229 protein-coding genes, 2 tRNA genes and 4 pseudogenes (1 of these 235 only partly in view) are annotated in these 222,957 nt (G+C 64.4%); 109 read left to right on the plus strand and 126 right to left on the minus strand.

Annotated elements, in window-relative coordinates; all coding sequences use genetic code 11:
* Window positions 1-255 precede the first annotated feature (255 nt).
* Window positions 256-1,539, minus strand: a complete 1,284-nt coding sequence (locus tag P9272_RS05770; protein WP_278159684.1) for an MFS transporter — start codon at window positions 1,537-1,539, stop codon at window positions 256-258.
* Between the two features lie 78 nt (window positions 1,540-1,617).
* Here P9272_RS05770 and P9272_RS05775 point away from each other — a divergent pair, with 78 nt between their 5' ends.
* The 7 genes from P9272_RS05775 (at window position 1,618) to P9272_RS05805 (ending at window position 10,133) form a co-directional block, all read left to right on the plus strand.
* Window positions 1,618-2,226 (plus strand): TetR/AcrR family transcriptional regulator, encoded by a 609-nt coding sequence (locus P9272_RS05775; RefSeq protein ID WP_278159686.1) that lies wholly within the window; start codon window positions 1,618-1,620, stop codon window positions 2,224-2,226.
* A 45-nt stretch (window positions 2,227-2,271) separates the two neighbouring features.
* Entirely contained in the window at window positions 2,272-2,862 is a 591-nt protein-coding gene (locus P9272_RS05780; RefSeq protein WP_278159688.1) for a hypothetical protein, read from the plus strand.
* 99 nt (window positions 2,863-2,961) lie between these two features.
* Complete coding sequence (locus tag P9272_RS05785; protein ID WP_278159690.1) at window positions 2,962-5,037, plus strand: 3-hydroxyacyl-CoA dehydrogenase NAD-binding domain-containing protein; 2,076 nt, start codon at window positions 2,962-2,964, stop codon at window positions 5,035-5,037.
* 319 nt (window positions 5,038-5,356) lie between these two features.
* Entirely contained in the window at window positions 5,357-6,382 is a 1,026-nt protein-coding gene (locus P9272_RS05790; protein ID WP_278159692.1) for a BMP family protein, read from the plus strand.
* A gap of 243 nt (window positions 6,383-6,625) precedes the next feature.
* Entirely contained in the window at window positions 6,626-8,137 is a 1,512-nt protein-coding gene (locus P9272_RS05795) for an ABC transporter ATP-binding protein (RefSeq protein ID WP_278159694.1), read from the plus strand.
* A complete protein-coding gene (locus P9272_RS05800; protein ID WP_278159696.1) occupies window positions 8,137-9,192 on the plus strand; it encodes an ABC transporter permease in 1,056 nt (351 codons plus the stop codon). The genes P9272_RS05795 and P9272_RS05800 overlap by 1 nt, the downstream gene beginning before the upstream one ends.
* A complete protein-coding gene (locus P9272_RS05805; RefSeq protein WP_278159698.1) occupies window positions 9,189-10,133 on the plus strand; it encodes an ABC transporter permease in 945 nt (314 codons plus the stop codon). Before P9272_RS05800 ends, P9272_RS05805 begins: the two co-directional genes overlap by 4 nt.
* A gap of 197 nt (window positions 10,134-10,330) precedes the next feature.
* Here P9272_RS05805 and P9272_RS05810 read toward each other — a convergent pair whose 3' ends face one another.
* Window positions 10,331-11,098 (minus strand): SDR family oxidoreductase, encoded by a 768-nt coding sequence (locus P9272_RS05810; protein ID WP_278159700.1) that lies wholly within the window; start codon window positions 11,096-11,098, stop codon window positions 10,331-10,333.
* Window positions 11,099-11,377: 279 nt separating this feature from the next.
* Here P9272_RS05810 and P9272_RS05815 point away from each other — a divergent pair, with 279 nt between their 5' ends.
* Together P9272_RS05815 and P9272_RS05820 are read left to right on the plus strand one after the other, a co-directional pair.
* Window positions 11,378-11,533 carry a hypothetical protein gene (locus P9272_RS05815; protein ID WP_128257949.1) on the plus strand — a complete coding sequence of 52 codons (156 nt, stop codon included), beginning with the start codon at window positions 11,378-11,380 and terminating at the stop codon, window positions 11,531-11,533.
* 155 nt (window positions 11,534-11,688) lie between these two features.
* Window positions 11,689-12,627: an LLM class flavin-dependent oxidoreductase gene (locus P9272_RS05820; protein ID WP_278159702.1), complete on the plus strand. Its 939-nt coding sequence runs from the start codon at window positions 11,689-11,691 to the stop codon at window positions 12,625-12,627.
* A 2-nt stretch (window positions 12,628-12,629) separates the two neighbouring features.
* Here the strand turns inward: P9272_RS05820 and P9272_RS05825 are convergent, their stop codons facing one another.
* From P9272_RS05825 to P9272_RS05835, 3 genes are all read right to left on the minus strand, one after another.
* Entirely contained in the window at window positions 12,630-13,538 is a 909-nt protein-coding gene (locus P9272_RS05825; protein ID WP_278159704.1) for a sigma-70 family RNA polymerase sigma factor, read from the minus strand.
* A gap of 8 nt (window positions 13,539-13,546) precedes the next feature.
* Complete coding sequence (locus P9272_RS05830; protein ID WP_278159705.1) at window positions 13,547-13,861, minus strand: antibiotic biosynthesis monooxygenase; 315 nt, start codon at window positions 13,859-13,861, stop codon at window positions 13,547-13,549.
* Between the two features lie 129 nt (window positions 13,862-13,990).
* On the minus strand, window positions 13,991-14,665 hold the full coding sequence (locus P9272_RS05835; protein ID WP_278159707.1) for an isochorismatase family cysteine hydrolase: 675 nt from the start codon (window positions 14,663-14,665) through the stop codon (window positions 13,991-13,993).
* Between the two features lie 292 nt (window positions 14,666-14,957).
* On the opposite strand from P9272_RS05835, the gene exbB reads away from it, so the two are divergent.
* The 8 genes and pseudogenes from exbB (at window position 14,958) to P9272_RS05875 (ending at window position 23,662) form a co-directional block, all read left to right on the plus strand.
* Complete coding sequence (gene exbB, locus P9272_RS05840; RefSeq protein WP_278159708.1) at window positions 14,958-15,935, plus strand: tonB-system energizer ExbB; 978 nt, start codon at window positions 14,958-14,960, stop codon at window positions 15,933-15,935.
* A gap of 5 nt (window positions 15,936-15,940) precedes the next feature.
* Window positions 15,941-16,444 carry a TonB system transport protein ExbD gene (exbD, locus tag P9272_RS05845; RefSeq protein ID WP_278159710.1) on the plus strand — a complete coding sequence of 168 codons (504 nt, stop codon included), beginning with the start codon at window positions 15,941-15,943 and terminating at the stop codon, window positions 16,442-16,444.
* A complete protein-coding gene (locus P9272_RS05850) occupies window positions 16,441-17,427 on the plus strand; it encodes an energy transducer TonB (RefSeq protein WP_278159712.1) in 987 nt (328 codons plus the stop codon). The genes exbD and P9272_RS05850 overlap by 4 nt, the downstream gene beginning before the upstream one ends.
* A 118-nt stretch (window positions 17,428-17,545) precedes the next feature.
* On the plus strand, window positions 17,546-18,940 hold the full coding sequence (locus tag P9272_RS05855) for a multicopper oxidase family protein (RefSeq protein ID WP_278159714.1): 1,395 nt from the start codon (window positions 17,546-17,548) through the stop codon (window positions 18,938-18,940).
* Between the two features lie 172 nt (window positions 18,941-19,112).
* On the plus strand, window positions 19,113-19,607 hold the full coding sequence (locus tag P9272_RS05860; protein WP_278159716.1) for a hypothetical protein: 495 nt from the start codon (window positions 19,113-19,115) through the stop codon (window positions 19,605-19,607).
* Window positions 19,608-19,722: 115 nt separating this feature from the next.
* Window positions 19,723-20,187: pseudogene (locus P9272_RS05865) on the plus strand (AsmA family protein); the annotation flags it as partial.
* A 1,838-nt stretch (window positions 20,188-22,025) separates the two neighbouring features.
* Window positions 22,026-22,883, plus strand: a complete 858-nt coding sequence (locus tag P9272_RS05870) for an AsmA-like C-terminal region-containing protein (RefSeq protein WP_278159999.1) — start codon at window positions 22,026-22,028, stop codon at window positions 22,881-22,883.
* 368 nt (window positions 22,884-23,251) lie between these two features.
* Entirely contained in the window at window positions 23,252-23,662 is a 411-nt protein-coding gene (locus P9272_RS05875; RefSeq protein WP_128257959.1) for a hypothetical protein, read from the plus strand.
* A gap of 138 nt (window positions 23,663-23,800) precedes the next feature.
* Here P9272_RS05875 and P9272_RS05880 read toward each other — a convergent pair whose 3' ends face one another.
* The 5 genes from P9272_RS05880 to P9272_RS05900 all read right to left on the minus strand — a co-directional run bounded on the left by P9272_RS05880 (window position 23,801) and on the right by P9272_RS05900 (window position 26,462).
* Window positions 23,801-24,217 carry a curlin gene (locus P9272_RS05880; RefSeq protein ID WP_278159718.1) on the minus strand — a complete coding sequence of 139 codons (417 nt, stop codon included), beginning with the start codon at window positions 24,215-24,217 and terminating at the stop codon, window positions 23,801-23,803.
* A 260-nt stretch (window positions 24,218-24,477) separates the two neighbouring features.
* Window positions 24,478-24,879, minus strand: a complete 402-nt coding sequence (csgH, locus tag P9272_RS05885) for a curli-like amyloid fiber formation chaperone CsgH (protein WP_278159720.1) — start codon at window positions 24,877-24,879, stop codon at window positions 24,478-24,480.
* A gap of 59 nt (window positions 24,880-24,938) precedes the next feature.
* Complete coding sequence (locus P9272_RS05890) at window positions 24,939-25,376, minus strand: curlin (protein ID WP_278159722.1); 438 nt, start codon at window positions 25,374-25,376, stop codon at window positions 24,939-24,941.
* A 390-nt stretch (window positions 25,377-25,766) separates the two neighbouring features.
* Complete coding sequence (locus tag P9272_RS05895) at window positions 25,767-26,210, minus strand: hypothetical protein (protein WP_128257963.1); 444 nt, start codon at window positions 26,208-26,210, stop codon at window positions 25,767-25,769.
* A gap of 176 nt (window positions 26,211-26,386) precedes the next feature.
* Window positions 26,387-26,462, minus strand: a tRNA-Ala gene (locus P9272_RS05900).
* A 164-nt stretch (window positions 26,463-26,626) separates the two neighbouring features.
* Here P9272_RS05900 and P9272_RS05905 point away from each other — a divergent pair.
* Both P9272_RS05905 and P9272_RS05910 read left to right on the plus strand, forming a co-directional pair.
* Window positions 26,627-26,926 (plus strand): YggT family protein, encoded by a 300-nt coding sequence (locus P9272_RS05905; RefSeq protein ID WP_112129074.1) that lies wholly within the window; start codon window positions 26,627-26,629, stop codon window positions 26,924-26,926.
* Complete coding sequence (locus P9272_RS05910) at window positions 26,926-27,240, plus strand: DUF167 family protein (protein ID WP_128257964.1); 315 nt, start codon at window positions 26,926-26,928, stop codon at window positions 27,238-27,240. Before P9272_RS05905 ends, P9272_RS05910 begins: the two co-directional genes overlap by 1 nt.
* Window positions 27,241-27,507: 267 nt before the next feature.
* Here P9272_RS05910 and P9272_RS05915 read toward each other — a convergent pair whose 3' ends face one another.
* Genes P9272_RS05915 through P9272_RS05925 form a run of 3 tightly spaced genes read right to left on the minus strand, consistent with a single transcriptional unit; the run spans window position 27,508 to window position 30,237 of the window.
* Entirely contained in the window at window positions 27,508-28,389 is an 882-nt protein-coding gene (locus P9272_RS05915; protein ID WP_278159727.1) for a MurR/RpiR family transcriptional regulator, read from the minus strand.
* Between the two features lie 7 nt (window positions 28,390-28,396).
* On the minus strand, window positions 28,397-29,464 hold the full coding sequence (locus tag P9272_RS05920) for an ABC transporter ATP-binding protein (RefSeq protein ID WP_278159729.1): 1,068 nt from the start codon (window positions 29,462-29,464) through the stop codon (window positions 28,397-28,399).
* A gap of 2 nt (window positions 29,465-29,466) precedes the next feature.
* Window positions 29,467-30,237: an SDR family oxidoreductase gene (locus P9272_RS05925; protein WP_278159731.1), complete on the minus strand. Its 771-nt coding sequence runs from the start codon at window positions 30,235-30,237 to the stop codon at window positions 29,467-29,469.
* A gap of 171 nt (window positions 30,238-30,408) precedes the next feature.
* Here P9272_RS05925 and P9272_RS05930 point away from each other — a divergent pair, with 171 nt between their 5' ends.
* The 4 genes from P9272_RS05930 to P9272_RS05945 all read left to right on the plus strand — a co-directional run bounded on the left by P9272_RS05930 (window position 30,409) and on the right by P9272_RS05945 (window position 35,336).
* Window positions 30,409-31,635, plus strand: coding sequence for a sugar ABC transporter substrate-binding protein (locus P9272_RS05930; RefSeq protein WP_278159733.1), 1,227 nt, complete (start codon window positions 30,409-30,411; stop codon window positions 31,633-31,635).
* A gap of 411 nt (window positions 31,636-32,046) precedes the next feature.
* On the plus strand, window positions 32,047-32,916 hold the full coding sequence (locus P9272_RS05935) for a sugar ABC transporter permease (protein WP_278159735.1): 870 nt from the start codon (window positions 32,047-32,049) through the stop codon (window positions 32,914-32,916).
* Window positions 32,913-33,737 (plus strand): carbohydrate ABC transporter permease, encoded by an 825-nt coding sequence (locus P9272_RS05940; protein ID WP_040991530.1) that lies wholly within the window; start codon window positions 32,913-32,915, stop codon window positions 33,735-33,737. The genes P9272_RS05935 and P9272_RS05940 overlap by 4 nt, the downstream gene beginning before the upstream one ends.
* A gap of 78 nt (window positions 33,738-33,815) precedes the next feature.
* Complete coding sequence (locus P9272_RS05945; protein ID WP_278159737.1) at window positions 33,816-35,336, plus strand: M81 family metallopeptidase; 1,521 nt, start codon at window positions 33,816-33,818, stop codon at window positions 35,334-35,336.
* A gap of 115 nt (window positions 35,337-35,451) precedes the next feature.
* On the opposite strand, the gene P9272_RS05950 is transcribed toward P9272_RS05945, so the two are convergent.
* From P9272_RS05950 to P9272_RS05975, 6 genes are all read right to left on the minus strand, one after another.
* Window positions 35,452-37,506 (minus strand): M3 family metallopeptidase, encoded by a 2,055-nt coding sequence (locus P9272_RS05950; RefSeq protein ID WP_278159739.1) that lies wholly within the window; start codon window positions 37,504-37,506, stop codon window positions 35,452-35,454.
* Between the two features lie 78 nt (window positions 37,507-37,584).
* Window positions 37,585-38,001 (minus strand): nuclear transport factor 2 family protein, encoded by a 417-nt coding sequence (locus P9272_RS05955; RefSeq protein WP_278159741.1) that lies wholly within the window; start codon window positions 37,999-38,001, stop codon window positions 37,585-37,587.
* Between the two features lie 10 nt (window positions 38,002-38,011).
* Entirely contained in the window at window positions 38,012-38,653 is a 642-nt protein-coding gene (locus P9272_RS05960; RefSeq protein ID WP_128257973.1) for a carbonic anhydrase, read from the minus strand.
* Between the two features lie 145 nt (window positions 38,654-38,798).
* Window positions 38,799-39,560 carry a DUF429 domain-containing protein gene (locus P9272_RS05965; RefSeq protein WP_278159743.1) on the minus strand — a complete coding sequence of 254 codons (762 nt, stop codon included), beginning with the start codon at window positions 39,558-39,560 and terminating at the stop codon, window positions 38,799-38,801.
* Window positions 39,557-40,441 carry a pyridoxal kinase PdxY gene (gene pdxY, locus P9272_RS05970; protein WP_128257975.1) on the minus strand — a complete coding sequence of 295 codons (885 nt, stop codon included), beginning with the start codon at window positions 40,439-40,441 and terminating at the stop codon, window positions 39,557-39,559. The genes P9272_RS05965 and pdxY overlap by 4 nt, the downstream gene beginning before the upstream one ends.
* Before the next feature lie 12 nt (window positions 40,442-40,453).
* Window positions 40,454-40,705: a hypothetical protein gene (locus P9272_RS05975; RefSeq protein WP_278159745.1), complete on the minus strand. Its 252-nt coding sequence runs from the start codon at window positions 40,703-40,705 to the stop codon at window positions 40,454-40,456.
* 218 nt (window positions 40,706-40,923) lie between these two features.
* Here P9272_RS05975 and P9272_RS05980 point away from each other — a divergent pair, with 218 nt between their 5' ends.
* From P9272_RS05980 to ppa, 5 genes are all read left to right on the plus strand, one after another.
* The gene (locus P9272_RS05980) at window positions 40,924-41,571 is read left to right on the plus strand and encodes a LemA family protein (protein ID WP_278159746.1); all 648 of its coding nucleotides are present in this window, start codon (window positions 40,924-40,926) and stop codon (window positions 41,569-41,571) included.
* A 218-nt stretch (window positions 41,572-41,789) separates the two neighbouring features.
* Window positions 41,790-42,584: a YgcG family protein gene (locus tag P9272_RS05985; RefSeq protein WP_278159748.1), complete on the plus strand. Its 795-nt coding sequence runs from the start codon at window positions 41,790-41,792 to the stop codon at window positions 42,582-42,584.
* Window positions 42,585-42,590: 6 nt separating this feature from the next.
* On the plus strand, window positions 42,591-43,229 hold the full coding sequence (locus P9272_RS05990) for a TPM domain-containing protein (protein WP_278159750.1): 639 nt from the start codon (window positions 42,591-42,593) through the stop codon (window positions 43,227-43,229).
* A gap of 217 nt (window positions 43,230-43,446) precedes the next feature.
* A complete protein-coding gene (locus P9272_RS05995) occupies window positions 43,447-43,956 on the plus strand; it encodes a GNAT family N-acetyltransferase (RefSeq protein WP_095816522.1) in 510 nt (169 codons plus the stop codon).
* 122 nt (window positions 43,957-44,078) lie between these two features.
* Window positions 44,079-44,612, plus strand: coding sequence for an inorganic diphosphatase (gene ppa / locus P9272_RS06000; protein ID WP_040991510.1), 534 nt, complete (start codon window positions 44,079-44,081; stop codon window positions 44,610-44,612).
* Window positions 44,613-44,654: 42 nt separating this feature from the next.
* Here ppa and P9272_RS06005 read toward each other — a convergent pair whose 3' ends face one another.
* From P9272_RS06005 to P9272_RS06020, 4 genes are read right to left on the minus strand one after another with little or no spacing between them, the layout of a single operon-like run.
* Entirely contained in the window at window positions 44,655-45,602 is a 948-nt protein-coding gene (locus tag P9272_RS06005) for an ABC transporter permease (RefSeq protein WP_128257980.1), read from the minus strand.
* Window positions 45,603-45,605: 3 nt separating this feature from the next.
* Window positions 45,606-46,583, minus strand: a complete 978-nt coding sequence (locus P9272_RS06010; RefSeq protein WP_278159754.1) for an ABC transporter permease — start codon at window positions 46,581-46,583, stop codon at window positions 45,606-45,608.
* A gap of 1 nt (window position 46,584) precedes the next feature.
* A complete protein-coding gene (locus P9272_RS06015; RefSeq protein ID WP_128257982.1) occupies window positions 46,585-48,048 on the minus strand; it encodes a sugar ABC transporter ATP-binding protein in 1,464 nt (487 codons plus the stop codon).
* Window positions 48,049-48,096: 48 nt separating this feature from the next.
* Window positions 48,097-49,110 (minus strand): ABC transporter substrate-binding protein, encoded by a 1,014-nt coding sequence (locus tag P9272_RS06020; RefSeq protein ID WP_128257983.1) that lies wholly within the window; start codon window positions 49,108-49,110, stop codon window positions 48,097-48,099.
* 199 nt (window positions 49,111-49,309) lie between these two features.
* Here P9272_RS06020 and P9272_RS06025 point away from each other — a divergent pair, with 199 nt between their 5' ends.
* From P9272_RS06025 to P9272_RS06055, 7 genes are all read left to right on the plus strand, one after another.
* A complete protein-coding gene (locus P9272_RS06025) occupies window positions 49,310-51,727 on the plus strand; it encodes a glucan 1,4-alpha-glucosidase (protein WP_278159757.1) in 2,418 nt (805 codons plus the stop codon).
* 33 nt (window positions 51,728-51,760) lie between these two features.
* Window positions 51,761-52,774, plus strand: a complete 1,014-nt coding sequence (gnd, locus tag P9272_RS06030) for a phosphogluconate dehydrogenase (NAD(+)-dependent, decarboxylating) (protein WP_128257985.1) — start codon at window positions 51,761-51,763, stop codon at window positions 52,772-52,774.
* 13 nt (window positions 52,775-52,787) lie between these two features.
* Window positions 52,788-54,164 (plus strand): glucose-6-phosphate dehydrogenase, encoded by a 1,377-nt coding sequence (gene zwf / locus P9272_RS06035; protein ID WP_128257986.1) that lies wholly within the window; start codon window positions 52,788-52,790, stop codon window positions 54,162-54,164.
* Between the two features lie 18 nt (window positions 54,165-54,182).
* On the plus strand, window positions 54,183-54,887 hold the full coding sequence (locus tag P9272_RS06040) for an ROK family protein (protein ID WP_278159760.1): 705 nt from the start codon (window positions 54,183-54,185) through the stop codon (window positions 54,885-54,887).
* 205 nt (window positions 54,888-55,092) lie between these two features.
* On the plus strand, window positions 55,093-55,560 hold the full coding sequence (locus P9272_RS06045) for a MucR family transcriptional regulator (protein ID WP_128257988.1): 468 nt from the start codon (window positions 55,093-55,095) through the stop codon (window positions 55,558-55,560).
* 107 nt (window positions 55,561-55,667) lie between these two features.
* Window positions 55,668-56,768 (plus strand): aminotransferase class I/II-fold pyridoxal phosphate-dependent enzyme, encoded by a 1,101-nt coding sequence (locus P9272_RS06050; RefSeq protein WP_278159764.1) that lies wholly within the window; start codon window positions 55,668-55,670, stop codon window positions 56,766-56,768.
* 149 nt (window positions 56,769-56,917) lie between these two features.
* The gene (locus P9272_RS06055; protein WP_278159766.1) at window positions 56,918-58,156 is read left to right on the plus strand and encodes an MFS transporter; all 1,239 of its coding nucleotides are present in this window, start codon (window positions 56,918-56,920) and stop codon (window positions 58,154-58,156) included.
* Between the two features lie 81 nt (window positions 58,157-58,237).
* Here P9272_RS06055 and P9272_RS06060 read toward each other — a convergent pair whose 3' ends face one another.
* From P9272_RS06060 to hemC, 7 genes are all read right to left on the minus strand, one after another.
* Window positions 58,238-58,468 (minus strand): hypothetical protein, encoded by a 231-nt coding sequence (locus tag P9272_RS06060; protein WP_278159768.1) that lies wholly within the window; start codon window positions 58,466-58,468, stop codon window positions 58,238-58,240.
* Between the two features lie 142 nt (window positions 58,469-58,610).
* Entirely contained in the window at window positions 58,611-59,327 is a 717-nt protein-coding gene (locus P9272_RS06065) for a glutamine amidotransferase (protein WP_278159770.1), read from the minus strand.
* A gap of 18 nt (window positions 59,328-59,345) precedes the next feature.
* Window positions 59,346-59,825 (minus strand): TerB family tellurite resistance protein, encoded by a 480-nt coding sequence (locus tag P9272_RS06070; RefSeq protein ID WP_128257994.1) that lies wholly within the window; start codon window positions 59,823-59,825, stop codon window positions 59,346-59,348.
* Between the two features lie 33 nt (window positions 59,826-59,858).
* Entirely contained in the window at window positions 59,859-61,427 is a 1,569-nt protein-coding gene (locus tag P9272_RS06075; protein ID WP_278159773.1) for a heme biosynthesis protein HemY, read from the minus strand.
* A 10-nt stretch (window positions 61,428-61,437) separates the two neighbouring features.
* On the minus strand, window positions 61,438-62,895 hold the full coding sequence (locus tag P9272_RS06080) for a phage tail protein (protein ID WP_278159775.1): 1,458 nt from the start codon (window positions 62,893-62,895) through the stop codon (window positions 61,438-61,440).
* A gap of 105 nt (window positions 62,896-63,000) precedes the next feature.
* Window positions 63,001-63,711 carry a uroporphyrinogen-III synthase gene (locus P9272_RS06085; RefSeq protein WP_278159776.1) on the minus strand — a complete coding sequence of 237 codons (711 nt, stop codon included), beginning with the start codon at window positions 63,709-63,711 and terminating at the stop codon, window positions 63,001-63,003.
* 1 nt (window position 63,712) lies between these two features.
* Entirely contained in the window at window positions 63,713-64,636 is a 924-nt protein-coding gene (gene hemC, locus P9272_RS06090; protein ID WP_128257998.1) for a hydroxymethylbilane synthase, read from the minus strand.
* 229 nt (window positions 64,637-64,865) lie between these two features.
* Here hemC and tsaD point away from each other — a divergent pair, with 229 nt between their 5' ends.
* The 6 genes and pseudogenes from tsaD (at window position 64,866) to P9272_RS06120 (ending at window position 68,921) form a co-directional block, all read left to right on the plus strand.
* Window positions 64,866-65,951 (plus strand): tRNA (adenosine(37)-N6)-threonylcarbamoyltransferase complex transferase subunit TsaD, encoded by a 1,086-nt coding sequence (gene tsaD, locus P9272_RS06095; RefSeq protein ID WP_278160000.1) that lies wholly within the window; start codon window positions 64,866-64,868, stop codon window positions 65,949-65,951.
* Window positions 65,948-66,967, plus strand: coding sequence for an NAD(P)H-dependent glycerol-3-phosphate dehydrogenase (locus tag P9272_RS06100; RefSeq protein WP_278159779.1), 1,020 nt, complete (start codon window positions 65,948-65,950; stop codon window positions 66,965-66,967). The genes tsaD and P9272_RS06100 overlap by 4 nt, the downstream gene beginning before the upstream one ends.
* Before the next feature lie 17 nt (window positions 66,968-66,984).
* Entirely contained in the window at window positions 66,985-67,281 is a 297-nt protein-coding gene (locus P9272_RS06105; RefSeq protein WP_278159781.1) for a YciI-like protein, read from the plus strand.
* 88 nt (window positions 67,282-67,369) lie between these two features.
* Entirely contained in the window at window positions 67,370-67,795 is a 426-nt protein-coding gene (locus tag P9272_RS06110) for an EVE domain-containing protein (RefSeq protein ID WP_278159784.1), read from the plus strand.
* The gene (locus P9272_RS06115) at window positions 67,750-68,448 is read left to right on the plus strand and encodes a methyltransferase (protein WP_278159785.1); all 699 of its coding nucleotides are present in this window, start codon (window positions 67,750-67,752) and stop codon (window positions 68,446-68,448) included. The genes P9272_RS06110 and P9272_RS06115 overlap by 46 nt, the downstream gene beginning before the upstream one ends.
* 47 nt (window positions 68,449-68,495) lie before the next feature.
* A pseudogene (locus P9272_RS06120) lies at window positions 68,496-68,921 on the plus strand (DUF1761 domain-containing protein).
* Window positions 68,922-68,930: 9 nt separating this feature from the next.
* On the opposite strand, the gene gcvA reads toward P9272_RS06120, so the two are convergent.
* Entirely contained in the window at window positions 68,931-69,851 is a 921-nt protein-coding gene (gcvA, locus tag P9272_RS06125; protein WP_278159788.1) for a transcriptional regulator GcvA, read from the minus strand.
* A 131-nt stretch (window positions 69,852-69,982) separates the two neighbouring features.
* Between gcvA and P9272_RS06130 the strand changes: the two genes are divergently transcribed.
* Window positions 69,983-70,249 carry a hypothetical protein gene (locus P9272_RS06130; RefSeq protein ID WP_278159789.1) on the plus strand — a complete coding sequence of 89 codons (267 nt, stop codon included), beginning with the start codon at window positions 69,983-69,985 and terminating at the stop codon, window positions 70,247-70,249.
* 33 nt (window positions 70,250-70,282) lie between these two features.
* On the opposite strand, the gene P9272_RS06135 is transcribed toward P9272_RS06130, so the two are convergent.
* Window positions 70,283-70,879 carry a L,D-transpeptidase gene (locus P9272_RS06135; protein ID WP_278160001.1) on the minus strand — a complete coding sequence of 199 codons (597 nt, stop codon included), beginning with the start codon at window positions 70,877-70,879 and terminating at the stop codon, window positions 70,283-70,285.
* A gap of 86 nt (window positions 70,880-70,965) precedes the next feature.
* On the opposite strand from P9272_RS06135, the gene P9272_RS06140 reads away from it, so the two are divergent.
* The gene (locus P9272_RS06140) at window positions 70,966-71,649 is read left to right on the plus strand and encodes a response regulator transcription factor (protein ID WP_040991447.1); all 684 of its coding nucleotides are present in this window, start codon (window positions 70,966-70,968) and stop codon (window positions 71,647-71,649) included.
* Window positions 71,650-71,913: 264 nt separating this feature from the next.
* Window positions 71,914-72,369, plus strand: coding sequence for a cyclic nucleotide-binding domain-containing protein (locus P9272_RS06145; RefSeq protein WP_128258007.1), 456 nt, complete (start codon window positions 71,914-71,916; stop codon window positions 72,367-72,369).
* 85 nt (window positions 72,370-72,454) lie between these two features.
* Here P9272_RS06145 and xth read toward each other — a convergent pair whose 3' ends face one another.
* From xth to tesB, 7 genes are all read right to left on the minus strand, one after another.
* Window positions 72,455-73,261, minus strand: coding sequence for an exodeoxyribonuclease III (xth, locus tag P9272_RS06150; RefSeq protein WP_278159791.1), 807 nt, complete (start codon window positions 73,259-73,261; stop codon window positions 72,455-72,457).
* Window positions 73,262-73,520: 259 nt separating this feature from the next.
* Window positions 73,521-74,189: an outer membrane lipoprotein carrier protein LolA gene (locus P9272_RS06155; protein ID WP_128258009.1), complete on the minus strand. Its 669-nt coding sequence runs from the start codon at window positions 74,187-74,189 to the stop codon at window positions 73,521-73,523.
* Between the two features lie 193 nt (window positions 74,190-74,382).
* Window positions 74,383-77,061 (minus strand): DNA translocase FtsK, encoded by a 2,679-nt coding sequence (locus tag P9272_RS06160; protein WP_278159794.1) that lies wholly within the window; start codon window positions 77,059-77,061, stop codon window positions 74,383-74,385.
* A gap of 208 nt (window positions 77,062-77,269) precedes the next feature.
* On the minus strand, window positions 77,270-77,548 hold the full coding sequence (locus P9272_RS06165) for a hypothetical protein (protein ID WP_128258011.1): 279 nt from the start codon (window positions 77,546-77,548) through the stop codon (window positions 77,270-77,272).
* A 317-nt stretch (window positions 77,549-77,865) separates the two neighbouring features.
* Window positions 77,866-79,218 (minus strand): ammonium transporter, encoded by a 1,353-nt coding sequence (locus P9272_RS06170; RefSeq protein WP_128258012.1) that lies wholly within the window; start codon window positions 79,216-79,218, stop codon window positions 77,866-77,868.
* Between the two features lie 31 nt (window positions 79,219-79,249).
* Window positions 79,250-79,588, minus strand: a complete 339-nt coding sequence (locus P9272_RS06175; protein WP_027169082.1) for a P-II family nitrogen regulator — start codon at window positions 79,586-79,588, stop codon at window positions 79,250-79,252.
* A 249-nt stretch (window positions 79,589-79,837) separates the two neighbouring features.
* Window positions 79,838-80,701: an acyl-CoA thioesterase II gene (gene tesB / locus P9272_RS06180; protein ID WP_128258013.1), complete on the minus strand. Its 864-nt coding sequence runs from the start codon at window positions 80,699-80,701 to the stop codon at window positions 79,838-79,840.
* Window positions 80,702-80,804: 103 nt separating this feature from the next.
* Between tesB and P9272_RS06185 the strand changes: the two genes are divergently transcribed.
* Window positions 80,805-82,082, plus strand: coding sequence for a ubiquinone biosynthesis hydroxylase (locus tag P9272_RS06185; protein WP_278160002.1), 1,278 nt, complete (start codon window positions 80,805-80,807; stop codon window positions 82,080-82,082).
* 194 nt (window positions 82,083-82,276) lie between these two features.
* On the opposite strand, the gene P9272_RS06190 is transcribed toward P9272_RS06185, so the two are convergent.
* Together P9272_RS06190 and P9272_RS06195 are read right to left on the minus strand one after the other, a co-directional pair.
* Window positions 82,277-82,633 carry a YciI family protein gene (locus P9272_RS06190; RefSeq protein ID WP_278159800.1) on the minus strand — a complete coding sequence of 119 codons (357 nt, stop codon included), beginning with the start codon at window positions 82,631-82,633 and terminating at the stop codon, window positions 82,277-82,279.
* Window positions 82,630-82,854, minus strand: coding sequence for a hypothetical protein (locus P9272_RS06195; protein WP_128258015.1), 225 nt, complete (start codon window positions 82,852-82,854; stop codon window positions 82,630-82,632). The genes P9272_RS06190 and P9272_RS06195 overlap by 4 nt, the downstream gene beginning before the upstream one ends.
* A 254-nt stretch (window positions 82,855-83,108) precedes the next feature.
* Between P9272_RS06195 and P9272_RS06200 the strand changes: the two genes are divergently transcribed.
* Window positions 83,109-83,534 carry an OsmC family protein gene (locus P9272_RS06200; RefSeq protein WP_128258016.1) on the plus strand — a complete coding sequence of 142 codons (426 nt, stop codon included), beginning with the start codon at window positions 83,109-83,111 and terminating at the stop codon, window positions 83,532-83,534.
* A gap of 247 nt (window positions 83,535-83,781) precedes the next feature.
* Here P9272_RS06200 and P9272_RS06205 read toward each other — a convergent pair whose 3' ends face one another.
* The 7 genes from P9272_RS06205 to P9272_RS06235 form a co-directional block, all read right to left on the minus strand.
* Complete coding sequence (locus tag P9272_RS06205) at window positions 83,782-84,408, minus strand: DUF480 domain-containing protein (RefSeq protein WP_278159803.1); 627 nt, start codon at window positions 84,406-84,408, stop codon at window positions 83,782-83,784.
* A gap of 235 nt (window positions 84,409-84,643) precedes the next feature.
* Window positions 84,644-85,423, minus strand: a complete 780-nt coding sequence (locus P9272_RS06210) for a succinate dehydrogenase iron-sulfur subunit (protein WP_128258018.1) — start codon at window positions 85,421-85,423, stop codon at window positions 84,644-84,646.
* Window positions 85,423-85,857 (minus strand): DUF3052 family protein, encoded by a 435-nt coding sequence (locus tag P9272_RS06215; protein ID WP_278159805.1) that lies wholly within the window; start codon window positions 85,855-85,857, stop codon window positions 85,423-85,425. The genes P9272_RS06210 and P9272_RS06215 overlap by 1 nt, the downstream gene beginning before the upstream one ends.
* A gap of 2 nt (window positions 85,858-85,859) precedes the next feature.
* Window positions 85,860-87,686 carry a succinate dehydrogenase flavoprotein subunit gene (gene sdhA / locus P9272_RS06220; protein WP_278159807.1) on the minus strand — a complete coding sequence of 609 codons (1,827 nt, stop codon included), beginning with the start codon at window positions 87,684-87,686 and terminating at the stop codon, window positions 85,860-85,862.
* A 4-nt stretch (window positions 87,687-87,690) separates the two neighbouring features.
* Window positions 87,691-88,086 (minus strand): succinate dehydrogenase, hydrophobic membrane anchor protein, encoded by a 396-nt coding sequence (gene sdhD, locus P9272_RS06225; protein WP_278159810.1) that lies wholly within the window; start codon window positions 88,084-88,086, stop codon window positions 87,691-87,693.
* Window positions 88,086-88,508 carry a succinate dehydrogenase, cytochrome b556 subunit gene (gene sdhC / locus P9272_RS06230; protein WP_278159812.1) on the minus strand — a complete coding sequence of 141 codons (423 nt, stop codon included), beginning with the start codon at window positions 88,506-88,508 and terminating at the stop codon, window positions 88,086-88,088. Before sdhC ends, sdhD begins: the two co-directional genes overlap by 1 nt.
* Before the next feature lie 296 nt (window positions 88,509-88,804).
* The gene (locus tag P9272_RS06235) at window positions 88,805-89,296 is read right to left on the minus strand and encodes a hypothetical protein (RefSeq protein ID WP_278159814.1); all 492 of its coding nucleotides are present in this window, start codon (window positions 89,294-89,296) and stop codon (window positions 88,805-88,807) included.
* Between the two features lie 361 nt (window positions 89,297-89,657).
* Here P9272_RS06235 and P9272_RS06240 point away from each other — a divergent pair, with 361 nt between their 5' ends.
* On the plus strand, window positions 89,658-90,014 hold the full coding sequence (locus P9272_RS06240) for a hypothetical protein (protein WP_278159815.1): 357 nt from the start codon (window positions 89,658-89,660) through the stop codon (window positions 90,012-90,014).
* Here P9272_RS06240 and P9272_RS06245 read toward each other — a convergent pair.
* Both P9272_RS06245 and P9272_RS06250 read right to left on the minus strand, forming a co-directional pair.
* Entirely contained in the window at window positions 89,998-91,200 is a 1,203-nt protein-coding gene (locus tag P9272_RS06245; protein WP_278159817.1) for a GGDEF domain-containing protein, read from the minus strand. The genes P9272_RS06240 and P9272_RS06245 overlap by 17 nt on opposite strands.
* Window positions 91,201-91,465: 265 nt before the next feature.
* Window positions 91,466-92,662 carry a GGDEF domain-containing protein gene (locus P9272_RS06250; RefSeq protein WP_278159819.1) on the minus strand — a complete coding sequence of 399 codons (1,197 nt, stop codon included), beginning with the start codon at window positions 92,660-92,662 and terminating at the stop codon, window positions 91,466-91,468.
* 164 nt (window positions 92,663-92,826) lie between these two features.
* Between P9272_RS06250 and P9272_RS06255 the strand changes: the two genes are divergently transcribed.
* Entirely contained in the window at window positions 92,827-93,132 is a 306-nt protein-coding gene (locus P9272_RS06255) for a hypothetical protein (RefSeq protein WP_128258027.1), read from the plus strand.
* A gap of 62 nt (window positions 93,133-93,194) precedes the next feature.
* Here the strand turns inward: P9272_RS06255 and leuC are convergent, their stop codons facing one another.
* The 8 genes from leuC to rplS form a co-directional block, all read right to left on the minus strand.
* Entirely contained in the window at window positions 93,195-94,604 is a 1,410-nt protein-coding gene (leuC, locus tag P9272_RS06260) for a 3-isopropylmalate dehydratase large subunit (RefSeq protein ID WP_127884370.1), read from the minus strand.
* A gap of 72 nt (window positions 94,605-94,676) precedes the next feature.
* Window positions 94,677-94,934, minus strand: a complete 258-nt coding sequence (locus tag P9272_RS06265; protein ID WP_278160009.1) for a hypothetical protein — start codon at window positions 94,932-94,934, stop codon at window positions 94,677-94,679.
* A gap of 65 nt (window positions 94,935-94,999) precedes the next feature.
* Window positions 95,000-95,650 (minus strand): methyltransferase domain-containing protein, encoded by a 651-nt coding sequence (locus P9272_RS06270; RefSeq protein WP_278159823.1) that lies wholly within the window; start codon window positions 95,648-95,650, stop codon window positions 95,000-95,002.
* Between the two features lie 57 nt (window positions 95,651-95,707).
* A complete protein-coding gene (locus P9272_RS06275) occupies window positions 95,708-96,517 on the minus strand; it encodes an amino acid ABC transporter permease (RefSeq protein WP_278159825.1) in 810 nt (269 codons plus the stop codon).
* A gap of 155 nt (window positions 96,518-96,672) precedes the next feature.
* Window positions 96,673-97,470, minus strand: coding sequence for a transporter substrate-binding domain-containing protein (locus P9272_RS06280; RefSeq protein WP_278159827.1), 798 nt, complete (start codon window positions 97,468-97,470; stop codon window positions 96,673-96,675).
* A gap of 170 nt (window positions 97,471-97,640) precedes the next feature.
* The gene (locus P9272_RS06285) at window positions 97,641-98,141 is read right to left on the minus strand and encodes a MarR family winged helix-turn-helix transcriptional regulator (protein ID WP_278159829.1); all 501 of its coding nucleotides are present in this window, start codon (window positions 98,139-98,141) and stop codon (window positions 97,641-97,643) included.
* Complete coding sequence (locus P9272_RS06290; protein ID WP_128258032.1) at window positions 98,138-98,572, minus strand: organic hydroperoxide resistance protein; 435 nt, start codon at window positions 98,570-98,572, stop codon at window positions 98,138-98,140. Before P9272_RS06290 ends, P9272_RS06285 begins: the two co-directional genes overlap by 4 nt.
* Window positions 98,573-98,730: 158 nt before the next feature.
* Window positions 98,731-99,252 (minus strand): 50S ribosomal protein L19, encoded by a 522-nt coding sequence (rplS, locus tag P9272_RS06295; protein ID WP_042645484.1) that lies wholly within the window; start codon window positions 99,250-99,252, stop codon window positions 98,731-98,733.
* A 367-nt stretch (window positions 99,253-99,619) separates the two neighbouring features.
* Between rplS and P9272_RS06300 the strand changes: the two genes are divergently transcribed.
* Window positions 99,620-100,372, plus strand: coding sequence for a sulfite exporter TauE/SafE family protein (locus P9272_RS06300; RefSeq protein ID WP_278159835.1), 753 nt, complete (start codon window positions 99,620-99,622; stop codon window positions 100,370-100,372).
* Here the strand turns inward: P9272_RS06300 and trmD are convergent.
* On the minus strand, window positions 100,354-101,058 hold the full coding sequence (trmD, locus tag P9272_RS06305) for a tRNA (guanosine(37)-N1)-methyltransferase TrmD (protein WP_128258034.1): 705 nt from the start codon (window positions 101,056-101,058) through the stop codon (window positions 100,354-100,356). The genes P9272_RS06300 and trmD overlap by 19 nt on opposite strands.
* The gene (rimM, locus tag P9272_RS06310) at window positions 101,055-101,651 is read right to left on the minus strand and encodes a ribosome maturation factor RimM (RefSeq protein ID WP_278159838.1); all 597 of its coding nucleotides are present in this window, start codon (window positions 101,649-101,651) and stop codon (window positions 101,055-101,057) included. Before rimM ends, trmD begins: the two co-directional genes overlap by 4 nt.
* A gap of 97 nt (window positions 101,652-101,748) precedes the next feature.
* Here rimM and P9272_RS06315 point away from each other — a divergent pair, with 97 nt between their 5' ends.
* Together P9272_RS06315 and P9272_RS06320 are read left to right on the plus strand one after the other, a co-directional pair.
* Complete coding sequence (locus tag P9272_RS06315) at window positions 101,749-102,687, plus strand: tyrosine recombinase XerC (protein ID WP_278159839.1); 939 nt, start codon at window positions 101,749-101,751, stop codon at window positions 102,685-102,687.
* A 331-nt stretch (window positions 102,688-103,018) separates the two neighbouring features.
* Window positions 103,019-104,083: a TraB/GumN family protein gene (locus P9272_RS06320; RefSeq protein WP_278159841.1), complete on the plus strand. Its 1,065-nt coding sequence runs from the start codon at window positions 103,019-103,021 to the stop codon at window positions 104,081-104,083.
* 534 nt (window positions 104,084-104,617) lie between these two features.
* On the opposite strand, the gene lpdA is transcribed toward P9272_RS06320, so the two are convergent.
* The 16 genes from lpdA to P9272_RS06400 form a co-directional block, all read right to left on the minus strand.
* On the minus strand, window positions 104,618-106,024 hold the full coding sequence (lpdA, locus tag P9272_RS06325) for a dihydrolipoyl dehydrogenase (RefSeq protein WP_278159843.1): 1,407 nt from the start codon (window positions 106,022-106,024) through the stop codon (window positions 104,618-104,620).
* 23 nt (window positions 106,025-106,047) lie between these two features.
* Window positions 106,048-106,803 (minus strand): glucose 1-dehydrogenase, encoded by a 756-nt coding sequence (locus tag P9272_RS06330; RefSeq protein WP_278159845.1) that lies wholly within the window; start codon window positions 106,801-106,803, stop codon window positions 106,048-106,050.
* Entirely contained in the window at window positions 106,800-107,276 is a 477-nt protein-coding gene (locus P9272_RS06335) for a hypothetical protein (protein ID WP_278159847.1), read from the minus strand. Before P9272_RS06335 ends, P9272_RS06330 begins: the two co-directional genes overlap by 4 nt.
* A gap of 29 nt (window positions 107,277-107,305) precedes the next feature.
* Window positions 107,306-108,031, minus strand: a complete 726-nt coding sequence (locus P9272_RS06340; RefSeq protein WP_278159849.1) for a DUF4241 domain-containing protein — start codon at window positions 108,029-108,031, stop codon at window positions 107,306-107,308.
* Between the two features lie 16 nt (window positions 108,032-108,047).
* Window positions 108,048-109,328, minus strand: a complete 1,281-nt coding sequence (gene odhB / locus P9272_RS06345; protein WP_278159851.1) for a 2-oxoglutarate dehydrogenase complex dihydrolipoyllysine-residue succinyltransferase — start codon at window positions 109,326-109,328, stop codon at window positions 108,048-108,050.
* Window positions 109,329-109,373: 45 nt separating this feature from the next.
* Window positions 109,374-112,361, minus strand: a complete 2,988-nt coding sequence (locus P9272_RS06350; protein ID WP_278159853.1) for a 2-oxoglutarate dehydrogenase E1 component — start codon at window positions 112,359-112,361, stop codon at window positions 109,374-109,376.
* Between the two features lie 146 nt (window positions 112,362-112,507).
* Window positions 112,508-113,410 carry a succinate--CoA ligase subunit alpha gene (sucD, locus tag P9272_RS06355; RefSeq protein WP_126080453.1) on the minus strand — a complete coding sequence of 301 codons (903 nt, stop codon included), beginning with the start codon at window positions 113,408-113,410 and terminating at the stop codon, window positions 112,508-112,510.
* A gap of 27 nt (window positions 113,411-113,437) precedes the next feature.
* On the minus strand, window positions 113,438-113,854 hold the full coding sequence (locus P9272_RS06360) for a PIN domain-containing protein (RefSeq protein WP_128259614.1): 417 nt from the start codon (window positions 113,852-113,854) through the stop codon (window positions 113,438-113,440).
* Window positions 113,781-114,077: a hypothetical protein gene (locus tag P9272_RS06365; RefSeq protein ID WP_128259613.1), complete on the minus strand. Its 297-nt coding sequence runs from the start codon at window positions 114,075-114,077 to the stop codon at window positions 113,781-113,783. The genes P9272_RS06360 and P9272_RS06365 overlap by 74 nt, the downstream gene beginning before the upstream one ends.
* An 83-nt stretch (window positions 114,078-114,160) precedes the next feature.
* Complete coding sequence (locus tag P9272_RS06370; protein WP_278159859.1) at window positions 114,161-114,658, minus strand: DUF1579 family protein; 498 nt, start codon at window positions 114,656-114,658, stop codon at window positions 114,161-114,163.
* Between the two features lie 3 nt (window positions 114,659-114,661).
* Window positions 114,662-115,033: a cupin domain-containing protein gene (locus P9272_RS06375; protein WP_128259611.1), complete on the minus strand. Its 372-nt coding sequence runs from the start codon at window positions 115,031-115,033 to the stop codon at window positions 114,662-114,664.
* A 4-nt stretch (window positions 115,034-115,037) separates the two neighbouring features.
* A complete protein-coding gene (sucC, locus tag P9272_RS06380) occupies window positions 115,038-116,231 on the minus strand; it encodes an ADP-forming succinate--CoA ligase subunit beta (protein WP_128259610.1) in 1,194 nt (397 codons plus the stop codon).
* 41 nt (window positions 116,232-116,272) lie between these two features.
* Window positions 116,273-117,241: a malate dehydrogenase gene (gene mdh, locus P9272_RS06385; RefSeq protein ID WP_278159860.1), complete on the minus strand. Its 969-nt coding sequence runs from the start codon at window positions 117,239-117,241 to the stop codon at window positions 116,273-116,275.
* 346 nt (window positions 117,242-117,587) lie between these two features.
* Window positions 117,588-118,790 (minus strand): cell division protein ZapE, encoded by a 1,203-nt coding sequence (gene zapE / locus P9272_RS06390; RefSeq protein WP_278160003.1) that lies wholly within the window; start codon window positions 118,788-118,790, stop codon window positions 117,588-117,590.
* A 188-nt stretch (window positions 118,791-118,978) separates the two neighbouring features.
* Window positions 118,979-119,536 carry an AprI/Inh family metalloprotease inhibitor gene (locus P9272_RS06395; protein WP_278159861.1) on the minus strand — a complete coding sequence of 186 codons (558 nt, stop codon included), beginning with the start codon at window positions 119,534-119,536 and terminating at the stop codon, window positions 118,979-118,981.
* A gap of 194 nt (window positions 119,537-119,730) precedes the next feature.
* Window positions 119,731-120,168, minus strand: a complete 438-nt coding sequence (locus P9272_RS06400) for a VOC family protein (protein ID WP_278159862.1) — start codon at window positions 120,166-120,168, stop codon at window positions 119,731-119,733.
* Between the two features lie 125 nt (window positions 120,169-120,293).
* Between P9272_RS06400 and P9272_RS06405 the strand changes: the two genes are divergently transcribed.
* The 8 genes from P9272_RS06405 to P9272_RS06440 all read left to right on the plus strand — a co-directional run bounded on the left by P9272_RS06405 (window position 120,294) and on the right by P9272_RS06440 (window position 127,629).
* Window positions 120,294-121,301, plus strand: coding sequence for an MBL fold metallo-hydrolase (locus tag P9272_RS06405; RefSeq protein ID WP_278159863.1), 1,008 nt, complete (start codon window positions 120,294-120,296; stop codon window positions 121,299-121,301).
* A gap of 60 nt (window positions 121,302-121,361) precedes the next feature.
* A complete protein-coding gene (locus P9272_RS06410) occupies window positions 121,362-121,523 on the plus strand; it encodes a DUF1328 family protein (protein WP_040987840.1) in 162 nt (53 codons plus the stop codon).
* A gap of 140 nt (window positions 121,524-121,663) precedes the next feature.
* On the plus strand, window positions 121,664-122,548 hold the full coding sequence (dapF, locus tag P9272_RS06415) for a diaminopimelate epimerase (protein ID WP_278159864.1): 885 nt from the start codon (window positions 121,664-121,666) through the stop codon (window positions 122,546-122,548).
* Entirely contained in the window at window positions 122,548-123,861 is a 1,314-nt protein-coding gene (gene mtaB / locus P9272_RS06420) for a tRNA (N(6)-L-threonylcarbamoyladenosine(37)-C(2))-methylthiotransferase MtaB (protein ID WP_278159865.1), read from the plus strand. The genes dapF and mtaB overlap by 1 nt, the downstream gene beginning before the upstream one ends.
* Before the next feature lie 15 nt (window positions 123,862-123,876).
* Complete coding sequence (ftsY, locus tag P9272_RS06425) at window positions 123,877-125,628, plus strand: signal recognition particle-docking protein FtsY (protein ID WP_278159866.1); 1,752 nt, start codon at window positions 123,877-123,879, stop codon at window positions 125,626-125,628.
* A 63-nt stretch (window positions 125,629-125,691) separates the two neighbouring features.
* Window positions 125,692-126,348: a septation protein A gene (locus tag P9272_RS06430; protein ID WP_128259603.1), complete on the plus strand. Its 657-nt coding sequence runs from the start codon at window positions 125,692-125,694 to the stop codon at window positions 126,346-126,348.
* A gap of 89 nt (window positions 126,349-126,437) precedes the next feature.
* Window positions 126,438-127,058, plus strand: a complete 621-nt coding sequence (locus P9272_RS06435; RefSeq protein ID WP_278159867.1) for a pyridoxamine 5'-phosphate oxidase family protein — start codon at window positions 126,438-126,440, stop codon at window positions 127,056-127,058.
* Between the two features lie 37 nt (window positions 127,059-127,095).
* Entirely contained in the window at window positions 127,096-127,629 is a 534-nt protein-coding gene (locus tag P9272_RS06440) for an NADPH-dependent FMN reductase (RefSeq protein ID WP_278159868.1), read from the plus strand.
* Between the two features lie 39 nt (window positions 127,630-127,668).
* Here the strand turns inward: P9272_RS06440 and P9272_RS06445 are convergent, their stop codons facing one another.
* On the minus strand, window positions 127,669-127,875 hold the full coding sequence (locus tag P9272_RS06445) for a 4-oxalocrotonate tautomerase family protein (RefSeq protein WP_128259601.1): 207 nt from the start codon (window positions 127,873-127,875) through the stop codon (window positions 127,669-127,671).
* Window positions 127,876-128,032: 157 nt separating this feature from the next.
* Complete coding sequence (locus P9272_RS06450) at window positions 128,033-128,953, minus strand: SMP-30/gluconolactonase/LRE family protein (protein ID WP_278159869.1); 921 nt, start codon at window positions 128,951-128,953, stop codon at window positions 128,033-128,035.
* 293 nt (window positions 128,954-129,246) lie between these two features.
* Here P9272_RS06450 and P9272_RS06455 point away from each other — a divergent pair, with 293 nt between their 5' ends.
* Window positions 129,247-129,411 carry a hypothetical protein gene (locus P9272_RS06455; protein WP_278159870.1) on the plus strand — a complete coding sequence of 55 codons (165 nt, stop codon included), beginning with the start codon at window positions 129,247-129,249 and terminating at the stop codon, window positions 129,409-129,411.
* Between the two features lie 22 nt (window positions 129,412-129,433).
* On the opposite strand, the gene P9272_RS06460 is transcribed toward P9272_RS06455, so the two are convergent.
* From P9272_RS06460 to ccmA, 4 genes are all read right to left on the minus strand, one after another.
* Window positions 129,434-130,012 carry a DsbE family thiol:disulfide interchange protein gene (locus P9272_RS06460; RefSeq protein ID WP_278159871.1) on the minus strand — a complete coding sequence of 193 codons (579 nt, stop codon included), beginning with the start codon at window positions 130,010-130,012 and terminating at the stop codon, window positions 129,434-129,436.
* Window positions 130,009-130,182: a heme exporter protein CcmD gene (gene ccmD, locus P9272_RS06465; RefSeq protein WP_128259597.1), complete on the minus strand. Its 174-nt coding sequence runs from the start codon at window positions 130,180-130,182 to the stop codon at window positions 130,009-130,011. Before ccmD ends, P9272_RS06460 begins: the two co-directional genes overlap by 4 nt.
* Before the next feature lie 217 nt (window positions 130,183-130,399).
* The gene (gene ccmB, locus P9272_RS06470) at window positions 130,400-131,065 is read right to left on the minus strand and encodes a heme exporter protein CcmB (RefSeq protein WP_278159872.1); all 666 of its coding nucleotides are present in this window, start codon (window positions 131,063-131,065) and stop codon (window positions 130,400-130,402) included.
* A 211-nt stretch (window positions 131,066-131,276) separates the two neighbouring features.
* Window positions 131,277-131,885, minus strand: a complete 609-nt coding sequence (ccmA, locus tag P9272_RS06475) for a heme ABC exporter ATP-binding protein CcmA (RefSeq protein WP_278159873.1) — start codon at window positions 131,883-131,885, stop codon at window positions 131,277-131,279.
* Window positions 131,886-132,169: 284 nt separating this feature from the next.
* Between ccmA and acnA the strand changes: the two genes are divergently transcribed.
* Window positions 132,170-134,860 (plus strand): aconitate hydratase AcnA, encoded by a 2,691-nt coding sequence (gene acnA / locus P9272_RS06480; RefSeq protein WP_278159874.1) that lies wholly within the window; start codon window positions 132,170-132,172, stop codon window positions 134,858-134,860.
* Window positions 134,861-134,980: 120 nt separating this feature from the next.
* On the opposite strand, the pseudogene P9272_RS06485 reads toward acnA, so the two are convergent.
* Window positions 134,981-135,511: pseudogene (locus tag P9272_RS06485) on the minus strand (ceramidase domain-containing protein).
* A 184-nt stretch (window positions 135,512-135,695) separates the two neighbouring features.
* Between P9272_RS06485 and P9272_RS06490 the strand changes: the two are divergent.
* Together P9272_RS06490 and P9272_RS06495 are read left to right on the plus strand one after the other, a co-directional pair.
* Window positions 135,696-136,484, plus strand: a complete 789-nt coding sequence (locus P9272_RS06490; protein ID WP_278159875.1) for a thioredoxin family protein — start codon at window positions 135,696-135,698, stop codon at window positions 136,482-136,484.
* A 529-nt stretch (window positions 136,485-137,013) separates the two neighbouring features.
* Window positions 137,014-137,400, plus strand: coding sequence for a DUF2794 domain-containing protein (locus P9272_RS06495; protein ID WP_095820344.1), 387 nt, complete (start codon window positions 137,014-137,016; stop codon window positions 137,398-137,400).
* Between the two features lie 86 nt (window positions 137,401-137,486).
* Here the strand turns inward: P9272_RS06495 and P9272_RS06500 are convergent, their stop codons facing one another.
* The 4 genes from P9272_RS06500 to P9272_RS06515 form a co-directional block, all read right to left on the minus strand.
* The gene (locus P9272_RS06500; RefSeq protein WP_278159876.1) at window positions 137,487-138,071 is read right to left on the minus strand and encodes a GNAT family N-acetyltransferase; all 585 of its coding nucleotides are present in this window, start codon (window positions 138,069-138,071) and stop codon (window positions 137,487-137,489) included.
* A gap of 115 nt (window positions 138,072-138,186) precedes the next feature.
* Complete coding sequence (locus tag P9272_RS06505) at window positions 138,187-138,927, minus strand: Bax inhibitor-1/YccA family protein (protein WP_128259590.1); 741 nt, start codon at window positions 138,925-138,927, stop codon at window positions 138,187-138,189.
* 230 nt (window positions 138,928-139,157) lie between these two features.
* Window positions 139,158-141,698 carry an ABC transporter permease gene (locus P9272_RS06510; RefSeq protein ID WP_278159877.1) on the minus strand — a complete coding sequence of 847 codons (2,541 nt, stop codon included), beginning with the start codon at window positions 141,696-141,698 and terminating at the stop codon, window positions 139,158-139,160.
* Window positions 141,698-142,396: an ABC transporter ATP-binding protein gene (locus P9272_RS06515; RefSeq protein WP_278159878.1), complete on the minus strand. Its 699-nt coding sequence runs from the start codon at window positions 142,394-142,396 to the stop codon at window positions 141,698-141,700. Before P9272_RS06515 ends, P9272_RS06510 begins: the two co-directional genes overlap by 1 nt.
* A gap of 83 nt (window positions 142,397-142,479) precedes the next feature.
* On the opposite strand from P9272_RS06515, the gene P9272_RS06520 reads away from it, so the two are divergent.
* Window positions 142,480-143,142, plus strand: coding sequence for an arylesterase (locus P9272_RS06520; RefSeq protein ID WP_278159879.1), 663 nt, complete (start codon window positions 142,480-142,482; stop codon window positions 143,140-143,142).
* A gap of 117 nt (window positions 143,143-143,259) precedes the next feature.
* Window positions 143,260-143,853 (plus strand): RNA 2',3'-cyclic phosphodiesterase, encoded by a 594-nt coding sequence (thpR, locus tag P9272_RS06525; RefSeq protein WP_126080428.1) that lies wholly within the window; start codon window positions 143,260-143,262, stop codon window positions 143,851-143,853.
* Here the strand turns inward: thpR and P9272_RS06530 are convergent.
* Window positions 143,760-144,275, minus strand: a complete 516-nt coding sequence (locus P9272_RS06530; protein ID WP_278159880.1) for a low molecular weight protein-tyrosine-phosphatase — start codon at window positions 144,273-144,275, stop codon at window positions 143,760-143,762. The genes thpR and P9272_RS06530 overlap by 94 nt on opposite strands.
* Window positions 144,276-144,379: 104 nt before the next feature.
* Between P9272_RS06530 and P9272_RS06535 the strand changes: the two genes are divergently transcribed.
* From P9272_RS06535 to P9272_RS06550, 4 genes are all read left to right on the plus strand, one after another.
* Entirely contained in the window at window positions 144,380-144,673 is a 294-nt protein-coding gene (locus P9272_RS06535; protein WP_278159881.1) for a 4a-hydroxytetrahydrobiopterin dehydratase, read from the plus strand.
* Between the two features lie 84 nt (window positions 144,674-144,757).
* Window positions 144,758-145,120, plus strand: coding sequence for a YkvA family protein (locus P9272_RS06540; RefSeq protein ID WP_128259584.1), 363 nt, complete (start codon window positions 144,758-144,760; stop codon window positions 145,118-145,120).
* Between the two features lie 253 nt (window positions 145,121-145,373).
* Window positions 145,374-145,880 (plus strand): invasion associated locus B family protein, encoded by a 507-nt coding sequence (locus tag P9272_RS06545; RefSeq protein ID WP_128259583.1) that lies wholly within the window; start codon window positions 145,374-145,376, stop codon window positions 145,878-145,880.
* 55 nt (window positions 145,881-145,935) lie between these two features.
* A complete protein-coding gene (locus P9272_RS06550; protein ID WP_278159882.1) occupies window positions 145,936-146,157 on the plus strand; it encodes a hypothetical protein in 222 nt (73 codons plus the stop codon).
* Window positions 146,158-146,160: 3 nt separating this feature from the next.
* On the opposite strand, the gene P9272_RS06555 is transcribed toward P9272_RS06550, so the two are convergent.
* Window positions 146,161-147,510, minus strand: a complete 1,350-nt coding sequence (locus P9272_RS06555; RefSeq protein ID WP_278159883.1) for a chloride channel protein — start codon at window positions 147,508-147,510, stop codon at window positions 146,161-146,163.
* Between the two features lie 139 nt (window positions 147,511-147,649).
* Between P9272_RS06555 and P9272_RS06560 the strand changes: the two genes are divergently transcribed.
* On the plus strand, window positions 147,650-148,207 hold the full coding sequence (locus tag P9272_RS06560) for a DUF305 domain-containing protein (protein ID WP_278159884.1): 558 nt from the start codon (window positions 147,650-147,652) through the stop codon (window positions 148,205-148,207).
* A 70-nt stretch (window positions 148,208-148,277) separates the two neighbouring features.
* On the opposite strand, the gene P9272_RS06565 is transcribed toward P9272_RS06560, so the two are convergent.
* Window positions 148,278-148,577, minus strand: a complete 300-nt coding sequence (locus P9272_RS06565; protein ID WP_278159885.1) for a hypothetical protein — start codon at window positions 148,575-148,577, stop codon at window positions 148,278-148,280.
* Between the two features lie 321 nt (window positions 148,578-148,898).
* On the opposite strand from P9272_RS06565, the gene P9272_RS06570 reads away from it, so the two are divergent.
* The 3 genes from P9272_RS06570 to P9272_RS06580 all read left to right on the plus strand — a co-directional run bounded on the left by P9272_RS06570 (window position 148,899) and on the right by P9272_RS06580 (window position 152,156).
* Window positions 148,899-150,329 carry a DHA2 family efflux MFS transporter permease subunit gene (locus tag P9272_RS06570; RefSeq protein WP_278159886.1) on the plus strand — a complete coding sequence of 477 codons (1,431 nt, stop codon included), beginning with the start codon at window positions 148,899-148,901 and terminating at the stop codon, window positions 150,327-150,329.
* 130 nt (window positions 150,330-150,459) lie between these two features.
* Window positions 150,460-151,692 (plus strand): 23S rRNA (adenine(2503)-C(2))-methyltransferase RlmN, encoded by a 1,233-nt coding sequence (rlmN, locus tag P9272_RS06575; protein ID WP_278159887.1) that lies wholly within the window; start codon window positions 150,460-150,462, stop codon window positions 151,690-151,692.
* Window positions 151,689-152,156, plus strand: coding sequence for a hypothetical protein (locus P9272_RS06580; RefSeq protein ID WP_278159888.1), 468 nt, complete (start codon window positions 151,689-151,691; stop codon window positions 152,154-152,156). Before rlmN ends, P9272_RS06580 begins: the two co-directional genes overlap by 4 nt.
* Before the next feature lie 23 nt (window positions 152,157-152,179).
* Here the strand turns inward: P9272_RS06580 and P9272_RS06585 are convergent, their stop codons facing one another.
* Window positions 152,180-152,821, minus strand: coding sequence for a LysE family translocator (locus P9272_RS06585; RefSeq protein ID WP_128259574.1), 642 nt, complete (start codon window positions 152,819-152,821; stop codon window positions 152,180-152,182).
* Window positions 152,822-153,009: 188 nt separating this feature from the next.
* Here P9272_RS06585 and P9272_RS06590 point away from each other — a divergent pair, with 188 nt between their 5' ends.
* A complete protein-coding gene (locus tag P9272_RS06590) occupies window positions 153,010-154,233 on the plus strand; it encodes an argininosuccinate synthase (RefSeq protein ID WP_278159889.1) in 1,224 nt (407 codons plus the stop codon).
* 145 nt (window positions 154,234-154,378) lie between these two features.
* Window positions 154,379-154,819: a hypothetical protein gene (locus P9272_RS06595; RefSeq protein ID WP_278159890.1), complete on the plus strand. Its 441-nt coding sequence runs from the start codon at window positions 154,379-154,381 to the stop codon at window positions 154,817-154,819.
* A 112-nt stretch (window positions 154,820-154,931) separates the two neighbouring features.
* On the opposite strand, the gene P9272_RS06600 is transcribed toward P9272_RS06595, so the two are convergent.
* Window positions 154,932-155,729, minus strand: a complete 798-nt coding sequence (locus P9272_RS06600) for a lytic transglycosylase domain-containing protein (RefSeq protein ID WP_128259571.1) — start codon at window positions 155,727-155,729, stop codon at window positions 154,932-154,934.
* Window positions 155,730-156,203: 474 nt separating this feature from the next.
* Between P9272_RS06600 and P9272_RS06605 the strand changes: the two genes are divergently transcribed.
* Together P9272_RS06605 and P9272_RS06610 are read left to right on the plus strand one after the other, a co-directional pair.
* On the plus strand, window positions 156,204-157,301 hold the full coding sequence (locus P9272_RS06605) for a putative zinc-binding metallopeptidase (RefSeq protein ID WP_278159891.1): 1,098 nt from the start codon (window positions 156,204-156,206) through the stop codon (window positions 157,299-157,301).
* A 66-nt stretch (window positions 157,302-157,367) separates the two neighbouring features.
* The gene (locus P9272_RS06610) at window positions 157,368-157,973 is read left to right on the plus strand and encodes a DUF1236 domain-containing protein (RefSeq protein ID WP_278159892.1); all 606 of its coding nucleotides are present in this window, start codon (window positions 157,368-157,370) and stop codon (window positions 157,971-157,973) included.
* On the opposite strand, the gene P9272_RS06615 is transcribed toward P9272_RS06610, so the two are convergent.
* A complete protein-coding gene (locus P9272_RS06615; RefSeq protein ID WP_278159893.1) occupies window positions 157,974-158,267 on the minus strand; it encodes a hypothetical protein in 294 nt (97 codons plus the stop codon).
* 165 nt (window positions 158,268-158,432) lie between these two features.
* On the opposite strand from P9272_RS06615, the gene P9272_RS06620 reads away from it, so the two are divergent.
* The 4 genes from P9272_RS06620 (at window position 158,433) to rpsP (ending at window position 162,197) form a co-directional block, all read left to right on the plus strand.
* The gene (locus P9272_RS06620) at window positions 158,433-159,383 is read left to right on the plus strand and encodes a CPBP family intramembrane glutamic endopeptidase (protein WP_278159894.1); all 951 of its coding nucleotides are present in this window, start codon (window positions 158,433-158,435) and stop codon (window positions 159,381-159,383) included.
* A 382-nt stretch (window positions 159,384-159,765) separates the two neighbouring features.
* The gene (gene ffh, locus P9272_RS06625) at window positions 159,766-161,355 is read left to right on the plus strand and encodes a signal recognition particle protein (protein ID WP_278159895.1); all 1,590 of its coding nucleotides are present in this window, start codon (window positions 159,766-159,768) and stop codon (window positions 161,353-161,355) included.
* A 7-nt stretch (window positions 161,356-161,362) separates the two neighbouring features.
* Entirely contained in the window at window positions 161,363-161,689 is a 327-nt protein-coding gene (locus P9272_RS06630; protein ID WP_278159896.1) for a chorismate mutase, read from the plus strand.
* Window positions 161,690-161,801: 112 nt separating this feature from the next.
* Window positions 161,802-162,197 (plus strand): 30S ribosomal protein S16, encoded by a 396-nt coding sequence (rpsP, locus tag P9272_RS06635; RefSeq protein ID WP_278159897.1) that lies wholly within the window; start codon window positions 161,802-161,804, stop codon window positions 162,195-162,197.
* An 86-nt stretch (window positions 162,198-162,283) separates the two neighbouring features.
* On the opposite strand, the gene P9272_RS06640 is transcribed toward rpsP, so the two are convergent.
* The 5 genes from P9272_RS06640 to P9272_RS06660 form a co-directional block, all read right to left on the minus strand.
* Window positions 162,284-162,547, minus strand: a complete 264-nt coding sequence (locus P9272_RS06640) for a YMGG-like glycine zipper-containing protein (RefSeq protein ID WP_128259565.1) — start codon at window positions 162,545-162,547, stop codon at window positions 162,284-162,286.
* A 241-nt stretch (window positions 162,548-162,788) separates the two neighbouring features.
* Complete coding sequence (locus P9272_RS06645) at window positions 162,789-163,199, minus strand: DoxX family protein (RefSeq protein WP_278159898.1); 411 nt, start codon at window positions 163,197-163,199, stop codon at window positions 162,789-162,791.
* Between the two features lie 69 nt (window positions 163,200-163,268).
* Window positions 163,269-164,411, minus strand: coding sequence for a LuxR C-terminal-related transcriptional regulator (locus P9272_RS06650; RefSeq protein WP_278159899.1), 1,143 nt, complete (start codon window positions 164,409-164,411; stop codon window positions 163,269-163,271).
* Between the two features lie 151 nt (window positions 164,412-164,562).
* Window positions 164,563-164,994 (minus strand): hypothetical protein, encoded by a 432-nt coding sequence (locus tag P9272_RS06655; protein WP_278159900.1) that lies wholly within the window; start codon window positions 164,992-164,994, stop codon window positions 164,563-164,565.
* 135 nt (window positions 164,995-165,129) lie between these two features.
* Window positions 165,130-166,035: a bestrophin family ion channel gene (locus P9272_RS06660; protein ID WP_128259561.1), complete on the minus strand. Its 906-nt coding sequence runs from the start codon at window positions 166,033-166,035 to the stop codon at window positions 165,130-165,132.
* A 156-nt stretch (window positions 166,036-166,191) separates the two neighbouring features.
* Between P9272_RS06660 and P9272_RS06665 the strand changes: the two genes are divergently transcribed.
* The gene (locus tag P9272_RS06665) at window positions 166,192-166,599 is read left to right on the plus strand and encodes an ACT domain-containing protein (protein ID WP_278159901.1); all 408 of its coding nucleotides are present in this window, start codon (window positions 166,192-166,194) and stop codon (window positions 166,597-166,599) included.
* 38 nt (window positions 166,600-166,637) lie between these two features.
* A pseudogene (locus P9272_RS06670) lies at window positions 166,638-166,936 on the plus strand (hypothetical protein).
* A gap of 145 nt (window positions 166,937-167,081) precedes the next feature.
* Here P9272_RS06670 and P9272_RS06675 read toward each other — a convergent pair.
* Window positions 167,082-168,116 (minus strand): aspartate-semialdehyde dehydrogenase, encoded by a 1,035-nt coding sequence (locus tag P9272_RS06675; protein WP_128259559.1) that lies wholly within the window; start codon window positions 168,114-168,116, stop codon window positions 167,082-167,084.
* Between the two features lie 598 nt (window positions 168,117-168,714).
* Here P9272_RS06675 and P9272_RS06680 point away from each other — a divergent pair.
* Window positions 168,715-170,571 carry a DEAD/DEAH box helicase gene (locus P9272_RS06680; RefSeq protein WP_278159902.1) on the plus strand — a complete coding sequence of 619 codons (1,857 nt, stop codon included), beginning with the start codon at window positions 168,715-168,717 and terminating at the stop codon, window positions 170,569-170,571.
* A gap of 36 nt (window positions 170,572-170,607) precedes the next feature.
* Here P9272_RS06680 and P9272_RS06685 read toward each other — a convergent pair whose 3' ends face one another.
* From P9272_RS06685 to leuD, 6 genes are all read right to left on the minus strand, one after another.
* Window positions 170,608-172,008, minus strand: a complete 1,401-nt coding sequence (locus P9272_RS06685) for a glycosyltransferase (protein WP_278159903.1) — start codon at window positions 172,006-172,008, stop codon at window positions 170,608-170,610.
* 88 nt (window positions 172,009-172,096) lie between these two features.
* On the minus strand, window positions 172,097-173,200 hold the full coding sequence (gene leuB, locus P9272_RS06690; RefSeq protein ID WP_128259555.1) for a 3-isopropylmalate dehydrogenase: 1,104 nt from the start codon (window positions 173,198-173,200) through the stop codon (window positions 172,097-172,099).
* A gap of 133 nt (window positions 173,201-173,333) precedes the next feature.
* On the minus strand, window positions 173,334-173,684 hold the full coding sequence (locus P9272_RS06695; RefSeq protein WP_278160004.1) for a VOC family protein: 351 nt from the start codon (window positions 173,682-173,684) through the stop codon (window positions 173,334-173,336).
* A 57-nt stretch (window positions 173,685-173,741) separates the two neighbouring features.
* Window positions 173,742-174,125 carry a RidA family protein gene (locus P9272_RS06700; RefSeq protein WP_278159904.1) on the minus strand — a complete coding sequence of 128 codons (384 nt, stop codon included), beginning with the start codon at window positions 174,123-174,125 and terminating at the stop codon, window positions 173,742-173,744.
* A gap of 334 nt (window positions 174,126-174,459) precedes the next feature.
* The gene (locus P9272_RS06705; RefSeq protein WP_278159905.1) at window positions 174,460-175,380 is read right to left on the minus strand and encodes a hypothetical protein; all 921 of its coding nucleotides are present in this window, start codon (window positions 175,378-175,380) and stop codon (window positions 174,460-174,462) included.
* Between the two features lie 66 nt (window positions 175,381-175,446).
* Complete coding sequence (gene leuD / locus P9272_RS06710; RefSeq protein ID WP_278159906.1) at window positions 175,447-176,052, minus strand: 3-isopropylmalate dehydratase small subunit; 606 nt, start codon at window positions 176,050-176,052, stop codon at window positions 175,447-175,449.
* A gap of 284 nt (window positions 176,053-176,336) precedes the next feature.
* Here leuD and P9272_RS06715 point away from each other — a divergent pair, with 284 nt between their 5' ends.
* The 4 genes from P9272_RS06715 (at window position 176,337) to P9272_RS06730 (ending at window position 178,150) form a co-directional block, all read left to right on the plus strand.
* Window positions 176,337-176,777, plus strand: a complete 441-nt coding sequence (locus P9272_RS06715; RefSeq protein ID WP_347404035.1) for a GNAT family N-acetyltransferase — start codon at window positions 176,337-176,339, stop codon at window positions 176,775-176,777.
* Between the two features lie 81 nt (window positions 176,778-176,858).
* Window positions 176,859-177,179, plus strand: coding sequence for a metalloregulator ArsR/SmtB family transcription factor (locus P9272_RS06720; RefSeq protein WP_041009890.1), 321 nt, complete (start codon window positions 176,859-176,861; stop codon window positions 177,177-177,179).
* Complete coding sequence (locus tag P9272_RS06725; protein WP_278159907.1) at window positions 177,176-177,625, plus strand: SRPBCC family protein; 450 nt, start codon at window positions 177,176-177,178, stop codon at window positions 177,623-177,625. Before P9272_RS06720 ends, P9272_RS06725 begins: the two co-directional genes overlap by 4 nt.
* 42 nt (window positions 177,626-177,667) lie before the next feature.
* Window positions 177,668-178,150 (plus strand): SRPBCC domain-containing protein, encoded by a 483-nt coding sequence (locus tag P9272_RS06730; RefSeq protein WP_128259548.1) that lies wholly within the window; start codon window positions 177,668-177,670, stop codon window positions 178,148-178,150.
* A gap of 116 nt (window positions 178,151-178,266) precedes the next feature.
* On the opposite strand, the gene P9272_RS06735 is transcribed toward P9272_RS06730, so the two are convergent.
* Complete coding sequence (locus P9272_RS06735; protein WP_278159908.1) at window positions 178,267-179,175, minus strand: hypothetical protein; 909 nt, start codon at window positions 179,173-179,175, stop codon at window positions 178,267-178,269.
* A 118-nt stretch (window positions 179,176-179,293) separates the two neighbouring features.
* Here P9272_RS06735 and P9272_RS06740 point away from each other — a divergent pair, with 118 nt between their 5' ends.
* The gene (locus P9272_RS06740) at window positions 179,294-180,073 is read left to right on the plus strand and encodes a DUF72 domain-containing protein (protein ID WP_278159909.1); all 780 of its coding nucleotides are present in this window, start codon (window positions 179,294-179,296) and stop codon (window positions 180,071-180,073) included.
* On the opposite strand, the gene P9272_RS06745 is transcribed toward P9272_RS06740, so the two are convergent.
* From P9272_RS06745 to P9272_RS06755, 3 genes are read right to left on the minus strand one after another with little or no spacing between them, the layout of a single operon-like run.
* Entirely contained in the window at window positions 180,022-181,188 is a 1,167-nt protein-coding gene (locus tag P9272_RS06745; RefSeq protein ID WP_278159910.1) for an FAD-binding oxidoreductase, read from the minus strand. The two genes, P9272_RS06740 and P9272_RS06745, sit on opposite strands and share 52 nt — an antisense overlap.
* 23 nt (window positions 181,189-181,211) lie before the next feature.
* Window positions 181,212-182,783, minus strand: coding sequence for a HAMP domain-containing sensor histidine kinase (locus P9272_RS06750; protein WP_278159911.1), 1,572 nt, complete (start codon window positions 182,781-182,783; stop codon window positions 181,212-181,214).
* Entirely contained in the window at window positions 182,771-183,469 is a 699-nt protein-coding gene (locus P9272_RS06755; protein ID WP_278159912.1) for a response regulator transcription factor, read from the minus strand. Before P9272_RS06755 ends, P9272_RS06750 begins: the two co-directional genes overlap by 13 nt.
* Before the next feature lie 536 nt (window positions 183,470-184,005).
* Here P9272_RS06755 and P9272_RS06760 point away from each other — a divergent pair.
* A complete protein-coding gene (locus P9272_RS06760) occupies window positions 184,006-184,878 on the plus strand; it encodes a CoA ester lyase (protein ID WP_278159913.1) in 873 nt (290 codons plus the stop codon).
* Between the two features lie 86 nt (window positions 184,879-184,964).
* On the plus strand, window positions 184,965-185,171 hold the full coding sequence (locus P9272_RS06765; protein WP_278159914.1) for a DUF1737 domain-containing protein: 207 nt from the start codon (window positions 184,965-184,967) through the stop codon (window positions 185,169-185,171).
* A 285-nt stretch (window positions 185,172-185,456) separates the two neighbouring features.
* On the opposite strand, the gene P9272_RS06770 is transcribed toward P9272_RS06765, so the two are convergent.
* Window positions 185,457-185,894, minus strand: a complete 438-nt coding sequence (locus tag P9272_RS06770; protein WP_128259541.1) for a metallopeptidase family protein — start codon at window positions 185,892-185,894, stop codon at window positions 185,457-185,459.
* A 183-nt stretch (window positions 185,895-186,077) separates the two neighbouring features.
* On the opposite strand from P9272_RS06770, the gene P9272_RS06775 reads away from it, so the two are divergent.
* From P9272_RS06775 to P9272_RS06785, 3 genes are read left to right on the plus strand one after another with little or no spacing between them, the layout of a single operon-like run.
* Window positions 186,078-187,124, plus strand: coding sequence for a hypothetical protein (locus P9272_RS06775; RefSeq protein WP_278159915.1), 1,047 nt, complete (start codon window positions 186,078-186,080; stop codon window positions 187,122-187,124).
* The gene (locus P9272_RS06780) at window positions 187,066-188,556 is read left to right on the plus strand and encodes a DUF6504 family protein (RefSeq protein ID WP_278159916.1); all 1,491 of its coding nucleotides are present in this window, start codon (window positions 187,066-187,068) and stop codon (window positions 188,554-188,556) included. Before P9272_RS06775 ends, P9272_RS06780 begins: the two co-directional genes overlap by 59 nt.
* Window positions 188,553-191,891, plus strand: coding sequence for an error-prone DNA polymerase (locus P9272_RS06785; RefSeq protein ID WP_278159917.1), 3,339 nt, complete (start codon window positions 188,553-188,555; stop codon window positions 191,889-191,891). Before P9272_RS06780 ends, P9272_RS06785 begins: the two co-directional genes overlap by 4 nt.
* A gap of 266 nt (window positions 191,892-192,157) precedes the next feature.
* Here P9272_RS06785 and P9272_RS06790 read toward each other — a convergent pair whose 3' ends face one another.
* The 4 genes from P9272_RS06790 to P9272_RS06805 form a co-directional block, all read right to left on the minus strand.
* Window positions 192,158-192,403 carry a Trm112 family protein gene (locus P9272_RS06790; protein ID WP_128257914.1) on the minus strand — a complete coding sequence of 82 codons (246 nt, stop codon included), beginning with the start codon at window positions 192,401-192,403 and terminating at the stop codon, window positions 192,158-192,160.
* A 177-nt stretch (window positions 192,404-192,580) separates the two neighbouring features.
* On the minus strand, window positions 192,581-193,252 hold the full coding sequence (locus tag P9272_RS06795; RefSeq protein WP_128257913.1) for an LON peptidase substrate-binding domain-containing protein: 672 nt from the start codon (window positions 193,250-193,252) through the stop codon (window positions 192,581-192,583).
* Window positions 193,253-193,469: 217 nt separating this feature from the next.
* Window positions 193,470-194,462: a thioredoxin gene (gene trxA / locus P9272_RS06800; protein WP_128258042.1), complete on the minus strand. Its 993-nt coding sequence runs from the start codon at window positions 194,460-194,462 to the stop codon at window positions 193,470-193,472.
* Window positions 194,463-194,565: 103 nt separating this feature from the next.
* A complete protein-coding gene (locus P9272_RS06805; RefSeq protein WP_128257912.1) occupies window positions 194,566-195,060 on the minus strand; it encodes a prolyl-tRNA synthetase associated domain-containing protein in 495 nt (164 codons plus the stop codon).
* A gap of 310 nt (window positions 195,061-195,370) precedes the next feature.
* Here P9272_RS06805 and P9272_RS06810 point away from each other — a divergent pair.
* Together P9272_RS06810 and P9272_RS06815 are read left to right on the plus strand one after the other, a co-directional pair.
* Window positions 195,371-195,445 (plus strand) — tRNA-Gly (locus P9272_RS06810).
* 738 nt (window positions 195,446-196,183) lie between these two features.
* Window positions 196,184-196,372 carry a hypothetical protein gene (locus P9272_RS06815; protein ID WP_128257911.1) on the plus strand — a complete coding sequence of 63 codons (189 nt, stop codon included), beginning with the start codon at window positions 196,184-196,186 and terminating at the stop codon, window positions 196,370-196,372.
* Between the two features lie 236 nt (window positions 196,373-196,608).
* Here the strand turns inward: P9272_RS06815 and P9272_RS06820 are convergent, their stop codons facing one another.
* On the minus strand, window positions 196,609-196,905 hold the full coding sequence (locus tag P9272_RS06820; RefSeq protein ID WP_278159918.1) for an adenylate cyclase: 297 nt from the start codon (window positions 196,903-196,905) through the stop codon (window positions 196,609-196,611).
* A 248-nt stretch (window positions 196,906-197,153) separates the two neighbouring features.
* On the minus strand, window positions 197,154-197,594 hold the full coding sequence (locus P9272_RS06825) for an Lrp/AsnC family transcriptional regulator (protein WP_128257910.1): 441 nt from the start codon (window positions 197,592-197,594) through the stop codon (window positions 197,154-197,156).
* 133 nt (window positions 197,595-197,727) lie between these two features.
* Between P9272_RS06825 and rocF the strand changes: the two genes are divergently transcribed.
* Both rocF and P9272_RS06835 read left to right on the plus strand, forming a co-directional pair.
* Window positions 197,728-198,660, plus strand: a complete 933-nt coding sequence (rocF, locus tag P9272_RS06830) for an arginase (protein ID WP_278159919.1) — start codon at window positions 197,728-197,730, stop codon at window positions 198,658-198,660.
* Between the two features lie 2 nt (window positions 198,661-198,662).
* A complete protein-coding gene (locus P9272_RS06835; protein WP_278159920.1) occupies window positions 198,663-199,721 on the plus strand; it encodes an ornithine cyclodeaminase in 1,059 nt (352 codons plus the stop codon).
* Between the two features lie 63 nt (window positions 199,722-199,784).
* Here P9272_RS06835 and P9272_RS06840 read toward each other — a convergent pair whose 3' ends face one another.
* From P9272_RS06840 to P9272_RS06860, 5 genes are all read right to left on the minus strand, one after another.
* Window positions 199,785-200,786 carry a substrate-binding domain-containing protein gene (locus P9272_RS06840; RefSeq protein ID WP_278159921.1) on the minus strand — a complete coding sequence of 334 codons (1,002 nt, stop codon included), beginning with the start codon at window positions 200,784-200,786 and terminating at the stop codon, window positions 199,785-199,787.
* A gap of 22 nt (window positions 200,787-200,808) precedes the next feature.
* Complete coding sequence (locus P9272_RS06845; RefSeq protein ID WP_128257906.1) at window positions 200,809-201,825, minus strand: ABC transporter permease; 1,017 nt, start codon at window positions 201,823-201,825, stop codon at window positions 200,809-200,811.
* The gene (locus P9272_RS06850; protein ID WP_278159922.1) at window positions 201,822-203,324 is read right to left on the minus strand and encodes a sugar ABC transporter ATP-binding protein; all 1,503 of its coding nucleotides are present in this window, start codon (window positions 203,322-203,324) and stop codon (window positions 201,822-201,824) included. Before P9272_RS06850 ends, P9272_RS06845 begins: the two co-directional genes overlap by 4 nt.
* Before the next feature lie 136 nt (window positions 203,325-203,460).
* Window positions 203,461-204,426, minus strand: coding sequence for a sugar ABC transporter substrate-binding protein (locus P9272_RS06855; protein ID WP_278159923.1), 966 nt, complete (start codon window positions 204,424-204,426; stop codon window positions 203,461-203,463).
* Window positions 204,427-204,805: 379 nt separating this feature from the next.
* On the minus strand, window positions 204,806-205,825 hold the full coding sequence (locus tag P9272_RS06860) for an LLM class flavin-dependent oxidoreductase (RefSeq protein WP_128257903.1): 1,020 nt from the start codon (window positions 205,823-205,825) through the stop codon (window positions 204,806-204,808).
* Window positions 205,826-206,109: 284 nt separating this feature from the next.
* On the opposite strand from P9272_RS06860, the gene P9272_RS06865 reads away from it, so the two are divergent.
* Together P9272_RS06865 and P9272_RS06870 are read left to right on the plus strand one after the other, a co-directional pair.
* Window positions 206,110-206,865, plus strand: coding sequence for a COG4280 domain-containing protein (locus tag P9272_RS06865; protein WP_278160005.1), 756 nt, complete (start codon window positions 206,110-206,112; stop codon window positions 206,863-206,865).
* On the plus strand, window positions 206,862-207,071 hold the full coding sequence (locus P9272_RS06870) for a hypothetical protein (RefSeq protein ID WP_278159924.1): 210 nt from the start codon (window positions 206,862-206,864) through the stop codon (window positions 207,069-207,071). Before P9272_RS06865 ends, P9272_RS06870 begins: the two co-directional genes overlap by 4 nt.
* Window positions 207,072-207,337: 266 nt before the next feature.
* Here the strand turns inward: P9272_RS06870 and P9272_RS06875 are convergent, their stop codons facing one another.
* Window positions 207,338-207,970 carry an isoprenylcysteine carboxylmethyltransferase family protein gene (locus P9272_RS06875; RefSeq protein ID WP_128257901.1) on the minus strand — a complete coding sequence of 211 codons (633 nt, stop codon included), beginning with the start codon at window positions 207,968-207,970 and terminating at the stop codon, window positions 207,338-207,340.
* A gap of 216 nt (window positions 207,971-208,186) precedes the next feature.
* On the opposite strand from P9272_RS06875, the gene P9272_RS06880 reads away from it, so the two are divergent.
* The 3 genes from P9272_RS06880 (at window position 208,187) to P9272_RS06890 (ending at window position 211,313) form a co-directional block, all read left to right on the plus strand.
* Window positions 208,187-208,972: a hypothetical protein gene (locus tag P9272_RS06880; protein ID WP_278159925.1), complete on the plus strand. Its 786-nt coding sequence runs from the start codon at window positions 208,187-208,189 to the stop codon at window positions 208,970-208,972.
* Window positions 208,973-209,210: 238 nt separating this feature from the next.
* Window positions 209,211-209,888, plus strand: coding sequence for a winged helix-turn-helix domain-containing protein (locus P9272_RS06885; RefSeq protein ID WP_128257899.1), 678 nt, complete (start codon window positions 209,211-209,213; stop codon window positions 209,886-209,888).
* 45 nt (window positions 209,889-209,933) lie between these two features.
* A complete protein-coding gene (locus P9272_RS06890) occupies window positions 209,934-211,313 on the plus strand; it encodes a HAMP domain-containing sensor histidine kinase (RefSeq protein ID WP_278159926.1) in 1,380 nt (459 codons plus the stop codon).
* Window positions 211,314-211,370: 57 nt separating this feature from the next.
* Here P9272_RS06890 and P9272_RS06895 read toward each other — a convergent pair whose 3' ends face one another.
* The 3 genes from P9272_RS06895 to P9272_RS06905 form a co-directional block, all read right to left on the minus strand.
* Window positions 211,371-212,522 (minus strand): glycosyltransferase family 2 protein, encoded by a 1,152-nt coding sequence (locus tag P9272_RS06895; protein WP_278159927.1) that lies wholly within the window; start codon window positions 212,520-212,522, stop codon window positions 211,371-211,373.
* Window positions 212,519-214,147 (minus strand): glycosyltransferase family 39 protein, encoded by a 1,629-nt coding sequence (locus tag P9272_RS06900; protein ID WP_278159928.1) that lies wholly within the window; start codon window positions 214,145-214,147, stop codon window positions 212,519-212,521. Before P9272_RS06900 ends, P9272_RS06895 begins: the two co-directional genes overlap by 4 nt.
* A gap of 294 nt (window positions 214,148-214,441) precedes the next feature.
* On the minus strand, window positions 214,442-215,308 hold the full coding sequence (locus tag P9272_RS06905; RefSeq protein ID WP_128257895.1) for a helix-turn-helix domain-containing protein: 867 nt from the start codon (window positions 215,306-215,308) through the stop codon (window positions 214,442-214,444).
* Window positions 215,309-215,414: 106 nt separating this feature from the next.
* Here P9272_RS06905 and P9272_RS06910 point away from each other — a divergent pair, with 106 nt between their 5' ends.
* From P9272_RS06910 to P9272_RS06930, 5 genes are read left to right on the plus strand one after another with little or no spacing between them, the layout of a single operon-like run.
* Window positions 215,415-216,683, plus strand: a complete 1,269-nt coding sequence (locus P9272_RS06910; RefSeq protein WP_278159929.1) for an ABC transporter substrate-binding protein — start codon at window positions 215,415-215,417, stop codon at window positions 216,681-216,683.
* A gap of 60 nt (window positions 216,684-216,743) precedes the next feature.
* Window positions 216,744-217,604, plus strand: coding sequence for a sugar ABC transporter permease (locus P9272_RS06915; RefSeq protein ID WP_278159930.1), 861 nt, complete (start codon window positions 216,744-216,746; stop codon window positions 217,602-217,604).
* 13 nt (window positions 217,605-217,617) lie between these two features.
* The gene (locus tag P9272_RS06920; RefSeq protein ID WP_128257892.1) at window positions 217,618-218,454 is read left to right on the plus strand and encodes a carbohydrate ABC transporter permease; all 837 of its coding nucleotides are present in this window, start codon (window positions 217,618-217,620) and stop codon (window positions 218,452-218,454) included.
* A gap of 11 nt (window positions 218,455-218,465) precedes the next feature.
* Window positions 218,466-219,551, plus strand: coding sequence for a sn-glycerol-3-phosphate ABC transporter ATP-binding protein UgpC (gene ugpC, locus P9272_RS06925; protein WP_278159931.1), 1,086 nt, complete (start codon window positions 218,466-218,468; stop codon window positions 219,549-219,551).
* A gap of 54 nt (window positions 219,552-219,605) precedes the next feature.
* On the plus strand, window positions 219,606-221,633 hold the full coding sequence (locus P9272_RS06930) for an aldo/keto reductase (RefSeq protein ID WP_278159932.1): 2,028 nt from the start codon (window positions 219,606-219,608) through the stop codon (window positions 221,631-221,633).
* 210 nt (window positions 221,634-221,843) lie between these two features.
* Here P9272_RS06930 and P9272_RS06935 read toward each other — a convergent pair whose 3' ends face one another.
* Window positions 221,844-222,272: an Lrp/AsnC family transcriptional regulator gene (locus P9272_RS06935; protein ID WP_278159933.1), complete on the minus strand. Its 429-nt coding sequence runs from the start codon at window positions 222,270-222,272 to the stop codon at window positions 221,844-221,846.
* Window positions 222,273-222,410: 138 nt separating this feature from the next.
* Here P9272_RS06935 and P9272_RS06940 point away from each other — a divergent pair, with 138 nt between their 5' ends.
* On the plus strand, window positions 222,411-222,957 hold the beginning of the coding sequence (locus P9272_RS06940) for a saccharopine dehydrogenase family protein (RefSeq protein ID WP_278159934.1). It continues 557 nt past the right edge of the window; 547 of the gene's 1,104 nt are visible here — the first part of the coding sequence; its start codon is at window positions 222,411-222,413; its stop codon lies beyond the right edge, outside the window.

A 222,957-nucleotide genomic window follows, 5' to 3' on the forward strand; every position in this document is an offset into this window, starting at 1 on the left:
GGCGGACAGCAACTCAGGGGGAAAACTGTAACCCATGTATCCGGTTCAAAGTGTTACCCATCTATCGGCTGGACAACCTGCGCCGGGAGGCGTGTCGAGATTCGGGTCAGGACGAGCCGGAGTCGAAGACGGGCGCGAAGCGACCAAACAAGGCCGTCTCCGAGAACCGGAGCGGAGCGCACTTAAAGTACGTGAGCGCCGGAAGCGCAGGAGATTGCCGTTTGCAGGCCGGCCTCACCCGAATATCGACATGCCTCAAGCTGCCTGCGGCTCCGGCTCGAAAGCCGGCTTGGCGGTATTGATCAGCAGCGAGATACAAGCCGCCGCGATGCCCGTCATGCCGGCGATCAGGAAGGCCAGCTCGTAATTGCCCTGCAACTCGCGCATCGTGCCGCCGAAAGCCGCGGCCGCCGCGGCGCCCACCTGGTGGCCGGCGACGATCCAGCCGAACACGATCGGGCCGCTGCGGTCGCCGAAGGCTTCGTTGGCGAGCCTGAGCGTCGGCGGCACGGTGGCGATCCAGTCGAGCCCGTAGAGCACGGCGAAGATGATCAGGCTGGTCGCCGAGAAGCCGGAATAGGGCAAATAGATCAGCGACAGGCCGCGCACCGCGTAATAGACGCCGAGCAGCTTGCGTGGATCGAAACGATCGGTGAGCCAGCCGGACAAAGTCGTGCCGATCAGGTCGAAAATGCCCATCATCGACAAGAGCCCGGCGGCCTGCACCTCGCCGATGCCCATATCGCCGCAGAAGGCGATGAGATGCGTGCCGACAAGGCCATTGGTGGTGAAGCCGCAGACGAAAAAGGTAGCGAAGAGATACCAGAACACCCGTGTGCCGGCGGCGCGGCGCAGCGTGTTCAGCGTATGCGCCAGGAAGTTGCCTTGCGATGCGGGCGACACCGGCGGCACGTCGTCGGCATCGGCGCCGTAGCGCACCTGGCCGATCGAAGCGGGACGCTCCGGCACCAGCAGGAAGACGAACGGGATCAGCGCGGCAGTGGCAAGCGCAACCGCAATCGCCACTGGCTTCCAGCCGCCGCTCTGCGCCAGCGAGGCGATGACCGGCAGGAACACCAGCATGCCGGTGGCGCTGGAGGCCGACATCAGCCCCATAGTCAGGCCGCGATTGGTCTTGAACCAGCGGTTGACGATGGTGGCGCCGAGCACGCTCGCCACCGCGCCGGAGCCGATGCCGGAAAGCACACCCCAGGTAAGGAAAAGATGCCAGGGCTGCGTCATGAACAGGCTGAGCGCCGTCGATCCCGACATCACCGCCAGCGATCCGAGCAGCGTGCGGCGCATCCCAATGCGCTCCATCAGTGCCGCCGCGAACGGGCCGGTCAGCCCATAGAGCAGGATGCCGATGCTGGCCGCCCAGGAGGTCACATCGCGGCGCCAGCCGAAGCTTTCCTCCAGCGGCACCATCATCACCGAGGGCGCCGAGCGAAGCCCGGCGGCGATCAACAGGCACAAGAATATGACGGCGACGACGACGAAGGCGTAGCGCTGGCCAAACGGGCGGGACTGGGCTATCATGTTACTGACCGGTACGTTGCAATGGGACGTCGCCCTACATACGTACCGGTCAGTAACATTGTCAAGCGAGTTGTTTGCATGTCATCGGACAATAAAATTGATGGGTCGTTGAGCGCGGCTCCTGCCCCCAAGGCGGCGGACAAGATTCTGGACGTGGCGCGTGACCTTTTTTATCGCGAGGGCATCAGGGCGATCGGCGTTGACGAGATCGTCAAGCGCGCCGGCGTCACCAAGCCCAGCCTCTATCGCAGCTTCCCTTCCAAGGACGAGCTTGCCGCCTCCTATCTGCGCAAATACGACCTCGAATTCTGGGAACGCTTCGACGAGGCAGTCAACGCGCATCCGGGCGATCCGCGCGCGCAGATCATCGCTTTCCTGACCCGGGTCGGAAAACGCACGCAAAAGCCCGATTATCGCGGTTGCGGCATGACCAACGCCGCTGTGGAATATCCCGAGCGCGGCCACCCGGCGCGCATCGTCAGCGAGAACAACAAGCAGGAATTGCGCCGGCGCCTGCGCGCCATGGCGGCGGCGATGGGCGCGGTGGATTCCGACACGCTGGGCGACGGCCTGCTGCTTCTCATCGAAGGCGCCTATATCAGCGGCCAGCTTTTCGGCCGTGGCGGACCAGCGGCGTCGGTTGCCCGCAACGCCGACCTCTTGATCGAAGCCAGCTTGAAGAAATAGCAGACGGCGGTACGCTTCCGGCAACTCGAAACGGAGTTGCCATCGATGCGTGCCCTTCTGATCCCGCTTGCCCTCGCCGCTTTCTGCCAGGCGGCCCAGGCCGGCGACATCTCCAGCGCCTACACCGATCTCGACTCCAAAAAGGATTGCGTGACCTATGCGCAGGCCGCGGAAGGCGACGGCGATTGGGCGAGCCTCGTCTGCTCAGGCTATCGCGGCTACCCGGTGCTGATCGGCTACGACGACGCACGCGAATCCGTCTATTACGGCTTTCCGTCCGACGACATGACCGCGGTCTGGGAGAGTTTCACCGCCTTCAACGGGTCGGGCCCCAAGGTGGAATGGCGGATCGAGACCAATGGCGATGTCGCCATCCCCTTCGCCGCCATCCATCGCCGCTCGGTCAGCAACCCTGAGGGCGAGAAGAAATCGACCGACGTGCTGGTCGTCGCCAAGGTCGCGCAACCCGAAGAGCATCAGGGCTGCACCGTTGGCTTGGTTTTGGCGACCGGCAACCCGCAGGCCAACGACCAGGCGCGCAAGCTGGCGGATGAGAAAGCCAAGACCTTCGTCTGCGGCAAGGACAAGCGCGAAGTGATCGGCGACGTGCCGCCCTTCGGCCGGGTGGATAACTGACCGCCGGCCAATCATTGGGCCAGGGCCGGATCGGGTTCCCATTGGCAGGCGGGCCTAGTAAACCCTTGCGCGGTTGTAGCCGGTCTCGGGAGGTTCCGCTTGTCCAGTTCTGTCAGCATCGCGAACGAGAACGGCGTGGCGGTGGTGACCATCGACAACCCGCCGGTCAATGCGCTGAGTTTTCATGTCCGCAAGCCGCTTTATGAGGCGCTCGCGGCTTTGCGCGACGATCCTGCCGCCAAGGCGATCGTGATCGCCTGCGCCGGGCGGACTTTTGTAGCCGGCGCCGACATCACCGAATTCGGCAAGCCGGTGCAGCAGCCGGAACTGCGCGCCATCATCGCTTTGCTGGAAACGGTTCCCAAGCCGACGGTGGCCGCCATTCATGGCACGGCGCTGGGCGGCGGGCTGGAACTGGCATTGGGCTGCCATTTTCGCGTAGCGGAAAAGAGCGCCAAGCTCGGCCTGCCGGAAGTAAAGCTAGGCCTGTTGCCGGGCGGCGGCGGCACGGTGCGTTTGCCACGCTTGATCGGCGCCGCGAAGTCGCTCGCCATGATCGTGTCCGGAACGCCGATTTCGGCCGGCGAGGCGAAAGCCGCCGGTCTCGTCGACGCTGTTGTCGACAGTGATCTCCTGGCAGGGGCGGTTCGCTTCGCTGGCGAAATGGCTGATAGAGGCGGTCCGTTCGTGCCGGTGCGCGACCGCAATGACCGCCTTGCCGGGACCGATCTTGCCGCTTTCGACGCTCAGGCCGCTGAGCTGGCCAAAAAAGCCCGCGGGCTGGAAGCCCCGCTTGCCTGCGCCCAAGCCATGCGCAACGCCATCACCTTGCCGTTCGACGAGGCGCTGGCCGCCGAGCGGCAGCTTTTCCTGAAACTCGTTTCCGGCGATCAGTCGAGTGCGCAGCGGCATCTGTTCTTCGCCGAGCGCGAGGCCGCAAAGGTGCCCGGCAAGGACTTGCAGAAGCGCCGGATCGAACGCGTCGGCATCATCGGCGGGGGCACGATGGGCGGCGGCATCGCCATGGCCTTCGCCAATGGCGGTCTCCCGGTGACATTGCTCGAGACCAGCGAGGAGGCGCTGCGGCGCGGGCTGGCGACGATCGAGAAGAACTATGCCGTCTCCGTCAGCCGCGGCTCGTTGACGGAAGAGGCCAAGCAGAAGCGGCTCGGCCTGTTCACGGGCAGCACCGACTATGCCGATCTTGCAGATTGCGATTTGATCATCGAGGCCGTGTTCGAGGATATGGCGGTAAAGAAGGAGGTGTTCGGCAAGCTCGATACCATCGCCAGGCCCGGTGCCATCCTCGCCACCAACACCTCCTATCTCGACGTGAACGAAATCGCGGCCTCGATGTCGCGGGCGCAAGACGTGCTCGGCATGCATTTCTTTTCGCCGGCTAACGTCATGAAGCTGCTGGAGGTCGTGCGCGCCGAAAAGACCGCGCCCGAGGTGCTGGCGACGGTGACCGATCTCGCCCGGGCTATCGGCAAGGTGGCGGTCGTCGTCGGCGTCTGCCACGGTTTTGTAGGCAACCGCATGTTGGCCGCGCGGGGTGCGGAGAACGAAGCGCTGTTGCTCGAAGGGGCCTCCCCCGCCCAGGTCGACAAGGCGTTCACTGATTTCGGCTGGTCGATGGGACCGTTCCAGATGGGCGATCTCGCCGGCCTCGACATCGGCTGGCGCAACCGCAAGGCGCGTGGTCAGGCGACCGTAATCGCCGATACGCTGTGCGAGCAGGGTCATTTCGGCCAGAAGACCGGAAGTGGATGGTACCGCTACGAGGGCGGCGCGCGCGAACCGGTCGCGGATCCGCAAGTCGAGACGCTCATCCGTGCCAAGGCGGAGGAACTCGGGATCTCCCGACGCCAGATCGGCGCCGAGGAAATCATCGAGCGCACGCTCTATCCGCTGGTCAACGAAGGCGCAAAGATCCTTCAGGAAGGCATCACCGCACGCGCTTCCGACATCGATGTCGTCTGGGTCAATGGCTATGGCTTCCCGGTCGGCAAGGGCGGGCCGATGTTCTGGGCCGGGCTCGAAGGAGCCGGCAGGATCGTCGAGCGCCTGGAGTATTGGCATGGGCGAACCGGCAGGGCGATCTTCGAGCCGGCGCCGGCGTTGAGGCGGTTTGCCGAGACAGGGGCTTGGGAGGCTTCGGGAGGCGTCCCGTAACTTCGTCATTCCAGGGCGAAGCGAAGCGTAGACCCTGGAATCCATGCCGTTACATCAACGGCGAACGCGGCGGCGCAGAATAAGGGTCAGCGCAGAATCGCTCGTTCTGCGCTGTTGGGGCGCTCCGACGTTCCGGCATGGATCCTCGGGTCTGCGCTGCGCCGCTACGCTCCTTGCTCCGCCCGCGGATGACGAACGTGGAGGCGACACGCCAAATTTGACCATGTGGACAAATCTCAGGCGCCGTTCCATAGTCCTGAGCGTCTGACATTTTTGGAACGGCCGGCTCGACACGGCTGTCGAACAGAGGGGCACTTCAATGGAAAACGACCATAGCAAAACGCAACGCGCCGGCCTGTCGCGGCGCAACGTGCTGGAACTTGGCGCGCTCGGCCTCGCGGCGACCGTGCTGCCCGGCGCGGCTTTCGCCAAGGACAAGAAGCTGAAGGTGGCGGCGATCTTCGCCACCCCGATCGAGGAACCGTGGGACAACCAGATCCATGTCGCCCTGCAGAAGGCCGAGAAGGAACTGGGCATCGAATACAGATGGTCGGAAAAGGTGCAGACCGCCGACTTCAGCCGCGTGATGCGCGAATATGCTCAAGGCGGCTACCAGCTGGTGCTGGGCGACGCCTTCGCCGCCGAGCGTGAATCGCGAAAGACCGCCAAGCAGTTCCCGAAGACGGCCTGGCTGTTCGGCTCCGGCGCCGGCCCGGCCGAGCCCAATTTCGGCGTCTTCGACAACTGGATCCATGAGCCCGCCTATCTGTCCGGCATGATCGCCGGCAAGATGTCGAAGTCCGGCACGGTCGGCGCTGTCGCGGCGATGGGCATTCCGGAAGTGAACCGGCTGGTCAACGCCTTCTTCGCCGGCGCCAAGGAGGTGAACCCGAACGTCAAGAAGAAGGTCGCCTTCATAGGTTCCTTCTTTGATCCGCCCAAGGCCAAGGAAGCGGCCGTCGCGCAGATCGATGCGGGCGTCGACGTTATCTATGCCGAGCGCTTCGGCGTCATCGAGGCGGCGGTCGAGAAGAATATCCTCGCCATCTCCAACATGTCCGACCAGTCTAGCCTCGGCCCCGATACGGTCATCACCGGCCCGGTCTGGGACATGTATCCGACGGTCGAGCAGGCGATAAAGCTGGTCAAGGCCGGCGTCTTCACCGCGCAGGACTATGGCGATTTCTCGCGTATGGCCAAGGGCGGTTCGTATCTGGCCCCCTATCACAAATTCGACAAGACGCTGCCGGCAGAGGTGAAGGATCTGGTCGAGAAGAAGAAGGCCGAGATCCTCGAAGGCAATTTCCGCGTGGACGTCGACGAGAACACGCCGGTTTCGGATTGACGCCCGGCTGAGGGGCTGGCGCGAGGCCGTCTCTGTCCTGCCGGACATCTCCCTCTCGAGGGGGAGATTGGCAGTTTCGTTGACGGCGCTTGATCTTTTCAACGTTGAAAGTTGGCGAAAGCCGGCGTGACATCTGATCTCCCCCTTGAAGGCCCCTGAGGGGGAGATGGCCGCCAGGCAAAAAAGGGGGGCATCGGCGCTGCCCTTCGCGGTTAGCCGGATCGCAAATCCCGGGAGCACCCTTTGTCCGCCCCACTCATCGAAATGCGCGGCATCACCAAGATCTTCGGCGCCGTCAAGGCGAACGAGGCCGTCGATCTCAGCGTCGCGCCCGGCGAAATCCTGGGCCTGCTCGGCGAGAACGGCGCCGGCAAGACGACGCTGATGAACGTGCTGTTCGGCGCCTATGCGCCGGACGCCGGCGAGATACTGGTCGAAGGACGGCCGGTCGCCATTCACAATTCGGCCGATGCGCTCGCCGCAGGCATCGGGATGGTGCATCAGCATTTTCACCTCGCGCCGCGCCTCACGGTGCTGGAAAACCTGCTTATCGGTATTCCCGGCAGATCCGGCCGCATTGACCGCGCCGGCGGGCTTGCGCGGCTGAATGAAATCAGCCGGCAGTACGGCTTGAGCCTCGATCCGAACCTGCCGGTGTCGGCGCTGTCTGTCGGCGAGCAGCAGCGGCTGGAAATCGTCAAGGCGCTGTTTCGCGGCGCGAAGCTTCTGATCCTCGACGAGCCGACCGCCGTGCTGGCGCCGTCGGAGGTCGACGGCCTGTTCGCGGCCCTGCGCTCCATGGCGGCTCAGGGGCTGGGCATCATCTTCATTTCGCACAAGCTCAACGAAGTCAGGGCGCTCACGCATCGCTGCGTCGTGCTGCGCCATGGCAAGGTCGCCGGCCGCGTCGATCATCCGGCGCAGACGACCTCGGCCGCGATGGCCGAACTGATGTGCGGCCACGAGATCGTGCCGCCAGCCAAGGAGGCTTCGACGCCCGGCTCCGCCGTGCTGACGCTCGACGGCATCTCCACCTCGGGCCATGCCGGCACGCCGCTCCGTCATGTGTCGCTTTTCGTCCGGGCGGGCGAGATTCTGGGCATCGCCGGAGTGTCGGGCAACGGCCAGCGGACGCTGGCCGATGTGATCTTCGGCATGCTGCCGCCGAAGGTCGGAACGATGACGATAGCCGGCAAAACGATTGCGCAATTCTCTCCCAGAGAACTGCAGGCGCTGGGCCTCGGCCGCATCCCGGAAGACCGGATGACAACCGGCCTGGTCACCAACCTGCCCTTGGCCGACTCCATGGTGCTGCCGCGCATCGGCACCGAAGCGTTCAGCCGCAAGGGCCTGCTCAACCCGGCCGCGATCCGCGCCTTCGCCGAAGAGCAGATCAAGGCCTATGACATACGCTGCCCCGGACCGATGGTGCGTGCCGGCGCGCTGTCCGGCGGCAATCTGCAGAAAGCGCTTTTGGCGCGCGAGCTCGCCTTCGATCCCAAGGTGCTGATCGTCTCGCAGCCGACGCGCGGTCTGGACATCGGCGCCGCGCGCTTCATCCACGAAAAATTCCTCGCCATGCGCGCCAAGGGCTGCGGCATCGTCGTCATCGGCGAGGACCTCGAGGAATTGCTGATGCTCTCGGATCGCATCGCGGTGATGTATGAGGGCCGCATCGCCGGCACGCTTTCGGGCGCGGATGCCACCGTCGCAAGGCTCGGTCTGATGATGACCGGCGCGGAGGGCCACGCCTGATGTTTCGGCTCGAAGCCCGCACGTCGACACCGGCCTGGTTCAACCTGGTGCTCCCCTTGATCGCCATCGCCGCGACGCTGGTGCTCTGCAGCGGCCTGATTGCCATCGCCGGCGCAGGCGTGATCGAAGCCTATGGCGTGATGTTGTCAGCCTCGCTCGGTGACAGCTACGCAATCACCGAGACCCTGGTGCGCGCGGCACCTATGATCTTCACCGGCCTTGCGGTGGCGATCGCCTTCCGCGCCAAATTCTGGAACATCGGCGCAGAGGGCCAGCTGCTCGCCGGCGCGGTGGCAAGCTGCTTCGTCGGCGAGATCCCAATGCCGGGCACCCTCGCCATGCTGTTGATGGCGATTGTGGGCGCGGCCGCCGGTGCTGTTGTCGCGCTGGTGCCGGCGACATTGCGCGTCAAATTCAAGGTCGACGACGTGGTCAGCTCGCTGCTGCTCAACTCGGTCATCTATTACGCGCTGATGGCGCTGATCGAAGGGCCGTGGAAGGACACCTTTTCCGGCTACCCGATCTCGCCGCCGATCGAGGATTCCGCCAATTTCCCGGTGCTGATCGAAGGCACGCGGCTGCATCTCGGCGTCGTCGTGGCGCTGATCGCGGCACCGCTATGCTGGTTCCTGATCGCCCGCACCACGCTCGGCTTCCGCATCCGCGTCACCGGCGAGAATCCGGAAGCCGCGCGCTTTGGCGGCATCAACGTGCAGCGCGTGCTGCTGTCGACCGCGCTGCTCTCCGGCGCGCTGGCGGGCTTGGCCGGCGTCGGCGAAGTCGGCGGCGTGCACTTCCAGGTGATGAGCGACATCTCACCCGGCTATGGCTATTCCGGCATCGTCGTCGCGATGCTCGCCAGGCTAAACCCGCTCGGCGTGGTGCCGGCGGCGATCTTCCTGGCCGCCGTCATGACCGGCGCCGAGGCGATGTCGCGCGCGACCGGCGTGCCGGCTTTCCTCAGCGACGTCATCCAGGGCACGGCGCTGCTTGCCATGCTGGTGGCGCTGCTCTTCACCGCCTATCGCATCCGCCGCGTGGGAGCGCAGACATGAGCGCGGTGTTCGAGCAGATTTTCCAGGTCGGCTTCCTTGCCGCCATCGTCCGCATCGCCACGCCGCTCGCTTTCGCCACGCTCGGCGAAATGTTTTCCGAACGCGCCGGCGTGCTCAATCTTGGCATCGAAGGGATCATGCTGTTGTCGGCGATGGCCGGCTTCACCGCCACGAGCCTCAGCGGCAGCCTTTGGCTGGGCGTGCTTGTGGCCGTGCTGGTTGGCGCGGCGATGGGCGCGTTGCATGCGCTGTTCACGGTGGCGCTGGGGCTGAGCCAGCATGTCTGCGGCATCGGCGTGACCTTGTTCTCGTCGGGCCTTGCCTATTTCCTCTACCGGCTGATCTTCGGCCAGCAATCGGTGCCGCCGAGCATCGACGGCTTCAAGCCGGTGCCGATCCCACTGCTCTCGGACATGCCGGTTTTAGGCCCCGCGGTGTTCAACCAGTTCACGCTGGTCTATGTCGCCATCATGGCCGTCCCGCTCGCCGCCTTCGTGCTCTACCGCACGCCCTGGGGACTGTCGGTGCGCATGGTCGGCGAGAACCCGCGCGCGGCGGACTCCGCCGGCGTCAGCGTCATCGCCACGCGCTTCCAGGCGGTGATCCTCGGCGGCGCGCTGATGGGGCTTGCCGGCGCCTTCCTCACCATGGCGCAATTCAATGCCTTCACCTTCGGCGTCGTCTCCGGCCGTGGCTGGGTGGCGATCGCGCTGGTCGTGTTCGGCCGCTGGGACCCCTGGCGCTCGGCCGGTGCCGCGCTGCTCTTCGCCTTCGTCGACGCACTGCAGCTCAGGATGCAGGCGAGCGGCCTCGGCCACATCCCCTACGAAGCCTTCCTGATGCTGCCCTTCATCTTCACCATCGTCGCCATGGCCTTCATGTCGCGCAACGCAGTGGCGCCGTCAGCGCTGCTCAAGCCGTTCCGAAGGGAGGAGCGGTAGGCGTGGATTTCCTCGCCCCCGCAAAGCGGGAGGAAAGGTGGCCGCGAAGCGGCCGGCGCCGACGGTCGAATGGTTGCGCTTTCGACGCCGCGTTTGCGGCAAATTCTCAGCCGGTTCTGGCTTCACGCAGGGAGTCCCCTCTCCGTCTCGGCCTCGCCGAGCCACCGCTCCCCACTTTAGTGGGGCGAGGAAAGGCCTCAGATCGCCGTGAAGGCATTGTCAACGAACAGATGCGCGCCGTTGACGAAGCTCGATTCGTCGCTGGCCAGAAACAGCGCCGCCTTCGCCACCTCCTCCGGCTCGCCGATGCGGCCCTGCTGCGCGGCCATCGCGGCGTCCGAGACGTCGACGCCGAGCTTGCCGAGGTCGGCCACCTCGCGCAGGCCGTGCGGCGTGCGGATGAAGCCGGGGCAGACGGCGTTGCAGCGGATGTTACGGTCGCGGAACTCCACCGCGATGGCCCGCGCGAACATGTGGCAGGCGCCCTTGGTGGTGTCGTAGAGCACCTCGTTCGGCGTCGCCGCCACCGCCGAGATCGACGAGGTGCAGACGATCGAGCCGCCGCCTGCAGCGATCATGCCGGGCAGCACCGCGCGCGTCATCAAAAACATCGAGCGGACGTTGACGGCATGGAGCCAGTCCCATTCCTGCAGCGTTGTCTCCAGGAACGGCTTTATCACGATCGTGCCGGCATGATTGAACAGCACCGTGACCGGACCGAGCTTTGCCATCGCCGCTTTCACCGCAGCCTCGACCTGCGCCTCGTCCGACACGTCCGCCACGAAATGCTCCGCCACATGGCCCCGCGCCCGGATCGCCGCGGCGGTCTTGCCGGCCGCCTCGCCATTGCGGTCGATGATCGCCACCTTGGCGCCTTCGGCGGCAAACAGCTCCGAAGCCGCCCCACCCATGCCCGTCGCGCCGCCTGAAACGATGGCGACCTTGCCAGTCAGCCTTCCCCCCATTTCTGTCTCCCTGGAGTCCGTGAGGTGTTTTTCTGATGCTAGCGCGTCGGGCCGGGCATAGCCAAGCGTTGAGCAAGGCGGATTGACGTTAAAAAGCCGGAGCTTCCAGGCATTTGCTGGGCCTGCCTCCCTGGATCCGCGCCCCGACATTCCGTTTCGAGAGAGCAATAATTACTAACACCAACCTCTTCCTGAGAATGTTTTCCCAAAAGTCGGTAAAAAATAGCAATCGACAAAGTCTACTAACTTTATAGATTAAGCGCTGAGACGGAGGCCGATATGTCCTATATCCAGAACGCTCAGACCGCCCGCAAGGGCCAGAAGCTGACTGCCGACCAGAGCTGGAGGCCCGCCTATGGCGGTACCTTCGCCTATCTCGTCTTCGCGCTTGCATTCGTGTTCACCGGCGCGGTGGTGCTGGGGTTGATCCCCTGATTTCAAGGCGGACCGAGATCCGCCGTCAAACAATCTGAGTTGCGTAACCGGAGTGGAAAGCTGGCCGAGCGCCGGGACGCTGTCGCGCGCCTGCGTCCTCGGATTTGGTTCGAAGGCTTTGGAGCGGGCAAGCCGACGTGATGGAGGAGATGGCAATGCCGATCGAGTTCACGCATGTTCCAGGCAAGGCTGACAATGGCAGCTTCTTCTATGATTTCGCCGAGACGGCGACCAAACTGTCGCTGATCGAGGACGCCGGTTTCCGCAGGCTGGTGGTGGATGATCCGGCCGGCCTGCTCACCAATATGGACATCGCCGCGCAGACGCTTGACCGTACCGGCTCGTTGGAGGTGGTGCTCGCGCATTGGGCCGGTGTGATCGAGCCGACGGTGGCGGCGAGGCAGCTCGCCGCGCTCGACTGTCGAGGCGGCGGCCGTCTGTCGCTTCGCATGTTGAGCGAGCCGCTGGAGGACAGTGATGCCGAGGCGCGGCCGGTCGGCCACAGCGTCGTTTGGCAGCGCATCGATGAATATCTGGTGCTGTTGAAGCGCCTGTGGTCGAACGACAGGCCGTTCGACCACGAAGGCGCCTTCTACAGTGTTCGCGGTGGTTTCGTGCCACGCAAAGGCCCGCATGGCGCCGATCTCGTCATCCGGCTCGGCGGCCAGTCGGGCACCGCGCTGAAAGTAGCCGGCAAGCATGCCGATGTCTTCGAGCTGGCCGCCGGTTCGCCGGACGAGGTGAGGCAACTGATCGAGCGTGCGCGCGGCGCCGCCGCCGAGCACGGCCGTGGTAGCAGGCTGCGCTTCGCGCTGCCGGTGCGCATCCACGCGGACGGCTGGAGCGGAACCCCGGATCACAAGGGGGTCGAGATCGCTGGGCCGCCTGCGCGCATTGCCCTGGCGCTTTTGCCCTATGCGGCGCTCGGCATCGAGGAATTCATGATCAGCGGCATCGATCGTCCGGGCGATATCGCCCGCATGGGGCGCGAGACGATAACGCTGCTCGCGAATTCGCTGGCGCGCCGCGAGGCGGAGGTTCCACAACCGGGTGCGTTTGCCTCATCCCCCTTTGCGGAACACCGTATAGGTTGAAATCACGGCGTGCCGGAATACACGAGGCCGTCCATCACGTAATCCGCGAACAGAAAATCGCGGATGCCGGCGATGCGGCCGTTCTCCCAATCGATGAGGATGAAATAACGTGGCGGTCCATCCGGGCGCTCCGGGCTGGTGACCAGGATGGCGGGCCGGCCTTCGACAAGTCCGGTCGTGAAATGCCAATGCGTTTCGTCGGCATAGCGGCCGAAATAGTTGCCGACATATTCCTTGCCGTCGGCGCGCAGGCGATTGACCAGCTCCAGCTTGACATCCTCGGCCAAAAGACCGCGCAGCGTGTCGAAATCCCTTGCGTTGAAGGCGGCCACATAGTCGCCCAAGCGGCGCATGTCCTGCCGGTCGAGCGCCGGACGGGGCGAAGCCATGCGCGGAGAGGCCGCCAGCTTGCGCAAGCTTTCGCGCCCGCGCTGCAGCGCGCCCTTGATCGCCATGTCGGATGTTTCGAGGATTTCGCCGATCTCCTCCAGGCTGTGGCCGAGCACGTCCTTCAGCACGACCGCGCACCGTTGCGCCGGCGGCAATTGCATCAGCTCGGCCAGGCTCGCCTCGGCGGCAATGTGCGCATCCAGCGCCGAATTCTCGTCGGCGATCGTGTCGAGCTCGACCTCGCTTTCGCGGCCCCGCAAGCGGGCGCGCTTGCGCAGGAAATCGACCGCCGCGTTGTGCGCGATGCGAAACAGCCAGGGCTCGGTTTTGTCCGGCATGTCGCCATTCCTGATCGCCACGAAGCCTTTGGCCAAGGCTTCCTGCACGATATCCTCGCCATCGATGACCGATCCGACCATGCGCGCCGCGTAGCGGTGCAGCTTGGCTCTCAGCAATGCGGCTTCGCGCTCGAAGGCGCGAAGCTTGGTCGCGGCAACAGACTGATCCTGCGAACCGGTCACGCGTCCTCCTAGTTTTCAGCACCACCCGTATGGGAATAGGTCGTGTGGCCCATCATGCTCTCTCCGGCGGCCAGCTCGATGATGCTCTTCATGTAATCGGCGAAACAGGGATCGGCACGGAAAGCCGAGATGTCCTCGGCCGAACGCCATTGCGAGATGTTGGCGACCTTGCTGTCGTCACCGCCGACGACCACGAATGACGACAACGAGCCCGGCTGCCGGCTGAAGAAGTTTCGCGTGCCCTCGGCAAGCGTCCTGGCGAGTTCCTGCTGCTTTCCCGGCTTGGCGGTGAAGACGTTGATCAAGGTCACTGTGGTCGACATGGCTCGGCTCCGTTTGTCCTGTGGGCGGAGGCCGTCGCGGCTCCCGCACCTGTTACGACCGTCAAGACGAAGCCGAAACTGGAAACGGAACGGTGGGGCGAAGAATCTCGATAAGACCCCGAATTTCCTTCAGCGCACGGCGCCGGCGAGCTCCCGCAACACGGCGATAACGGCCCCCGAGTTCGCCAACGCGCCAAAGACGCCGTCCTCAACCGTCACCATGTGAAGCGCGGCTTCATGCGCATACTGGTCGCCGCTGGCGCAGGCGTCCGAAATCGTCAGGCACTGGAAATTGCGGTCGCAGGCTTCGCGCAATGTGGTGTGCACGCACACATCCGTCGTGCAGCCGGTGAAAAGCAGATGCGTTATGTCCCGCGCGCGTAGCACCATCTCCAGATCCGTATAGGTGAAGGCGCTGTTGCAGGTCTTGTCGATGATGACATCCTGCGGCGCCACGTCGACATCGGCGGAGATCTGGAAGCCCGGGCCGGAGCGCAGCAGGACATCGGTGCCATCGAGGCCAGCCCGCTTGCGGCGCCATTTTTCGTAAGGCGTCATGTCGGCCATGTCGGCGCGGTAGCCCTGCCTTGTGTGGATGATGACGACGCCTGCGGCGCGCGCCAGGGCAATCAGCCGGTTCACCGCCGGCAGGATGGCTCTCAGTGGCGACGGATCATAGCCTTCCCTGGCGAAATAGCCGGTCGGCGACAGGAAATCCTCCTGCAGATCGATAACGAGCAGCGCCGTTTGTTGCGGCACCAGCCTGCCGTCATAGGGGAAGTCGAATGGTATCGCCTTGATCATGGGTCGCCTACTTTGGAGCAATTCCAGGAAAAGTGCATAGCGGTTTCCGTCCGGAATTGCGCACAAAACTAGCACTTGGTTGCTCCATGCGCATCGTGCCCGGCAACCGCCTGCGGTCCAGGCCCGCACTGTACCCAGGCGGGCATCGGCGCATCGTGAATTGTTGAGTCACGCGGTCATCTTTATAGTTGACTCTTAATGTCATGTTTCATAGTCAACCGGCATGGCCGCTTAGCGTCTGTACAGGATGCACGGCGGCCACTGCATTGCGATGATGAAGCGAGGAGGAGCCTTGTCCTGGAACGGTCTTTTCGCGGCGCTGGCTGCGTCCCTCATTCTTTCCACCGGCATCGCCAAGGCGCAGGAACAGCCGCCGATCCAAGCGCCGGTGCAGCAGCCGGTGGCACCCGCCGTGCAGGCCCCGGCCGAACAGGCTTCGCCTGCAACAATCGCCCCAGCTCCGCAAGCACCGGCGGCGCGGGCGCCCGCCACCGCGCCGGCTGATCCGGCCATCCAGCCGGCTACGAGCAGCGTCGCCGACCAAGAGCCTTCCCTCTCGCTGACACTGCCGCATGATCTCTCGCCCTGGGGCATGTTCATGAACGCCGACATCGTCGTGAAGGCGGTCATGGTCGGGCTGGCCTTTGCATCCCTGGTCACCTGGACGATCTGGCTCGCCAAGTCGCTGGAGGTGTTCGGCGGCAAGCTGAGGGCCCGCCGCGCCGCCGATGCGATCGGCAATGCCGCGACGCTGATGCAAGCCGGCCGGGAGCTTGGCCACAGCGGCGGTCCAGGCGCGCTTCTGGTGCGGGCGGCGGAGGAAGAACGGGCGCTTTCGGCTGGCGCGCTCGACCATGCCTCCGGCGACGGCCTGAAGGAGCGCGTCGCCTCCCGGCTTTCGCGCATCGAGGCGGCGGCATCCCGGCGCATGTCGCGCGGCACCGGCCTGCTCGCAACCATCGGCTCGACGGCGCCCTTCGTCGGTCTGTTCGGCACCGTATGGGGCATCATGAACGCCTTCATCGGCATCTCGCAAGCGCAGACCACCAACCTCGCCGTGGTCGCGCCGGGCATCGCAGAAGCGCTGCTAGCGACCGCGATGGGCCTTGTCGCGGCCATTCCGGCGGTCGTCATCTACAACGTCTTCGCGCGCTCGATAGCCGGCTATAGGCAGATCCTGGCCGACGCTTCCGCCGGCGTCGAGCGGCTGGTCAGCCGCGACCTCGATTTCCGCACGGTGCCGCCGGCGGCGGCGATGGCGGCGGAGTAACGGCCATGGCGGCTCGCATCCGCGAGACCTCCGGCGACGATCTCGAGGAAAGCCACGACATCAACGTCACGCCGTTCATCGACGTTATCCTGGTGCTCCTGATCATCTTCATGGTCGCAGCACCCCTCGCCACCGTCGACGTCAATGTCGACTTGCCCGGTTCGACGGCAACGCCCGCGCCGCGCCCCGAAACGCCGCTCTTCCTCACGCTGAGAAGCGATCTCACGCTGGCAATCGGCAATGACAGCGTGCCGCGTCTGGCCTTTGCCGCGGTGCTCGACCGCCGCACCAAGGGCGACAAGCTGACCCGCATCTTCCTGCGCGCCGACAAGACGGTCGGCTATGGCGACCTGATGGAGGTGATGAACCTGCTGCGCGGCGCCGGCTATCTTAAGGTCGCGCTGGTCGGCCTCGAAACCGCTGGCGGCGTCGGCGGGCAAGCCACGCCCGGAACGCCCGCGACCGGTGCGAACCCTGTTTCGGCATCGGGTGGGAGCCCGGCGCCATGACGGTCGCGGCTCTTTCCCGGATCTCCCAGCCGCGTTTCCGCGCGCGTGAAGCCGGCCTGTGGACGAGCGCCGCCGCGATCATCCTGGCAGCGCATGTGGCGGTCGCATATGCGGTGCAGAATTTGAGTTTCGCCGACATGCAGGATGGCGGTCCGCCGCCGGCGCTGGCGGTCGAGATGGCGCCGCTGATGACCGCGCCCGCCGTGCCGGAGGAGGCTTCGATGTTGGACACCGTGACACCGGAGCCGCCCGATGCGGCGGAGGAGACGGAAAAAGCCATCGGCACAAAGCCGGTGACCGATCCGACGCCGGTGGCGAAGCAGGCAGAGCCGGTGATCGAACAGCCACTCGACGACACGCAGGAGGCTGAACAGGCTGCGCCGGCGCAGCAGACCGTCGCGGCACTGAGCGAGCAGCAACAACTGGATGAGGTCGTGCCCGACCCTGTCGAGGCGATCGCGCCCGATGTCGTCATTCCGCTGCCGGTGCCGAAACCCGTCGAGCCCGAGGCGAAGGCGCAAAAGCCGGTCCAACCCAGGAAGAAGACTGAGAAGGGGCCGGTCCAAAAGCCGAAGGAACGGGTGAAAAAGGAAACGGCGCAGCCGCCCAAGGCGACGGCCACCGCCAACATCGACGCCAAGGCGGCGGCGAAGGCAGCGGCGCCACAATCCTCGAACGCGGCGCCGCGCTCGAGCGTCAGTCCCGCGCGCTGGAATTCCAGCCTGGCGGCGTGGATCAGGCGACACACGCGCTATCCGAGCGCGGCGCGCTCCAGGCGGGCCGAGGGCATGCCGAGCGTGACCTTCACAGTCGACACGTCCGGAAGGGTGGTCTCGGCCCGGCTGGTGCGATCCTCGGGTGACGGCGATCTCGACCGCGCCGCGCTTGGCGCATTGCAGGGCGCTTCGGTGCCGGTGCCGCCGGCCGAGCTCGGCGCTCGCGTTACCCGCACCGCGCCCTTCGTCTTCAGCCTGCGCGATTAGGGCGATATCAGGAAAAGTGCGCGATGGCTTTCCATCCGGGGCGGCGATCTGTCCGTTTCGGGATGCGCCCGAATGATGATAAAGCTTGAGGCAGCCACTCATCTATTTCAGGATTCCCATGTCGGTCCTCACACGCCGCAAACTCCTGCAGGGCGTCGCGGCCGTCGGCGCGGCCGGTATCGGCCTCTCGGCCGCCGGCAAGTTCGCCGGCTGGGCGGCGGCGAAGCCTGAACCGCTGATCCTGAAGACCGCCAGCATCGAGGCGCGGCTGACGGACGGCGCGCCGACGAAGAATGTCCTGACCTATGGCGAGGCAGGCCCGCCGTCGGTCGTCTGGATGCGGAAGGGTGAGGCGTTTGCCGCGCGCTTGATCAACGGCATCGACGATCCGACGACGATCCACTGGCACGGCATCCGCGTTCCCAACAAGATGGACGGCGTGCCGTTCCTGATCCAGCCCTATGTCTATCAGGGCGACCATTTCGACTACACCTTCACGCCGCCCGATGCCGGCACCTTCTGGTACCACCCCCATTGCAACACGCTGATCCAGATGGGTCGCGGGCTCACCGGCGTAATCGTGGTCGAGAACCCGGCCGATCCTGTCTTCGACGCCGAGATGGTTATCAACCTGCGCGACTGGCGGCTCGGCGACGACGGTCAGTTCATCGAGCCGTTCCGGCCGCGCGACGCAGCCAAGGCCGGCACCTTCGGCACGGTGCGCACCGCCAATTGGCAGGACCAGCCGCAATTCGATGCGCCAGCCGGCGGGCTGGTGCGACTGCGCGCCGCCATCACCGACGTCACCCGCATCTATGCCTTCCGCGTCGATGGGGCCGAGTCGACGGTAATCGCGCTCGACGGCAACCCTGTGCCGCAACGCTTCACGCCGGATGCCTTGCAGTTGGGACCCGGCCAGCGGCTGGAGCTTGCCATCCGCATGCCCGACGAAGAAGGCGCGATCGTCAGCCTGCGCGATGTCAGGGGCACGAAGCCCAAAATCCTGGCGACGCTGCGTTCGGTCGGCAAATCGCTGAGGCACGATCCGCGCGATCTCGGCCCGCTCGAGACCAATCCGGTGGCGGAGGTCGACCTTTCCAGCGCCGGGCGCATTCCGCTGGCGCTAAGCGCCACGGCGGAAAACGTTTCGGCCGACAGCATTTGCGGCTCGCTCGGTTACAGCTTCTGGGCGATCAACAAGGTGCCTTGGCCAGGCGACACGCCTGACCCGACCGCGCCTCTTGCCGAGCTGAAGCTCGGCAAGAGCTACATCATCGACATGGAGAACCTCACCCCGCACGCGCACCCGATCCATTTGCACGGCATGAGCTTCAAGGTGCTGTCGTCCTCGACAAGGGCAGTGCAGCCGCTCGTCTCCGACACCTACCTCATCCAGCCCGACGAGAAAGTTCAGTTGGGCTTCGTCGCCGACAATCCCGGCGACTGGCTGCTGCACTGCCACATCATCGAGCACCAGAAGACAGGCATGACGAGCTATTTCCGGGTGGTGTGAGCGCATTGGCACAGAGCAATTCCAGGAAAAGTGTGAGCGGTTTTCCGTCCGGAATTGCGTAAAAGCAAAGATATAGCGCGGCATGTCCGCGTCTATCTCGGCTTGACGCGTTTGGTCGATTGCCTAGGTAGGGAGGAGGGCGCTGGGGCGGCACGCAACTCCGACCGACGGCATGACATCCTTGCGTATTCGAAAACTTGCCTTTGTCGCGGCAGGCATCTCCATCCTGTCGTCCTGCGTCATCCCAGACGACACATCGAGCATCGCCAAGGTCGACCCCACCACGGCCGCTGCCCGCAAGGAGACGGTCGGTCTCAGCGAGGCCGATGTCCGCATGTGCGCCGGCTTTCCGACCGCGACCGCCGATATGGGATCATCCGGCCAGATTTGGACCTATCAACGCACTGTTCAACGCGGCAATCTCAGCATCGCAGTGCCGACGATGGCCGTGGGCGCGATCCCCGCGGTCGGCGGGTCGGTCAACGTCGCGCCCGGTGGCTACTGCAACACGCAGATCCGCATGATCGGCGGTCGTGTGGCCGAAGTCGCCTATGCCGGCGACAACAACCTGCCGAACAGCGTCGATGCGCTCTGCGTCAGCACGGTGGACGCCTGCGTGGCCTATGCGCGCCAACGCAATCACATAGCGACGGCAGTTTCCCGATGAGTGGGATCAGGCCGGTCCGAAGCCGCCGTTTGCGTCGGCGTCCTCCGGGGTGAGTGGCGCCAGGCTTTTTTCGGAGACGCCGAGCGCAACATGCCGGACCATTGTTTCGATCGCGATGGGCCTGGCAAAAAAGCCCGAGACCACCGCGAGCCAGGTCCGAAAATTCCGGCCGGATTCAGTCGGGCGCCGGAAGCATGTATGTTTAACGATACTGATTCTTCCAATCATTTGGCTGGTCGATGTGAGAAAGATCGTCGCTGCACTCGCCGTAGCCGTCGTCCTTGTCGTCGGGCTACTCTTCCTTCTGCCCGCTCTTGTTTCAACCGACTGGGTTCGCGCCGAACTGGGTCGGCAACTTTCGTCCGCGACCGGCATGACCATCAGGCTGGACGGACCCATCCGACTGTCGCTCCTGCCCAGGCTGGCAGTCGTCGCGGACGATATCTCGCTCTCGACCGGCTCGGGCAACATCGCGATTTCCGCTCCGCGATTCTCGACATCGGTGACGCTGTCGTCGCTGTGGTCGAAAAAACTTGAGATTCAGTCGGTCGCATTGGCGGATCCGACAATCGCGCTCAAGGCTTCGGCGAACGCGGAGCCAGCGCCGGAACAGAAGGAGGTTCAGGCCGATCCGTTCGCGGCGGTTGTCGACACGCTCGAGCGGCTGGCGATCAACCAGCTGACGATAACGAACGGCACCCTCACCTCGGACGCGTCGACCGTAAAGGCCGCCAAGGTGACTGCAATCGACGCTGATCTGAGGGTTCCGGACCTCGATCGGGAGGTCTCGTTTTCATTGGCCGGCACCAGCAACGGCCGCCGCGTTGAAATGAGCGGCAGCCTTTCCGCCTTGAGGCCTATCCTGAAAAGGCTGCCCGCCCAAATCGCCGTCGAGGCGCAGCTCGACCCGGCGCCCGTTGCCAAATTCTCTGCCTTGCAGGCGAGCGGCGAGATCCAGCTCAACGGCAATGGGAGCTATCAGATCAAGGGCGGAAAGTTCGAGATCGGCGACCAGAGCTTCCAGATGGATGCGCTGTTTCAGCCGGGGGTGCGGCATCACTTCTTAGCCGACCTGGCGGCCCGGCGCTTCGACATCGACGCCTTGAGCGATCTCGGAAGGGCTGGTTCCAGCGCGAGCAAAACAGCTGCTGGTTCCGGAGAGCCCGACCTTGCCATGCTGGCCGCTTTCGACGCCGACATCAGCGTGACAATCGATGAACTGGTCGGCGGCAAGATACGGGCTTCCGATGTCCAGATCGCCGCGACGTTGCGCGGCGGGCATCTCGCGACAAAGCTCGAGCACTTCGGCCTGGACGCGGGAAGCCTCACGGCGAACGCCTCGACGAATGTCGGTGAAACACCTCCGACCATACGGGGCAATATCGCGAGTTCCGGGCTGGACATCGTGTCATTGGCGAAGCTTGCCGGACAATCCGTGCCATTGTCGGGCAAGCTCACGGCCGATATGGGATTCGCTTTTCGCGGGCTTACCGCCGAGTGGATCCGCACCAGCGCCAATCTGCAGGGAACGGTCGGGATTCGAGAAGGCAAGCTTCCGCTTGCGGCGCTTGCCGAAACCCGAACGGCCGACGAAATCACCGGGCTCACCCTTGATGCGAAGGTTCGCGATATCGGCAAGCCGGTCGATGTCACAGGCAAGCTTGCCTGGCGGGGGCAGGCCGTTGCCTTCAAGTCTCAGATCGCGCCGGCATCCTTTGTAGCCGGCGGCTCCGTTGCCGACTCGTCCGGCCCGATCAGCCTTTCGGTTTCCTCCAAATTTCTCGAAGGCAGCATAAGCGGCACTGTCGGCGGTGGCGGCACGTTCAAGGGCCAGGTCTCTGCCACATCGCCCTCGGTCGACAGACTGATGCAATGGCTGGGACAAGGCGCTTCCCGCAGCCTGCGGGACTTTGCCTTCAAGGGCGATGTCGACGCTAGCCCAACGCAATTCTCCTTCCAGAAGGCCACCGCCACATTGAACGGCGTCAAGGCGTCGGGGCAAGGCTCGGTGAAACTGGGGGAGCCTCTCACCATCCGGACGTCGCTCAATTTCGCGAAACTCGACCTTGCAGCGTTCGCTGGCGGCGCTGGGGCCGCGGCCGGCGGCAAACAAAAACCAAGCGCGGCAGCCGACGCGCCGATCGATCTCTCCTTCCTCAAGGGACTTGATGCCAAGGCGGATATCCAGGCCGACAAGCTCGGTTATGGAAAGCTCTTCGCCGGGCCGGTGGCAACCAGCCTGACGGTGGCGAATGGCAAGGCTCACTTGAATGTGCCGCAAAGCCGCTTCTACGGCGGCACGATTGCTGCGGAGATGACCGCCGACGGCTCCGGCGATGCCGCTTCTCTGGACCTCAACACAGCGATCACCGGCGCGGCTGCGGCGCCCTTGCTTGATGACGCGGCGGATTTCATCGCATCGAAGGAACGCTCGATGCGACGGTCGCGGTTTCAGGCTCTGGCAAGACCACGAAATCGCTTACCCGCTCCCTCCGCGGCAAGGCAGCGACGAAATTCAGCGACGGCGCCTTCCGCGGCATCGACATAGCGGAGGTCTATAACAATTTGGTCGGGCTGCTCGCCGGCGGCTTCAAGCAAGATCAGGCCAAGAAGACGACATTCACCGAACTCGGCGCCTCATTCGCGATCGACAACGGCGTCGCGCAGACGACGGACATCAGCCTGCTGGGCCCGCTGGTGCGGATGGACGGTGCGGGCAGGATCGACCTCGCCGACCAGACCATCGACATGCGTCTCAACCCCCGCGTCGTCGCTTCGCTTGCCGGGCAGGGAGGCGACGTCGCCGTGAAGGGCATCGGGGTGCCGATCGTGGTCCAGGGCCCGCTCTCCGCGCCCCGTGCTTATCCGGATGTGAGCGCGTTGGCCAAGGACCCGCAGGGCGCGCTGGATATGTTGAGCCGCCTCGGTCTGCCAACCGGAAAACTCAATCTCGACAAGCTGATCCCGGGCCAGACAGGCTCGAACGCAGACGGCTCCGGCAAGGGAGCCGCCGATCTGCTGGGCAACATTCTGCGCAACGCCCCGCCCCGGCCCAAAGCTCCGCCTGCCCCTCCGGGGGCAGCCGCGGCGCCCGACAACGGCGATACGGAAAACAGGGCGCCGCCGCCAAGTTCGAAAACCGGCAGCGGGACCGAGGCAGAGATCGCCGCGCCGGCGGCCGAACCCACACCGGTCGACCCGCAAGCTGCGCCTGATTCTCCCGAAGCGCCCAAGAAGGGGGAAATAGACACGCTTCTCGATCAGTTGGGCAACTAGCGTTAGGGGCGCGCCGGGAACGCCAGTGGCACTGCACAGGGGTTTTGACAGGTCAGCTCGGTTCGCATTGGCAAGGCATGCGTTGGAGATTGGCCGAAACGCCCATCGCGATCATCATTCTAGGGCGAAGCAGGAGCGAAGCTCCGTCGCGAAGACCCTCGGATGTCGAGGTTGGGGCGGCTTCAACCAACCCTGGCGTTTGCGATGATTTCACGGAGTGAATGGCAAATCTTACGCCAAGACGAACGGCACCTTTCAAAAATCCTGTGTCGGGGAGCTAGGGATTGCGCGAAAGCGGTCGCTCTGACCTCAGCCTGACGCCGGCCCGGTACATGATCTAACGCTCATATGTGCAGCGGAAAATCAAAGTGATCTCGGCCGCCGCAAATCGCCCCAAATCGGGACGTTCCTCCGGCCTTATTCTGGAGACGTTGGAGAGGCCGATGAAACTATCTGTTCTTGCCCTTGCCGGGACCATGCTGGCGATGATGCCGGCGGTCGAGGCGGCGCCGACGATTGGCGTGCCGGCTGGAAATAGCCTGGTGCAGGAGGCGCATGTCACATGCGCTTATCTGACCGATGACGGCTACTGCGTTCGGCCGCACAAGAGGCATCAATACTGGAAGCGGAAACATTATTACCAACCCGCTTATCGCACCTATGAGCCGCAGCCGCCGGACGGGTATGACTGGCGCTATCAGCGTCCGCGGCCGATTATCCGGGTCGTTCCAAACTACCCGCCACAGGACGAAGACAATTGGGATGACTGGGACAATTGAGCCTACCCAGGGGGCCGGAGCTGCCTGCGCTTTTTGCAGAGGCCCGCTTGCAGGCATGGCAGGATGTGACGAAGACAATCGACGGCGGATACGCGGCCGGACCGCCGTCCACGTATCCGCAATCCGGCGATTTCTCGCCTACCAGCCGAACAGCACGGCAGCACCGCTCTGGCCGTCGCCGGCCTGCGCGACGTTGGCATCGGTGTTTCTGCCGAACTGGAAAATTCCGTAGGAATTGTCGTTGCCGTCCTGCCGCAAGATGGCGATGTGTCCACTGCCCTCCTGCCGAATTACGCCGAGGTTGCCGGCACCGTCCTGACCTATGCCGGCACGATTGTTCCTACCGAGCTGCCTGATATGGGCACCGCTGCGCAGCCCGTTATAGGCCGAATAGGCGCGTAGACCGAGATCCAGCGCCCGCGCATCGCGGGCCGTCCGAGGCGAGTAGTAGAACCCGATCGAACCGCCCGCTTCTGCGGGAGCGGAAGCAAGGGGCAGGCCGATGGCGGCGGCGAGCACGGTGGCGTGGATGAGCTTTGTGATCTGGCGGTTCATGTTACGTCTCCTGGCAGGTTCGACCGTCGATGGGGGACAGTCGCATAACCAGGCTGAACCATGACGGAAGGGATCGTTCAGCAGCCGTTCAAGATCCGGCATTGGTTCAGGCTTCGACAGATCACCAGCGGCTCTGGATGTTTTCTTAGTGTGATCTGGACGGCAAGCTTCCGCCCCGAAGCTACTCCGGGGCGGGAAATGGCAGAGGGCTCCGGTGCCCGGAGCCCTCCTTTCGATCGACCGACCGGCAGAACCGACGCTCAGGTTGCGTCAGGCACTTGCTTGACGCAGCTGACGCTCGTGTCGCCTGCGATCACTTTCAGCTTGACGTCGTAGGCAGCGCCATCCGCTCCCAAGCTCATCCGGCCGAGGGATGCGGGATTGCCCGGACCGGCTTCGAAGACGCCGCCCTGCCGGATATTGGCGGAGCCGGACGCACCATCTCCCGAGAGGCTGATCGTGTAGGTGCCGCTGGTGCTCTTGTCAGCATAGACTAGGGGCTCCAGCAGGATGGCGTCTGCTTCAATCGTATCCCGTATCTCGCATCGCACCGGCCCGGAAGTCGAGCGATCCTTGCCGGCCGTCGCGCCTGTCGCGCCAGCGGTTATCGCAGCCAGGAGCGCGGCCCATGCCGCCGTCGCATGCTTGTCCAGTCTGGTCATGGATGATCTCCTCGCACTACCAGGATGGTGGACGGCAAACCATTGCCGGCCACCGTGGTTCAGGGGCAATCCTGGACGAAGGCGGCTACATTGCCGCTGCCACCCTGGCTGACGTCGGCATTGCACCCATGGCCGACCTGAACGCCGGCTGCGATGTTGCCGTTGCCGTCCTGCGTCAGGATCGCGGTGTGGTTCGAGCCGATCTGGGCAATGCCCGCAGCGTTTCGGTTGCCGTACTGATAAGTCGCGCCGTAGTTGTTTACGCCCTGCTGCCCGATCACCGAGAGGTTGCGACGACCATATTGCTGACCGATCGCGGTGTTGAAGCGGCCATCCTGGTGGAAATGGACGCGGTTACGGTAGCCATGCTGGGCGCCGCCTGCGGAATTGCGCCAGCCATATTGTTCGATGTTGACGTCGTTGGCCATGGCGGGCGCGATGGCGGTGAAACCAACGACTGCGGCTAAGGCCGTTGCGATGATCGATGTGCGGGTCATGGACTTCTCCTTCGATGCGGCGGGGGACCGCTTGTTGAACGGCCCTTTGTAGGGAAGTCACTCGGAACGGAGGCTGAAGGCTCCATTCAGTGAACGTTCATGACCGTTGCGTTCGGACGTTCCAGGATTGGAGCGCTCCGCTATTCAGTCAGGCAAGGCCAAGATGCGGGACAATCTGCCGATGAGGGTTTGACCGAGAATCAGCGCAGAAGGGGCTGCGCCGATGGCGCACTGACCCGTGCGACGAAAAACAAAATTGATTTCAAGCTACCTGAATGCGCCAAGGATATTCGGTTAGCGAACGTGTTTTAGCGTAAACCTGGGGCGCTCATTCCGCGATCGAATGGCACTCCCGGGTAGCTCTCCCGGGAGTGCCAGAAAGTGACGGCCCTATCGCTTCAGCGCGATGCTGATGCCGCTGAGATCGGCATTGACCTGCAGGCCGACCTGCCTGCCGGTGAGCTCGAGCTGGGCGCCCTTGTCATTGGTCATGACGATCACCTGGGCGCCTCTGCCGAGCGCGCCGCCGCCGCCGGCAGCTCCATAGACGCCCGTCACATCGCTGGCGCGACGGATATGGCGCACCCTGCCCTGGAAATAGGTTTTGGACGCGCCGAAGGCGAGGCCGCCCGAGACGCCGCCGATCGAGATCGGATAGCGTTTACCATGGAAAGTCAGCGTGCCTTCGCCGCCGGAGCCGCCAATGAAAAAGGCCGCCTTGTAAACGGAGAAGCGGATCGTGCCGCTGTCGGCATGCGCGGCGCTGGCAATGCTCACGCCTGCGGCGGCGATTGCCGCAACCGCGACTGAACGGAACCTGGACGAAATCTGCATGATGGAACTCCTCGAGAATCGCCGCTTACCCAGCGGGCTGGGCATTATCAGCTTCAAAACTATAGCTGAACCGAATTGCCCCGCCATTGGTTCCAGGCACGCGGCCCGAAATCCGGCGGTCACGAAATGGCGAGCGAGGAGGCAGAAGCCGTCGACAAGCGAACGCTTGTGCTGGCTGGTGGAGCTGAGGGGGATCGAACCCCTGACCTCATCATTGCGAACGATGCGCTCTCCCAGCTGAGCTACAGCCCCGTTCCAGCGGATCGGCTTGTATCGGTCGCGCCCGTTTGATGTCAAGGCGAAACGATGGGCCAGCCACAGACCCGTGCGGGCGGGACTTGCCCGCTCGCCAAGCCCGCGGGCCTTGCCCGCACGCCAAGCAATGGCTACATGTCGGCGACAATTCGGAGACCGGCATGATCGCCCTTATTCAGACCATCGTCATGGCGCTTGATATCTATTGGTGGATCATCATCGCCTCGGCGATCTTTTCCTGGCTCTACGCCTTCAATGTCGTTAACTCGCGCAACCAGTTCGTCGGCAGCGTCGGCAACATGCTCTATCGGTTGACCGAGCCGGCCCTGCGCCCGATCCGCCGCTTCATGCCCGATCTCGGCGGCATCGACATTTCGCCGATCATCCTGCTTCTGATCCTTTTCTTCATCCGGCAGTTCCTGGTCACCACGGTCTGGTCCTGGGTGGTCACCGGCGGCTGATGAGCACGCCGTTTCGGCCGCGCGAGAACGGCATCGACCTCTTCGTGCGGCTGACGCCGAAAGCGGCGCTCGACCGGATCGACGGCGTCGAGACCGCCGCCGACGGGCGCAGCCATCTCAAGGCCCGCGTGCGCGCCGTGCCGGAGAACGGCGCCGCCAATCAAGCGCTGGAACGGATGATGGCCAAGGCGCTGGGTGTGCCAGTATCGGCCGTTTCGGTGGTCGCCGGCGGCACGTCGCGGTTGAAGACGCTGCGGGTCGTGGGGGAACCAAGGACATTGACCAAAAGCGTTGAAGCTCTCATCGGCAATTGAGACCGCATTGACCAGATTTCCCTGGTAGGCGCTGCCCCTCATTGCCCTGCCGGGCATTTCTCCCCGTTTGGTGACGGGGAGAAAGCCGCTATCGCCGACGATTTCGCCAATCATCGACGTTGCAGAAAATGGCGCCGAGGTTGCGGCCAGCCTTCTCCCCGTTTACGGGGAGCAGGTGCCGGCAGGCGGATGAGGGCGGCGCGGCGGTTGGAGATTGAGCAGCTTGCGGGCGGGCAATTTTGCCTGCCGCAGGCGAAATTTATCGCTTCAATCCCCCAGCGGCAGCTTCGGATCGTCCACCTTGAGCGTGTTCACGCTCTGCTTGATGCGGCGCAGATTCTCCAGCACTTTCGGCCCGCGTGATTCCGCCACCGTGGTGGCGATCATGTCGAGGATGGCCAGAAGCGCGTAGCGCGACGAGGTCGGCTTGTAGATGTTGCCGTCCTCGACCGACTGCAGCAGGATGACCGTATCTGCAACCTTGGCCAAGGCCGAGTCCGGCGCGGTGATGGCGACGGTGGCGGCGCCGTATTGCTGCGCCACCTCCACAGCCTCGATCACCGAGCGCGCATAGCCCGAAACGGAGAAGGCAAGCAGCGTCGTCTCCGGCGTCGCGACGGCGGCATACATGCGCTGTAGCTGGCCGTCGGTCTGGGCGAGCGCCGAGAGACCGAGCCGGAACAGCCGGTTCTGCATCTCGGTCGCCATCATCGAGGAGATGCCGCCGGAGCCGATGCAGAGCACATTGCCGGAGCTTGCAATCCGGGCGGCGACATCCATCAGCGTCGTCATGTCGAGATTCTCGCTGGCGCGCTGGATGGCGGCGATCGCCGCCTCGGTGATGGCCGACGCGATGCGCTGCTCGCGCGCGTCGCGGCTGAGCGGCTCCGGCGACAGATACTGGCCGCCGATGGCGATCGCCTGGGCGAGATAGAACTTGAAATCGCGCAAGCCCTCGCAGCCGAGATTGCGGCAGAAGCGGGTGACGGTCGGCTCGCTGACGCCGACGCGCGCGGCGATCTCCGAGATGGCGGCCTTGGAGGCGAAATCAAGGTCGGAAAGCACCAGCCCGGCCAGCCGTCGGTCCGACTTGGTGCCGTCTTGCGACATCAATTGCAGGCGGGTGATGATGTCGGCCGGGCTCTTCATCGTCTTCTCACAGTGGCAGGCCCGTCGCCTTGTCGAAAAGGTGGATGTTGCGCGGGTCGACGCTCACCGGCAGCCGGTCGCCCGGCTTGATCTGCAGCCGGTCGCGGAACACCGCGCGCACCGTGTCGTCGCCGACCGAACCGTAGACATGGGTTTCCGAGCCGGTCGGCTCGACGACATCGACCTTGATGGCGATGGCCTCGTCGCCGGCGCCGACCACGAAGTGCTCGGGCCGGATGCCGGCCTCGACCGTGTCGCTGCCGGAAGCCGCGCTGGCGGCAAGCGCCAGCCGGCCGCCGCCTTTGGTCTCGAACCAGGACTTGGCGCCGGCCGTCTTCAACGCGCCGGAGACAAAACTCATCGACGGCGAGCCGATGAAGCTGGCGACGAATTTGTTGGCAGGTCGATCGTAAAGCTCCAGCGGCTGCCCCACCTGCTGGATGCGACCGCGGTCCATCACCACGATGCGGTCGGCCATGGTCATGGCCTCGATCTGATCGTGGGTGACGTAGACGATGGTCGATTTCAGCCGCTGGTGCAGCGCCTTGATCTCAGTGCGCATCTGCACGCGAAGCTGCGCGTCGAGATTGGAAAGCGGCTCGTCGAACAGGAAAACCGAAGGCTCGCGCACGATGGCGCGGCCCATCGCGACGCGCTGGCGCTGGCCGCCCGACAACTGCCGTGGATAGCGATCGAGATAGGAGAAGAGGTTCAGCACGCCCGAGGCCTTCTTGACCTTGTCGTCGATCGCGGCGCGGTTCTCGCCGCGGATCTTCGGGCCGAAGCCGATATTCTCCGACGCCTTCAGATGCGGGAACAGCGCGTAGGACTGGAACACCATGGCGATGTTGCGCTTCTGCGGCGGCAGGTCGTTGGCGCGCGTGCCGCCGATGACGAGATCGCCGGAGGTGATCGTCTCCAGCCCGGCCAGCATGCGCAACAAGGTGGACTTGCCGCAGCCGGACGGGCCGACCAGCACGACGAACTCGCCGCTTTTGATGTCGAGATTGATGTCCTCCAGGATTTTGTGCTGGCCGAAGGATTTCGACAGGTTGCGGAACTGGACGTCGGTCATGGTCACGCTCCCAATATGTCGTCGATGAAAGGCAGGTAACCGGCTGTCAGCCCGGCATCCACGGGCACCACGGCACCTGTTATGCCGGAAGCGCGGTTGGAGGCAAGGAAGGCCACCGCCTCCGCCACTTCGGAAGCATTGACGATGCGGCCGAGCGGATAGAGCCGCTTCAGCCGGCCGAGGATCTCGGGGTCCTTGGCCAGGCGATGGTCCCACGCGGCGGTACGGATCGATCCCGGGCACACCACATTGGCGCGCAACCCGCTGCGGCCGAGCTCGACGGCGACCGATTTGGCATAGGCGTTGATGCCGGCCTTGGCGGCGGCATAGGCCGGATTGCCGAAATGCGAGATGGCGTTGACCGAGGAGATGAACACAACGTTGCCTGAGCCGCGCGCCGCCATCGCCTTGATGAGCGGGTCGGCGAAACTCATCACGCCGGTCAAGTTGAGGTCGAGCTCCTGCTCGATTTTCTCCGCCGTCAGCGCCTTCAGGGTCTCGGCACGCGTCCAGCCGGCATTGTTGATCAGTATGTCGGGCACGCCGTCCTTGTCGAGCAACGCCGGGATCGCCGCTTCGATCGAGGCCCGGTCGAGCAGGTTGAAGACATGGCGTGAGGCGATATGCGGACTGGCCAGCGCCTCCATCGACTGGTCGCAGCCGACGATGCGCGCGCCGCGCTCGGCCATGAGCTCGACGATCGCCGAGCCGAGGCCGCCGCCGGCGCCGGTGACAACGACGGTCTTGCCTTCGAACTCGGCTGTCGAGCTCACGCTGCGTCTCCTCCACCCCTTATTCTAAACCGGCACGCTAGCCAACCAAATGTAATTAAGCAACATGATAATCCGCTTGCGCGTCGTTAAATCATGGATAATGTAGGAAAGTAACATAAATCCTGTGCTCCTAAGGGCCAGGCGCCAACGTGCATCAATGGGAGAAATCAGATGAGCCTTGCAAAATGGACTGTCGGCCTGTTGGCCGGAATGAGCATGCTGGCGCTGGCAGCGCCGGCGGATGCCGGCGAGGTGCGCGTCACCGTCGCCGAATACAGCGCCAAGACCGGCCCCTATTTCGAAGCGGTGAAGAAGGAATTCGAGGCGGCCAATCCCGGCATCACCATCAAATATGAAGTGGTGCCGTGGGACGTGCTGCTGCAGAAGCTCACCACCGATATCACCGCCGGCACCAATGCGGATCTCTCGATCATCGGCACGCGCTGGCTGATCGATTTCGTGCAGCAGGACGTCGCCGAGCCGCTCGACAGCTACATCAAGCCCGAGTTCAAGGACCGGTTCATCGACACATTCCTGCAGCCCTCGATCATGAATGGCCACACCTATGGCCTGCCGATCGCGGCTTCGGCGCGCGCCATGTATTACAACAAGGAGCTGTTCGAGAAGGCCGGCATCGCCAAGCCGCCGGCGACCTGGACCGAGCTGCAGGAAGACGCCCGCAAGATCAAGGCGGTCGGCGCCTTCGGCTACGGCCTGCAGGGCAAGGAGATCGAGACCGACGTCTACTACTATTATGCGATGTGGTCCTTCGGCACCGAGATCCTCAACAAGGACGGCACCTCCGGTCTGGGCACGCCCGGCGCGCTCGAAGCCGCCAAGCTCTACAAGTCGATGATCGATGAGGGCCTGACCGAACCGGGCGTCACCTCGAACAACCGCGAGGACGTGCAGAACCTGTTCAAGCAGGGCAAGGTCGGCATGATGATCACCGCGCCCTTCTTGTCCAACCAGATCAAGGAAGAAGCGCCGAACTTGAAATACGGCGTCGCCGCCATCCCTGCCGGCCCGACCGGCGCGCGCGGCACCTATGGCGTCACCGACTCCATCATCATGTTCAAGAACTCCAAGAACAAGGACGAGGCCTGGAAGCTGCTCGACTTCCTGTTCACCAAGGAGCAGCGCGCCAAGTTCACGCAGGGCGAAGGCTTCCTGCCAGTGAACAAGGAAGAAGCGAAGATGGACTATTACGTCCACAACGCCGACCTCGCCGCCTTCACCGCGCTTCTGCCCGACGCCCGCTTCGCGCCGGTCATCCCGGGCTGGGAGGAGATCGCCCAGATCACCTCGGACGCCATGCAGAAGATCTATCTCGGCGGCGATCCCGAGGCTGGCTTGAAGGACGCGGCGGCCAAGGCCAACGCGGTGCTCAAGAAATAAGGGCGTATCTCCCTGCGCCCGTGGCGCGCCCTACCCCCCGCGGGGCGCGCCACATTTTTTCTTCCTCTCCCCCTGAGGGGGGAGAGGTGGCTCGGCGAAGCCGAGACGGAGTGGGGGAACCACATGGCAACCCCGACGGACGGACATTGGAAGGGCATTAGGCGCAAGCATCGCCTCGCCTGGCGCCCAGAAGGCGACCCCCACTCCGTCGAGCTTCGCTCGACACCTCTCCCCCGATCGACCGGGGAGAGGAAGGGCTCTCTTCCGCAACCGCCGCGGAGGACGGGCAGGCAGGTGGCCAGCACAGCAAGAAGCCCTGAAGCGACGTCCTGAGAAGAATGAGGCGGATTAAGTCAAATTGTTAAGCCAGCGCGATCCAATTTCCACCCGCAACGCGGTACAGACCAGCCGATGCAAAATCGTTTCCTGCCTTATCTGCTGACGCTGCCCAGCCTGCTCTTGGCGGCGGTGGTGATCTTCTGGCCGGTCTGGGACCTGATCCAGATCTCGACGCATGACGTCAACCGCTTCGGCCAGTTGCGCGAGTTCAGTGGTCTTGTCAACTTCACCGAACTGTTCGCCGATCCGGATTTCGTCGCAGCACTTTGGCGTACCGGGCTCTGGACCGTTCTGGTCGTGGGCGGCGCGCTGCTCTTGTCCATCCCGGTGGCGATGATCCTCAACATGGATTTCTACGGACGCGACCTTGCCCGCGTCATCGTCATGCTGCCCTGGGCGGTGTCGCTCACCATGACCGCAGTGGTCTGGCGCTGGGCCCTCAACGGCGAAAGCGGCATGCTGAATTCGGCGCTGATGAAGCTCGGCTTGATCAGCCAGAACATCCAGTGGCTGGCGAGCGCCGGGACCGCTTTCCCGATGCAGGTTCTGATCGGCATATTAGTGACGGTGCCCTTCACCACCACGATCTTTCTCGGCGGCCTCTCCTCGATCCCGGACGATCTCTATGAGGCTGCGGCGCTCGAGGGCGCGACGCTGTTCCAGCAGTTCCGCGAAATTACTTTTCCGCTGCTGAAGCCGTTCATCAACATCGCGATCGTGCTCAACACCATCTATGTCTTCAACTCCTTCCCGATCATCTGGGTGATGACGCAGGGCGGGCCGGCGAATTCGACCGACATATTGGTGACGCATCTCTACAAGCTCGCCTTCCGAATCGGTAAACTGGGCGAGGCTTCCGCCGTGTCGCTGGTCATGTTCGCGATCCTGCTCGTCTTCACCATGATCTACGTGCGCCTCGCCATGAGGGAGCAGCGCGTATGACGCCGAAGCTGAAACGCACCGTCATCGCCTGGCTGCTGCTCGCTCCGTTGATCGTGGTGACGATCTTCCCCTTCGCCGTGATGTTCCTCACCGCCGTCAAGCCACGCACCGAGGTGCTGACGCCCACCTGGTGGCCGAGTGAATTCCGCTGGTCGAATTTCGCCGACATGTGGGTGGCGACCGGTTTTGGCCAGGCGCTGCTCAACTCACTCTACGTTTCGGCGCTGGCGACGATCGGCGCGATCCTGATATCGGTACCGGCGGCCTATGCGATGTCGCGCTTCCGCTTTGCCGGCTATGGAGCCTTCCGCCAGTTCCTTTTGATCTCGCAGATGATTTCGCCGATCGTGCTGGTGCTAGGACTGTTCCGGCTGATGGCCGCCTGGGGCCTGGTCGAATCGACCACCGCGCTCGGCTTCATCTACATGGCCTTCAACGTCGCCTTCACGGTCTGGATGCTGCAGAGCTATTTCGACACCATTCCGCGCGACCTCGAGGAGGCGGCCTGGATGGAAGGCGCCGGCCGCTGGCTGACCTTGCGCAAAGTGTTCCTGCCGCTCTGCCTGCCGGCGATCGCGGTTACGGCGATCTTCACCTTCATCAACGCCTGGAACGAGTTCGTCGTCGCCCTCACCATGCTGCGCAGCCAGGAAAGCTACACGCTGCCGATCCAGGTTTTCTCGCTCGTCGCCGGCCGCTATACGATCGAATGGCACCATGTCATGGCGGCCACGCTGCTGGCCACACTGCCGGTGGCGATCCTTTTCATCTGGCTGCAGCGTTACCTCGTCCGGGGCCTTGCGCTCGGGGCCGTCAAATAGCAATCCCGGCAATTCCAGGAGAACTACGCAGCGGTTTTCGTCCGGAATTGCGAAAAACAAGCAGTCTAGGGAGCGTTCATGCGCATCTTCACCGCCTCGCTGGCGACCGAAACCAACACCTTCTCGCCGGTCCCGACCGACCGGGCCTCTTTCGAGATGGCCTTCTATGCCGGTCCGGGCAAGCATCCGGAGACGCCGACGCTCTGCTCCTCGCCGATCGTCGCGCTGCGCAAGCGCGCCGCGAAGGAAGGGCTCACCGTCATCGAAGGCACCGCGACCTGGGCGGAGCCCGGCGGGTTGGTGCAACGCCAGACCTATGAGGGGCTGCGTGACGAGATTCTTGGCCAGCTAAGGGAGGCGCTGCCGGTCGACGCCGTCATCCTCGGTCTGCACGGCGCCATGGTCGCGCAGGGCTATGATGATTGCGAAGGGGATTTCCTGGAGCGTGTCCGCGCGATCGTCGGGCCGAAAGTGGTGATCGCCTCGGAGTTCGATCCGCACAGCCATTTGACGCCGAAGCGGGTCGCGGCCTGCAATGTCATGGCCTATTTCCTTGAATTCCCGCATACCGATTTCTACGAACGCGGGGAGCATGTCGTCGAGCTCGGCCTCGCCGCGGCGCGCGGCGAGATCAAGCCGGTGATCTCGACCTTCGACTGCCGCATGATCCAGGTGCTGCCAACCAGCCGCGAGCCGATGCGCTCCTTCGTCGACAGGATCAAGGCGCTGCACGGCAAGGATGGGGTGCTGTCGGTCTCGGTCATCCACGGCTTCATGGCCGCCGACGTGCCGGAAATGGGCACACGCATCCTGGTCGTTACCGACAACGACAAGGCCAAGGGCGATACTTTGGCGGAAACCCTTGGGCGCGAGCTCTATGCCCTGCGCGAAAAGACGGCGATGACGATGCTGTCCGCCTCGGCGGGCATCGAGCAGGCACTTACCGTGCACGCGACGCGCCAGAACAAGCCCGCGGTGATCGCCGACATCTGGGACAACCCGGGCGGCGGCGTGCCGGGCGACGGCACCATCGTGCTGCGCGAGCTGCTCAGGCGCGCGGTGAACAAGGTTGGCGTGGCGACGATCTGGGATCCTGTCGCGGTGACCTTCTGTCACGCGGCCGGCGAAGGCGCGGTCATCGACCTTCGCTTCGGCGGCAAGGCCGGCCCTCAGGCCGGCGAGCCGATCGACGCCCGCGTCACTGTGCTGAAGACGACCAACGAAGGCTGGCAAAGCTTCGGGCCTAGCCGGGTGACACTGGGGCCGTCTGCGGTGGTGCGCATCGAAGGCACCGAGGTCGACGTCATCTTGAACACCAACCGCACCCAGACCTTCGAGCCGGATGTCTTCTCCAACATCGGCATCGATCCGATGGGCAAGGACATTTTGCTGATCAAATCGACCAACCATTTCTACGCCGGCTTCGCGCCGATCGCCGCCGAGATCATCTATGTCGCGGCGCCGAGTTCCTATCCGAGCAACCCGGCGAAGACGGATTATAGGAAGCTGAACCGGCCGATCTGGCCGAGAGTGGCGGATCCATGGGGGGATAAAACGACCCCTTCTCCCCTTCTGGGGGAAGGTGGATCGGCGCGATAGCGCCGAGACGGATGAGGGGGTGCTCCAGCGGAGTGAGACGTCGGCGTTCCCTGGAGCACCCCTCATCCATCGCCTTCGGCGACACCTTCTCCCGCAAGGGGAAGGAAAGCCGGCGCTACACCAGCCCTCTTTTCACCATCATCGCCTCGGGCGACGGCATCTTTCCCCGGAAAGCCGTGTAAAGCTCCTCCGGATCCTTCGAACCACCCGCGGCATAGATGTTTTTCCGCAGCCGCTCGGCCAGCTCCGGATTGAAGGCATCGCCCGTCTCCTCGAAAGCCGAAAAAGCGTCCGCGTCGAGCACTTCCGACCACATGTAGGAATAATAGCCGGCTGAATATCCGTCGCCGGCGAAGACATGGCCGAAATGCGGAGTGCGATGGCGCATCGCGATCGTCTCGGGCATGTGCAGCTTTTCCAGCGTCTCGGCCTCGTAGCGAAGCGGCTCGGCCGGTGCGTCTGGCCTTGCATGATAGGCCATGTCGATCAGCGCCGACGCGGTGAACTCGACGGTGGCGAAGCCGGCGCCGAAGGTGCGGGCGGCGAGCATCTTGTCGAGCAGGTCCTTTGGCATCGGCTTGCCGGTCTTGACGTGCAGCGCGTGCTTCTCCAGCACCGCCGGCACCGTCAGCCAATGCTCGTAAAGCTGAGAGGGCAGCTCGACGAAGTCGCGGCTGACCGAGGTCCCGGAGACCGACGGCCACGTGACGTCGGTCAGCATGCCATGCAGCGCGTGGCCGAACTCGTGGAACAGCGTCTTTGCCTCATCGACCGACAGAAGCGCGGCCTCGCCGGCCGGAGGCTTGGCGAAGTTCATGATGTTGTAGATCACCGGCTTCGCGCCATGGCCGAGCTTGTAGCCCGATCGCAGCGCGCTCATCCAGGCGCCGGAACGTTTTGACGGCCGCGCGAAATAGTCGGCCAGGAACAGGCCGCGCTCGCTGCCGTCGGCATTCTTCACCACGAAGACACGCGCGTCGGGATGCCAGGCGGCGATGCCCTTCTTCTCCTCGAAGGTGATGCCGAACAGCCGTGTCGCCACATCGAAGCAGGCCTCGATGACCTGTTCGAGCTGCAAGTACGGCTTCAGCTCCGCTTCGTCGAAGGCGAATTTCTCGGCGCGCAGCTTCTCCTGGTAGAAGCGCCAGTCCCAGGCGGCGAACTTCTCGTTGCTGCCGGCCTCGGTCGCGAGCCGCTCTAGCTCCTTCTGGTCGCTTGCTGCCTTCTCCAGCGCCTTTTCCCACACCGGATCGAGCAGCTCGTGCACGGCCTTCGGCGTCTTCGCCATCGTGTCGTCGAGCTTCAGCGCCGCGAAGGATTCGTAGCCCAGAAGCTTCGCCTTCTCGGCTCGCAGCTTCAGCATGTCGCGCACGATATCGGTGTTGTCCGACGCGCCGCCATTCTGGCCGCGCATGGTGAAAGCTTTGAACGCGGTCTCGCGCAGGTCTCGGCGTTCGGAAAAGGTCGAGAAGGGCTCATAGATCGAACGCGACAGCGTCACCGCATAACGACCCTTCTGGCCCCGCATCTCTGCCGCTTCCGCCATGGCGCTCTTCAGGAAGTCCGGCAGGCCGGCGAGATCGGCCTCGTCGAGGAACAGCGCCCAGTCGCGCTCGTCGGCAAGCACGTTCTGGCCGAACTTGGTGCCGAGCGAGGAGAGCTCCTCATTGATGGCCGCAAGCCGCTTCTTGCCCTCGACGTCGAGCTTGGCGCCCGACCGGACGAAACCCTTCCAGGTCTTCTCCAGAACGCGCAGCGTCTCGGCATCGAGCTTCAGGCTGTCGCGGCGCTGGTAGAGATCGTCGGTGCGGGCAAACAGCTTCTCGTTCATTGAGATTGCCGAGAAATGTCTGGACATCTTCGGCGAAACCTCGCGCTCCATCGCTTGGATCGCGTCGTTGGTGTGGGCGCCGGCCCGGCACCAGAAGATAGACGAGACATGGTCGAGCGGCTCGCCGGCAAGCTCCAGCGCCGCTAGCGTGTTCTCGACGGTCGGCGTCTCACTGTTGCCGGCGATCATGTCGATCTCGGCCTGATGCGCCGCCAGCGCCGCGTCGAAGACCGGACCGAAATCATCGTCGCCGATGCGCGAGAAATCCGGCAGGCCGAGCGGCCCCTGCCAAAGGGTCAGCGGATGGGCGGCGAGGTCGACGGCGTTTGAAGATGACATGAACAATTCCGGTGAGTGGATGGAGGCGGGTTGCCTCCGATGTAGGGCGATGTCCCACACCGCGCAACACGGCAGACTTCAATAGGCACTGCAGTCCTGCGCCACAGCTTTCTGCGTGCTGGCGGTGATGCGCCCGCCGGCGACGGTGAAGGTCTCGCGCATCAGCGTGTCGTTGCTGGGGAAATCGTAGCAGGCGAGCACCGTCGTCTCGCCGTTCTCGCTCTTTTCGATGCGATGACGGATCGCGGCGCCCGCGACCGCGCCCTGCCATTCGTCGATCGAGGCGATAAAATCCTTTTTTGTCTGGACGACGCCGATGTCATCGAGCTTCATGCGCACGTCGTCGGAAAGCAGGTCGGCAAGTTCGGTGCGGTCGGCGACCAGCAGCGCCGAATACCAGCGGTTGATGACGGCACCATCATCGGCGCTGGCGCGGACGAGCGAGGACATGAGCAGCGTCGCCGCCAGGATGATCCCCCAGCTGATCCGGTGCATCGCTTCTCCCTTACAGTTCGGGCCGCTCGAAATCGCCGGTTTCCTTGTTCATCACCCACAGCTCCCCGGCCGAGATGTCGAACCATGCGCCATAGAGCGAGAGCTTGCCCTTGCCTTCGAGGATCGAGACGCAGGGAAAGGTCCTGAGATTGGCGATGGAATAACGAACGGAAATACGCTCCAGCGCGGTCTGGCGCTCTGTCGCCGTCATCATCGTGCTGGCGGCCACGGTCTCGGCGGCAGGAGCGATCAGGCTCATCCACTTGCCGATGAAGTCGCCGGGCGACAGCGGCGCCGAATTGGTGTCGAGCGCCGCGCGGATGCCGCCGCAGCGGCCGTGGCCCATCACCACGATGTTCTTCACCTTCAGGCTCTGCACGGCGAATTCGAGCGCGGCCGAGGTCGAGTGATACTCGCCGTCCGGCTCGTAGGGTGGCACCAGATTGGCGACATTTCGCAGCACAAAGAGCTCGCCGGGGCCGGCATCGAAGATCGCTTCTGGCGCCGAGCGCGAATCGCAGCAGGCGACGATCATCGTCTCGGGCGCCTGGCCCTCGCGCGCCAGCGAGCGATAACGCCCGCTCTCGGCCGGATAGCGGCCGTTCATGAAGTTGCGGTAGCCGGTGATCAGATGCTCGGGCAGATGCGGCATGGGCGGCTGAAGCCTTTCCGGGTTTGAGACGGCAAGGTCGTGGCGATTGGAATGCCTGTAGCGGCAAAAGCCCGGAGTGAGCAATGCAGAATTGTCGGCGCCGGCTACAAAGCCATGCATCAGGCACCGAAATCATTCAATTTCTTCAGGCCCAGATGGCGACGGGAATGCCGAAACGGTCCAGCAACGGCGGATCGGGCGAAGGCCGTGCCTTGCCGCTGGCGATACGCCCGGCAATCAGCATCATCACCGCCGCGTCGAGGAAGTCGTCGCTCGCAGCACCCCGCGGCAACGCCTGATCGAGGAACGCTTTTTCGTAGCCATGCCGGCAAAGCAGCGCCTTGCGCTCCTCCATGCCGGCCGGGTTGACTGCGCCCTTGATCTTCTTCGGCAGCGCCATCGCCGTACCGCCATTCAGCCGGCAGAACGCCACTTCCGGGTGCGATTCGAAGACTTGGCCACGCAATTCGGGCCGCGCGATCAACAGTTGATCGATCTCACGGATCTTCGAAAAGATGCCGAAGGCCTGGATGGAAACGCCGCGCGGCGGGTCGGAGGTCCCCATCGCCACCGCGCTTGCCCGCCGGTGTGCTGCATACCACGCCTCCACGGTGGTGAAATCGCCGGTGTCGGCATAGAGCGCCGCCCGCGAGGGGATGGCGAACACGCTCGACTGCCTTGCCCCGAGCAGCGGCCGCACCAGCGCCTCCGGCCCGCGGCCGCCTTTGCTCGAAAAATCCGGCAGGCCGATTGGCATGTCGACGGCGATCAGTGTATCGGGCAGCGCGTCGAGCAATGCCTGGAAGCTCGGGAAGACGGAGACCGAGGGCGCGGCGTCCGTTGCGCAGTGGACGGCGATCCAGCCGGCCTTGCAGCCGTCGACGCCGGCCAGCCCGCCTGGCGTCACGCCTGCTTGTCCCGCCCGGGATGCAGAAGATGGCGCAGCTGCACCATGGCCATCGGATGCGACAGGCTCTGCGCGTCGGTTTCGAGCTGCAGCTCGTCGCCGCCGCGCTTCGCAGTGCGGGCGAGGATCTCGTAGACGGCCGCCGTGGTCGATTGCAGTGCCTTGACCGGCGCCTGGCCGGAGAGAACCCGCGCCAGATAGACCGCGGCCGTCAGGTCGCCGAGCCCGTTCGGCGGCTTCTCTATCACGCGGTGCTCGGCGAGCAGCGCCTGGGTGCCGTCGAGCAGGAAATTGCCGATGCCTCCCGCCATCATCGCCGGCGCCGAGGTCACCAGCATGGTCGAGGGTCCGGCATGAAGGGCAGCCGCCGTCACCGCCTTGATGTCGGGCAGCGGCGCGCCCGCTATCCACTCCAGCTCATAACGGTTCGGCGTCGCGATATCGGCGATCGGCATCAGCTTGTCGCGCATGGCGGCTGCCGTCGATTCCGGCACGTAGAGCCCGCCGGAATCGCCCATCACCGGGTCGCAGACGTAAAGCGCGTTCGGCGTCCTTTCCTTGACGGCGGCGACCAGCGAGGCGACCGCCTCGGCCTGGCCCGCTTCGCCGAGATAACCCGACAGCACGGCCCTTACCTCGCCCAGCCAGGGCGCCCGCTCGAGGTCGGCCATCAGCGCCTTGAACTGGTCGAGCGGCGGCACGATGCGGGTTGCGCGGCTGTGCCCCGGATGCCACGGCAGGATGACGGTCGGCACAGCCCAGACCGGGAAACCCAGTGTCTCCAGCGCGAACACCGCCGCGCGGTTGCCGACCGAGCCGCGGGCGACATGGCTGGAGATGACGATGACCGCGCGCGGCGCGTCGATCTTTTCTGCATTCATGGAATCTGAATCCTAGCCGCCACGTGTGGCGGCATACACCAGCCAGGCCAATAGCCCAATGGCAATGACGAAGCCGAGCGTTCGGCCAATGCGGGTTCCCCAATATTCGATGGGATCGGCGCGATCCGTGTCGGCGGCGGTGACGTGGTCGCGCGCATCCTTCACTGCGCGCGCGATGAACGACGCGCTGCCCGGGGACGTCTCCTGTTGCACGCGTTCGAGGATGCGGCGCGATTCGGCCTCGTCGTCCCTGCGCTCTGCCATGGCAATTGCCCTTCCGGCCCGCAGCTTAGAGCAAATCCAGAAAAAGTGCGAAGTGGTTTTCCGACCGGAATTGCGTCGACAAAAGCGATGAAATTCTCTGCGATCGACTATTCACCGGGGCACGCGCCCGAGCCGCGCAACAGGCGTCATGAGCCGGACATTTTCTTGCGCGTGGATTGTGGTAATGCTTTGCATGCAATTCTGTCGAGGGACCATTCATGATTACCGAGCGCCTCTCACTACCCTCCCCCTTTCGCAATCTGCCCGCGTTCCTGATGATGGCCTTGGTGCTGCCGCTGCTCGCCGGCTGCGGCTACAACACCATTCCGACAGCGGAAGAGAACGCCAGGGCGGCCTGGAGCGAGGTGCTCAACCAGTATCAGCGCCGCTCGGACCTGATCCCCAACCTGGTCGAGACGGTGAAGGGCTATGCCTCGCATGAAAAGGACACGCTCGACGCGGTGGTTCAGGCGCGCGCCAAGGCAACGCAGATCACGGTGACGCCGGAGACGCTGAAGGATCCGGACGCGCTGAAGAAGTTCCAGGATGCCCAGGCCGGACTGACCAGCGCGCTGTCGCGGCTGATCGCGGTGTCGGAAGCCTATCCCGACCTCAAGGCGAACCAGAATTTCCTGGCGCTGCAGGCGCAGCTCGAAGGCACTGAGAACCGCATCGCGGTTGCGCGGCGCGACTACATCCAGGCCGTCAGGGACTACAATCTGACGCTGAAGACCTTCCCGTCCGTGCTGTGGGCGACCTTCTGGTTCCGCGGCAATCAGCCCTTTGCCAATTTCACCGTCGACGAGGACAAGATGCAGGTGCCGAAGGTCGATTTCGGCACGAGCACCACCAAGCAGGGTGGGTGAGAGCGACTTAGCTTATCGAGCCAGCCTTGAGTTCCTTCGCCCCCCTCTCTGTCCTGCCGGACATCTCCCCCTCAAGGGGGAAGATTAGCAGTTTCTACAACCTCGCCCTCTCTTCGACGCTGAAGATTGGCGAAGGCCGGTGTGACGTCCAATCTCCCCCCTTGAGGGGGAGATGTCCGGCAGGACAGAGAGGGGGGCGACAGAGCGCCTACCTCTCGTTGCTTGGCCTGCTTACCGCCTTCTTCCTCCTCCCCTTCGCCGCCCTCGGCGCCGATCTCCCCGCCCTGACCGGCCGCGTTGTCGACAATGCCGGCATCATCGATGCCGGTACGCGCGCGGCGCTGACCCAGAAACTCGCCGACTTCCAGACCAAAGGCTCGGACCAGATCGTCGTCGCCACCATCCCCAGCCTCGGCGGCGAGGAGATCGAGCCTTACGCCAACAGGCTGTTCCGCTTCTGGAAGCTCGGCCAGGCCAAGGAAAACAACGGCGTGCTGCTCTTGGTGGCGCCCAACGACCGCAAGATGCGCATCGAGGTCGGCTACGGGCTTGAGGGCACGCTGACCGACCTGCACACCAAGCTGATCATCGAGAACGACATGGTGCCGGCCTTCCGCGCCGGGGATTTCTCCGGCGGCATCACCAAGGCCGTCGACGACATGATCATGGTGCTGGAGGGCAATCCCGAGGAGTTGGAGGCCCGCGGCAAGCGCAACCAACAGGCGCCGTTCAATTCCGACAACCTGTTCTTCGCCATCTTCATCACCATCTGGGCGCTGATCTTCTTCGGCGGCATCGCGATGACGGTGCTGCCGCCCATCTTCGGCCAGAAGATCGGCCCTGGCCGCTACCGCTGGCTCGGCATGACGTTCGATCAGAACCGGAGATCCTCGGGCGGGTGGTCGTCGGGGGGCGGCTGGTCGTCAGGCGGCGGTGGCTGGTCCTCGGGCGGCGGCGGATTTTCCGGCGGCGGCGGCTCGTCCGGCGGCGGCGGCTCTTCGGGAAGCTGGTGAGGCATCATGGCAACGCGACCGATCAGCGCCGAAGATCATGACCGCATCGCCGAAGTGATCCGGGCCGCCGAATTGAAGACCGACGGCGAGATCTATTGCGTCGTCGCAAGAGCCAGCGACGGCTACTTCTTTCCGGCCGCTTTCACGACGACGCTTGGCCTGTTCATCGCCAGCCTCGCCGTCGCCTACGGGCTGGAGGCCTGGTGGCTGACCATACGGTTGCCGCATTTCGTGCTGGCGCAGCTGCTGGCGTTGGCTTCGGTGTTCGCCCTGCTCTGGTTCCTGCCCGCATTGCGCATCCATTTCGTGCCGCGAAGGCTGCGCTATCAGGCCGCGCATGCCAATGCCGTGAAGCAGTTCCTCGCCCGCAACGTCCACCGCACGCAGGCGCGCACCGGCGTGCTCATCTTCGTCTCCATCGCCGAGCACTACGCCGAAGTCGTCGCCGACTCCGGCATCGACGCCAAGGTCGGCCAGCATGTCTGGGACGGCGTGGTGCGCGATCTGACCAAGCATGCCGGCGACGACCGCCTGGCCGATGGCTTCGTGAAAGCCATCGAATCGGTCGGCGCGGTGCTCGCCGAGCATTTCCCGGTCACCCAAGGCGACAGCAACGAACTCGACGATCACCTCGTCGAAATCTGACCAGAGCATGATGCCGAAAAGTGTGAAGCGGCTTTCGGATGACATCATGCTCCATCTCTTGGATTTAGAGATGGATTCAGATTTCAAGTCGAGCAGACCTGAAACGTTCCGGCTCTAGGAGCCTGTCGGCGGACGCACCTTTCGCCTGTGCGAAAGCGTCGAGGCGTGATGGGCGACTCTTTGCAATCGCCCGATGCGGGTTTATGGTTAACCAATCATGAACACGCTGACGATCGACATCCGGAAGGCAGAGCCGCGCGACGCTAGCGCCATCGCCGAGGTGCACCAGCAGGCCTGGCGCGGCGCTTATTCAGGCATCATCCCGCACCGCACGCTGACCTCGATGATCAACCGCCGCGGCGTCGACTGGTGGGCCAACGCGATTCGCCGCGCCGCCACCGTGCTGGTGGTCGAGATCGGCGGAACGGTCGCCGGCTATGCCACGATCGGCAAGAACCGCGCCCGCGAGCTCCGCCAGCAGGGCGAGATCTACGAACTCTATCTGCGGCCCGAATATCAGGGCATCGGGCTCGGCAGCCGGCTGTTCAAGGCGGCCAAGGCCCGGCTCGCCGACCACGGCTTGCGTGGCCTTGTGGTCTGGGCGTTGGAAGACAATCACAATGCCTTGGCCTTCTATGCCGGCAATGGCGGCCGTGATATCGCAGAAGGCGTCGAGGTCTTCGAGCAGAGGGCGTTAAAGAAGGTCGCCTTCGTCTGGAACGACTAGCATCGGCTGGGTTACAGCCCATCACAAACTGTGCTCTTCCATTACCGTCAGGCACTATTCGACGCATTGCACCATGACGCTTCGCCCGCTATCGGTCTTGCAACCGAAAGAGGGATTTAGCCATGCGTATCGAAGCGATTGCCACCGGGAAGAACCCGCCTGAGGACGTCAACGTCATCATCGAGGTGCCAATCGGCGGAGAGCCGATCAAATACGAGATGGACAAGGAGGCCGGCACGTTGTTCGTCGACCGCTTCCTGCACACCTCCATGCGTTACCCCGGCAATTACGGCTTCGTGCCGCACACGCTGTCGGGCGATGGCGACCCGATAGACGTCCTGGTCTGCAACACGCGCGCGCTGGTGCCGGGTTGCGTCATCAATGTGCGGCCGATCGGCGTCCTGATCATGGAAGACAATGCCGGCCAGGACGAGAAGGTGATCGCCGTCCCCTCGCCCAAGCTGACGCTACGCTACGAGAACGTCACCGAGTACACGCATCTGCCGGAAATCACGCGCCAGCAGGTGCAGCACTTCTTCGAGCACTACAAGGACCTCGAGCCCGGCAAATGGGTCAAGATCGAGGGCTGGCACGATTCCAAATACGCCAAGAAGATGATCGTCGACGCGATCGCCCGGGCCAAGGCCGCGAAATAGCACGAACCTCTTGCCTCGTCGGGAGATGGCCGGCGGACGCTGTTACCGGACCGCCTTCTCGCCGCCGGCGGCGGTGATCACGCCGACGATAATCAGACCGGTCAGCACCAGCCGCACGCCGGCGCTGACGCCGAATGTGTTGAGCATGGTGAGCAGGAGCACCAGGAACAGGCCGGCGCCCCAGACGCCGGGCACATTCGCCTTGCCGCCGGCGACCGAGGTGCCGCCGATGACGACGACCGCGATCGACGCGAGCAGATATTCGTTGCCGATGTCGACATTGGCGCCGCGGAAATAACCGGCGAGCAGCGCCCCGTCTATGCCGCCGAGCGCCCCGCACAACGTGTAGGTGAGGAAGCGGATGCGGCCGACATGGACGCCCGCGAGCCAGGCGGCGCGGATGTTCTGGCCGATCGCCAGCACCGAGCGGCCAAAGATCATGCGCTGCAACGCCAAGGCTGCGCCGATCGTGAAGACCACCGTCAGCATCGCCAGCACCGGAATGCCCAGCACCTGCCAGTTCGTGAAGCTGGCGAAGCCCGGCGGCGGCTTGATCTGCAGGCCGCGGCCGTAGCTGATGTCGACCGACTGGATGATGAAGCTGGCCGAGAGCGTCGCGATGATTGGGGGGATGCGTAGCGCCCAGATCAAGAGATAATTGATGGCGCCGGTGGCCGCGCCGCAGGCGAGCGCAGCAAGCAGCCCGACGACGATCATCGAATCGCTGCCGCCCATCACCTTCATGGCGACCGCGCTGGCCAGCCCGATATTGGCCGGCAGCGACAGGTCGACATTGCCGGGGCCGAGCGTGATGACGAACATCTGGCCTACGCCGACGATCACGGTGAAGACGGCGAGCGAAAGGGCTGCCGTGACCATGCCGCCGCCGCCGTAGCCGCCCGTGAAAGCGACGGTTGCCAGCCAGACGACGACCGCGCCGACGAAGGACCAGATCCAGGGTTTTTCAAGCGCCGTCCGTACCGAGGTCATCGCTCACCGCTCCCTGCGGCTGATCAGCACCCGCGCCGCCAGCACGATGATCAGGATCGCGCCGTTGGCGGCCACCTGCCAGTCGGGCGGGATGTGCATGAAGGTCAAGAGCGGCGAGGCTGCGAGCGCCAGCGTCAGCGCGCCAATCACGGCGCCGATCGGCGACACGCGCCCGCCGACGAACTCGCCGCCGCCGAGGATGACGCCGGCGATCGACAGCAGCGTGTAGCCATTGCCGATATTGGCGTCGGCCGAGGTGGTGATGCCGATCAGCGCCATGCCGGAAAGCACGCCGAACAGGCCGGTCAGCGCGAACAGCACGATCTTTGTCTTGAGCAGCGACCAACCAGCGCGCCTGAGCGCCGCGGCGTTGCCGCCGGACCCGCGCAGGATGACGCCATAGGACGTGCGCATCAGGCCGAAATGCACGACCGCGGCGATGATCAGCGCGGCCATGATCGGGAAGGGGACGTAGGGCGGCTTGAAAGACATGATCGCCAGCAGCCAGTCTGGCGCCTTGCCGCCGGGCTTGGGCAGGATAAGGATGGCAAGCCCCTGCCAGACGAAGCTCATGCCGAGCGTCACCACGATGGAGGGCAAATTGCGCAAATGGATCAGCGCGCCGAGCAGCGCATAGGCGCCGATCGAGCCCAGCAGCACGGCGATGCCCAGCAGCGGCGCATCGCGCAGCCAGGTAGCGGTGACGCAGCCGACGAAACCGACGAAGGTGCCGATCGAGAGATCCAGCTCGTTGCCGGCGATGACGAACATCTGCGCGATCGTCGCCAGGGCGATCGGGATCGCCAGGTTGAGCATCAGATTGAAGCCGAAGTAGCTGATGGCGCGCGGGTTGAGCCAGGCGATGGCGATAAGCACCAGCGCCAGCGATAAGGCAGGCAGCAGGCCGCGCAGCAGGCGCGCCCTGGCGGCACTGCCACGGGGCGAGGATTTCGGGAGCGTGCCGGGAGCGATCGCGGTCATGTCAGGCCGCATCGCCGAACGAGGACTGGATGATCTTTTCCTCTGTCAGCTCGTCGCGGCCGAGATTGGCGACGATGCGGCCGTTCTTGAAGACATAGACATGGTCGCAATTGTCGAGCTCCTCGGTCTCAGTCGTATACCAGAGGAAGGTGCGGCCCTTGGCTGCTTCCTCGCGCACGAGGTCATAGACTTCGAGCTTCGTGCCGATGTCGACGCCGCGCATCGGGTCGTCCATCAGCACGATCTCGGCGTCGGAGCCAAGCGCGCGCGCAAACAGCGCCTTTTGCTGGTTGCCGCCCGACAGCGAATAGATGTTGTTGTTCATGTCGGGCGTGCGGATGCCGATCTTGTTCTTCCAGAATTCGGCGAGCTCGGCCTCGCGCTGCGGCGAGATCAGCAGGCCCTTGCGCAGCCTGGCGAGCGAGCGGATGCCGATGTTCTGCGCGATCGACCATTGCGCGAAGATGCCGTCCGACTGGCGGTCGCCCGCGACCAGCGCCACGGGTGCCGTCACCTCGAGACCGGCTTTGGCGCGCGCGGCCGCCGAGAAGATCGCCAGCAGAAGGTCGGTCTGACCGTGGCCGGCAAGACCTGCGAGGCCAATGATCTCGCCGGCCCGCGCCACAAGTTCCTTTTCGTCTTGCTGCCGCGCTGGGCGTGCGCGCACCCTCAATGCCCCGGCCGCGACCTTGCGGGTCTCGGCGGCGGTCTTCTGATGCCCTTCGGCTCCGCCCATGGCGGCGACAAGCTTGTCGCGGTCGAAGGCACTGGCTGCGTCGGCCGCAACCACCTTGCCGTCGCGCATCACAACGATGCGGTCGGCGTTTTGCAGCACCTCGCCCAGCACATGCGAGATCAGGATGCAGCTGCCGCCTGCCTCGACGAAGCGGCGGACAAAGGAAAGCAGCTGGCCTGCGGTGTGCGCGTCGAGCGACGAGGTCGGCTCGTCGAGGATGACCAGATGCAGCGGCTCGCGGGTCAGGGTGAATGCGCGCGCCACCTCGACCATCTGCCGCCTTCCGATCGACAGGTCGCCGGCGATGTCGTCCGCCGAAATGCCGTGGTCGGGGAATATCTCGTCGAGCTTGGCCCGGATGAGGTCGGCGGCCTTGCGCCGCCAGCCGAAGCCTGTAAGCGAGGGATGGTTGATGCGCGTGTTCTCGGCGACGCTGAGATTGGGGCAGAGCGACAATTCCTGGAACACGCACCGTATGCCGAGTTCCAGCGCACGGGCCACGGAATAGACCGCTTCTTCGTTGCCGCGCACCGCGATCTGTCCGCCATCCGGCCGCAGCGTGCCGGCCACCATATGCATGAGCGTCGACTTGCCGGCGCCGTTATGCCCGACAAGCCCGACGCATTCGCCGGCGCCGACATGGAAGTCGACGCCATTGAGGGCACGAACGGCGCCGAAATGTTTTTCGGCGCCGTTCAGTCTGACGATATCCGCAATAGCCTGGAGCATTCTCAACTTTATCCGGTCGGCGATGCGGCTGGCAAATTCGCGCCGCGACTACTTGATGTTGGCTTTGATCGCCGCGATAGCCTCTTCCTGCGTGTATTCGTGCGTGGCGACCCCGCCTTCCTTGATCTTCGGCAGTGCGGCCTCGAAATCGTCCTGGGTGAAAGCGAGATAGGGCACCAGGAGGTCATGCGGAATGTCCTTGCGGCCGTCGAGCACCTGCTGCGCTACCCAGAAGGCGAGCGTCGACACGCCGGGCGCGATCGAGGCCGACCAGGTCTTGTAGCCGTCCTTTTCCTTCTGCTCCTTCCACCACTTCAGCTCGTCCTGCCGGTTGCCCATGATGATGGTCGGGCGCGGCTTATTGGCGGCTGCGAAGGCTTGTGCCGCGCCATATCCGTCGCCGCCCTGGTCGACGATGCCGACGACGTCCGGCAGCGAGGGCAGGATGGTCGCCACCGCCTTTTGCGCCGTCGTCTGGTCCCAGTCGCCGGTCACTGAGCCGACGATCTTGAACTCGGGATGGGCAGCGACGCCCTCGAGGATGCCGGCATGGATGGCGTCGTCGATCGAGGTGCCGGCGAGACCGCGGATTTCCAGCAGATTGCCACCCTTGGGCTGGAACTTGGCCATCTGCTCGACTTCCTGCTTGCCCATGTCCTTGAAGTCGACGACAACCCGGTAGGCGCAGGGCTCGGTGACGATACCGTCGAAGGAGACGACGACGATGCCGGCATCGCAGGCCTGCTTGATGGCGCCGTTCAGAGCATCGGGCGAGGCGGCGTTGATGACGATGGCGTCATAGCCCTGCAGGATCAGATTCTGCACTTGGGCGGCCTGGGTCGGCACCTCCTTGTCGGCAGTGGTGAAGACATCCGCCGCGGCGACGATCTTGTCTTCGACCGCCTTCTTGGTGACGATGCCGTAGCTGTCGAGCATCGCCTGGCGCCACGAATTGCCGGCATAATTGTTGGAAAAGGCGATCTTCTTGCCGCTGGTGTCGGCAAGCGCGGTGCCCGAGGCGAGCATCGCCGCGAATGCACTCAATACGAGCAGTTTTTTCATGTCGGTTCCTCCCGAGGTTGCTGATCTTGACGAATGGTCGTGACGTGTAGCGTTTGTTTTTTATCTATTGTCAGACAAATTTGAAGGAACTGCAAGCTGTCAACTGCGAGGCTTGATGGGGCCACTCGATCAACTTGCGGTGCGGCGATTGAAAACCCTCTCGTTGATGGTCTAGGAACGCGGCAGAAGAGAGGTTTGGATGGCAGTAACGCCGACCGTAGCCGAAGGCGCGCCCGGGATTCCCGCGCGTTGGACATCAAGCGCCAAGAGCGGCGTCGGAACCGCCCTTTCGGCAAGAAGCCCGCTCTGGTTCACCGCCAGCCACGGTATCCTGAACGAGATCTATTATCCGCGCCTCGACAGCGCTTGCACGCGGGACCTGGGCCTGATCGTCACCGGTCCGGGCGGCTATTTCTCCGAAGAGAAGCGCGATGCCGCCCATACGATTCAACCTTTCGAGGACGGGGTACCCGGCTACAGACTGACCAACATTGCCGCTGACGGCGCCTACCGAATTGAAAAGCAGATCGTTACGGATTCGAAACGACCTGTTCTGCTCCAGGAAACCAGTTTCATTGCGCTCAAGGGCTCTGCGGCAGACTATCGCGTCTACGCGCTGCTTGCGCCGCATCTCGTCAACGCCGGCATGGGCAACACGGCCTGGATCGGCGAGCATAAGGGACAGCGTCTTCTCTTTGCCACCGGACGCGGCGTCTCGCTGGCGCTCGCCTCGTCCTTGCCCTGGGGCGCCTGCTCGGCCGGCTATGTCGGCTTCTCCGACGGCTGGCGGCAATTGCACGACAATGGAGCGCTCGACGCTTCCTGCCATACAGCCGAAAACGGCAATGTAGCGCTCACCGGCGAGATCGGCTTTTCGGCCGGCAAGACAATTGCCCTGCTGGCGCTCGGCTTCGGCGCCTCGCCGGAGGAAGCCGCCGACCTCGCTTTAGCCAGCCTGAAACAAGGTTTCGAGCCCGCCGCGAAAACCTATGTCGGAAACTGGCGGACATTCCAGGCAAGGCTGGAAAAACTCGACCGCCAGGGTGCCTCCGGCCTGAACACTTACCGCGCCAGCACCGCGGTGCTGGCGGCACACCTGTCGGTCGCCAGGCCCGGCGCCGCCGTGGCCAGCCTGTCCATCCCCTGGGGCTTCAACAAGGGCGACGACGACCTCGGCGGCTATCACCTCGTCTGGCCGCGCGACCTGGTCGAGACGGCGGGCGGCTTCCTGGCCGCCGGCGATGGCAGGCAGGCGCTGCAGATCCTCACCTATCTGCGTTCGATCCAGCAGCCGGACGGCCACTGGCCGCAGAATGTATGGTCCGACGGCACCGCCTATTGGCCCGGCATCCAGATGGATGAATGCGCGTTTCCGCTCCTGCTCGCCGACGCCTTGCGCCGCGCCGGCCACCTGCCGCGCGCACAGTTGGCCGACTTCCTCGCCATGATCGAGAACGCGGCCGCCTATGTCGTGCGCAACGGTCCGGTCACCGGCGAGGACCGCTGGGAAGAGGATGCCGGCTACAGCCCGTTCACGCTGGCTGTGGAAATAGCGGGGCTGCTTGCCGCCGCCGACATGCTCGATGCCTGCGGCAAAAATGAGCCGGCAAACTATCTGCGCGAGACCGCCGATTGCTGGAACGACCAGATCGAGCGCTGGACCTATGTGACCGGTACGGAGACAAGCGCCAAAGCGGGTATCGAAGGTTATTATGTCCGCATCGCCCCGCCGGAGGAAGGCGCCGCCGCTTCCCTGAAGGACGGCTTCGTGCCGATCAAGAACAGGCCGCCAGCCGATACCGACAAGCCGGCGGAAGCGATTATCAGTCCGGACGCGCTGGCGCTGGTGCGTTTCGGTCTCAGAGCCGCGGATGACCCCCGCATCCTGAACACCGTCAAGGCCATCGACGCCGAGCTGCGCTGCGAGCTGCCGCAAGGGCCGCTCTGGTACCGCTATAGCAGCGACGGCTATGGCGAGCACGAGGACGGCTCGCCCTTCGACGGCACCGGCCAGGGACGGCCGTGGCCGCTGCTTGCCGGCGAGCGCGCCCATTACGAACTGGCCGCCGGCCGCAACGACAAGGCGGCGCAGCTGCTTGAGACTTTCGAACGCTCGGCCGGCGTGGGCGGCCTTCTGCCCGAGCAGGTCTGGGATCGCGCCGACATGCCGGACCGCGAGCTGTGGCTGGGCAAACCATCCGGTAGCGCCATGCCGCTGGTCTGGGCCCATGCCGAGCACATCAAGCTGCTGCGCTCGCTGCGCGACGGCGCTGTCTTCGACCTGCCGCCGCAGGGCCTCGAACGTTACATCAAGGGCAAAACGGTCTCGCCGCTGCGGATCTGGCGCTTCAACAACAAGATCCGCTCCATCCCCGCGGGCAAGCTGTTGCGCGTCGAGCTGTCGGCGCCCGGCGTCGTTCATTGGAGCAGCGACAAATGGCTGACGGTGCAGGACAGAAGGACTGCCGAAAATCCGTTTGGCATCCATCTGGTGGATTTGCCCGTTAACCGCCTGCAACCGGGAGCCACGATCGTCTTCACTTTTTTCTGGCCGGAAGCGATGCATTGGGAGAATGTCGACTTCACCGTCGCGATCGACCAACCAAACGGCCAGTGAATTCTTCTTTCCTCAAGCAATCGGGATGAAACCATGCAGATCGGAATGATGGGGCTGGGCAGGATGGGCGCCAATATGGTGCGGCGTCTGATGCGCGACGGCCATGAATGCGTCGTCTACGATATCAATTCGGCAAGCGTCGCCGGCATGGTCAAGGATGGCGCCGTGGGCGCCGCCTCGCTGGAGGAATTCGTCGGCAAGCTCGCCAAGCCGCGCTGCGCTTGGCTGATGCTGCCGGCCGCGATCACCGGCAGGATCGTCGACCAGGTCGCCGCGCTTATGGAGCCCGGCGACATCATCATCGACGGCGGCAATTCCTACTATCACGATGCCGTCGACCAGGCGGCGAAGCTGGCAGTGAAGGGCATCAACTTCGTCGATGTCGGCACCAGCGGCGGCGTCTGGGGTCTCGAGCGCGGCTATTGCCTGATGATCGGCGGCCCGGACGAAGCAGTGAAGCACCTGGATTCGGTCTTCGCGACGTTGGCGCCGGGCGCCGATGCGGGCGCCAATCCGCCCAAGGATGCCGGCACGGCGCCTTTCGGCTATCTGCATTGCGGCCCGAGCGGCGCCGGCCACTTCGTCAAGATGGTGCATAACGGCATCGAATATGGCGTCATGGCCGCCTATGCCGAGGGCATGAACATCCTGAAATCGGCCAATGCCGGCAAAAGGCAGCGCACCGCCGACGCCGAGACCAGCCCGCTCGAAAACCCGCAATACTACCAATTCGATATCGACCTGCCACAGGTCGCCGAAGTCTGGCGCCACGGCAGCGTCATCGGATCCTGGCTGCTCGATCTTACCGCAGGAGCGCTGAAGAGCGATCCGGCGCTCGCCCAGTTCGGCGGCCGTGTCTCCGACTCCGGCGAGGGACGCTGGACGCTGAAGGCGGCGATCGACACCGGCGTGCCTGCGCCGGTGCTGTCCTCGGCGCTGTTCGACCGCTTCTCCTCGCAGGGCGAATCCCAGTTCGCCGACAAGCTCCTGTCCGCCATGCGCTACGCCTTCGGCGGCCATGTCGAAAAGCCCAAGACCGGCGCGTGAAGGGAGAGACGGCATGAGTCAGCAAAGGTCCGACACGCTGGTGCTTTTCGGGGCGACCGGCGACCTTGCGCACAAGAAGATATTCCCGGCGCTCTACCACATGGTCGCCAAGGGAACACTGGCCGAGCCCGTGATCGGCGTCGCCTTCGACCCTTGGGACCTGCCTAAACTGGTGGACCGCGCCCACGACGGCATCGTCACGGCACTTGGCGGCATCGACGACACGGTCTTTGCCAAGCTCGCCTCGCTGCTGCGCTATGTCAGCGGCGACTACCGCGACAGCGCCACCTTCGAGAAGCTGAGGACGGCACTGGGCCCGGCGCAACACCCGCTGCACTATATGGCCGTCCCGCCAACGATGTTCGAGACCGTCGTGCAAGGTTTGGAGCAGTCCGGCACCGCGCGCGGCGCGCGGCTGATGATCGAAAAGCCCTTCGGCCACGACCTGCAGTCGGCGCGCTGGCTGAACCGGGTGCTGCATCTGGTGTTCGACGAGCAGTCGATCTTCCGCATCGACCACTATCTGGGGAAGGAAGCTATCCAGAACCTGCTCTATTTCCGCTTCGCCAACTCTTTCCTCGAGCCGATCTGGAACCGCAACTTCGTCGAGAGCGTCCAGATCACCATGGCCGAGGATTTTGGCATCGAAGGTCGCGGCAAATTCTACGACGATGTCGGCTGCATCCGCGACGTGATCGAGAACCACCTGCTCAATATCCTGCTGCTGCTCGCCATGGAGCCGCCCGTCGGCCGCTCGGCGGACGACCTTATCGACGAGAAGGTGCAGGTGCTGCGCGCGATCCGCACGCTGACTAGGGACGACGTCGTGCGCGGCCAGTTCGATGGTTATCTGGCCGAGCCAGGTGTCAGGCCGAACTCGCCCGTCGAGACCTTCGCCGCGGTGCGCTTCTTCGTCGACACATGGCGTTGGCGCGACGTGCCCTTCTTCATCCGTGCCGGCAAGAACTTGCCGGTGCACGCCACCGAGGTGATCGTGCGGCTGAAGCGGCCGCCTCTTGACGTCTTCGATCCGATCAAGCCGGACGACGCCAATTATGTGCGCTTCCGCATCGACCCGCAGGTGGCGATCTCGATCGGCGCACAGCGCAAGAGAGCCGGCGACGACATGATCGGCGAACAGGTGGAACTCACCGCGCTCGATGACTCCAAGGGCGACATGCCGCCTTACGAAAGGCTGATCGGCGACGCCATGAACGGCAATGGTCAGCTGTTCACGCGCCAGGACGCGGCCGAGCTTGCCTGGCGCATCGTCGGGCCGGTGCTCGGCGATACCACCCCGCCGGCAATCTATGCGCCCAAGACCTGGGGGCCGGCCGACGCCATGGAGGGCTTCGGCCCGCCAGATGGCTGGATCAATCCGACCAGATAACTTCCGGGGAGGAGGGAAATGGCGAAGGCAGCAAAGACCGCCGCGACGGGCAGCGATCCGATCGTACTCAGCATCGATGTCGGCGGCTCGCATGTGAAGATCCTCACCAGCGCCGGCGGCGAGATGCGCCGCGTTCCGTCCGGCCCGAGCCTGACCCCCGACCAGGTCGTCGCTTCGGTCGGAAAACTGGCCGAGGGGCTGACCTACGACTTGATCTCAATGGGTTTTCCCGGCCCCGTGCGCGACAACAAGCCCTCGCTCGATCCCTTCAATCTCGGCAAGGGCTGGAACGGCTATGATTTCACCGCTGCCTTCGGCAAGCCGGTGAAAGTCGTCAACGACGCCTTGATGCAGGCGATCGGCAGCTATGACGGTGGCCGAATGCTGTTCCTCGGCCTCGGCACGGGCCTGGGCGCCGCCATGATCATCAGGAATGTCGGCCAGCCCATGGAGCTTGCCCATCTGCCTTACAAGAAGGGGGCGACTTTCGAGGATTATGTCGGCGAGCGCGGCCTGGTGAAGCACGGGAAGAAGAAGTGGCGCAAATACGTTTTTGACGTCGTCGACAGGCTTCGCGCCGCTTTGCAGCCGGACTATGTCGTGATCGGCGGCGGCAATGTCGACAAGCTCGATGAATTGCCTGAAAAATCCCGGCGCGGCGACAACACTCGCGCTTTCGAGGGTGGATTTCGTCTATGGCACGACAGGGCGCTAATCGTCTGATATTGTTACATTTCAGTATAATTGTTCAAAACAGCGTGTATTGACGCGACAAAACGTTGCGCCGCGCAGATTTGCCGACTAGGAATTCGCCAGCCTGCGGCCCCTGCGGCTTCCCGAATTCGCCAACAACGCTCGCAGCGCTTTGATATTACACCGCGAAAGCCGAATCGCTTTCGCGGCCTTGCGGCAGAAATGGAGGGACTACGTGGACGAGGACACCAGCACAGCCAAGGAAGTCGACCTGCTCGAGCTCACGGCTCACATTGTATCGGCCTATGTCGCGAAAAACCGCCTGCCCGCTTCGGACCTGGGCGGGCTGATCGCCAGCGTCGCCTCATCGATCGGCGGGATCAGCCAGCCGGCGGAACCCGCCGCGCCTCCGCCGACCCCCGCTGTCAACCCGCGGCGCTCGGTGACGCCGGACTACATCATCTGCCTCGAGGACGGGAAGAAGTTCAAATCGCTGAAGCGCCATATCGGCGTGCATTTCGGCCTGACGCCCGAAGCCTACCGCGCCAAATGGGGCTTGCCGGTCGACTATCCGATGGTCGCTCCCAACTATGCGGCCTCGCGTTCGCAGCTCGCCAAGTCGATAGGCCTCGGCCGCAAGGCGGAACCGCAACCGGAACCGGCAAAGCCCGCCAGGGGTAGGAAGGCCAAGGCGACGGCCTGAAATAGCGCGCCTGCACCAATGGTTTAGGGAAGCCTGCCGGGGAATCGACCTTGGCAGGCTTCCTGCTTTTGTGGCTTGGTTACTACCTGAGATTGGGGGAGCGGGCCATGAACTACGCCAGGATGCTGATCGAGAAGGAAGCGCCGGAGGAATACGGTTACGACCGCATCCGCTACAACCTTTCCGAAAGCTCCATCGCCGACCAGAAACTCTCCGACATCGGTCTGACGCTGCCCGATCTCACCTTGTTCTATGGCGAGCATCGCGGCGACAAGGAGTTGCGGGCGCTGATCGCCGGGCAGGACAGGGGCCTTTCCCCCGACGATGTGCTGGTGACCGCGGGCGCGGCCGGCGCGCTGTTCATCATCGCCACCGCGCTTCTGTCGCCCGCTGACCATCTCGTCGTCGTGCGGCCGAACTACGCCACCAACATCGAGACGCCGAAGGCGATCGGCTGCGCCATATCCTACGTCGATCTCGATTTCGACCAGGGCTTTGCCGTCGACATTGAGCGCCTCGCGGCGGAGTTGCGGCCGAACACGAAGCTGATCAGCGTCACCTGCCCGCACAACCCGACCGGCACGATGATGACACGCGCCGACCTCGACGCGCTGGTCGCGCTTGCCGAAAAGCAGATATGCCGGCTGCTGGTCGACGAGACCTATCGCGACCTCTCCTATGGCGAGCGCCTGCCGGCGGCGGCCTCGCTCAGCCCAAGCGCCATCAGCGTCTGCTCCCTGTCCAAGGCTTTCGGCATTCCGGGCATCCGTATTGGCTGGCTCGCGACCCGGGATCCGGAGCTGCAGGAAACCTTCCTCGCCGCCAAGGAGCAGATCGGCATCTGCGGCAGCGTCATCGACGAGGCGATCGCCCGCGCCACGCTCGAAAGGCGTGACGCCTTCCTCGCCTCGCTGCTCCCCGAGATGGCCAGGCGCCGCGACATCGTGCAGGACTGGATCGACGGCGAGACGCTGGTCGACTGGGTGCGGCCGCAAGGCGGCGTCGTCGGCTTCCCGCGGCTCGATGTCGACGCCGGCTTCGACCTCGACCGCTTCTACACCCGGCTGCTGGAGGAGCACGGCACCTATGTCGGCCCCGGCCACTGGTTCGAGATGCCGAAGCGGTTCTTCCGCCTCGGCTTCGGCTGGCCGACGGAAGCAGAGCTGCGCGGCGGGCTCGACGCCATCTCGGCTGCGTTGCGGAGCTGAGTCACCGTCCGGGCAACAATTCGATTTTCTTTGATCCAGTGCGGATTTTTGAGCGCGCTGGAGAGCGAACTGGGCTAAAGCGTTCTGGCCGGACCAGCGCCCACCGTGGAAGTGCCCCGCCGGCCATTGTAGCAAGGGGCTCTCGAATCATGACAGCCGAAGCAACTTCACCCGACCAGCGCTACGCCGCGTTCCGGCACCGCCCGTTCCTCAGCTATTGGACGGCGCGTTTCCTCACCACCTTCGCCACCATGATCGTGTCCGTCGCTGTCGGCTGGCAGGTCTATGACCTGACCCGCGACCCGTTCGACCTCGGCATTGTCGGCATCGTCCAGTTCCTGCCTTCGCTGCTTCTGGTCCTGGTCACCGGCGTGGTCGCCGACCGCTTCGGCCGCCGGCTGATCATGACCCTGGCGACGCTGGTCGAGGCCGGCTGCGCGCTGGCTCTGCTGCTTCTGACGCTGCGCGGCCTTCACGGCCCGCTGCCGATCTTCATCGTGCTGGTGATGTTCGGCATTGCGCGGGCCTTCTACGGTCCGGCTTCCTCCTCGCTCTTCGCCAATCTCGTGCCGCAGGAGGACTTTGCCAACGCGATCGCCTGGAACTCGTCGGCCTGGCAGACGGCGACCATCGTCGGCCCGGTCGCCGGCGGCCTGCTCTACGGCGTTTCGGCGGAAGTCGCTTACGCCACCGCCGCCATATTGATGCTCGCTGCTGCCGTGCTGATCTTCACAATCCCGAAGCCCGCCCAGCAGACGGCCACCGACAAGCCGACCATGCAGACGCTGTTTGCCGGCTTCCGCTACATCTGGGGTGAGAAGATCGTGCTCGGCGCGATCTCGCTCGATCTGTTCGCCGTGCTCCTGTCGGGCGCCTCGGCGCTGCTGCCGGTCTATGCGCGCGACATATTGGAGCTTGGCCCGTGGGGCCTCGGCCTGCTGCGCTCGGCGCCCGGCATCGGCGCGATCTGCGTCGCCGTCTGGCTTGCCGGTCACCCGATCCGCGACCATGCCGGCAAGATCATGCTGGGCTTCGTCGCCCTGTTCGGCGCCTTCACCGTGCTGTTCGGCGTCTCGACCATGACCTGGCTGTCGATCGCGGCGCTCGCTCTGCTCGGCGCTACCGACATGTTCAGCGTCTATATCCGCGAGACGCTGATCCAGCTCTGGACGCCCGACGAGGTGCGCGGCCGCGTCAACGCCGTCAACCAGGTCTTCGTCGGCGCCTCCAACGAAGTCGGCGAATTCCGCGCCGGCACCATGGCGGCGCTGATCGGCACGGTCCCCGCCGTGGTGATCGGCGGCATCGGCGCTGTCGCGGTGGCGGGATTGTGGGCGTACCTCTTCCCAGCACTCCGGCAGGTGCGGCATCTCAGCAGCCGGAATTGATCTGGCCTGCATAAGCTGCCGGATCCGGCGCTGGGGCCAATTATGCGCGCCGTCGGCCAGCGAGGCAGTGTCGCGAGCAGGTTACTCCGAAAAGCTCACGCTGACGCCGCGCTGCCGGAAATAGGCCTGCATCAACTTGCGGCCCGCGCGGTTGTTCTGCACCAGCCTGGTCGGATCGAACACCGCCTGTTTCTTCCCCTCGCGTGCCAGCGCCGCCTTGAGTGCCGCGATATGCGAATCGAGGTCGGCATTGTCGGCTCGGAGTGAGGCATAGATATTTTCGGTCGCCTCGGCCAAGGTCAGTTCGCTCACAGTGTCGTCCTTTTGATTGGTCGGGCGGCGCCTTAGCACAGATTCGCCACTCGTCGATACCGGCGGAATTGCCGGTGCTCAACGCCGGCGACCAAATTGCCTTTGGCTTTAAGGTCCGCCACTTGGGCAGTCGGCCTTCGCCCTACCCCACCGCCGGCCGGCCAAATATCAGCCCCAAAAACTCGCTCAGCCAGCGCTTCAGGTGCATGTCCCAGATCAGCCGGCCGCCGAGATGGTCGCGGCCGGACTGGGCGCCGGGGAGATCGAAGCGGTGCGCGCCGCGCACCACCCAGCGATGCATCATCGCGCGGGTCAGTTCGCCATGGAACTGGATGCCCCAGGCATTCTCGCCATAGCGGAACGCCTGGTTTGGATAGGTCTCCGCGGTCGCCAGCAGCGTCGCTTCCTTCGGCAGCGAAAAGCCCTCGCGGTGGAACTGGTAGACCATCTCAGGCCAGTGCAGCAGCTTCTTGCCGGCCTCGGTCGCCTTCAGCGGATACCAGCCGATCTCGACCAGCCCGTCTCCGTGGCCCTCGACCTTGCCGCCGAGATGGTTGGCGAGCATCTGCGCGCCGAGGCAGATGCCGAGGAACGGACGGTTCTCCTTGAGCGGGATTTCCAGCCAGTCGGTCTCGCGGCGGACGAACTCGTCCTCGTCATTGGCGCTCATCGGCCCACCGAAGACAACCGCGCCGGCATGATCGTCCAGCGTGCAGGGCAGCGCGTCACCGAGCGGCGGCCGGCGGATGTCGAGGTCAAAACCTTGTTCCAGCAGCATATGGCCGACGCGGCCGGGGCTCGAAGTCTCCTGATGCAGAACGATCAGGATTTTTGGTCTCGGCCTCTGTCTGGATGGCATGGAAGGCGAAAGGTCCCGTTATTCGTCGCTCGACTTGCCCCGCGCGCCGGGCACGTGCGCCGCCGCCTTGCGGCGCGCCTCGATGCGGTCACGACGCTCGACCCCGATCAATTCGGCGACCCGCCAGACGGTGTTGTCCTCCAACTCGTCAAGCTCGCCGTCGGCATAGACGATTTCCCACATCAGGCCGATGAAGGCCTTGCGCGCCTCGGCGTCGAGATCGCGCTTCAAGACGCTGGTGAAGGCGTAGAGGTCGATGGCCTCATTGTCGGCGCGCTCGCCGGCCGCGGCCAGCGCATCGAGTTCATCGCCGCTCACCGAATAGGTCTCGGCCAGGATCTGCTTGAACCGCTCCCATTCGACGTCCTGGCGCACGCCGTCGGCGTTCATCACATGATAGAGCAGCGCGGAAGCCGCGACGCGCGGATCGTCGGCGCTCGGCCTGGCTTCCCCGGCTCCCGGCAGATCCCTCAGGAAGGCCAATACGCGCTCGAGCATCGATACCCTTTCCCTGCCCGCCAAAACCCCGCCTCAGAACAAACGAAACCCGCGCGGCGATTTTTCCGCTTCTTCTTCCGGCGCGACACCCGGATCGTCCGGCAGAGGCGGCAATTCCGAACCCCGCCCGCTGGTTTCAGCCTCGCTGATGGCCTCCGCAACGGTCGCATCCTTCTCGCCGCCATTCGCCGACACCGGCTTCTCCACGGGCGCCTCGGCAACAATGTCGATCGCCTTTTCAGCGGGTGCGGCGGGCGGCGCAGCCGTGATCGCCGGCACCGCGACATCCGTCTCGCTGTCGATCAGTTGGCCAAGCCGCTCCATCGGCGCGCGCCAGGTGAAGGCGTCGAGCTTGCCGGTGACCGGCGACACCGGCGCCCAGCGCTCTGAGACGACGCCGTCCGCCACCCAAGCCGGATCGCGCGGCGCGCGAACGGCCTTGGACAGCAACTGCCTGACCTTGCCCTGGTCGCCGGTCTCGGCCTCCTCGATATCGGCGAGCAGAAGATAAGCGCCCTCGCGCCGATCCATGCGGATCGCGGCCTCCGCCTCGCGCCGCGCCGTGGCGAAGTCCTGCGCGTCGAGCGCCGCGCGCGCCACTGCCATCGACGACTCGGCGTGGTTCTTCTTCAATTCCTGCAGCTTTCTCGCGCGGTTGAGGCGATCGAGCACGGCGTCGCCCGCCCTTGCGTGAGTGTAGAGCTCAGCAATGTCGGGATGCGGCTCGGCCTTCCAGGCGGCCTCCAGGATCTTGGCGCCCTTGCGCACGTCGTTTTGTCGGATAACCAGATCGGCGGCTGTCACCGCGGCCGGCGCGAAATCGGGCGCAAGCTTGTTGGCTTCGAGCGCCGCGGTGCGGGCGGCATTCGGATCGCTGTCGACCAGAGCCTGCGCCTTAGCCGTCAGCAGCACGGCGCGGCGGCGGTTGGCTACGTCGCGCTCGATCTGCCTAGTCGATTTCTGCGCCTCGACCAGCTTCAGCGCGCCATCCCAGTCGCCGCGTTCGGTCAGTTCCTCGAGCGTCGATTCCGCCGCCCAGGCGAGCTGCGGCGCTACCGCCGCGGCGCGGCCGGCATAGTGGCGCGCGGCATTGCGATCGCCGAGGCGCTCGGCCTCCAGATAGAGACCGCGCAGGCCGAGCAGCCGCATCTCGGGATCGTCGAGCATGCGCTCGAACTTCTCGCGCGCGCCTTCGTGGTCGCCTTCGAGAAGCGAGGCCTGCGCGTCGAGCAGGTTGATCAGCGGCTCCTGGTCGGCGTTGATCAGCTTCGCCGCTTCCTTGGTCTTCTTGCGCGCCAGCGCGCCGTCGCCGGCGCCGGCCGCGATCATGCCGGTCGACAGCGCCTGGTAGCCGCGATCGCGGCGGCGCACCCGGAAATAGCGCGAGATGGTGTACGGGCTGTTCCACAGCGACTTGATCAGCCACCAGACGATCATCACCGCGGCGACCACGGCGACGATCGCCACCGCCGCCACCATCAGCGTGACCTGGTACTGGTAGCCGTTGAAGGTTACGAGCATTTCGCCCGGACGATCGGCGAGCCAGGCAAAGCCCAGTCCCAGCGCGAAGACGACGGCGAGGAAGGCGAGAAGGCGGATCATACTGTCGTCCTCACGCCTTCGTCGCGCCGGCAATCAGCGCTTCGAGCTGCTTTTCCACCTCGAGCCGCGCCTTCAGTTTGCCGGCAAAATCAGCGCCGGCCGCCTTCGCCGCGTCGGGCAGCGTGTCATATTCGCTGAGCGCCTTGGCGTAATCGCCCTGGTTGACCGCCACTTCCATGCGGGCGACGGTTTCCGGCGCGCCCTTGCCTTCCACGGTGCCGACCGGCCGCACCTTGACCAGCGATTCCGCGCTCGACACCAGGCTCTGGAAGAAGCCGGCATTCTGGTCGACCGGCTTTGCCGCCTCGACCATGGCATTGGCGGCGGCTTCGGCCTCTGAAGCGATGGTGGCGCGGGTCGGCACGCCCTTTTCGGCATAGGAGCGCAGCGCGGCGAGCTCGGGCGCGTCCGGCGCGATCGCCGCGAAGGTGTCGAGCTCGGTCGCAAAGGGCGCGCCGCGGTCGAGCGCCGACTTCAGCGCCGAAGCCGCGATCGCCAGCGCGATCTTGGGCTGCGAGGCCTGCGCGTCGACCTTGCCGGAAAGCTGCGACACGGACTGTTCCAGCGCCGCGAGCCGGCCGTCCTCGGCCTTGGCCGCGTCGCCGGCCGATTTCACCTGAGCCTCGAGCCCGGCGATCTTCTCGTTGAGTGGGGCGAGATCGACGGGCGCCGCATTGCCGTTCTTCTGCAGCCCGGCAACGGTCGTCTCGATCTGGCCGACCTTGTCACCGAGCGCCTTGAGCGCCGCGCGGTCGCCGCCTTGCCCCGCCGAGGATTTCAACGCCGCCACATCGGACTTGACCTGCTCGAGCGCCGAGGACAGGGCGTCCACCTTGGCGGAGGTTCCCTTGTCGCCGCTTTCCTTCAGCGACGCGATCTCGTTTTTCAGCGACGCGATCTCGCCATTGACGCCGTCCAGCGATCCGCCCCCCGACCCCGGCGCGCCGAGCAGGCCGACAGCCTGCAGCAAACCGGCACCGGCAAGTGCGATCACGCCGCCGACGACGCCCGCAGCGATGGCGTTGACCCCGGTTCTGCGCGGTGGCTGCGGCACGCGATCCTCGTCCCGTGCCTCGCCTGCCTTCGATGCCGAGGCGCCGGTGGCCGCAGCGGATGCGTCCTCGAAATTGTATTCGAAGCCCTTGGGCTGGCTCTTCGGCGCATCCGAGCCGCCTGGATACGGCGCCTCCGGCTCGCCTTTGCCGGCCTCAGTCTTATCGGCCGCTGCCTGGGCGGGGTCGCTATGCTCCCACGGCTCGATATCGGTCTGCTCGGCATGCATCGGCTCTTCCGGCGCCTCCGCCTGCGACGCGGCCGCGGCCTCTTCCGCCTTCGCCTCGTCGGTCTGCGCGGCATTGGCCTTCGCGGCATCCTCGTCGGTGATTCGCGAGACGGCGCCGGGCTCGAGTTCGATGGTCACCGGCTCGCGCCGGCTCTTCGAATGTCGCATCTTCGGCGTCTTGACCATGCTTGGGCTCCGCAAAATGGCTTGGGGATGGATCAATGGGTCCAGAGCGTCAGGATGCTCTAGCACATCACCAAGCGGTGAAAAGGGGCGGTGTGATGACGCGGCCTAGCGCGGTTGCGACAAAAGCGCGAGCAAGGCGTCTTCCTCAGGCTGGGATGCGATGCTGATCGTTTGACCGGCAATCCCATCCAGCGGTTCGGCGACTCGTGCAGAGAGCGCAAGAAATTCCGTTTTCTTAAAGAGCTGCCGCAAGTTGGGCCGCGAAATCAGGCTGACCAACGCCGCGCTGGCCTTGGCCGAATAAAGCAGCGCGGCCTCCACCGGCTGGCCCGACAGGCGGCTGACCACCACGTCATCGCCATAGTCGATGCTGGTCGTGTCGTAAGTCTCGACCGCCTTGACATGCACGCCAGCCGCCGTCAGCCGCTGCTCGAATGCCTGGAACCGAACGCGGCCGCACAGATAGACGATTGCCTTTCCGGCAAGGCCGCCGGCGATGGCCTCGGCCAGCGCCTCGGCGTCGCCCGGGCCTTCCGCGACGGAAAGAAATCCCGCCGCGCTGCAGGCTTCGGCCGTTCGTTTACCGACCGCGTGGCAAGGCAGGCCGGCAAGCGACGCGATCAGCGCCTTTGGCGCATGGCGAACCGCATTGGCGCTGGTGACCGCAACCGCGACGGCATCGCCGATCGTCGCATCGACCGGCAATGCGCTGGTTTCTGTCAGCGGCAGCAGGACAGGCTGAAATCCGAGGGCTTCAAGGCGTCGTGCCGTGCGCGATGCGCCTGGCTCCGGCCTCGTCACCAGGACACGGACCATGTCAGGCCCAGCCGTCGAAGAATTCAGCGCCGGCCCTCACGCGAACCGTTCGCGCTGCGTCCAGCCCGATCTCAGACGCGTCCGCGGCCTCGCCTTCCAGCCGGACCTCATGCGATTGCCTTCCATCGGGCGAGATGATCAGCCCGGCAAAGGATAGTTTTTCGCCCGCCACCGTCGCATGGCCGGCAATCGGCGTGCGGCACGAGCCGTCGAGCGCGGCGAGGAAGGCGCGCTCGCAGGCGAGCGCCTGGCCGGTCGGCACATGATGGATCGCTGCCAGCATTTTTTCGACCTCGCGATCGCCGATACGCGTTTCGATGCCGATCGCGCCTTGCCCCGGCGCCGGCGGAAAATCCTCGAGCGCCATCAGATCGGTGACGACGTTTTCGAGCCCGAGCCGCTTCAGCCCGGCATAGGCGAGGATCGTGCCCTCGGCGACGCCTTCGTCCAGCTTGCGCAGTCTTGTCTGCACATTGCCGCGGAAGATCACCACCTCGAAATCCGGCCGCATGCGGCGAAGCAGCGCCTGGCGCCTGAGCGACGACGAACCGACAACCGCGCCATGCGGCAGGTCGGCGATCCGTTTGACCCGCTTGCCGATGAAGGCGTCGCGCGCGTCCTCGCGCGGCAGGAAGGTGACAAGCTCCAGTCCATCGGGCAGCGCCGTCGGCATGTCCTTCGACGAATGCACGGCAATGTCGATGCGGCCGTCGAGCAGGGCTTCCTCGATTTCCTTGGTGAACAGGCCTTTGCCTCCGGCTTCGGAGAGCGGCCGGTCCTGGATGCGATCGCCGCTGGTCGAGATGGCCACCACCTCGAACGCCTGCTCGGGCAGGTCATGCGCTTGCATCAGCCGCGCCTGCGTCTCGTGCGCCTGAGCCAGCGCCAGCGGGCTTCCGCGTGTTCCGATTTTCAAAGTTTGCATGGCGCGCGGTCCGTGATAACCCCCGGGCGAGAGACCGAGGTCTGCCGAGATTCAGGTCAGGCCGCGCCGAAAATGGTGGATTTCGAGAACCGGAGCGGAGCGTACTAAACGCACGTGAGCACCGGAAGCGCAGAAGTCCGCCATTTGCAGGCCGGCATCACCTGAATATCGGCAGACCTCCTAATTGGGAATGGTCGGTGAAACAATCTTTGAGGCTAGCGACCAATTGATCCGCGTTCTGGGCATTGAGACGAGCTGCGACGAGACGGCGGCCAGCGTGGTGGCGCTGGACGGCGGCTCCGCGCCCGAAATCCTGTCCAACGTGGTGCTGAGCCAGATCGAGGAGCATGCGGCCTTCGGCGGCGTCGTGCCGGAGATCGCGGCGCGTGCTCATGTCGAGGCGCTGGACGGCATCATCGCGGCGGCGCTTGAAGATTCCAAGGTGTCGCTCGACGAGGTCGACGCCATCGCCGCGACGGCAGGGCCCGGCCTGGTCGGAGGATTGATCGTCGGCCTGATGACGGCCAAGGCGATCGCCGCCGCCGCGAACAAGCCGCTTATCGCCATCAATCACCTTGAAGGCCACGCGCTGACGGCGCGGCTGACCGATGGGCTAAACTTCCCCTATCTTCTGTTGCTCGTCTCCGGCGGCCACACTCAGATCGTCGCGGTGCGCGGCGTCGGCGACTACCAGCGCTGGGCGACCACGATCGACGATGCGCTCGGCGAAGCCTTCGACAAGACGGCCAAGATGCTCGGCCTGCCCTATCCAGGTGGACCGAATGTGGAGAAGGCGGCGGCGACAGGCGACGCCGGCCGCTTCGCCTTCCCGCGCCCGATGAAAGGCTCGGCGCAGCCGGATTTCTCCTTCTCCGGCCTGAAGACGGCGGTGCGCCAGGCAGCGACCGCGATTGCGCCGCTGAGCGACCAGGACGTTGCCGATATCTGCGCCTCGTTCCAGGCGGCGGTGGCCGACGCGCTGGGCGACCGCGTTGGCCGCGCCCTTGCCCGCTTCCGCCGGGAATCCCCCGACCAGGCAAAGCCGGCGCTGGTCGTCGCCGGCGGCGTTGCCGCCAACCGCACGATCAAGGCAACGCTCGAAGCGCTTTGCGCGCAAGCCGGCTTCGCCTTTGTCGCTCCGCCGCAGAAACTGTGCACCGACAATGCGGCGATGATCGCCTGGGCCGGCATCGAACGCCTGCGCGCCGGCATCGCCGACGAGAACACCGCTGACTTCGTGCCGCGTTCGCGCTGGCCGCTCGACAGCGTTTCCACGCCCATGGTCGGCTCGGGTCGGCGTGGTGCCAAGGCATGAGCGCGAAGGCAACGAGCGGCAGGAAGTCGGGCAGCGGCTGGCGCGTCGCGGTGCTGGGCGGCGGCGCCTGGGGCACGGCGCTGGCGCTAGCCATGATGCGCGCAGGCCATGATGTGCGCCTCTATGCGCGCGACCCTGAGACCGTCGCCGCCATCGCTCGCGGCGAGAACCCGCACTATTTGCCCGGCATCAGGATCGCACCCGGCATCGCGGCCACCAGCGATATGGCGGCCGCGCTCGACGGCGCCGACTGCGTGCTCGCCGTGACGCCGGCGCAGTCTCTGCGCGCCGTTCTGGCCCAAGCCAAAAACCACGTTCCTGCAGGCGTACCACTGGTGCTCTGCGCCAAGGGCATCGAGCGCGACACCGGCGCGCTGCTCTCGACGATCGTGGAGGAATGCCTGCCCAAAAATCCGGTCGCGGCGCTTTCCGGCCCGAGCTTCGCCAGCGATGTCGCGCGTGGCTTGCCGACCGCCGTCGTGGTCGCTGCCCGCGACGCGGAACTGGCGGCCGAGCTTGCCGCCCGCTTCTCGGCGGAGAACCTGCGCTGCTATTCCAGCGATGACCTGATCGGCGTCGAGATCGGTGGCGCACTGAAGAACGTGTTTGCCATCGCCGCGGGCGCCGTCACCGGCGCGGGCCTCGGCGCCAGCGCCCAGGCCGCCATGGTGACGCGCGGCTTCGTCGAACTGCGCCGCATCGGCGCCGCCTTCGGGGCCAGACCGGAGACGCTGATGGGGCTTTCCGGCCTTGGCGACCTCTTGCTCACCTGCTCCTCGGCACAATCGCGCAATTTTGCCTATGGCCTGGCGCTCGGCCAGGGCAAGCCACTTGCCGGCCTGCCGCTGGCCGAAGGCGTGCCGACGGCAGGCATTGCCGCCCGCATCGCCGCCGAGCGCGGTATCGATGCGCCGATCATCTCGGCCGTCGCCGCCATCCTCGACGGCAAGATCACCATCGGCCAGGCGGTAACCGCGCTGATGACGCGCCCGCTCAAGACCGAAACCGACATCTGAACCATCGGAGTGGAAAAATGCTGTTCGCGTTGATTTGCAAGGACAAGCCCGGCAGCCTGCAGCTGCGGGTCGACACCAGGCCGGCGCATGCGGCGTTCCTGGAAGGGCTGATCGCCGAAGGCAAGCTTGCCTTCGCTGGTCCCTTCCTCGACGCCGACGGCAAGCCGGATGGCAGCTTGGTGATGATCGAGGCGGCGGACATGGCAGGCGCGCAAGCGCTCGCCGCCGCCGACCCTTACGCCAAGGCCGGCCTGTTCGAAAGCGTCCAGATCCGTCCGTGGAACTGGGTCTTCCAGAAGCCAGCTGGCGCCTGATCGTTCGCGGTTCTCGCCGCAATGCCGGCGAGAGAGTAAGCATAGACGGCAACGCCATGCGTGGCGGCAAAGCGATGGGACAAACGATATGAACTACTGGCTGTTCAAGTCCGAACCCTCGGTCTTTTCCTTCGAGGCGCTTAAGGCCAAGGGCAAGGCCGGCACGCAATGGGACGGCGTGCGCAACTACGCCGCCCGCAACAATATGAAGGCGATGCAGATCGGCGATCTCGGCTTCTACTATCATTCCAATGAGGGGCTCAACATCGTCGGCATCGCCGAGGTCTGCGCGCTGGCGCATCCCGACACCACGAGCGACGATCCGCGCTGGGAATGTGTCGACATTCGCGCCTACATGGACGTGCCGGAGCCGGTGACGCTGGAACAGGTCAAGGCCAATCCCAAGCTCGCCGGGATGGCGCTGGTCCGGCTCGGCCGGCTTTCCGTGCAGCCGGTGACGCCGGCCGAATGGAAAGAGGTCTGCCGCATGGCCGAGCTCAACCCGGCGCCGTGACCAAGCTCACGCCAAAAAGCGCCAAAAAGTTCATCCTCGAAAACACAGCGCTGATGGCGCCGCCGCATGTGCCGGAAGTACTTTTGCACCTCGCCGACGAGGCGCATGACCTTTGGCTACGCACCGAGGAGGAACTGGCCGAGATTGGTCTGCCGCCGCCCTTCTGGGCCTTCGCCTGGGCCGGCGGGCAGGGCCTCGCCCGCTATGTGCTCGATCATACTGGAACCGTGCGGGGAAAACGCGTGCTCGACTTCGCATCCGGGTCGGGCCTCGTCGCCATCGCGGCGATGAAAGCAGGCGCGAAGCAGGTGATCGCCGCCGACATCGATCCGTTTTGCGAGACGGCGATCGCGCTTAACCTCGAATCCAACAGCGTTGAAGCGCAATTCCTCGGCACGGATTGCGTCGGCACCGACAATGGCTGGGACGTCGTGCTTGCCGGCGACGTCTTCTACGACAAGGCCTTCGCCGGCAGGCTGCTGCCCTGGTTCACGAACCTGCGGGCGCGCGGCGCCGAGGTCCTCGTCGGCGATCCCGGCCGCGCCTACCTCCCCAGGGCCGGGCTGCAATCGCTTGCCGTCTACCAGGTGTCGGTGACGCGCGAGTTGGAGGATGCCGAGGTCAAGCGCACGACCGTCTGGCGCCTCACTTGACGCGATCGCCGAACAAGCGTTCCATCGCGTGTCGATCTGGGGGAAGCATGGATTTTTCAGTCGTGAACTGGCTGGCGGTTGTTGTCGCCGCCGTCGTCGCATGGTTGTTCGGCGCCGCCTAGTATATGAGCCTGAGCAAACCCTGGCTGAAGGCGGCCAGGCTCGACCCCGCCACCATGAAGCGCTCGGCCGTTCCGTTCATCGTCAGCTTCATCGCCGAGCTGGTCATGGCGCTTGTCTTGACATTGGTAGTGGGCGCCATAACCGGGGGCGAGCCGAACCCGGTCGCGGGCTTGCTGTTCGGCTTCGTGCTTTGGCTGGGTTTCATCGCCAGCACGCTTGCCGTCCACCATCGCTATCAAGGCTTCGGCTGGGCGCTGACGCTGATCGATGCCGGCCATTGGCTGGGCGTGATGCTGATCATCGGCGCGGTGATCGGCTGGTTCGGCGCATCGGCGGCGCCGACGGGCTGACGACAAATCTCAGGCCGGGGTTTTCGCCACCTCGTCGAGAAGCCATTCGCGGAAGGCGATGATCCGCGCGTCGTCTTTCGAGGCCTCGGGATAGACCAGGAAATAGGCGAAGTCCGGTGCGACCTTGATGCCGAGCTCGAATGGCCGCACCAGTCGCCCCTGCGAAAGATCATTGGCCACCATGGCGAAGTCGGCGAGCGCCACCGCATTGCCGTCGAGCGCGGCCTGCGTGGCGTCTGTCGAGGTCCTGAACACCAGCGTTCGGCTGTCGTCGAAATCCTCAACGCCGGCCGCGTGCATCCACATGCTCCAGTTCGGCCAGGTCACGCCCTGCCGCGACCATTCGATATGCGCGAGCGTGTGATTGAACAGATCGCGCGGCTCCTTCAGCGGCGGACCTGACGCCAGCAGCGCCGGGCTGCACACCGGGATGATGATGTTCTCGAACAGCCGGTGCGCGACGAGCCCCGGATATTTGCCGGTGCCGAAGCGGATGCCGATATCGACATCGTCGCGCTCGAAATCCCTGACGTCGTAGGTGATGTCGAAGCGCAGCTCGATACCGGGCTTCTGCCGGCGGAAATCGTCGACCCGCCGCATCAGCCATTTTGTCGCGAACTGCGCGTCGAGCGTCACCTTCAGCAGCGACGTCCCGCGCGTCATCTTGCGGGCGCGGCTGACCGCCCGGTTGAGCAGGTCGAGCGCGTCGATGGACGCATCGTGCAGCAGGCTGCCCGCCTCGGTCAGCCGGATGCTGCGGCTGGTGCGCGTGAACAGAACCAGGTCGAGCTGATCCTCGATTTCCTTGATCTGGTGGCTGACCGCCGCCGGCGTCAGGCCGAGCTCATCGGCGGCGCGGGTGAAATTGAGGTGCCTGGCGGCCGCCTCGAACGTCCTCAGCGCGCGCGTCCCAGGCAGCAGCTTGGACATGCGATCTCCAAATAAAACTTGATGATCAGAAAAGAACTACTCGTTTCCCGTTTGTTTTTCAATCCGGCATCATGGCTTCATCGAAAACACCATAAAACCGGATTTGAAATCCGGAGAACTGGAACACCGTCATGTCCGAGATCGCCCTGAAGCCCTGCACCACGCTGGAATCCCCTTCCGGTTTCACACTTTGGCTTCGTTCGGCACGCGACTGGCTGCGCCAGGCCCGGGTCGCCGCCACCTTGCCTGCGGAATCCGTCGAAGACCTTTCCGACCGCGACCTGCGCGACGTCGGAGGCCGGCGCCGCGACGTCTCAAAGGCATTGGACCGCGAGTTCCGAGAGATCGGACTGCTCGGGACAGGTTGGCAGAAGCCGGAAAGAGGCGGTAGGAATTAGGCAGCAGACAATAGGGAAAGAGAGACCTGCTACCTACCGCACCACCTTCACTACCGTCCTGTCCGACAGCAACGGAAGCAGCCTCGCCATGGTCCGCGCCGTCACGGCAACACAGCCTTGGGTCGGCGTGAAGCCAGGCCGAGCCAGATGGAAGAAGATCGCGCTGCCGCGCCCGCGCAAGCGCGGCGCGATGTTCCAGTCGAGCACCAGGCAGACATCGTAGAGCCGGTCATCCCGCTTCATCCGCTCATGGCTCGCGCCATAGGGGATCTTCACCGGACGGTTGTAGTTGCGGTCGTCCGGCACCTCGCACCAGCCGAGATTCGGGCCGATCGGCGCCATCGGCAGCCTCGTCCTGCGCCCGCTCGCGAAATGATCGCTCCGGAAATAGCCTGACAGGATGCGCATCGACGCCAGCGGCGTCGCGCCATCCCCTTCATGCTTGTTCGCGGTGATACCGCTGCGCCCCAGCGCGCAGGGAAACACCGTTTTGCCGGCTTGCAGCAAGCCTTGCGCGGGGTCGCTGGGGCGCGCGCGCACCACCAAAACGCGCAAGCCTTTCGGCAAAAATGCGCCCGCCTCATTGCGCGCGCGTTTTTTCTTGTATGATCGTGTCACGGAACAAATCACTGTGATCGGCTGTTGCGCCGGTGAGCTTCCGCATAAATGGGGGGAGGTCAACTGAATATTCTTTTTAAAACAACGGATTGATATCCATGACATCACGCACCATCCTGATCGTCGACGACGACGACGACCTGCGCGCCACCCTGGTCGAGCAGTTGGCGCTTTACGAGGAATTCGACGTCCAACAGGAATCGACCGCCGCAAAAGGCGTTGCCGCCGCGCGCGGCGGCGTCGTCGACCTGCTCATCATGGATGTCGGGCTGCCCGATATGGACGGCCGCGAGGCGGTGAAGATCCTGCGCAAGGGCGGCTACAAGGCGCCGATCATCATGCTGACCGGCCATGACACCGATTCAGACACGATTCTGGGTCTCGAGGCCGGCGCCAACGACTATGTGACCAAGCCCTTCCGCTTCGCCGTGTTGTTGGCCCGTATCCGCGCCCAGCTTCGCCAGCACGAGCAGAGCGAGGACGCGACCTTCTCGGTCGGCCCCTACACGTTCAAGCCCAGCCAGAAGCTTTTGATCGATCCGCGCGGCGCCAAGGTACGGCTGACCGAGAAGGAAGCCTCGATCATTAAATATCTCTATCGTGCCGACCAGAAGGTGGTGACGCGCGACGTGCTTCTGGAAGAGGTCTGGGGCTACAATTCCGGCGTCACCACGCACACGCTGGAGACCCATGTCTACCGGTTGCGCCAGAAGATCGAGCGCGATCCTTCCAATGCCGAAATTCTTGTGACAGAAAGCGGCGGCTACAAGCTGGTTCCTTAAACATTTCATGATCTAGACCAATTCCAGGAAAAGTACGAAACGGTTGGGCTTTGCGGCTTCGCCGTAGCCTTCCGTCCGGAATTGAGCCAAAAGAGATGAGAGCGGTCGGGCGGGACCGTTTCGGGTACGATCCTGGTGCTGGAGGGTGATGGATCGGCTCGTTGCAAGCATCGCACGATGCATGGTGGAGCGCTTCCCGCGCGCCCAGGAGGGCGCGCCGCTCCAAAGGAGGGACTGGACTGACCGCTCGGGGACACAGCTAGGATGGCGCTGGATGATGACATCCGCATCCTGTCCAATGTGAAGCTTTTCCAGGGTTTCACGCAGGAACAGTTGCGCCTGCTCGCCTTCGGCGCCGAGACCACCGTGCTGCAGGCCGATCATAAGCTCTACCGCGAGGATGACGTCGCCGACTCTGCCTACATCGTGGTCAGCGGCCTCATCACGCTTTATCGGGAGCTAGGCGGCGAACGCGTCCCGATCGGCACTGCGGGTCCGGGCACCATGCTCAGCGAACTGGCGCTGATCGCCGACACCAACCGGCTGACAAGCGCCTCCGCCGCGGTCGATTCGGAAGTGATCCGGCTGAGCCGCAAGATGTTCCACCGAATCCTGGAAGAATATCCGGAGATCGCAGTTTTGTTGCATGAGCGCATCCTGGAGGAATTCCAGCAGATGATCGCCCGCATCGAGGAACTGGCGCCGCGCTTTACGGGGTAGCGGTTAGGCGTCGGCCAGAGAGCGCCTTCGTCATTCCAGGGCGAAGTAAGGAGCGAACGCCAGCGCCGCCCTCTCCCGCTGCGCGTCAATCCAGGTCGAACCGCGCTATAACCGGCACATGGTCGGACGGCTTCTCCCAGCCACGCGCCGCCTGCAGGATCTCGTAGCCTTTGAAAGCCGGCACCAGGTTGGCGGAGGACCAGACGTGGTCGAGGCGGCGGCCGCGGTTCGACGCCTCCCAGTCCTTCGCGCGATAGCTCCACCAAGTGTAGAGCTTCTTCTCGGCCGGCACATTGAGCCGCATCAGGTCGACCCAGCCGCCAGCCTTGCGCATCGCCTCGAAATTTGTCGTCTCGACCGGCGTATGGCTGACGACGTTGAGCAGTTGCTTGTGCGACCAGACGTCGTGCTCCTGCGGCGCAATGTTCAGGTCGCCGACCAGGATCGACGCGGATAGCTCGTCGCCGCCCGCCGGGACGGAGTTCATCTCATAGACGAAATCGAGCTTGTGGCGGAATTTGCGGTTGATCTCCGGATCCGGCTCGTCGCCGCCGGCCGGCACGTAGAAATTATGCACCAGCACCGATTTGCCGCCCGCCTGGACCGTGGCCGACAGATGCCGGCTGTCTTCTATCTCGCAGAAGCGCCGTTTCTCGACCAGCTCGATCGGCCGGCGCGCCACCGTGGCCACGCCGTGATAGCCCTTCTGGCCGTGGAACAGGATGTGCTCATAGCCAGCCTTGCGGAATGCCTTCTCCGGGAAGAGCTCGTCGGGAACCTTGGTCTCCTGCAGGCACAACACGTCCGGCGCGTGCTCCTTGAGCAGCCGCTCTACGATCGGCATGCGCAGGCGCACGGAGTTGATGTTCCAGGTGGCGATGGTGAAGGGCATTCAATGGGTCCGGCAAAGGTCGCCGATCTACTGCCAGTGGCGGGTCACAAAGACAAGGTGGCTACACCTCACGAAGGTCGGCGCAGCCCTCTTATTGCCCTACCAAGCGTTTCTGACCGTCAACGGGGAGAAAGAAGCGGTGGAGGCGCCCTGGCAATTAGCGAAAAGCGGTGGCGCCAAGCCCCGTTCACGGGGAGAAGCTGGCGGCAGCCAGATGAGGGGCAGCGTAACGGGATAAGGCTCCGACAGCGGCGAAAGGCTAGCGGGTCTTCGTATTCAGCTCACGGTTCGCCGTGTAGTCGATCGCAAAGGTATCGGCCGGGAAGCTGACGCCTTCCTTGGTGTTGAAGATCATCACCGTAGTGTCCTTGCCTTGCGCATCGGTGATCGTCCACTGGCGCAAATCATAGGTCTTCGGGTCGAACATCATTGTGATCATCGCATTGCCGAAGACCGACTTGTCGGAAAGCTTGATGGTCGTGAGGTCGTCCTCTTCCTTGACGGCCTTGACGCGCCCGCCGGAGAGGTCGATCCGGTCGTCGAGCAGCAATTTCAGCGGCGTCTTCGACAGCGGGTAGAGATCGGAGGTGTTGAGCTTCTTGTTGAGGATCACCACCGACTTGCCGTCGGAGATGACGCGGAAGTTCGAGGAGCCGTCATAGTTGAAGCGGATCTTGCCTGGACGTTCCAGGAAGAACTTGCCGCCGGTCTGCTCGCCCTTCGGGCCGAACTGCACGAACTCGCCGCTCATCGACTTCACCGAGGAGAAATGGTCGGCGATCTTCTGCGCCGCCGGCGGCACCGCCGCCTGCGCGGCCGCCACAAGCTGGTAGCCGGGCACAAGGTTGAGAGCGGCAGCTCCGCCAAGCATCAAGCCGAGGCCGAGGAGTTGGCGGCGGGTGATGGCGAATTCGGTCTGGGTCTTCATGCCGGTCACTTCCTGTGATTCGTGTCGTGGCAGTATCTGGACTCCCACTAGGGCTTAAGTTTGGCGGGTGCGCGACAACTTCGCACAAACGCGCCAGACGAGTTCCGGTTGCTTGCTGGCCCGTTGGCATCTCGCCAGGCGAGGAGTTTGCCGAGATTCAAGTCAGGCCGGCCTCACCTGAATATTGACAACCCTAGAATTTGTCGTCCTCGGTCGGCACCAAAATCTCGCGTTTGCCGGCATGGTTGGCCGGGCCGACAATGCCTTCTTTCTCCATCTTCTCGATGATCGACGCGGCGCGGTTGTAACCGATGCCGAGCCGGCGCTGGATGTAACTGGTCGATGCCTTGCCGTCGCGCAGCACCACGGCCACCGCCTGGTCGTAAGGATCGTCGGAATCCTCGAAATTGCCGCCGCCACCGCCGCCGGAACCACCCTTGCCGGGCGGACCGTCCTCGTCCTCTTCCTCGTCGTCCTCCGTGATGGCGTCGAGATATTCCGGCACGCCCTGCAGTTTGAGATGCGCGACGATCCGCTCGACCTCGTCGTCCGAGACGAACGGACCGTGGACGCGCTGGATGCGCCCGCCGCCGGCCATGTAGAGCATATCGCCCATTCCGAGCAACTGCTCGGCGCCCTGCTCGCCCAGAATGGTGCGGCTGTCGATCTTCGACGTCACCTGGAAGGAGATGCGGGTCGGGAAATTGGCCTTGATGGTGCCGGTGATGACGTCGACCGAGGGGCGTTGCGTCGCCATGATGACATGGATGCCGGCGGCGCGCGCCATCTGCGCCAGGCGCTGCACAGCGCCTTCGATGTCCTTGCCGGCCACCATCATCAGGTCGGCCATCTCGTCGATGATGACCACGATATAAGGCATCGGCTCGAGATCGAGGTTCTCGGTCTCGTAGATCGCCTCGCCGGTCTGGCGGTCGAAGCCGGTCTGCACCGTGCGCGAGATCTTCTCGCCCTTCTTCTCGGCCAGTTGCACGCGCGCGTTGAAGCCGTCGATATTGCGCACGCCGACCTTGGACATCTTGCGGTAGCGGTCCTCCATCTCGCGCACGGTCCATTTCAGCGCCACCACCGCCTTTTTCGGATCGGTGACGACCGGCGTCAAAAGATGCGGGATGCCGTCATAGACCGAGAGCTCGAGCATCTTCGGGTCGATCATGATCAGCCGGCATTCCTGCGGCGTCATGCGGTAGAGCAGCGACAGGATCATCGTGTTGATGGCGACCGACTTGCCCGAGCCGGTGGTGCCGGCGACCAGCACGTGCGGCATCTTGGCGATGTCGACGATAACCGCCTCGCCATTGATCGTTTTGCCGAGCGCCAGCGCCAGCTTCGCCTTCGTCGTCTCGAAGTCGCGGCTGGCCATGATCTCGCGCAGATAGACCGTCTCGCGCTTGGCATTCGGCAGCTCTATGCCGATGGCGTTGCGGCCGGGCACCACCGCGACGCGGCACGCGATCGCGCTCATCGAGCGCGCGATGTCGTCGGACAGGCCGATGACGCGTGAGGACTTGATGCCTGGCGCGGGCTCCAACTCGTAGAGCGTGACGACCGGACCGGGGCGAACGTGGATGATCTCGCCCTTGACGCCGAAATCCTCCAGCACGCCCTCGAGCAGCCGCGCGTTCTGCTCCAGCGCGTCCTTCGATAGGCTTGGATCCTTGGCGATGTTCTTCGGCTCGGACAGGAAATGCAGCGACGGCATCTCGAACGTGTCGGAGCCGATCAGCGAGGTCTGCGCCTCGCGCTGGACGCGGGCGCCCGGCACCGGCCGAGCCGCCGGCGCCTCGACGCGGGTCGCGGCGTCGGAGCGGAAGTTCCGCACCTTGGCCGCCGGCGCGCCGCGCCGCTGGGCAGGCGCCTCGTCGTCGAAGTCGTCGAGGTCGACGTCTTCGTCCTGCTCGTCGTCGAAAATATCCTGGTCCGCGGGATCGACCGAAGCGCTGCGATCGTTGACCATGGCGGCGAAGAATTCCGGCTCGACACGTGCGCGGCCGCCCGGGCTCACCCGGCTTTCGGCGAATTCGGCCGATTCGACGCGCTCGGCCGCGCGCCGCCAGGCGCTGGCCTTGGGCTCCATCGCCGGTTCGAACTCGTCGCGCTCCTGCCTGCGGCGTGCGGCGCGGCGGTGCAGGAAAGCCCGGAACGACAGCCACCAATGGGTGACGGCGCCGAGCGCCAGGATGCCTTCGTCGCCCTCATCCTCGTCCTCGTCGAAGAGCATCTCGTCCTGCTCGCGCGGATCGGGCGCTGCGGTGCGCTCCATGACGGCAAAGCCGTTCTTGCGCGCGATCAGCGCCGAGCCATAGGCAAACAGCCACAACATCGGCGCGGCGAGGACGATCGCGATGATGCTGGCGAAAAGCCCTTTCGGATAGCCGCCGACCGCAATGCCGGGGATCTTCAGCACCATGTCGCCGAAGACGCCGCCGAGGCCGGTCGGCAGCGGCCAGGTGTTGGGCGGCGTCACGCAGCCGGCGATAGCCGCGGCCAGAAGCGCGAAGCCGAACCAAGCGAAGCCGCGCTTCGGCAATTTATCGACGCCGCGCGCGGTGAAGAGCAGAAAGCCCCAGATCACCGCCGGCACCAGACCGGCGACGGCGGCAAGGCCGAAGAACTGCATGGCAAGGTCGGAGAACACAGCACCCGCATAACCCATGGCGTTGGTGACGACGTTGCTGGTGGCATGCGAGAAGCTCGGGTCGGCAACGTTCCACGTGGCCAAAGCCGCGATGCCGAAGGCGGTGAACAGGAACAGCCCGGCGCCGACCAGCCGCCCGACCTGACGCCGCGCGAATGCCTGGATGCCGTGCCCCGTGTCGGTCAGCGCGAGCGGTGCTGAAGCGCCTGAACGCATGCTCTTCCCCGTGATCGTTGCCTGGCCGGGCGCATGGCGCATTCCGGCAGATTCGAACGCCAGACTATCGGGGGGAAGGTTAAGGCCGCATTAACCATGGGCCTTTACCGGCGATGATGCGGAAACGACGGTGGCGAGCCGCGAAGCCCGCCACCTTTCTGCTCGAAATGCCGAAACGATCAGGCCCTTTCGAACCCGACCTCGGGTATCACTTGTTGGCGCCGCCATACGCCATCAGGTTGGCGCAGAATTCGGCGTGGGGCTTGCTCATCGCCGCGTCCTGGCACTCCTTCATCATCTTGTCCTGCTTGTCCTTCGGCGTCGCCGCCCAGGCCGCCTTGAAGTCGGCTTCCGGCTTCATGGTCTTCATGCTCGAATCAGTGAAGAACGGAGCCATGTTGTCCGGCTCGTCGAGCGCACCGGCAAGTGCAACGCCGCTGATCATCGAAAGAGCCATGGCTCCGAGGAAGATGTTCTTGATGTTCATCAGGTGGTTCCTTCCCTCTTGTTTGGCGGACGTCTTGATGACGCTCGCAATCCCAGTACGGAACCTGGCAGGCGGATGTTTCATGCCGGCTCGATCAAGTGAATGTGATCGAAACCGCTTGATTGCCGCCTGTCAAAAAAAGGAGGCCCGGAAGGATGTTCCGGGCCTCAAGGCGTGAGCCCCTTTCGAGAGCGTCACGACGGGATCTTGGGAGGAATTCCGGGCCGGCGGGAGGAGGATCCGCCGGCCCCAGGGGGCAATTCCGAGAAAAGTGTGAAACCCTCCGGAATTGCGCCCAGGTAAGGACAAGGGCAGCCTTACGGCACCACTTCGCCATGCTGGGTGACGTCGAGACCTTCTACCTCTTCCTGGGTGGACGGACGCAGGCCGACCAGCGCCTTGACGATGTAGAGGATCACGAAGGTGGCGATCGCCGTCCACAGGATGGTGAAGACAATGCCGTAGAGCTGCTTGCCGACAGAGGCGTCCTTGCCGAGCGCGTTGATGGCCGGATCGGCGAGCGCGCCGGTGAGCAGAGCGCCGACTACACCGCCGACACCATGCACGCCGAAGGCATCGAGCGAGTCGTCATAGCCGAGCGCATGCTTGAGCTTGACCGCCGACAGGTAGCAGATGACGCCGGCGAGGATACCGACGATGAAGGCGCCGGTCGGGTTGACGAAGCCGGAAGCCGGCGTCACCGCGACGAGGCCGGCAACGGCGCCCGAGATGATGCCGAGAACCGAAGGCTTCTTGGCGACGATCCATTCGGCGAACATCCAGGCGAGCGCCGCCGCGGCGGTGGCGACCTGCGTGTTCATCATCGCGGCGCCGGCGAGGCCGTCTGCGGCAAGTTCCGAACCGGCGTTGAAGCCGAACCAGCCGACCCACAGCAGCGAGGCACCGATCACCGAATAGACGAGATTGTGCGGCGCCATGTTGGTTGTGCCGTAGCCTTCGCGCTTGCCCAGCACCAGCGCGCAGACCAGGCCGGCGACACCGGCGTTGATGTGGACGACCGTGCCGCCGGCGAAGTCGAGCACACCGGCGGTGCCGAGGAAGCCGCCGCCCCATACCCAGTGGGCGATCGGCGCGTAGACGAAGACCAGCCACAGGCCCATGAAGATCAGCAGCGCCGAGAATTTCATGCGCTCGGCGAAGGCGCCGGCGATCAGCGCCGGCGTGATGATTGCGAAGGTCATCTGGAACATCGAGAAGACGAACTCGGGAATGTTCGAGACGCCCGGCAGCCAAAGCGTCGAGACGGTGATGCCGTGGTGGAAGAAGCGCGAGAAGCCGCCGATATAGGCATTCAGCGATGCCGATTCATTGGTGGTGAAGGCGAGCGAGTAGCCAAACATGAACCACAGCACCGTCACCAGACAGGTAATGGCGAAGCTCTGCATGATCGTGGCGAGCACGTTCTTCTTGCGCACCATGCCGCCGTAGAACAGCGCCAGGCCTGGAATGGTCATCATCAGCACCAGTGCCGTCGAGGTCAGCATCCAGGCGGTATTGCCGGTGTCGAGCACAGGTGTCGGCGCTGGCGCGGGGGTGGTCGTCGCGGCCGGCGCGGCTGTCTGCGCGAAGGCGGCGGCGGTGCTCAGCGCTACGAAAGCGAGCGAAGCGGCCGCGCGTCCCGCCGTCTTCAAGTTGGAAGGAATATTCATTGAACTCTCCGTTGGAATGGATGGTCGCCGCTCAGAGCGCGTCGGTGTCTGTTTCGCCGGTACGGATGCGCACCGCCTGGTCGATGCCGAAGACGAATATCTTCCCGTCGCCGATCTGGCCGGTTTTGGCGGCCGAGGTGATGGCTTCGACAGCCTTGTCGACCATGTCGGCGCCGACCGCGACCTCGATCTTGATCTTAGGCAGGAAGCTGACCGCGTATTCCGCGCCGCGATAGATTTCCGTGTGCCCCTTCTGACGCCCGTAGCCTTTGACTTCGGTGACGGTCAGGCCCTGGATGCCGACGGCGGTGAGCGCTTCGCGCACCTCGTCGAGCTTGAACGGCTTGATGATTGCCATCACGATTTTCATAAGGTTTCACCCTTTGCTGTTGCGGTCCCCCGCGTTTGCACACCTACACCGATCCCGAGGAGAGCCGGAGAGTGCCCGACAGGATTCAAGCTCCGTGCCAATTGCCGAAGCAGGGCGTTAACCTGTTGTAAACAAAGGGACAGAGCGGCCCGCGCACATCATTTGTGCGCGGTCGCATCGAGTCGCACGATCAAAAAATAGGCAAAATTTCAAAAATGCCTACTTGGCAGGCATCAACCAGAAGCCGGCTCAGCGCTTGAGTCGGATCAGGCCCTCCTGGGCGACCGAAGCGATCAGCGTTCCGTCCCGCGCGAACAGCAAACCGCGGGTGAAGCCGCGCGACCCTTGCGTCGACGGGCTGTCCTGATTGTAGAGGATCCAGTCGTCCAGCGAGTGGCTGCGGTGGAACCACATGGCATGGTCGAGGCTGGCAGCCTGGATGTCGCGATCGAAGATGGCGCGGCCATGCGCGAACGTCGAGGTGTCGAGCAGCGTCATGTCGGAGAGGTAGGCGAGGACAGCCGCCTGTATCGCACGGTTTTCGGGCACCGGGCCGGTGGTGCGGATCCAGATGTTCTGCTGCGGCTCCAGCTTCTCGCGGCTCGTATAGTGCTTCAGCATCACCGGCTTCATTTCGATCGGCCGGTCGCGATCCCAGTAGCGACTGATGCCTTCCGGCACCGCTTCGCCGAATTTGCCGAGCAGCTCGCGCTGAGACAGCAGCGTGTCGGGCGCCGGCACGTCGCGCGGCATCGGCATCTGGTGCTCAAGGCCAATCTCGTCCTGCTGGAACGAGGCCTCTAGCGAGAAGATCGCCTGGCCATGCTGGATCGCCACGACGCGGCGCGTGGTGAAGGAGCCGCCGTCCCGGATGCGGTCGACCTCGTAGACGATCGGCAGCTTGGTGTCGCCGGGTCGCATGAAATAGCCGTGCAGCGAATGCACATGGCGCTCCGGTTCCACGGTGCGCTGCGCGGCGACCAGCGCCTGGGCGATGGTCTGGCCGCCGAAGACGCGCTGCCAGTCGACCTTTGGACTGCGACCACGATACAGATTGTGTTCGAGCTGCTCGAGGTCGAGAATGTCGAGAAGCTCGTCCATGGCCGCCGTCATGTCTGAAATCCTTCAAGGATGCGCCATGGCCGGTTTCGGACAGGATGTGCGGCCAGTCAAGGCCGCAAGCGGCGGCCCGACGAAGCCGCGAAAGGATGATGCCATGGTCGACCGCAAGCCGGATGGAGCAAAAACCGATGCGAACCGCGAAGCGCCGCTTGACGTGCTCATCGCCGGCGCGGCCTATGTCGGCCTCACCGCGGCCGTGTCGCTGAAGCAGGCGCGGCCGGGCCTCGCCATCGCCGTCGTCGAGGCCGCTCCTGCAGGCGTCTGGCAGCGGGATGGCCGCGCCTCGGCCATCGCCGCGGCCGCCGGCCGCATGCTGGAACAGCTCGGTGTCTGGGATGAGATCGCGCCGGAAGCGCAGGCGATCACCGAAATGATCATCACCGACTCGCGCGCCGCCGACCCGGTGCGCCCGGTGTTCCTGACCTTCGACGGCGAGGTGGCGCCGGGCGAGCCTTTCGCCCACATGGTAGCCAACCGTGACTTGAACGGCGCGCTGCGCCGCCGCGCCGAAAAGCTCGGCATCGATATCATCGAAGGCGTCGCGGTCAGCGCCTTCGACGTCAACGGCGCCGGCATCACCGTGCACCTGGCCGACGGCGCGACGCTGAAGGCGCGGCTGCTGATTGCCGCCGACGGCGTCAACTCCAGGCTGCGCGACATGGCCGGCATCAAGACCGTCAAATGGGAATACGGCCAGTCCGGCATCGTCTGCACGGTGGCGCATGAGCGCCCGCACAACGGACGCGCCGAGGAACATTTCCTCCCCGCCGGCCCGTTCGCGACACTGCCGCTGAAGCCGGGCAAGGATGGAACCAACCGCTCGTCGATCGTCTGGGTGGAGCGCACGCAAGATGCCAAGGCGCTGGTCGAGGGCGACGAGTTTGTCTTCGAGCACGATCTGGAGCAGCGCTTCGGCCTGAAGCTCGGCGAAATAAGGGTCGTCGACAAGCCGCGCGCCTGGCCGCTTGGCTTGACGCTCGCCCGCGCCTTCGTCGCGCCGCGCATCGCGCTCGCCGGGGACGCCGCCCATGGCATCCACCCGATCGCCGGCCAGGGCCTCAATCTCGGCTTCAAGGATGTCGCCGCGCTCGCCGAAGTTATCGTCGAGGCTGACCGTCTCGGCCAGGACATCGGCGCGCTCGACGTGCTCGAGCGCTACCAGCAATGGCGCCGCTTCGACACGCTGCAGATGGGCGTCACCACCGACGTCTTGAACCGGCTGTTCTCCAACGACATCGGTCCGCTGCGCGCCGTGCGCGATCTCGGCCTGGGGCTGGTCGAGCGCATGCCGAAGCTCAAGGATTTCTTCATCCGCCAGGCCTCAGGCCTCTCCGGCGACACGCCGAGGCTACTCAGGGGTGAAGCGATCTGATCTGTGTTGCAGTGACGCCGAAAATTCAGGTCAGGCCGAGTCGGAGTCGAAGAAGGGCGCGAAGCGACCAAACTGGGCGGGTACCGAGAACCGGCGCGGAGCGTACTTGCAGTACGTGTTGGGGTGGACGGCCCCCGACGGCATCACAATGTGCCAGAATGAGGTCGTTGCAGATCTCATCAAGGGACCTGCGCCTATGACCCCGGTATGTCGTAGATCGCCCTGACCTCGACGGTGCCGAGCTCGGCCAGCGGAATGCGTTCCGCGATCTTCAGCGCCTCGGCAAGGTCGGCCGCCTCGACCATGACGAAGCCGAGCAGCTGCTCCTTGGTCTCGGCGAACGGCCCGTCGGTCACCAGCGCCTTGCCCTTGCGCCGTCTCAGCGATTTCGATGTCGTCACCGATTGTAGGGCCTGCGCGATGACCAGCTTGCCTTGCCTGCCGAGTTCCCTGTCATAGGCAAGCGAGTCGGCATCGAGCCTGGCCGCCCGTTCCGGGGTAAGCGCGTAAAGGTCCTTCTCCTCGCCATAGACCAGCAGGACATATTTCATTTCGAGCTCCCTTGGGTGGCCGCGTTATAAGAGGCAAAGGCAGCGGTGTCAGTTTTGCTTGCCGTGGCCATGTGATCGAGCAGGCATGCCGACACTCCGACAATAGCGATGGCCGCAACCAGTCGACCGAAACCGGGCGCCGGCGGATCCAGCCAGAACTCCTCCGCTCGCCGGGCATTTCGCTCCGGCTTTCCCCAGATCGCAACAAACAGATTGTCCATCTCATATCTCCATCGGCCGCGAGTGGCCGCCCGCAGGACGGCCGGGCCGATGGGAAGTCGACATTTTTGCGCGCAAATTTTTTGAGATTTTTTCGGCCGGCCCAACACCCCGACGGGAAAGCGCGTCGAGATTGAGGTCAGGCGGTCTCACCCGAATCTCAACATGCCGTGGATGGCCTTCCGCCGCGTCCGCGCTATAGTTCAGGAGAACGCCGGCGGCCGCCGACGCAACCCCGACAGACCAGGAGGACTCCATGGACCGCACCGCAAACGCCGTCTGGAAAGGCAATCTGAAAGAGGGCAAGGGCACGCTGGATACCCAGAGCGGGACACTGAAGGGAACGCCTTATTCGTTCAAGGCGCGCTTCGAGGATGAGAGCGGCAAATCCGGTACCAATCCGGAAGAGCTGATCGCGGCGGCGCATGCCGGCTGCTACGCCATGCAGCTGTCGCATTTCCTTGCCGAAAACGGCACGCCCGCCGCCGAGCTCGACGCCAAGGCGGTGGTGACGCTGGTGCCCGGCACCGGCATCACCGGCAGCGCCATCACCCTGGTCGGCAAGGTGCCCGGCATCGACGCGGCGAAGTTCAAGGAACTGGCCGAGAAAGCCAAGGCCGAATGCCCAGTGTCGAAAGCCCTTGGGGCCATCAAGGTGTCGCTGGACGCAAAGCTCGCGTAGCGGCGCCTTCTAGCCGCCGGCAGGCATTCCTTCGCCCCTCTCTGCCCTGCCGGGCATCTCCCCCTCAAGGAGGAGATTGGCAGCTCGATTGCCGGCTCTCCTCTTTCAACGTCGGCGATTGGCCAACAACGTCGTGGCGAACAACGTCGGCGATTGGCGAAACCCGCCGTGGCATCTGATCTCCCCCGCGAGGGGAGATGTCCGGCAGGACAGAGAGGGGGCCTCGTGCCAACGCTTCTAGTGAGAGCTACAAGCCCAACGCTTCGATCTTCGCCCGCAATGCCGCGACCTCTTCCTCCAGCGCCCTGATGCGCGACTCGAGGTCGGAGTCTGCTGTCGCCGCCGGCTGCCACGGCGCCGCGACGGCCGCGGCTTCCACCGGCCCGCTCAGCAAATGAACGTACCGCTCCTCGCGCTGGCCCGGCGCCCGTTCGAGCAGTTGGATCAGCGGCGGGCGGCGGCCGATCATCAGGTCGAGATTGTCGCGAAGTTCCTCGATCGAGGCGAAACGCGCCATCCGCTCGGAGCGCGCCAGCAGTTCATGCGCCGTCTGCGCGCCGCGCAGCAGCAAAAGCCCGATCACCGCGATCTGCGGCGTGGTCAGCGAAAAGCGCTGCGCCATCAGATGCTCGTAGCGCTCGACGCGCGAAGCGAAGGCCTGGCGCACCAGCCCTTTCTGCTCCAGCGTGCTCAGCGCCCGCCGGATCTCGGTCAGCTCCAGCACCATGACAGGCTCGCGCGCCGTCTTCTGGTTGGCGGCTGCGTGCGCGCCGTTCAGCGTCAGCGGATAGACGTCCGGCGTCAGCTCCTTCTTCTCGATCAGCGAGCCGAGGACACGGGCTTCCACCGGTGAGAGGATGGGGAGATCGGTCATTGAGTTGCCTATCCTTTGAGGCTGGAGGGACAGCACCCCCTTTGGCCTGCCGGCCATCCCCCGCAAGGGGGAGATCAGCAGTTGCAGCGCCCCTCGCCCGTTATTGCAACGCTGAAGATTAGCGAAAGCCGGAATGACAAGCCAATCTCCCTCCTTGCGGGGGAGATGGCCCGCAGGACAGAGGGGGGTGTGACGGATCGCTACTTTTGCAATTCGGAAGCGATCACCGCTAGTACTAAACCCTTCGCTCCACCATCATCTTCTTGATCTCAGCGATCGCCTTCGCCGGATTGAGCCCCTTCGGGCAGGTCTGCGCGCAGTTCATGATGGTGTGGCAGCGGTACAGCCGGAACGGGTCTTCCAGATTGTCGAGCCGTTCGCCCTTGGCCTCGTCGCGGCTGTCGATCAGCCAGCGATAGGCCTGCAGCAGCGTCGCCGGGCCGAGATAGCGGTCGCCGTTCCACCAGTAACTCGGGCAGGACGTCGAGCAGCAGGCGCACAGGATGCACTCGTAGAGCCCATCGAGCTTCTCGCGATCCTCGTGGCTCTGCAGCCATTCCTTGGCCGGCGTCGGCGAGACCGTCTTCAGCCACGGCTCGATCGAAGCGTGCTGGGCGTAGAAATTGGTGAGGTCGGGCACAAGGTCCTTGATCACCGGCATATGCGGCAGCGGGTAGACCTTCACCGCGCCGGAAATGTCCTCGGCGCCCTTGGTGCAGGCGAGCGTGTTCGAACCGTCGATGTTCATGGCGCAGGAGCCGCAAATGCCTTCGCGGCAGGAGCGGCGCAGCGTCAGCGTCGGGTCGATCTTGTTCTTGATCCACAAAAGCGCGTCCAGCACCATTGGCCCGCAATCGTCCATGTCGACGAAATAGGTGTCCATGCGCGGGTTTCCGCCGTCGTCCGGCGACCAGCGGTAGATGCGGTATTCGCGCAGGTTGGTGGCGCCCTCCGGCTTCGGCCAGGTCTTGCCCTGCTGGACTTTGGAATTCTTGGGAAGCGTGAGTTCGACCATTACCTGCGGTCCTTTCGGATGACGAGCTTCAGCCCGGACCAGATTTCGTTGACGGCGGCGACCTTGACGTCGACCAGATCGCCCTTCAGCGCCTCCGACCGGATCACATCCTCGGTGACGTCGGTCGTCACTTTCGAGGCCTTTTTCGGCCAGGAGACCCAGACCATGCCGTCGCGCTTGATCGCCGTCTCGATGCCGGAAAGGCCATCCTCGATCTCCGCCCGCTGCCGGGCGAACGCATGCACGGCGTCGTATTTGCGGCTGCCCGAGATCGCCGACCATTTCGGCAGCCGATCGACCGTGGCAAAGGACACCGCTTCGGCCAAATCGTCGAGTTCCGGCGGCAGCGCGATGAAGGCGACAACCATGCCGTCCTCCAGGCCGAGCTTGGCAGGAAGGGGCGTGCCGGAATATCCCGCTGCCGCCAATGCCATGGTCAATACACCCTGGCCTTCGGCGCGATCTTGGCCGGGTTGATGCCGCCGTCCTTTTCCGCCAGCAGCGTCTCGGTATGCACCGGCCGGTAGGTGAGTGTCACCTTGCCGTCCTCGCTGACATGGGCCAGCGTGTGCTTGCGCCAGTTGGCGTCGTCGCGGGCCGAGAAATCCTCCCGCGCATGCGCGCCGCGGCTCTCCTTGCGCGCCGCGGCGCCATAGACCGTGGTGATCGCGTTGGCCATCAGGTTTTCCAGCTCCAGCGTCTCGACGAGGTCGGAATTCCAGATCATCGAGCGGTCGGTGACCTTGATGTCCTTGAGTTCGCCCCAGATCTCGGAAACGCGTTTGCAGCCTTTGTCGAGCGAATCCTGCGTGCGGAACACGGCGGCGTCTTCCTGCATCGCCCGCTGCATCTTCTCCCTCAGCACCGCCGTCGGCGTCGAGCCGTTGGCGTGGCGCAGCCTGTCGAAGCGGTCCATGATCTTTTCGACCGAGGCCGCGTTGGGCGAAGGGATAGGCGAATTGCGGTCGATCACCTCGCCGGCGCGGATGGCCGCGGCACGGCCGAAGACGACAAGATCAATCAGCGAGTTGGAGCCCAGCCGGTTGGCGCCGTGCACGGACGCGCAGGCGGCCTCGCCCACCGCCATCAGACCGGGCAACACGCGATCCGGGTTCTCAGGCGTCGGGCTGAGCACTTCGCCCCAATAATTGGTCGGCACGCCGCCCATATTATAGTGGACGGTCGGCAGCACCGGGATCGGCTCCTTGGTGAGGTCGACGCCGGCGAAGATCTTTGCCGATTCGGAAATACCGGGCAGCCGCTCGTGCAGCACCGCCGGATCGAGATGGTCGAGATGCAGGAAGATGTGATCCTTTTTCGGCCCTACGCCGCGGCCTTCTCGGATCTCCATCGTCATGCAGCGCGAGACCACGTCGCGCGAGGCGAGGTCCTTGGCGGACGGCGCATAGCGTTCCATGAAGCGCTCACCCTCGGAATTGACGAGATAGCCGCCTTCGCCCCGCGCACCTTCGGTGATCAGGCAGCCGGCGCCGTAGATCCCGGTCGGGTGGAACTGCACGAACTCCATGTCCTGCAACGCGAGCCCCGCTCTTGCCGCCATGCCGCCGCCATCTCCGGTGCAGGTATGCGCCGAAGTGGCGGAGAAATAGGCGCGGCCATAGCCGCCGGTCGCCAGCACCACCATCTTGGCCGAGAAGCGGTGGATGGTGCCGTCATCGAGGTTCCAGGCCACCACGCCGGTGCAGGTGCCGTCCGGTTCCGTGATCAGGTCGAGCGCGAAATATTCGATGAAGAACTGCGCATTGTTCTTCAGCGACTGGCCGTAGAGCGTGTGCAGCATGGCATGGCCGGTGCGGTCGGCAGCCGCGCAGGTACGCTGCACCGGCGGGCCTTCGCCGAAATTCATCATCATGCCGCCGAAGGGCCGCTGGTAGATCTTGCCCTCTTCGGTGCGCGAGAACGGCACGCCGTAATGCTCGAGCTCGTAGACCGCCGCGGGCGCCTCGCGCACCATATATTCCTGCGCGTCGATGTCGCCCAGCCAGTCCGAGCCCTTGACGGTGTCGAAGAGGTGCCACTGCCAGTTGTCAGGGCCCATATTGGCGAGCGAGGCGGCGATGCCGCCTTGCGCGGCAACCGTGTGCGAGCGGGTCGGGAACACCTTTGTGATGCAGGCGGTGCGCAGCCCCTGCTCGGCCATGCCGAGCGTGGCGCGCAGGCCGGCGCCGCCGGCGCCGACGATCACCACATCGAATCTGTGGTCGACAAAATTATAGGCCGAAGCCGTGTTTGCGTTGGCCAAGACGTCAGCCTCCGAATGCCAGTTTGAGCAAGGCAAACAGCGAAGCGACGCCGACTGCCACGCAGAAGAAGGTGTTGAGCGCGATCAGCGCCAGCTTCATGCCTTCGCCATGCACATAATCCTCGATGATCACCTGCATGCCGATGCGCATGTGATAAAGCGGCGAGATCAGCACCAAACCGAGCATGACCGCCACAAACGGGTTCGCAAGCGCGGCCCGCACCTCCGCGTAGCCGTGGCCGTTGATCGCGATCAGGAAGCCGCCGAAGAACAGGATCAAAGGAATGTTGGCGACGGCGGTCAGCCGCTGCCGCCAGAAATGCCCGGTCCCTTCGCGGGCCGAACCGAGGCCGCGGACCCTCGCCAGCGGCGTGCGCATGTCCGAATTGTGCGCGTTCATCAGAAAGCTCCCCTTGCCGTATAGCCCGCTATCCAGATCAGGAGCGTCAGCACGATCGAGCCGGCGAGCGTCGCCCAGGCGATCCTGGACGCGGTATGTTTTTCCAGTCCCGCGCCGGTGTCCCAGATGAGGTGGCGCAGCCCGCCCAGCATGTGGTGCATCAGCGCCCAGGTGTAGCCGAAGAGAACCAGCCTGCCGAGCCACGAACCGAAGGCCCAGTCGACCCAGTCGAAGGCGGCCTGCGAGCTCGAAGCGGCGATCAGCCACGCCGCCACCAGCAGCGTTCCGAAATAAAGTGCGCCGCCGGTGATCCGATGGATGATCGACATCGTCATCGTGATCGGCGGCCGGTAGATCGTCAGATGCGGCGAGAGCGGCCGTTCACGTCTGGCAACTGCGCGGGTGGCTGGTGATTTGCTCATGGCTGCCCCAGTTCGGCGTCCCGGATGTCGCCATCGAGGAGCAGCGTTTTCCGCCCTCTTATATGGCTCCGGACAGGCGGTTTCTAATGCTCTTTTTGCACCGCGTCAAAGCCGGAAAATCGTTTTGGAAACATCATTTAGTCTGACAAATTGACGGCCGCGCGCTTCAATCGATTAGCGGCTGTTTCGAAGTTGGCGCAATGTTCGCTGCATCGCAGCAAGATCGCGCGCCGGATGGATTGAGATTGAGGTCAGGGCGTTTGCAGGCCGGCCTCATCTGAAGATCAGCCCACCCGCTACCTCCTGCAGGCCTGCGGGGTGGATCCTCTCTTCATCACCAGCGCCTCGCGACCATCGATCACGATTGCGTCATGCGTAGCCGCTTCCTGATAGCGGCTGCTCTGGTTGGCCGGCGAGGCCGCGAACTCCTCAGCTGCGCCGTCCGGCCGGACCACACGCAGCGACGAGCCGAGATTCTGGATGGTGATCATGCCCCCATTACGGCATCTGTAGGTGGCCGTCCCGATACCGGATCGCGGCACGGTAAGGTCGGTGATGATCTTCGTTGCCTGGGGTGCGGGCGTCTTGGGCGTCGCGGATCCCTGCGGCATTTGGGTTGCGGAAGGCGCTGGTGTCGCGGGTGCGGCGGAGGGCGGTGCCACGGCAGCCGACACCGCGGGCGACGCGGCATTTGCCGCCTTCGGTGCGTTGTACTGGGGCACGCAGGCCGCGGCCGCGAGAAGCAGCGGGATCGTCATCGACACCCGAACCGTGTGGCCAAAGCTCATGCGCTGTCCCTTTCGTGCGCGGCACGCTACAGCAAATCCGTGAGAAGCGCGAACGGTCAGGTTCGGCCCCTTCGCCATGGCCTCGCCCGGAAGTGCGTCAAAACAAAGAGATAGGCGGTTGCCGTTGCTGTGAGACGACGGACTGCTCTAGCCGTGCGCCGCGGCAAGATCAAGTTCACCCGGGCGTCGGCCCGGCTCCCACCGGCCGACCCTTCGCACCAACCTGCCCCGGAAATTAACCATGTTCCTTAAGAAGCGGCGCCGAAAGCCTACCGGCTCTTAACAAAGGTTAAGAAAGGGTTAATTTCTGATTCGGACCGAATCCAAAGCGCGATCCGCCGCGCCATCAAGGGAGAACGACATGCGTTCGAATACAGTGCGGGCAAGCCTTGCCGCAGCAGTGCTGGCGGGGCTGGTGTTGGCGATCGCCGCGCCGGCCGAAGCGGGGTTGCGCCATCACGACCGCGTCTACGCTGATTCTTTCGGCAACCTCGTCATCGACAGCGCGGCCGGCTACAAACGCATCATCGTCGGCGAGGGCAAGCTCGCCGGGAAACTTTCCGAATTCACCAGCTCCGGTCAGCCTGATGTCGTCTATGACGACACGGACGAGCCCGGCGCGCCCGGCTGCTACCAGCCGCCCGTGCTGGTCAAGGGCCGCTCCTATATGTACGGGCTTTCCGACGGCGAGATGCCCAATCTCAGCCCTTGCCGTTGAAGATCGTCGGCGTTTGGCGCCGCCTGAGCGCGCCTGACAGGCGCACGCAGTCGCGGCCGGCATTCTTGGCTTCGTAGAGCGCGGCGTCGGCGCGCCGCAGAAGATCCGCAAAACCCTCGTCGGCGGCGAGCTCGGCCACGCCGAAGCTTGCGCTGCAGCGATGGTCGGCCGGCAGGCCCTCGATCGGCAAGGCGCCAAAGGCGTTGCGCGCGCCCTCGGCAAACAGCCTCGCCGCGGCAAGGTTGGTGCCCGGCAGGATGATGGCGAATTCCTCGCCGCCGATACGGCCGGCGACATGGTGCTCGGCGGCGGCTTCGCGCAGGAAGCCGGCGAAGGTCTCGATCACGCGATCGCCGCAGGCATGGCCGTAGCTGTCGTTGATGCTCTTGAAATAATCGAGATCTGCGATCACCAGCGCCACAGGCACGCCGCGCCGGACGGCGTCCCGCATCGCAAGGTCCGCGTGGCGCTCGAAGCCGCGGCGGTTGAAGAGCCGTGACAAAGCATCGGTTTCCGATTTCGAGGTCGCTTCGTTGAGCGCGTCACGCACCAGGACGGCAAGCGCAAGCAACGCCAGCGCCAGCCCGAACACGGTGCCGAGCGATTGCGACACAAGCGCGTAGGCCGTCTGCACATAGGCCTGCGGGTCGGCGCCCCACCCGCCCAGCGCACCCGCGATCAACGGCTTTGAGGCAAACTGCACGGCGCTGGCGCCGAGCACCAGCGCGAGCACATGGTCCAGCCATGCAAGCCTCTGCCGGGAGGACAGCACGATGCCGAGCGCGGTGAGCTGCATGGCGGCATAAGGAAGCTGGTAGGCCATCATCCGCGCCAACGACTGGCGCGGCAGGTCCTGCACCAGATAGACGGCAACCGAGGCGACGACCAGAAAGCAGAGCATCGGCACCCAGGGCGGCCGCACACCATATTTGTGGGCCAGCCCGCCATTGAAGGCGATGGTGGCACCGAGGAACACGGCAAAGGCGGCAACGACCGGCAACCTGGCGTCCGCGAAGGCGGGAATGCTGAATTCGATGGCGAAATAGGCCATGCCGAGCACGTAGCTGAAGGCAAGCCAGCGGGCCGACACGCGTCCGGTGCCATGCACGGCAATCGCCATGAACGCCGCGGCCAGCAGACCGGCGACGAGCATGTTGATCATCAGGACGAAGTCGGCGCTGCCCATGTCTGCTCCTTGCCCGGGAGATAATCATCTACCGGCGAAAATCACGTTAACGCCAGGCATGGCGGAAGGACCGCGGACTTTTGCGATTGGCTGAAAGGCCCGTCTGGTCGTCAGAGCATTTGGAACGCCGCTTAGAGGTCAATGGCAATCGCCTTGGTTCCACGACTGGCCGAGCCATCCCTCCGATCGTCATCCACAGTCGAAGCAAGGAGCGAAGCGCAGCGCGCAGACCCGTGGATAACGAAGGCGCGGGTGTCCACCTGCCTCAGACGGCCGCGAGCGGCTCGGCGACGAACGTCGTTTCGGGCCTCTCGTAGGAAAGCCGCACGCTGTTGCGGCCGTTCTTCTTGGCCTTGTAGAGCGCCTCGTCGGCGCGTCGCATCAAGGGCATCAGCCCTTCCCTGCCGGAGCGGGCGGCGACGCCGAAGCTGGCGGTGACCCTGATGCCGGGCGGCAGGCCGTCGATCGAGCTGGCCGAATAGAAGGTACGGATCGCCTCGGCGAAGAGCCTTGCCGCTCCCAGGTCGCTGAGCGGCAGAAGCACGGCGAATTCTTCGCCGCCGATGCGGCCGGCGGCTCCGCGCGCGCCGGTGGCGGAACGCAGCTTCGCGGCGAAGTCGGCGATCACCCGGTCGCCGGCCTCATGCCCGTACTGATCGTTCAGTGCCTTGAAGTGGTCGAGGTCGGCCAGCACCAGGGCGACGGGAAATCCTGCCCTCGCACACTGATCGAGCAGCAGGCTGGACCGCTCCTCGAAGCCGCGGCGGTTGAGGATGCCCGAGAGCGGATCGGTGTGGGTCTCCGCCTTGAGCGCCTTCATCACGTCGAGCGCCGCTGCGGTGAACAGGCAAAGCGCGATCAGCAGCGACAGCAGCGCGTGCAGCAGCAGCGCAGTCGTCCAGTAGGACGAGGTATAGAGCTGGTCGTAGCTCTTGAACGGTCCGTTCGCGATGATGACGGCCAGCGTCCGCACGAAGAAGTTCAGCCCGGAAAGCAACGCCAGCACGAACAGCATTTTCTCCGTCGGACCATTGCCACGCACCACGCGCAGTTCGGCGGCGGCCAGAAGACTGACGCCGCCAAGCGCGAAATTGACGACGAGGATGCGCCATGTCAGGTCCGGCTGAACGAACAGAAACCAGCTGAACGCGGCCATACCGCTTCCCGCCAGCACGCCGATCCCGATATAAGGGACGGGCCGGCCGTGGCGCGCGACGATGGCGCCTACCAGACAGGACCCCGCAAGGCAGAAGCACAGATTGGAGAGGAACTTGGACGGCGCCAGCCCGACCGGAAGGGTGAAGTGCTGGAATAGGAACCCGCCTGCGGCGAACGCATAGCTTGCCGCCAGGACCGCGAGGTAGGGCCGGTGGTGCTGATAGCACCACAGCACGAGGAACGCAGCGCCAAGCGCCAGCGCTATCGTCGGATTGAGCAGCGCTATGAGCAGACCGGTGTCCAAAGGACTGCGACTTTCCCCAACTTACCCAACGGGAGATACTAGGACTTAAGCGCAAACAAGCGGTTAAGCCCTCTCGGCAAATACGTCGCAAAGCCATGCGGAACCGGCCTGCCGGAGCGGCGTTGTCCGGCCAGACTGGAGACGCCACACAGGAGACGATTGCGATGGCCGACACGATCACTTTGACCGATCACGATGAAATTCGCTCCTGGGCGGCGGCGCGCGCCGGCTTCCCGGCCATCGTCGACGTCTCGCCGGAGGCTGGAACGCAAGCCATGCTGCGGCTGGTTTTTGGACAGCAGGCCTACGAAGACACCGACCGTCCTGAACGTCCGATCAACGCCGGCGGCTACGAGCTTGTCGAATGGGACGAATGGTTCAGGATCTTCGACGAGCGGCAGCTGGCTCTGGTCGTCGCCGCCGACGAGCCCGGCCGGCGCGAGGAGTTTCACGAGATCATTCGCAGATAGATCGCTGAAAATGCAAAAGGCCCGGAAGTCGCGACCGGGCCTTTCTGGGGACGGGGCCGCCGTTACTTCCAGTCGCGGATGTCGACGAAGTGGCCGGCGATCGCGGCGGCCGCCGCCATGGCCGGAGACACCAGGTGGGTGCGGCCCTTGAAGCCCTGCCGGCCCTCGAAATTGCGGTTCGAGGTCGAGGCGCAGCGTTCATGCGGCTTCAGCCGATCGTCATTCATGGCCAGGCACATCGAGCAGCCCGGCTCGCGCCAATCGAAGCCAGCGGCGACGAAGATCTTGTCGAGGCCTTCGGCCTCGGCCTGTTCCTTGACCAGTCCGGAGCCGGGCACGATCATGGCGTTGACGCGCGGATTGACCTTCTTGCCCTCGACCACCTTGGCGGCGGCGCGCAGGTCCTCGATGCGGCCATTGGTACAGGAGCCGATGAAGACGCGGTCGAGTTCGATATCGGTGATCTTGGTTCCGGGCGTCAGGCCCATATATTCCAGTGCCCGATGCTTGGAGGAACGCTTGTTCTCGTCCGTGATGTCTTCGGGATTCGGCACGATGCCCTGCACCGAGACGACGTCCTCCGGCGAGGAGCCCCAGGAGACGATCGGCGGCAGCTTCGCCGCGTCGAGCACGATCACCTTGTCGAAATGCGCGCCTTCGTCCGACTTGAGCGTCTTCCAGTAGGCAAGCGCCGCATCCCAGGCGGCGCCCTTCGGCGCGCGCGGCTTGTCCTTGACATAGGCGAAGGTCGTCTCGTCCGGCGCGATCAGGCCGGCGCGCGCGCCCGCCTCGATCGACATGTTGCAGATCGTCATACGCCCTTCCATCGACAGCGAGCGGATCGCTTCGCCCGCATATTCGATGACATAGCCCGTGCCGCCGGCCGTGCCGATCTCGCCGATGATGGCGAGGATGATGTCCTTGGCGGTGACGCCTTCGGGCAACTGGCCGTCGACGCGCACCAGCATGTTTTTGGCCTTGCGCTGGATCAGCGTCTGGGTAGCGAGCACGTGCTCGACCTCCGACGTGCCGATGCCATGCGCGAGCGCGCCGAAGGCGCCATGCGTCGAAGTGTGGCTGTCGCCGCACACGATGGTCATGCCAGGCAGGGTGAAGCCCTGCTCGGGCCCGATGATGTGGACGATGCCTTGGCGGACGTCGTTCTCGGAGTAGTATTCGATGCCGAAATCCTTGGCGTTCTTGGCCAGCGCCTCGACCTGGATGCGGCTTTCCTCGTTCTTGATGCCGAACTTGCGCTCGGGCGAGGTCGACACATTATGGTCGACCACGGCCAGCGTCTTTTCCGGATGCCGGACCTTGCGGTTCGACATGCGCAGGCCTTCGAAGGCCTGCGGGCTGGTGACCTCGTGCACGAGATGGCGGTCGATATAGAGCAGGCAGGTGCCGTCGTCCTGGCGGTCGACGACGTGGTCGTCGAAGATCTTGTCGTAGAGGGTGCGCGGTGCGCTCATGTGCGTAAATCCGTCGATATCAGAATGGGAAAAGCACGCCGGCAGTCCGGCGCGACGACTGCGTCAGTCGGGTCAGTTAAGTCGGCTGGTCAGCGCGCCGCAAACGCGCGCGGAGAAACGCGACGGCAGGCGCTTCCTGTCCTGCAGCACGAAACCCTTGTAGGCCGGATCGCTGAAAAGCTTTTCCATGGCGGCGTAGATAGCAATGTTTTGGCTTTTCGGCAATTGCGGCGCGGCGCATCCCTTCTCCCCTTGTGGGAGAAGGTGGCCGCGATGCGGCCGGATGAGGGGTGCTCCAGGGAATGCCAGCGTCTCACTCCGCTGGAACACCCCGCATCCGTCTCGGCGCTGCGCGCCGATCCACCTCCCCACAAGGGGGAAGGAGAGGCTGGCGCTTACATCACCTCAAACACAAACGTCTTCACCAGCGCTTCCGGGTCGCCGATCGCATAGCAGCGGAACCATGGGCTCTGCTCCACCAGCCGCCATTTCCCCGCCTGCGTCAGCTCATCGAACACCGCCTGGAACCCGCCGCTCTCGAAAACCTGGTCGCGCACGGTGAAGATGGCGTGGCCGCCGCTTTTGGTGATGCGCACCAGTTCGTGCAGGCCGGAAGCCGGCGCATGGCCGATGGTGAAGACGCCGGTTGAGAAGAAGGCGCGAAAATGCCGATCCGGCCAGGGCACCGGGCCGCCGAGCATCGCCTTCTTCAGCTCGCCATAGGCCGGCTTGCTGCCGGCCTGGCGGCTGCCGGCGATCTTCAGCATGTCGTCGGAGAGGTCGAGCCCAGCGATCTCTCCATAGCCAAGCGCCTTCAGCGACGGACCAGACAGGCCGGTGCCGCAGCCGGCGTCGAGTAGCGGGCCCTCGCCCGCCGGCACATACCGCGCCACCCAGGCGGTGATCAGGAACGGCAGGAGATAGCCGAGCGAGCCGGTCTCGATGTCATAGGTCGCGGCCCAGTCGGCATAGGCCTTGGCGAGCCCCTCCGGCGAGTCGGCCGAATAGACGGAATCCAGCGCCGCATTGGCCTTGTCGAAATTCATGGGCGCGTCCTCCGCGATGATGAGCGGAGGGATCGTAGCGCGGACTTTTGCCGCCGGCTATTCCCCGTGTTGCCGGCGCAGCCGCTGCTCCAGCCCCCGCAACGCCAGCGACAGGCCGACGGTCAGGATGAGGTAGATATAGGCGACGATCGAATAGGTCTCGAAGAAGCGGAACGAGCCGGCGGCATAGACCTTGCCGATCTGGGTGATGTCGGCCACGCCAAGCACGGAGACCAAGGAAGAATCCTTGACCATGGCGACGAAATCGTTGCCGAGCGGCGGCAGGATCATGCGGATCGCCTGCGGGAACACGATCAGCCTGAAACGCTGCGCGCGGGTAAGACCAAGCGCCTTGGCGGCTTCAATCTGGCCCTTCTCGACCGACTGGATGCCGGCGCGGAACACCTCCGAGATGAAGGCCGAATAGCCGATGGTCAGCGCCATGATGGCGCGCCAGAGCAGCGAGACATCGCGCACCAGCAATTCGCCGATCAGCCCGGCGCTCTGCAGCGGCGCGGTCAGCGCATTCCAGGCGGCGACGAAGGCCGGCGCGCCGGCAAAGGCGATCCAGAACAACAGCACCAGGATCGGCACGCCGCGGATGATCTCGATATAGAAGCGCGCGATCTGGCGCAGCCACTGCGATCCCGACAGCGCCATGAGCGCGATGCCGAGCCCAAGCGCCGAGGCTAAGGCGAAAGCGACCGCGGTGACGAAGATGGTGATGCCGATGCCCTTGACGACGGTGGCGAAGACCTCGGCATAGAGATCGCTGGACGCGATGGCGAGGGCGGCAGCCAGTGCGAGGACGGCCGCGGCGGCAAGCCACCAGGGGAATTCGGGTTTGGAGGAGGTGGGTGCGGACATCAGTTCCCGACGCTGGCGAATAGATGCCTTCGGAAGAATTGCTGATCTCCCCCCTTGCGGGGGAGATGTCCGGCAGGACAGAGGAGGGTGTGAAGGAATGAGGCCTTTGCGGACTTCGGCCCGCCACTGTCGCGCGTCACTGGCTGCAACAGCGCCTACTGCCCCATCTTGTAATCGAGGAACCACTTCTTGTTGAGCTTGTCGAACGTGCCGTCGGCCTTGAGCGACGCGATGGCGGCGTTGACCGGCTTCACAAGGTCCGAGCCCTTCGGAAAGATGAAACCGAAATCCTCGGTGCCGAGCGGGCCGCCGATCAGCTTCAACTTGCCTTCGGAAGCGTCGACATAGCCTTTGCCGGCAGTGCCGTCGGTGAGCACGACGTCGACGTCGCCCGCTTTCAGCGCCTGCACGGTCGCGCCGAAGGTCTCGAACAGCTTGATGCGCGGGTTCTGCTCGTTGCCGTCGAGCACGCTGTAGACGGCGGTGTAGAAGGGCGTGGTGCCAGGCTGGGCGCCGATCAGCCCGTCCTTGAAGGCGCCGAAGGTCTTGGCGTCGGTGAATCGGCTTTCATCGCCGCGCACCAGCATGAACTGCTCCGAGCGCATATAGGGGTCGGAGAAGTCCACCTTCTCCTTGCGATCGTCCTTGATGGTGATGCCGGTCATGCCGAGGTTGTACTGGTTGTCCGAAACCGCCTGGATCATCGCGTCCCAGGAGGTGTTCTGGTACTCGACCTTGAAATTCAGCCGCTTGGCGATCTCGTCCATCGCGTCATATTCCCAGCCGATCTGCTTGCCGGTCTTCTTGTCGATGAACTGCAGCGGCGGATAGGCGTTTTCCGTCACCACCACGACCTTCTTGCCGCCGAGATCGGGCAGATTGTCGGCGAGCGCGGCGACAGGCGCGAGAAGGCAGGCCACCAGGGCGGCCAGCAGCAATTTCGACTTGGTCATGACAAACTCCCCGAACGTGATTGGCCGCACGATCCCCGCGCGCCAGGACAAATCAGGCGCCGACTTTAGCTTGCCGCAGGCGCCTTGCAAGCCGGCCCACTGCGACGTTGCGCACCAAAGGCAAATCCGATGCTCTTCGCGGATCGTTTTGAGGATGGCCGTTGCCGCGCTCAGTCGTGACCGGCGGTGGCCTCGCGCAGACCGGCGACCAGGCGCGTCAGCGTGCCATGCAGCGCTTTGAGCTCGGCCCGCTCCAGCGGCATCGCGCAGCTCAGCCCCTCCTGCACGTCCTTCATCTTCGCCCGCAGCGCCTGACCCTTCGCGGTCGGTTCTACCAGCACCCGCCGCTCGTCGGCGGCATCGCGCCGGCGCGTCACGAGGCCGCCCGCTTCCATGCGCTTGATCAGCGGCGTCAGCGTCGCCGAATCGAGCCCCAGTGCCGCGCCGAGCTCGCCGATCGTGCTCGGCGAATGCTGCCACAACGCCAGCATCGCCAGATATTGCGGATAGGTGAGGCCGAGCGGGTCGAGCAGCGGCCGGTAGAGCTTGGTCATCAGCCCGCTCGCCGAATAGAGCGCGAAGCAGAGCTGCTGGTCGAGACGTGGCACGGCGATAGCCCCGGCATCCTGCGCCGGGGCTGGCTTGGCCATGGTTTCGGTTGCCGTCGTCATGCTGCCTTTGCCGGAAGTGCTGTGGTGGACAGCGCCACGTCGATATTGCCCCGGATAGCGTTGGAATAGGGGCAGACCTTATGCGCTTCCGATACAAGCGCATCGGCGCCCGCCTGATCAAGCCCCTTGATCTCCGCCGCCAGCGCGACGCCGAGGCGGAAGCCGCCCTGGTCGTTCGGATAAAGACTGACGGTGGACGTGATCGAAGCGTCCTCGAGCGGCAGCTTCTGCTGGCGGGCGATGAAGCGCACCGCGCTCTCGAAGCAGGCCGCATAGCCGACCGCGAAAAGCTGTTCCGGATTGGTCGCGCCGCCCTTGCCGCCAAGTTCCTTCGGCATCGCGAGGTCGACCTTGAGCAGGCCGTCGCTGGTTTCGCCGTGACCGTTGCGGCCGCCGCTGACGTGAGCCTGGGCGGTGTAGAGTGCAGACATTTTTATCTCCATTTGATTTGTACACGATTATTTAGTGTACAAGATAATTGGATGTCAACGATGGCGGCGCGGTTTTCCTGCGGCAAGCGATCACAGCTCAGTGAAAAACGAAAAAGGCGGCCGAAGCCGCCTTTCCGAACCAATGCTGTCGAAGCGCCTTATTCGGCCGAAGCAGCCTCGGCGGCGGCCTTCTTCTCGGCGGCTTCCTTGGCAGCCGTCTCGGCGGCCAGCGCCTGGGCGGCGGCAACCTTCTCGGCCTCGATGCGGGCGCGCTCGGCGTTCAGCGCATCACGCTCTTCGTCGTTCAGCTTGCGGGCGCGCACGCCGGTGTTTTCCGAAATGCGGGCCGACTTGCCGCGGCGGTCGCGCAGGTAATAGAGCTTGGCGCGGCGCACCTTGCCGCGGCGCACGATCTCGACGCCCTCGACCATCGGCGAGTAGACCGGGAAAACGCGCTCGACGCCTTCGCCGTAGGAAATCTTGCGGACGGTGAAATTCTCCTGGAAGCCGGAGCCGGAGCGGGCGATGACGACGCCCTCATAGGCCTGGACGCGGGTGCGGCTGCCTTCGGTGACGCGCACCTGGACACGCACGGTGTCGCCCGGCTGGAATTCGGGCAGCTTGCGCTTGGCTTCGATCTTGGCGGCCTGTTCGGCCTCGAGCTGACGGATGAGATCCATCTCAAATATCCACTTCTTGTTCTTCCGACAGTCAGAGCGTCCTCACTCGCCTTGCAGTTCCAACGACCGCTCGGCTATGCCCTTTGTCGAAACATCGAGCAGGGACGGCTACACCGCCATTTGTTGACGGGTCCAGAAGATCGTTCTTCCGGTTCGGGCGGCGACATACAGCTATTTCGGCGCTTTGTCACGTCCAAATGCATGTCGCCCAGAGGTGTGCGGGGTTCTGGGGCGACGACATGCATCAAAAAAGGGACTTTAAGGCATATTTTTTGCGCTCCTGGTACCATCTTATTGCCTCGTGCCGGGTTGCGCGAGCCCGCCAAGCTTTCTAAGCCGGGAACGTGTATTCCCGGGCCTTCCCTCCATGACGTTTTCCGATGCCGTCCTGCTCTTCCTCGCGGGCTTTGCCTCTGGCGCCGCCAACGCGGTCGCCGGCGGCGGCACTTTCCTCACCTTTGGCGCCATGACGCTGGTGGGCCTGCCGCCGATCGTCGCCAACGCCACCTCCTCGGTGACGCAGCTGCCGGGCTATATCACCTCGACGCTCGCCTACTGGACCGATATCCGGCATTTCTGGCGCGGCGCCCTGCTGCTTTGCCTGATCTCGGCCCTCGGCGCGCTGGCCGGCTCGCTCGTTCTGCTCGCGCTCTCCAACCCGTCCTTCCGGGCCCTCGTGCCTTGGCTGCTGATCGCCGCGACCGCCCTGTTCGCCGCCGGGCCGTGGCTGAAACCGGCGGCCGGCCCGGCGCATCAGGCCTCGGTCGGCTCGCTCGCCGGTTCGATCGCGCAATTCGCGACCGCGGTCTATGGCGGCTTCTTCGGCGCCGGCATGGGCGTGATGATGCTCGCCACGCTCGGCCTGACGCAAGCCGGCGATTACCACCGGCTCAACGCCTTGAAGAACATGCTGTCCATCGTGATCGCGGTTGTCGCCATCCTGGTCTTCGTTTCGGGGGGCGTTGTCGCCTGGCTGCAAGCGATCGTCATGATCCCGGGCGTGGCGCTCGGCGGCTATGCCGGTGTCTGGATCGCCAAGCGCGTGCCGCAAGGCGTCGTGCGTGGCTTCGTCGTCGCCGTTGGCCTGCTTCTGGCTCTGTACTATTTCACCAACAGCTGAGGCGTACCGCCAAGCAAGTCAGGCCGCCGCTCCCGCGTCAGCTTCTCGGCCTCGGCGCGCCGCCATTCGGCAATCTTCTTGTGGTTGCCGGAAATCAGCACGTCCGGGATCGGCCTGCCCTCGAATTCCTGCGGCCGCGTATAGTGCGGGTGCTCGAGCAGGCCGTTTTCGAAACTCTCTTCCTCGCCGGACACCGCATTGCCCATGACGCCGGGCAGAAGCCGCACCACGGCGTCGAGCAGCACGAGCGCCGCCGGCTCGCCGCCCGACAGGATGAAATCGCCGACGGAAACTTCCTCTAATCCCCGCGCGTCGATCACCCGCTGGTCGACGCCCTCGAAACGTCCGCACAGGATGACGACGCCAGGCCCGGCGGCAAGCTCGCGCACGCGGGCCTGGGTCAGTGGTTTTCCGCGCGGGCTCATCAGCAGCCTTGGGCGCTCATCGCCCGGCGGCGAGGCGTGGTCGATGGCCCTCGCCAGCACATCGGCGCGCATCACCATGCCGGCGCCGCCGCCGGCCGGCGTGTCGTCGACCGTGCGATGCCTGTCGGTGGCGAAATCGCGGATCTGGATCGCTTCCAGCGACCATGTGCCGGCTTCCAGCGCCCGTCCCGCCAGCGACAGGCCGAGCGCGCCCGGAAACATCTCCGGATAGAGCGTCAGCACCGAGGCGGCAAAGCTCACCGGTTGCCCCCTGCATCCTTGGGTCCGCGCGGCCTGCCTTTCGGGTCAAAGTCGGAATGACCCGGCTCTTCGCCCTCATCGTTATCGACCAGTCCCGCCGCCAGCGGATCGACCTCGACGAAACCGTCGGCGATCGAGACATGCGGCAACGCGGCCTGGGTGAACGGGATCAGCACGCCCTTGCGGCCGGCAAGCGTGACATCGAGAATGTCGCCGCCACCGAAATTGTGCACGGCGACGACCTTGCCGATGACGCCGGTGTCGTCCCGGACGTCGAGCCCGATGAGATCGGCATGATAGAACTCGTCCTCCTCGCCATCGTCAGGCAACACCGAACGGTCGACGAAAAGCTCCGTGCCGGCCAAGGCCTCGGCGGCATTGCGGTCACCGACGCCCTTGAAACGCACGACGACGACTGTGCCCGCCGGCCTGATATCGGTGATGTGAAAGGCACGGCCGTCTTTGGCATAGAGCGGACCGTAGTCGGCCAGCGCCAGCGGGTCGCCGGTGAAGGTTTTCACTCTGAGTTCGCCCTTGATGCCGTGTGCAGCACCGATGACGGCCATCTGTACGGGGTTTTCGAGCTTCGACATGGCGGCACTTCCTTTGCCTTGCTCTAGCCTCCTGACGCCATCATTTCAATGAGGCCCTCTTCACCGCTTCCTAACCCGCATGCATGACAATGCCGTCATGCAGGAATTCCTCATCCCGGCCAAACCCGACCTCCAGGCGGCTCGCGAGACCTGGCTGAAAACGCTCGCGCATGAGCGCCGGCTGTCGCCGGAAACCGTCGAAGCCTATGAACGCGACACGCGCCAGTTCCTGCATTTCTTGACCGGACATTGCGGCGGCCCGCCCGGCATTTCCGATATTGCCGACCTGCGCCCTGCCGATCTGCGCGGCTTCCTCGCCAAGCGCCGCAATGACGGCGCCGGCGCCCGCACGCTGGGGCGGGGCCTTGCCGGCATCCGCTCGCTGCTGCGCTTTCTCGAAAAACGCGGCCTCGTCAACGCCGCGGGTGCCGTCGCCCTGCGCGCGCCGCGCCAGCCGAAATCGCTGCCCAAGCCGCTGACGGCAAGCGATGCCAGAAAGGTCGTGGCGATGGAGGGACAGCTCGCGACAGAACCCTGGATCGCAGCCCGCAACGCCGCCGTGCTGACGCTGCTCTATGGCTCCGGCCTGCGCATCTCCGAAGCGCTCAGCCTGAAAGGCGCCGATCTTGCAAGGGAAGCCGACACCGTGCTGCGCGTCACCGGCAAGGGTGGCAAGACGCGGCTGGTGCCGGTGCTGCCGGTGGCCCGCAAGGCGGTCGCGGAATATCGCCGGCTCTGCCCCTTCCACATCGGTCCCGACGGCCTGTTGTTCCGCGGCGCCCGCGGCGGCCTGCTGAACCCGGCCATCGTCCAGCGCGAGATGGCAAAGCTGCGCTCGGCGCTGAACCTGCCGCGCACGGCGACGCCGCATGCCTTGCGGCATTCCTTCGCCACTCACCTGCTTGGCCGTGGCGGCGACCTGCGCACCATCCAGGAACTGCTCGGCCACGCCAGCCTGTCGACGACGCAGATCTACACCGGCGTCGACACCGCAAGGCTGCTCGAAATCTATGACAAGGCGCATCCAAGGGCCTGAGCCTTCTGACTTCGTCATACTAGGGCGGAGCAGGAGCGAAGCTCCGTCCCGGAGACCCTAGTATCCATTTCGTGACGTCGAATGTAGGGCCCGGCGGAGCAGAATTCTGCACCGTTGCGACGCGTTGAGGTCACGGTATGTATCCTCGGGTCTGCGCTGCGTCGCTACGCTCCTTGCTCCGCCCGTGTATGACAATGCGATGGGGCGTTTCGGCCAATCGCCAAAGTATTCGATCCGCCATACCGAGCGAACGTCAAAGCTCACCAGACCAGAAACAATTTCATCGCGCCGATTAACCGTTTTGCCGCTTTTCCTCGCTATGACGGTTCCCATGAAACGCGTCATCGCCATCGCCGACCGCGCGGCCCTTGTCTCGTTGAAGCTGCTCGCGGCGCTCAACCTGCTGTTTTTCCTGTCCTTCATCGTCGTTCTCCTGCTTGCAGGCCGGGCGCATGCCGAAGCGCCGAATTGCGCCGGCACCGATCTGTTGACCGCGCTGGAGAAGAACGATCCAGCCGCCTTCAAGAAGGTCGAGGCCGAGGCAGCGGCCGTTCCCAACGGCAAGGGCCTGCTGTGGAAGCTGGAGAAGCCGGGCGAGAAACCGTCCTATCTGTTCGGCACCATGCACATGACCGATACGCGCGTCACCACGCTGCCGGCCGCCGCGCAGAAAGCCTATGACAGCGCCGGAACCATCGTCATCGAAACCACGGATGCAATGGACAAGGCCAAGATGATGGCCGCGATGGCCAGCGAACCCGGCCTGATGATGTTCACCGACAACACCACGCTGTCGTCGCTGCTGTCGCCGGACGATGCGGCGGCGCTGAACAAGGGGCTCGATGCCCGCGGCATCCCACCGGCGACGGTCGCCAAGATGAAGCCGTGGATCCTTTCGGCGATGATGGCGCTGCCGGCCTGCGAGGTGGCGCGCCAATCCGCCGGCGAACCCGTGCTGGACGTCAAGCTCGCCTCGGACGCCAAGGCCTCGGGCAAGGACGTCGAAGGGCTCGAGACCGCCGTCGGCCAGTTGCGCGCCATGGCCTCGCTGCCGCTCGAATTCCACATGAAGAGCCTGGTCGAGACGATGAAGCTTGGCGACAAGGTCAACGACGTCAACGAAACGATGATCGTGCTGTACCAGCGCGGCGAGGTCGGCATGTTCTGGCCGCTGTTCAAGGCAGTGCTGCCCCAGACCGCCGATGACCAGGCCGGCTATGCCGCCTTCGAGCAGACCATGATCACCAGCCGCAACAAGGTGATGGCCGCGAACGCGATGCCGATTCTTGCCAAGGGCAACGTCTTCATGGCCGTCGGCGCCATGCATCTGCCCGGTCCGGAAGGACTGGTCGAGGATTTTCGCAAGGCAGGGTATAGTGTTACCGCCGCCAACTGAGTCGTCTGGCGGCTGGCGGACCTGAAAACGCCGGTTTTTCAGCGCTTTCCGTCCGTTCGCGTGAAACCCGATGCGGGATCAGCGCGTTGATGGCTGTTATTTTGATGACTTTCATCCAAGGAGGACACGTTTCATGGCGAACCCTAACGACCCCTTCACCCCTTCGAGCCCGCCTCCCCGGTCGGGTGGCGGCGGCAGCGGGTGGCTGATCGCCCTTGTTGTCATTATCCTGGCCATTGTTGCGTATTATGTCTTTGGCAGAAGCGGCGGCCAGCATGCCCCGGCCCCGGCTGAGCCCCCGGCCGCCACCACGCCGGCCCCCGCGCCTGCAGCGCCTGCTCCCGCACCCGCTCCGGCGCCTGCCCCGGCTCCCGCGCCAACTCCGGCACCTGCTCCCGCGCCGGCCCCTGCGCCAGCACCGGCACCTGCGCCGGCTCAGTAATCAGACCGCGGTTAACGACGAACGGCCCGCCGAAAGGCGGGCCGTTTGTTATGTGACCCTCACATGTCGATGGCCTTCGGCCCCAGGCCCGGTCAGATATGGATAGGTTTGAAGAACGTGGCCAGCGCCGCCTCCTTCACCGATTCCGACATCGTCGGATGGGCGTGGCAGGTACGGGCAAGGTCTTCCGACGAGCCGCCGAATTCCATCAGCACAGCCGCCTCGTGGATCATCTCGCCGGCGCCGAAGCCGACGATATGGACGCCGAGCACGCGGTCGCTGGCCTTGTCGGCCAGGATCTTCACGAAACCGTCGGTGTGCAGCATGGCGCGCGCCCGGCCATTGGCGCTGAACGGGAACTTGCCGACCTTGTAGTCGATACCGGCCTTCTTCAATTCCTCCTCGGTCTTGCCGACGGAGGCGATCTCCGGACTGGTGTAGACGACGCTCGGGATGACGTCGTAGTTCACGTGCCCGGCCTGGCCGGCGATCGTCTCGGCGACAGCCACGCCCTCGTCCTCGGCCTTGTGCGCCAGCATCGGGCCGGCGATCACGTCGCCGATGGCATAGATGCCGGGCACGTTGGTCCTGAGATGCCCGTCGGTCTTGACCCGGCCGCGCTCGTCCACCTCGACGCCGGCTTCCTTCAGCCCGAGGCTGTCGGAATAGGGCCGGCGTCCGGTGGCGACCAGCACCACATCCGCCTCGATGGTTTCGGCCGCGCCGCCCTTGACCGGCTCGAAGGTGACGGTCGCGCCCTTCTTGGCCCTGGCCACACCCGTGACCTTGGCGCCGAGCTTGAACTCGAAGCCCTGCTTGGACAAGAGCCGCTGGAACTGCTTCGACACCTCGCCATCCATGCCGCCGAGGATGGTATCGAGGAACTCGACCACCGTGACCTTGGCGCCGAGCCGGGCCAACACCGAGCCGAGCTCCAATCCGATGACGCCGCCGCCGACCACCACGAGGCTTGCGGGCACCTTGGCCAGCGACAGCGCGCCAGTGGAGGAGACGATCACCTTCTCGTCGAAATCGACCTTGACGCCCGGAATGCCGGCGACGTCGGAGCCGGTGGCGATGACGATGTTCTTGGTCTCGATCTCTTCGACCTTGCCGTCCTCGCCGGTCACCGAAACCTTGCCGGCGCCGACGACCTTGCCGGTGCCGCGGAAGGAGTCGATCTTGTTCTTCTTGAACAGGAAGGCGACGCCGTTGACGTTGGACGCCACCGTCGTGTCCTTATGCGCCATCATCTTCTTGAGATTGAGCTTCGGCGCCGGTATCTCGATGCCCAGCGTATCGAAGGCATGGCCGGCTTCGGCGAACATCTCGGAGGCATAGAGCAGCGCCTTCGACGGGATGCAGCCGATGTTGAGGCAGGTTCCGCCGAAGGTGGCGTTCTTCTCGACCACCGCCGTCTTCAGCCCGAGCTGCGCCGCCTTGATGGCGCAGACATAGCCGCCCGGTCCCGATCCGATGATAACGACGTCATAAGCCATGATGGTGTCCTTTGCTTTGGCGCCTAACGGCCGCCGCTCACATTCAGGATCGCGCCCGTGATATACGAGGCCGCGTCCGACAGAAGATAGAGAACCGCGCTCGCGACTTCGTCCGCCGTGCCGGCGCGTTTCAGCGGTAGCATGTCCTGCATCCGCGCCACGCGGTCCGGCTGGCCGCCGGAAGCATGGATCTCGGTCTCGGTGATGCCGGGGCTGACCGCGTTGACGCGGATGCCTTCGAGCGCCACCTCGCGCGCCAGTCCGATCGTCAGCGTATCGATCGCGCCCTTGGAAGCGGCATAGTCGACATATTCGCCAGGTGAGCCCAGCCGGGCGGCAGCGGACGAGATGTTGACGATGGCGCCGCCCTTGCCGCCATGCCGCGTCGACATGCGCTTCACCGCCTCGCGGGCGCACAGGAACGAGCCGACGACGTTGACGCGCATCATGCGCTCCAGCCGCTCGACACTCATCTCGTCGACCCGGGCCTTGAGATCGACGACGCCGGCATTGTTGACGAAGGCGTCGAGCCGGCCGAAGGCCCGGTCGACGGCTTCGAACATCGCGATGACATGTGCTTCGTTGCCGACATCGCCCTTGACTGCGAAGGCATCGCCGCCGTCGGCTCTTAGCTCGGCGACCAGCGCGTCCGCCGCGGCCTGATTGGAGACGTAATTCACCGCCACCCGGTAGCCGGCCCGGTTCGCCTGCCGGCAGATGGCGGCGCCGATGCCGCGGCTGCCGCCCGTGACCAGCAGCGTCTTTTTCTCGGCACTCATTCCTGGCACCCTTTCAGAACGAAGATATCCCACGGCACTTTGGAGAAGCCGGCAGGACCATAAGCCGCCGACATTTCGAGCGACGGCCCGAGATCGGGCAGGATCAGGCTTTTCGGCGCGTCGACGCCCTCCGCCGGCAGCAGGCCGACAGCGCCCTTCTCGTCGGCGCTGTAGATAACGCCTTCCCACACCGTGCAGGCGGCGAGCTCCTCGCCGGTGACGTCGCCGGTCGGGCATTTGTACATCAGCGAGCCATGCGGCCGCGCGGCCGACCCCTCGGTCCACACGGCGATACCGTCGAGCACGACATTGTTGTCGAGGATCATGCGGAAGGCGTTGGTGATCGTGGCCGAGGTGCCGGCCGGGGTGAAGTCGATCTCGGCGCCGCTCTGCGCCTCGCCATAGACGGCAAGCTGGATCGGGCACGCGGCCTGGGCAGCGGAAGCCGACGACAAAACCGCCGATCTAGCCATCCACCGGATTATGAGTGAGGCAAGTATTCTCATCGATCGGCCTCGTTACGGCCATCGGCGTTTTCGAGCACTTCGAAGTCGGTCATCAGGAGCAGTGGTTCACCGGATGCGTCCAACCCCCAGAAAGACCGGTACGCGCCGTCGCCATAGCCAGTGTCGAACATGGCTACATTGATCGGATTGCCTTCAATCGGACTATCGATACAAAACCTGTCGATAGTGCACGCAACGTCGGCGAGATAATCGTCAAGTTCCTCTTGGTTGGACATTAGCGTCAGGACCGACTTATCCATAAACGACGCAACCGCGTCATCGACGATAAATTCAAGAAATTCGGACTTATAGACAGGTGGGCGATCGGGAACGAAGGTCGCCAATTCCCAGCGCGTTGGCAAGCCGGGGCCGAACCGCAAGACCGCTGCGGCAATGCAGCCCCGCGCCTGAAGCAGGATGACCGGATAGCGTCCCGGCTTGACCTTGCGGCTGAAAGCAGGCCTCCTTAGTCCGGTGATGAGCGGATCGCAGGCGACGATTTCTCCGGTCGGCAATTCAAGCTCGCCGATCGTGATGGCGGTGATTTTCCGTTCTGCCATTTCCGCATCGCTGAGGGCGAAGACGCCGACGTTGCTGCTTTCCGGCGGCGGACCCGATTCAATCAATTTCGCCGGTGAGACGATAGCGACGGAGGTCGTTGGCCGAAAAGTCCGAAGAGCGCGACCCAACGCGAACCCGAACCTTTCCAGCCAGCCGCCCATTGCGGATCAGCTCCGATCAGAGATCGAGCACCAGCCGCTCGGGATCCTCCAGGCTTTCCTTGACGCGCACCAGGAAGGTCACCGCTTCCTTGCCGTCGACGATGCGGTGGTCGTAGCTGAGCGCCAGATACATCATCGGGCGGATGACGATCTGGCCGCCGACCACCACCGGCCGGTCCTGGATCTTGTGCATGCCGAGGATGCCCGATTGCGGCGCGTTCAGGATCGGCGTCGACATCAGCGAGCCATAGACGCCGCCATTGGAGATGGTGAAGGTGCCGCCCTGCATGTCCGCGACCGATAGCTTGCCGTCGCGCGCGGCGAGACCCAGCCGGCCGATCTCCTTTTCGATCTCGGCGATGGACATCTGGTCGGCGTCGCGCACCACCGGCACCACCAAACCCTTGTCCGTGCCGACCGCGACGCCGACATGGGCGAAGTTCTTATAGATGATGTCTGTGCCGTCGATCTCGGCATTGACCGCCGGGATCTCCTTCAGCGCATGCGTCACCGCCTTGGTGAAGAAGCCCATGAAGCCGAGCTTCACCCCATGCTTCTTCTCGAACACGTCCTTGTATTTGGACCGCAGCGCCATCACCGCGCTCATATCCACCTCGTTGAAGGTGGTGAGCATGGCGGCGGTCGACTGCGCCTCCTTCAAGCGGCGCGCGATCGTCTGGCGCAGCTTGGTCATGCGCACGCGCTCCTCGCGCGGCGCATCCTCGGCCGAGGACGGCGCGCGGGCGACGACCGGCGCGGGTGCCGCCTTCGGCGTCTCGGCCGGCTGCGAGGGCGCACCCTTGGCAATCGCGTCGAGCACATCGCCCTTCAGCACCTGCCCGCGCTTCCCGGAGCCGGACAACTGATCGACCGAAAGATTGTTTTCGGCGATCAGCTTGGCCGCCGCCGGGGCCGGCGGCATGGTGCGCGGCTCGATCGGGCCGACGTCGCCGGCGACCTTTGCAGTCTCGGCCGCGGCCTGCTTGACCGAGGACGCCGCGTCCGGGCTCGAGGCCTGCGCCACCGCCTGTGGCTTCGTGGCCGGAGCAGCGGCCGCGCCGCCCGCCGAAATCGAGCCGAGCAGCGCGCCGACATTAACCGTCTCGCCTTCCTTGACGGTGATCTCGGCCAGCGTTCCGGCGCCCGCAGCGGGCACTTCCACCGTCACCTTGTCGGTTTCGAGCTCGACCAGGGGCTCATCGGCGGCAATCGCGTCGCCGACCTTCTTGAACCACTTGCCGACAGTCGCCTCGGTGACGGATTCGCCCAGAGTGGGGACGCGGATTTCGGTAGCCATTGTGCCTGTCCGTTCTCTTGTCTTCTTGAGGTCTGTTTCGTCCGGTTATTCGCCGAGGGCGTCGTCGAGCAAGGCGGCGAGCTGGCTGAGATGCTTCGACATCAACCCCGTCGCCGGCGAGGCCGAGGCCGGCCGCCCGGTGTAGCGCACCCGCTGATGCTTGGCGTCGATATGCGCCAGCACCCATTCGAGATAGGGATCGATGAACGACCAGGCACCCATATTCTTGGGCTCCTCCTGGCACCACACCATCTCGGCATTGCGGAAGCGCGACAGCTCGGTGATCAGGGCCTTGGCCGGGAACGGGTAGAGCTGTTCGACGCGCAAAAGGTAGATGTCGTTGATGCCGCGCTTCTCGCGCTCCTCATAGAGGTCGTAATAGACCTTGCCCGAGCACAGCACGACGCGGCGGATCTTGGAGTCCTTCACCAGCTTGATCGGCTGGTTCGGCAGCAATTGCGCATCGTCCCACAGCAAGCGGTGGAACGAGCTTTCGCCCGACATCTCGGACAGCGTCGACACCGCGCGCTTGTGGCGCAGCAGCGACTTCGGCGTCATCAGGATCAGCGGCTTGCGGAAGTCGCGCTTCAGCTGCCGGCGCAGGATGTGGAAATAGTTGGCCGGCGTGGTGACGTTGGCGACCTGCATGTTGTCTTCGGCGCAGAGCTGCAGGAAGCGCTCCAGCCGCGCCGACGAATGCTCCGGCCCCTGACCTTCATAGCCATGCGGCAGCAGGCAGACGAGGCCGGACATGCGCAGCCACTTGCGCTCGCCCGACGAGATGAACTGGTCGAACACCACCTGGGCGCCGTTGGCGAAGTCGCCGAACTGCGCCTCCCAGAGCGTTAGCGCCTTGGGCTCGGCCAGGCTGTAGCCATATTCGAAGCCGAGCACCGCCTCTTCCGACAGCATCGAGTTGATGACCTCGTAGCCGGCCTGCGCCGCCGAGAGGTTGTTGAGCGGGATGTAACGGGTCTCGTCGCGCTGGTCGTAAAGCACCGAATGGCGCTGCGAGAAGGTGCCGCGTTCCGAATCTTGGCCGGAAAGCCGGATCGGATTGCCGTCGAGCAGGATGGCGCCGAAAGCCAGCGCCTCGGCCGTCGACCAGTCGATGCCGTCGCCCGATTCGATCGCCTGGCGGCGGTTCTCGAGGAAGCGCAGGATCGTCTTGTGCGCCTCGAAATCCTTCGGCACCTCGGTCAGCTTCTTGCCGATCTCCTTCAGCGTGCGCACCGGCACAGCTGTCTTGCCGCGCCGTTGTTCATCCTGGTTGTCGGCGGTGCGCAGGCCGGACCACGCACCGTCCAGCCAATCGGCCTTGTTCGGCTTGTAGCTCTGGCCGACTTCAAATTCGGCTTCCAGATGCGCGCGCCAATCGGCCCGCATCTTGTCGACCTCGGCCTGGGTGACGTGGCCCTCGGCGATCAGCCGGTCGGCATAGATCTGCACCACCGTCTTATGGGTGCGGATGTTGCGGTACATGATCGGCTGGGTGAAGGCCGGCTCGTCGCCCTCATTGTGGCCGAAGCGGCGGTAGCAGAACATGTCCACAACCACCGGCTTGTGGAACTTCATGCGGAACTCGGTCGCGACCTTGGCGGCATGCACCACGGCTTCCGGGTCGTCGCCATTGACGTGGAAGATCGGCGCCTCGATCATCTTGGCCACATCCGACGGATAGGGCGAGGAGCGCGAGAAGCGCGGATTGGTGGTGAAGCCGATCTGATTGTTGATGATGACGTGCAGCGTGCCGGCGACGCGATGACCGCGCAGGCCGGACAGGCCGAGGATTTCGGCGATCACGCCCTGGCCGGCGAAGGCGGCGTCGCCATGCAAAAGCAGCGGCATCACCTTGGCGCGCTCCGACAGCGGCACGACCTCGCCGCGTTCGCGGCCGGAAAGCTGGTCCTGCTTGGCGCGTGCCTTGCCCATCACGACGGGATCGACGATTTCCAGATGCGAGGGATTGGCCGTCAACGACAGATGCACCTTGTTGCCGTCGAACTCCCGGTCCGACGAGGCACCGAGATGGTACTTCACGTCGCCCGAGCCTTCGACCTCGTCAGGGGCCGCGGAGCCGCCCTTGAATTCGTGGAAGATGGCGCGATGGGGCTTCGCCATCACCTGGGAAAGCACGTTGAGGCGGCCGCGATGCGCCATGCCGAGCACGATTTCCTTGAGGCCGAGCTGTCCGCCGCGCTTGACGATCTGCTCCAGCGCCGGGATCAGCGACTCGCCGCCGTCGAGGCCGAAGCGCTTCGTGCCCTTGTACTTGACGTCGATATACTGCTCGAAACCCTCGGCCTCGATCAGCTTCGACAGGATCGCCTTCTTGCCGGTGGCGGTGAAGGTGATCTCCTTGTCGGCGCCTTCGATGCGCGCCTGGATCCATGCCTTCTCTTCCGGGTCGGAGATGTGCATGAACTCGACGCCGAGCGTCGAGCAATAGGTGCGGGTCAGGATGTCCAGCATCTGCCGAACGGTGCCGAATTCGAGACCCAGCACATTGTCGAGGAAGATCGGCCGGTCGTAATCGGCTTCGGCGAAGCCGTAATTGGCCGGCGACAGCTCGTTATAGTCTTCAAGCGGCTTGGCGATGCCGAGCGGATCGAGATTGGCGTGCAGATGGCCGCGCATGCGATAGGCGCGGATCATCATGATGGCGCGGACTGAATCGCGCGTCGCCTGGTGCACGTCGGCGTCGGAAAGCGCGGCGCCGTTGACGACCGCCTTGTCCTTGACCTTCTTCTCGATCGCCTTTTCGACCAGGCCCCAATTGCCGTCAAGCGCCGAGACCAGCTCGCCATTGGCCGTCAGCGGCCAGGAGGGCTTCGCCCAGGAGGCGCCCTTGGCGTTCTTGCGGACGTCGCCCGCGTCGTCCTTCAGCGCCGCGAAGAAGTCCTGCCACTCCGGATCGACCGAAGCCGGATTGTCCTCATAGGCGGCATAGAGCGCGTCGATGTAATCGGCATTGCCGCCATAGAGGAATGATGTGAGCGAGAATTGGTCGTTGGCCTGATCTTGTCTTGCCATTTTCGTCTGCGGAGCCTGGCTCCGTCTCCTAGTTTGGAGGGGAATAGGACAGTGAGGGATTGAGGCAGCAGGGAAAGCAGGCGGTCGCGCAGCTCGTCCCGTTAGTCCTGTCCCCTACTGCCATAATGCCCTACTCCCTTACTGCCTTAACCTTTGATCGCCTCGACCAGCGTCGTGCCGAGCCGCGCTGGCGACGGCGAAACCTTGATGCCGGCCGATTCCATCGCCGCGATCTTATCTTCCGCGCCGCCCTTGCCGCCCGAGATCACCGCGCCCGCATGGCCCATGGTGCGGCCGGCCGGCGCCGTGCGCCCGGCGATGAAGCCCGCCATCGGTTTCTTGCGGCCACGCTTGGCTTCGTCCTTGAGGAACTGCGCGGCGTCTTCCTCGGCCGAGCCGCCGATCTCGCCGATCATGATGATCGACTTCGTCTCGTCGTCGGCGAGGAACATCTCCAGCACATCGATGAACTCGGTGCCCTTGACCGGGTCGCCGCCGATGCCAACCGCCGTGGTCTGGCCGAGGCCGACATTGGTGGTCTGGAAGACTGCCTCATAGGTAAGTGTTCCCGAGCGCGAAACAACGCCCACCGAGCCCTTGCGGAAGATGTTGCCGGGCATGATCCCGATCTTGCACTCGTCAGGCGTCAGCACGCCCGGGCAGTTCGGGCCGATCAGCCGCGAAGTGGAGCGGTCGAGCCGCGCCTTGACCTTGACCATGTCCATCACCGGGATGCCCTCGGTGATGCAGACGATCAGCGGGATCTCTGCCTCGATCGCCTCGATGATCGCCTCGCCCGCGCCCGCGGGCGGCACATAGATGACGGAGGCGTTTGCGCCGGTCCTTGCCTTGCCCTCGGCCACCGTGGCGAAGATCGGCAGGCTTTCCCCCTTCGAGCCGGTCCAGGTCTCGCCGCCCTTCTTGGGATGGATGCCGCCCACCATCTTGGTGCCGTGATAGGCCAGCGCCTGTTCGGTGTGGAACGTGCCGGTCTTGCCGGTCAGACCCTGCACCAGCACCTTGGTATTCTTGTCGACGAGAATGGACATGGGTTGAAACGCCCCTGACTTCAGCGATTAGAGGAAAGGATTGACGGCCCGGACCGAGCCATAAACCTGGTTGTGGTTGAGATCCTCGGTGTAGAAAATCGGCGCGCCGAGCCGCTCCGCGGCCGCGAGCAATGCCGCGTCGTAATATTTGAGTTGATAGCGGCGCGCGAGATGGAGCCCAGCGATGACATAGGCCTGGTCGACCGGGACAAACGGAAGCGCGCCGAGAAAGACCAGCCACTCGTCGACCACAGCATCGGCGAAGACCGATTTCCGTCTCGCGACATTCGCGAATTCGGCCAAAGTCTGGCCCGAGACGCCGAACACAGTCTCGAGCACAAGGTTTTGCGCGATATCGTGTCGGCGAGGATCACTTGTCCTCTCCGAGGCCGCGTAAAGGAGAACGTTCGAGTCGAGAAAGCATTCTATCTTCTCGTTCGGCATAGATCTCGTCCCGGTTCCATTTGTATGCAGGGCCCAGGTCAAGCGGCTTTTCGGCCATCAGCCTGCGCATACCTTCCCGCGCCCAGGCAATCCGGTCTTCCTGCTCGACTTCATGCGCAAGCAGTGAACGAATGAGGGCGTTGAGCGTCGTCTTGCGACGTTCGGCAAGGTTTCGCGCCTGTTTAAGCAGAGTCTCGTCCATGGCCAGGGTGACGTTTTTCATCGTCCGCCTCCACATAAATACACAGGCATATTATGTGTGATTATGTGTGGCCCTTCAACCGTCTTGCCTATGATCGCCATCGCTCAGCCTTCCTTCGTCTCGGAAGGCGGAACGCGCCGGTAGAGTCCGCTCACAATGTCTTGCCATGCATTGCTGCCGGCGGGCTTGAACTGAAGTTTCATGCGATAGGTATCGGCGCCGTCAAAACCATACGTCACGCGCGCGGCGCCGCGCGGCGACGAGCGGTCGAGAATCAGCTTATTGCCGTTCCACATGCCGGTTGCGGGCGACATCGGCACGAACCCCATCGAGTCGAACTGATGCATGGTGACGAGGCCGTTCTGCTGGTCGAAGCCGAACACATTATGCGCGCCGAAAGAGACCGTGCCGTCGCGACGCTGCCGATAGCGCTGCACCAGGAACAGGCCGCCGAACTCAGCCTCGGCCTGAACGTCCGCGGTCGCCGTGCCGGCATCGGTCCATTGCGTGGCCGCGACTTCTTCCTCGCCGCGCCACGCGCCGACCAGCGCCTGCAGGCGTTGGTGGCCGTCCGATAGGGAGGAGAAGGGCGACGCGTTCATGGTTCACAGCCGCTTCAAATCGGTGACGGTGAGGTCACTGCGGGCATTGCCGGTGTTCAAGGTCGTCGCCGGCTCGAACATCAGCACCACCGGTTCCGGGGTGAGCGAACGCGGCCGGTGCTCGACGCCGCGCGGCACGACGATGAAATCGCCCTCGCCGAGCTCGACCGGCCCGTCACGGAAGTCGATGGCGATCCTGCCGCGCAGCACCAGGAAAGCCTCGTCCTCATGGTCATGCGCATGCCAATCGAAAATCTCGCCGAACTTGGCGACCTTGGCTTGGGCATCGTTGACGTCGCCCGCGATGTGCGGATCGAAGACCTTGGCGATCTTTTGATCCGCCGCCTCGACCAGGTTTATCTTGCGCGGAGGCATCCGCTCAGCCCTTCACCGCCTTGACGATCTTCTTGGCCGCGTCGTCGAGGTCGTCGGCCGACACCACGTTGAGGCCGCTGTCGTTGATGATCTTCTTGCCGAGCTCGGCATTGGTGCCTTCCAGGCGCACGACGAGCGGCACCTTCAGGCCGACTTCCTTGACGGCCGCGATCACGCCCTCGGCGATGACATCGCATTTCATGATGCCGCCGAAGATGTTGATCAGGATGCCTTCGACAGCCGGATCCTTGGTGATGATCTTGAACGCCGCCGTGACCTTTTCCTTCGAGGCGCCGCCTCCGACATCGAGAAAGTTAGCCGGCTCTGCACCGTAGAGCTTGATGATGTCCATGGTCGCCATGGCCAGGCCGGCGCCGTTGACCATGCAGCCGATATTGCCGTCGAGCGCGACATAGGCGAGGTCGTATTTCGACGCCTCGATCTCCTTCTCGTCCTCTTCGGTGGTGTCGCGCAATTCCATTACGTCCGGATGGCGGAAGAGCGCGTTGTTGTCGAAGGACACTTTCGCGTCGAGCACGCGCAGGTGCCCGTCCTTCATGACGATCAGCGGGTTGACCTCGAGCAGGCTCATGTCCTTCTCGACGAACGCCTTGTAGAGGATCGGGAACAGCGATGCGCCGTCCTTGGCGGCATCGCCGTCGAGCTTCAGCGCGCCGTTGAGCGTCTTCACGTCATCGGTCGTCACGCCCTTTTCCGGATCGATGGCGACGGTGACGATCTTTTCGGGCGTCTCATGCGCGACCGTCTCGATGTCCATGCCGCCTTCGGTCGAGACGACGAAGGCGATGCGGCCGACCGAGCGGTCGACAAGGATCGACAGATAGAGCTCGCGGGCGATGTCGGCGCCGTCTTCGATATAGAGACGGTTGACCTGCTTGCCGGCGGGTCCTGTCTGCTTGGTGACTAGCGTGTGACCGAGCATCTCGTTGACATTGGCCACGACCTCGGCCGCCGACTTTGCCAGCCGCACGCCGCCCTTGGCATCCGGGCCGAGCTCCTTGAACTTGCCCTTGCCGCGGCCGCCGGCATGAATCTGGCTCTTCACGACATAGAGCGGGCCGGGCAGCGCCTTTGCGGCGGCCTCCGCCTCGCTTGCCTTGAACACCGGAACGCCGCTTGCCACCGGCGCGCCGAACGTCTTCAGCAGCGCCTTGGCCTGATACTCATGGATGTTCATGCGCTTGATCTCCGGGAAGGACGATTATTTTGCCGGTGAGATTACTTGCCGGCGAGATGCGGGGCGATCTTGGTACAGGCCTCGGTCAGGCCCTGGACGGCTGCGACCGAATTGTCGAACATCTTCTGCTCGGCCTTCGACAGGTCGATCTCGATAACGAGCTCGACGCCGCCTGCGCCGATCACCACCGGAACACCGACATAGGTCCCCTTGACGCCATACTGTCCCGAGAGATGCGCGGCGCAGGGTAGCACGCGCTTCTTGTCCTTGAGGTAGGATTCGGCCATGGCAATCGCCGAGGCCGCCGGCGCGTAATAGGCCGAGCCGGTCTTCAAGAGGCCGACGATCTCGGCTCCGCCGTCACGGGTGCGTTGCACGATCTGGTCGAGCTTCTCCTTCGAGGTCCAGCCCATCTTGACGAGGTCGGGCAGCGGGATGCCGGCGACCGTCGAATAGCGGATCATCGGCACCATCGAGTCGCCATGGCCACCGAGCACGAAGGCGGTGACGTCCTCGACCGAAACCTTGAACTCCTCGGCCAGGAAATAGCGGAAGCGGGCGCTGTCGAGCACGCCGGCCATGCCGACGACATGGCTGGTCGGCAGGCCGGAGAACTTCTGCAGCGCCCAGACCATCGCGTCGAGCGGGTTGGTGATGCAGATGACGAAGGCCTTCGGCGCATACTTCTTCAGGCCCGCGCCGACCTGTTCCATGACCTTGAGGTTGATGCCGAGAAGGTCGTCGCGGCTCATACCCGGCTTGCGCGGCACCCCGGCGGTCACGATGCAAACATCCGCGCCCTCGATGCCGGCATAGTCATTGACGCCGGTAAGCCTGGAGTCGAAGCCGTCGACCGGCGACGACTGCGCGATGTCGAGGCCCTTGCCCTGCGGAATGCCCTCGGCGATATCGAACAGCACCACGTCGCCGAGATCCTTGAGGCCGACCATGTGGGCGAGCGTGCCGCCGATCATTCCGGAGCCGATGAGCGCTATCTTGTTGCGTGCCATTTGAGGATGTTTTCCCTTTGTCTGTGACGGTACCGTGACGGGGCCGGGGAGGCCGAAAGGATGCGGGAAGCCGCGAGATTTCGCCGCACCGAATAACTCCGGCAGGAAGGAAATTCAAACGATTATTTCAGGCCCAATATTTTCAATCGGTTAGATGCATCGGGAATTACGTAAACGTCAAAATTCCTGAGCCAACCAGGCCGAATTTACACAATGAACGTGGAAATCAGAAGGCTTCACCCCGGCGATGACGTCCTTGTGATGGGGGCGTGGCAACGAAATGTTCGATGAGCCCTCGATCCGTCTCATGGCGCGAAGTGGGAGCAAAGACCCAGGACGACGAGTGTCAGGCCTGCGCCTGTCTCGCCTCGGCGGGCTGTGCCCCATCGTTCCGCCGCTCCGCCCAGTCGTCCAGCCAGTCCCGGCTCTGCATTTCGACCAGGCGCGAGGCGGTGCGCTCGAATTCGAACACTTCCGTGCCGCGTTTGGCCGTGTAGAGCCCTTCCGGCGCAGCCGCGGCGCTCATCACCAGCCGCATGCGATGGTCGTAGAGCGTGTCGATCAAAAGAATGAAACGCTTGGCCTCGTTGCGCTTGCCTTCCCCCAGCACCGGCACATGGTCGATGAAGACGGTCGAGAAGCGGGCGGCGATGGCCAGATAGTCGCGCGCGCCGAGCGGCTTTTCGCAAAGGTCGGCGAAGGAAAAGCGCGCCGCGTCGCCGGCGGCGCGCGGCACGACGAGGTGGCGGCCTTTCAGTGTCAGCATCACCTCGCCGGTCGGCTGGCCATGCGTCATCGCCTTCCAGGCCTTGTCCAACGCGCGCTCGGCCGCGGCGTCGTCCGGCGTGACATAGACCGGCTGCCGGTTGAGCTTTTCCTGCCGATAGTCCTTCTCGGCATCGAGCGTCATCACATGGGCATTGCGCTCGAGCAGCGAGATGAACGGCAGGAAGAGCTGGCGGTTCAGCCCGTCGCGATAAAGGTTCTCCGGCGCCACGTTTGAGGTGGCGACCAGCACCACGCCATTGGCGAACAGCGCCGAGAACAGGCGCGACAGAATCATGGCGTCGGCAATGTCGGTGACGGAGAACTCATCGAAGCAAAGCACCCAGGCTTCATCGGCAAGCGTCCGGGCGACCGGCGGTATCGGATCGTCTTCCTTGACCGCGCCTTCCTTGCGCGCCTGCCGGTGTTTTTGGATCCGGTCCTGCACATCGGCCATGAAGTCGTTGAAATGCACGCGGCGTTTGCGGCGGACCGGCAGCAGCTCGAAGAACATGTCCATCAGCATGGTCTTGCCGCGACCGACACTGCCATGGATGTAGAGCCCTTTGACCGGGGTGCGCGGCTGCCGCTTGGCCGCGAACAGCCAGCCCAGCGCGCTCGATTTCTGCGCCAGTCTTTTGGCCGAAATCTCGTCGATCAACCGATCGAGCGCGGCGACGATATGCTCCTGCGCCGGATCGCGCTCGACAGCGCCGCTCTGGACGAGATGATCGTAGCGCTGCCTGACGGTCGCATGGGTCTGGAGGCCGTCGCGCAGATGCATGGGTCCGGTCATTTGCTTTTTTGAGCGGAACGCTCGAGGAATGGCCAGAGTGTGTTTAGATTCAGGTCAGGCCGAGTCGAAAATGGTGGTTTCCGAGAACCGGAGCGGAGCGTACTTTTAGTACGTGAGCACCGCAGGAAGCCGCCATTTGCAGGCCAGCCTCACCTGAATATCAGCACACTCTCGCCCTACCTTGTAAGCGAGATGGGCTGCCCATTGGAAGTCTGGCCGTCGAACTTTTCGCCGCCCGAGGAATAGAGCCTAGCCAGCGTGCCGCCATTTTCGTCATAAAGCGTCAGCTGCTTGCCGGCGACGTTCCACGACTTGATGCCGTCGATCGGCGCCGGGCAATGCAAAGGCCCAGCGCGGTAACCGGCACCGAACTTGGTCTGCGGCGTCGCCACCTTGCAGCTCTGCCCGGAGACATTGACGTTCCACACGCCGGCGACGCTAGCCGCAGTGAGATCGGTGGCCCCGGCGGGTGCCGCGCCGTCCGGCGGCAGCGAAGCGACCTGGGTGTTCTTCGGCGCGGTCGGAAATTGCGACGGATCGGCCGTGCCGGGAGCAGCCGGCGGTGGCAACTGATTCTGCGTCACCGTGCCGGACGGTGCCGGCGTGAGCGGCGCCGGCTGCTGGTCGTCCATCGACGAGAAGCGTGAGGTCGAGCAGCCGCTCGCAACCAGCGCGGCCAGCGAGATGGCCACAAGGCCGCTCCGCGAAAAGGGGCGGGTCATCGAAAAATTCATCAAAACCTCCGTCGGATCGGCCGGGGGGAGCCATCCGCGTAATCTTCGCTCCACCAAGATGGCGAAGGTGGCAGAATTTCAACCTGATATGGTTAAAATAGGGTTTTCCAGTCGGATGTTGCAAATTTATCGCAGCAGGCTGACGGCGCCGGAGCGGCGTAGACGCGGTCATTCAAGGCATTGAAATATAAGCATTAAATCCGGGCGCTCGGCACGAATACATAGCCTTCCGGGCCGACGATGTAGCATTCGCGCAGGCCATGCGGCTTATCGATGGAGCCGGCCAGCACGATATGGCCGAGCGCCGCCGCCTTTTTCTCGATCCCATCCGGATCGGCGCCGTAAAGGCGCAATTCGATGCCGGCGCCGCGCGCCTCGGCGCCCGAAGTGACCCCGGTCATCGGATTGTCGAGATAGGAATGGTCGGCATGCAGCATGAAGATCGAACCCAAAAGCTCGACCGCCGCGAAGTCCTCGTCGGCGTAGATGATCCTGGCGCCGAGCACGTTGCGGCAGAAGGCCTCCATCGCCGCCATGTCGGTGACCAGAAGATTGACGCCGATCCCAAGCGGCAGCGAACGGCCGAAATCCTCGGCCTTCATCCACGGTGTCCCGGTTCGCTTCATGACCATGATGATCGCCCCTCCGCTCCCGATCCTAGATGAACCGGGCTTCGCCCATTGGCATTCGCCAGCAAAATGCTTGCGCCAGGCAGGCACGTCCTTATCTCAGGAGGGACCGAGCCGGCGGAGTGAGAATGGCCGCGAGAAAAAGAACCGCTAACCGCTATTACAACGGCCCGCATAGCGATCATTTCGACGGCGCCCTGTTCTTCAACCCCGGCGGCAAGCCGCCGGGGCGCTTCAGCGATCTCCTCAGATGGCAATTCAGCGGCAAGCGGGCGAGATGGCCGGCCGCCGTTCCGAGCCCTCACCCGCAGGCAAAGCCGGTGCGCCGCGTGGATGGCGGCGCGCTAAGGCTCACAATGGTCGGCCACGCCTCATTGCTTATCCAGACCGCCGGGCTGAACATCCTGACCGATCCGGTCTGGTCGGAGCGCGCCTCGCCCTTCGCCTTTGCCGGTCCCAAGAGGGTCAATGCGCCGGGCATCGCCTTCGCCGACCTGCCGCCGATCGACCTGGTCCTGGTCAGCCACAACCACTACGACCACCTCGACCTCGCTACGCTGAAGCGACTGAAGGTGAGTCACGACGCGCGCATCATCACGCCGCTCGGCAACGATGCCATCATCCACCGCACCGTGCCCGGCATGCGACTCAGCGTGCATGATTGGGGCGACCGGATCGACATCGGCGCGGCCGCCATCCATGTCGAGCCGGCGCATCATTGGTCGGCGCGCGGCGGACGCGACCGCCGCATGGCGCTTTGGGCTGGCTTCGTTGTCGAAACGGCGGGCGGCAACATCTATTTCGCCGGCGACACCGGCTTCCATGACGGCATCAATTACCGGTTGATGGCACAAAAGCATGGCGGCTTTCGCCTCGCCATCCTGCCGATCGGCGCCTATGAGCCGCGCTGGTTCATGGCGCCGCAGCACCAGAATCCGGAGGAGGCCGTTCTCGGCATGAAGCTGTGCAATGCCGCTCACGCCGCAGGCTGCCACTGGGGCACGTTCCACCTCACCGACGAGCCGGTCGAGGAGCCGGCGCAGAAACTTTCCGAGGCACTCCAGGCGCAAGGCCTGCCGCCGGAGCGTTTCCGCGCCATGCGACCGGGCGAAGTGTGGGATGTACCACCCATCTGACAAGGAACCCAAACCGGCTAAACGCGTTTGTTTCGCGACGCAATTTCGCCGGAGCTTCCCATGATCAAATGGATCATCATCCTTCTCATCATTGCCGCCGCCGCGAGCCTGCTCGGTATGCCGGCGCTGGCCGGCGCTGCCGCTACCGGCGCACGCATCCTCATCGGCATTGTGCTGATCATCTTCCTGCTGATCGTGCTCGGCGTCTTCGCGGTCACGTAGGCGCGACCGCTTGGTCGTCGCCGGCGACCACTTGGTCGTCGTCGGCGCGACGTTTCGCAGTGACCGAGACAAGAGCCGCACTGGTAATTCTCGCCCGTTTCCGCCATATAGCGGCCAAACGGATTGGAATGACCGGTTAGATGGCAGGCACCGCCCCTTTCGCCAAGATGAACGGCATTGGCAACGAGATCATCGTTGTCGACATGCGCGGCCGTGCCGATAGGGTCACGCCAGAAGCGGCGATCGCGCTTAATGCCGACGCGGCGACCAAGTTCGACCAGATCATGGCGATCCATGACGCGCGCACGCCGGGCACCGCCTATTACATCGACATCCTGAATTCCGACGGCACCAGCGCGCAGGCCTGCGGCAACGGCACGCGCTGCGTCGTCCAGGCCCTGGCCGCCGAGACCGGCCAGAAGAGCTTCAGCTTCGAGACCCGCGCGGGTATCCTGAATGCTCAAGAGCACGCGAACGGCCTGATCTCGGTCGACATGGGCAGGCCGCGCCTCGGCTGGCAGGAGATCCCGCTGGCGGAAGAGTTTCGCGATACCCGCATGATCGAGCTGCAGATCGGCCCGATCGATGCGCCGGTGCTGCATTCGCCCTCGGCAGTGTCGATGGGTAACCCGCACGCCATCTTCTGGGTCGACAACGATGTCTGGTCCTACGAGCTCGGCCGTTTCGGCCCGTTGCTCGAGAACCATCCGATCTTTCCCGAGCGCGCCAACATTACGATCGCCCAGGTGACGTCGCCCGAGACGATGATCATCCGCACCTGGGAGCGCGGCGCAGGTCTCACCAAGGCTTGTGGCTCGGCCGCTTGCGCAGCCGTGGTGGCGGCCGTGCGCACCAAGCGCACCGGCCGCAGCGTCTCGCTGCTGACGCCCGGCGGCGGTGAATTGCATGTCGAATGGCGCGATGACGACCACGTCATCCTCACCGGTGCTGCCGAATGGGAGTTTTCCGGCAGCTTCGATCCTTCGACCGGCGCCTGGGCCCGCGACACCGAAAGCGCCGCCTGATGTCGGCCCTTGAAAAAGGCGCGGTATCCAGCGGTATCGACGTCGTCACCTTCGGCTGCCGCCTCAACACCTATGAATCGGAAGTGATGCGTCGTGAGGCCGAAAGCGCCGGCCTTGGCGCGCTCCAGGGCGGCGCCGTGATCTTCAACACCTGCGCAGTCACGGCGGAAGCGGTGCGACAGGCCAAGCAGGCGATCCGCAAGGCGCGCCGCGAGAATCCTGAAGCGCGCATCATCGTCACCGGCTGCGCGGCGCAGACCGAGCCACAGAACTTCGCCGCCATGGACGAGGTCGACCTCGTGCTCGGCAATGAGGAGAAGCTCAAGGCCAATTCCTACCGCGCCCTGCCCGATTTCGGCGTCAACGACACCGAGAAGGCGCGCGTCAACGACATTTTCTCGGTGCGCGAGACGGCCAGCCACATGGTCGACGCCATCGAAGGCCGCGCGCGGGCCTTCGTGCAGGTGCAGAATGGCTGCGACCACCGCTGCACCTTCTGCATCATCCCTTACGGCCGCGGCAACTCGCGCTCCGTGCCGATGGGCGCCGTGGTCGAGCAGGTCACCCGTTTGGCCGGCAACGGCTATGCCGAGATCGTGCTTTGCGGCGTCGACATGACCAGCTTCGGCGCCGACCTGCCGGGCAGCCCCAAGCTTGGAAAGCTGGTGAAGACGATCCTGCGTCAGGTGCCGGACGTAAAGCGGCTGAGACTGTCCTCGATCGATTCCATCGAGGCCGACGACGACCTGCTCGAGGCCATCGCTACTGAACCGAGGCTTATGCCGCATCTGCATTTGTCGCTGCAATCGGGCGACGACATGATCCTGAAGCGCATGAAGCGTCGCCATCTGCGCGACCAGTCGATCCGCTTCTGCGAAGACGTGCGCAAGCTGCGTCCCGGCATCGTCTTCGGCGCCGACATCATCGCCGGCTTCCCGACTGAGACCGAGGCGATGTTCGAGAATTCGGAACGGATCGTCGAGGAATGCGGGCTGACGCATCTGCACGTCTTTCCGTTCTCGCCGCGTGAAGGCACGCCCGCGGCGCGCATGCCGCAGGTCCGCCGCGAGGTGGTGAAGGCGCGCGCCGCAAGGCTGCGCTCCGCCGGCGAGGCCGCCTATCGCCGTCATCTGACCTCGCTCCCCGGCACGCGGCAGTCGATCCTGATCGAACGCGACGGGCTTGGCCGCACCGAGGGGTTTACGTTGGCCGCGATCGGCACCGGCGCGCCCGGCGAGATCGTGGATGCCGTGATCACCGGCCATGACGGCGCCCGACTGATTGCGGCGCCGATTGCCGCGCAAGCTGCCTGAAAAACTGCGAGACGCATGGCTGGTTTCCTCAAGAAGATATTTTCGTTCGGCAAGAAGGAGATCGTCGAGGAGCGCGTCGACGAGGCGGCCCCGCTGCCGCCGATCAAATGGGATCAGCTGGACGCGCTGAAGCCGGAGGGCGGGCAGGCCGCTCCGGAGATTCTGGCGCGCGAGCAGGTAGCGGAGGCCGCGCCGGCGAGCGAACCCGCTCCTGGGCTTGCTCCCGCTCCGCTGCCTGAAGAGCCGAAGCCCGAGCCAGCGCCCTCCGTTCCACCGACGCCGGAACCGATTGTTCCCGCCGAGCCGGAACCACTGCCGGAGCCTGAGCCCGAAGAGGAGCCACAACCGGCGCCCGACAAATCGGAGCCGCCGACCCCCGATGAAGTGCCGCCGGCGCGACCTGAACCTTTACCAGCGCCGACACCGGCACCTGAACCCGCTCCGCTAGAAGTGCCTGCTCCGGCGCCGACACAGCCGGACATCGAGCCTTCGCGTCCGGAACCGCAGCCTGAGCCGGCACCTGTCGAAGTGCCGAGGCCGCCGAGTGAGGTTCCGGCCGAGACGCCGGCACCGATCGAGGTGCCGCCAGCCGAGGTGCCCTCCATCGAGCCAAGCTCAGCAGAGGCCGGCGCCGCTCCTCTAGAGCCATCCGCCGGGCCAGACGCCGAAATCGCGCCTCCTATTCGGCAGCCCGCGCCCGTCGAGCCGCAGCCGATCCTCGCCGAGATCGCACCGGAACCCGAGGCTGTGCCGTCGCCGCCAAGGCCTGCCGCCGCCGCCGGCAAGGTGACGGTCTCGAAAAAGGTCGAGCAGAAGGCCGAGTCGGTGAAGGCGCCGGAGCCGGCGCCGCGGCGCTCCTGGTTCCAGCGCATGCGCGAAGGGCTCGCCCGCTCGTCGCGCGAGCTCACCGGCAACATTGCCGGCGTCTTCACCAAGCGAAAGCTGGACGACGACACGCTGCAGGACCTGGAGGACGTGCTGATCCGCGCCGATCTCGGCGTGGAGACGGCGCTGCGCGTCACCGATTCGCTCGCGTCCAGCCGCTATGGCCGCGACGTCTCCGACTCGGAGGTCCGCGCCGTGATGGCGGCGGAGGTCGAGAAGGTGCTGACCCCGGTGGCAAAGCCGCTCGAGCTCGACCTCAGCCACAAGCCGCATGTCATCCTGGTCGTCGGCGTCAACGGCACCGGCAAGACGACCACCATCGGCAAGCTTGCCGCCAAGCTCACCGATGGCGGCCTGAAGGTGATGTTGGCCGCCGGCGATACGTTCCGCGCCGCGGCGATCGAGCAGCTCAAGATCTGGGGCGAGCGCACGAAATCGCCCGTGATAGCCACCAAGCTCGGCGCCGATGCGGCGGGCCTCGCCTATGACGCCTTCGAGAAGGCGAAGGAGGCCGGCTCCGACGTGCTGATCGTCGACACGGCCGGCCGGCTGCAGAACAAGACCGAGCTGATGGCCGAGCTGGAAAAGATCGTGCGCGTGCTGGGCAAGCTCGATCCGGAAGCGCCGCACACGGTGCTGCAGACGGTCGACGCCACCACCGGCCAGAATGCGCTGAACCAGGTCGAGATCTTCCGCAACGTCGCCGGCGTCAACGGCCTGGTCATGACCAAGCTGGACGGCACGGCACGCGGCGGTATCCTGGTGGCGATCGCCGCCAAGCACCGGCTGCCGGTCTATTTCATCGGTGTCGGCGAGCAGGTCGACGACCTCGAGCCGTTTTCGGCCAGCGAATTCGCGAGAGCAATCGCCGGCGTCGCCTGAACAAAGGCGTGATCTTGAAAGGCCGCCTGCTTTTCGGCCAGATCATGCGCAAGAAGGACTTTTATGAACATCCTCGAACGCGACCCGTCCGATCCACGCCGCAAGCCGATGAACCCGGGCCTGAAATTCCTGCTCGAGCTGGGTCCGGGCCTGGTGTTCTTCTTCACCACCATCCGCGGCGAGTGGCTGGCCGGAAAATTCCCGGTGCTCACCCATCTCGGCGAGCCGATCCTGATCGCCACCGCCTTCTTCATGGTCGCGACCGCGCTGTCGCTGAGTGCCTCCTGGGCGCTGACGCGCAGCCTGCCGCTGATGCCATTAGTCTCTGCAATCGTTGTCTTTGTCTTCGGCGCGCTTGCGCTTTACCTGCAGGACAAGACCTTCGCCTTCATGAAGCCGACGATCATCAATTCGCTGTTTGGCTTAACGCTGCTCGGCGGGCTGCTTTTCGGCCGCTCGCTGCTCGGCTACGTCTTTGATTCTGCATTCCAGCTCGACGCGGAGGGCTGGCGCAAGCTGACCTTCCGCTGGGGTCTGTTCTTCCTGTTCCTGGCCGTGCTCAACGAGGTTGTCTGGCGCAACTTTTCCGAGGCAACCTGGCTTTATTTCAAGGTCTGGGGCACGATTCCGATCACGCTTCTCTTCACCTTCAGCCAGATGCCGCTGATCATGCGCCATTCGCTTGAGGAAAAACCCAAGGAAGAGAAGGCTGGGAACTAGAGCAATTCCAGCAAAAGGGTCCGCCGGTTGGGTTCCGAGAATTCGCCGTATCGTCCGCCAGGAATTGCGTCAGAATGAGAGGGGGCATCATGGAATTCCTCATCACGCATGACGAGCTGAGGACGATCTACAAGACGCCCCGGCCGACCGACGGGTCGATCCGCAAGGAACTCAAAGCCCTCGACGGCCATTGCCGTTCCTTTATCGGCAAGAGCCCCTTCGTGCTGATCGGATCCTCCGACGGCGCCGGCAATGCCGACGTCACGCCCAAGGGCGACAAGCCCGGTTTCACCGCCATCCTCGACAACAACACCATCGCCATCCCCGACCGTCCCGGAAACAACCGGCTGGACACGCTGGAAAACATCATCCGCAATCCGTCGGTCGGGCTGCTCTTCCTGATCCCCAGCATGAATGAGACGCTGCGCGTCAATGGCGATGCCCGCATCACAATCGACCCGACACTGCGCGAACGGCTGGCGGTCGACGGCAAGGAGCCGCGGAGCGTGATCGTGGTTACGGTCAAGGCCGCCTACATGCACTGCGCCAAGGCCTTCATGCGCTCCGACCTCTGGAAGCCGGAGACCTGGCACGACCGCGCGACCCTGCCGACGCTCGGCCAGATCATCCGCGACCAGCTGGCGCTGAGCGAAAGCGCCGGCGAGATCGATCGCGAGCTGGACGACGATTACCGGCAGACCATGTGGTAGGCTTCGCGCACGACTCACTCATCGTCCGGCTCTCCCCTTGCTCAACCTCATCGCCATATCGGGCAGCCTGCGCGCTGCCTCGACCAACTCGGCCCTGGTGGCGGCATTGGCCGCCAACGCGCCCGCGGACGTCATCGTCGAGATTTATGACGGCCTCGGCCGGCTGCCGATATTCAACCCCGACGACGAGGGCGAGCGCACGCCGCCCGAAGCGGCGCGCCTGATCGGGATGATCACCCGCGCCAACGGTGTCATCGTCTCCTGCCCGGAATACGCGCATGGCGTGCCAGGCGGCATGAAGAACGCGCTCGACTGGCTGGTCTCGCGCGACGCCGCGGTCGGCAAACCGGCAATGCTGGTGCATGCGTCGCCCCGCTCGCTCTACGCGCGGGCAGCCCTCGCCGAGGTGATGCGAACGATGTCGTTCGCGATGTATGAGGAGATGCCGCTGGAGATCGCGCTGCTGGGGAAGAAGCCGGCGGAGATGGAGGCGATCCTCAGCGAGGGCGCGAACCGGCAGGCGATGCACGACGCGGTGCAGGGGTTCTCTGGCTTCATTCGCGGGCGGTGAGCGGTTTTCCCTTCTCCCACAAGGGGAGAAGGGAAAGAGCTACCCCTTCCGCAGCGTTTCGACATCTGTCTTGCCGACATACCAGTCCCGGGCGTTGACCTCCTCGAACACCACCCAGACATCGTTGTTGCTAAGCCCGGTGGCCTCCATGATGGCCGACGTCACCTTCTTGGCGATGTCAGCTTTCTTGCCGGCCGGATCGGCGGCGATCACTTCCTTGACGATGCGGATGTTGACGAATGGCATGATGTCCTCCCTTGGAATTGTGCCGGTCGGCATCTGGCGAATGCTTGGCAATCCGCTCCGGCAAAGCGGATGGCGGTGGTTGCGGGAACCGCAGCGCGGCCGGCGCTGCGGGGATTCGCAGAAAGGCGAGTAAAGGCCAGAGAAGCGCCTCGCGGCTTCAATAGGTCTTGGCTCCATTCACCATCAGCCGCACCATATAAAGCGAGGTGGTTCCGGCGATGTAGAGGCAGTTGAACTTGTTGCCACCGAATACGCAGTTCGCCGTCACTTCCGGCACCTTGACCTTGCCGATCAGCGTGCCGTCCGGGTCGTAGCAATGGATGCCGTCTGCCGCACTGGTCCAGATGCGTCCGTCGGAATCGAGCCGGAACCCGTCGAACAGGCCAGCGGTGCAGTCGGCGAAGACCTTGCCGCCCGAAACCTTCTTGCCGTGCTTGCCGACATTGAAGACCCGCATATGCGCCGGGTTCTTCTCGCCATGCGTGCGCCCGGTGTCGGCGACATAGAGCAGGCTTTCATCCAGCGAGAAGGCAAGCCCGTTCGGCCGCACCATGTCGGTGATGACGGCCTCGACGTCGCCGGTGTCCGGATCGACCCGGTAGACATTGCAGGCGCCGATCTCGCTTTCGGCCTTGTCGCCCTCATAGTCGGTGTCGATGCCGTAGCTCGGATCGGTGAACCAGATCGAGCCGTCGGAGCGTACCACCACGTCGTTGGGCGAGTTCAGCCGCTTGCCTTTCCACTTCTCGGCGATGGTGGTGACAGAGCCGTCGAATTCGGTGCGGCTGACGCGGCGGCCGGAATGCTCGCAGGTCACCAGCCGGCCCTGCCGGTCGACGGTGTTGCCGTTGGAATTGCCGGACGGCTGCCGGAACACGCTGACGCTGCCGTCGGTCTCGTCATAGCGCAGCATCCGGTTGTTGGGGATGTCGGACCAGACGACATAGCGGCCGGCGGCGAACCAGGCCGGCCCTTCCGCCCAGCGGCATCCGGTGAACAGCTTTTCTACCTGCGCGCTGCCGTTGAACAGGCGCGCGAAGCGCGGATCGAGAACTTCGTAATAGTCAGCGGCCGCCATCAATTTCCTCCCGGGATCAGGTGACGAGCGGATCAAGCCAGCCCGCAGCCGTTCTGGCAAGACGGCAGGCATCTAATTTGTATGACAAAACGGATGAGAAATCCGTGATGTGTGCGCCACTGGCTGCGATGTCGGATGCCGGGACCCATTAGTCTGCGGTTAACCGGCTATGCGCTGGTTGCAATGGTGCATTGCAACATCTTTCTTTTGCAACGCACCATTCCTATGTCATGCTCGCAATCGTCAGGGAGGAACAACCGGCCGCACCAGTGCGGCATGAAAGGAACCCTGTCATGTTCGACAATCTTGTCTCCCGCGCTCGCGCCAGCATCGCCAAGCGCCGCCAATACAACCGCCTCGTCGCCGAAATCGAGAACCTGTCCGGCCGCGATCTCGCCGACCTGCGCGCCGACCGCTCCGAGATGCTCTACCAGATCCACAGGCAGATCTACGGCTGAGGCTCGACGCCTTGAAGGGCGCCTAACGTGGCGCCGCCAAGGCTTTCTCGATCTGCGGCAACAGCAACATCCTCACGGAGTCGGGCGTCAGCGGCCCGACATGCTTGTAGGCGATCTTGCCGTCCTTGCCGACGACGAAGGTTTCCGGCACGCCATAGACACCCCAGTCGATCGCCGCGCGTCCGGCCGGATCGACGCCGATCGCCTGATAGGGATTGCCGAGATCGCCGAGGAAGCGGCGGGCATTTTCCGGCTGGTCCTTGTAGTTCAGCGCCGCAAGCGTGAAGCGCTTGTCCTGCGACAGGCCGAGCAACACCGGATGCTCCTCGCGGCAAGGCGCGCACCAGGATGCGAAGACGTTGACCAGCGTCACCCTGCCGGCGAAGTTTTTGGAATCGAGCCCCGGCAGATTCACCCCTTCCAGCGGCGGCAGATTGGTCTGCGGCGCCGGCAGGCCGATCAGCGCCGAGGGAATTTCCGAGGTGTCGCGGCCCGAGAGCAGCTGCGACAGGAACAGCCCCGCCAGCCCCAGGAACACCAAGAGCGGCAAAAGCACGAACAGGCGGCGACGCGGCGCCGGCGCTTCGGTTTCGTTGCTCACGGTTTTGCCGCACCGGATTTGTCGGAACGCCTGCGCACACCGGCAGCTTCCAGCGCGGCGAGCTCGCGCTTGCGTGCCCGCTGGTCGAGCAGGATCCAGCCGATCAGCGCGGCCAGCACGATCGCCGTGATGGCATAGGCGGCGGTGACGAAGAGGGCATGCGTGCTCATGTCGGCCGCCCCCCATTCTCTGCCCCGCCAATCGTTCCGATCATGTCTTTCCTCAAAGCGTTTCACCGTTTCATAGAGACAGCGATCCGCTCCATTTCCTTGCTCTTACGCAATTCCGGAAGGAAAACCGCTCGCACTTTTCGTAGATTGGTCTAGCCCCGCCGCGGCTTTCCCGCAATTGTCTCGGCGCCGCAGCGGAATGAACGTCCTTGTCGCATCAATCCGTCCCATGCCGCAACGCGAACGCCGCCGCCAGGGGCCCGACCACGGCAAGAAACAGCGTCAGCGCGGCTAGAATGAGGAAGGGCTGCAGGAACGGCGCCGGATCGGCGACGGCGCCATAGCTTGCCGAAACGCCGAAGATCAGGACCGGGATGGTGAGCGGCAGCACCAGCACCGAGATCAGCAGCCCGCCGCGCGGCAGCGCCACCGCCACTGCGGCACCGGCGGCGCCGATGAAGGTGATGGCCGGCGTGCCGACAAGCAGCGTCAGCGCCGTGGCGCCGATGCCCGTCGGCTCCATGTTCATGAACAGGCCGAGCAAGGGAGCGGCGACGACCAGCGGCAGCACGCTGCCGGTCCAATGCGCCACGCATTTCGTCAGCACCGTCAGCGCCAGTATATGGCGGTCGCCGTTGAGCACCAGGAGGTCGAGCGAGCCGTCCTCGCGGTCGGCCTGGAAAAGACGATCGAGACCGAGCAGACAGGCGAGCAGGGCCGCGATCCACAGGATCGCCGGGCCGATGCGCGACAGAAGGTTCAGGTCGGGCCCGACGCCGAACGGTATGGTGACGATGACGGCGAGAAAAAAGATGACGCCGACCAGCGCCCCGCCGCCGGCGCGGATGGAAAGGCGGATGTCGCGCAGGAAGAGGGACCGCATTATGAGGTGGCCCCCTGGTTAGGTGAGCGTTCCTTCGCGCCCCCCTCTGTCCTGCCGGACATCTCCCCCACAAGGGGGGAGATTGGCCGTCGCAGGCGATTTCGCCAATCACTAACGTTGGCAAGCCGAGCGGGGTGCCCAAACTGCCAATCTCCCCCCAAGTGGGGGAGATGGCCGGCAGGCCAGAGGGGCGCGCCGCAGAGTGCCGACATCAAAGAACCTGCCCCATACTCAATTCCCGCGCCCTCTCCAGCCCCAGCGGCAGGTGCGTCGCCGCCACCACAATCCCCCCACCCTCGAGATGATCTCGCATCAGCCCCGCGAACCTCTCCTCCGACGCCTTGTCCAGACCCGCCGTCGGCTCATCCAGCAGCCAGACCGGGCGCCGGCTGACCAGAAGCTTGGCGATCGACACCCGCCGCCTTTGCCCGGTCGACAGATAGCCGAAGGGCAGATGCCCGAGGCCACCGAGCGCCACCGTCTCCAGCGCCTCATCGACGCTCAACGCCGGTTCGCCCTGGAAGGCTCGCCAGAAGCCGAGATTCTCCTCGACGCTGAGCGCCGTCTTCATCGCGTTGAGATGGCCGAGATAATGCGAGGCGGAGGCGACCGTCGGGAAAGCTTCGCCACCGCCTTCGACCAGCACCTTGCCCCTGGCGGCCGGCAGCAGGCCGGCGACTACCCTCAGCAGGGTCGATTTGCCCGAGCCGTTTGGCCCGGTGACGATGAGCGCCTCGCCCTTTTCGAGAACGAATCCGATGCCGGAAAAAACCGCCTCGCCGCCACGCTCGCCGCCCAGATTTTCGGCGATCAGCCGCATTCTTGCCCGTCCCGAAAGCACCGTTTCGCGGCCGTCGCCGCATCGCACAATTTTGCCTTTTGTCTGTCTAGAACTATTCCAGGAAATTCTCTATATGCGGTTCATCCGTGCCAGCGGTCGGCGCGGGAACAGGACTAGCGCCGAACCAGCGCACGCGCCGCCTTGAACGGCTCGGGTTGCTTGGGAGCGGACAGCGGAAATGGCCGTACCCGCACCTTTGCGCGTGATTGCATGCCATCGGCGTCCGTTCCCTTTCAGGCTGAACAGACAAGGACGGATCGCACGTGTCAAAATCCCTCGACAGTTTCAAATGCCGCCGCACCCTGACCGCGGGTGGCGCGGACTATGCTTATTTCGACCTCGTTGAGGCCGAGAAGAACGGTCTCACCGGCATTTCCCAGTTGCCCTATTCGATGAAGGTGCTGCTGGAGAATCTCCTGCGCAACGAGGATGGCCGCTCGGTCACGAAGGAATCGATCCAGGCGGTCGCCGCCTGGCTGACCGACAAGGGAACCGCAGGCGTCGAGATCGCCTATCGCCCGGCCCGCGTGCTGATGCAGGACTTCACCGGCGTTCCGGCGGTTGTCGACTTGGCCGCCATGCGCGACGGCATCAAGGCGCTCGGCGGCGATCCTGAAAAGATCAACCCGCTGGTGCCCGTCGACCTCGTCATCGACCACTCCGTCATCGTCGACGAGTTCGGCACGCCGATGGCCTTCGCCCGCAATGTCGAGCTCGAATATGAGCGCAACGAGGAGCGCTACAAGTTCCTGAAATGGGGCCAGCAGGCCTTCCGCAACTTCCGCGTCGTGCCACCCGGCACCGGTATCTGCCACCAGGTCAATCTCGAATATCTGGGCCAGGTGGTGTGGACCAACTCGGAAGACGGCGAAACCACCGCCTATCCGGACACCTGCGTCGGCACCGATTCGCACACCACCATGATCAACGGCCTCGGCGTGCTCGGCTGGGGCGTCGGCGGCATCGAGGCCGAGGCCGCGATGCTCGGCCAGCCGGTTTCCATGCTCCTGCCGGAGGTCATCGGCTTCCGCCTCACCGGCAAGCTCAAGGAAGGCGTCACCGCCACCGATCTCGTGCTCACCGTCACCCAGATGCTGCGCAAGAAGGGCGTCGTCGGCAAGTTTGTCGAATTCTTCGGACCCGGCCTTTCCAACATGACGCTGGCCGACCGTGCCACCATCGGCAACATGGCGCCGGAATACGGCGCCACCTGCGGCTTCTTCCCGGTCGATTCGGAGACCATCCGCTACCTCACCATGTCCGGCCGCGAGGAAAGCCGCATCGCGCTGGTCGAGGCCTATTCAAGGGCGCAAGGCATGTGGCGTGATGCCGGCTCGGCCGATCCGGTCTTCACCGACCTGCTCGAGCTCGACCTCGGCGACGTCGTGCCGTCGATGGCCGGGCCGAAGCGCCCCGAAGGCCGCGTCGCCCTGCAGGACGTTCCCGCCGGCTTCGCCAAGGCGATGGAGACCGAATACAAGAAGGCCGCCGAGATCTCGAAGCGCTATGCCGTCGAAGGCACCGATTACGATCTCGGCCATGGCGACGTCGTTATCGCCGCCATCACGTCGTGCACCAACACCTCGAACCCGAGCGTGCTGATCGGCGCCGGCCTCTTGGCTCGCAACGCCAACCGGCGCGGCCTGAAGCAGAAGCCGTGGGTGAAAACCTCCCTCGCGCCCGGCAGCCAGGTGGTGGCCGAATATCTCGAAAAGTCCGGCCTGCAGAAGGAGCTCGACCAGATCGGCTTCAACTTGGTCGGCTTCGGCTGCACCACCTGCATCGGCAATTCCGGCCCGTTGCCGGCGCCGATCTCCAAGACCATCAACGACAAGGGTCTGATTGCTGCCGCGGTCTTGTCCGGCAACCGCAACTTCGAAGGTCGCGTCTCTCCGGATGTGCAGGCAAACTACCTCGCTTCGCCCCCGCTGGTTGTCGCGCATGCGCTGGCCGGCACGGTGACCAAGGACCTGACCACCGAGCCGCTCGGCGAAGGCAGCGACGGCAAGCCGGTCTACCTCCGGGACATCTGGCCGACTTCGGCCGAGATCCAGGAGTTCATCGAGAAGAACGTCACGCGCGAGCTGTTCGCCCGAAAATATGCCGACGTCTTCAAGGGCGATGCCTACTGGCAGAAGGTCAAGGCGCCGGAAGGCCAGACCTATGCCTGGGACGATCACTCGACCTATGTTCAGAACCCGCCCTATTTCGCCGGCATGGGCCGCGCCTTCGGCAAGGTCGGCGACATCAAGGGCGCGCGGGTGCTCGGTCTCTTCGGCGACAAGATCACCACCGACCACATTTCCCCGGCGGGTTCGATCAAGGCCGCCTCGCCGGCCGGCAAGTACCTCACCGAGCATGGCGTCGGCGTCGCCGACTTCAACCAGTACGGCACGCGGCGCGGCAATCACGAGGTGATGATGCGCGGCACCTTCGCCAACATCCGCATCCGCAACCACATGCTTGGGGAGAACGGCCGCGAAGGCGGCTACACGATCCACTATCCCTCGAAGGAGGAGATGTCGATCTACGACGCCGCCATGGAGTACAAGAAGGAAGGCGTGCCGCTGGTCATTTTCGCCGGCGTCGAGTACGGCAACGGCTCCTCGCGCGACTGGGCGGCCAAGGGCACGAACCTCCTCGGTGTCCGCGCGGTCGTCGCCCAGTCTTTCGAGCGCATCCACCGCTCCAACCTGGTCGGCATGGGCGTCATCCCCTTCGTCTTCGAGGAAGGCACCTCATGGGCCTCCCTCAATTTGAGGGGCGACGAGCTGGTCGAGATTGACGGGCTGGACGCGATCAAGCCGCGCCAGAAGATGGTCGCCCAGGTCACATATGGCGACGGCGCGGTGAAGAACGTGCCGATCATCTGCCGCATCGATACGCTGGATGAGCTCGACTACTTCAAGAACGGCGGCATCCTGCAATACGTGCTGCGCGATCTCGCTGCTTAGTAGGGGAATAAGGCATTAAGGCAGTACGGGAGTAGGGAAAGGATAGCCCTACTGCCCTACTGCCCTACTGCCCTACTGCCCTACTGCCCTACTGCCCTACTGCCCTACTGCCCTACTGCCCTACCGCCCTACTGCCCTCATCTTTCCAAACCTCGCGGTCGCCGCCAACAATACGGCCAGCATCAGCCCGTTGAGGGCGTGCCAGAGGAAATGCGTGCCGAGCTTGGAAGCTGACGCAGATCAGCGGGTCGATCATGCGGCAGATGACCGAGACGACGAAGATCGCCGATCCCGCCAGATTGTACCAGCCGGCCCGGTTGCCGATTGCCGCGGCCTACGCCCCGAAGAAGGCGAGCGCCAGGAAAGGCGGCAGATAGCTGGTCGTGCCGTTCGAGGCTTGCCGCAGTCGGCCCAGATCGTGCCTTTGCTGGCGAAGGTGTGGAACAAGGTCGAGCCGATGCCGATCACTACCACCCACCAGGCCAGCATCTTGGCGAAAGTGCCGGTCTCGTATCGCCGCACTTGCCGGACGCCCCACAGTCCTGCGGCAATGAACGCCAAGTTGGTCAAAGCATTAGCCGGCTCTGCCTAAAGTCTTGGCCCCGTCCGTTCGCAATAAAGATCGACAGGGGTCAGGAGAGTTTGCCACATGGTGAGGGTGCTGCTCCCGAATCGAACCGCGCCGTGAAATGCAAGGGCTTCTCCTATTGCCTCCTTACCTGAGGTTGCAACGGCAAAATTTCACCGCAACGTGACTTCCCGTTGACTGACGCTTCTGCCACATATTTTAGCAATCAGAACAAGGCCGGCGTCACCGGCGGGAATTGGAAAAGTCATGGCATTTCGAGGACGATTGCGGCTTGCGGCAGTAGCGCTGGCCTTTACGGCGTTGGGCGGCGTGGCCCTGGCAGCCGAGCCTGAGAAGGCCGCGACCGACAAGTCCCAAACCGAGAAGCCCTTGGGCGTGGTCGAATTGTTCACCAGCCAAGGCTGCAGTTCCTGTCCCCCGGCCGACGAGTTCTTCGCCGAGCTTGCCGGCAAGGACGACATCGTCGCGCTCGCCTACCACGTCAATTACTGGGACTACCTGGGCTGGCAGGACACGCTAAGCACCAAGGAGAACACCGAGCGCCAGTATGATTATATGCGCGCCTTCGGCAGCCGCTCGGTCTATACGCCGCAGGCCGTCATCAACGGCCGCAGCCACGTCAACGGCGCCAGCCGCAAGGATGTCGACGGCGCCTTGGCCCGGATGGACAGGGCCGGCGAGGGCATGCGGGTCGCCATCAAGGTGAGCCGCACCAGCGACCGCGTCATGATCGAGGCGGGCGATGCCGCCGGCGGCCCGGCGGACGCCCATGTGGTGCTCGTCTATTTCGGCCCGCCGCAGATGGTGAAGATCGGCCAGGGCGAGAACAGCGGCCGCAGCCTGACCTACTGGAACGCCGTTTCCGACATACAGACCGCCGGCATGTGGCACGGCAAGGCGCAGCGCTACGAATTGCCGATGACCGAGATCGCCAAGAAGGGCGGCTGCGCGGTGCTGCTGCAGTCGGTCGGCAAGGACGGCATCCCCGGCCCGATCCTCGGTGCCGCCTTCATCCACAAGCCGGATCGGCTGTAGCTTTTCCCTTCTCCCCCTGTGGGCCCCCTGTGGGAGAAGGTGTCGCCGAAGGCGACGGATGAGGGAACACCTACGTCACTCCGCTGGAACGTCCCTCATTCGTCTCGGCGCCGTCGCGCTGATCCACCTTCTCCCACAAGGGAAGAAGGGAAAATAAAAAACCGGCGTCAGCTTGCTTCTGACGCCGGTCATTCAGGTTTTGGGATCGTCGCACCTGATTCTTCCAAGGAAAAACCGAGGTTGGTTCGATCCGACGCTGACCCGTGGGCGGGGGGCTTGGGGTTTACGAGCCGGTGCCGGACCGAACCGTCTCAGGCAACGCCGGTAAATTCGTCGGACATTGGGGCATGAGCGCGGATTATTTGTGGCGAGATTGTGGCAGAGCATCACCAATTCCAACATGTGTTTCGCAAACGTGACTGGACGTTTGGGAAACCGCGCGACCGAGCGCATGCCTGCCCGGCCCTTGCAATTCGACCCTGAAAGCGCGAACCTTGGCCGGCGCATGATTCAATCGAAGGATCGAGGCATGACCGATCACAGCAGCGGGACGGAGGATGGGGAAGCATCCGGAATATTGATCCCGTTGCACGAGGCGCGCAGCGCACGCCTCGACCAGCCGGTGCGATTTGACCGGCGCGAGCTCGATCAGATCCTGAGGCTTTATGGGCGCATGGTGGCGGCCAATGAATGGCGCGACTATGCCATCGACCATCTCACTGATCGCGCTGTCTTTTCCGTCTTCCGCCGGGCGAGCGAAGTGCCGCTGTTCCAGATCGTCAAGGACCCCAAGCTGGCGCGCCGCCAAGGCGCTTTCGCCGTCATTGCGGCCGGCGGCCGCATCCTGAAACGCGGCCAGGAACTCGGCCGCGTGCTCGGCGTGTTCGATGCGAAGCTGAAGGTTGTCGAGGCTTGAAGGAAAAAGAGGAATTGAGGAACTGAAAAAGAACTGAGGAAAAGAGGCGCCTGACGCTGTGGCTTCCCTCTTTGTTCTTCAGTTCCTCAGTTCTTCAGTTCCCCTTTTTCTCCCCGAAACCTCTGCTCCGGCAGCGAATCGGGATCCGGCGGCAATTCCGCGCCGCCGTTCAGCGACAGCTGCATGAACACCGTGTCCAGCCAGCGCCCGTGCTTGTAGCCCGATCCTTCCAGGCGACCGGAATGGCGGAAGCCGAGCTTCTCGTGCAGCCGCACCGAAGCGCTGTCGGCATGACCGTCGCCGATCACCGCGATGATCTGGCGGAAGCCCGCCGCGCACGCCGTTTGGATCAGCGCCCGCATCAGCAGCGAGCCCACGCCCTGCCCCTTGGCCTCGGGCGCAACATAGACCGAATCCTCGATGACGAACCGGTAAGCGGGGCGCGGCCGGAACGGTCCGGCATAGGCATAGCCGAGCACTGCGCCGTCCTTCTCCGCCACGAGGTAGGGAAAGCCGCCGGCCGTTAAGCTGTCGAATCGATTGCCCATTTCGGCGCGGCTGGGCGGCTCCAGTTCGTAGCTCGCAGTGCCATGCGTGACCGCGTCGGCATAGATTTCCGTGATCCGGTCGAGGTCAGCCGCGGTGGCGGCCCTGATCGCAATATTGCTCATAATCTATGCAGTTTGTTTTCCTGCCTCGATAACAGCAGAGCCATGTCCAAAAGGAAAGGGCGGCCGTTGAGCCGCCCTTGGCAATTCTATGGTCCAGTGAGACGGGTAACCGCCCTTAGCGGCGGTCGCCCATGAACTGCAGCAGGAACATGAACAGGTTGATGAAGTCGAGATAGAGCTGCAGCGCACCCATGATCGCCTTGCGGCCGGCGACGTCGGCGACGTCACCTTCGAAATACATCTCCTTGATCCGCTGCGTGTCGTAGGCAGTCAGACCCGCGAACACCAGCACGCCGATCGCCGAGATGGCGAAGCCGAGCGCCGACGACTGCAGGAAGATGTTGATCAGCATCGCAATCAGCAGTCCGATCACGCCCATGATCAGGAACGAGCCGAACGCCGACAGGTCGCGCCTTGTCGTGTAGCCGTAGAGCGACAGACCGCCAAAGGCCGCGGCCGTAGCGAAGAAGGTCTGGGTGATGCTGGTGCCGGTGTACACGAGGAAGATCGTCGACAGCGACAGGCCGACAAGGCCGGCATAGACCCAGAACGTGGTCTGCGCCGCGCCTACGCTCATCGACTGGATGCGGAACGACAGGAACATCACCGCGGCGAGCGGCGCCAGGATGACGACCCAGCGGAAGGCGCTGGCATAAATGAGCTGGCCGAAACCGGTCAGCTGACCGTCGCCCGTGACGGCGAGGTGGAACGCGCCCCAGGCAGCAAGGCCGGTGATCAGAAGGCCAAGCCCCATGAGGTTGTAGACTTTGATCATATAGGCGCGCAGGCCCTGATCGATATCGACGCGCGCGCCGGAAGCGGCGCCCGTCTGGTAGTTGCGAATGGGATCAGCCATTGGGAATCCTCTGTTGCTTCTGCCCGTCCGGTGACAGGTCCCTTTGGGGACCAGGCGCCGCTGGCGGGGCTCCAGCATGCCTAGCACGAAATATGATGGTTCTCGACGTCAAGAACAAGACGGTAACAGATCGTAACGCTTTGTGAGAGTGCGAAAGGCCGGTTTTTGGCCCTCCCGCACGGCATTCTTACAAAGATTTAACCAGGCGGGCGACTTGGAGCCGCGCTCGGTCAGAGGTTGCGCAGCACCGGTGCCGCCTTGTGCCCGAGCACCCGCCAGGTGCCGGCAAGGCCGATGCCGACGGTGACCGTCAGCGAAACCAGGATCGTCGCCACCGCCACCTCCGGCATGAAATGCGACGGCAGCGTCATGATATGCGCGACCACGAACCACGCAGCGATGCCGCCGGCGGCCAGCGCGAACAGCGCGGTCGCAAGGCCGATCAGCACATATTCCAGCGAGAAGGCGGCAATCAGCGTCAGCCGCGTGGCGCCGAGCGTCTTCAGCACCACAGCGTCGTGGATGCGCGCCCGGTTGCCGGCGGCAAGCGCCCCGGAAAGCACCAGCACCGAGGCGACCAGCGTCACGCCGGCTGCGGCGCGAATCGCCGTTCCCAGTTGCGCGACCAGCCGGTTGACGATGTCGAGCGCGTCCTTGACGCGCACCGTTGTCACCGCCGGAAAGGCGCGGGTGACCGCGTTGAGCAGCCTTGCGTCGTCGGCTGTCGTCGCGCTCTTGTCGGTCAGTGTCGCCAGCCAGCCATGCGGCGCCCCGGCAAAGGTGTTGGGCGAGAACACCGTGACGAAGTTGATGCCCATCGTCTCCCATTGCACCTGGCGGAAATTGGCGATCTTCGCCGTGACGTTGCGCCCGAGCACATTCACGGTGACGCTGTCGCCGAGCTTCAGCCCGATCGCCTTGCCCTCCGCGGCCGAGAACGACACCAGCGGCTCGCCGGAGTAATCCTGCGGCCACCACGTGCCTTCGGTCAGGGTCGCATTCTCCGGCTGCTTGGCGTCATAGGTCAGGCCACGGTCTCCGCGCAGCACCCAGGCGCCGTCGGCCGAGATCTTCACCTTGTCGACGTCTACGCCGTTGAGCGCCATGATGCGGCCGCGCAGCATTGGCACCTTGGCCAGCGTTCCCCGGGGCGACTCCTTGCCCACCAGGCTGGCGAAGGCATCGACGTCGGCGCTTTGTATATCGACGAAGAAGAAGTTCGGCGCCCGCTCCGGCAGGCTGCCGGAGATCTGCCGCCTGAGATTCCCGTCGATCAGCGCCAGCGTCACCAGAAGCGTCAGGCCGAGGCCAAGCGAGAGCACCACCGAGGGCGTCAGCGCGCCGGGCCGATGGATGTTGCCGAGCGCCAGCCGCAGCGAAACGGAGCGTACGCGCGGGCTTTTCTTCGCCGCCCACTGCACCAGCACCGCAACAAGCCGCAGCACCAGGAAGGCAAAGACCGTGGCGCCGACAAAGATCGAGGCGATGCGATAGTCATTGGCCGAAAGGATCGCCAGCGCCGCCAGCATGATGACGATAGCGAGCGCCACACCCGCATAGGGCAGGCGCGGCAGGCCACGGCTCTCGAAACCCATTTCGCGGAACAGCGCGGTCGCCGGCACGTCCCGGGCGCGGCCGAGCGGCAGGAGCGCGAAAGCCAGCGTCACCAGCAGGCCGAACAGCGCGGCCATGGCGAGCGCGCCTGGATAGATGCCGCCTTGCGCCGGCACGGGGATGACCGATTGCAGGAGCGTGCTCGCCACGAATGGCATCGCGGCGCCCAGGGTGAGACCGAGCACGATGCCGAGGCTGGCGATCAACAGGATCTGCACCAGATAGACGGTGAAGACGAAGCCGCCCGAGGCGCCGAGGCTCTTGAAGGTTGCGATGACGCCACGCTTGCCGTCGAGATAGGCGCGCACGGCATTCGCCACGCCGACGCCGCCGACCACCAACGCCGTCAGCCCGACCAGGGTCAGGAACTGCGAAAAACGCTCGATATTGGCGGAAAGCGATGGGGCGGCGTTGCTGCGCGTGCGGATGGACCAGCCGGCCTGCGGGAAATCTTTCGCGGCTTGAGCCTGGATGCCCTTGATCGCCGCCTCGGAAGTGCCATCGGGCAGCCGCACCTTGTAAGCGTTCTCGACCAGGCTGCCGGGCTGCACCAGACCGGATGCGGCAAGGCCCGCGTGCGACATCATCAGCCGCGGCGCGAAGCCAAAGCCGTCCGAGACCGCATCCGGCTCGCTGACCAGCCTCGCCCGCAACTCGAAAATGGCGCTGCCGAGCTTCAGCCTGTCGCCGACGTGAAGATTGAGCCGCTCGAACAACAGGTCGGGCGCGGCGGCGCCGAACGCGCCGGACCTTTCGCCGAACAATTGGTCCTTCGGCAGCGCCGGATCGGTTTCCAGCGCGCCGTAGAGCGGATAGGCGTCGTCGACCGCCTTGGCTTCGACCAGCGCCTGGTCGTGCCCGTCTTCCAGCCGCGCCATCGAGCGCATGCCGGAGGTTTGCGAAACTGCGCCGAGGCTGCGGATAAACCGGAGCTCGGCATCGGATGCGCTGCGCTGGTTGATCTGGAAGCGCAAGTCGCCGCCAAGCAGCGTCTGTCCTTGATCGGCAACACCGGCGCTGATCGCCTGCGCCACCGAATTGACGCCACCGATCGCCGCGACGCCGAGCGCAATGCAGGCAAGGAAGATCATGAAGCCGGACAGGCCGCCGCGCATTTCCCGCAGCGAGAAGCGGATGGCGAGCTTCAATGGCCGCATCAGGCGGGAACCTTCACGGCTTTCGGCGCGTCCTCGATCCGCCCCGAGCGCATCGACACCTGGCGCGCGCAGCGCGCGGCGAGTGCCGGATCATGCGTGACCAGCACCAGCGTCATGTCGCGTTCGGCCGCCTTGGCGAAGAGAAGATCGGCGATCTGCTTTCCCGTCGCCTGGTCGAGATTGCCGGTCGGCTCGTCGGCGATGAGGATGCGCGGCGAAGGCGCCAGCGCCCGCGCGATCGCCACGCGCTGCTGCTCGCCGCCGGAAAGCTCGCCCGGATAATGCGTCACGCGGTCGCTCAGGCCGACCGCCGCGAGTTCCCGCGCGGCCACTCCGAACGGATCGGCATGGCCGGCAAGCTCAAGCGGCACCGCGACATTCTCCAGCGCCGTCATGTTCGGGATGAGGTGGAAAGACTGGAACACGATGCCAATGTTTCGTCCACGAAACGAAGCAATTTGGTCCTCGCTTTTTTCGTTGATAAGCTCGCCGGCGATCCGGACCGTACCGGAATCGACCCTCTCCAGGCCGGCAAGAACCATCAGTAGTGTGGACTTGCCGGACCCCGACGGACCGACAATGCCGGTAGCTTGCCCGGCCGCCACATCGAGGCTCACGCTCTTCAGCACATTGACTGACGAGGCGCCCTCGCCCAGCGTCAGCGATACGTCCCTCAACGCGATGACGGCTTCTGTCACAATAAAAGCGCCCTATATGTGAAAAAAAGGGGACGGCCCGTGTCTCCTTCCTTGGGTTGTTTCGGTCATATGGGGCTCGCCGCATGGCATTCAAACATCGTTTTGCCGCAGTCCCCGTTGTTTTCGCAGCCCTCATTCTTTTCCTTGGCCTTTGCGGCGCCATTTCGTCGGCGCGCGCCGCCGCCTTCACCATCGTCGGCTTCGGCGACAGCCTGATGGCAGGCTACAGCCTCGGCCCTGGCCAAGGTTTCACCGACAGGCTGGAGGCAGCCTTGAAGGCGAAGGGACTCGACGTCACCGTCGCCAATGCGGGCGTGTCGGGCGACACCTCGAGCGGCGGGCTGGCGCGGCTCGATTGGTCGGTGCCGGACGGCACAAGGCTGGTTATCCTCGAGCTCGGCGCCAACGACATGCTGCGTGGCCTTTCACCCGACATCGCCGAGAAGAACCTCGACGCCATGCTGGGCAAGCTGAAGCAGCGCAATATTCCGGTGCTTCTGGCCGGCATGCGCGCCGCGCCTAATCTCGGCCCTGACTACCAGAAGGCTTTCGATGCCATTTATCCGCGGCTCGCGGAAAAATACGGCATTCCGCTCTATCCGTTCTTCCTCGACGGCGTCGCCGGCCACGCCGACCTGCAGCTGGAAGACGGCCTGCATCCAAATCCCAAGGGGGTCGACATCATGGTCGAGCGCATCCTCCCCGTGGTTGAGAAGGCCATCGCCGCGAATGGCGGTGCGTCGTGAGACCGAAAAGCCACGCTTTCCGCTGGGGAAACATTGTGGACAACAAACCGCTTGCCCCGCGCTGATATCGATGATTCGCTAGGGTCGAGAGTTCGATTCGAGGACAGGAGGCTTCACATGCCACGTCTTTTCACCGCCCTCGAAATTCCACGTGATGCCGCTCTCTCTTTGTCCCTGCTCCGGGGCGGGCTGCCCGGAGCGCGATGGATCGATGTCGAAAACTATCACCTGACGCTGCGCTTCATCGGCGATGTCGAAGGCCATGTCGCCGACGAGATCGCCAACGCCCTCGACAGGGTTCACCGCCCCTCTTTCCAGATGACGCTCTCCGGCGTCGGCGCCTTCGGCGGCAAGAAACCGCATGCGGTGTGGGCCGGCGTGTCAGCCTCGCCGGACCTGACGGCTCTGCAGGGTGAAATCGACCGCATCTGCCAGCGGCTCGGCCTGCCGGCCGATCCACGCAAATTCTCGCCGCATGTGACGCTGGCGCGCCTGCGCAATGCAAGCCCGCTCGATGTCGCGCAATATCTTTCGGCGCGCGGCAATTTCGCGGCACTTCCCTTCCGTGTCGGCCGTTTCGTCCTGATGTCGTCGCGCGATTCGGTCGGCGGCGGCCCCTACATCGTCGAGGAAGCCTGGCCGCTGGTCGCCGAAACGCTCGCCTCGAGCCGCTTCGCCAGCGCCTCCGACGCCTCGCGGATCATGCGGTAGACCGAGGCGAAGGCCTCGGCGCCGTCATAATAGGGATCCGGCACGTCCGCGGCCTTTCCCGTAGCGAAATCCAGATAGAGATGGATGCGGTCTCGCGCGGCCTGCGGCGCCAGCGCCTTGAGGTCGCGCACATTCGCCCTGTCCATGCCGAGGATCACGTCGAAGCGCGAAAGATCCTCCGGCAGCACCTTGCGCGCCCTTTGCCCTGAAATGTCGACGCCATGCCTTGCGGCCACCGTGATCGAGCGCCGGTCCGGCTCCCAGCCGGCATGCCAGCCGCCGGTCCCAGCCGAATCGAGCAGCATATCCAGGCCCCGGCCACGCTCGGCCACGACGGTGCGAAATACACCCTCGGCCAGCGGCGAACGGCAGATATTGCCGAGGCAGACGAACAGAACGGAATTTATGGGCTTTATGCTCATACGATATGCGCCGTTTGTGCATTTGGAACCCCAAAACCGCAAAGCACCTTTGGGCGACTTGCATTATGGTGAGGGTCAAATTCGAGATAGCACGGGAAATCATCATGACGAGAGAGAAACTCAGCAAGGACGCGATTGCCGCCGCTCTGGCGGAACTCGACGGCTGGTCGCTCGCCGCCGACGGCGCCTCGATCAGGCGCAGCTTCGTCTTCAAGAATTTCTCCGAGGCCTTCGCCTTCATGACCCGCGTTGCGCTGGCCGCCGAAAAGATGGACCACCATCCGGATTGGTCGAATGTCTACAAGACTGTCGACGTGACGCTGAACACTCATGATGCCGGCGGCGTGACGGCGCTAGACATCGAGTTGGCGAAGCGGATGAACCGGTATTTGGGGTAAACTCTTGCAGCAGCCCCCCGCCTTCACCACATTCTCCGCCGGCGGACCGGCGCAACGATGCGCCCGGCCGCCAAGGAGCGATTGATGACGCAAGGCACCGGTTTCGAATTCTTCGGCTTCGGCGACAAGCTCGCCGGCGAAAGCGAGGTCCGTGAAAAGTTCTGGCGCACCGTCAAGAAGGCGGCGCGGCAGATCCCGTTCATGGATGAGGTCGTCGCCGCCTATTACTGCGCCATGGACAAGGACACGCCGTTGCGTGCCAGGGCCACGCTGCTTGGTGCGCTTGGCTATTTCGTCCTGCCGTTCGATTTCATTCCCGATTTCATCGTCGGCCTCGGCTACACCGACGACCTTGCCGTGCTGACTGCGGCGATCGCCGCCGTCAGCGCCCACATCACGCCAGCCCACAGGCAGGCCGCCAAGGACGCGCTGGCCGACAAGGGCTGACGGCGGCCCGCTTCAGCCGGCAAATCAGCGTGTGCGAAAAGACAAACTCTTGCCGTTTTCGTGGCATCCAACTCCGCCCGGGACGTCGCGCCAGCCGCTTTCAACGGCGGCGGCGCGGATGGTGGCGGTTTCCGGGGTGAGTTCCTTTTCTTGAGGACGATTCACCGTTTGGTAACCCTGATTAAATCAAAATGAAGCGACGGCAGGACGCCACGCGGCCCGCCTCCGCACCAGTTGGAATACGGGAAGAACGATGCGCGGATTGATTGCTACAATTTCCGGCCTGGTCCTGGCGGTCGCCTCAGCGGCGCCGGCGCTGGCGCAGCAGGCGACCAAGATCGGCCAGCACAATGCCTGGGGCACCTACAGCTATCAGTCACAGGCCGGCAAGGTCTGTTATGTGCTGACCGTGCCCACGGACAAGCAGCCGCCGTCGCTCGACCATGGCGACATGTTCTTCTTCGTCAGCCAGCGTCCAGGGCAGCAGGTTTCCTACGAGCCGCAATTCATCGCCGGTTACAATTTCCAGGAAGGCTCCAAGGCCACCGTCACCATCGACAAGAAGACCTTCTCGATGTTCACCCGCGGCAAGTCGGCCTGGGTCGAGAACGCCGCTGAGGAACCGGTGCTGATCGCCGCCATGAAGACCGGCACCGACATGAAAGTGTCGGCCAAGTCGGGCCGCGGCAACCCGACCTCCTACGTCTTTTCGCTGAAAGGCATCTCGGCCGCGTTGGCCTCGATCGCCAAGTGCAAATAGGCCGAGGTCCGTTGCCGACGGACAGCGGCATCGACCGGCCATCAGGCAAATGGTGATGGACCATTGGCAGAAAACCGCCATGGTCATCGTCAAGACCGACGAAGCGCTTCGCAAGGCGGGCGAGCAGGTCTACTGGGAAGACATCTCAGAGCGGATCGAAGCTCTCGATGCGCGAGGCGACATGGAAAGCCAAGGAGGATCTGGTTCTCTGGCACAACAGCGAGATGTGCCTTCCGCAGCCAAAATCGGAAGATCGCTGAGCGGCGGATCAGCCTGACGCTCAGCTTCTCGGCGGCTCCGCTTCCGCCCGCCGCCGCCGGATCGCCTCGGCGATGAAGACGCGCGAGAGCGCATGGTAAAGCGGTTCGTTGGAGATGAGCCTCGCCGTGCCGTAGCCCAGCATCGCCGCGCACATCAGCGCGATGACATTGTCGTGGTTGCCGGTCATCTCGAGGATGATGACGAAAGCCGTCATCGGGGCCTGCACGACGCCGGCGAAATAGCCGGCCATGCCGAGCAGCGCCGCGGTTCCCGTGGCCGCCCCGAGGACCAGGCCGAGCGTGCTGCCCAGTCCAGCGCCCACCGCCAGCGACGGCGCGAAAAGGCCGCCCGGAATGCCCGACACCATCGACAGGAGGCCGGCAGCGAACTTCTCGACGAAGAAGAAGGCCGGCAGCGGCGTGCCTTCGATCGCGCCCCGCGCCTGCGCATAGCCGGTGCCGAAGGTCAGCCCGCCGGACGCGACGCCGATCACCGCCACGGCGAGCCCGCAGATGGCCGCCACCATCAGCGTGCGCGGCAGCGGCTGCAGCGCGTTCCAGCGCCGGATGCGGCGCATGACCCTTAGCGCCAGGAGCGAGAACAGCGCGCCGACCCCGCCGCCGATGACGCCGCAGGCGAGCACCAGCGGCCAGTCCGTGGCGAAGGCGACCGTGTCCTTGGCGACGCCGAAGTAGGTATAGTTGCCAAGCAGGCCCAGCGAGGCGAGGCCGGCCAGGATCACCGCCGTCAGCACCAACCCATTGGTGCGCGCCTCATAGGCGCGGCCCATTTCCTCGATGGCGAAGACGATGCCGGCGAGCGGCGTGTTGAAGGCGGCGGCGATGCCGGCGGCGGAGCCGGCCAGGATCAGCCCGCGCGCCTGCGCCATGCCGCCCCAGCGCGCCGCCTGCAGCATCACGGAAGCGCCGACCTGCACCGTCGGGCCCTCGCGCCCGATCGAGGCGCCGCAGGCGAGGCCGACGATGGTGAGCGCGATCTTGCCCACCACCAGCCTGAGCGACAGGAGGCGGCTGCGGTCGTCCTCGTCGCGCAGATGTCGCGCCGCGATCGCCTGCGGAATGCCGCTGCCTTGCGATCCCGGGAAAAAGGAATGCGCCAGCCAGGCGCAACCGACGAACCCAAGCGGCGTCACGACCAAGGGCACATAGAAACGCCAGCCGCCGTCATGCCCGGTCATGGCATGGAACAGGGCCTGCGCCCGGTCGGCGAGCAGGGCGAAAAGGACGCTGATCAGGCCGATCGAGATGGCGCCTGCCCAGAAGACCAGGCGCGGCTGCCAGACTCGGCGCGACACCCACATCGCCTGCGAGCGCCGCAACAAACGGTATTTTCGGGATATGCCGGCCATGCCTGTCCTCTGAAACGGACTCCGCCTATTGCACGATCAGCATTGGGAAGTCGGTCGAGAGCTGACTATAGGGCCCTTGGCCGCCAACGGATCAAACGCTCGCGCCGATAGTTCTGCTCCTTTAGCGAGGAGAAGAGGGATGAGCTACATCCGATTTGTCGCAATGATCGTGGCATCGACCGTCGTCATGTACGGAGTCATGTATCTGAACACCTATGCGCTGGATCATGTCTTCTTCAGCCAGACCCGCGTCTGGATGGCCATTTTAATGGGTGCGACCATGGCGCTGATCATGATCGGCTTCATGTGGGGAATGTACAAAAACATCGCTGCAAACATCACCATTGTCGTAGCCGCAATTGCCGTTTTTGCCGGCGCCTTGTGGCTGGTCAGGACCCAGAAAACCGTGACCGACGTCTCGTACATGAAGGCGATGATCCCGCATCACTCCATCGCCATCATGACCAGCGAACGCGCGCATATTCGCGATCCCGAAGTTCGCAGGCTGGCCGACGGCATCATCGACGCGCAGGTTCGTGAGATCGCTCAGATGAAGCGCTTGATCGCACGGCTCGAAGCCAACCCAACCCCGTCCGGCGCCCTGGACCTGCCCTCCTATCGAGTTCGTGGCGCCTCGCCACCGCCGCCCGAGACAGACCAAAGCACCGGTATAAACACCCTTGAAGTGGACAGGTGACCCGGCCTGCCATAGCGGCAGGCCGAGCGCCCACCCCGGCCCAAACAAGCCGGATTGACGGAAGCTGGCCTTACATCGCCATTTTTTCACATTCGGCCTGGGCCTTCTTGGTCGAGGTATCGATCATGTAGGCCTTGCCCTTGGCGTCGGTGATCATCATCATGCAATGCTTGATCGGCTTGGCCATCTTCATCATTTCGCCACTCATCTTGGCGTCCGTCATCATGGTGCCCATGTGACCGTCCGGCATGATCGCTGTCACCTGACCGCCCTTCATCATCGTCATGGCGCCCATCGTGTCTTCGGCGAAGGCCTGCGAGGCGAAAAGGCCGGCAAAGCCGGCAATGAGTGCGAACTTGATCGAGTGCATCTGAAAGACTCCCATTGTTGGGGGGCATGGTCGCCCCCTTCCGGTTCGCGGATTCGTTTCGATTGGTTACGCCAACACGAATATGTGATCGATGTTCAGATGCCGGCGACCGGTCGCGGCCCGCCCCAGACTCCGGCGCGGGTCAACATTTGTTGACCTCTGTGCCAGCCGAAATCGTTATCGCTTCGCAGCGATCGGGACATAAAGCAGTCCGGTGCGGTGGGAATCCGGACCGGCTGGACCGCACGACATCGACGCCGGCTTGATCGCGGATGGCTCACTGCGGGCCACCGCTTCCTGCGCGAGAGAACTGGCGGACCATTGGAACAGCATCTTTTTGCGACCGAGCGCGACCCACGGCTGAAGCTGATCATCCCGTCGATCGTCGCCATCGCCTTCCTGATGGAACAGCTCGATTCCACCATCCTGACCACCGCAATCCCAGCCATCGCGCAAAGCCTCGACACAACGCCGGTCCGGCTCAATCTGGCGATCACCACCTACATCCTGACCTTGGCCGTTTTCATCCCGGTCAGCGGCTGGTTCGCCGACCGGTTCGGCGCCCGCAGGATCTTCGCCCTGGCGCTTTTCACGTTCACCCTCGGCTCGGTCCTGTGCGGCGTGGCCGACAGCTTCGGCATGCTTTTGACCATGCGCGCGCTGCAAGGGCTGGGCGGCGCCATGATGACGCCGGTCGGGCGACTGATCCTGCTGCGTTCCTTTCCCCGCAGCGGGCTGATCACCGCCATGACCTACATGACCTTGCCGGCGATCGTCGGTCCCGTCATCGGGCCGCTGCTCGGCGGCCTGTTGACCACCTACGCCTCCTGGCGCTGGATCTTCTATGTCAACGTCCCTTTCGGCCTGATCGGCATTTTCGCCGCCCTGCGCTTCGTCGATGATTTTCGCGGCGAAGAGGCGCGGCCTTTCGACTTCGCCGGCTTCCTCATGGTGGGGGCTGGCGCCGCGCTGCTGCAGTTCGGCCTCGAGAACATCGGCAGGCCGATCATTTCGCCGCTGGCGACTGTGCTGGCGCTGGCGGCCTCGGTCCTGCTGCTCTTCGCCTTCGGCCGCTATGCGCGCCGCGTCGCGGCGCCTGCGGTCGATCTCACGCTGTTCCGCTTCCGCTCCTTCTGGATCGGCACGCTGGCCGGGGGGCTGTGCCGCATCGGCCTCAACGGTGCGCCGTTTCTGTTGCCGCTGATGCTGCAGGTCGGTTTCGGCATGAGCCCGGTCACCTCCGGCTCGCTGACCTTCGTCGGCAGCTTCGGCGCCCTGCTGATGCGGCCGCTGCTGTCGTTCTTCTTGCGGCGCTTCGGCTTCAAGGCCGTGCTGAGCGGCAGCGCGATGGTCGGCTCTGTCGCCGTGGCAGGCTTTGCCCTGCTCAGCGCCGACACCCCGCATTGGCTGATCGGGCTCTATGTCTTCTTCTTCGGCATCGTCCGTTCGGCGCAGTTCATGTCGTCCAACACGCTGTCCTACGCCGACCTGCCGGGCGAGAAGCTCAGCCGCGCCACCAGCCTGGGCGGTGTCCTGCAGCAGCTCAGCGTCTCGCTCGGCGTCTCGATCGCCGCCATGGTGCTCGGCCTCGTCTCCGGCGAGGTGCATGCGCCGACGGCGGAGCAGTTCCATTGGGCGTTCCTGCTGACTGCGGTGATCCCGCTGCTCTCCATTCCGGGCTTCTTCTTCCTGCACCCGGAGGATGGCCAGCAGGTCAGCGGCCATCGCCGGCGGATGGATACTCAAGAGTAAGGTTGGGGCCATCTCTCTCTTCTTCCAAGGGCGGCCAGCGCATGACTCCATCGCCAAGCTGTGCTATGCGCCGCGCTTCCTGTTCGGGCGATGCTGAAATCGGCCGCAAATCGCTTATATTGGCGCCACCATGACCGTTTCGCTTGATCTTACCGCCGAAGGCGCCCGTGACGCCTTGCGCCGCGCAGCACCCACCGAGAAGCCGTCGCTGATCGGCCTGACCCGCGCCGAGCTCGGAGAGGCCCTTGTCGGCGCTGGCATCGTGCCGGAGCGCCAGGCAAAGATGCGCGCCCAGCAGCTCTGGCACTGGATGTATGTGCGCGGGGTCTCCGACTTCGCCCATATGTTCAACATCTCCAAGGACCTTCGCGCCGAGCTCGACAAGCATTTCACCGTGGCGAGGCCCGAGATCGTCGAGGAGCAGATCTCGTCCGACGGCACGCGCAAATGGCTGTTCCGCTTTCCGCCGCGCGGCGCCGGCCGTCCCGTCGAGATCGAGACGGTGTACATCCCCGAGGAAGGCCGTGGCACTCTCTGCATCTCCTCGCAGGTCGGCTGCACGCTGACCTGCTCCTTCTGCCACACCGGCACACAGAAGCTGGTGCGGAACCTGACGACGGAAGAGATCCTGGCGCAGCTGCTCACCGCGCGCGACCGGCTCGGCGATTTCCCCGACCGCGACACGCCGGACGGCGCCATCGTGCCAGCCGAGGGCCGCAAGGTGTCCAACATCGTCATGATGGGCATGGGCGAGCCGCTCTACAATTTCGATGCGGTGAAGAAGGCGCTGCTGATCGCCTCCGACGGCGACGGCCTGTCTCTGTCGAAGCGCCGCATCACCCTGTCGACTTCCGGCGTCGTGCCCGAGATCGCCCGTACCGGCGAGGAGATCGGCGTCATGCTGGCGATCTCGCTGCATGCCACCAATGACGACCTGCGCGACCTCCTGGTGCCGATCAACAAGAAGTTCCCGCTGAAGGACCTGATCGCCGCCTGCAAGGCCTATCCCGGCCTCTCCAACGCCAAGCGCATCACCTTCGAGTATGTGATGCTGAAGGACGTCAACGATTCCCTCGACGACGCCAAGGCGCTGGTGAAGCTCTTGAAGGGCATTCCGGCCAAGATCAACCTGATCCCATTCAATCCCTGGCCCGGCACCAACTACCAGTGCTCGGACTGGGAGACGATCGAGAAGTTTGCCGACTACATAAACAATGCCGGCTACGCCTCGCCGATCCGCACGCCGCGTGGCCGCGACATCCTCGCCGCCTGCGGCCAGCTCAAGTCGGAATCGGAGCGGATGCGGAAAGTGGACCGGCTGGCGCTCGAAGCCATGATGATCGCAGGGCACGGCGAGGCGTGAGGCGTATCATCGCCTATCTCGTACGCTTCGCCGTCATCCTGATCGGCTATATTGTTGGCTCGCTGGCGGCGAGCGCCTTTCTCAACGCCCTTTTCCTCGGCTATTTCGGCTATGCGCTGGAACCAGGCCATCCGACGATCGTCCCCGCGCTTTATTTTTCGGTGCCGTTCGTGGCGTTGTTCGTCGCCTATTTCGCCTTTATGCCGTCGGCCGTCGTCATTTTGGTGGCCGAGGTGCTTGGCCGTCGCGACTGGCTGTATTACGCGCTGGGCGGCGCGGTCGTCGCCATCGTCTTCCTCGGCTTCGCGCACAATGCGGGCGACGCCAATTTCGATGTCACCGCGACCAACGCCCGCTTGGCCGTGGTCGGCAGCGGCATGGTCGGCGGCATCTTCTATTGGCTCTCGTCCGGCCGCTGGGCCGGAAGCTGGCGCCGCGAACCGTTGCCGGATCCGGAAGCTTGATCCGCGCCTGCAAGCGCGAACGTCTACTTCGCCTGCGCCGTCAGGATCTTGAGCGCGAAGGCCGAGAACACGCCGCCGAACAGGTAGTCGACCACGCGCGTCACCCGCGGGCTTGCCTTCATCGCCGCCGAGAACTTTTCCGCCGCCAGCACCATCGGCGCCGTCACCGGGATCGATAGCGCGATGAACATCAAGCCGAGGAAAAACAGTTTTCCGGACGCGTTCGGATCGTGGGCGGAGACGAATTGCGGCAGGAAGGTCATGAAGAACAAGATGATCTTCGGATTGAGCAGGTTGACGCCGAGCCCGGCCGCCCAGCTTCGGAACAGCGAAACCTGCGGTCCCGTCCGCTTCTCCGGCGAGAAGGCCGAGCCCTTCGTCACCGCCTGCCAGGCCAGGAACACAAGATAGCCGGCGCCGAAGATCTTCAGGGCGAAGAAGGCCATCGGCGAAGCCACGATCAGCGCCGAGATGCCGACAACCACCAGCGTGGTGTGGATCAGAGTGCCGCAGAGCGCGCCGGCCATCGAGGCGAAGCCGGTGGCGCGGCCCTGGCTCAGCGTGCGCGAGACGAACAGCGTCATGTCCGGTCCTGGCGTGATCGCCAGGACGATTGTGGCGATGGCGAACTGGATCAGGGTCGAAGTGTCGGGGATGAAGGACATAGATCGGGGGTCGCCTCGCAATGGGGTTTCGTTAGTTCTGTAACGCGGCACTTCCTGACGCGCCAGCGTCTGCCCAGGCAAACATCTGGCCCAGCCTGTGCCATAGCTAGGCGCCCCTTCGTCTCTTGCGTCGCCCGGAAACGGCGTGATACTCGCCCCCGAACCTTTTTCCCGCGGAACCGCCAAAAATGTCCAAGACCAAGAACGTCAAGAAAGTCGTGCTCGCCTATTCCGGCGGCCTCGACACTTCCATCATCCTGAAATGGCTGCAGACCGAGCTCGGCGCCGAAGTCGTCACCTTCACGGCCGATCTCGGCCAGGGCGGAGAGCTGGAGCCGGCGCGCCGCAAGGCCGAGATGATGGGCATCAAGGACATCCGCATCGTCGACGTGCGCGAGGAATTCGTAGCCGACTTCGTCTTCCCGATGTTCCGCGCCAACGCCGTCTATGAAGGCACCTATCTGCTTGGCACCTCGATCGCCCGGCCGCTGATCTCCAAGCATCTGGTCGAGATCGCCAAGGAGACGGGCGCCGACGCCATCGCCCATGGCGCCACCGGCAAGGGCAACGACCAGGTCCGTTTCGAATTGTCCGCCTATGCGCTGAACCCGGACATCAAGGTCATTGCGCCGTGGCGCGACTGGTCGTTCAAATCGCGCACCGACCTGCTCAACTTCGCCGAGCAGCACCAGATTCCGGTGCCGAAGGACAAACGCGGCGACGCGCCCTTCTCGGTGGACGCCAACCTCCTGCACTCCTCCTCCGAGGGCAAGGTGCTGGAAGACCCGTGGAGCGAGCCGCCGGAATTCGTCCACCAGCGCACCGTCTCGCCGATGGACGCGCCCGATGTCGTCACCGAGATCGAGATCGAGTTCCTGAAGGGCGATCCCGTCGCGCTCAACGGCAAGAAGCTGTCGCCGGCCACCCTGCTCGCGGCGCTGAACGACCTCGGCCGCGACAATGGCATCGGCCGCCTCGACCTCGTCGAGAACCGTTTCGTCGGCATGAAGTCGCGCGGCGTCTATGAAACCCCCGGCGGCACGATCCTGATCGCCGCCCACCGGGCGATCGAATCGATCACGCTCGACCGCGGCGCCGCCCACCTCAAGGACGAGTTCATGCCGCGCTATGCGGAGCTCATCTACAACGGCTTCTGGTTCTCGCCCGAGCGCGTCATGCTGCAGGCGATGATCGACAAGAGCCAGGAGGACGTCGAGGGCACGGTGCGGCTGAAGCTCTACAAGGGCAATGTCATCGTCACCGGCCGCAAGTCTAAGAAGACGCTATACTCGGATGCGCTGGTCACGTTCGAGGACGATCGCGGCGCCTACGACCAGAAGGATGCCGAAGGTTTTATACGGCTGAACGGACTTCGGCTGCGGACGCTGGCTGCGAGAAACCGCAATCACTGATATTTTACTGATACATATGCTATCAAACGACCCGGCGGAAACGCCGGGTTTTTATTTCAGTATGCTAATATATGAAACCCTGTTCCAACACGCATTCTGTTGACCTCCCAGCGCTATAGGCTACTTTGTTCGCGGGACATGGGGGGTGGATTTGAAAAATCGAATTTTGTTACTGTTGACCGCAACCGTGGTCGCAATCGGATGCCAAGCGGCAATGGCGTCCAAGAAGTCGCCAGAACCAAGCATGGCCAAATGTGTTGCCTCGGCCCGCGTTTGGGACATCACGTTCAAGCACGAGCTCGCCTCTTTCATGGGCGTATCGCTCGACCGCGTGCCGGCAATCTTTTGCCAGCGCATCTTCGAAGGCGTGCGCATCGGGCGCATCGGCTTCTCGGATGTAAATGCAATTCAGCTCAGCCAGCCGACCGAGATCTGGATGGTCATCAAGGGCAAGCCCAAGGAGCCACCTGTCACCCACTCCTTGCCGCCGCGGTCGTCCAGGTTCCGTAACTGCAGCGGCATTGACGGCTCCTTCCAGGTTCCCATCTCCCAGAAATGCCCGTTGAGTGGCTGGGCGAATCATTGAGAATGAGGAGAAACAGGACTGATCGTCATTCCCCGTGATCAGGTTCGACGCGTGCTCCGCAAACAAAAGCCCGGCGCATGGCCGGGCTCTTCGCTGAAATGGAAATGCCCGCTCAGTCCGCGTCGATCGCCTCGGCGATGCGGGCGATGGCCTGCTGATAGACGCTTGCCGAGTTCCAGCCGGCGATCGCACCCATATTCGCCTCGTAGCTCGCGCCGGCGCGCCAGCCATGGCCCTTGAGGAAATTGGCGGTCGACGCCAGCGCCGTGTTGCGGTCGCGCAGGTTTCCGCTGCCCACGCCGTATTTCAGCACATTTCCAGGTAGGAACTGGGTGTGGCCGATCTCGCCATGCATGGCCCCGACGGAAGAGGCGCTGAGCGCGCCGCGATCGACAAGCTTCAGCGCGGCGATGGCATGCGGCCTGAAATAATCCGGGCGGCGGCAGTCATAGGCCAGCGTCACGATCGCCGAAACCGTGTTCTGGTTGCCCATCGAGGCGCCGAAGCCGGTTTCCATGCCCCAGATGGCGAGCAGCACGCCCGGCGGCACCCCATAGGTGCTCTCGATATTGGCGAACATCGCCGCGTTTGCTTTCTTCAGCGCGCGGCCTCGGGAAATGATCGCCGATGCGCCACGGCGCTGCATGAAGCTTTCCACCGAGCCGCTGAACGCCTTGTGGATCGCCCGGTCGGCAGCGATCGTCCTGGTGGCGTAGGTGGCGCCCGCCAGCGCGGACAGGCCCCTCTGGCCGACACCCTCGGCTCTGGCCTCGCCGGCGAAATCCTGTTTCCAGGCGTCAAAGCCGGCGCCGTTCTTGCCACAGCTTGGAGCCGCCTCGGCGCCCGCCGCCAGCGCCAGCGTCGCCACCACCGCCGCCGCGAAAATCCTTCCCTTGGCAAAAAATGCCATCTTGTTCTCCTGAATTGCCTGAATCACGTCCCGGTTGTGAATTTGCCAGCGAAACGCCGGGTTGTCACCGCCCTCGCGGAGCACGTGACACCCGACCCTGGCGAAAGAAGGGCAATTTCCCTACGATCGGGCATCAGGTGTGGCTGGCTTACCTCATGAAGGAGGTGATGTCGTGATCGTTGGCGCCAGTTCCGCGGGACTTGCCGCGGAAGGTGCTTCGAGCCGTCGGACACCTTCTTCTCTAGGCGATGGGCCGCATCGGCGGCCGCGCCTCGGCCTGCGCCGCCATTTCGGCGTGCCTTCGACATAGACCTCGCCTGGCTGCATCGGTCCCGTGGCGGCGCGAGGCCCTCGGGCGAAAGCGAGTCCAGGCAGGTCATTGCCCAGATTTAGCCGAAATAGGACTGGAACGCCGGACGCCGGCGGACGTTAGGGGCGAACTCACATCCACGCATGGGTCTCACGGGTCGACGCATGAAGCTTTTCGACTGTCCAAACTGCGGGCACCGCCTTTATTTCGAGAACGCCCAGTGCCTGAGCTGTTCCAGCCTCGTCTTCTATGACCCGGAGCAGGCGAATTTCGTCCTCGCCGGAACGAGCGGCGTCTTCCAATGCGGCAACGCCGATGAATGCGCGTGCAACTGGCGGGCCGAGAACGGCCGGACCTTCTGCCGCGCCTGCGCTCTCAACCAAGTCATTCCCGACCTTTCCATCGACGGCAACCGCAGGCGCTGGATACGGGTCGAAGCCGCGAAGAAGCGTGCCGTCTACTCCCTGCTCGCCCTCGGCCTGCCGGTTGTGCCGAAGGCCGATGCAGGCGACGAGGTCGGTCTTGCCTTCGACTTTCTCGCCGACCCGATCGGCGCTGGTCCAGGCGGGGAACGCATCCTGACCGGCCATGACAACGGGTTGATCACGCTCAACGTCGCCGAGGCCGATTCCGCCGAGCGCGAGCGCCGGCGCGTCGAGATGGGTGAAAACTACCGCACCTTGCTCGGCCATTTCCGCCATGAGCTCGGCCACTATTATTGGGATCGGCTGATCCGTGACGATCCTGCATATCTTTCGGCTTTCCGCGCGCTCTTCGGCGACGAGCGGATCGATTACGAGCAGGCCTTGCAAACCTACTACGCCAACGGCGCGCCGCCGGACTGGCAGCAGCGCCACATCTCTGCCTACGCCACATCCCATCCCTGGGAGGATTGGGCCGAGACCTTCGCGCATCATCTACACATCACCGACACGCTCGAGATGGTGCATGCGCTCAATCTCCCGCTCGGCCGGCTGGAGATTGTCGGCGACGGCAACCTGCCGCGGGCCAATACCGGCGGACACTTGCAGGCGGCGCCCGTCGATCCCGGCCCGATGCAAGAGCCGTTCAAGAAGATCCTCGCCCGCTGGCTGGTGCTTTCGGAGGCCTCCAATTCGATCAACCGCTGCATGGGACTGCCGGATCTCTACCCCTTCGTGATTTCCGAAGTGACGGCCCGAAAACTCGCCTTCGTGAACGACCTTCTGACCCGCGCGCCGAAAAAGCCTGGAACAATTCGTGAGCCGGCAGGGGCGCTTTAGCCGGAACGCATAAGCCTCTGTTTCGTTTCCGAGCCCGAGGGAGCGTTGAAAAACGGAGTGAAAACCATGAAACGCGTGTTGTTTCCGGCGCTTGCCGGTGCGCTGCTTGCCATGTCGGGCGCCGCTTTCGCCGATACCCCCGTCCAGGCGATGACCGACCTGAATGTGCGGGCCGGCCCCGGTCCGCAATACCCGGTCATCGGCGTGCTGGCGGCCGGCCAGTCGGCCACGCTCAACGGCTGCATCGAAGGCAGCAAATGGTGCACGATAGCCGAAGCCGGCGGCAAGGGTTGGGTCTATTCCGACTATGTGACGGGTGACTTCGGCGGCAGCCGGGTTGTCGTGACGCGCCGGCCGGCGGATGCCGGCATTGCCGTTGTGCCGCCGCCGACCGACAATCTCTACACCACGGACATCCATACCGGCGCCATCGTCTCTAACGACGACGCCATCGAATCGATCGGCAGGCCGCCGGCCGAGGTCGGCACCTATGTCACCGAGCACCGGGTCGATCCGGTTTATCTCGACGGCGAGGTGGTGACCGGCGCCACGCTGCCCGACACAGTCGAGTTGCGCGAGATCCCGGATTACCGGTATCGCTACGTTTATGTGAACAACCAGCCGGCGCTGGTCGATCCCGGCACAAGGCGTATCGTCTATGTGATGCGCTGATCAGGCCTGATCGCCATGAGAAGAGCGGCCGCCGGCGACGGCGGCCGCTTGTTTGTGTGCAAGCAGCGACCGTCGCATCGCGACATAGGCTGGGAATTGGCTGAAGCGCCCGAACTTCGTCATCCACGGGCGGAGCGCCGCAAAGCTGCGCGCAGACCCGAGGATCCATTCCGTACCTCGCGCGAAAAATGAAGACTGCGCAGAAGAAGGGCTCTTCTGAACCGCTGCATCGCTCAGATGTTGCGGCACGGATCCTATGGTCTGCGCCGCGTCGTTCGCTCCTTGCTTCGCCATAGGGTGACGATCGCGACAGGCGGGCGTCCGGCCCGTCTTCGGCCGTGACGTCCATGCCGTTGCCCTTGAAGCGACCCATTCAACCCGGGAACCTGATGGCGTAATAGCACGGTAACCACTGATCGCCATAGATCTTGCAGCCAAAGCCTTCGGCAGGGGAGCCGCGTGACGATCGACAATGCCGCCTTCGAGGGCTATCGCCGCTCGCCGAACCAAAAGACCAATTTGCCGCGCCTGTTCTTCGGCACGGCGATCGTCGTCGCCTTCTGGATGGCGATGACGGCCCTGGTGCTGTTTGCCGGCACCTATGTCTACATCGTCTGGGGCCTGCCCGGACCCTCGACCGGGCGGTACATGCAGGATTTCCTGGCATCGCCGGTCGGAATCTTGAGTGCCCTGACCTCATTCGCCGGCATCTGGATCGGCCTCTGGGTTGCGATGCGCTTCGTTCACAGCGAGCCGCTGTCCGCCCTTTTCGGGGTCACCCGCCGCATTGCCCGCGGCGATTTCCTGAAGGGGCTGGTCGCAGTGCTGATCACCTCGCTCTTCTCCGAGGTCCTGCTCTATTGGATGCAGCCGGAAATCCTGCGCGGACCTATCGCAATGTCGTCCTGGCTGCTCTCCCTGATCCCGATCCTGCTGCTCGCTTTCCTGCAGACCTCGTCGGAGGAGATACTGTTTCGCGGCTACCTGCTGCGCGGCCTCGCCTACCGCTTCAAGAGCCCTCTGGTTTGGGCGGTGCTGCCGGGCATGCTGTTCACGTCGCTGCACTGGAACTCGGCTTCGACTTTTGCCATCAATGCCAGCGTCTTCATCTCGATCGGCATCTTTGCCCTGCTGCTCACCCTGCTGGTCTATGTCACCGGCAATCTCGGCGCCGGTTTCGGCGCCCATCTCGGCAACAACCTGACCGGCTTCCTGCTGATCTCGCACCAGGAAGGCTACAATGGCTTCGCCCTCCTCAACGCCAAGCCGCTCGAGGGCCCCGGCTGGACGAACTGGGATGCTGCGCTCATCGCCGCGATCGGCATCGTCAGCACGCTTTTGACCATGCTTTTGCTTTTGCACCGGCGCTCGCCGCTGCGGGTCCGTACGAACAGCGAAAGCTTGTTCTAAGCGTCTCGAATCGCGCCGTTTTGGCCGGATTGCTGGCCGAGCCTTGACTCCGCGGCCGTTTTCCTGTCTAGAGCCGCTGAATTTCCGCGACGAGTATCCTTCGCGAAAGCCGACCAGGACGCCGAAGCCTCTTTGAGGCAAGAGCTGTAAAGAGATCCTGGAGGCCAACACCCGGCAGCGCGATGCGCCCCCGGGTGCTTTTGGCTTTGCGCTTTTGCTTGGCGACCCGGCGCTAACGCACTACCTCTCGGGCATCCACAGTGCCAGGGAAAAGGAAGAAGAATGTTTGAATCACTCCAGGAACGCCCAAGAGGCGTGGAGGGCCGCAGGCCCGACAGGGACCAGCATGAATCCAAGGCGCGCTCGCACCGCGGTCTGATCAATGTTTGAGTCCCTCCAAGAACGCCTTGGTTCGATCCTGAACGGCCTGACCGGCCGCGGCGCGCTGTCCGAGGCGGATGTCTCGGCGGCGCTGCGCGAGGTGCGCCGTGCGCTGCTCGAGGCCGACGTCGCGTTGGAAGTGGTTCGCTCCTTCACCGACAAGGTGCGCGAGAAGGCGGTCGGCGCCGCGGTGCTGAAGTCGATCAAGCCGGGGCAGATGGTCGTCAAGATCGTCCATGACGAGCTGGTCGAGATGCTCGGCGCCGAAGGCGTGGCCATCGACCTCAATGCGCCGGCGCCCGTGGTCGTCATGATGGTCGGCCTGCAGGGCTCCGGCAAGACGACCACTTCGGCCAAGATCGCCAAGCGGCTGACCGAGCGGCAGAACAAGAAGGTGCTGATGGCCTCGCTCGACACGCGGCGGCCCGCAGCACAAGAGCAGCTGCGCCAGCTCGGCGAGCAGACCAAGGTCGCGACGCTGCCGATCATCGCCGGCCAGAGCCCGGTCGACATCGCCAAGCGCGCCGTGCAGGCCGCCAGGCTCGGCGGCCATGACGTGGTCATCCTCGACACCGCCGGCCGCACCCATATCGACGAGCCGCTGATGGTCGAGATGGCCGACATCAAGAAGGTGTCGAGCCCGCACGAGATCCTGCTGGTCGCCGATTCGCTCACCGGCCAGGACGCCGTGAACCTGGCGAAAAGCTTCGACGAACGCGTCGGCATCACCGGCCTGGTCCTGACCCGCATGGATGGCGACGGCCGCGGCGGGGCGGCGCTTTCCATGCGCGCCGTAACCGGCAAGCCGATCAAGCTCATCGGGACGGGCGAAAAGATGGACGGGCTGGAGGAATTCCATCCCAAGCGCATCGCCGACCGCATCCTCGGCATGGGCGACATCGTCTCGCTCGTCGAGAAGGCCGCCGAGACCATCGACGCCGAGCAGGCGGCGGCGATGGCCAAGAAGATGCAGTCGGGCAAGTTCGACCTGAACGACCTTGCCGCGCAGCTTCAGCAGATGTCGAAAATGGGCGGCATGGGCGGCATCATGGGCATGATGCCCGGCATGGGCAAGATGAAGGACCAGCTTGCCGCAGCAGGCTTCGACGACAAGATGTTCCGCCGCCAGCTCGCCATCATCTCCTCGATGACCAAGGCCGAGCGCGCCAACCCCGATATCCTGAAGCATTCGCGCAAGAAGCGCATCGCCGCCGGCTCCGGCACCGACGCTGCCGAAATCAACAAGCTCCTGAAGATGCATCGCGGCATGGCCGACATGATGAAGGCGATGGGCGGCAAGGGCAAAGGCGGCGGCCTGATGCGCGGCATGATGGGCGGCTTGGCCTCGAAGATGGGCCTTGGCGGCATGATGCCCGGCGGCGGCATGCCCGATCTCTCCAAGATGGATCCCAAGCAGCTCGAAGCCTTGCAGAAGCAGGCGCAGGCCGCCGGCCTCGGCAAGGGCCTGCCGGGCGGGTTGCCCGGTGGACTTCCCGGTGGCGGCGGCCTGCCGGGCCTGCCAGGCGGCATGAAGCTTCCGGGCCTTCCAGGTCTCGGCGGCGGACTGCCAGGCCTTGGCAAGAAGAAGTGAGGGGGCGATGAACGAGGAGAAAGACATGGCCGACGCACGCGCCATCCTGGCCGGCTACCGCGCCTCGATCGACAACATCGACGCCGCCCTCATCCACATGCTGGCCGAACGCTTCCGCTGCACCAAGGCGGTTGGCGTTCTGAAGGCCGAGCATGGCCTGCCGCCCGCCGATCCGGCGCGCGAGCAGCAGCAGATCGCCCGCCTTCGCCAGCTGGCGAAGGATGCGAATCTCGATCCGGATTTCGCGGAGAAGTTCCTGAACTTCGTCGTCCGTGAAGTGATCCGACACCACGAACAGATCGCCGCTTCCAACGGCGCTCCCAAAGCCGGCTGACCTGTGCATGTCGCCCAAAAGTGCTTCGCGGTTTTGGGATAACGCCATGCACAAACAAAGGACTCAGCCACAAAACCACATCAAACGAAATCAGAGCTTTTAGGAGAAAAGAATGGCACTGAAGATCAGACTGGCCCGTGCGGGCTCGAAGAAGCGTCCTTACTACCACGTCGTCGTCGCCGACGCCCGTTCGCCGCGCGACGGCCGTTTCATCGAGGCGCTCGGTTCCTGGAACCCGCTGCTGCCGAAGGACGGCGAGCGCGTCAAGGTCGACGCCGACCGCGTCAAGCACTGGCTGTCGCACGGCGCCCAGCCGACCGACCGCGTGCTGCGCTTCCTCGACGAAGCCGGTATCGCCAAGCGCGAAGCCCGCTCGAACCCGACCAAGGCCCTGCCCGGCAAGAAGGCGCAGGAACGCGCCGCGCTTCTGAAGAAGGCCCAGGAAGACGCCGCTGCGGCAGCGGCAGCGGCGACTGCCGCGCCGGCCGAGACCGCCACCGCCGAGTAATCACGGCGCCGTTTTCCTGAAACGGTAAACGCTCTACGAAAACGGCGGGCTCATGCCCGCCGTTTTCTTTTGGTCCGCCTGACGCCTCAGTAGCCGGACGGGCAGCGCGCCACATAGACGCGTCCGTAACGATCGCGATAGCGGCACTTGCCACTTTCGCTGGCATGGCCGATCAGCGCACCAGCCACGGCGCCAACCGCGCCGCCGACGACGGCACCCTGCACCGGATCACCTGCCACCGCTGCACCGACCGCCGCGCCGCCCAGGCCGCCGATCGCCGCGCCCTTTTCGGTCTGCGAGCAGGCGCCCAAGGCCATCGTCAGAACCAGAATGGTAATTGCTTTCTTCATTGCTGTTCCTCTCTCAAGCGCCGTCCTCGCCGCCATCCCTTAAACTCACGAACAGCTAAATTGATCCCGGCGACGGTGAAGATTGCCCGGCTACATGCCGGCCGCATCTACGGAACTCGGTACCAACCCGTTGAAATCTCGCCGCTTTCACCGCACGGCAAGGCGCCTCAGCTGTCGAGCCCGGCCTCGAAATCCCTGCCGATGAGGTCAAGAATGATGGTAAGTGTCGCTTTGTCCCCTCTTATCGACTGAACGGGATCAACGCCCGCACTCTTGCGTCGCGCAGATAGAGCCCGCCCCACAGGATGACGCCGAGATAGACGCCGAACAGCGTGTGCGAGAACAGCGGGTTGCCGATCCGCACATGCGTGGAAATCGCACCGCCCATATAGGCGGTGAGCAGGATCGCGCCGAGCATCGAGGTGCGCGGCAAGGCATAGAGCGCGGTCGAGATCAGCCCGATGGCCCCGATCAGGCGTGTGATGTTCGGATCGGCCGGCCAGCCCAGTTCGGTCATGGCCTGCGTGACGGTATCGAGCGGCGACAGCTTGATGACGCCATCGAAGATCATGAACAGGACGACGACGGCGCTGAGCGCGCGCCCGGCCCACAAAGCGCCTTTTGAAGCAGGCGCGGCTTCGGAAATGCTCATGGGTGTTCCCTCCTAAGTTCGACGCCCTCTACCGAGGTCGAACCAAGGACGCGCTTCGGGGCAGCAATCCTACAGGGTCCTGAGTCTTTTCGGCGCAGATTCCGCCACCCGGTCGTAAACACCACTCGCCGCAATGAGGCGCACCAGCTCCGCCTGCCGTCGCGTCTCCGTCTTTTCGAACACGTGCTGCAGGTGGGTGCGCGCCGTGGTCAGGCTGATCCCGAGTTCGTCCGCAACCGCCTGCAGCCCTTCGCCGCGGGCGATCGCGATGGCCACGGCCGCCTCGGCCGGGGTCAGCCGATAGAGACTGCGCAACTGGCCCTGCATGGTCCGTGGCGCGCTGTCCGGATCGGACACGAACACGATCGCGGCGGGGCGGACGGTCACGAACCATGTCAACTCGATCTTCAGCGGCGCGACAAACACGCTCAGCGCTCGACGCGGCGCCGGGCGCGCGAGTGCCATGACGCCGCCCGCGGCATCCGACCGCTCCACGGCCGTGGCGATCAACCGTTGGAATTGCGGGGCATCCGCGGACCTGGTTGCGCGCAGCGCCGATTTCTCGATCCTGATCCCATCGGCCTCGGTGAGCAGCGCTTCGGCCGCCCGGTTGGCAAACAGGATCTCGCCATTTGCCGCCACGATCAGCACGCCCTGCGCGACTCGGTCGAGCGCCTCGACACTGGCGCTCCTGGCGATCTCCGAACGCGAGAGACGCAGTCCCACGCTCGCCGCGCGAACCAGATGCGGCCCGATGCGGCGCAGCCGGTCGAGGTGCTCGGGTTCGAACTCTCCTGTCGCCTCGGCACGTCCGCAGGTGAACACGACACGCATGTCCGGCTCGTTGGCAAGCACGACCCCGATCGAGTGACACATGTCGCCGGGCCGGCAGAAGTCGTTGTAGAACTCGGAGCGCCGGTAGACCTCGCGCGGCAGCAGGTCCCAAATCGGGATCAACGTGCCGGCGCTCAGCCTGGCGATACGCGGCAGGAACACATTGGTCTTGTAGTAGTACTGCGCGTAGGTGAGGTCCGCCTCCGGCGGCATGCGGACCGAACTCGCTTCGCTGCGCAACGTCCTTGCGTTCTGGAACGTCAGCTTTGTAGCGGCGCCTTCGAGGAAATCCGACAGCGTCTCAAGAACCCGCGGCCAGCAGTCGGGTTCGACCGCCGCATCGTAGATCTGTCCGACCATGCCGTCGAAGTCGTGCATGCGTGCCGGATTTCACCGCTCCCTCACCTGAAGGGATCTGCAGTTTGCCGGAAGCCGGCGTTGCTGACAACCATTCCCCGCCGCATCTCATAGGTTCGTAGGAGGCGCCGGCCCGAGGTCAAAGTATAGCTATCGCGGCGTCATCAAGGCTTCACTCCAACCACATGTGGCGAAGATGCAAACTCGGGCAGCACCTGGTACTCAAACCGATTGGAACGGTACGCACTACAAAACGCTGCTGACGGCGCAAGAGACCGGCGGCAAGCTCGGGGCATTTGCATCCAATGCCGGTCCGGGCGACGGACCGCCGCGTCACCGCCATCCCAAATCCGACGAAGTCTTCATTATCCTCCAAGGGCGGCTGCGCTTCTGGCGCGCCGGGGAGATTTCCGAAGGTATCGCCGGAGGAGTGTTCTACATTCCCGCTGGCGTCGAGCACACATTCGTCGTCGTTGAGCGTGCGCGATGGATCGCCCTCCTGTCCCCGGGTGGTCTCGAAAGCTTTCCCGGCGGTTGCCGCTTTGGGGTTGGAGATTCCGCGCGACCTCGCGGCAATCAAGGCGATCGCGGCCCAGTTCGACATGGAGATTACAGGACCGCCCTTAGACACAGTAGGTGCATCACCCCGATCATAACTGCTGTGGGTGAGATGATGCGCTCAGGAACCTGATGTTTCTGAGCACCGGGACTTGTTCCGGGATAATCCCTCCTGCGGACCTCACGAAAAATAGAACTTGTCGGCCGCGATCATCTTCGGCGGTGCCTCGTCCAGCGCCTCGAACACTGATATCTCGCAGACGCGGCAGAGGCCATCGAGCGCCAGGTCGTTGGCTTCGATGCCGAACGGGTCCTCGAGCTCTTCCGACAGCGCGTCGAGACCGAAGAAGGTGTAGGCGATCAGCGCCGTGAACAGCGGCGTCGCCCAGCCCGTGGTCGAGACCAGCCCGAACGGCAGAAGCAGGCAGACGACATAGGCCGTGCGGTGCAGCAGAAGCGTATAGGCGAAGGGCAGGGGCGTGCCGGCGATGCGCTCACAGCCGGCCTGGATGGCGGCGATCGCGGCCAGCCTTTCATCGAGGATGCGGAAGCCGATCGGGTCGAGCGCGCCGGCCTCGCGCCGCGCATTGGCGCGCCGGCCCATGCGGCGGACCATGTCGTCCGCCGGATTGGTGCGGGCAGCAGCCTTGTCGACCGCGTCGCCGATGAAGGCGTACGCGTCCTTTATGCTGTCGATCCGGCGCAATTGCCCGCGCAACAGATGGCAGAAGGCAAGCGCCTCCATCAGAAGCGCGCGTTGCTCGTCGCGGTCACCGATCAGGCTGGTGGTGGCGCGCGCCAGGTTGCGGATCTCGAACACCAGCGCGCCCCAGAGCTTGCGCGCTTCCCACCATCGGTCATAGGCGGCGTTGTTGCGGAACGACAGATAGATCGACAGCGTCACGCCGACGAGCCCGAAAGGCGCGATGCTGAAGGCGCTGAGATCGAGCTGGAAGTGCCGTGTCACGAGCAGGATCAGCGCCGAGTAGATGGCGAAGCCGAAAATCTGCGGCAGGATGCGCGGCACCACCGAGCCGCGCATGATGAAGAACAGCTGCAGGAATGTCGGGCGCGGGCGGACGATCATCGGGTGAACCTTTGCAAGCCGTTATGTCTCTACGGCGATAACGAACCCGCGTCTCAGCCGCAAGCGACATCGCCATGTCGTCCAGGCGCGGGACCGTTGACGATGCGAGCAGGACTGTCGAGAACGTCGCAGGGCGCCAGACGAAGGGAAGGAAAGATGAGCGGCGAGACGGACTTGCAGAAGCTGCTGGCGTCGATGACGCCGCGGCTTTACCCGGATGTCTATGTATTCGCCACCTTGCCGCCCAGCGCAGTGTTGCCGGAAGGCGTGGAGCCGGTGATGCGCTTCATTGAGCGCGAGGGCACGACGCTGATCCTAGCCGAAAGCCAGGCTAAGGCAGCCGGCCTCGCCGGCACGTTCCGCTGCCGGATGATCACGCTCGACATCCACTCCTCGCTGGAAGCCGTCGGCTTCCTCGCCGCCATCACCGCGAAGCTGGCGACCGCCGGCATGGGCGTCAATCCGGTCTCGGCCTTCTATCACGACCATCTGTTCGTGCCGGCGGAAAGGGCGGAGGAGGCCACGGCGATGTTGCGGGCGCTGGCGGCGGAAAGCGATGGCTGAGCCATGAGGATCGATGAGCCTGCACCACCTCCTCCACACTGCTGATACCTGCTCACGCCACAGGAAAAGGAGCCCAGGCTGGCGATCTTGTTCTGTTCTTCCCGATCACCACCAAGGAGCCGGAGAAAGCTCGGTTCGCGGTGGAAATCCCCGCCATCGAGAGGCGCCGCGCCGGACTCGACGCCGACCGGCGGTTCTGGATCATCTCGTCGGCAAGTCCTTCTATCTCGAACCCGAGCCGCCGATCGGACGCTTCAGCAAAGCCTTCTTCCTGCCGCTGCTGCGGGAGTTCATCGTCAGACGCAAGGCCTTCATTGAAGTCGTCCGCTTCCGCTAGCCTCGGCACAGCCGCGTACTCTGTGAGCGAGAACAAACGGCCGAAGGCCGAGCCCGCGACAGCGGGCCGCCGGTCGTCCGGCGCCCCCGCGGAGGGCCCGCCGCGGCAGCGGCGATACGGCCCGTGAGCGCTAAACAGACAGCCGTCAGGCTGCCTTCTTCTTCGGCTGGATCAGGCCGCGCTCGACCAGCAATTCCGCGATCTGCACGGCGTTCAGCGCCGCCCCCTTGCGCAGGTTGTCGGAGACGACCCACATCGACAGGCCGTTGTCGACGGTCGAATCCTCGCGGATGCGCGAGATGAAGGTCGCGTCCTCGCCGGCCGATTCCAGCGGTGTGATGTAGCCGCCGTTCTCGCGCTTATCGAGCACCTGGCATCCCGGCGCGTCGCGCAGGATCTCGCGCGCCTCGTCGGCGGTGATCGGCTTCTCGAACTCGATGTTGACCGCTTCCGAATGGCCGATGAACACCGGCACGCGCACGCAGGTCGCCGTCAGCTTGATCTTGGGGTCGAGCATCTTCTTGGTCTCGGCCACCATCTTCCACTCTTCCTTGGTGGAGCCGTCGTCGAGGAAGACGTCGATATGCGGAATGACGTTGAAGGCGATGCGCTTGGTGAACTTCTTGACGTCGACCTGGTCGGCGACGAAGACGGCGCGGGTCTGCGTGAACAGCTCGTCCATGCCTTCCTTGCCCGCGCCGGACACCGACTGGTAGGTGGCGACGACCACGCGCTTGATGGTGGCGACGTCATGCAGCGGCTTCAGCGCGACGACCAGCTGCGCGGTCGAGCAGTTCGGGTTGGCGATGATGTTCTTGCGCGAGAACAGCGAGACCGCGTCCGGATTCACCTCCGGCACGATCAGCGGCACGTCCGGATCATAGCGGAAGGCCGACGAATTATCGATGACGACGCACCCCTGCTTGCCGATCTTGGGCGACCATTCCTTGGAGACATTGCCGCCGGCCGACATGACGCAGAGGTCGGTGTCGGAAAAGTCGTAGGTGTCGAGCGCCTTGACCTTCAGCGTGCGGTCGCCGAAGGACACCTCGGTGCCCTGGCTGCGCCGCGACGCCAGCGCCACGACCTCGCTAACCGGAAAGCCGCGCTCGTCCAGAATGTTGAGCATTTCGCGGCCCACATTGCCCGTGGCGCCGACTACCGCAACCTTGAAACTCATCTGATATCTCCTGTCCCTCTCCGCTTGGTTGTTGGAGAAAACCCGCCGGCCTCATGCGGGCTTCGTCCCCCGGGCCGGACCCGGGAGAGGGTGGTTAGGCCAAGGGAATCACACCGTTTTGGTGGTGGTTTTTTTGGCCGTAGTTTTGCTGGAACGGACGGACGCGCCGAAGCGCCCGGCCCGATGTCGTACATCGTGGCTAGGGGCATCGAATGCAAGAAGAGCCATCAAAAGGCCGCGCATCGAAAAACGATCCCGTTCGACGCGGGCTTTTACGCGGTTTGGTGGAAGAGTCAATCGCCGCAGCGCCTCTCCTTCTCCCCTTGTGGGAGGAGGTGGATCGGCGCGCAGCGCCGAGACGGATGAGGGGTGTTCCAGCGGACTGAGACGTCGGCGTTCCCTAGAACACCCCTCATCCGTCGCCTTCGGCGACACCTTCCCCACAAGGGGGGAAGGGAAAGGCGGTGCCGCCTGCTCTGTACAATGCCGTCGCCAAGAAGTAGGAACCCACCAACCGTCCGGCCTTGCGGCGCCTCAGCGCCTGCCGGCATCAGCCCATCGATGGGCTTATAGAAGCTCCGAATTCCGAAAGAAGAAAATGTCAAGTTTCGAGATGATCGTTCCTGCGCTGGCAGAGGCGCTGGAAAAGCGCGGTTATTCGGCGCTGACCCCGGTGCAGAAGGCGGTGCTGGAGCCTGAACTCGGCGAGGCCGACGCGCTGGTGTCGGCGCAGACCGGCTCCGGCAAGACCGTCGCCTTCGGCTTAGCCGTGGCGCCGACCCTGCTGGGCGGCGCTGAGCGTTTCGCCGAGGCCGGCGCGCCGCTGGGGTTGGTCGTGGCGCCGACGCGCGAACTGGCGCTGCAGGTTCGGCGCGAGCTGGAATGGCTCTACGGGCTGACCGGGGCGCAGATAGCCTCCTGCGTAGGCGGCATGGACATGCGCACCGAGCGGCGCGCGTTGGAGCGCGGCGCCCACATCGTCGTCGGCACGCCGGGACGGCTGCGCGACCACATCACGCGCGGCGCCTTCGACATGTCGGCGCTAAAAGCCGTGGTCTTGGACGAGGCCGACGAGATGCTCGATCTCGGTTTCCGCGAGGACCTCGAATTCATCCTCGACGCCGCGCCAGCGGGGCGCCGCACGCTGATGTTTTCCGCCACCGTTCCGCGCTCCATCGCCACGCTGGCCAAGAGCTACCAGCGCGACGCCGTGCGCATCTCGGCCGGCGGCGAGGAGAAGCAGCATCTCGACATCGAATACCGGGCGCTTTCCGTTGCGCCCGCCGATCGCGAGAACGCCATCATCAACGTGCTGCGCTACTACGAGGCGGTTAATGCAATGGTGTTCTGCAACACCCGCGCCGCGGTGAACCACCTCACTGCGCGCTTCAACAACCGCAATTTCTCTGTCGTGGCGCTGTCCGGCGAGCTCAGCCAGAACGAGCGCAGCCATGCCCTGCAGGCGATGCGCGACGGCCGCGCCAAAGTCTGCATCGCCACGGATGTCGCGGCACGCGGCATCGACCTGCCGAATCTCGATCTCGTCATCCATGCCGACCTGCCGACCAACCCTGAGACGCTGCTGCATCGCAGCGGCCGTACCGGACGCGCCGGGCGAAAAGGGGTGAGCGCGCTGATCGTGCCCGGCAATGCCCGCCGGCGCACGGAGCGGCTGCTTGCCAATGCCGGCCTGACCGCGACATGGGCGAGCCCGCCCTCGGCCGACGAAGTGCTGCGGCGCGACGATGAGCGCATCCTGGCCGACCCTTCCTTCGGCGAGCCGGTGAAGGACGACGAGCGCGACTTCGCCGCCGCGCTTCTGGAACGGCACGGCGCCGACCTGGTGGCCGCCGCTTTCGTGCGGCTTTGCCGCGGCAGCCGCTCGGCGCCCGAGGACCTGATCGATGTCGGCCCGTTCGCCCCGTCGAAGGAAAAGTTCGCGCGCCGGGAAGAAGCCCCCGCGCGCCGCGACGATTTCGGCGACAGCGTCTGGTTCTCGCTTTCGGTCGGTCGCCGTCAGAATGCCGAGCCGCGCTGGCTGATCCCGATGCTGTGCCGCACCGCCGGCATGTCCAAGCGCGAGATCGGCGCCATCAAGATGCAGCCGGAAGAGACCTTCGTGCAGATCGCCGCTGACTGGGCCGACCGCTTCCTCGCCGCGATCGGCCCCGACCGCAAGCTGCAGGGCAGCATAGCGGTCAGGCGGATCGACGGCACGCCCGACCTGTCACGCGCCGGTTACCAGCCGCCGAGGCCAGAGAAGAAGCCGCATCGCGGCAAGGGATCGTTCGACCACGGCGCGCCGGGGCGCAAGTTGAACAAGCGTGTCGAGAGTTCCACCGACCAGCGCCCAACCACCTTTGAGGGAAAGCCGTGGGGAAAGAAATCAGGCAAGCCGACGCATGAGAATTCCGGTGCGCCGAAGCCCAGGAAGGCGAAGAAGCGCCCTGTCTGATCGTTTCGGCCTGCCCGTCAGCGCGCCGGGTCATTGCTATCCGGCAGTTGCCTTGAGCCCCGCCTTGAGCGCGGCCCAGCTGTCGGGCGGCGCTGTCGGCCGGTACTTTTTGGCGATACGCTCCGAAAGTGCGCGGCGCCACGCAACGTCCTCGGCCATTCGCCGAATGGCGGCATACCAGCCGGCCTGGTCCGTCGAGTCGATCGCAGGCATCAGGCCGCCTGTCGCTTCGATCAGCGAGGGCGTAGTCGAAACGATGACCGGAATGCCAAAATCGAGACACTCCGAAGCGGAGTAACCCCAACCTTCGATATGCGAAGGAAAGACGCCGAAGCTTGCGCAGCGATAGTAGCGGATAAGTTCCTCGTCGCTAACCGGACCGACGAAGACAATTTGTTTCCCCAGCTGCGGGTGCGCTTCGAGATAGGCGCTGAGCTCCTCGACCATCCAACCCCAGCGGCCGACACAGACAAGCTTGGGCAGCTTCACGCCTTCGTCCAGCGCCTGTTGCCAGATGCGTGCGAGCAGGATGTGGTTCTTCCGGATCTCAACCGTCGAGCAATAGAGAACGACCGTCTCGGCGGTATCGAGGCCCGACGTCGCGCCGAGCCGTGTTGCCTTTTCATGAAGCAAGGAAGGCATCGGGAAGCGATGGATGGTCGGCACAGGGATGCCGGCCCTCTGCATGTGGCCAATAAGCATCTCAGCCGCGGCATCGGAGGTGCAGAAAGCCGCCGCTCCGGAACGCACCAGCGCCTCCAGATTTGGCCCGAAGACCGATTGCATCCTGCCTTTGCCGACAAAGTCAGGCCGTATCGTCGGGATCATGTCGTGGCACAGGAAAGCCGTGCTGCTCCCTTGCCTGGCGAGCTCAGCCGCCGTTTCGCCAACCATGACATAGTTGCTGATCAAAACCTTCGAATACCCCGGTCCCTCCTCCCCGTCCGCGGTACCTGGGCGGAACAGACCGGCAATCAGGCCGCCCCGCCGCCAAAGACGGTAGGCGCGCAACATCACTCTCAGCATTGCGCAAGTGAGGCCCGGGCGCCCTTCGGTCACTATCCTCGCAAGCTGCTGATCCGCTTCTCTTTTTGCCATCGGATATCGTCGCACCACGTCGAAAGCGCTCCGCAAGGCCGCAAGTCGTTTACGCCTGGGCCGTAGCCGGAACGGCGCGAGCTCGCGGATACCCAGCTCCTCCATCTCGAAATTCTCGAGTGGCCGGAAGCGACGGCTCGAAAGGTCCAGCGTCACAACCTCGATATCCGGATCGGAGTCGGCCAGCGCCGCCCTGACCATGAAGTCCTCGATCCTCTGGATGCCGGCCAGCGCGCCGCGCCAGGCGAGCAGGCCAGTCGCGTCGATGCAGATTTGCTGTTTCTTGCCGCAGGTTTCTTCCGCACCGTCCGGCAACGGGCCCGACTTCTTCTTGTACATTGCCCCAGAGAATACGAAGCGACTTTCCGCTTCTATCCAGGTTTGACAGAGGATGAAAGCCGCCTGGGTTTGCAGCTAACGCAACGGGTCATCCCAGGAACTTGGCGATGATGGCATCGCCCATCTCGACGGTGCCGACTTCCTTCATCCCTCCAGACATGATGTCCTTGGTGCGCAGGCCGTCGTCGAGCACGGCGGCGATGGCCGCTTCGAGCTTGTCGGCCTCGGCCACCATGCCGAAGGAATATCGCAGGCACATGGCGAAGGACGCGATCATGGCGATCGGGTTGGCGATGCCCTTGCCGGCGATGTCGGGCGCCGAGCCGTGCACCGGCTCGTACAGCGCCTTGCGCTTCTTGGTCTTGGCATCCGGCGCGCCGAGCGAGGCCGACGGCAGCATGCCGATCGAGCCGGTCAGCATGGCGGCGATGTCGGAGAGCATGTCGCCGAACAGATTGTCGGTGACGATGACGTCGAACTGCTTCGGCCAGCGCACCAGCTGCATGCCGCCGGCGTCGGCCAGCATGTGGTCCAGCTTGACGTCGGAATAGCGCGCCTTGTGCGTCTGGGTGACCACCTCGTTCCACAGCACGCCCGACTTCATGACGTTGCGCTTTTCCATCGAGGTGACGTGATTGCGGCGGGTCCGCGCCAGCTCGAAGGCGACGCCCGAGATGCGCTCTATTTCGAACGTGTCGTAGACCTGGGTGTCGATGCCGCGCTTCTGGCCGTTGCCGAGATCGATGATCTGCTTCGGCTCGCCGAAATAGACGCCGCCGGTGAGCTCGCGCACGATCAAGATGTCGAGACCCTCGACCACCTCCTGCTTGAGCGAGGAGGAAGCGGCCAGCGCCGGATAGCAGATCGCGGGGCGCAGATTGGCGAACAGCTCCATGTCCTTGCGCAGGCGCAGGAGCCCGGCTTCGGGCCGCACCTCGTAAGGCACGGCATCCCATTTCGGCCCGCCGACGGCGCCGAACAGCACGGCATCCGCCGCCATCGCCTTTGCCATGTCGGCATCGGAGATCGCCACGCCATGCGCGTCGTAGGCGCAGCCGCCGACGAGCCCCTCGTCAGTGACGAAGTTGCTGCCGAGCTTCTCGTTCATGGCCGCGATCAGCTTCTTCACCTCGGCCATGGCCTCGGGGCCGATGCCGTCGCCGGCGAGCAGGAAGAGATTTTTCGAAGCCATGGAGAACCGTCCCGGGAGAGAAATTGAACCGGCGTCTTGCTAAACGCCAAGCGGTTGCGGCGCAAGAGGATGAGCGCCGAGATCCTTCACACCCCCTCGTCCCGCCGGCGCTCAGAGAAAGCCGGCAGCACACCTACCGATGCGAAAGAATATTCACCAGCCTGCCGAACGGGTCGCGCACATAGAAGCGCCGTACGTGCCAAGGCTCGTCGGCCGGACCGTATTCGACGGCGAAGCCGGCCTTCTTCATAGCCGCAAACGCCGCGTCGACATCGTCGACCTCGATCGACAGGTCCGGCACCGGCGTGCCCGACCCGCCCTCGGCCATGAAGCTCACCTGCACCGTCATGGTCTCGGCCGAGCCGCAAGTGAGGATCCAGCCTTGATCCATCAGGACATCAAGGCCGAGCACGTCCTGGTAAAAGTGCTTGGCCGCCGCAATGTCGGGAGTCTCGATATTGGCGACGATGCGCCTGACCTTCACCATGAGCCGCTCCTTGCCTTTGCGTGTCCGGGAGCCCTCCGCATTGCTGCAACGGCCCTATGCCGTGCGCTTCAGCGCCGTCACCTCGATCTCGATCTTCATTTCCGGCTTGTTGAGCTGGCATACGATCATCGTCGCCGCCGGACGGATGTCGCCGAACGCTTCGCCGAGGATCGGGAAGACCACGTCAACATAGGCCTGGTCGGTGATGTAGTAATGCGCGCGCACCACATCGGCCATGTCGAAGCCGCCATCGGCCAGCGCCCTGGCGATGGTAGCAAGACAGTTGCGCGTCTGCGCCTCGACCGTGTTGGGTATGGTCATGGTGGCATAGTCGTAGCCGGTGGTGCCGGAGACGAAGCACCAGTCGCCCTGCACCACCGCGCGCGAATAGCCGGCGGTTTTCTCAAAGGGGGAGCCGGTGGAGATGAGTCTGCGCATGGGGGCCTCCTCGTGATGGGCTGCGCCCGTCTAGCAGCGGAAGACAGTCTGGTCGTGGGCCAGGCAAGGCGGACCGTTGTCAGAATGGCGGCGCAAACCTGCGAGATTAGCCGGAGCCCTTCCCGTCTTCGTCATTCCAGGGCAAGCAAGGAGCGAAGCGACGCGCGCAGACCCTGGAATCCATGCCGTTACGCCGAAGCGCCGCCAGCGGCGCAGAATTCTGGACCCTCGCGCGCTACGGCAACCGTCAGGGATGGATTCTCGGGTCTGCGCTCCGCTGCGCGTCGCTCCGCCGGTGGATGACGAAGCCGCGATGGCTGCCGCGTACCTAACCCTAATTCCCCGAATTCTGCGCGTCGTCATAGGCCTTCTTGATATCCGCCGGCCAGTCCTTCAGCGGCGGCCAGGCCTGCAGCTCGCCATTGTCGCCGCGACGGGCGAAGTAGATCTTGTGCTTGGCCGGGTCGACCGCCATGAAGCCGTCATTGCCGCCGCAGTCATGCGGCACGCAGCCGGTAGCGTAGAAGGCGCCCGACGCCGTCTTTTCGGTGCCGCCGCCAACCAGCAGGCTGGTCGCCATGTCGGGCATGTCGTTGCCGAGCAGCGCCTGGCCGGCCTTGTAGACGGCCTCATTGTGGAAAGCGTCGATAATGTTGTCGTATTTCGACGGGTCCACATCCTTCCAGTCGGTGCCCGGTTCCGGCGTGTAGGTCAGGTTACCCGAGGTCGTCAGCCCTGCGGCCGGCGACCACTGCAGTGCCGGCCTCGTTTCGCCCGGCAGCAGATAGGGGACGAAATAGATGGCGCTATCGGAGACAGCGGCCGGCGGCGCGCCGCATTCGTCCTGCTCGACCGTGGTGGTCTGTATCTCGCCGTCCTTCTTCCAGACGATGACCTTGGCCGGGCCGCATTGATTGCCGCCGTCGCCGACATCGACGAGCGCCACATTCACGTCGCCGATCTTGACGATCTTGTCGAAGAAGACGTCGTAATTGCTGGCGAGCTGCTTGCCGTCATAAGACAGCACCTTCTCTCCGTCCTGCTCCGGCTGCGTGATGGTGAGCTGCCCGCCCTCGAAGGGAATCGGCGCCTGCTTGTCGTCATCCGACGCAGCCTGATCGGCCGCGCCTTGATCGGCAGCCGGCTGGTCGGACGCGGCCGGCGCCGGCTGCGTGGTCGGCGCGGCGGTTTGCGCATTGGCGCCGATTGTGGCGAGAAGAATTGCCACCGAAGCAGCCAGAAGCGAACGTGTCATGACGGTCCCCTCCATCCAGTCGTCACGAACCCGGCCGCGAACGGCCGGGCTACTACGTTCAGAACGTCAGGCCCAGGGGCGCTGCTCGGCGTTGCGCTTCTCGAAGGACGCGATGGCGCCGGCCTTCTCCATGGTGAGCCCGATGTCGTCCAGGCCATTCAGCAGGCAATGGCGCTTGAATTCGTCGAGGTCGAATTTGACCACGCCGCCGTCCGGGCCGCGGATTTCCTTCGCCTCGAGATCGACCGACAGCGTCGCGTTGGAGCCGCGCGAGGCGTCGTCCATCAGCTTGTCGAGGTCTTCCGGGCTGACCGTGATCGGCAGGATGCCGTTCTTGAAGCAGTTGTTGTAAAAAATGTCGGCGAACGAGGTCGAGATCACGCAGCGGATGCCGAAATCGAGCAGCGCCCAGGGCGCATGCTCGCGGCTCGAGCCGCAGCCGAAATTGTCGCCGGCGACCAGGATCTGCGCCTTACGGTAGGCCGGCTTGTTGAGCACGAAATCCGGATTCTCCGAACCGTCCTCATTGTAGCGCATCTCGGCAAACAGGCCGGTGCCGAGCCCGGTACGCTTGATCGTCTTGAGATAATCCTTCGGGATGATCATGTCGGTGTCGACATTGACGATCGGCATGGGCGCGGCGACGCCGGTGAGCTTGGTGAATTTGTCCATGGTACCTGCCCGTCTTCTTGGCTTGCGGGGAATTTTGCGGGACGGTTTACACAAAGCCGGCGGCAAATGAAAGGCAACTGTTCGTGCGCAGTTGAGCTGCGGCTACACGGGCTGTATGAATGAGGCGGCGGACCCGCACCGTCTCGACCGGGGGCTCCCAAGACAAGCTGGCGCTCTTCCCCTGAGCTACGGGCTGCAAACATTGTTATATCATGCAGCGTGCTGGAGCTGGAACGCCTCAAAAACGGCTTCGAAATCCTGGCCGGCTGGTGCAGTCTGCGACCATGGCCGGTCCTTCCAAAGTCCTTTACGCCAGCGAGCCCACGCTCGACGTCGCCGAGTTCCGCCGCGTGCTGGTCGACTCCGGCCTCGGCAAGGTCAGGCCCGTCGACGACGAGGCCAGGCTGCAAACCATGCTGGACAACGCCAATCTGGTTCTGACCGCGCGGCTCGACCGGCCGGACAGGCAACTGGTCGGCGTCGCGCGCGGCATGAGCGACTTCTCCTGGGTCTGCTACATTTCCGACCTAGCCGTCTCGAAGGCCGCGCAAGGGCTCGGCGTCGGCAAGGGCCTGATGGACGAGGCGCAGCGGCAGCTCGGCCCTTCGGTCGCCATCAGCCTGATCTCGATGCCCGACGCCGTCGGCTTCTACGAGCGCATCGGCATGACGCGCATCCGACGCCTTCTGGTTCTCCCGCAAGCGCTGACCGCTCCGGCAAGCTGATCGTCCCGGTCCGCGCGTCCCAGGCAGATCTTCTTGTGCCTCATCGCTTGACATGCAACCAAATGGTTGCATATTAAAGCCATGAGCATGGATGCCGTCTTTCGCGCCTTGGCCGACCCGACCCGCCGGCAATTGCTGGACAGCCTCCATGCCAGGAACGGGCAGACGCTGAACGCGCTCTGCGAGCACATGGACATGACGCGCCAGGCGGTGACCAAGCATCTGGCGATCCTCGAGGAGGCCAACCTCGTCACCACCATGCGCCGCGGCCGCGAGAAGGAGCACTATCTCAACCCCGTTCCTATCAACGAGATCGCCGAGCGCTGGATCGGCAAGTTCGAGCGCCATCGGCTCAGTGCATTGAGCGACCTGAAGCAACGCCTTGAAAGGGAAGAGCCGTGAGCGAGAACAGCTTTGTTTACGTCACCTATATCCGCACCACGCCTGAAAAGCTCTGGGAAGCGCTGACCGATCCGGAATTCAACCGCCAGTTCTTTCTCTGCTCCTATCAGGAGAGCGACTGGAAGGTCGGCTCCAGCTGGAAGCTGATCTTCCCCGACGGTCGCGTCGCCGATTCCGGCGAGATCCTGGAGATAGATCCGCCCAAGCGCCTCGTGATCAAATGGCGCAACGAATGGCTGCCCGAGGTGAAGGAGGACGGATACACGCGTTGCACCTTCACCATCGAGCCGGACGGCGAATTGATGAAGCTCGCCGTGGTTCACGAGGCCGATGGCCCGCACAGGCTGATCCCGAACGTCTCCAAGGGCTGGCCGCTGGTGCTGGCGAGTCTCAAGAGCCTGCTCGAAACCGGCAAGGGTTTCGATCGCCCGCCGTCGAAGAGCTGATCTCGTTTCGGAATCGAAACAATTGCCCTGGAGGTGCATGCGATGCTGCAGCTTTCCTTGCCGCAAGCCATGGCGAACGCCGATACGGTCATGGCCTTCGCCGAGCTGCCCGCCTCGCCGGGTGAGGTCATTGCCGCGCTGGTCACCAGAGAGGTCGAACGCTGGTGGGGTTCGCCTGAAACCTACCTCATGACCGGCTGGAGCGCGGATATGCGCGTCGGCGGAAGCTGGCATGTCACGGTGCGAACCGCCGACGGCAGGCGCCTGCCCGCCGGCGGAGAGTTTCTCGAAATCGAAATGCCGCGCCGGATCGTGCAGACAAGGCGCTACGACTGTCATCCTGCGCTCGGCCGCAAGGAAACGACGGTGGCTTATCTGTTTGAGCCGATAGACAGCGGCACGCGGCTCACCATATGCCACGGCGGATTCGCCGGTTTTCCGGATGTGGCGGCCGAGCACGCCGACGGCTGGGCACGGGTGCTTGGGTGGCTGCGGCAGTACTTGGAGCAATTCCAGGAAGTTTGACGCGGTTAGGCTCGGCAACCCCGCCGTAGCCTCTGTCCTCGATTGCGTGAAGATAGGGGCTTCATCGTTTCCGTGAAGCGGTGAAACGCATCGGCTGCTCGCTGCCCGGTTTTCGTTCAGATGGAAATCAGACGATCCTGTGTCCCGCCGAGGTAGGTTTTCCAGATGTGATCCGACAGCTGGCTACGGTAGTCCGGATTTGTCGCGTGTGAGCGGTAGGACGCGCCGCCGACATGAAAAAGAACCCCGTCATACAACTCGTACTTGGCGCTTTTGCCGTCGACGTTTACCGCAAGGTGACTTAACCGGGCCATCTCGAATTCGTCGCCTGGGTGCTTCGAATACAACACCGGCCAGTTGCCGCCTCCGGTGTCCATTCCCATGTCGAGCCGATTTCTGAAATCGAGCTTCGCATGCTCGACGGCAGCGAAATTGTAGAAGCACAGGCCGGCCCAATAATACCAGCAAGGCTCGTCCTTAGCTACCTTGTACAGGTAGCTGGACCTGGCGTGCAGCGGCATCCCATAACCGATCTTTCGTCCGACGCGCCGCGCGATATCGATCGGCCTGATCGGGAAGCAATCGTGATCGATGAACCCGAACATGTCGGGTTTGAGGTGCTTGACGATGTTGTGGAAGATCCAGGTCTGCGAGACGCCATGCGACCTGGAAGGGTTCGTTTCGAAATTCCTGGGCAGCCCGAAATAGGCGACCCCGCGCCGCGCGCAGATTGCCTCGATCGAAGCTCGCGCTTCCTGGCTCCGCGAATTGTCGATCACCACGAGCGTTGTCCCGGTCGGGAATACCTGCCACGCCTTGGTGAGCACGTCGATGACCCAAGGCGTGTTGAACGCGATGGTGAAGCAGTAATTTCGTTCGGGCCTTCCGCGTAGACTCTTTGCGAATGCATGGCCTTTGGACGCACCGCTTCCCAGAAACTGAAGGCGCAAAATCTCGTGGCGGAGGCCCAGCAGCAGTTGGACTCCCCTTGTGCGCCGAAAAATTTCGATAGCCTTGCTAGACACACTTTTCCCCGAGCGCCGATAGGCTCAGAGTAGCATGACATATGCTGCAGAAGGCAACAGCATTAGTCGGCCGGAACATCTCCCTTGACCCGCAACCGCGCCTGTCCAGATTTTTGGAATGGAGAACAGCCGCTGTCTCGTGGGAACCGCCGGATGGAGCATACCGGCAGTATATAAAGCTTCGTTTCCCGCGGCCGGCTCGCAGCTTGAACGTTATGCGGCGCGGCTTTCGATCGTGGAGATCAATTCATCGTTTCATAAGCCGCATCGGCGAGAAACCTACGAGCGCTGGGCGCGCTCGGTTCCGGATCATTTTTGCTTTTCCGCAAAACTCCCCCGGGCCGTGACGCATGAACGCCGCCTGGAAGCTTGCGATGATCTTGTGGACAATTTCTTGGATCAGATAGGAGGACTGGGTACCAAGCTTTCCGTGCTCCTGGTTCAACTGCCGCCCAGCCTGCAATTCGAACCTCGAGCCGTCGAAAATTTCTTCGCCGTGCTGCGTGCGAAGACCGATCGGCGCCTGGTCTGCGAACCGCGTCACCCCAGTTGGTTCGAACCCGAAGCCGAAACCTTGCTGAGCCGCTTTCACGTTGGACGCGTTGCGGCCGATCCCGCTTCCGTTCCTGCCGCCGCCATGCCCGGCGGCGGGCGCGAGCTCGCCTACTTCCGTTTCCATGGCGAGCCGCGCATCTATTATTCGGACTATGAGGCCGGTCAGCTTCTGGACATCGGCGAGCGGCTCGCCGAAGCCAGCGCGGCGGCCGCCGAAGTCTGGTGCATCTTCGACAACACGGCACGGGGCCATGCGCTCGGCAATGCGCTTTCGGTCGATGCGGCCGTCCGTCAGATGACGTTCAGCTCCCTGAACGCCCGTCCTTCCGCGACCCGTGCGTAGCCGAATGCCGAGCAGTCGATCGTCCGGTAGCCGCCATGCACGATGAGTTCGGCGATCGACTTGCCGACCGCCGGCGCCTGCTGCAGGCCGTGACCGGAAAAACCGTTGGCGAACAGGAAGTTCTCGACCTCCGGATGCGGGCCGATCACCCCATTCTGGTCGAGCGTGTTGTAGTCGTAGTGCCCGACCCAGGCGCGCGTCGGCTTGATCGCCTCGAAAGCCGGGATGCGGGTGGCCAAGATCGGCCAGATCACCTCTTCGAACAATGGCCAGTTGACGTCGAAATCCTTGGGATCGGGCGCGACATCGCCTTCCTCCGGCTCGGCGCCGCCGGTGAGGTAGACCGAGCCCTCCGGCCGCACATAGATGCCGGACGGATCGACCAGCAGCGGCATATCGGCATATTTCTCGCGCGCCTCGAAGACGAAGACATTGCGCTTGCGCGGCTCGACCGGCAGCTCGAGCCCGGCGAAGGCCGCGACCTTGCCGGCGTTCGGCCCGGCGGCGTTGACGACGATGCCGGCTTCGAGGGTCTCGCCATTGTCGAGCGACACGGCGGTCACGCGGCTGCCCTCGCGCTTGATTCCGGTGGCGGATGCCGTGATGAAGTCGATCTTCTTGTCGCGCAGCGCCTTGCGGAACAGCGTCAGCAGCGCATGCGCGTCGAACCAGCCCTCGCCGCTGCGGCCATAGGCGCCGGCGGAAATGCCTTCGGCCGACAGCCAGGAGAAACGCTGTATCAGCTGGCCGGCATCCTCCAGCACGATGTCGGCGCCCTCGGCGACCTGCGCCTCGTGATTGGCCTTGAGGATCGGCAGCCCGGCCTCGCCGGCGAGGATGAGGTAGCCGCCCTCACGGAAGCCGATATCGGCGTCGGCGCCGAAGGTTTCCTTCAGCCGCCGGAACAGCTTCAGCGTGAACTGCGACAGGCGGATGTTTTGAGGGATGGAGAACTGCTGGCGGATCGAGGCGCAGGACAAGGTCGTCGCCGCATGCGAGAATTGCGGATCGCGCTCGATCAGCGCGATCGAGCCGGTGAAGCCTTCCTCCCGCAAATAATAGGCGACCGAGGACCCGACGATGGCTCCGCCGATGATGACAATGTCGTAGCGCACTTTTTTCTCCGATTCGCCGGTTCTCAGACGACCGGCAGCTTGATCTCGAAGCGCGTGCCGGCTTCGGAGTCAACCAGTCTGATCGTGCCATCATGCGCTTTCAGGAGGGCCAGCACGATGCCGAGGCCCATGCCGGTGCCGCCGCTTTCGCGCCGCGTGGTGAAGAACGGCTCGAAGATTTTGCCGCGATTGGCGGCCGAAATCCCGTCGCCGTCGTCGCCGATATGGATCGACGCGCGCTCGCCATCGGCCGAGGCCTGGATCGCCACCTGCCGGGCGCAGTGCCTTGCCGAATTGTCGATGAGGTTGGCGAGCACGATGCCGAGATTCTCGGCCGAGATGCCGAGCCGGATGTCGCCGCCGCCTTCAAGCCGCGCTTCCAGCCTTGTGTCGATCGGCAAGGATGCCAATGCCGCATGAAGCGTCGTGCTTTCGCCGCTCGGCTCCAGGTTTTCGGCGCGCGCCAGGTCGAGCAGCCGGCGCACCAGCAGATTGAGCCGCCCGGCATCGGTGACGATGTTGTTGGAGAAGCGCTTGCGCTCGGCCTCGTCCATCGCGCCGCCGGAATCCCTCAGCAGCTCGGCCGCGCCCTGGATCGCGGTGAGCGGCGATTTCAGCTCATGCGAGACATGGGTGGCGAAGGTCTGGATAGAGTCAGAGCGCGCCTGCAGCTTGGTCGCCATGTCGAGGAAGGCCGTAGACAACGCCGCCATCTCGCGCGTGCCGTGATGGGCGAGCGGCCTGATCGCCTCGCGGTCACCCGCGGCAATGCGTTTCGTCCGGTCGATCAGCGCATAGATCGGCCGGCTGACGGTGCGGATGAACACCAGCGCGATCAGCAGCGTGCCGCCAAGGATGGCAATGGCTGCCAACGTCACCTTGCCGCGCTCGCCATAGAGATGCTTGACGATGTTGTTAGGCGTTCGCGACAGATAGACCACGCCGGCGACCCTGCCGTCGACCTCGACCGGCATCGCGACGAAGACGCGCACCCTTGTGCCCCGGCTCACCGAATAAAGCGGTGGCGGCGGCTGGTCGGGGATGCGCAGTCTGAGCTCGCTGGCATAGGCGCCGGAAAGCGCGGTCCGCACCTCCTCGACCGCGCCGAGCGACTGGCCGATCTCATCGCCGCCGGCAATGACCACGCCGCGTGGGTCGAGCAGGCGGAAGCCGGCAAGCGTCGTCTTCTGCGTTTCGTCGAGAATGCCGGAGAGCTTTGCGCCGATGGCCGCGAAGGCAGGATCGGGGGTGGCCGGATCCGCCGCCGGCCGCATCGGCATCACGTCGTCCGAGGCGAGATCGAGGCGTGGCTCGATCGGTTCATAGGGATAGTTGTTGTCCCGCGCCGGATCGGCCGAGATCGGCGAACCCAGCCTGCCCTGGGAAATGCCGGCGGCGTGCACCTCCTTTGCATAGACGGCCGCGACGACCGCCCCTTGCGCGATCAACTCGCCCTCGGTCTGGCGGATCAGCTGGTTCTCATAAAGCCGGAAGAAGAACAGCCCGACCAGCGGCAGCGCCATGACCACGATCAGGATGGCGATGACGACGGTGGCGAGCCGCGGCCGCCACCTTTCCTTGCTCAACCACCGCATCGGCCGAGCCGGAAGCCGACGCCATGCACCGTCGCGATCGCGTCCGCGCAGCCGACCGCTGCCAGCTTGGCCCGCACGTTGCGAATGTGGCTGTCGACCGTGCGCTCGGAGACATGGATGTTCGAGGCATAGGCATTGGCCATCACCGCGTCGCGGCCAAGCACATGAAGCGGGCGGGCGAGAAAGCCTTTCAGGATGGCGAACTCGATGGCCGTCAAGGTGAGCGGCCTGCCGTCGAAGCTTGCCGCATGGCTTGCCGGGACCAGGATGAGCTTGCCATGCGCGAACGCCCGGTCGTCCGCCACTTCCTCGACCGGCACTGGTCGCGCGCGCCGCAGGATGACGTTGACGCGGGCAACCAGCTCGCGCGGGCTGAACGGCTTGGTCACATAATCGTCGCCGCCCATCTCCAATCCGAGGATGCGGTCGATTTCTTCATCGCGCGCGGACAGGAACAGCACCGGCACGTCGGATTTTTGCCTGAGCCGCCGACAGACCTCCAGCCCGTCCATCTCGGGCATGCCGATGTCGAGCACGATGAGATCGGGCGCGCGCCGCTCTACCGCCTGCAGCGCCGCGGCGCCGTCGGCGACGGCGGCCGTCTTCATGCCGGCCTTTTCCAGCGCGAAGCAGATGATCTCGCGGATATGCGGGTCGTCGTCGGCGACGAGGATGTTGTGCGGCATCGGTCAATAGCCCGGCGGGTACGCTTGGGTGACGGCAGGATTAGAGCAATTCCAAGGAAAAGTGCGAAATTGTTTTCGGTAGGGAGCCGTGTCGCGACAAGGCCATGAGACCGCAAGGCGCTCGGGCATCTGCGCATGCCTGGGCGGAACCCATGGCAAGTTCGGCAAAGGGCCTCATCGCCGGACTATCCTCGGCGTATCCACGTGGCGCGACCTCGCAGGGAAAAGCAGGACGTCCGCCGCGACGCGCAGTCTTTGCGGCTCGACGAGCCACCAGCCTTCGTCGCGGAGCCGGCGCGGCAGGGACCAGCGGGATGTGTGAGGCGTTTGCATGCCGGCTTTGTTGCCCGGCGGTGCGGAAAGCGCGCGGCGGAATGCAGGAGGTTTTCCGCAAGGATTTGCAGTTTTCGTGCAGGGCAGTTGCCATTGAGACAGGACAATCGCATGGGGCGCTCCGCTAGCGCTGCCTTATGCGATTGTCCTGCCCTCGAGGGACTCGCCTTGCCTCATCCGCCATCACCCGGCATAGATCGGCCATGACCGTCGACACCTACCGCCCGCGCCGCTCGGTGCTTTACATTCCCGCCTCGAACGACAAAGCGCTCGCCAAGCTCGGCTCGCTTGCCTGCGACGCCGTCATCATCGATCTCGAGGACGCCGTCCCGCCCGCCGACAAGGCTGCCGCGCGCGACAAGGTGGCCGGCATCCTGGCCAACCGCGAGAAACGCTGCGAGATGGTGGTGCGCATCAACCCTTTGGCCAGCGAATGGGGCGCCGACGATCTTCGGGCTGTCGCCAAGGCCGAGCCCGACGGCATTCTCCTGCCCAAGATCGGCGCGCCGCGCGACCTCCTCGAGGCGGGCGACCTGCTCGACGACAATTCGGTGCCGGACGGCGTGAAACTATGGGCGATGGTCGAGACGCCCAGGGCGCTGCTCAACATCGGCGCCATCGCCGAGCTCGGCCGCGATCCGGCCTCGCGCCTTAATTGTTTCGTTGCCGGAACGAATGACCTGGTGAAGGCGACCGGCGTTCTGGCGGACCGGCGCTATCTGATGCCCTGGCTGATGCAGCTGGTGCTCGCGGCGCGCGCCGGCGGCCTCGACGTGATCGACGGCGTCGCCAATGATTTCCGCGACCTGGACGCTTTTGCCGGCGAATGCGCCGAGGGGGCGGCCATGGGCTTTGACGGCAAGTCGCTGATCCACCCCGCCCAGATCGAGCCGGCGAACCGCGCCTTTTCGCCGGCGCCCGAGGCGCTGGCTCAGGCACGCGCGATCCGGGATGCGTTCGCGCGACCCGAAAATGTCGGCAAGGGGGTCATCGCACTGGACGGCCGCATGGTCGAGCGGCTGCATCTGGCGCAAGCCGAGAAACTTCTGGCGAAGGCCGCGATCATCGGCGCATGATGCGCAGCGCCGAAGCATGTCGCCCAAAAAGCGCGCGGCGGTTTTGGGAAACGACACGCTGAGACAATTACGATCAGAGGCGAAAAATGAAACTCTACCGCTTTCTGTCCGGTCCGGACGATGCAACCTTCTGTCACAAGGTCACCGCTGCGCTGAACAAGGGCTGGCACCTGTTCGGTTCGCCGACCTATGCCTATGACAAGAAGACCAAGTCGATCCGCTGCGGCCAGGCCGTGGTGAAGGACGTCGAAGGCCAGGAATACACGGCCGACACCAAGCTCAGCGACTGGTAGGGAAAGCGCCCCCTCACCCGGCCTCCGCTTCGCTCGGCTGACCTCTCCCCGAGGGAGGGCTTTGCACGGGGGAGAAGGTGGCCGCGAAGCGGCCAGATGAGGGGGAGTCGCCACGAAGAACGATGCGGATGACGAGGTGCTTTAAGGTGTGTTGAGATTCAGGTCAGGCTGCGCCGAAAATGGTGGTTTCCGAGAACCGGAGCGGAGCGTACTTTTCGTACGTGAGCACCGGAAGCGCAGGAAGCCGCCATTTGCAGGCCGGTCTCACCTGAATATCAACACACCTTACCCCGCCGCCGCCTGCTCGGCGGCTTCCTCGATCCGCTCCATGTCGTCGTCCGACAGGCCGAAATGGTGGCCGATCTCGTGGATCAGCACGTGGGTGACGATGTCGCCCAGCGTCTCCTCGTTCTCCGCCCAGTAGTCGAGGATGGCGCGGCGGTAGAGCGTGATGCGGTTCGGGCCCTCGCCGGTCTGCGGGTTCCAGCGCTCGGCGATGCCGCGTCCCTCGAACAGGCCGAGCAGGTCGAAAGGCGTCTCCAGCGACAGGTCGTCCATGATCTCGTCGGTCGGGAAATCGGCGATCTGGATGACGATCTCGCCGGTGAGTTGGCGGAACTCGTCCGGCAGATGGGCATAGGCCTCCAGCGCCATAAGCTCCAGCTCGTCCATCGACGGCGAGAGCTGATCGTGCCAGGTGCGGGTCTTGTAGATGCGGGCCATGAACTGTCCTTTGATCCCGGCATATAGGCTTTCGCGCCGATAGAGGCAAATGAGCCGGCCGGCCGTGCGCTTTCAGGGTAAAAGGCGAAGGAATAAATTCCTTCTGACTCTGCTTGACTCTTCCGGCACCCTCTGGAATCTATAAGAACATAACAGGAACAATTGCTGCCGGAAGTGGACGTCATGGCGATGAGCGCCGTGGCGCGGGACACTGTTTTTGCCCTGCGCCGCCAGATCGCGAAGATCGAGGGAACGTTGCCCGAGCGCCTGCAGGCGCCGGCGCCTGGAGCAATTCCAGGAAAAGTGCGACGCGGTTTTCCGTCCGGAATTGCGGAAAAACAAATCTCTGCCGATGTTACCGGATCGGACAGGACACTTGTCCGGCGTGGCCTCGCCGTGGCTTCGGCGGACGCTTTCCTGCGTACCGGCATCGAACGTTTCGACACCGCCCTCGGCGGCGGCCTGCCCAGGGCGGCGCTCAGCGAGATCCATGGGCTGGAGACCCGCGATGCCGGCGCGGTCGCCGGCTTCGCGCTCTCGCTCGTGAGCCTGATCCTCAAGGAGAAGCAGGGCCTGCCGATCCTCTGGGTCGGCACGGCGGAAATCTTCCACGAGGCCGGCCTGCCCTATGCCAGGGGCCTTCATGCCCTGTTCGGCATCGAGCCGGAGCAATTGTTGTTTTCCGAGGCCCCGAAACTGCTCGACGCGCTGTGGATCGCCGAGGAGGCCGCCCGCATGACGGCCTTCGCCGCGGTCATCCTCGAGATCCGCGGCAGCCCCCGGCTTCTCGACCTCACCGCCACGCGCCGGCTGCACGCCCGTGTCCAGAACGCCGGCCGTCCGCTGCTGTTGCTGCGCCAGGCCGGCGAGGCAGATCCAACCGCCGCACCGGTGCGCCTCATCGTCTCGGCGGCGCCCGCGGCGAACCGCGAGACGGTCGCCGGACCACTCGCCGGCTCGATCGGCCGCCCAGCCTTCAAAGTCGATATCGGCAAGAGCCGCACGGCCCTGCCCGGACAATTCACACTGGAGTGGAACCCAAATGAGCACGCTTTTGCGGAAAGAACAGAGAATCCTGTCGCTGTGGTTCCCGCATCTCAGCGCGGAGCGGATCCTGCGCCAGCGTCTGGGGCGGTCCTGGCGTTCCCGGCCCTCGCAGCACCTGCCTCTGGTGATCAGCCATCGCGACAACAACACCCAGCGCATCGCAGCCCTCGACGAGCGGGCTGAGGCGCTGAAGCTGAAGCGCGGCATGGGCATTGCCGATGCTCGCGCCATGCACCCCACGATCGACGTGGTCGAGGCCGACCCGGAAGCCGACCGCCGCCTGCTCGAAGGCCTTGCCGACTGGTGCGACCGCTATACGCCCCTGGTGGCGATCGACGCCGAGGACGGGCTGTTCCTCGACGTCACCGGCTGCACGCATCTGTTCGGCGGCGAGCGCGCCATGCAGGACGAGATCCTCACCCGCTTTTTCCAGCAGGGTTTCGATGTCCGCGCCGGGTTGGCCTCGACCCCCGGCGCCGCCTGGGCAGCGGCCCGCTTCCACGGCAACCGTATCGTGACCGGCGGCGAGGAGGAGGCGCTTCTGGCGCCGCTGCCATTGTCGGCGCTGCGCATCGCGCCGGAGACCCGCGTCAGCCTGGAAAGTGTTGGCCTGCGCACAGCCGGCGCGGTGATGGCGGCACCCCGCGCGCCGCTCGCCCGCCGCTTCGGCGCCACTCTGCTTCTGCGCCTCGACCAGGCGCTCGGCCGCCTCGACGAGGCCGTGTCGCCGCGCCTTCCCGTCGCGCCGCTCTCGGTCGAGCGCCATCTTGCCGAGCCAATCATGCTCACCGACGACATCGAGCGGCTCATAAGCCGGCTTGCCGTCGCCCTGAAGACCGACCTCGAACGCCGCGGCGAGGGCGCAAGGACGCTGGCGCTGCTTCTCTTCCGCGTCGACGGCGCCGTCAGCCGCATCGCCGTCGGCACCTCGCGCCCGATACGCGAGCCGCGGCTGATCCAAAGACTGTTCCATGAGCGGCTTGCCGCGCTGGAGCAGAACATCGACGCCGGCTTCGGCTTCGACCTCGTGCGGCTCTCCGTGCTGTCGGTCGCCGCCTTCGACTTGGTTCAGGGCGACCTCACCGGCGAGGCGGACGACGATGACGCCGACATCGCGCTGTTTGCCGACCGTGTCCGCGCCCGCCTCGGCGAGGCAGCCGTGCTGAAGCCGGTGGTTGTCGAAAGCCATCTGCCGGAGCGCGCCGTCAAGACCGTGCCTTTCGCGGAAGCGCCGCAAAGGCGCGCCCCGGCGGCCGGGCGTGCGGCGCCGCCCCGAACGGCCCCGCCGATGACCATCTATCCGCCGGAGCGGCCGGTGCGCCTGTTCCGCTCGCCGGAGCCGATCGAGGTGCCGGCGACCGAGATCCCGGAGGGTCCGCCGATGAATTTCCGCTGGCGGCGCGCGCTTTACCGCGTCGCCCGCGCCGAGGGGCCGGAGCGCATCGCCGCCGAATGGTGGCGGCAACTGCCCGGTGAGGAAGAAGCGCCGACCCGCGACTATTACCGCATCGAGGACAGCGAGGGACGCCGCTACTGGCTTTATCGCCAGGGTCTCTACAGCACCGCGCCCCGGGCCACACCGCCACGCTGGTTCATGCATGGGGTTTTCGCATGAACGCGCTGACCGCCATCCCCTATGCCGAGTTCGGCATAAGCTCGAATTTCTCCTTCCTGCGCGGCGCCTCCAAGCCCGAGGAGCTGGTGGTCACGGCAAAATTTTACGGTTTTTCGTCGATCGGGCTTGCCGACCGCAACACCGTCGCCGGCGTCGTGCGCGCCTGGCAGCAGGCCAAGGTGGAGAAGATGCCCTATCATCCCGGCTGCCGCTTGGTGTTCGGCGACGGCACGCCGGACATTCTCGCCTATCCCCGCGACCGCCAGGGCTGGGGACATCTGTGCCGCATGCTGACGCAAGCCAATCTGCGCGACGAGACCGAGAAGGGCGCGACGCTGCTCAAGCTCAACGATCTGCTTGAATGGGGCGATCGGATGTCGTTGGCGATCCTGCCCAACCTGTCCGGCGGCGCGGAAGGCAATCTGGAATTCATTAGCCGGCTTAAAGATCGCTTCGGCGCGGCGCTCCGATTGGCCGTGGCGCCGGATTATGGCGGCAATGACCGCTTCCGCATCGAGCAGGCGGCGGCGATGGCCGAGCATGCGCGTATTCCGCTGATGGCGACCAACGACGTGCTCTATCATGCCGCCGAGCGCCGCCCTTTGCAGGATGTGCTGACCGCGATCCGCCTCAACACGCCGGTTTCCGAGGTCGGGCTGGAACTGACCGCCAATGCCGAGCGCCATCTGAAGCCGCCGCTGGAAATGGCGCGCCTTTTCCGCCGTCTCCCTGAAGCGCTGGCCGAGACACTGCGCTTCGCCGACGAATTGACCTTCTCTCTCAGCGACCTCGAATACAACTACCCGGACGAGCCGACCGAATCCGGCCTCGGGCCGCAGGCCGAGCTCGAGCGCCTGGCCCGCGAAGGAGCGGTCAAGCGCTATCCGGCCGGCGTTCCCGAGTATGTGCTGGAACGCATCGACAGCGAGCTCGCGCTGATCGAGCGCCTGAACTATGCGCGCTATTTTCTGACCGTCCACGACATCGTCAAATTCGCCCGCAGCAAGGATATCCTTTGCCAGGGCCGCGGCTCGGCCGCCAATTCGATCATCTGCTTCTGCATCGGCATCACCGAGGTCGGCCCCGAGCGCATCGACACCTTGTTCGAGCGCTTCATCTCCGAGGAGCGCAACGAGCCGCCCGACATCGACGTCGACTTCGAGCATGAAAGACGTGACGAGGTCATCGGCTATATCTACGAGAAATACAGCGCCAAGCGCACGGCGCTTGCCGCCGCCGTCATCAGCTATCGCGGCCGCTCCGCCCTGCGCGAGGTGGCCAAGGCCATGGGCCTGTCTGAGGATGTCCGCAGCGCGCTGTCCAGCACCATCTGGGGCTGGTCGACCTCCGAGCTCGGCGAAAGGGAAGCCAATGCCGGCGGTCTCGACCGCGCCGATCCGCTGTCGCGCCAGGTGCTGGAGCGCGCCAACGAGATCATGGGCTTTCCCCGCCACCTCTCCCAGCATGTCGGCGGCTTCGTCATCACCCGCGACCGGCTCGACGAGGTCGTGCCCATCGTCAAGACGGCGATGGAGGAGCGCAAGATGGTCGAGTGGGACAAGGACGATCTCGACGCGGTGAAGATCCTCAAGGTCGACGTGCTGGCGCTCGGCATGCTGACCTGCCTGAAGCGCGCCTTCACCTTGCTCACCGACCACTATCCGCGGGCGCGGGATCCGTTTGGACGGCCTTACGTGCTCGCGACCCTTCCCGAAGAGGATGAGGACGTCTACGCCATGATCCAGAGAGCCGACACGCTCGGCGTCTTCCAGATCGAGTCGCGTGCGCAGATGTCGATGCTGCCGCGGCTCAGGCCTCGCGAATTCTACGATCTCGTCATCGAGGTGGCGATCGTGCGCCCGGGCCCGATCCAGGGCGACATGGTGCATCCCTATCTGCGCCGGCGGCAGGGCAAGGAGGCGGTCCATTATCCCAGCCTTGAGCTCAAGAAAATCCTCGGCAAGACGCTGGGTGTGCCGCTTTTCCAGGAACAGGCGATGAAGATCGCCATCGTCGCCGGCGGCTTCCGGCCGGGCGAGGCCGACGAATTGCGTCGCGCCATGGCGACCTTCAAGCGCACCGGCACGATCGGCAACTACCGCCAGCGCATGATCGACGGCATGGTCGCCAATGGCTACGAGAGGGAATTCGCCGAGCGCTGCTTCAAGCAGATCGAAGGTTTTGGCGAATATGGCTTTCCCGAAAGCCATGCCGCGTCCTTCGCGCTGCTGGTCTATGCTTCCTGCTGGTTCAAGACCTTCTATCCCGATGTCTTCTGCGCCGCGATCCTGAATGCGCAGCCAATGGGTTTCTACCAGCCGGCCCAGCTGGTGCGCGACGCGCGCGACCATGGCGTCGAGGTGCGCGAGGTCGACATCAACCATTCCGTCTGGGACTGCACGCTGGAGGCCACCGCCTTCGATCCGTCCCGCATCCTCGAGCGCCACGCCTCGATGCGCGGCGTCATCGAGACGGCGCATGCGGTGCGGCTCGGCTTCCGCCAGATCAAGGGCCTGTCCGAGGAGCGCATGGTTATATTGGTCGCGCAGCGCGGCGACGGCTATCGATCGGTCAGGGATGTCTGGCTGCGCTCCGGCCTCGATGTCGGCGAGATCGAAAGATTGGCTGAGGCCGACGCATTCCGCTCAATCGGCCTCGACCGCCGTGCCGCGCTCTGGGAGGTCCGCGCCCTCGACGGCAGGAGCGCCGCCGAGAGATTGCCGCTGTTCGACCAGCCCTCGCTCAGCCTGCGCGAGCTGGAGCCGCAAACGAAACTGCCGAAGATGCCGCTCGGCGAACATGTCGTGCACGACTACCGCTCGCTCGGCCTGTCGCTGAAGGAGCACCCCGTCGCCTTCCTGCGCGAAAGGCTTACCCGCGCCGGCGTCACCCCCAACGCCCACCTGCCGTCGGTGCGCGACGGCCGCCGCGTCTCCGTCGCCGGGCTGGTGCTGGTCCGTCAGCGGCCGGGCAAGGGCAACGCCATCTTCCTCACGCTGGAGGACGAAAAATCGATCGCCAACGTCATCATCTGGCCGCGCGTCTTCGACCGCTTCCGTCCGGTGGTCATGGGCGCGCGCCTCATTCGCGTCACAGGCAAGCTGCAGCATGAATCGGACGTCATCCACATCGTCGCCGACCGGATCGAGGATTTGACCTCCTGGCTGAGCGTGCTGCTGGAGTCCGCCAATCGCCCGGTCATCGAGCACAATCCCGCCGAACCGCCGGTTGGACCAAAGCCTGCCCAAAGCCGCGTCCTGCCGGTCCGCCAGGATCTTGAAGCCCTATCGGGTGCCGCACAACAGGTCATGCCAAAAGGACGAAACTTTCAGTAGCAGCGATTTCCAGCACAATAGGAACCGCGGCGGGAGCGAAAAACGCCTTCGTCATCCACGGGCGGAGCAAGGAGCGAAGCGACGCGGCGCAGACCCGAGGATCCATGCCGTTACCTATGAGCGTTGCTGCGGTGCAGAACTATCTCTGTTCTTGCCCCGTTTTTGTCCTTCGCGCGAGGTCACGGCATGCATCCAGGGTCTCCGTGACGCCACTTCGCTCTGGGATGACGACATACCTCGAAGGCCGCGTGACAGCGCAAACCCGCTCACGATGGCCCGCTGAGCCGCGGCGGCGGCACCAGCATGTCCTCGGCCGAGATCGTGCGCGCCTCCGAAGGCAGCATGATCGGGATGCCGTCGCGCACCGGATAGGCGAGTTTCGCCACGCGCGAGACCAGCTCGCCCCGCTCCGGATCCCAAGTCAGCGGCCCCTTGGTCAGCGGGCAGGCGAGCAATTCAAGAAGCTTCGGATCGACCTCGGCCTTCCGCCCGTCACGCCCGTCCGCGGGCATCGCACTCTTCCATTGTCCAATTCCTCCGTCCCTAAGTGTGTTGAGATTCAGGTCAGGCCGAGTCGAAAATGGTGGCTTCCGAGGAGAACCGGAGCGGAGCGTACTTAAAGTACGTGAGCACCGGAAGCGCAGGAATCCGCCATTTGCAGGCCGGCCTCACCTGAACATCAATACACTTTATTGTAGACTGGACCCAAACTCATCACCCTCTCGCGCCAGCGTCATCTCGGTGATGGCAATCAGCGTCTCGGCGCGCGTCTTCAAGTCCGGCGCTTCCAAGAGCGCCTGTTTCTCGGCCGGTCCATAGGGCGCCATCATCGACAATGCGTTGACCAGCATGCCGTTTTCGGCGCGGCTGACGCTTTCCCAGTCGGCCTCGAGGTCGTTGGCCTGCAGGTAGGCGCGAAACGCCTTGAGCAGCGCCGGCCGGTCGATCTCGCCGGCGGCCGGGTCTTCCTCGAGATCGGCGAGAAACGGCGTGATCTTGCACTGCCGGAAAGGGGCCTTCGCCGCGAGCTCCTGCACGATGCGGAACCGGCACACGCCCTGCAGCGAGATCAGGTAGCGGCCGTCGCCGGTCTCGGCGAGAGAGATGATGCGCCCGGCGCAACCGACGCTGCATAGCTCCGGCTCGCCGTCATCGCGCAATGCGCCATCGAGGCTCGGCTGGATCATGCCGATCAGCCGGGAGCCGGCCATCGCCTGGTCGATCATCTGCAGATAGCGCGGCTCGAAGATGTTGAGCGGCATGCGGCCGCCCGGCAGAAGCAGCGCGCCGGCGAGCGGGAACACCGGGATTGCCGACGGCAGATCCTTGCCTAGCCGATAGAGTGCGTTACCGACGCGCACCGCGACCCTCCCAAAGCAACACCGGCAAGCGCATCACCCTACAACCTCCTCTCGCCGGCAAACTCGTCCCGGCTTGGCGGCGAACCGCCAACCTGCCCTTATCTGGGGCTGGCACTCCTCCGCTCAAGCCTGCCAGCTGCGACAGCTGGCAAAAAACTTTGCGCGCGATTCCGGACAAGTGGGCAGCGGCGTTCGTCCGGAATTGCGTCAGAACGCTTCAAGAGAACAGCAGCGACGACAGCTTGCGCCGTGCCGCGAGCGTCGCCTCGTCGGTCATTCCCCAGGCCTCGAAGAGCTTCAACAGCTGCGCCCTGGCGCCGTCGTCGTTCCAAGACCGATCGGCCTTGACGATCGCCAGCAGATTGTCGGCGGCGGCATTGCGATCGCCGCGCGCGTTCTGGATCATCGCCAGGTCGAAGCGCGCCTGGTGGTCGGCCGGATTGGCGGCGAGCCGTCGCTCGAGCTCGGCCGGATTGCCGAGCGCGGCCGCTTCGGCCGCCAGCGTCATCTTGGCGCGCAGCGCCGCCAGCGCCGGCGCGTCCTTCTTGTCGTCGGGCGCCCGGGCCAGAACGGCTTTGGCGCCGTCCGCGTCCCCGGCGTCGAACAGGATCTCGCCCAGCCCCGCGATCGCCTCCAGTGTCTCCGGCGCCTGCTCCAGAATCGCGTCATAGATGTCGGCGGCGGTCTGCACGTCGCCGGCTGTGCGCGCCTCGGCGGCCGCGGCCAGCGCGTCGGCGATCTGCGGCGCGCCGCCGCCCTTGCCGCCGACCTTCTGGATGAACTGGTTGATCTGGCTTTCGGGAATGGCGCCCATGAAGCCGTCAACCGGCTGGCCGTCCTTGAAGGCGATGACTGCGGGGATGGACTGGATGCCGAGCTGGCCGGCGATCGAGGGATGGTCGTCGATGTTCATCTTGACCAGCTTGACCTTGCCGCCGGCGGCCTTGACTGCCTTTTCCAGCTGCGGCGTCAGCTGCTTGCAGGGCCCGCACCATGGCGCCCAGAAATCGACCAGCACCGGCTGACGCCGCGATTCCTGGATGACGTCGGCAGCAAAGGTGGCGGTGGTGGTGTCCTTGATCAGGTCGGCCGCCGCCGGCGCTTCGCCCAGCGAAACCTTGGCGCGGTCGCCGCCGCCATATTGCACCGTTTGGGCGTACTGGCCGCCATTGCCGCCGAACGCGCCGCTATACGGATTGTTGTCGCTCATCGTGTCGCCCTTTCGGTCGCGCTCCCAGGCGTCGGCGCCCAGCGCGTCATTGTCGGATTTTGGAACCGCCTTCCATGTGGCGATCAAGCCCTGACTTTCAAGATTATGAGACTTTCAGGATAACAGGATCGTGGCCGGTTGCCTCGACGAATTTGATCAGATCGGCGGCGGCGATCGAGGTCGTCGCCTCATTGGTCAGCGGATGGCCGTTGATGACGTCATGGCTCATCAGTTCCTGGTCGAGCACCACCTTGACCTTCCCCTCCGTGTCGTTGATCAGGCCGAAGACCGTCACCGCGCCAGGGATGACGCCGAGCAGCTCCATCAGCATCTCGGGCTTGCCGAAGGAGACCCGGCTGGCGGCGCCGATGAGGTGATGGATCTGCTTCAGGTCGACGACGGCTTCCTCGCCGACGGTGACGAGGAAATAATTGTCCTTCTTGTCCTTGAGGAACAGGTTCTTGGTGTGGCCGCCGGGAATCTCGCCGCGCAGGCTTTGCGAATCGGCGACCGTGAACAGCGGCGGGTGCCGCACGGTCGAGACCGCAATGCCGAGATCGGCAAGAAATTCGTTGAGCTCGGCTTCGGTCTTCGGCATCGGTCCTCGCGCAATCAAAAGGGGTCATGCCGTTTACGGCGAACGACGGCATCCTCGCAAGGCCGTGCGAGCAGGGCCAGGCAACTCCAGGAGAAATGTCAGACCGTCAGGGCTCGGGGGGCACGGCGTTCTGAGCGAAATGCCTCGAGGCAAAGCGGGTTCTCCATTGCCTTCTGGCGGCGAGATGCTTCGGCGATTGCGGCCTCGCCCACAGGTGCCTCCAGGTCGCAGGAAAAAGACCGTCATTTCCCTGTTGCAATCGCCGCGCTCTTCGGCCATATAGGCGCGGCTTGCGGCCGAGGCCGCGCGAGCGGGTGTAGCTCAGGGGTAGAGCACAACCTTGCCAAGGTTGGGGTCGGGCGTTCGAATCGCCTCACCCGCTCCAGTTTCCTCCACCGAGGATCAAGCATCGAAAAGCCGCGGTTCACCGCGGCTTTTTCGCGTTTGGATCCTGCTGATCTGCCAATTGCGTTCGGACTGCGGGTCAAGTGATGGTTCTTTCCCTGACAGTTGGGGTCCGCAATTCGGAAAGTGCTGGCGTACCATCAGACTTGGGTCGCATGCCGAAGGGACTGTAGAACCTCTTCTGCCACGTCCTCGATAAGTATATGTTGGGTCAAAGTGCTGGAATTAATCCGGCCGGCATTGTCGCGGGGTCATTCTCGCGAGTCGTTACGTTGGGGCATAGCAGGAGCAATTCCAGGAAAAGCGTGAGCGGACTGGTTCGGTGCCTTCGCCGCATCCTTCCGCTAGAAATGGCGTCCGAGCAAACAGCTAGAGCAAAACGGCCATGAGGTTCACAGCTTTACAGGATCCGTGCGGCCAGTGGATGGTCTATGATCAGCGGTCCGGGTGCCCGGCGCAGATACCGGACATGGTGTTTATTGGCCTCCAACGCGCGCAGGCGGAAGAGCTCGCCAGCCAGGCAAATGAACTCGTCTCGACACCCCGTCCGGCGGCACTTTCGCGGTATTTCAGCCTTTTATCGATATTTTACTGGCCTGCGGCGGAACAACCGGCCGCTATTTCGACTTCTCTGCGCGTCGTGGAAGGCGAACCTGGCAGGCACTGGGTCAAAACAAGGACTTGAAGTGCTCTGGCCGCGCCGCAACAAGGAGCGCCGATGAGGTTCGCAGCGATGCAGGATCCGTGTGACGACTGGCTGGTCTGTGATTTGGTTTTCGACCTGCCGGCTGAAATGGAAGGTCGGCCGCTGATCGGGTTGACGCGCGCCGAAGCCGAGCAGTTTGCTGACCGGGCCAATGCCAAGCACGCTGCCAATTTCCCCGTGCCGCTCGCCAGCGTCGCCTGACCGTGCAGCCGCAATTCGGCGTTGCGCCAGCCGATTCGAGCGCGAGAGCGGGGAATGAGCCGGCATGAAGCGGTCGTTCCGCGGAAACATCCGACGCACGGGTCTCAACGCCGGGAGCATGATGCCGAAAGGTCTGAGAGGTTTCCGACGGCATCATGCCCTCTCCTTGAGTGAGAGACGGATTTCGGACGTCCGGTCCAACCTGCCTGAAATCACACGGCTCGGACGCCCGCCACCTAATGGTTGTGGGACTGCTGGAACCCGGCCACGTCATACTGCGATACGCTCTTCGGATTCTTCGAGTTCTGCGGCTGAGTCCCGGCATAATGTGTTCCCGCATTGCCATCCGGATTGAAAGCAGAACCCGGAGCGGCGGCGGCGTTGCCCGGGGTTGCACTCCCCGTCTCGGCGGTGCCGATGGTCTGGTTCGGCTGACCGGTCGTGCCGGTGACGGTGTGGACGTTGGCGGCGAAGGCTATTCCGGTGGAAGCTATGAACAAGCCGGTCACTAACGGCGTGAGGAGATGTTTCATCGTATTCTCCTAAAGGCGCTGGGTTTCAGGAGGGGCTCTCGGTCTTTGGGAGCACCCGGCTCAGTTGATGCATGTCGCCCAAGACCGCGTGTGGCGCGGAGCGAGATGCAGCAAGACAGGGACAAAGGGGGGCGACCGAATCCGTGTCGACGCACCCTTGACATGCCAAAAACGTCTTTCGGACCGCCTCTCTTCCCGGACCTCGCGAATCTGTGATGTGGACGGAGCCGGCCCCGCTCATTGCGCGGCTAAGCCAGGCGCGCCCGCGTCGTCCTCGGCGTCGCCAGCAGAAGGCTGGTTTCGCTGCCTGTTATGCCGGGGATCAGCCGGATTCGCCGCAGCACCGCGTCGAAATCGGTGAGCGTGGCGGTGCCGAGCTCGACCACGAGGTCCCAGCGGCCGTTGGTGGTGTGGATCGTCGAAACCTCGGGAAAGCCGCCGAGCGCCCGTATGACACGGTCGGCGGCATGGCCCTCGATCTCGATCATCATCACGCCGCGTATCCTCTGGTCGACCGCGTCGGCGCGCAGCACCACCGTGTAGCCGATGATCTCGCCGGATTTCTCCAGCCGCTCCATGCGCGCCCTGACCGTGGCGCGCGACACGCCAAGATCGACCGCGAGGTCGGAAACGCTGCGCCGCGCATCATGCCGCAGAAGCGTGACCAGTCTTTCGTCGAGCGCGTCCATGATTGCCCACTTCGATCAAATTACTTGCCCAGACTGATAAATCATTCTTCTCGAAATGCCAATTTTACCTGTTCGAACCGCCAGCGCCCCATGCTCCAATCACACCAATCAATCGCGAGGACTGAAAAGAATCATGCGCTGCAGGATCGTCGGCGCGCCGGTGCAGGACGGCGCGGGCAGGATGGGATGCGAGATGGGGCCGAGCGCGCTGCGCACGGCAGGCCTCGTCTCGGTGCTTTCGGAGCTTGGCCATGAGGTCGAGGACTGGGGCGCGGTCGAGAAGGCGGTGGCGCGCCCGGTGGTCCACGGCAACCTCGCGCTGAAGGCATTGCCGGAGATCTCCGCATGGACGACGGCAATTGCCGAGACCGCTTATGAGGCTTCCAACGAAGCCATGCCGATTTTCCTTGGCGGCGATCATTCGATCTCAGCCGGCACCGTCTCCGGCGTGGCGCGCCGTGCCGCGGAGCGCGGCCGGCCGCTTTTCGTGCTGTGGCTCGACGCGCATCCCGATTTCCACACGCTCGACACCACCACCAGCGGCAATCTGCACGGCGTCCCGCTCGCCTATGCCAGCGGACAGGCAGGGTTCTCGGGCTATTTTCCGGATCTGCCCGCGACCGTCGACCCAGGCCGCGTCTGCGCCATGGGCCTGCGCAGCGTCGACCCGGCCGAGCGCCGCGCGCTGAAGCAGGCGGGCGTCACCGTGCACGACATGCGCGCCATCGACGAGCACGGCATCGCACCCTTGCTGCGCGCCTTCCTGGCCCGCGTCGAGAGGGAGAACGGGCTGCTGCACGTCAGCCTCGACGTCGACTTCCTCGACCCGTCGATCGCGCCGGCCGTTGGCACCACCGTTCCCGGCGGCGCCACCTTCCGCGAGGCGCATCTGGTGATGGAGATGCTGTCAGACTCAAGCCTGGTTTCGAGCCTCGACCTGGTCGAATTGAACCCGTTCCTCGACGAGCGCGGCCGCACCGCGATCCTCATGGTCGACCTCACTGCCAGCCTGATGGGCCGCCGCATCATGGACCGCCCCACCCGCAGCCACTCCGGAAGCCTCTGATCATGACGCAGCCTTCGCGCCTCGCCATCGTTCCCTTCGTAAGCGTCGACCGCATGATGAAGCTGGTGCTCGCCATCGGCGTCGAGCGCTTCCTCATCGAGCTCGCAGCATACATCGAGGAGGATTTCCGCCGTTGGGAGCTGTTCGACAAGACGCCGCGCATCGCTTCGCACAGCCATGACGGCGTCATCGAGCTGATGCCGACCAGCGACGGCAAGATGTACGGCTTCAAATATGTCAACGGCCATCCGAAGAACATGCGCGAGGGCCGCCAGACGGTCACGGCCTTCGGCGTGCTGGCCGATGTCGGCTCCGGCTATCCGATGCTGCTCACCGAAATGACCATCCTGACGGCGCTGCGCACCGCCGCCACTTCCGCCTTGGCCGCCAAATACCTGGCCCCAAGGGGCTCGCGCGCCATGGCCATCATCGGTAACGGCGCCCAGTCGGAGTTCCAGGCCATCGCCTTCAAGGCGCTGCTCGGCATCGACAGGCTGCGGCTCTACGACATCGACCGCTCCGCTTCCGAAAAATGCGCCCGCAACCTTGCCGGCAAGGGCTTCGACGTCACCATCTGTTCGACCGGCCAGGATGCCGTGGAAGGCGTCGACATCATCACCACGGTGACGGCGGACAAGCAGTACGCCACGATCCTCACCGACAACATGGTCGGCTCCGGCGTCCACATCAACGCCGTAGGCGGCGACTGCCCAGGCAAGACCGAGCTGCATCGCGACATCCTGTTGCGCTCCGACATCTTCGTCGAGTTCGCGCCGCAAACGCGCGTCGAGGGCGAGATCCAGCAGCTCGACGCCGACCATCCGGTGACCGAGCTGTGGCAGGTGATGAACGGAAAGGCTGAGGGCCGCAAGGCGCCGGAGCAGATCACGCTGTTCGATTCCGTCGGCTTCGCCACCGAGGATTTTTCGGCGCTTCGCTATGTCCGCGACCAGCTCCAGACCACCGGCCTCTATGAGGAGCTCGACCTGCTCGCCGACCCCGACGAGCCGCGCGACCTGTTCGGCATGTTGGAGAGGGCGGCCATGCAGCCGGCGGCGTGAGGCCGTTGGCCCGGACTGTCCTAAGCGCCGGCCAGCCTCATAGGGCATTGACGATGCAGGCGCCTAACGCCGCGGCGCCGCGCAGCTCTCCCGCTCGACCAGCGCCGGCGCCAGCACCTCGCGCCTTGACGGCGCTTCCGGCTCGCTCAGCCGCTCCAGCAGCAGGCTCACCGCGCGTATGCCGATCTTCTCCACCGGCTGCGCGATCGTAGTCAGCGAAGGCCAGGTGGTGACCGCATAGGGGATGTCGTCGAAACCGACCATCGAGATGTCGTCGGGAACTCGCAGGCCTCGCGCCCGCAGCGCCGTGATCGCGCCCATGGCCATCAGGTCGTTGCAGGCGAACACCGCGGTAATGTCCGACTCCCGCCCCATCAGCTTATCCATTGCGACGCGACCGCCGGCGAAGTGATAGTCGGAATCGACGATCGACGAGGCCGGCAGTTCGAGTCCCGCTTCACCGAGCGCCCGCACGAATCCGCGCAGGCGGGCCGGGCTGGAGCTGGAATCGCGCGGGCCGCCGATGGCGCCGATCTTCCGATGCCCGAGCCCGACCAGATACCGGCCGGCGAGATAGCCGCCGTGGTCGTGGTCGACAAGCACCGAATCGACATTGACCGACTGGATCTCGCGGTCGAGCAGCACCGCCGGCACGCTGGGCAGGAGGCGGGCGAACACCCGCGCATGGTCGGACGAGCCGGCAAAGATCAGCCCGTCGATCTGCTTGGCCATCAGCACCGAGAGGTAGCGCTCCTCCTTCTCGGCATTGCCGTCGGAATTGCACAGGATCACCGTGTAGCCGGATACGAAACCCGCATCCTCTATCTGACGCGCGACGCTGGCGAAGAACGGGTTGGAATTGTCCGGCAGCAGAAGCCCGATGGTCTTGGTCTCGCCGCGCCGCAGACTCCGCGCCACCGAGTTCGGGCTGTAGCGCAAGGCGGTGATCGCGGCCTGCACACGCTCGGCCGTCTCCGGCTCGACATGACGCGTGCGGTTCATCACATGCGAGACGGTCGCGACGGACACCCCCGCGTGGCGCGCAACATCGGCAATAGTCGTCATATCCCTGGTTCCCCGAGGTCTCCTACCGAACCTTGCGCAGCAGCCTCTCCCGATATGCGTCTAGGATGACCGCGAGCACGATGACAAGGCCGATCACGATCGGTTTGAAATTGTCGCCGACGCCGAGCAGCTGCAACCCGGTGGAGAGCACCTGCAGGATGCAGGCGCCGACCAGCGTGCCGATTATCGAGCCCTTGCCGCCGCTGAGGCTGGTGCCGCCGATGATAACGGCGGCGATGGCGTTGAGCTCGTACCCGACGCCGGCGATGGGGCTGCCGATGTTGAGGCGCAACAGATAGACCATGGCCGCAATGCCGGCGGTGAGGCCGCTGATGGTGAAGGCGGCGACCTTGTAGAAATCCGGATTGTGGCCCGACAGCCGCACCGCCTCGTCATTGGTGCCGACGGCGAAGATCATGCGGCCGAAGACGGTAAAGCGCAGCACGAACCAGCCGGCCGCGATCACCAGCACCGCGACCAGGAAGATCGACGGCAGGAAGCCGCCGATGATCAGGTTGCCGAAATCGACGAAACTCTGCGGCAGGCCGGTGATGGTGGAATTGTCGCTGACGACGCGGGCGGCGCCCGCCGCCATGTTGAGCATGCCGAGCGTGACGATGAAGGAGGGTATCTTCCAACGCGTCGAGATCCAGCCATTGAGGAAGCCGCACACCGCGCCCGTCGCCATGCAGGCCAGAAGCGCCAGCGTGATCGCGACCGCAGGCGACAGGCTCTCGTCGATCATCACGGTGGCGCCGACCACGGTGCAGAGCGCCAGCACCGAGCCGACCGACAGATCGATGCCGCCGGTCAGGATGACGAAGGTCATGCCCGCCGCCAGCACCGTGTTGATGGCGATCTGCACGAAGATCTTCAGCGCATTGTCGGGGGTGGCGAAGTAGGGCGCCGTGGCCGAGAAGAACAAGGTGATCAGCACCAGCGCCAGGAGCACGCCGGCGTCGCGGATCAGGAAGCGCAGGAATTTCGCCCGGCCGGGTGAAACAGGCGCCGACACCAGCGGTTCGGACGTCTCGGTCATGGTCGCACATACTCCTGATAGGCGAGCGACAGGATGCGCTCCTGGTCGAATTCGGCGCGCGGCACCTCGCCGACGATACGGTTCCTGGAAAAGACGATGATGCGGTGGCACATGCCCATCAGCTCGGGCAGGTCGGACGAGACCATGATGATGCCCTTCTGTTGCGCCGCCAGCATCCAGAGCAGCTGGTAGATCTCGCGCCGGGCGCCGATATCGACGCCGCGCGTCGGCTCGTCGAGGATCAGCGTCGAGGTGCCGCGGAACAGCCACTTGGCCAGCACCACCTTCTGCTGGTTGCCGCCCGAGAGGTTGCGCACGGCCTGCTCGATCGAGCTTGCCTTGACCCGCAGCTGGCCGACGAGATCGTTTGCCGCCGCGGCCTCGGCGCGGCGGTTGAGCAGCCCGTTGCGCGAGATTTTGCCGAGATCGGTGATGGTGATGTTCTTGTCGACGGCCATGTCGAGCAGCAGGCCCTGACCTTTGCGGTCCTCGGTAAGCAGGCTCAAGCCATGCCGCACCGCGTCCTTGGGGGCGGCGATCGCCACCGGCTTGCCGTCGATCTCGACAACGCCGTCGAGCTTCGGATCGGCGCCGAACAAGGCGCGCATCGCTTCGGTGCGGCCGCTGCCGACCAGCCCGGCGACGCCGAGGATCTCCCCATGGCGCACGGCGAAGGAGATATCGGGCGTCGAGGCGTCGCGCTTCAGATTGGCGACGCTGAGCGCGACCTTGCCGGGCACGATGGCGTCATCGAAGCTGTACTCATCGGCGATGTCGCGGCCGATCATCATGCGCACCAGGTCGGGCACGGTGAGGCCATGGAGATCGCGCGTGGCGACCACCCTGCCGTTGCGCAGCACCGTCACCCGCTCGCCGATCTCGAACACCTCATGCAGGCGGTGCGAGATGTAGATGATGGTGACGCCTTTTGACTTGAGCCGCTTGATGATGGCGAAGAGCCGCGTGATCTCTGGCGGCGTCAGCGTCGCCGTCGGCTCATCCAGCACAAGAAGCTTCGAATCGTAGCTCAACGCCTTGGCGATCTCGACCAGCTGCATCTGCGCCACGCCGAGCGCCTCGACCCGCGTCCGCGGGTCAATCTCGAGGCCCACCTCTTTCAGCAATGCGACAGCGCGCCGGTTGAGCGCCTTGCGGTCGACGATGCCCAAGGCGCGTCGCGGCAGGTTTTCCAGCATCAGATTCTCGGCGATGCTGAGATAGGGCAGAAGGTTGAGCTCCTGGTGCACGATACGGATGCCGCTCAGCTGCGCGTCGTGCGGCGACTTCGGCTGGTAAGCCGCGCCGTTGAAGGCGATGGTGCCGGTGTCCGGTTCGTAGATGCCGGCCAGGAGCTTGATCAGGGTCGACTTGCCGGCGCCGTTCTCGCCAAGCACGATATGTGTTTCGCCGCGCGCGATCGACAGCGAGACGTCGCTCAGCGCCACGACGCCCGGGAAGACCTTTCCGACCCCTTCAAGGGAAAGAATCACATCGTCCATGCAGCAATCCTGAATGGCGTTCTTCGGCCGCAAGGCGGCGTGAACGCGCCGCCATCGCCGCCGGCAGTTTGCCGGCGGCGATGATGAGACAAGCGAAAGGACGGCACCAGAGGGAGTCCCGGCGCCCTTGCTCGCCTCAGGCCGTAATCAGCTTGACGTCGGTCTTGACCCAGCCGGAGAACTTCTCGCCGGCGAGCTCGCGCAGGCCGTAATCGATGCCCATGGCCGCCATCTGCGCGCCATACTGCTCGACCGTGGCGAGCATCTTGCCCTCTTTCAGCAGCGGGCCGACGGCCGGGATGTTGTCGAAGCCGACCACCTTGATCTTGCCCGACTTGCCGGCGGCGTCGATCGCCTTGACGACGCCGAGCGCCATCGAATCGTTGGCCGCCATCACGCCCTGGATATCCGGATGCTGAGTGAGGAAGTTGGTCATCAGCGTGTTGGCTTCCTCGGTCTCCCAATGCGCGGTCTTGGAGTCGAGCAGCTTCAGCCCGTACTCCTTCACCGAATCGTCAAAACCGAGCTTGCGTTGCTTGGCATTGTCGGCCTCAGGATTGCCCTCGAGGATGACGACCTTGCCGCCCTTGCCCAGCGCCTTGCCGAGCGCGTCGCCGGCAAGCTTGGCACCGGCGCGGTTGTCCGGGCCGAAGAAGGCGAGATCCACGCCGGCCTTCTTCTTGGCTTTCTCGTCGAGCGCGACGTCGATGTTGATGACCTTGATGCCGGCCTTCAGCGCCTTGGCGATCGGCGTGACCATGGCCTTCGAATCGGCCGGCGCCACGACGATGATGTTGTATTTCTGGGTTATGAAGTTCTCGATGGCATCGACCTGGGCGGCGAAGTCGCGCTCGTCCTTCATGCCGACGGCGGCGAAATCGAACTTGTCCTTGTTCTTAGCCGCATACGCCTCCGCGCCGGCCTGCATCTGCTTGAAGAACTCGTTGGCCAGGGACTTCATCACCAGGCCGACCTTCGGCTTGTCGGCAGCAAAGGCCGGGCCGAGCGGCAAGGCGAGCGCGCCGGCGGCCAGTGCGCTGGTCTTCAGGAATTGGCGCCGCGAGACCGGGCCAAGCCCGTGCATGTTCGAAATCTTGCTCATTAGTCTCCTCCACTTGATTGAGCCGTAATCGGTTACGTAACCGATTACGCGGCAGACTAGGTTGCTATTTTATCAGATGTCAATATCGACGGTAAGGTGGGCGAGGAGGGCGCTTCGTCGAAGCTGACGTTGGCGATAGAGTGAGGTCTGATCCCTACGGACAGGGCAATCGCATGGGCAGCGCTAGCCCCGCTGCGTCCCGGCGCTGCGCGCCGGGCCACCTCTCAACCGCCGAAGCGCGACCTTCGCGAGCTTTAGGTCCCTCGCCCCGCCAAAGGCGGGGGAGCGGTGGCTCGACGAAGCCGAGGCGGAAAGGCGAGCGCTCCATGCGACTGCCCTGCCCCCGAGGAGGAGATCACGCGGCTCGCCGTTCCGATAACTACCGCCACCCCAGCGCCGGGGCGACATGCTTCAGGATCGCTTCGATAACATGGGCGTTGTAGTCGACGCCGAGCTGGTTGGGCACGGTGAGCAGCAGCGTGTCGGCCTCGGCGATCGCCTCGTCCTGCCTGAGCTGTTCCACCAGCTTGTCCGGCTCGGCGGCATAAGTGCGGCCGAACACGGCGCGCTTCTCCGGCTCGATATAGCCAAAGTGGTCCTCGCCCTCGCTGCCGCCGAAATAGGCCCGGTCCATGTCGTTGACGAGGGCGAAAATGCTGCGGCTGACCGAGACGCGGGGCTCCCTGGCATGGCCGGCTTCCTTCCAGGCGGCGCGATAGGCTCTTATCTGCTTGGCCTGCTGAACATGCAGCGGCTCGCCGCTCTCGTCGAATTTCAGCGTCGAGCTTTGCAGGTTCATGCCGAGCTTGGCGGCCCATATGGCGGTGGCGTCGGTGGCCGCGCCCCACCAGATGCGGTCGCGCAGTCCGGCCGAGAAGGGTTCGAGCCTGAGCAGGCCGGGCGGGTTGGGGAACATTGGCCGCGGATTGGGCTGGGCGAAGCCTTCGCCGCGCAACAGGTCGAGGAAGATCTCCGAGTGCCGGCGCGCCATGTCGGCGTCGCTCTTGCCCTCTTCCGGCACGTAGCCGAAATAGCGCCAGCCATCGATCACCTGCTCGGGCGAGCCGCGGCTGATGCCGAGCTGCAAACGCCCGCCGGCGATGAGGTCCGCTGCGCCCGCGTCCTCCGCCATGTAAAGCGGGTTCTCGTAGCGCATGTCGATGACGGCGGTGCCGAGCTCGATACGCTTCGTCTTGGCGCCCGCCGCGGCAAGCAGCGGAAACGGCGAGGCGAGCTGGCGGGCGAAATGGTGGACGCGGTAATAGGCGCCGTCGGCGCCGAGCTCCTCGGCCGCGACCGCAAGGTCGATCGACTGCAGCAGCGCGTCGGCGCCCGAGCGCGTGCCCGATTGCGGGGAGGGCGACCAATGCCCGAAGGACAGAAATCCGATCTTCTTCATGGCTCCATTCCTGCTGGAGCGGCCGATGGGCCGCTTAAACTCCTTGTTGCACCAGCAGATAGCCAGGGTAGCGCCGCGATACAACGGACACCGAACGGATACAGACCGTCAATGAGTTCTTCGAAATGTCCGGTCCAGTTCTCGCGTCAGAGCGCGATCACATCACGGCACATATGGGTTCCAGCGGGCCGATCGGCCTGCGATCACCTCTGGCATTCTCGCCGCCGCCGGAGCGCTGTATCGTCGCGCCAGCCGATGATTCCTCAGCATTGGACGAAGCCTTCATGCATGGTCTGACACCCGTATTTTCCACTGTAACGGCCTCTTTCCTGGCCTCCTTCGTTGAGGTCGTCGAAGCATTCACCATTGTCCTGGCCGTCGGGGTCACGCGCAGCTGGCGCCCGGCGCTGACGGGCGCCGCGCTGGCGCTTACCCTCCTGGCAGCGCTGGTGCTCGTTTTCGGGCCGCTGCTGGCGCTCGTCCCCATCGCCACCCTGCAATTCGCGGTCGGCGTGCTCCTGATCCTGTTCGGCATGCGCTGGCTGCGAAAGGCGATCCTGCGCAGCGTCGGGGTGATCGCGATGCACGACGAGGAGCAGGCCTTTTCCGAGGAGACGGAGGTGTTGCGGCGGCAGGCCGGCGACCGCCGCGCCGATTACCTGGCCGCCGTCGCGTCGTTCAAGGCGGTGCTGCTCGAGGGTGTCGAAGTGGTCTTCATCGTCATAGCCGTCGGCGCCGCGCACGAGCAGACCCTCTATGCCGGCCTTGGCGCGCTGGCGGCCTTCGTGCTGGTGATGCTGATCGGCCTTGCCGTGCACCGGCCCCTGGCGCGCGTGCCCGAGAATTCGCTCAAATTCGTCGTCGGGCTGATGCTGACCAGCTTCGGCGTGTTCTGGACCAGCGAGGGCCTCGGCGCGGCGTGGCCGGGCGCCGACCTCGCTCTGCTCGCCATCTTCGCCGTCATCGCCGCCGCATCCTTTGCCATCGTGCGCTGGCTGCGCGGCGCCTATCCCGCGCCCGCCGAAGGAATTGCCCGATGATCCGTCTTGTCTTCAAGGGACTCGTCGGCATGTTCGTTGACGACGGCAATCTCGCGCTGCTGGCGCTGATCCTGATCGCGCTGGTCACCGCCGCGGTCAAGGTCCTGGGGCTGCCGCCGCTCGTCGGCGGCTTCCTGCTTCTGGGCGGCTGCCTGGCAATCCTCCTGGAGAGCACCCGCCGCGCCGCGCGCGGCAGGGCGCGCTGACGGGCGGTTGTTCTCTGCCAAATCGGCGCAAACGCTGGAGATTTGGCGGAAGCCTCTCAACCTGTCATTCACGGGCGGAGCGACGCGAAGCGGAGCGCAGACCCGAGGACATTCCATGACCTTGGCGGAGGAACGCAGCGGAGCAGAATTCTGGACCGCCGAAACACCTCGACGTCACGGAATGGATCTGACAAGCGTTTCGGCCAAATCTCCGACGTATGCCGCCTGCCAGGCAACCGTAGTCGTCGGTCGTTCCGTGCCGGGAACTAGTAGACCGTGAAAAGCGTCGGCAGGTGGCCGCTGAGGCGGGCATACTCGACCACCTCGATCACCGGAAACAGCGCCAGGAAGTAGAGCCCGTCGCGGAACGTGTTGCGCAGCGCGCGCGTCGAGAACAGCCACTGTTCCTCGTCATGGTAAAGCAGTGGGTTCGGCCAGAAGCGGGGCGTGCGTTGGGCATAGGCGGCATGGACGGCGCCAAATTTGCCGGCGAGGTACTCGGCCTCCTTACGCGCGGTGAACCGGAAGACGAGGAAGCTTGCCAGGCCGAGCATCGCGGCCGCCAGCACCGAGCCGAACATCAGCCCGATACCGACCGCGCCGACGGTCGAGAAGAAATAGAGCGGGTTCTGGGTCATCGAGAACGGGCCGGACACGATCAGCTCGTCATTCTTCCTGCCGCCGACGAAAAGGATGCTCCACAGCCGGCCCAGGAAGCAGGTCAGCACCATCGCAAAGCCGATCGTCTCCAGCGCTTCATGTCCGTTCGATCCTTCGGCCAGCGCCGGTCTGCTGAAGAGAAGCAGGATGACGGCAAGCACAGCTGCCACCTGGACGACGATCAGGCGCTTGTGCTGGTCGAACGCTTTCGGCGCCGATTTGAGGGACGTGTAGGCCATTCTTCCTCACCGCTACGGCGCCGAGACGGACGCCGGATTTTCTCTAGCTCTTCCGCGGGGCGATGACGAGACCCGGCCAATGTATTTGGCCGACCTTACGAATTTGTAAGGACGCGGACAGGCTGCGGTGAATTCGCCTGCCTAGCCTGACTGCCACGGGTTGTCGGCTTGAACGGAGCGCCGACGACCGGCTCTTACGGGATGACAGCCTTCGCCATGATCATGACAGCCATCGAAGACGGGTCCGAATTGAACCGGGTCCCGGACGTCACCATCGATTTCTGGCTGATCAAGATCATGGCTGTGACCATGGGCGAGACGGCGGCTGATTATCTCGCCGTCAATCTCGGCCTGGGCCTTACCGGCACGTCGCTCATCATGGCCGTGGTTCTGATTGTCGCGCTCGCCCTGCAATTCGCGCAGAATCGCTACGTGCCCTGGGCCTACTGGCTGGCGGTCGTGCTGATCAGCATCGTCGGCACGCTGGTCGCCGACAATCTCGTCGACAATTTCGGCGTGCGGCTGGAGACGACGACCATCATCTTCTCGGTCGCCCTCGCACTGATCTTCATCGCCTGGTACGTCAGCGAGAAGACCCTGTCGATCCACACCATCTTCACCACCAGGCGCGAAATCTTCTATTGGCTGGCGATCCTGTTCACCTTTTCGCTCGGCACGACCGCCGGCGATCTGGTCGCCGAGCGCTTCGACATGGGTTATCTCGCGACTGGCCTTATATTTGGTGCTGTCATTGCGGCGGTCGCGCTGGCCTGGTTTTTCCTCGGGCTGAACGGCATCCTCGCCTTCTGGCTCGCCTATATCCTGACCCGGCCGTTGGGCGCCTCCTTCGGCGACCTGCTGGCGCAGCCGGTCGAATATGGCGGCATGGGCTTCGGTACCACTTTCACCAGCCTGATCTTCCTCGGCTGCATCGTGGTCATCGTTCTTTATATGACGCTGAAGAGCCTGATCGACGAAGATGAGCAGGCTCTGCTCGACTGAGCGCGATCCATGAACCACCCGTCTCGCAAAAATGTGTAGCGGTCTTCGATCCACGAATGCGTAAAAGCAGATGGTTAGAGCAATCCATCCGGAATTGCGCCAAGACGACAAGATGGGCATGATGCCGTCCGATAGCCGGTTCACGCTTTCGGCATCATGTCCTGGAGAACCAGCCAGGAAGAGCCCGGCCGGCGCCGCCATGCCGGCAGGGTTGAGGCGGCAAGGACAGCACGGGGCGATGCGACTTCTGCTTGTTGAGGATGATCCGAGAACCGCCGACTACATCGTTCGCGGGCTGACCGAAGCCGGCCACGTCTGCGATCTCTTGCGCGACGGTCATGACGGCCTCTTCGCCGCGACCCGCAACGCTTATGACGTGATCATCGCCGACCGCATGGTTCCCGGCCTCGACGGGCTGTCGATGATCAAGGCGGTGCGCGCCGCCGGCATCCATACGCCGGCCATCTTCCTGACCTCGATCGGCGGCGTGGACGACCGCGTCGAGGGGCTCGAGGCCGGTGGCGACGACTATCTCGTCAAGCCCTTCGCCTTTTCCGAGCTGCTTGCCCGCATCAACGCGCTCGGCCGCCGGCCGGCGGCGCAGGAGCAGAAGACGGCTTTGCGCGTCGCCGACCTGGAAATGGACCTCATCCAGCGCCGCGTGACCAGGCAGGGCCAGCCGATCGACCTGCAGCCGCGCGAGTTCAGCCTGCTCGAGGTGCTGATGCGCGGCGAAGGCCGCGTCATCACCCGCACCATGCTTCTGGAGCGCGTCTGGGATTTTCACTTCGACCCCAAGACCAGCGTCGTCGAAACCCATATCAGCCGGCTGCGGGCCAAGGTCGACAGGCCTTTCGATGTGCCGCTCATCCACACCGTGCGCAACACCGGCTACAGCCTGCATGTCCCCGCCTGATCTTGCGTCCGCACTTGTAGAGCGACCAACCGCGCTTGCGGTCACATGAGCGAGAGGCGCTCCAGCCTGCTGCGCAGCACGCCGTTCCGGCTGGCGCTGACCTTCGCCTTCCTGTTCCTGCTTGCCTTTATCCTGTCCGGTGCGGTCGTCTATCAGTTGATGAGCGCCTCGCTCGCCAGGCAGCTCGATCAATCGATCAAGGAGACCTACTCCCTGATCGCCGCGACCTATTCGGAGACGGACAAGGAGGACCTCACCACCGCCGTGAAGGACCACGCCCAGTTCAGTCAGGACAAGGACCAGATCTTTTCGCTCACCGATCGCGCCGGCAAGCGCCTCGCCGGGGATTTCACCGCTTCAGGCCTGCCGGACGGGTTTTCCATGTTCGCAGCCGACTTGCCGGGTGTGCCGCCAGGTACCGAATATCGCGCCTATTCGGGCACGGTCGGCAACAACAATTTGACCGTCGCCTTCTCGCTCTCGGAAACCGAGGATCTCGAGATGATCGTGCTGATGAGCTTCGGCTGGGGCACGCTCTTCATCACCGTTCTGGCGATAGCCGGCGGCGCGGTGCTTGCCTCGCGCGTGCAACGGCGGCTCGACGGCATCGCCAGCACCATGGACGACGTCTCGCATGGCCGGCTCGACGCGCGCATCCCGCTGATCGGCAGCGGCGACGACATCGACGCCGTCTCCGCCCAGGTGAATGCGGCGCTCGAGCGCCTGTCCGCCTTGGTCGACGGCATGCGCGAAGTGAGCGCCAACATCGCTCATGATCTCAAGACGCCGCTCAACCGTCTGCAGATGATCCTGGAATCCGCCGCCGATAAGACGGTGTCCGGCGAGGATGTCTCGGCCGAGTTGACCGACGCCCGCGCCGAAAGCCAGCAGATCAACAGCACCTTTGACGCGCTTCTCCGCATCGCCCAGATCGAAGCCGGTGCCCGCAAGGCCCGTTTCGTCGATCTCGACGTCGGGCCGATCGTCGAGACCATCGGCGACGTTTATGCCGATGTCGCGGAGGATGACGGCAAGTCGCTGTCGACGAGTGTCGTTCCGGGTACGAAATGGTATATTCACGGCGACCGGGACCTGCTGATGCAGATGCTCGCCAATCTGGTCGAGAACGCGCTTCGGCATTGCCCGCCGGGCACCGCGATCGGGCTTTCAGTGACCAGGGACGGCAGCCAAGTCCTCATCCATGTCCGCGACAATGGCCCGGGCATTCCCGCCGAGGAACGCGAAAAGGTATTCCGCCGCCTGTACCGGCTGGATGCGAGCCGCACGACGCCGGGCAGTGGTCTGGGCCTGAGCCTGGTCAAGGCGGTGGCGGACCTGCATGGCGCCGCTATAACGCTTGAGGATTGCGACCCGGGTCTCGGCGTGACCGTCAGCTTTCCGGCCGTGCGAGCACCCGTTGCCTGAGGGCGGGATGATAGAGCAATAGCCGGCGGCCGGGGACGCACCACGATGCCTGCTGTCTCAGCGTGGTCGCCATGTGATGGCGGAATTGGTCACATAGTTCCAAGCCGCGCCCACCGCAGCCGCCGCCAGACCCGCCATCCACCAGCGCGAGGGATTCGTGTAGAGCAGGCTCGACACGCCGACGCCGGCCACCACGCCGAAACTGCACAGGGCCGCGAACATGCCGAAGCCCGTCAGGAACCGCCAGCCCCGCCGGCGCAGGTCCCGGTAGGTGAAGGCATTGTTGAGCGTGTAGTTGAAGGCCATGGCGGTGAACATTGCTGCCGTCTGGGCTGCAGTGAATGGCAGGCCCTCTGACAGAAGGGCATGCAGGGCCGCGAGATGGACGAACACGCCGGCGGAGCCGACGAGACCGAAGGCAAGAAACCGCGTCGAGATCAAGTCTCCCGACGCCTTGGCGATCAGCAGGCCGATATATTCGAACACGACCATCGAATCGAGTTTGCTCTGTCCATGGAGGCGAGGACCGAACACATAGGGAATTTCCTTGATCCGCATGGCCGGTGAGGACGCCACGATGTCCAGCAGGATCTTGAAGCCCTGTCGCGACAAACGCGGCGCGACCGCATCGACGATTTCACGGCGCGCCATGAAGAAACCGCTCATCGGATCACGGATCGGCGTCTTCAGGAGCAATTGCGCAAGGCGTGTCGCAAGCCTGCTGCCGTTCGTGCGCAGCTTGGTCATCGCCCCGTCGGCGCTGCCGTCATCCTGGTAGCGGCTGGCGATTACCATGTCGGCCTCGCCGGCACGAACGATTTCGAACATCGCGGACAAGCGCGTTTCGTCATGCTGGAGGTCGCCGTCCATGACCGCGACGACAGGCGCCGAGCTCGACAGTATGCCCTCCAGGCAAGCACCGGCAAGGCCGCGGCGAGCAATGCGCCTGATGGCGCGAACGCGGTGATCGATCGCCGCGATATCGCGAACCGCCGCTATCGTTCCGTCTTTCGAATCGTCATCGACGAAGACGACTTCCCACTGGATATGTGCAAGCGCCTCGCGCAACCTGGCGACCAGCAACCCGATATTGGCGCGCTCGTTCAGCGTCGGGACGACGATGGTGAGTTCGGCGCTTCCACGTGAGGCAACGGCATGTCCTTGCATCGGATCAGCGTCGAGCGGCATCCGGGGCGTGGCCTGATTCATGGCCGGGCGCCGCCCGGAGGGATCGGAGTCTGGCCCCGAGGCGGCGGGGGCATCATGCCTGCTCGTTCAACAGGCAATATCAGCATGTCGAAGACCGGAAATCCGGCGACGCGCTGGGTGACGTGCCGGGCTGGGCCGGTCGCGACAAACAGTCCAGCGAGGCTGTCACGATAGCCCTTTTCGTTGGCTGCCTCGTTGGCGGGATCGAGCGCCGCGATAAGGTATCCCGCGCTGCGGCTGTTCAGCCTATTATCGTCCATGAACTGAAAATGGCGGGGATCGCCCGGCAGCACCTCGATCGGAACGGCACGCCCGATCGCGGCGCCAATGCGCGCTGCCTGCATCCAGTTCGACGCCACCACGAAGCTGTCGCCTGCCCTTGCCTGGCTGGTTTCGGCGCTCTCGGTCAGGACTGACCAGTCGACGATCTGCCAGTTGATGTCGAATTTCGGCGCCCGGTCGAAGAAGGGCCGGGTGAAGGCGCCGGTCCTGGCTTGGACGGCGAATCCGATCGCCAGCAATGGAACCGTGACGGCCGGGACCGCGAAGGATGTGCTGAGCCAGCCGGCATGGCGCCTCGAGAAATCATGACACCATTGGCCGATGAGCGGAAACGCGAAAAGGAACCCGCTCATCGACCAGTGCGGAAGCGAATGCGCGCTGAAAAGCGCAATCGCGTCGAAGAAGACCACCGGAGGGGCCGCGATCAGCAGGAAGAAACGATCGGTCGGCGCCGCACCAGGCCGAGCCGCCCGCCATAGGCAAGCCATCGCGACCAGCCAGATCGTTGGCCAGAGATAAGCTACCTGGCCAAGCATGGTCAGCCCGAAATTTGACGGATGCAGGAGGTGGCCACCTGTCGCCAGGCCTCGGCCGGACTGGAACGCCAGTGATACCCAGCCGTGGCGCATGTTCCACAGCAGGACCGGTATAAGGCCAACCGCCGCGATGACCGCCGCAAGCCAGGGCCCTGGCGTGCGAAGTTGGGCGCGGCCGGACTTCGTCACGGCAAGTATCATCAAGGCGGAAATCGCGAACAGGCCAGCCTGATATTTCGACATCAGGGCCAGACCGAGCGCCACGCCGGCCGCGATCCACCGCGGCAGGCCGTGCCGCGTTTCGCCCCCGATAAGCATCGGCGCCACCAGCCAGGCGCTGGCCAGCAAGAAGAAATCGAGCGGTCCGTCAGGAACGACGAAGTGCCCGGCCGAAATCAGGAAGAATGGCGCCACGCTATAGCAGGCGACAGCCCAGAACGCGGCCGCGGCGCCATATGCCAGTCGGGTGAGCTCAAAAAGCAGAAGTGCCGAAAGCGAGCCGAGCAGTACATAAGGGAGCCTGACAGCGAAACGGCATTCGCAACCCGTGAGATCCGCCATCAACCTGGCAAGGGCGAAGCCGAGCGGAGGATGATCGAAGTAGGACAGCGAATGGCTGCGCGACACCACCACCGCGTAGGCCTCGTCTATCGAAAGGGGAATGACTGCGGCCAGTCCCAGTCGCAGCGCCAGGAGCGCCGCGATCACCAGCAGCGCCTGGCGGGCAGGTGATGTCCAGGAATAGTCCGACGGCTTCGCGGGTGGGTTCCCGGCGACGCTGCTTACCCACGATTGAACGGCTTGCATCGGACGCTACCGGACCACAAGCACGCTCGCGGTCGATGACGGAGCGGCACTCGAACATGCAGGTGCATATGTCCGGGCACATGTGACCGGGCGGAGGCGGGCGCCGGAACGCAACATCTGTGAACGTCTCCTTCAGAGCGCGACAGGCTTGCGGCACGGGTGGAACATTAGCCGCGGCTGTTCGAAGGAGACTTTGCCTCGTCATTCATACTGGCTGTTTGCCGGGGTCTTACAAATCGGTAACCTCGGGTTTCTCCTCACCGGACATGGCAGCCGATCGCTCCCGAGGACTGGCTATTTGCTGCCCGCCCGGCGGAAGTCCGACGGCGACATGCCGGCGAGCTTGCGAAAGGATTTGTTGAAAGCGCTGAGCGAGCCGAAGCCCGAATCCATGGCGACCCTCAGCACATTGGCGTCCTCGTGCATCAACAACGCCTGCGCGTAGCTCAGGCGCAGCAGGTTGACATATTCGTTGAGCGTCATGCCGGTCGACTTCTTGAACAGGCTCATGGCGTATTTGGGATGGATGTCGGCGGCGGAAGCGATGTTCACGCAGTCGATATCGTAGAGAAAATTCTCGGCGATGAAATCGCACATGCGTCCGACATTGCGCGAGGACTGCTGGTCGAAGGGGCTGCCCGCCCCATGTCCGGCGGCGGTTACCGGAACCAGCCGGTAGGGCTCGAAACGTACCCGTTCGAGCCGAAGCAGCAGCTCGTTGACGGCATGTTCGGCCCTCGCCGCATCGCCCGAGCGCGCATAGTCGTTCCAGCGCTTGAAATTGTCGTTGTCGGATTGATCGGTGGCATTCGTCACCAGCGTCGCGCCGGTCATCAGCCGGTGCCTGACATCGGCCGGCAGATGCAGCCTGAAGAAATGCACCAGCGGCAGATGCGCGCCGGCATAGATGGCGTCGTCGGTCAGATCGTCCATCTGGTGCGGCAGCCCGCCCCAGAACAGGCACATCTCGCCGGCCGACAGCGAAATCTCGTGCTCGGCCATGCGGTAATGTACCGAGCCCTGGACGACGAAGTTCACTTCCACCTGCGCGTGCCAATGCGGCTTCAGCATAACCAGCGGGTGGTTGTGGAACATCTGCAGCATGAGAGGCAGGCCTTCGACGCTGCTCGCGCCAGGCTGGTAGAACGGACGCTCTGGCATCTTACTTTCCGCCAACTTCTTATTCCCTCTGACGAGGACAAGCCTTCCGCGCCGCATAATCTAGCCAGGCTCACGGTGAGAGAGCAAATGAAATGGGAGGATTTCAATGCGCATCACACTGACCTGCGCCGCGCTCGCGCTTGCCCTTGGTTCCGGCCCCGCTTTGGCGCAATCCGGCGAACTCACGATCTGGAGCTGGAACATCGCCGCCTCGTCGCTGAAGTCGACGGTCGAGGGCTTCAACAAGAAGTACCCCGACATCAAGGTCACGGTCCAAGACCTCGGCAACCAGCCGACCTACGACAAGTCGATCGCCGGCTGCGCCGCCGGTGGCGTCGGCCTGCCCGACATCGTCTCGATCGAGAATGGCGAGGCGGAAAACTACTGGAGCCAGTTCCCGGACTGCTTCGTCGACCTGCACACGCTGGGCTACACCGCCGACGACCAGAAGAAATTCCCCGATTTCAAGCGCACCGAGCTTGAGGTCGGCGACAAGGCCTATGCGATGCCCTGGGATTCCGGCCCGGTCGCTGTCTTCTATCGCCGCGACTTCTACGAGAAGGCCGGCGTCGATCCGGCTTCGATCAAGACCTGGGACGATTTCATCGCCGCCGGCAAGAAGATCCAGGCCGCCAATCCCGGCGTCTCGATGACCAACGCCGACTTCAACGGCGACACCGAATTTTTCCGCATGATCTCCAACGAGCAGGGCTGCGCCTATTTCGCCGAGGACGGCCTGTCGATCACCGTGGCCGAGCCGAAATGCGTCGACGCCATGACGAAGGTCAAGGAGATGAAGGACGCCGGTATCGTCTCTTCGGCCGACTGGTCGACCAAGATCACCAACAACACCGCCGGCACCGTCGCCAGCCAGGTCTATGGCGGCTGGTATGAAGGCACGATCCGCACCGAATCGCCGAAGGAAAGCGGCAAATGGGGCGTCTATCTGATGCCGAGCCTGACCGCCGACGGCCCGCGCGCCGCCAATCTCGGCGGCTCCTCCTTGGCCATCACTTCGGCCTCGAAGAACAAGGAAGCGGCCTACGCCTACCTGAAATACACGCTGGAGACGAAAGAGGGCCAGATCACCATGCTGAAGGATTTCGGCCTGGTGCCGTCGCTGGTCTCGGCGCTCGACGATCCATATGTCGCGCAGGGCCAGCCCTATTGGGGCGGCCAGGCGGTGTGGAAGGATATCCTCGCCACGCTGCCCAAGGTGGTGCCGAGCCGCGGCACTCAATTCCAGAGCGATGCCGAGATCATCGTCCGCGCCGTGCAGACCAAATATCTGGCCAACGGCTATCCCGACGCCAAAGCCGCGCTCGACGACGCCGCCAAGCAGATCGCCGCCGCGACGGGCCTGCCGGTGAAGTAGCGCCGCTTTCCCTTCTCCCCTTGTGGGAGAAGGGAAAGATAGAGGAAAGGAGGAAGCCGAATGCGCACGCAGAACGCCACCGCGTACCGCTTCCTCACGCCCTACCTTTTGATCTTCGCCATCTTCTGGATCTGGCCGATCATCTCCTCGTTCCTGATCTCCTTCCAGGCGACGCGCACCGTGCCTTGGCGTTTCGCGCCGGCCTTCAACTGGGGCCGCCTGATCGGCGACCCTGCCTTCTACAACGCGTTGAAGAACACGCTCTTGATCCTGGTCATCCAGGTGCCGGTGATGATCTCGCTGGCGATCGTCATGGCGGTGCTTCTGAACTCGCCGCTATTGAAGGCGCGCGGCCTCTACCGCTTCGCCTTCTTCGCTCCGGTCGTGGTTGGCGAGGTCGCCTATTCGGCCGTGTTCCGGCTGATGTTCAGCCTCGATTTCGGCATCGTGAACAAGCTCCTGGAGAGCGTCGGCCTCGCCAAGATCGACTGGTTCTCCAACGTCACGCCAGCCATGGCGCTGATCATGATCGCGGTCACCTGGCGCTGGGCCGGCTACAACGCCATCATCATCCTGGCCGGCCTGCAATCGATCCCCGAGGACGTCTACGAAGCGGCGACGCTCGACCGCGTCAGCAAGCTGAAGCAGTTCTTCCATATCACCTTGCCGCTGTTGAAGCCGGTCATCGTCTTTTGCGCCGTGCTGTCGATCATCGGCACCATGCAGCTTTTCACCGAGCCGTTCCTGATCACCGAGCGCGGCGGCCCCGGCGGCGGCACGGAGACGCTTGGGCTGCTGCTCTATCGCCAGGGTTTCCGGTCGCTCAATTTCGGCTACGCATCGGCCGTCGCCTACACCACGGCGGGCCTCGCCATCGCCATCACGCTGGTGCAGCTCTGGCTGACAAGAGAGCCGAAATGACGGGGGAGCCGAAATGACCTCGCGCTTGCAAAGACGGCTCGGCCGCAGCATCGCGCTGCATCTCTTCCTGACGCCGCTGGCGCTGGTCTGGCTGTTTCCGCTGTGGATGATGGTGGTGTTTTCCACCATGCCGGACAACGGCATATTCAGCCCCGGCATCGAGCTACTGCCGCACGACAATTTCCTCGACAATGTCGCCAACCTGCAGCGCGACACCAATTTCATTGGCGCCATCGGCATCTCGGTCTCGGTCGCGGTGACCTATACGATCCTTTCGGTGCTGCTCACCTCGATGGCCGGCTGGGCGCTGGCGCGCTATGAATTCCACGGCAAGGGCGCGGTCGTCGCGATCATCTTCGGCACCATCACGCTTCCCTATGCGGTGGTGCTCATCCCGCAATTCATCATGGTGGCGCGCGATTTCCAGCTCGCCAACACCTGGATCGCGCTGATCGTGCCGCCGCTGTTCAATTCGCTCGGCGTGCTGTTCATGCGTCAAGCCTTCTCGATGATGCCGGCAGAGCTGTTCGACGCGGCGCGCGTCGAAGGCGTGAAGGAATGGCGCATCTTCCTGTTCGTGGCGCTGCCGCTGGCCCGGCCGATGCTGGCGGCCCTGGCGATCATCCTCTTCCTCGCCTCGTGGAACAACTATCTCTGGCCGCTTTTGATCAACAGCCAGCCCGGCGCGATGACGGCGCCGGTGGCGCTCGGCACTTTGATCGGCCTCACCAAGGTTTCCTGGGGCGGCATCATGGCCGGCGCCGTGATGCTGACCGTGCCGATGCTCATCGTCTTCGTGCTGTTGCAGCGCCATTTCATCGCCGGCATCGCCGCCGGCGCGGTCAAGTAGAAAGGGGCGCGATGGCCGCCGTCACTCTCACCAATGTGGTCAAGCGCTTCGGTGTGTTCGAGATCGTCCACGGTGCCAATATCGACATCGCCGACGGCGAGTTCGTCGTCTTCGTCGGCCCGTCCGGCTGCGGCAAATCCACGCTGCTCCGGATGATCGCCGGGCTGGAGGACATCAGCGGCGGTAAGATCGCCATCGGCGGCAAGGTGATGAACGATGTCGAGGCGGCCGACCGCGGCATCGCCATGGTGTTCCAGTCCTATGCGCTCTACCCGCATATGACGGTGGAGCAGAACCTCTCCTTCGGTCTCCGGATGAATGGCAATCCGAAGGCCGATACCGAGCGCCGGGTGAAGCGCGCCGCCGAGATCCTGTGCATCGACGAATTGATGCAGCGCAGGCCGAAACAATTGTCCGGCGGCCAGCGCCAGCGCGTCGCTATCGGCCGCGCCATCGTGCGCGAACCGCAGGTCTTTCTCCTCGACGAACCGCTGTCCAATCTCGACGCCGAGCTCAGGGTCCAGATGCGGGTCGAGATCTCGCGCCTGCACAAGGAGTTGGGCGTCACCATGATCTATGTGACGCACGACCAGACCGAGGCGATGACGCTGGCAGACCGGATCGTGGTGCTGAAGGCCGGCAATGTCGAGCAGATCGGCGCGCCGCTCGACCTCTATGACGACCCGGCCAATCGTTTCGTAGCCGGCTTCATCGGCTCGCCCAAGATGAATTTCATCGGGGCCAAGGTCGTCGAGACGTCGAACAGCGCCATAATCATCGAACTCGTCAACCATGGCGGCGCCAGATTGCGCAAACCGCTCCGCGACGCCTTTCCCGCCATCGGCGCCGAAATCGTGCTCGGCGTCAGGCCGGAGCATTTCTTCGAGGCCGGCGAGGGCGATTGCGACATCCCGATCAAAGCCGATGTCACCGAGCATCTGGGCTCCGTGAGCTACGTCTATGCCAACGCCGGGCCTGAGGAGCTAATCGTCGAGCGCGAGGCCTCGCGCCAGCGCGCCGGCGGCGATCATTTCACGGTTTCGATCAAGGCCGAGCGTTCGCTGCTCTTCGACAAATCAGGTGCGAGGATTCGCTGACTTTCTTTTCCGCCCGATTCCCAAGCCGTGGCGGCGACCCATGGAGAATTCGACATGACATCTGCAAACATCCGCTGGGGCATCCTCGGGCCCGGCAGCATCGCCAAGTCGTTTGCCGGCGGCGTGGCGCAGTCGCGCACCGGCACGCTTGAGGCGCTCGGCGCCCGCAACCCCGCCAAGCCGCACCTGGCAGAGACTTTTCCGGGCGCCCGCATCCTCGACGGCTATGACGCGCTGCTTGCCGACAGGGACGTCGATGCCGTCTACATTTCGATCCCGCATCCCGGCCACGCCGAGTGGGCGATCAAGGCTGCCGAGGCCGGCAAGCATGTCTTATGCGAGAAGCCGCTGGCGCTCACCGCCTTCGAGGCGGACGCCATGATGCATGCGGCCCGCAAGGCCGGTACGTTCCTCGGCGAAGCCTTCATGTATCGGCTGCATCCGCAGACCCGGCAGCTGGTCGAGCTGATCAAATCCGGCGCGATCGGCGAGGTCCGCATGATCAAGTCCAGCTTCGGCTTCGCCATGCCGGGCCTCATGCCCGAGCACCGGCTCTACGCCAACGACCTCGCCGGCGGCGGCATCCTCGATGTCGGCGGCTATCCCGTGTCGATGGCGCGGCTGATCGCGGGCGCCGCGACCGGCCTGCCTTTTGCCGAGCCCGACAAGATCGTGGGAGCGGCCCATCTCGGCCAGTCCGGCGTCGACGAATGGACTTCCGCCTTGCTGCATTTCCCCGGCGGCATCGTCGCCGAGATCTCCTGCAGCATTTCGCTCGACCAGGACAATGTGCTGCGCATTTTCGGCAGCAATGGCCGGATCGAGGTACCCGATTTCTGGTTCGCCGGTGGCAACCGCGATGTCGGACCGGGCCGGATGGAAGTGATCCGGTCCGGGGCGGCTCGCGAGTTGATCAACCTTAACGAGACGCGTCACCTCTATTCCTTCGAGATCGATGCCGCGGGGGAAGCAATCCAGACAGGCAGGCAGGAATTCGCATGGCCGGGCATGTCCTGGGCCGACAGCCTCGGCACGTTGCGCGTCCTCGACAAGTGGCGCGCCGCCGTCGGGCTCGAATACGAGATCGAAAAGCCGGCTAAGCGGATCAACACACTCTCCGGCCGGCAGCTGCGTGCCGATGGCAAGACCATTGCCAAGCGCGCCATTCCCGGCCTGCCGAAACTGGTTTCGCTTCTGGCGCTCGGCTTCGAAGATTTCCGAACCTTCTCCTCCGGCTCGATCTTGCTCGACGCCTATTTCGAGGCCGGCGGCAATCTGTTCGACACCGGCTATGTCTATGGCGGCGGCTACACCGAGACGCTGCTCGGGCAATGGCTCACAAATCGCGGCGTGCGCGAGCAATCGGTCATCATCGCCAAGGGCGCGCATTCGCCGCTTTGCTATCCCGATGTCATCGCTAAACAGCTGGCGCAGTCGCTCGACCGGCTGCAGACCGACCATGTCGACATCTATTTCATGCACCGCGACAATCCGGACGTGCCGGTCGGCGAATTCGTCGACGCGATGGACGCGGAGGCCAAGGCCGGCCGCATCCGCGGCCTGTTCGGCGGCTCCAACTGGACGATGGAGCGCATGGACGAAGCGATCGCCTATGCCGAAAAGAACAGCAGGCAGAAGCCCGGCGCGCTCTCCAACAATTTCTCGCTGGCCGAAATGCTGGAGCCGATCTGGCCGGGCTGTATCACCTCATCCACGGACGCATGGAAAGCCTGGCTGGCGGCGCGGCAGATGCCGAACTTCGCCTGGTCGAGCCAGGGCCGCGGCTTCTTCACCGACCGCGCCGGCCGCGACCGGACCGACAATGAGGAGCTGGTGCGGGTCTGGTATTCGGAAAGGAATTTCGGCCGGCGCGACCGCGCCATCGAACTGGCGCGCAAGCTCGGCAGGAGCCCGATCCATGTCGCGCTGGCCTACGTGCTGGCACAGCCCTTCCCGTCGGTGCCGCTGATCGGCCCGCGCACGCTGGACGAGCTGGAGGACAGCCTCAAGGCGCTGGATATCAAGCTGACGCCGGAGGATGTGGCGTGGCTGAACGAGGGGGCGGACACGAGGAGGGCTTAGGGCTACGCTGAAGATTGGCGAAACCCGCCGTGACGGCCAATCTCCCCCCTTGCGGGGGAGATGCCTGGCAAGGCAGAGGGGGGTGCTGTCCCGCCAACCTCTCCAACCAGCTACCAGCTGAGGCAGTGTGACGACCTGGCCAAGGTAGCGTTCCGTCACACCCCCCTCTGGCCTGCCGGCCATCTCCCCCGCAAGGGGGAGATCGGCTAATCACCGATCCACCCGCGTCGACAAGATAATGGACGACGACGTCCGCTCCACGCCGTCCATCGCCCCGATCCGGTCGAGCAGCGCGTCGAGGTCGCGGATCGACGGCGCGTCGACGATGACGATCATGTCGAAATTGCCGCTCACCGAATGCACTGTCCTGACCGGTGGCATCGCCTCCAGGCTGCGCACCACCTTGTCGGCGAGCTTCGGCGTGACGGTAAGCAGCACATGCGCCTTGACCAGCCCATGCTCGTAATCGGGCGACAGCCTGACCCCATAGCCCGTGATGATGCCGCGCTGTTCCAGCCGCTCGATGCGGCTCTGCACCGTGGTGCGCGACACGCCGAGCTGGCGCGCGAGCTCGGCGGTCGAGGCGCGGGCGTTGGCGCGCAGGAGGGTAAGCAGGGCTTGTTCCGCTGCTGTGATCATTTCGACGAAATCCTTCGGCGGATTGCTTTAAATCCAGCTTCATATTGCCAGATTCCACGCTTCCTTTCGACAGGCAAGCTGCGAGGATTCCCGCCAAATCGAATTGGCCCAACTTGGAAATTGGCAGGGGAATTGATCATGAAGAACATCGTTGTCGTGGGGGCCGGCAAGATCGGCTCGACCATTGCCGAAATGCTGAGCGCCACCGGTGACTATCGCGTCACGCTCGTCGACCGCTCGGCCGCCCAGCTTGCCGCCGCCGAGCTGCCGGCCGGCATCGCGACGCAGGAGCTCGACATCGCCGCCGCCGGCAAACTGGAGAAGATCCTTGTCGGCAAATTCGCCGTGCTGAGCGCCGCGCCCTTCCACCTCACCGCACGCATCGCCGAGGCCGCCGCCGCCACCGGCGTGCATTATCTCGACCTGACCGAGGATGTCGTCTCGACCCGCCGGGTCAAGGAACTGGCGCGCGGGGCGAAAAACGCCTTCATCCCGCAATGCGGCCTGGCGCCGGGCTTCATCTCGATCGTCGCCAACGACCTCGCCAGCCGCTTCGACACGCTGGAAAGCGTGCGCATGCGCGTCGGCGCGCTGCCGCAATATCCGTCCAACGCGCTGAACTACAATCTCACCTGGAGCACGGACGGCGTCATCAACGAATATTGCGAGCCATGCGAGGCGATCG

The organism is Mesorhizobium sp. WSM4976 (assembly GCF_029625685.1).
Classification (GTDB): Bacteria; Pseudomonadota; Alphaproteobacteria; order Rhizobiales; family Rhizobiaceae; genus Mesorhizobium.

Coding starts and splice junctions, on each gene's coding strand:
- P9272_RS05770 (WP_278159684.1), bottom strand. CDS start 1,539: ATGATAGCCCAGTCCCGCCCGTTTGGCCAGCGCTACGCCTTCGTCGTC.
- P9272_RS05775 (WP_278159686.1), top strand. CDS start 1,618: ATGTCATCGGACAATAAAATTGATGGGTCGTTGAGCGCGGCTCCTGCC.
- P9272_RS05780 (WP_278159688.1), top strand. CDS start 2,272: ATGCGTGCCCTTCTGATCCCGCTTGCCCTCGCCGCTTTCTGCCAGGCG.
- P9272_RS05790 (WP_278159692.1), top strand. CDS start 5,357: ATGGAAAACGACCATAGCAAAACGCAACGCGCCGGCCTGTCGCGGCGC.
- P9272_RS05800 (WP_278159696.1), top strand. CDS start 8,137: ATGTTTCGGCTCGAAGCCCGCACGTCGACACCGGCCTGGTTCAACCTG.
- P9272_RS05805 (WP_278159698.1), top strand. CDS start 9,189: ATGAGCGCGGTGTTCGAGCAGATTTTCCAGGTCGGCTTCCTTGCCGCC.
- P9272_RS05810 (WP_278159700.1), bottom strand. CDS start 11,098: ATGGGGGGAAGGCTGACTGGCAAGGTCGCCATCGTTTCAGGCGGCGCG.
- P9272_RS05815 (WP_128257949.1), top strand. CDS start 11,378: ATGTCCTATATCCAGAACGCTCAGACCGCCCGCAAGGGCCAGAAGCTG.
- P9272_RS05820 (WP_278159702.1), top strand. CDS start 11,689: ATGCCGATCGAGTTCACGCATGTTCCAGGCAAGGCTGACAATGGCAGC.
- P9272_RS05830 (WP_278159705.1), bottom strand. CDS start 13,861: ATGTCGACCACAGTGACCTTGATCAACGTCTTCACCGCCAAGCCGGGA.
- P9272_RS05835 (WP_278159707.1), bottom strand. CDS start 14,665: ATGATCAAGGCGATACCATTCGACTTCCCCTATGACGGCAGGCTGGTG.
- exbD (WP_278159710.1), top strand. CDS start 15,941: ATGGCGGCTCGCATCCGCGAGACCTCCGGCGACGATCTCGAGGAAAGC.
- P9272_RS05850 (WP_278159712.1), top strand. CDS start 16,441: ATGACGGTCGCGGCTCTTTCCCGGATCTCCCAGCCGCGTTTCCGCGCG.
- P9272_RS05855 (WP_278159714.1), top strand. CDS start 17,546: ATGTCGGTCCTCACACGCCGCAAACTCCTGCAGGGCGTCGCGGCCGTC.
- P9272_RS05860 (WP_278159716.1), top strand. CDS start 19,113: ATGACATCCTTGCGTATTCGAAAACTTGCCTTTGTCGCGGCAGGCATC.
- P9272_RS05880 (WP_278159718.1), bottom strand. CDS start 24,217: ATGAACCGCCAGATCACAAAGCTCATCCACGCCACCGTGCTCGCCGCC.
- csgH (WP_278159720.1), bottom strand. CDS start 24,879: ATGACCAGACTGGACAAGCATGCGACGGCGGCATGGGCCGCGCTCCTG.
- P9272_RS05890 (WP_278159722.1), bottom strand. CDS start 25,376: ATGACCCGCACATCGATCATCGCAACGGCCTTAGCCGCAGTCGTTGGT.
- P9272_RS05895 (WP_128257963.1), bottom strand. CDS start 26,210: ATGCAGATTTCGTCCAGGTTCCGTTCAGTCGCGGTTGCGGCAATCGCC.
- P9272_RS05905 (WP_112129074.1), top strand. CDS start 26,627: ATGATCGCCCTTATTCAGACCATCGTCATGGCGCTTGATATCTATTGG.
- P9272_RS05910 (WP_128257964.1), top strand. CDS start 26,926: ATGAGCACGCCGTTTCGGCCGCGCGAGAACGGCATCGACCTCTTCGTG.
- P9272_RS05915 (WP_278159727.1), bottom strand. CDS start 28,389: ATGAAGAGCCCGGCCGACATCATCACCCGCCTGCAATTGATGTCGCAA.
- P9272_RS05920 (WP_278159729.1), bottom strand. CDS start 29,464: ATGACCGACGTCCAGTTCCGCAACCTGTCGAAATCCTTCGGCCAGCAC.
- P9272_RS05930 (WP_278159733.1), top strand. CDS start 30,409: ATGAGCCTTGCAAAATGGACTGTCGGCCTGTTGGCCGGAATGAGCATG.
- P9272_RS05935 (WP_278159735.1), top strand. CDS start 32,047: ATGCAAAATCGTTTCCTGCCTTATCTGCTGACGCTGCCCAGCCTGCTC.
- P9272_RS05940 (WP_040991530.1), top strand. CDS start 32,913: ATGACGCCGAAGCTGAAACGCACCGTCATCGCCTGGCTGCTGCTCGCT.
- P9272_RS05945 (WP_278159737.1), top strand. CDS start 33,816: ATGCGCATCTTCACCGCCTCGCTGGCGACCGAAACCAACACCTTCTCG.
- P9272_RS05950 (WP_278159739.1), bottom strand. CDS start 37,506: ATGTCATCTTCAAACGCCGTCGACCTCGCCGCCCATCCGCTGACCCTT.
- P9272_RS05955 (WP_278159741.1), bottom strand. CDS start 38,001: ATGCACCGGATCAGCTGGGGGATCATCCTGGCGGCGACGCTGCTCATG.
- P9272_RS05960 (WP_128257973.1), bottom strand. CDS start 38,653: ATGCCGCATCTGCCCGAGCATCTGATCACCGGCTACCGCAACTTCATG.
- pdxY (WP_128257975.1), bottom strand. CDS start 40,441: ATGAATGCAGAAAAGATCGACGCGCCGCGCGCGGTCATCGTCATCTCC.
- P9272_RS05975 (WP_278159745.1), bottom strand. CDS start 40,705: ATGGCAGAGCGCAGGGACGACGAGGCCGAATCGCGCCGCATCCTCGAA.
- P9272_RS05980 (WP_278159746.1), top strand. CDS start 40,924: ATGATTACCGAGCGCCTCTCACTACCCTCCCCCTTTCGCAATCTGCCC.
- P9272_RS05990 (WP_278159750.1), top strand. CDS start 42,591: ATGGCAACGCGACCGATCAGCGCCGAAGATCATGACCGCATCGCCGAA.
- P9272_RS05995 (WP_095816522.1), top strand. CDS start 43,447: ATGAACACGCTGACGATCGACATCCGGAAGGCAGAGCCGCGCGACGCT.
- ppa (WP_040991510.1), top strand. CDS start 44,079: ATGCGTATCGAAGCGATTGCCACCGGGAAGAACCCGCCTGAGGACGTC.
- P9272_RS06005 (WP_128257980.1), bottom strand. CDS start 45,602: ATGACCTCGGTACGGACGGCGCTTGAAAAACCCTGGATCTGGTCCTTC.
- P9272_RS06010 (WP_278159754.1), bottom strand. CDS start 46,583: ATGACCGCGATCGCTCCCGGCACGCTCCCGAAATCCTCGCCCCGTGGC.
- P9272_RS06015 (WP_128257982.1), bottom strand. CDS start 48,048: ATGCTCCAGGCTATTGCGGATATCGTCAGACTGAACGGCGCCGAAAAA.
- P9272_RS06020 (WP_128257983.1), bottom strand. CDS start 49,110: ATGAAAAAACTGCTCGTATTGAGTGCATTCGCGGCGATGCTCGCCTCG.
- P9272_RS06025 (WP_278159757.1), top strand. CDS start 49,310: ATGGCAGTAACGCCGACCGTAGCCGAAGGCGCGCCCGGGATTCCCGCG.
- gnd (WP_128257985.1), top strand. CDS start 51,761: ATGCAGATCGGAATGATGGGGCTGGGCAGGATGGGCGCCAATATGGTG.
- zwf (WP_128257986.1), top strand. CDS start 52,788: ATGAGTCAGCAAAGGTCCGACACGCTGGTGCTTTTCGGGGCGACCGGC.
- P9272_RS06040 (WP_278159760.1), top strand. CDS start 54,183: ATGGCGAAGGCAGCAAAGACCGCCGCGACGGGCAGCGATCCGATCGTA.
- P9272_RS06050 (WP_278159764.1), top strand. CDS start 55,668: ATGAACTACGCCAGGATGCTGATCGAGAAGGAAGCGCCGGAGGAATAC.
- P9272_RS06055 (WP_278159766.1), top strand. CDS start 56,918: ATGACAGCCGAAGCAACTTCACCCGACCAGCGCTACGCCGCGTTCCGG.
- P9272_RS06065 (WP_278159770.1), bottom strand. CDS start 59,327: ATGCCATCCAGACAGAGGCCGAGACCAAAAATCCTGATCGTTCTGCAT.
- P9272_RS06070 (WP_128257994.1), bottom strand. CDS start 59,825: ATGCTCGAGCGCGTATTGGCCTTCCTGAGGGATCTGCCGGGAGCCGGG.
- P9272_RS06075 (WP_278159773.1), bottom strand. CDS start 61,427: ATGATCCGCCTTCTCGCCTTCCTCGCCGTCGTCTTCGCGCTGGGACTG.
- P9272_RS06080 (WP_278159775.1), bottom strand. CDS start 62,895: ATGGTCAAGACGCCGAAGATGCGACATTCGAAGAGCCGGCGCGAGCCG.
- P9272_RS06085 (WP_278159776.1), bottom strand. CDS start 63,711: ATGGTCCGTGTCCTGGTGACGAGGCCGGAGCCAGGCGCATCGCGCACG.
- hemC (WP_128257998.1), bottom strand. CDS start 64,636: ATGCAAACTTTGAAAATCGGAACACGCGGAAGCCCGCTGGCGCTGGCT.
- P9272_RS06100 (WP_278159779.1), top strand. CDS start 65,948: ATGAGCGCGAAGGCAACGAGCGGCAGGAAGTCGGGCAGCGGCTGGCGC.
- P9272_RS06105 (WP_278159781.1), top strand. CDS start 66,985: ATGCTGTTCGCGTTGATTTGCAAGGACAAGCCCGGCAGCCTGCAGCTG.
- P9272_RS06110 (WP_278159784.1), top strand. CDS start 67,370: ATGAACTACTGGCTGTTCAAGTCCGAACCCTCGGTCTTTTCCTTCGAG.
- P9272_RS06115 (WP_278159785.1), top strand. CDS start 67,750: ATGGAAAGAGGTCTGCCGCATGGCCGAGCTCAACCCGGCGCCGTGACC.
- gcvA (WP_278159788.1), bottom strand. CDS start 69,851: ATGTCCAAGCTGCTGCCTGGGACGCGCGCGCTGAGGACGTTCGAGGCG.
- P9272_RS06130 (WP_278159789.1), top strand. CDS start 69,983: ATGTCCGAGATCGCCCTGAAGCCCTGCACCACGCTGGAATCCCCTTCC.
- P9272_RS06140 (WP_040991447.1), top strand. CDS start 70,966: ATGACATCACGCACCATCCTGATCGTCGACGACGACGACGACCTGCGC.
- P9272_RS06145 (WP_128258007.1), top strand. CDS start 71,914: ATGGCGCTGGATGATGACATCCGCATCCTGTCCAATGTGAAGCTTTTC.
- xth (WP_278159791.1), bottom strand. CDS start 73,261: ATGCCCTTCACCATCGCCACCTGGAACATCAACTCCGTGCGCCTGCGC.
- P9272_RS06155 (WP_128258009.1), bottom strand. CDS start 74,189: ATGAAGACCCAGACCGAATTCGCCATCACCCGCCGCCAACTCCTCGGC.
- P9272_RS06160 (WP_278159794.1), bottom strand. CDS start 77,061: ATGCGTTCAGGCGCTTCAGCACCGCTCGCGCTGACCGACACGGGGCAC.
- P9272_RS06165 (WP_128258011.1), bottom strand. CDS start 77,548: ATGAACATCAAGAACATCTTCCTCGGAGCCATGGCTCTTTCGATGATC.
- P9272_RS06170 (WP_128258012.1), bottom strand. CDS start 79,218: ATGAATATTCCTTCCAACTTGAAGACGGCGGGACGCGCGGCCGCTTCG.
- P9272_RS06175 (WP_027169082.1), bottom strand. CDS start 79,588: ATGAAAATCGTGATGGCAATCATCAAGCCGTTCAAGCTCGACGAGGTG.
- tesB (WP_128258013.1), bottom strand. CDS start 80,701: ATGACGGCGGCCATGGACGAGCTTCTCGACATTCTCGACCTCGAGCAG.
- P9272_RS06185 (WP_278160002.1), top strand. CDS start 80,805: ATGGTCGACCGCAAGCCGGATGGAGCAAAAACCGATGCGAACCGCGAA.
- P9272_RS06190 (WP_278159800.1), bottom strand. CDS start 82,633: ATGAAATATGTCCTGCTGGTCTATGGCGAGGAGAAGGACCTTTACGCG.
- P9272_RS06195 (WP_128258015.1), bottom strand. CDS start 82,854: ATGGACAATCTGTTTGTTGCGATCTGGGGAAAGCCGGAGCGAAATGCC.
- P9272_RS06200 (WP_128258016.1), top strand. CDS start 83,109: ATGGACCGCACCGCAAACGCCGTCTGGAAAGGCAATCTGAAAGAGGGC.
- P9272_RS06205 (WP_278159803.1), bottom strand. CDS start 84,408: ATGACCGATCTCCCCATCCTCTCACCGGTGGAAGCCCGTGTCCTCGGC.
- P9272_RS06210 (WP_128258018.1), bottom strand. CDS start 85,423: ATGGTCGAACTCACGCTTCCCAAGAATTCCAAAGTCCAGCAGGGCAAG.
- P9272_RS06215 (WP_278159805.1), bottom strand. CDS start 85,857: ATGGCATTGGCGGCAGCGGGATATTCCGGCACGCCCCTTCCTGCCAAG.
- sdhD (WP_278159810.1), bottom strand. CDS start 88,086: ATGAACGCGCACAATTCGGACATGCGCACGCCGCTGGCGAGGGTCCGC.
- sdhC (WP_278159812.1), bottom strand. CDS start 88,508: ATGAGCAAATCACCAGCCACCCGCGCAGTTGCCAGACGTGAACGGCCG.
- P9272_RS06235 (WP_278159814.1), bottom strand. CDS start 89,296: ATGAGCTTTGGCCACACGGTTCGGGTGTCGATGACGATCCCGCTGCTT.
- P9272_RS06240 (WP_278159815.1), top strand. CDS start 89,658: ATGCGTTCGAATACAGTGCGGGCAAGCCTTGCCGCAGCAGTGCTGGCG.
- P9272_RS06245 (WP_278159817.1), bottom strand. CDS start 91,200: ATGGGCAGCGCCGACTTCGTCCTGATGATCAACATGCTCGTCGCCGGT.
- P9272_RS06255 (WP_128258027.1), top strand. CDS start 92,827: ATGGCCGACACGATCACTTTGACCGATCACGATGAAATTCGCTCCTGG.
- leuC (WP_127884370.1), bottom strand. CDS start 94,604: ATGAGCGCACCGCGCACCCTCTACGACAAGATCTTCGACGACCACGTC.
- P9272_RS06270 (WP_278159823.1), bottom strand. CDS start 95,650: ATGAATTTCGACAAGGCCAATGCGGCGCTGGATTCCGTCTATTCGGCC.
- P9272_RS06275 (WP_278159825.1), bottom strand. CDS start 96,517: ATGTCCGCACCCACCTCCTCCAAACCCGAATTCCCCTGGTGGCTTGCC.
- P9272_RS06280 (WP_278159827.1), bottom strand. CDS start 97,470: ATGACCAAGTCGAAATTGCTGCTGGCCGCCCTGGTGGCCTGCCTTCTC.
- P9272_RS06285 (WP_278159829.1), bottom strand. CDS start 98,141: ATGACGACGGCAACCGAAACCATGGCCAAGCCAGCCCCGGCGCAGGAT.
- P9272_RS06290 (WP_128258032.1), bottom strand. CDS start 98,572: ATGTCTGCACTCTACACCGCCCAGGCTCACGTCAGCGGCGGCCGCAAC.
- rplS (WP_042645484.1), bottom strand. CDS start 99,252: ATGGATCTCATCCGTCAGCTCGAGGCCGAACAGGCCGCCAAGATCGAA.
- P9272_RS06300 (WP_278159835.1), top strand. CDS start 99,620: ATGACGTTTTCCGATGCCGTCCTGCTCTTCCTCGCGGGCTTTGCCTCT.
- rimM (WP_278159838.1), bottom strand. CDS start 101,651: ATGTCGAAGCTCGAAAACCCCGTACAGATGGCCGTCATCGGTGCTGCA.
- P9272_RS06315 (WP_278159839.1), top strand. CDS start 101,749: ATGCAGGAATTCCTCATCCCGGCCAAACCCGACCTCCAGGCGGCTCGC.
- P9272_RS06320 (WP_278159841.1), top strand. CDS start 103,019: ATGAAACGCGTCATCGCCATCGCCGACCGCGCGGCCCTTGTCTCGTTG.
- lpdA (WP_278159843.1), bottom strand. CDS start 106,024: ATGGCTTATGACGTCGTTATCATCGGATCGGGACCGGGCGGCTATGTC.
- P9272_RS06330 (WP_278159845.1), bottom strand. CDS start 106,803: ATGAGTGCCGAGAAAAAGACGCTGCTGGTCACGGGCGGCAGCCGCGGC.
- P9272_RS06335 (WP_278159847.1), bottom strand. CDS start 107,276: ATGGCTAGATCGGCGGTTTTGTCGTCGGCTTCCGCTGCCCAGGCCGCG.
- P9272_RS06340 (WP_278159849.1), bottom strand. CDS start 108,031: ATGGGCGGCTGGCTGGAAAGGTTCGGGTTCGCGTTGGGTCGCGCTCTT.
- odhB (WP_278159851.1), bottom strand. CDS start 109,328: ATGGCTACCGAAATCCGCGTCCCCACTCTGGGCGAATCCGTCACCGAG.
- P9272_RS06350 (WP_278159853.1), bottom strand. CDS start 112,361: ATGGCAAGACAAGATCAGGCCAACGACCAATTCTCGCTCACATCATTC.
- sucD (WP_126080453.1), bottom strand. CDS start 113,410: ATGTCCATTCTCGTCGACAAGAATACCAAGGTGCTGGTGCAGGGTCTG.
- P9272_RS06360 (WP_128259614.1), bottom strand. CDS start 113,854: ATGCCGAACGAGAAGATAGAATGCTTTCTCGACTCGAACGTTCTCCTT.
- P9272_RS06365 (WP_128259613.1), bottom strand. CDS start 114,077: ATGAAAAACGTCACCCTGGCCATGGACGAGACTCTGCTTAAACAGGCG.
- P9272_RS06370 (WP_278159859.1), bottom strand. CDS start 114,658: ATGAACGCGTCGCCCTTCTCCTCCCTATCGGACGGCCACCAACGCCTG.
- P9272_RS06375 (WP_128259611.1), bottom strand. CDS start 115,033: ATGCCTCCGCGCAAGATAAACCTGGTCGAGGCGGCGGATCAAAAGATC.
- sucC (WP_128259610.1), bottom strand. CDS start 116,231: ATGAACATCCATGAGTATCAGGCCAAGGCGCTGCTGAAGACGTTCGGC.
- mdh (WP_278159860.1), bottom strand. CDS start 117,241: ATGGCACGCAACAAGATAGCGCTCATCGGCTCCGGAATGATCGGCGGC.
- zapE (WP_278160003.1), bottom strand. CDS start 118,790: ATGCATCTGCGCGACGGCCTCCAGACCCATGCGACCGTCAGGCAGCGC.
- P9272_RS06395 (WP_278159861.1), bottom strand. CDS start 119,536: ATGAATTTTTCGATGACCCGCCCCTTTTCGCGGAGCGGCCTTGTGGCC.
- P9272_RS06400 (WP_278159862.1), bottom strand. CDS start 120,168: ATGGTCATGAAGCGAACCGGGACACCGTGGATGAAGGCCGAGGATTTC.
- P9272_RS06405 (WP_278159863.1), top strand. CDS start 120,294: ATGGCCGCGAGAAAAAGAACCGCTAACCGCTATTACAACGGCCCGCAT.
- P9272_RS06410 (WP_040987840.1), top strand. CDS start 121,362: ATGATCAAATGGATCATCATCCTTCTCATCATTGCCGCCGCCGCGAGC.
- dapF (WP_278159864.1), top strand. CDS start 121,664: ATGGCAGGCACCGCCCCTTTCGCCAAGATGAACGGCATTGGCAACGAG.
- mtaB (WP_278159865.1), top strand. CDS start 122,548: ATGTCGGCCCTTGAAAAAGGCGCGGTATCCAGCGGTATCGACGTCGTC.
- ftsY (WP_278159866.1), top strand. CDS start 123,877: ATGGCTGGTTTCCTCAAGAAGATATTTTCGTTCGGCAAGAAGGAGATC.
- P9272_RS06430 (WP_128259603.1), top strand. CDS start 125,692: ATGAACATCCTCGAACGCGACCCGTCCGATCCACGCCGCAAGCCGATG.
- P9272_RS06435 (WP_278159867.1), top strand. CDS start 126,438: ATGGAATTCCTCATCACGCATGACGAGCTGAGGACGATCTACAAGACG.
- P9272_RS06445 (WP_128259601.1), bottom strand. CDS start 127,875: ATGCCATTCGTCAACATCCGCATCGTCAAGGAAGTGATCGCCGCCGAT.
- P9272_RS06450 (WP_278159869.1), bottom strand. CDS start 128,953: ATGGCGGCCGCTGACTATTACGAAGTTCTCGATCCGCGCTTCGCGCGC.
- P9272_RS06455 (WP_278159870.1), top strand. CDS start 129,247: ATGTTCGACAATCTTGTCTCCCGCGCTCGCGCCAGCATCGCCAAGCGC.
- ccmD (WP_128259597.1), bottom strand. CDS start 130,182: ATGAGCACGCATGCCCTCTTCGTCACCGCCGCCTATGCCATCACGGCG.
- ccmB (WP_278159872.1), bottom strand. CDS start 131,065: ATGCGGTCCCTCTTCCTGCGCGACATCCGCCTTTCCATCCGCGCCGGC.
- ccmA (WP_278159873.1), bottom strand. CDS start 131,885: ATGCGGCTGATCGCCGAAAATCTGGGCGGCGAGCGTGGCGGCGAGGCG.
- P9272_RS06490 (WP_278159875.1), top strand. CDS start 135,696: ATGGCATTTCGAGGACGATTGCGGCTTGCGGCAGTAGCGCTGGCCTTT.
- P9272_RS06495 (WP_095820344.1), top strand. CDS start 137,014: ATGACCGATCACAGCAGCGGGACGGAGGATGGGGAAGCATCCGGAATA.
- P9272_RS06500 (WP_278159876.1), bottom strand. CDS start 138,071: ATGAGCAATATTGCGATCAGGGCCGCCACCGCGGCTGACCTCGACCGG.
- P9272_RS06505 (WP_128259590.1), bottom strand. CDS start 138,927: ATGGCTGATCCCATTCGCAACTACCAGACGGGCGCCGCTTCCGGCGCG.
- P9272_RS06510 (WP_278159877.1), bottom strand. CDS start 141,698: ATGCGGCCATTGAAGCTCGCCATCCGCTTCTCGCTGCGGGAAATGCGC.
- P9272_RS06520 (WP_278159879.1), top strand. CDS start 142,480: ATGGCATTCAAACATCGTTTTGCCGCAGTCCCCGTTGTTTTCGCAGCC.
- thpR (WP_126080428.1), top strand. CDS start 143,260: ATGCCACGTCTTTTCACCGCCCTCGAAATTCCACGTGATGCCGCTCTC.
- P9272_RS06530 (WP_278159880.1), bottom strand. CDS start 144,275: ATGAGCATAAAGCCCATAAATTCCGTTCTGTTCGTCTGCCTCGGCAAT.
- P9272_RS06535 (WP_278159881.1), top strand. CDS start 144,380: ATGACGAGAGAGAAACTCAGCAAGGACGCGATTGCCGCCGCTCTGGCG.
- P9272_RS06540 (WP_128259584.1), top strand. CDS start 144,758: ATGACGCAAGGCACCGGTTTCGAATTCTTCGGCTTCGGCGACAAGCTC.
- P9272_RS06545 (WP_128259583.1), top strand. CDS start 145,374: ATGCGCGGATTGATTGCTACAATTTCCGGCCTGGTCCTGGCGGTCGCC.
- P9272_RS06550 (WP_278159882.1), top strand. CDS start 145,936: ATGGACCATTGGCAGAAAACCGCCATGGTCATCGTCAAGACCGACGAA.
- P9272_RS06555 (WP_278159883.1), bottom strand. CDS start 147,510: ATGGCCGGCATATCCCGAAAATACCGTTTGTTGCGGCGCTCGCAGGCG.
- P9272_RS06560 (WP_278159884.1), top strand. CDS start 147,650: ATGAGCTACATCCGATTTGTCGCAATGATCGTGGCATCGACCGTCGTC.
- P9272_RS06565 (WP_278159885.1), bottom strand. CDS start 148,577: ATGCACTCGATCAAGTTCGCACTCATTGCCGGCTTTGCCGGCCTTTTC.
- rlmN (WP_278159887.1), top strand. CDS start 150,460: ATGACCGTTTCGCTTGATCTTACCGCCGAAGGCGCCCGTGACGCCTTG.
- P9272_RS06585 (WP_128259574.1), bottom strand. CDS start 152,821: ATGTCCTTCATCCCCGACACTTCGACCCTGATCCAGTTCGCCATCGCC.
- P9272_RS06590 (WP_278159889.1), top strand. CDS start 153,010: ATGTCCAAGACCAAGAACGTCAAGAAAGTCGTGCTCGCCTATTCCGGC.
- P9272_RS06600 (WP_128259571.1), bottom strand. CDS start 155,729: ATGGCATTTTTTGCCAAGGGAAGGATTTTCGCGGCGGCGGTGGTGGCG.
- P9272_RS06605 (WP_278159891.1), top strand. CDS start 156,204: ATGAAGCTTTTCGACTGTCCAAACTGCGGGCACCGCCTTTATTTCGAG.
- P9272_RS06610 (WP_278159892.1), top strand. CDS start 157,368: ATGAAACGCGTGTTGTTTCCGGCGCTTGCCGGTGCGCTGCTTGCCATG.
- P9272_RS06615 (WP_278159893.1), bottom strand. CDS start 158,267: ATGGCGAAGCAAGGAGCGAACGACGCGGCGCAGACCATAGGATCCGTG.
- ffh (WP_278159895.1), top strand. CDS start 159,766: ATGTTTGAGTCCCTCCAAGAACGCCTTGGTTCGATCCTGAACGGCCTG.
- P9272_RS06630 (WP_278159896.1), top strand. CDS start 161,363: ATGAACGAGGAGAAAGACATGGCCGACGCACGCGCCATCCTGGCCGGC.
- rpsP (WP_278159897.1), top strand. CDS start 161,802: ATGGCACTGAAGATCAGACTGGCCCGTGCGGGCTCGAAGAAGCGTCCT.
- P9272_RS06640 (WP_128259565.1), bottom strand. CDS start 162,547: ATGAAGAAAGCAATTACCATTCTGGTTCTGACGATGGCCTTGGGCGCC.
- P9272_RS06645 (WP_278159898.1), bottom strand. CDS start 163,199: ATGAGCATTTCCGAAGCCGCGCCTGCTTCAAAAGGCGCTTTGTGGGCC.
- P9272_RS06650 (WP_278159899.1), bottom strand. CDS start 164,411: ATGCACGACTTCGACGGCATGGTCGGACAGATCTACGATGCGGCGGTC.
- P9272_RS06655 (WP_278159900.1), bottom strand. CDS start 164,994: ATGTCGAACTGGGCCGCGATCGCCTTGATTGCCGCGAGGTCGCGCGGA.
- P9272_RS06660 (WP_128259561.1), bottom strand. CDS start 166,035: ATGATCGTCCGCCCGCGCCCGACATTCCTGCAGCTGTTCTTCATCATG.
- P9272_RS06665 (WP_278159901.1), top strand. CDS start 166,192: ATGAGCGGCGAGACGGACTTGCAGAAGCTGCTGGCGTCGATGACGCCG.
- P9272_RS06675 (WP_128259559.1), bottom strand. CDS start 168,116: ATGAGTTTCAAGGTTGCGGTAGTCGGCGCCACGGGCAATGTGGGCCGC.
- P9272_RS06680 (WP_278159902.1), top strand. CDS start 168,715: ATGTCAAGTTTCGAGATGATCGTTCCTGCGCTGGCAGAGGCGCTGGAA.
- P9272_RS06685 (WP_278159903.1), bottom strand. CDS start 172,008: ATGTACAAGAAGAAGTCGGGCCCGTTGCCGGACGGTGCGGAAGAAACC.
- leuB (WP_128259555.1), bottom strand. CDS start 173,200: ATGGCTTCGAAAAATCTCTTCCTGCTCGCCGGCGACGGCATCGGCCCC.
- P9272_RS06700 (WP_278159904.1), bottom strand. CDS start 174,125: ATGCGCAGACTCATCTCCACCGGCTCCCCCTTTGAGAAAACCGCCGGC.
- P9272_RS06705 (WP_278159905.1), bottom strand. CDS start 175,380: ATGACACGTTCGCTTCTGGCTGCTTCGGTGGCAATTCTTCTCGCCACA.
- leuD (WP_278159906.1), bottom strand. CDS start 176,052: ATGGACAAATTCACCAAGCTCACCGGCGTCGCCGCGCCCATGCCGATC.
- P9272_RS06715 (WP_347404035.1), top strand. CDS start 176,337: ATGGCCGGTCCTTCCAAAGTCCTTTACGCCAGCGAGCCCACGCTCGAC.
- P9272_RS06720 (WP_041009890.1), top strand. CDS start 176,859: ATGAGCATGGATGCCGTCTTTCGCGCCTTGGCCGACCCGACCCGCCGG.
- P9272_RS06730 (WP_128259548.1), top strand. CDS start 177,668: ATGCTGCAGCTTTCCTTGCCGCAAGCCATGGCGAACGCCGATACGGTC.
- P9272_RS06740 (WP_278159909.1), top strand. CDS start 179,294: ATGGAGAACAGCCGCTGTCTCGTGGGAACCGCCGGATGGAGCATACCG.
- P9272_RS06750 (WP_278159911.1), bottom strand. CDS start 182,783: ATGCGGTGGTTGAGCAAGGAAAGGTGGCGGCCGCGGCTCGCCACCGTC.
- P9272_RS06755 (WP_278159912.1), bottom strand. CDS start 183,469: ATGCCGCACAACATCCTCGTCGCCGACGACGACCCGCATATCCGCGAG.
- P9272_RS06760 (WP_278159913.1), top strand. CDS start 184,006: ATGACCGTCGACACCTACCGCCCGCGCCGCTCGGTGCTTTACATTCCC.
- P9272_RS06765 (WP_278159914.1), top strand. CDS start 184,965: ATGAAACTCTACCGCTTTCTGTCCGGTCCGGACGATGCAACCTTCTGT.
- P9272_RS06770 (WP_128259541.1), bottom strand. CDS start 185,894: ATGGCCCGCATCTACAAGACCCGCACCTGGCACGATCAGCTCTCGCCG.
- P9272_RS06775 (WP_278159915.1), top strand. CDS start 186,078: ATGGCGATGAGCGCCGTGGCGCGGGACACTGTTTTTGCCCTGCGCCGC.
- P9272_RS06785 (WP_278159917.1), top strand. CDS start 188,553: ATGAACGCGCTGACCGCCATCCCCTATGCCGAGTTCGGCATAAGCTCG.
- P9272_RS06790 (WP_128257914.1), bottom strand. CDS start 192,403: ATGCCCGCGGACGGGCGTGACGGGCGGAAGGCCGAGGTCGATCCGAAG.
- trxA (WP_128258042.1), bottom strand. CDS start 194,462: ATGAGCGACAACAATCCGTATAGCGGCGCGTTCGGCGGCAATGGCGGC.
- P9272_RS06805 (WP_128257912.1), bottom strand. CDS start 195,060: ATGCCGAAGACCGAAGCCGAGCTCAACGAATTTCTTGCCGATCTCGGC.
- P9272_RS06815 (WP_128257911.1), top strand. CDS start 196,184: ATGAGGTTCGCAGCGATGCAGGATCCGTGTGACGACTGGCTGGTCTGT.
- P9272_RS06820 (WP_278159918.1), bottom strand. CDS start 196,905: ATGAAACATCTCCTCACGCCGTTAGTGACCGGCTTGTTCATAGCTTCC.
- P9272_RS06825 (WP_128257910.1), bottom strand. CDS start 197,594: ATGGACGCGCTCGACGAAAGACTGGTCACGCTTCTGCGGCATGATGCG.
- rocF (WP_278159919.1), top strand. CDS start 197,728: ATGCGCTGCAGGATCGTCGGCGCGCCGGTGCAGGACGGCGCGGGCAGG.
- P9272_RS06835 (WP_278159920.1), top strand. CDS start 198,663: ATGACGCAGCCTTCGCGCCTCGCCATCGTTCCCTTCGTAAGCGTCGAC.
- P9272_RS06840 (WP_278159921.1), bottom strand. CDS start 200,786: ATGACGACTATTGCCGATGTTGCGCGCCACGCGGGGGTGTCCGTCGCG.
- P9272_RS06845 (WP_128257906.1), bottom strand. CDS start 201,825: ATGACCGAGACGTCCGAACCGCTGGTGTCGGCGCCTGTTTCACCCGGC.
- P9272_RS06850 (WP_278159922.1), bottom strand. CDS start 203,324: ATGGACGATGTGATTCTTTCCCTTGAAGGGGTCGGAAAGGTCTTCCCG.
- P9272_RS06855 (WP_278159923.1), bottom strand. CDS start 204,426: ATGAGCAAGATTTCGAACATGCACGGGCTTGGCCCGGTCTCGCGGCGC.
- P9272_RS06860 (WP_128257903.1), bottom strand. CDS start 205,825: ATGAAGAAGATCGGATTTCTGTCCTTCGGGCATTGGTCGCCCTCCCCG.
- P9272_RS06865 (WP_278160005.1), top strand. CDS start 206,110: ATGCATGGTCTGACACCCGTATTTTCCACTGTAACGGCCTCTTTCCTG.
- P9272_RS06870 (WP_278159924.1), top strand. CDS start 206,862: ATGATCCGTCTTGTCTTCAAGGGACTCGTCGGCATGTTCGTTGACGAC.
- P9272_RS06875 (WP_128257901.1), bottom strand. CDS start 207,970: ATGGCCTACACGTCCCTCAAATCGGCGCCGAAAGCGTTCGACCAGCAC.
- P9272_RS06880 (WP_278159925.1), top strand. CDS start 208,187: ATGATCATGACAGCCATCGAAGACGGGTCCGAATTGAACCGGGTCCCG.
- P9272_RS06885 (WP_128257899.1), top strand. CDS start 209,211: ATGCGACTTCTGCTTGTTGAGGATGATCCGAGAACCGCCGACTACATC.
- P9272_RS06890 (WP_278159926.1), top strand. CDS start 209,934: ATGAGCGAGAGGCGCTCCAGCCTGCTGCGCAGCACGCCGTTCCGGCTG.
- P9272_RS06895 (WP_278159927.1), bottom strand. CDS start 212,522: ATGAATCAGGCCACGCCCCGGATGCCGCTCGACGCTGATCCGATGCAA.
- P9272_RS06900 (WP_278159928.1), bottom strand. CDS start 214,147: ATGCAAGCCGTTCAATCGTGGGTAAGCAGCGTCGCCGGGAACCCACCC.
- P9272_RS06905 (WP_128257895.1), bottom strand. CDS start 215,308: ATGCCAGAGCGTCCGTTCTACCAGCCTGGCGCGAGCAGCGTCGAAGGC.
- P9272_RS06910 (WP_278159929.1), top strand. CDS start 215,415: ATGCGCATCACACTGACCTGCGCCGCGCTCGCGCTTGCCCTTGGTTCC.
- P9272_RS06915 (WP_278159930.1), top strand. CDS start 216,744: ATGCGCACGCAGAACGCCACCGCGTACCGCTTCCTCACGCCCTACCTT.
- P9272_RS06920 (WP_128257892.1), top strand. CDS start 217,618: ATGACCTCGCGCTTGCAAAGACGGCTCGGCCGCAGCATCGCGCTGCAT.
- ugpC (WP_278159931.1), top strand. CDS start 218,466: ATGGCCGCCGTCACTCTCACCAATGTGGTCAAGCGCTTCGGTGTGTTC.
- P9272_RS06930 (WP_278159932.1), top strand. CDS start 219,606: ATGACATCTGCAAACATCCGCTGGGGCATCCTCGGGCCCGGCAGCATC.
- P9272_RS06935 (WP_278159933.1), bottom strand. CDS start 222,272: ATGATCACAGCAGCGGAACAAGCCCTGCTTACCCTCCTGCGCGCCAAC.